The sequence below is a fragment of the Variovorax sp. LARHSF232 genome (assembly GCF_052871435.1).
Map to the genome: position 1 here is coordinate 1 of NZ_JBIXJS010000003.1, position 225,950 is coordinate 225,950.

194 protein-coding genes, 6 tRNA genes, 6 rRNA genes and 1 riboswitch (1 of these 207 running past the window's edge) are annotated in these 225,950 nt (G+C 67.4%); of the genes, 130 read left to right on the forward strand and 76 right to left on the reverse strand.

Annotated features, from left to right (window positions below):
• The first annotated feature begins 407 nt into the window (after positions 1 to 407).
• From ACIPRI_RS08880 to rrf (ACIPRI_RS08925), 10 genes are all read left to right on the forward strand, one after another.
• Positions 408 to 1,942, forward strand: a 16S ribosomal RNA gene (locus ACIPRI_RS08880).
• A gap of 118 nt (positions 1,943 to 2,060) precedes the next feature.
• A tRNA-Ile gene (locus ACIPRI_RS08885) sits at positions 2,061 to 2,137 on the forward strand.
• A 15-nt stretch (positions 2,138 to 2,152) separates the two neighbouring features.
• Positions 2,153 to 2,228 (forward strand) — tRNA-Ala (locus tag ACIPRI_RS08890).
• A 330-nt stretch (positions 2,229 to 2,558) separates the two neighbouring features.
• A 23S ribosomal RNA gene (locus tag ACIPRI_RS08895) occupies positions 2,559 to 5,429 on the forward strand.
• A 144-nt stretch (positions 5,430 to 5,573) separates the two neighbouring features.
• Positions 5,574 to 5,686: ribosomal RNA gene (gene rrf / locus ACIPRI_RS08900) — 5S ribosomal RNA — on the forward strand.
• A 534-nt stretch (positions 5,687 to 6,220) separates the two neighbouring features.
• Positions 6,221 to 7,755: ribosomal RNA gene (locus ACIPRI_RS08905) — 16S ribosomal RNA — on the forward strand.
• Between the two features lie 118 nt (positions 7,756 to 7,873).
• A tRNA-Ile gene (locus tag ACIPRI_RS08910) sits at positions 7,874 to 7,950 on the forward strand.
• Positions 7,951 to 7,965: 15 nt separating this feature from the next.
• Positions 7,966 to 8,041 (forward strand) — tRNA-Ala (locus ACIPRI_RS08915).
• Between the two features lie 330 nt (positions 8,042 to 8,371).
• Positions 8,372 to 11,242: ribosomal RNA gene (locus ACIPRI_RS08920) — 23S ribosomal RNA — on the forward strand.
• 144 nt (positions 11,243 to 11,386) lie between these two features.
• Positions 11,387 to 11,499 (forward strand): 5S ribosomal RNA (gene rrf, locus ACIPRI_RS08925).
• Together the 16S, 23S and 5S rRNA genes with 4 tRNA genes alongside form the textbook arrangement of a ribosomal RNA operon.
• A 100-nt stretch (positions 11,500 to 11,599) precedes the next feature.
• Here rrf (ACIPRI_RS08925) and ACIPRI_RS08930 read toward each other — a convergent pair.
• Together ACIPRI_RS08930 and ACIPRI_RS08935 are read right to left on the reverse strand one after the other, a co-directional pair.
• Positions 11,600 to 12,517: an MBL fold metallo-hydrolase gene (locus ACIPRI_RS08930; protein WP_446621079.1), complete on the reverse strand. Its 918-nt coding sequence runs from the start codon at positions 12,515 to 12,517 to the stop codon at positions 11,600 to 11,602.
• A 6-nt stretch (positions 12,518 to 12,523) separates the two neighbouring features.
• Entirely contained in the window at positions 12,524 to 14,212 is a 1,689-nt protein-coding gene (locus ACIPRI_RS08935) for an AMP-binding protein (RefSeq protein WP_446621080.1), read from the reverse strand.
• Between the two features lie 363 nt (positions 14,213 to 14,575).
• On the opposite strand from ACIPRI_RS08935, the gene ACIPRI_RS08940 reads away from it, so the two are divergent.
• From ACIPRI_RS08940 to lnt, 3 genes are all read left to right on the forward strand, one after another.
• Entirely contained in the window at positions 14,576 to 15,250 is a 675-nt protein-coding gene (locus ACIPRI_RS08940) for an N-acetyltransferase family protein (protein WP_446621081.1), read from the forward strand.
• A gap of 89 nt (positions 15,251 to 15,339) precedes the next feature.
• Positions 15,340 to 16,218, forward strand: a complete 879-nt coding sequence (locus ACIPRI_RS08945) for an HlyC/CorC family transporter (protein ID WP_446621082.1) — start codon at positions 15,340 to 15,342, stop codon at positions 16,216 to 16,218.
• Entirely contained in the window at positions 16,215 to 17,852 is a 1,638-nt protein-coding gene (gene lnt / locus ACIPRI_RS08950) for an apolipoprotein N-acyltransferase (protein WP_446621083.1), read from the forward strand. The genes ACIPRI_RS08945 and lnt overlap by 4 nt, the downstream gene beginning before the upstream one ends.
• Before the next feature lie 14 nt (positions 17,853 to 17,866).
• Here the strand turns inward: lnt and ACIPRI_RS08955 are convergent, their stop codons facing one another.
• Positions 17,867 to 19,582: a tannase/feruloyl esterase family alpha/beta hydrolase gene (locus ACIPRI_RS08955; protein WP_446621084.1), complete on the reverse strand. Its 1,716-nt coding sequence runs from the start codon at positions 19,580 to 19,582 to the stop codon at positions 17,867 to 17,869.
• Between the two features lie 170 nt (positions 19,583 to 19,752).
• Between ACIPRI_RS08955 and ACIPRI_RS08960 the strand changes: the two genes are divergently transcribed.
• The 6 genes from ACIPRI_RS08960 to ACIPRI_RS08985 all read left to right on the forward strand — a co-directional run bounded on the left by ACIPRI_RS08960 (position 19,753) and on the right by ACIPRI_RS08985 (position 26,084).
• Positions 19,753 to 20,235: a MarR family winged helix-turn-helix transcriptional regulator gene (locus tag ACIPRI_RS08960; RefSeq protein ID WP_446621085.1), complete on the forward strand. Its 483-nt coding sequence runs from the start codon at positions 19,753 to 19,755 to the stop codon at positions 20,233 to 20,235.
• 154 nt (positions 20,236 to 20,389) lie between these two features.
• On the forward strand, positions 20,390 to 21,460 hold the full coding sequence (locus ACIPRI_RS08965) for an asparaginase (protein WP_446621086.1): 1,071 nt from the start codon (positions 20,390 to 20,392) through the stop codon (positions 21,458 to 21,460).
• 197 nt (positions 21,461 to 21,657) lie between these two features.
• Positions 21,658 to 22,569: a glycine--tRNA ligase subunit alpha gene (gene glyQ / locus ACIPRI_RS08970; RefSeq protein ID WP_446621087.1), complete on the forward strand. Its 912-nt coding sequence runs from the start codon at positions 21,658 to 21,660 to the stop codon at positions 22,567 to 22,569.
• A gap of 3 nt (positions 22,570 to 22,572) precedes the next feature.
• Entirely contained in the window at positions 22,573 to 24,720 is a 2,148-nt protein-coding gene (gene glyS, locus ACIPRI_RS08975) for a glycine--tRNA ligase subunit beta (protein ID WP_446621088.1), read from the forward strand.
• Positions 24,721 to 24,746: 26 nt separating this feature from the next.
• Positions 24,747 to 25,328: a D-glycero-beta-D-manno-heptose 1,7-bisphosphate 7-phosphatase gene (gene gmhB / locus ACIPRI_RS08980; protein WP_446621686.1), complete on the forward strand. Its 582-nt coding sequence runs from the start codon at positions 24,747 to 24,749 to the stop codon at positions 25,326 to 25,328.
• A 21-nt stretch (positions 25,329 to 25,349) separates the two neighbouring features.
• Positions 25,350 to 26,084, forward strand: a complete 735-nt coding sequence (locus tag ACIPRI_RS08985; protein WP_446621089.1) for a lysophospholipid acyltransferase family protein — start codon at positions 25,350 to 25,352, stop codon at positions 26,082 to 26,084.
• A 10-nt stretch (positions 26,085 to 26,094) separates the two neighbouring features.
• Here ACIPRI_RS08985 and ACIPRI_RS08990 read toward each other — a convergent pair whose 3' ends face one another.
• The 3 genes from ACIPRI_RS08990 to ACIPRI_RS09000 are packed head-to-tail and all read right to left on the reverse strand — an operon-like array spanning position 26,095 to position 28,372.
• Entirely contained in the window at positions 26,095 to 27,564 is a 1,470-nt protein-coding gene (locus ACIPRI_RS08990; protein WP_446621090.1) for an aminotransferase class V-fold PLP-dependent enzyme, read from the reverse strand.
• Between the two features lie 31 nt (positions 27,565 to 27,595).
• Positions 27,596 to 28,066: a Rid family detoxifying hydrolase gene (locus ACIPRI_RS08995; RefSeq protein ID WP_446621091.1), complete on the reverse strand. Its 471-nt coding sequence runs from the start codon at positions 28,064 to 28,066 to the stop codon at positions 27,596 to 27,598.
• A gap of 12 nt (positions 28,067 to 28,078) precedes the next feature.
• Positions 28,079 to 28,372 carry a hypothetical protein gene (locus ACIPRI_RS09000; RefSeq protein WP_446621092.1) on the reverse strand — a complete coding sequence of 98 codons (294 nt, stop codon included), beginning with the start codon at positions 28,370 to 28,372 and terminating at the stop codon, positions 28,079 to 28,081.
• 32 nt (positions 28,373 to 28,404) lie between these two features.
• On the opposite strand from ACIPRI_RS09000, the gene ACIPRI_RS09005 reads away from it, so the two are divergent.
• The 3 genes from ACIPRI_RS09005 (at position 28,405) to ACIPRI_RS09015 (ending at position 31,477) form a co-directional block, all read left to right on the forward strand.
• A complete protein-coding gene (locus tag ACIPRI_RS09005) occupies positions 28,405 to 29,829 on the forward strand; it encodes a cache domain-containing protein (protein WP_446621093.1) in 1,425 nt (474 codons plus the stop codon).
• On the forward strand, positions 29,826 to 30,479 hold the full coding sequence (locus tag ACIPRI_RS09010) for a response regulator (protein WP_446621094.1): 654 nt from the start codon (positions 29,826 to 29,828) through the stop codon (positions 30,477 to 30,479). Before ACIPRI_RS09005 ends, ACIPRI_RS09010 begins: the two co-directional genes overlap by 4 nt.
• A gap of 101 nt (positions 30,480 to 30,580) precedes the next feature.
• Positions 30,581 to 31,477: a M48 family metallopeptidase gene (locus tag ACIPRI_RS09015; protein WP_446621095.1), complete on the forward strand. Its 897-nt coding sequence runs from the start codon at positions 30,581 to 30,583 to the stop codon at positions 31,475 to 31,477.
• Here the strand turns inward: ACIPRI_RS09015 and ACIPRI_RS09020 are convergent.
• On the reverse strand, positions 31,446 to 32,963 hold the full coding sequence (locus ACIPRI_RS09020) for an aminotransferase-like domain-containing protein (protein ID WP_446621096.1): 1,518 nt from the start codon (positions 32,961 to 32,963) through the stop codon (positions 31,446 to 31,448). The two genes, ACIPRI_RS09015 and ACIPRI_RS09020, sit on opposite strands and share 32 nt — an antisense overlap.
• 180 nt (positions 32,964 to 33,143) lie before the next feature.
• On the opposite strand from ACIPRI_RS09020, the gene ACIPRI_RS09025 reads away from it, so the two are divergent.
• Positions 33,144 to 33,500, forward strand: coding sequence for a hypothetical protein (locus ACIPRI_RS09025; protein ID WP_446621097.1), 357 nt, complete (start codon positions 33,144 to 33,146; stop codon positions 33,498 to 33,500).
• Here ACIPRI_RS09025 and ACIPRI_RS09030 read toward each other — a convergent pair.
• From ACIPRI_RS09030 to ACIPRI_RS09045, 4 genes are all read right to left on the reverse strand, one after another.
• Positions 33,428 to 33,916 carry a GFA family protein gene (locus tag ACIPRI_RS09030; protein WP_446621098.1) on the reverse strand — a complete coding sequence of 163 codons (489 nt, stop codon included), beginning with the start codon at positions 33,914 to 33,916 and terminating at the stop codon, positions 33,428 to 33,430. The two genes, ACIPRI_RS09025 and ACIPRI_RS09030, sit on opposite strands and share 73 nt — an antisense overlap.
• A gap of 14 nt (positions 33,917 to 33,930) precedes the next feature.
• Positions 33,931 to 34,704 (reverse strand): SDR family oxidoreductase, encoded by a 774-nt coding sequence (locus ACIPRI_RS09035; RefSeq protein WP_446621099.1) that lies wholly within the window; start codon positions 34,702 to 34,704, stop codon positions 33,931 to 33,933.
• Between the two features lie 79 nt (positions 34,705 to 34,783).
• Positions 34,784 to 36,127, reverse strand: a complete 1,344-nt coding sequence (locus tag ACIPRI_RS09040) for a leucine-rich repeat-containing protein kinase family protein (protein WP_446621100.1) — start codon at positions 36,125 to 36,127, stop codon at positions 34,784 to 34,786.
• Positions 36,124 to 37,194, reverse strand: coding sequence for an MBL fold metallo-hydrolase (locus ACIPRI_RS09045; protein ID WP_446621101.1), 1,071 nt, complete (start codon positions 37,192 to 37,194; stop codon positions 36,124 to 36,126). Before ACIPRI_RS09045 ends, ACIPRI_RS09040 begins: the two co-directional genes overlap by 4 nt.
• 102 nt (positions 37,195 to 37,296) lie before the next feature.
• Here ACIPRI_RS09045 and ACIPRI_RS09050 point away from each other — a divergent pair, with 102 nt between their 5' ends.
• The 8 genes from ACIPRI_RS09050 to ACIPRI_RS09085 are packed head-to-tail and all read left to right on the forward strand — an operon-like array spanning position 37,297 to position 44,436.
• Entirely contained in the window at positions 37,297 to 37,698 is a 402-nt protein-coding gene (locus tag ACIPRI_RS09050; protein ID WP_446621102.1) for a MerR family transcriptional regulator, read from the forward strand.
• Positions 37,699 to 37,730: 32 nt separating this feature from the next.
• Positions 37,731 to 38,396 carry a carbonate dehydratase gene (gene can / locus ACIPRI_RS09055; RefSeq protein WP_446621103.1) on the forward strand — a complete coding sequence of 222 codons (666 nt, stop codon included), beginning with the start codon at positions 37,731 to 37,733 and terminating at the stop codon, positions 38,394 to 38,396.
• 40 nt (positions 38,397 to 38,436) lie between these two features.
• Positions 38,437 to 40,269: a bifunctional isocitrate dehydrogenase kinase/phosphatase gene (gene aceK, locus ACIPRI_RS09060; protein WP_446621104.1), complete on the forward strand. Its 1,833-nt coding sequence runs from the start codon at positions 38,437 to 38,439 to the stop codon at positions 40,267 to 40,269.
• Between the two features lie 31 nt (positions 40,270 to 40,300).
• A complete protein-coding gene (locus ACIPRI_RS09065) occupies positions 40,301 to 41,485 on the forward strand; it encodes an acetyl-CoA C-acyltransferase (RefSeq protein WP_446621105.1) in 1,185 nt (394 codons plus the stop codon).
• 2 nt (positions 41,486 to 41,487) lie between these two features.
• The gene (locus ACIPRI_RS09070; protein ID WP_446621106.1) at positions 41,488 to 42,120 is read left to right on the forward strand and encodes a pyridoxamine 5'-phosphate oxidase family protein; all 633 of its coding nucleotides are present in this window, start codon (positions 41,488 to 41,490) and stop codon (positions 42,118 to 42,120) included.
• Between the two features lie 37 nt (positions 42,121 to 42,157).
• Positions 42,158 to 43,288, forward strand: coding sequence for an acyl-CoA dehydrogenase family protein (locus ACIPRI_RS09075; RefSeq protein WP_446621107.1), 1,131 nt, complete (start codon positions 42,158 to 42,160; stop codon positions 43,286 to 43,288).
• Positions 43,285 to 43,728, forward strand: a complete 444-nt coding sequence (locus tag ACIPRI_RS09080; protein WP_446621108.1) for a YchJ family protein — start codon at positions 43,285 to 43,287, stop codon at positions 43,726 to 43,728. The genes ACIPRI_RS09075 and ACIPRI_RS09080 overlap by 4 nt, the downstream gene beginning before the upstream one ends.
• Positions 43,729 to 43,743: 15 nt before the next feature.
• A complete protein-coding gene (locus ACIPRI_RS09085; RefSeq protein ID WP_446621109.1) occupies positions 43,744 to 44,436 on the forward strand; it encodes an HAD family hydrolase in 693 nt (230 codons plus the stop codon).
• An 18-nt stretch (positions 44,437 to 44,454) separates the two neighbouring features.
• Here ACIPRI_RS09085 and ACIPRI_RS09090 read toward each other — a convergent pair whose 3' ends face one another.
• Complete coding sequence (locus ACIPRI_RS09090; RefSeq protein WP_446621110.1) at positions 44,455 to 44,841, reverse strand: response regulator; 387 nt, start codon at positions 44,839 to 44,841, stop codon at positions 44,455 to 44,457.
• Positions 44,842 to 44,977: 136 nt separating this feature from the next.
• Here ACIPRI_RS09090 and ACIPRI_RS09095 point away from each other — a divergent pair, with 136 nt between their 5' ends.
• On the forward strand, positions 44,978 to 45,265 hold the full coding sequence (locus ACIPRI_RS09095; protein ID WP_446621111.1) for a hypothetical protein: 288 nt from the start codon (positions 44,978 to 44,980) through the stop codon (positions 45,263 to 45,265).
• Here ACIPRI_RS09095 and ACIPRI_RS09100 read toward each other — a convergent pair.
• On the reverse strand, positions 45,262 to 46,302 hold the full coding sequence (locus ACIPRI_RS09100; protein ID WP_446621112.1) for an AraC family transcriptional regulator: 1,041 nt from the start codon (positions 46,300 to 46,302) through the stop codon (positions 45,262 to 45,264). The two genes, ACIPRI_RS09095 and ACIPRI_RS09100, sit on opposite strands and share 4 nt — an antisense overlap.
• Positions 46,303 to 46,454: 152 nt before the next feature.
• On the opposite strand from ACIPRI_RS09100, the gene ACIPRI_RS09105 reads away from it, so the two are divergent.
• The 14 genes from ACIPRI_RS09105 to ACIPRI_RS09170 all read left to right on the forward strand — a co-directional run bounded on the left by ACIPRI_RS09105 (position 46,455) and on the right by ACIPRI_RS09170 (position 60,640).
• Positions 46,455 to 47,627, forward strand: a complete 1,173-nt coding sequence (locus ACIPRI_RS09105; protein WP_446621113.1) for an isovaleryl-CoA dehydrogenase — start codon at positions 46,455 to 46,457, stop codon at positions 47,625 to 47,627.
• Between the two features lie 43 nt (positions 47,628 to 47,670).
• Complete coding sequence (locus tag ACIPRI_RS09110) at positions 47,671 to 49,380, forward strand: AMP-binding protein (protein WP_446621114.1); 1,710 nt, start codon at positions 47,671 to 47,673, stop codon at positions 49,378 to 49,380.
• Positions 49,377 to 50,987 (forward strand): carboxyl transferase domain-containing protein, encoded by a 1,611-nt coding sequence (locus tag ACIPRI_RS09115; RefSeq protein WP_446621115.1) that lies wholly within the window; start codon positions 49,377 to 49,379, stop codon positions 50,985 to 50,987. Before ACIPRI_RS09110 ends, ACIPRI_RS09115 begins: the two co-directional genes overlap by 4 nt.
• 25 nt (positions 50,988 to 51,012) lie before the next feature.
• Positions 51,013 to 51,525, forward strand: a complete 513-nt coding sequence (locus ACIPRI_RS09120) for a DinB family protein (RefSeq protein WP_446621116.1) — start codon at positions 51,013 to 51,015, stop codon at positions 51,523 to 51,525.
• Positions 51,522 to 52,319: an enoyl-CoA hydratase/isomerase family protein gene (locus ACIPRI_RS09125; protein WP_446621117.1), complete on the forward strand. Its 798-nt coding sequence runs from the start codon at positions 51,522 to 51,524 to the stop codon at positions 52,317 to 52,319. Before ACIPRI_RS09120 ends, ACIPRI_RS09125 begins: the two co-directional genes overlap by 4 nt.
• Positions 52,320 to 52,327: 8 nt before the next feature.
• Complete coding sequence (locus tag ACIPRI_RS09130; protein WP_446621118.1) at positions 52,328 to 52,999, forward strand: DUF4126 domain-containing protein; 672 nt, start codon at positions 52,328 to 52,330, stop codon at positions 52,997 to 52,999.
• Positions 53,000 to 53,109: 110 nt separating this feature from the next.
• The gene (locus tag ACIPRI_RS09135; RefSeq protein ID WP_446621119.1) at positions 53,110 to 55,107 is read left to right on the forward strand and encodes an ATP-binding protein; all 1,998 of its coding nucleotides are present in this window, start codon (positions 53,110 to 53,112) and stop codon (positions 55,105 to 55,107) included.
• A gap of 46 nt (positions 55,108 to 55,153) precedes the next feature.
• On the forward strand, positions 55,154 to 56,074 hold the full coding sequence (locus tag ACIPRI_RS09140; RefSeq protein WP_446621120.1) for a 2-hydroxyacid dehydrogenase: 921 nt from the start codon (positions 55,154 to 55,156) through the stop codon (positions 56,072 to 56,074).
• 18 nt (positions 56,075 to 56,092) lie between these two features.
• The gene (locus tag ACIPRI_RS09145; RefSeq protein ID WP_446621121.1) at positions 56,093 to 57,013 is read left to right on the forward strand and encodes a hydroxymethylglutaryl-CoA lyase; all 921 of its coding nucleotides are present in this window, start codon (positions 56,093 to 56,095) and stop codon (positions 57,011 to 57,013) included.
• 85 nt (positions 57,014 to 57,098) lie between these two features.
• Entirely contained in the window at positions 57,099 to 57,602 is a 504-nt protein-coding gene (locus ACIPRI_RS09150; protein WP_446621687.1) for a YbaK/EbsC family protein, read from the forward strand.
• Positions 57,599 to 57,829 (forward strand): DUF1289 domain-containing protein, encoded by a 231-nt coding sequence (locus ACIPRI_RS09155; RefSeq protein WP_446621122.1) that lies wholly within the window; start codon positions 57,599 to 57,601, stop codon positions 57,827 to 57,829. The genes ACIPRI_RS09150 and ACIPRI_RS09155 overlap by 4 nt, the downstream gene beginning before the upstream one ends.
• 12 nt (positions 57,830 to 57,841) lie before the next feature.
• A complete protein-coding gene (locus ACIPRI_RS09160) occupies positions 57,842 to 58,486 on the forward strand; it encodes a DsbA family protein (protein WP_446621123.1) in 645 nt (214 codons plus the stop codon).
• A 162-nt stretch (positions 58,487 to 58,648) separates the two neighbouring features.
• Entirely contained in the window at positions 58,649 to 60,340 is a 1,692-nt protein-coding gene (locus ACIPRI_RS09165) for an MFS transporter (RefSeq protein WP_446621124.1), read from the forward strand.
• Positions 60,341 to 60,475: 135 nt separating this feature from the next.
• Complete coding sequence (locus ACIPRI_RS09170) at positions 60,476 to 60,640, forward strand: hypothetical protein (RefSeq protein WP_446621125.1); 165 nt, start codon at positions 60,476 to 60,478, stop codon at positions 60,638 to 60,640.
• Between the two features lie 24 nt (positions 60,641 to 60,664).
• Here ACIPRI_RS09170 and ACIPRI_RS09175 read toward each other — a convergent pair whose 3' ends face one another.
• On the reverse strand, positions 60,665 to 61,792 hold the full coding sequence (locus ACIPRI_RS09175) for an ABC transporter substrate-binding protein (RefSeq protein ID WP_446621126.1): 1,128 nt from the start codon (positions 61,790 to 61,792) through the stop codon (positions 60,665 to 60,667).
• 231 nt (positions 61,793 to 62,023) lie between these two features.
• Here ACIPRI_RS09175 and uvrA point away from each other — a divergent pair, with 231 nt between their 5' ends.
• From uvrA to ACIPRI_RS09190, 3 genes are all read left to right on the forward strand, one after another.
• Positions 62,024 to 67,846: an excinuclease ABC subunit UvrA gene (gene uvrA / locus ACIPRI_RS09180; protein ID WP_446621688.1), complete on the forward strand. Its 5,823-nt coding sequence runs from the start codon at positions 62,024 to 62,026 to the stop codon at positions 67,844 to 67,846.
• Between the two features lie 98 nt (positions 67,847 to 67,944).
• The gene (locus tag ACIPRI_RS09185; protein ID WP_446621127.1) at positions 67,945 to 68,919 is read left to right on the forward strand and encodes a Bug family tripartite tricarboxylate transporter substrate binding protein; all 975 of its coding nucleotides are present in this window, start codon (positions 67,945 to 67,947) and stop codon (positions 68,917 to 68,919) included.
• A 139-nt stretch (positions 68,920 to 69,058) separates the two neighbouring features.
• Complete coding sequence (locus ACIPRI_RS09190; protein WP_446621128.1) at positions 69,059 to 69,865, forward strand: DUF4399 domain-containing protein; 807 nt, start codon at positions 69,059 to 69,061, stop codon at positions 69,863 to 69,865.
• A gap of 13 nt (positions 69,866 to 69,878) precedes the next feature.
• Here ACIPRI_RS09190 and ACIPRI_RS09195 read toward each other — a convergent pair whose 3' ends face one another.
• A complete protein-coding gene (locus tag ACIPRI_RS09195) occupies positions 69,879 to 70,685 on the reverse strand; it encodes an HAD family hydrolase (protein WP_446621689.1) in 807 nt (268 codons plus the stop codon).
• 29 nt (positions 70,686 to 70,714) lie between these two features.
• Positions 70,715 to 72,343, reverse strand: coding sequence for a peptide chain release factor 3 (locus ACIPRI_RS09200; RefSeq protein ID WP_446621129.1), 1,629 nt, complete (start codon positions 72,341 to 72,343; stop codon positions 70,715 to 70,717).
• Positions 72,344 to 72,457: 114 nt separating this feature from the next.
• A riboswitch (S-adenosyl-L-homocysteine riboswitch) is annotated at positions 72,458 to 72,526 on the forward strand.
• Positions 72,527 to 72,603: 77 nt separating this feature from the next.
• Here ACIPRI_RS09200 and ahcY point away from each other — a divergent pair.
• The 4 genes from ahcY to ACIPRI_RS09220 are packed head-to-tail and all read left to right on the forward strand — an operon-like array spanning position 72,604 to position 76,351.
• Complete coding sequence (gene ahcY, locus ACIPRI_RS09205) at positions 72,604 to 74,049, forward strand: adenosylhomocysteinase (RefSeq protein WP_446621130.1); 1,446 nt, start codon at positions 72,604 to 72,606, stop codon at positions 74,047 to 74,049.
• 20 nt (positions 74,050 to 74,069) lie between these two features.
• A complete protein-coding gene (locus ACIPRI_RS09210; RefSeq protein WP_446621131.1) occupies positions 74,070 to 74,828 on the forward strand; it encodes a TlyA family RNA methyltransferase in 759 nt (252 codons plus the stop codon).
• A 27-nt stretch (positions 74,829 to 74,855) separates the two neighbouring features.
• On the forward strand, positions 74,856 to 75,695 hold the full coding sequence (gene metF / locus ACIPRI_RS09215; RefSeq protein ID WP_446621132.1) for a methylenetetrahydrofolate reductase [NAD(P)H]: 840 nt from the start codon (positions 74,856 to 74,858) through the stop codon (positions 75,693 to 75,695).
• Positions 75,692 to 76,351, forward strand: a complete 660-nt coding sequence (locus tag ACIPRI_RS09220) for a septal ring lytic transglycosylase RlpA family protein (RefSeq protein ID WP_446621133.1) — start codon at positions 75,692 to 75,694, stop codon at positions 76,349 to 76,351. The genes metF and ACIPRI_RS09220 overlap by 4 nt, the downstream gene beginning before the upstream one ends.
• 2 nt (positions 76,352 to 76,353) lie before the next feature.
• Here ACIPRI_RS09220 and ACIPRI_RS09225 read toward each other — a convergent pair whose 3' ends face one another.
• Complete coding sequence (locus ACIPRI_RS09225) at positions 76,354 to 77,262, reverse strand: 23S rRNA (adenine(2030)-N(6))-methyltransferase RlmJ (RefSeq protein WP_446621134.1); 909 nt, start codon at positions 77,260 to 77,262, stop codon at positions 76,354 to 76,356.
• Between the two features lie 228 nt (positions 77,263 to 77,490).
• Here ACIPRI_RS09225 and rplM point away from each other — a divergent pair, with 228 nt between their 5' ends.
• From rplM to erpA, 3 genes are all read left to right on the forward strand, one after another.
• Positions 77,491 to 77,919, forward strand: coding sequence for a 50S ribosomal protein L13 (rplM, locus tag ACIPRI_RS09230; protein WP_446621135.1), 429 nt, complete (start codon positions 77,491 to 77,493; stop codon positions 77,917 to 77,919).
• A 12-nt stretch (positions 77,920 to 77,931) separates the two neighbouring features.
• Positions 77,932 to 78,324 (forward strand): 30S ribosomal protein S9, encoded by a 393-nt coding sequence (gene rpsI, locus ACIPRI_RS09235; protein ID WP_446621136.1) that lies wholly within the window; start codon positions 77,932 to 77,934, stop codon positions 78,322 to 78,324.
• Positions 78,325 to 78,441: 117 nt separating this feature from the next.
• Positions 78,442 to 78,807 (forward strand): iron-sulfur cluster insertion protein ErpA, encoded by a 366-nt coding sequence (erpA, locus tag ACIPRI_RS09240; RefSeq protein WP_446621137.1) that lies wholly within the window; start codon positions 78,442 to 78,444, stop codon positions 78,805 to 78,807.
• A gap of 60 nt (positions 78,808 to 78,867) precedes the next feature.
• Here erpA and ACIPRI_RS09245 read toward each other — a convergent pair whose 3' ends face one another.
• Both ACIPRI_RS09245 and ACIPRI_RS09250 read right to left on the reverse strand, forming a co-directional pair.
• Positions 78,868 to 79,992, reverse strand: a complete 1,125-nt coding sequence (locus ACIPRI_RS09245) for an anhydro-N-acetylmuramic acid kinase (protein WP_446621138.1) — start codon at positions 79,990 to 79,992, stop codon at positions 78,868 to 78,870.
• Between the two features lie 52 nt (positions 79,993 to 80,044).
• Positions 80,045 to 81,391 carry a peptidoglycan DD-metalloendopeptidase family protein gene (locus ACIPRI_RS09250; RefSeq protein WP_446621139.1) on the reverse strand — a complete coding sequence of 449 codons (1,347 nt, stop codon included), beginning with the start codon at positions 81,389 to 81,391 and terminating at the stop codon, positions 80,045 to 80,047.
• Between the two features lie 186 nt (positions 81,392 to 81,577).
• Between ACIPRI_RS09250 and tyrS the strand changes: the two genes are divergently transcribed.
• Complete coding sequence (gene tyrS, locus ACIPRI_RS09255; protein WP_446621140.1) at positions 81,578 to 82,813, forward strand: tyrosine--tRNA ligase; 1,236 nt, start codon at positions 81,578 to 81,580, stop codon at positions 82,811 to 82,813.
• Positions 82,814 to 82,819: 6 nt separating this feature from the next.
• Here the strand turns inward: tyrS and ACIPRI_RS09260 are convergent, their stop codons facing one another.
• Positions 82,820 to 83,431 (reverse strand): OmpA family protein, encoded by a 612-nt coding sequence (locus ACIPRI_RS09260; RefSeq protein ID WP_446621141.1) that lies wholly within the window; start codon positions 83,429 to 83,431, stop codon positions 82,820 to 82,822.
• On the reverse strand, positions 83,428 to 83,913 hold the full coding sequence (locus ACIPRI_RS09265) for a FecR family protein (RefSeq protein ID WP_446621142.1): 486 nt from the start codon (positions 83,911 to 83,913) through the stop codon (positions 83,428 to 83,430). Before ACIPRI_RS09265 ends, ACIPRI_RS09260 begins: the two co-directional genes overlap by 4 nt.
• Before the next feature lie 127 nt (positions 83,914 to 84,040).
• On the opposite strand from ACIPRI_RS09265, the gene ACIPRI_RS09270 reads away from it, so the two are divergent.
• Positions 84,041 to 84,988, forward strand: a complete 948-nt coding sequence (locus ACIPRI_RS09270; protein ID WP_446621143.1) for a cation diffusion facilitator family transporter — start codon at positions 84,041 to 84,043, stop codon at positions 84,986 to 84,988.
• Positions 84,985 to 85,425, forward strand: a complete 441-nt coding sequence (gene dtd, locus ACIPRI_RS09275; RefSeq protein ID WP_446621144.1) for a D-aminoacyl-tRNA deacylase — start codon at positions 84,985 to 84,987, stop codon at positions 85,423 to 85,425. The genes ACIPRI_RS09270 and dtd overlap by 4 nt, the downstream gene beginning before the upstream one ends.
• Here the strand turns inward: dtd and ybeY are convergent.
• A complete protein-coding gene (gene ybeY / locus ACIPRI_RS09280) occupies positions 85,419 to 85,871 on the reverse strand; it encodes an rRNA maturation RNase YbeY (protein ID WP_446621145.1) in 453 nt (150 codons plus the stop codon). The genes dtd and ybeY overlap by 7 nt on opposite strands.
• Positions 85,872 to 85,880: 9 nt before the next feature.
• Complete coding sequence (locus tag ACIPRI_RS09285; RefSeq protein WP_446621146.1) at positions 85,881 to 86,840, reverse strand: PhoH family protein; 960 nt, start codon at positions 86,838 to 86,840, stop codon at positions 85,881 to 85,883.
• 171 nt (positions 86,841 to 87,011) lie between these two features.
• Here ACIPRI_RS09285 and ruvA point away from each other — a divergent pair, with 171 nt between their 5' ends.
• Entirely contained in the window at positions 87,012 to 87,584 is a 573-nt protein-coding gene (gene ruvA, locus ACIPRI_RS09290) for a Holliday junction branch migration protein RuvA (RefSeq protein ID WP_446621147.1), read from the forward strand.
• 19 nt (positions 87,585 to 87,603) lie between these two features.
• The gene (gene ruvB, locus ACIPRI_RS09295; protein ID WP_446621148.1) at positions 87,604 to 88,665 is read left to right on the forward strand and encodes a Holliday junction branch migration DNA helicase RuvB; all 1,062 of its coding nucleotides are present in this window, start codon (positions 87,604 to 87,606) and stop codon (positions 88,663 to 88,665) included.
• On the opposite strand, the gene ACIPRI_RS09300 is transcribed toward ruvB, so the two are convergent.
• Positions 88,632 to 90,425 (reverse strand): lysoplasmalogenase family protein, encoded by a 1,794-nt coding sequence (locus ACIPRI_RS09300; RefSeq protein ID WP_446621149.1) that lies wholly within the window; start codon positions 90,423 to 90,425, stop codon positions 88,632 to 88,634. The genes ruvB and ACIPRI_RS09300 overlap by 34 nt on opposite strands.
• 136 nt (positions 90,426 to 90,561) lie before the next feature.
• Here ACIPRI_RS09300 and ACIPRI_RS09305 point away from each other — a divergent pair, with 136 nt between their 5' ends.
• From ACIPRI_RS09305 to ACIPRI_RS09315, 3 genes are all read left to right on the forward strand, one after another.
• A complete protein-coding gene (locus tag ACIPRI_RS09305) occupies positions 90,562 to 91,149 on the forward strand; it encodes a hypothetical protein (RefSeq protein WP_446621150.1) in 588 nt (195 codons plus the stop codon).
• A gap of 154 nt (positions 91,150 to 91,303) precedes the next feature.
• Positions 91,304 to 92,308, forward strand: coding sequence for a LysR substrate-binding domain-containing protein (locus ACIPRI_RS09310; protein WP_446621151.1), 1,005 nt, complete (start codon positions 91,304 to 91,306; stop codon positions 92,306 to 92,308).
• 14 nt (positions 92,309 to 92,322) lie between these two features.
• Positions 92,323 to 92,733, forward strand: coding sequence for a surface-adhesin E family protein (locus ACIPRI_RS09315; RefSeq protein WP_446621152.1), 411 nt, complete (start codon positions 92,323 to 92,325; stop codon positions 92,731 to 92,733).
• 63 nt (positions 92,734 to 92,796) lie between these two features.
• Here the strand turns inward: ACIPRI_RS09315 and ACIPRI_RS09320 are convergent.
• Both ACIPRI_RS09320 and ACIPRI_RS09325 read right to left on the reverse strand, forming a co-directional pair.
• A tRNA-Met gene (locus tag ACIPRI_RS09320) sits at positions 92,797 to 92,873 on the reverse strand.
• A 33-nt stretch (positions 92,874 to 92,906) separates the two neighbouring features.
• Positions 92,907 to 94,412 (reverse strand): VWA domain-containing protein, encoded by a 1,506-nt coding sequence (locus ACIPRI_RS09325; protein WP_446621153.1) that lies wholly within the window; start codon positions 94,410 to 94,412, stop codon positions 92,907 to 92,909.
• 137 nt (positions 94,413 to 94,549) lie between these two features.
• On the opposite strand from ACIPRI_RS09325, the gene ACIPRI_RS09330 reads away from it, so the two are divergent.
• Both ACIPRI_RS09330 and ACIPRI_RS09335 read left to right on the forward strand, forming a co-directional pair.
• The gene (locus ACIPRI_RS09330) at positions 94,550 to 95,221 is read left to right on the forward strand and encodes a sigma-70 family RNA polymerase sigma factor (protein ID WP_446621154.1); all 672 of its coding nucleotides are present in this window, start codon (positions 94,550 to 94,552) and stop codon (positions 95,219 to 95,221) included.
• A complete protein-coding gene (locus tag ACIPRI_RS09335) occupies positions 95,218 to 96,261 on the forward strand; it encodes a hypothetical protein (RefSeq protein WP_446621155.1) in 1,044 nt (347 codons plus the stop codon). Before ACIPRI_RS09330 ends, ACIPRI_RS09335 begins: the two co-directional genes overlap by 4 nt.
• Here ACIPRI_RS09335 and ACIPRI_RS09340 read toward each other — a convergent pair.
• The 4 genes from ACIPRI_RS09340 to ACIPRI_RS09355 are packed head-to-tail and all read right to left on the reverse strand — an operon-like array spanning position 96,248 to position 100,762.
• Positions 96,248 to 97,027, reverse strand: coding sequence for an enoyl-CoA hydratase (locus tag ACIPRI_RS09340; protein ID WP_446621156.1), 780 nt, complete (start codon positions 97,025 to 97,027; stop codon positions 96,248 to 96,250). The two genes, ACIPRI_RS09335 and ACIPRI_RS09340, sit on opposite strands and share 14 nt — an antisense overlap.
• A 16-nt stretch (positions 97,028 to 97,043) precedes the next feature.
• A complete protein-coding gene (locus ACIPRI_RS09345) occupies positions 97,044 to 98,849 on the reverse strand; it encodes a M61 family metallopeptidase (RefSeq protein WP_446621157.1) in 1,806 nt (601 codons plus the stop codon).
• On the reverse strand, positions 98,849 to 99,580 hold the full coding sequence (locus tag ACIPRI_RS09350; protein ID WP_446621158.1) for a DsbC family protein: 732 nt from the start codon (positions 99,578 to 99,580) through the stop codon (positions 98,849 to 98,851). Before ACIPRI_RS09350 ends, ACIPRI_RS09345 begins: the two co-directional genes overlap by 1 nt.
• A gap of 30 nt (positions 99,581 to 99,610) precedes the next feature.
• Positions 99,611 to 100,762: an FAD-dependent monooxygenase gene (locus tag ACIPRI_RS09355; protein WP_446621159.1), complete on the reverse strand. Its 1,152-nt coding sequence runs from the start codon at positions 100,760 to 100,762 to the stop codon at positions 99,611 to 99,613.
• A gap of 74 nt (positions 100,763 to 100,836) precedes the next feature.
• Between ACIPRI_RS09355 and ACIPRI_RS09360 the strand changes: the two genes are divergently transcribed.
• The 4 genes from ACIPRI_RS09360 to ACIPRI_RS09375 all read left to right on the forward strand — a co-directional run bounded on the left by ACIPRI_RS09360 (position 100,837) and on the right by ACIPRI_RS09375 (position 103,965).
• The gene (locus tag ACIPRI_RS09360) at positions 100,837 to 101,724 is read left to right on the forward strand and encodes an MOSC domain-containing protein (RefSeq protein WP_446621160.1); all 888 of its coding nucleotides are present in this window, start codon (positions 100,837 to 100,839) and stop codon (positions 101,722 to 101,724) included.
• 61 nt (positions 101,725 to 101,785) lie between these two features.
• Positions 101,786 to 102,877, forward strand: coding sequence for a redox-regulated ATPase YchF (ychF, locus tag ACIPRI_RS09365; RefSeq protein WP_446621161.1), 1,092 nt, complete (start codon positions 101,786 to 101,788; stop codon positions 102,875 to 102,877).
• A 150-nt stretch (positions 102,878 to 103,027) separates the two neighbouring features.
• Positions 103,028 to 103,702, forward strand: coding sequence for a glutathione S-transferase (locus ACIPRI_RS09370; protein ID WP_446621162.1), 675 nt, complete (start codon positions 103,028 to 103,030; stop codon positions 103,700 to 103,702).
• A gap of 95 nt (positions 103,703 to 103,797) precedes the next feature.
• Positions 103,798 to 103,965 carry a hypothetical protein gene (locus ACIPRI_RS09375; RefSeq protein WP_446621163.1) on the forward strand — a complete coding sequence of 56 codons (168 nt, stop codon included), beginning with the start codon at positions 103,798 to 103,800 and terminating at the stop codon, positions 103,963 to 103,965.
• Between the two features lie 138 nt (positions 103,966 to 104,103).
• Here ACIPRI_RS09375 and ACIPRI_RS09380 read toward each other — a convergent pair whose 3' ends face one another.
• Positions 104,104 to 104,589, reverse strand: a complete 486-nt coding sequence (locus tag ACIPRI_RS09380; protein WP_446621164.1) for a YqaA family protein — start codon at positions 104,587 to 104,589, stop codon at positions 104,104 to 104,106.
• A gap of 133 nt (positions 104,590 to 104,722) precedes the next feature.
• Here ACIPRI_RS09380 and dusB point away from each other — a divergent pair, with 133 nt between their 5' ends.
• Genes dusB through purH form a run of 3 tightly spaced genes read left to right on the forward strand, consistent with a single transcriptional unit; the run spans position 104,723 to position 107,661 of the window.
• Positions 104,723 to 105,790: a tRNA dihydrouridine synthase DusB gene (gene dusB, locus ACIPRI_RS09385; RefSeq protein WP_446621165.1), complete on the forward strand. Its 1,068-nt coding sequence runs from the start codon at positions 104,723 to 104,725 to the stop codon at positions 105,788 to 105,790.
• 28 nt (positions 105,791 to 105,818) lie between these two features.
• Positions 105,819 to 106,055 carry a Fis family transcriptional regulator gene (locus ACIPRI_RS09390; RefSeq protein WP_446621166.1) on the forward strand — a complete coding sequence of 79 codons (237 nt, stop codon included), beginning with the start codon at positions 105,819 to 105,821 and terminating at the stop codon, positions 106,053 to 106,055.
• A 7-nt stretch (positions 106,056 to 106,062) separates the two neighbouring features.
• Positions 106,063 to 107,661 (forward strand): bifunctional phosphoribosylaminoimidazolecarboxamide formyltransferase/IMP cyclohydrolase, encoded by a 1,599-nt coding sequence (gene purH / locus ACIPRI_RS09395; protein ID WP_446621167.1) that lies wholly within the window; start codon positions 106,063 to 106,065, stop codon positions 107,659 to 107,661.
• Here purH and ACIPRI_RS09400 read toward each other — a convergent pair.
• The 3 genes from ACIPRI_RS09400 to thiD are packed head-to-tail and all read right to left on the reverse strand — an operon-like array spanning position 107,655 to position 110,487.
• Positions 107,655 to 108,155: a hypothetical protein gene (locus tag ACIPRI_RS09400; RefSeq protein ID WP_446621168.1), complete on the reverse strand. Its 501-nt coding sequence runs from the start codon at positions 108,153 to 108,155 to the stop codon at positions 107,655 to 107,657. The genes purH and ACIPRI_RS09400 overlap by 7 nt on opposite strands.
• Positions 108,156 to 108,210: 55 nt before the next feature.
• Entirely contained in the window at positions 108,211 to 109,515 is a 1,305-nt protein-coding gene (gene hemL / locus ACIPRI_RS09405; RefSeq protein ID WP_446621169.1) for a glutamate-1-semialdehyde 2,1-aminomutase, read from the reverse strand.
• A gap of 3 nt (positions 109,516 to 109,518) precedes the next feature.
• On the reverse strand, positions 109,519 to 110,487 hold the full coding sequence (thiD, locus tag ACIPRI_RS09410; protein ID WP_446621170.1) for a bifunctional hydroxymethylpyrimidine kinase/phosphomethylpyrimidine kinase: 969 nt from the start codon (positions 110,485 to 110,487) through the stop codon (positions 109,519 to 109,521).
• Positions 110,488 to 110,598: 111 nt separating this feature from the next.
• Between thiD and ACIPRI_RS09415 the strand changes: the two genes are divergently transcribed.
• The 6 genes from ACIPRI_RS09415 to ACIPRI_RS09440 all read left to right on the forward strand — a co-directional run bounded on the left by ACIPRI_RS09415 (position 110,599) and on the right by ACIPRI_RS09440 (position 120,534).
• Positions 110,599 to 110,769 (forward strand): rubredoxin, encoded by a 171-nt coding sequence (locus ACIPRI_RS09415; RefSeq protein ID WP_132734743.1) that lies wholly within the window; start codon positions 110,599 to 110,601, stop codon positions 110,767 to 110,769.
• 90 nt (positions 110,770 to 110,859) lie between these two features.
• Entirely contained in the window at positions 110,860 to 111,258 is a 399-nt protein-coding gene (locus tag ACIPRI_RS09420) for a response regulator (RefSeq protein ID WP_446621171.1), read from the forward strand.
• Entirely contained in the window at positions 111,259 to 111,624 is a 366-nt protein-coding gene (locus tag ACIPRI_RS09425; protein ID WP_446621172.1) for a response regulator, read from the forward strand.
• 26 nt (positions 111,625 to 111,650) lie between these two features.
• A complete protein-coding gene (locus tag ACIPRI_RS09430) occupies positions 111,651 to 112,181 on the forward strand; it encodes a chemotaxis protein CheW (protein ID WP_446621173.1) in 531 nt (176 codons plus the stop codon).
• Between the two features lie 41 nt (positions 112,182 to 112,222).
• Positions 112,223 to 114,526 carry a methyl-accepting chemotaxis protein gene (locus ACIPRI_RS09435; RefSeq protein ID WP_446621174.1) on the forward strand — a complete coding sequence of 768 codons (2,304 nt, stop codon included), beginning with the start codon at positions 112,223 to 112,225 and terminating at the stop codon, positions 114,524 to 114,526.
• A gap of 20 nt (positions 114,527 to 114,546) precedes the next feature.
• On the forward strand, positions 114,547 to 120,534 hold the full coding sequence (locus tag ACIPRI_RS09440; protein WP_446621175.1) for an Hpt domain-containing protein: 5,988 nt from the start codon (positions 114,547 to 114,549) through the stop codon (positions 120,532 to 120,534).
• Positions 120,535 to 120,594: 60 nt separating this feature from the next.
• On the opposite strand, the gene ACIPRI_RS09445 is transcribed toward ACIPRI_RS09440, so the two are convergent.
• Positions 120,595 to 122,118: a cryptochrome/photolyase family protein gene (locus tag ACIPRI_RS09445; protein ID WP_446621176.1), complete on the reverse strand. Its 1,524-nt coding sequence runs from the start codon at positions 122,116 to 122,118 to the stop codon at positions 120,595 to 120,597.
• On the opposite strand from ACIPRI_RS09445, the gene ACIPRI_RS09450 reads away from it, so the two are divergent.
• The 8 genes from ACIPRI_RS09450 to ACIPRI_RS09485 all read left to right on the forward strand — a co-directional run bounded on the left by ACIPRI_RS09450 (position 122,117) and on the right by ACIPRI_RS09485 (position 128,228).
• Positions 122,117 to 122,716, forward strand: coding sequence for a YqgE/AlgH family protein (locus ACIPRI_RS09450; RefSeq protein ID WP_446621177.1), 600 nt, complete (start codon positions 122,117 to 122,119; stop codon positions 122,714 to 122,716). The two genes, ACIPRI_RS09445 and ACIPRI_RS09450, sit on opposite strands and share 2 nt — an antisense overlap.
• Before the next feature lie 14 nt (positions 122,717 to 122,730).
• Positions 122,731 to 123,147: a Holliday junction resolvase RuvX gene (ruvX, locus tag ACIPRI_RS09455; RefSeq protein WP_446621178.1), complete on the forward strand. Its 417-nt coding sequence runs from the start codon at positions 122,731 to 122,733 to the stop codon at positions 123,145 to 123,147.
• Positions 123,144 to 123,647, forward strand: a complete 504-nt coding sequence (pyrR, locus tag ACIPRI_RS09460; RefSeq protein ID WP_446621179.1) for a bifunctional pyr operon transcriptional regulator/uracil phosphoribosyltransferase PyrR — start codon at positions 123,144 to 123,146, stop codon at positions 123,645 to 123,647. Before ruvX ends, pyrR begins: the two co-directional genes overlap by 4 nt.
• Before the next feature lie 2 nt (positions 123,648 to 123,649).
• Positions 123,650 to 124,612 (forward strand): aspartate carbamoyltransferase catalytic subunit, encoded by a 963-nt coding sequence (locus ACIPRI_RS09465; protein WP_446621180.1) that lies wholly within the window; start codon positions 123,650 to 123,652, stop codon positions 124,610 to 124,612.
• Positions 124,609 to 125,895: a dihydroorotase gene (locus tag ACIPRI_RS09470; RefSeq protein ID WP_446621181.1), complete on the forward strand. Its 1,287-nt coding sequence runs from the start codon at positions 124,609 to 124,611 to the stop codon at positions 125,893 to 125,895. The genes ACIPRI_RS09465 and ACIPRI_RS09470 overlap by 4 nt, the downstream gene beginning before the upstream one ends.
• A 2-nt stretch (positions 125,896 to 125,897) precedes the next feature.
• Positions 125,898 to 126,668 (forward strand): lysophospholipid acyltransferase family protein, encoded by a 771-nt coding sequence (locus ACIPRI_RS09475; RefSeq protein ID WP_446621182.1) that lies wholly within the window; start codon positions 125,898 to 125,900, stop codon positions 126,666 to 126,668.
• A 20-nt stretch (positions 126,669 to 126,688) separates the two neighbouring features.
• Positions 126,689 to 127,531 (forward strand): NAD-dependent protein deacetylase, encoded by an 843-nt coding sequence (locus tag ACIPRI_RS09480; RefSeq protein WP_446621183.1) that lies wholly within the window; start codon positions 126,689 to 126,691, stop codon positions 127,529 to 127,531.
• 229 nt (positions 127,532 to 127,760) lie between these two features.
• Positions 127,761 to 128,228 carry a hypothetical protein gene (locus ACIPRI_RS09485; RefSeq protein WP_446621184.1) on the forward strand — a complete coding sequence of 156 codons (468 nt, stop codon included), beginning with the start codon at positions 127,761 to 127,763 and terminating at the stop codon, positions 128,226 to 128,228.
• A gap of 103 nt (positions 128,229 to 128,331) precedes the next feature.
• Here the strand turns inward: ACIPRI_RS09485 and ACIPRI_RS09490 are convergent, their stop codons facing one another.
• The 11 genes from ACIPRI_RS09490 to ACIPRI_RS09540 form a co-directional block, all read right to left on the reverse strand.
• Positions 128,332 to 128,649, reverse strand: coding sequence for a hypothetical protein (locus tag ACIPRI_RS09490; RefSeq protein ID WP_446621185.1), 318 nt, complete (start codon positions 128,647 to 128,649; stop codon positions 128,332 to 128,334).
• A 255-nt stretch (positions 128,650 to 128,904) separates the two neighbouring features.
• Positions 128,905 to 128,979: transfer RNA gene (locus ACIPRI_RS09495), tRNA-Arg, on the reverse strand.
• A gap of 58 nt (positions 128,980 to 129,037) precedes the next feature.
• The gene (locus tag ACIPRI_RS09500; protein ID WP_446621186.1) at positions 129,038 to 130,708 is read right to left on the reverse strand and encodes a Na/Pi cotransporter family protein; all 1,671 of its coding nucleotides are present in this window, start codon (positions 130,706 to 130,708) and stop codon (positions 129,038 to 129,040) included.
• 62 nt (positions 130,709 to 130,770) lie between these two features.
• Positions 130,771 to 132,243: a LamG-like jellyroll fold domain-containing protein gene (locus tag ACIPRI_RS09505; protein WP_446621187.1), complete on the reverse strand. Its 1,473-nt coding sequence runs from the start codon at positions 132,241 to 132,243 to the stop codon at positions 130,771 to 130,773.
• 26 nt (positions 132,244 to 132,269) lie between these two features.
• Positions 132,270 to 133,082: an HAD-IIB family hydrolase gene (locus ACIPRI_RS09510; RefSeq protein ID WP_446621188.1), complete on the reverse strand. Its 813-nt coding sequence runs from the start codon at positions 133,080 to 133,082 to the stop codon at positions 132,270 to 132,272.
• Entirely contained in the window at positions 133,079 to 133,927 is an 849-nt protein-coding gene (locus ACIPRI_RS09515; RefSeq protein WP_446621189.1) for an endonuclease/exonuclease/phosphatase family protein, read from the reverse strand. The genes ACIPRI_RS09510 and ACIPRI_RS09515 overlap by 4 nt, the downstream gene beginning before the upstream one ends.
• A 43-nt stretch (positions 133,928 to 133,970) precedes the next feature.
• A complete protein-coding gene (locus ACIPRI_RS09520; RefSeq protein WP_446621190.1) occupies positions 133,971 to 134,807 on the reverse strand; it encodes a carbohydrate ABC transporter permease in 837 nt (278 codons plus the stop codon).
• Between the two features lie 4 nt (positions 134,808 to 134,811).
• Entirely contained in the window at positions 134,812 to 135,687 is an 876-nt protein-coding gene (locus ACIPRI_RS09525) for a carbohydrate ABC transporter permease (protein ID WP_446621191.1), read from the reverse strand.
• A 10-nt stretch (positions 135,688 to 135,697) separates the two neighbouring features.
• Entirely contained in the window at positions 135,698 to 136,993 is a 1,296-nt protein-coding gene (locus tag ACIPRI_RS09530) for an ABC transporter substrate-binding protein (RefSeq protein WP_446621192.1), read from the reverse strand.
• Positions 136,975 to 138,102: an ABC transporter ATP-binding protein gene (locus ACIPRI_RS09535; protein ID WP_446621193.1), complete on the reverse strand. Its 1,128-nt coding sequence runs from the start codon at positions 138,100 to 138,102 to the stop codon at positions 136,975 to 136,977. Before ACIPRI_RS09535 ends, ACIPRI_RS09530 begins: the two co-directional genes overlap by 19 nt.
• A gap of 110 nt (positions 138,103 to 138,212) precedes the next feature.
• Positions 138,213 to 139,226, reverse strand: a complete 1,014-nt coding sequence (locus tag ACIPRI_RS09540; protein WP_446621194.1) for a sugar-binding transcriptional regulator — start codon at positions 139,224 to 139,226, stop codon at positions 138,213 to 138,215.
• A gap of 155 nt (positions 139,227 to 139,381) precedes the next feature.
• On the opposite strand from ACIPRI_RS09540, the gene ACIPRI_RS09545 reads away from it, so the two are divergent.
• From ACIPRI_RS09545 to ACIPRI_RS09560, 4 genes are all read left to right on the forward strand, one after another.
• A complete protein-coding gene (locus ACIPRI_RS09545) occupies positions 139,382 to 140,194 on the forward strand; it encodes a class I SAM-dependent methyltransferase (RefSeq protein ID WP_446621195.1) in 813 nt (270 codons plus the stop codon).
• Between the two features lie 245 nt (positions 140,195 to 140,439).
• Complete coding sequence (locus ACIPRI_RS09550; RefSeq protein ID WP_446621196.1) at positions 140,440 to 143,574, forward strand: AAA family ATPase; 3,135 nt, start codon at positions 140,440 to 140,442, stop codon at positions 143,572 to 143,574.
• A gap of 7 nt (positions 143,575 to 143,581) precedes the next feature.
• Positions 143,582 to 145,006: a cytochrome P450 gene (locus ACIPRI_RS09555; RefSeq protein ID WP_446621197.1), complete on the forward strand. Its 1,425-nt coding sequence runs from the start codon at positions 143,582 to 143,584 to the stop codon at positions 145,004 to 145,006.
• Between the two features lie 8 nt (positions 145,007 to 145,014).
• Positions 145,015 to 147,906 (forward strand): Dyp-type peroxidase, encoded by a 2,892-nt coding sequence (locus tag ACIPRI_RS09560; protein WP_446621198.1) that lies wholly within the window; start codon positions 145,015 to 145,017, stop codon positions 147,904 to 147,906.
• 10 nt (positions 147,907 to 147,916) lie between these two features.
• Here ACIPRI_RS09560 and ACIPRI_RS09565 read toward each other — a convergent pair whose 3' ends face one another.
• The 8 genes from ACIPRI_RS09565 to ACIPRI_RS09600 all read right to left on the reverse strand — a co-directional run bounded on the left by ACIPRI_RS09565 (position 147,917) and on the right by ACIPRI_RS09600 (position 161,041).
• Complete coding sequence (locus ACIPRI_RS09565) at positions 147,917 to 150,856, reverse strand: hypothetical protein (protein WP_446621199.1); 2,940 nt, start codon at positions 150,854 to 150,856, stop codon at positions 147,917 to 147,919.
• 84 nt (positions 150,857 to 150,940) lie between these two features.
• Positions 150,941 to 155,056, reverse strand: coding sequence for a translocation/assembly module TamB domain-containing protein (locus ACIPRI_RS09570; RefSeq protein WP_446621200.1), 4,116 nt, complete (start codon positions 155,054 to 155,056; stop codon positions 150,941 to 150,943).
• 11 nt (positions 155,057 to 155,067) lie between these two features.
• A complete protein-coding gene (locus ACIPRI_RS09575) occupies positions 155,068 to 156,975 on the reverse strand; it encodes an autotransporter assembly complex protein TamA (protein WP_446621201.1) in 1,908 nt (635 codons plus the stop codon).
• 54 nt (positions 156,976 to 157,029) lie between these two features.
• Positions 157,030 to 157,932 carry a 2OG-Fe(II) oxygenase gene (locus ACIPRI_RS09580; protein ID WP_446621202.1) on the reverse strand — a complete coding sequence of 301 codons (903 nt, stop codon included), beginning with the start codon at positions 157,930 to 157,932 and terminating at the stop codon, positions 157,030 to 157,032.
• 186 nt (positions 157,933 to 158,118) lie between these two features.
• On the reverse strand, positions 158,119 to 159,306 hold the full coding sequence (locus ACIPRI_RS09585; RefSeq protein WP_446621203.1) for a vWA domain-containing protein: 1,188 nt from the start codon (positions 159,304 to 159,306) through the stop codon (positions 158,119 to 158,121).
• Between the two features lie 22 nt (positions 159,307 to 159,328).
• Positions 159,329 to 159,922: a GNAT family N-acetyltransferase gene (locus ACIPRI_RS09590; protein WP_446621204.1), complete on the reverse strand. Its 594-nt coding sequence runs from the start codon at positions 159,920 to 159,922 to the stop codon at positions 159,329 to 159,331.
• A 4-nt stretch (positions 159,923 to 159,926) separates the two neighbouring features.
• Positions 159,927 to 160,187, reverse strand: coding sequence for a hypothetical protein (locus ACIPRI_RS09595; RefSeq protein ID WP_446621205.1), 261 nt, complete (start codon positions 160,185 to 160,187; stop codon positions 159,927 to 159,929).
• Positions 160,187 to 161,041 (reverse strand): AAA family ATPase, encoded by an 855-nt coding sequence (locus tag ACIPRI_RS09600; RefSeq protein ID WP_446621206.1) that lies wholly within the window; start codon positions 161,039 to 161,041, stop codon positions 160,187 to 160,189. Before ACIPRI_RS09600 ends, ACIPRI_RS09595 begins: the two co-directional genes overlap by 1 nt.
• Positions 161,042 to 161,193: 152 nt before the next feature.
• Between ACIPRI_RS09600 and ACIPRI_RS09605 the strand changes: the two genes are divergently transcribed.
• On the forward strand, positions 161,194 to 161,874 hold the full coding sequence (locus tag ACIPRI_RS09605; protein WP_446621207.1) for a c-type cytochrome: 681 nt from the start codon (positions 161,194 to 161,196) through the stop codon (positions 161,872 to 161,874).
• A gap of 77 nt (positions 161,875 to 161,951) precedes the next feature.
• Here ACIPRI_RS09605 and ACIPRI_RS09610 read toward each other — a convergent pair whose 3' ends face one another.
• From ACIPRI_RS09610 to ACIPRI_RS09625, 4 genes are read right to left on the reverse strand one after another with little or no spacing between them, the layout of a single operon-like run.
• A complete protein-coding gene (locus ACIPRI_RS09610) occupies positions 161,952 to 162,743 on the reverse strand; it encodes an ABC transporter ATP-binding protein (protein ID WP_446621208.1) in 792 nt (263 codons plus the stop codon).
• Positions 162,740 to 163,807 carry a FecCD family ABC transporter permease gene (locus ACIPRI_RS09615; RefSeq protein WP_446621209.1) on the reverse strand — a complete coding sequence of 356 codons (1,068 nt, stop codon included), beginning with the start codon at positions 163,805 to 163,807 and terminating at the stop codon, positions 162,740 to 162,742. The genes ACIPRI_RS09610 and ACIPRI_RS09615 overlap by 4 nt, the downstream gene beginning before the upstream one ends.
• A 55-nt stretch (positions 163,808 to 163,862) precedes the next feature.
• Complete coding sequence (locus tag ACIPRI_RS09620; protein ID WP_446621210.1) at positions 163,863 to 164,774, reverse strand: alpha/beta hydrolase; 912 nt, start codon at positions 164,772 to 164,774, stop codon at positions 163,863 to 163,865.
• Positions 164,775 to 164,781: 7 nt separating this feature from the next.
• Complete coding sequence (locus ACIPRI_RS09625) at positions 164,782 to 165,816, reverse strand: ABC transporter substrate-binding protein (RefSeq protein ID WP_446621211.1); 1,035 nt, start codon at positions 165,814 to 165,816, stop codon at positions 164,782 to 164,784.
• Between the two features lie 270 nt (positions 165,817 to 166,086).
• Here ACIPRI_RS09625 and ACIPRI_RS09630 point away from each other — a divergent pair, with 270 nt between their 5' ends.
• From ACIPRI_RS09630 to ACIPRI_RS09680, 11 genes are all read left to right on the forward strand, one after another.
• Positions 166,087 to 167,055 (forward strand): helix-turn-helix transcriptional regulator, encoded by a 969-nt coding sequence (locus ACIPRI_RS09630; protein WP_446621212.1) that lies wholly within the window; start codon positions 166,087 to 166,089, stop codon positions 167,053 to 167,055.
• 293 nt (positions 167,056 to 167,348) lie between these two features.
• The gene (locus ACIPRI_RS09635) at positions 167,349 to 169,424 is read left to right on the forward strand and encodes a TonB-dependent receptor domain-containing protein (RefSeq protein WP_446621213.1); all 2,076 of its coding nucleotides are present in this window, start codon (positions 167,349 to 167,351) and stop codon (positions 169,422 to 169,424) included.
• Positions 169,425 to 169,450: 26 nt separating this feature from the next.
• Positions 169,451 to 170,122 (forward strand): 4'-phosphopantetheinyl transferase family protein, encoded by a 672-nt coding sequence (locus ACIPRI_RS09640; protein WP_446621214.1) that lies wholly within the window; start codon positions 169,451 to 169,453, stop codon positions 170,120 to 170,122.
• Between the two features lie 32 nt (positions 170,123 to 170,154).
• Positions 170,155 to 171,351, forward strand: coding sequence for an isochorismate synthase (locus tag ACIPRI_RS09645; protein ID WP_446621215.1), 1,197 nt, complete (start codon positions 170,155 to 170,157; stop codon positions 171,349 to 171,351).
• Positions 171,348 to 172,988, forward strand: a complete 1,641-nt coding sequence (locus ACIPRI_RS09650) for a (2,3-dihydroxybenzoyl)adenylate synthase (protein WP_446621216.1) — start codon at positions 171,348 to 171,350, stop codon at positions 172,986 to 172,988. Before ACIPRI_RS09645 ends, ACIPRI_RS09650 begins: the two co-directional genes overlap by 4 nt.
• Positions 172,985 to 173,881, forward strand: coding sequence for an isochorismatase family protein (locus ACIPRI_RS09655; protein ID WP_446621217.1), 897 nt, complete (start codon positions 172,985 to 172,987; stop codon positions 173,879 to 173,881). The genes ACIPRI_RS09650 and ACIPRI_RS09655 overlap by 4 nt, the downstream gene beginning before the upstream one ends.
• A gap of 42 nt (positions 173,882 to 173,923) precedes the next feature.
• Entirely contained in the window at positions 173,924 to 174,211 is a 288-nt protein-coding gene (locus ACIPRI_RS09660) for a DUF2218 domain-containing protein (protein ID WP_446621218.1), read from the forward strand.
• A gap of 13 nt (positions 174,212 to 174,224) precedes the next feature.
• A complete protein-coding gene (locus tag ACIPRI_RS09665) occupies positions 174,225 to 177,437 on the forward strand; it encodes an amino acid adenylation domain-containing protein (protein ID WP_446621219.1) in 3,213 nt (1,070 codons plus the stop codon).
• Between the two features lie 12 nt (positions 177,438 to 177,449).
• On the forward strand, positions 177,450 to 178,124 hold the full coding sequence (locus ACIPRI_RS09670) for a thioesterase domain-containing protein (RefSeq protein WP_446621690.1): 675 nt from the start codon (positions 177,450 to 177,452) through the stop codon (positions 178,122 to 178,124).
• On the forward strand, positions 178,121 to 178,918 hold the full coding sequence (locus tag ACIPRI_RS09675) for a 2,3-dihydro-2,3-dihydroxybenzoate dehydrogenase (RefSeq protein WP_446621220.1): 798 nt from the start codon (positions 178,121 to 178,123) through the stop codon (positions 178,916 to 178,918). Before ACIPRI_RS09670 ends, ACIPRI_RS09675 begins: the two co-directional genes overlap by 4 nt.
• Before the next feature lie 22 nt (positions 178,919 to 178,940).
• Positions 178,941 to 180,200, forward strand: coding sequence for an MFS transporter (locus tag ACIPRI_RS09680; RefSeq protein ID WP_446621221.1), 1,260 nt, complete (start codon positions 178,941 to 178,943; stop codon positions 180,198 to 180,200).
• A 14-nt stretch (positions 180,201 to 180,214) separates the two neighbouring features.
• Here the strand turns inward: ACIPRI_RS09680 and ACIPRI_RS09685 are convergent, their stop codons facing one another.
• From ACIPRI_RS09685 to pcaH, 5 genes are all read right to left on the reverse strand, one after another.
• Complete coding sequence (locus tag ACIPRI_RS09685; protein ID WP_446621222.1) at positions 180,215 to 180,790, reverse strand: NnrU family protein; 576 nt, start codon at positions 180,788 to 180,790, stop codon at positions 180,215 to 180,217.
• A 20-nt stretch (positions 180,791 to 180,810) separates the two neighbouring features.
• Positions 180,811 to 181,416 (reverse strand): DUF6151 family protein, encoded by a 606-nt coding sequence (locus tag ACIPRI_RS09690; RefSeq protein ID WP_446621223.1) that lies wholly within the window; start codon positions 181,414 to 181,416, stop codon positions 180,811 to 180,813.
• Between the two features lie 92 nt (positions 181,417 to 181,508).
• Complete coding sequence (locus ACIPRI_RS09695) at positions 181,509 to 181,925, reverse strand: DUF4189 domain-containing protein (RefSeq protein ID WP_446621224.1); 417 nt, start codon at positions 181,923 to 181,925, stop codon at positions 181,509 to 181,511.
• A gap of 36 nt (positions 181,926 to 181,961) precedes the next feature.
• On the reverse strand, positions 181,962 to 182,579 hold the full coding sequence (pcaG, locus tag ACIPRI_RS09700; RefSeq protein WP_446621225.1) for a protocatechuate 3,4-dioxygenase subunit alpha: 618 nt from the start codon (positions 182,577 to 182,579) through the stop codon (positions 181,962 to 181,964).
• A gap of 20 nt (positions 182,580 to 182,599) precedes the next feature.
• On the reverse strand, positions 182,600 to 183,301 hold the full coding sequence (pcaH, locus tag ACIPRI_RS09705; protein WP_446621226.1) for a protocatechuate 3,4-dioxygenase subunit beta: 702 nt from the start codon (positions 183,299 to 183,301) through the stop codon (positions 182,600 to 182,602).
• A gap of 104 nt (positions 183,302 to 183,405) precedes the next feature.
• Between pcaH and ACIPRI_RS09710 the strand changes: the two genes are divergently transcribed.
• Positions 183,406 to 184,392, forward strand: coding sequence for a LysR substrate-binding domain-containing protein (locus ACIPRI_RS09710; protein ID WP_446621227.1), 987 nt, complete (start codon positions 183,406 to 183,408; stop codon positions 184,390 to 184,392).
• On the opposite strand, the gene ACIPRI_RS09715 is transcribed toward ACIPRI_RS09710, so the two are convergent.
• The gene (locus ACIPRI_RS09715; protein ID WP_446621691.1) at positions 184,389 to 184,823 is read right to left on the reverse strand and encodes a DUF1841 family protein; all 435 of its coding nucleotides are present in this window, start codon (positions 184,821 to 184,823) and stop codon (positions 184,389 to 184,391) included. The genes ACIPRI_RS09710 and ACIPRI_RS09715 overlap by 4 nt on opposite strands.
• A gap of 94 nt (positions 184,824 to 184,917) precedes the next feature.
• Here ACIPRI_RS09715 and ACIPRI_RS09720 point away from each other — a divergent pair, with 94 nt between their 5' ends.
• The 6 genes from ACIPRI_RS09720 (at position 184,918) to ACIPRI_RS09745 (ending at position 194,340) form a co-directional block, all read left to right on the forward strand.
• Positions 184,918 to 185,625: a phosphatase PAP2 family protein gene (locus tag ACIPRI_RS09720; protein WP_446621228.1), complete on the forward strand. Its 708-nt coding sequence runs from the start codon at positions 184,918 to 184,920 to the stop codon at positions 185,623 to 185,625.
• Between the two features lie 63 nt (positions 185,626 to 185,688).
• Entirely contained in the window at positions 185,689 to 185,943 is a 255-nt protein-coding gene (locus ACIPRI_RS09725) for an acyl carrier protein (RefSeq protein WP_446621229.1), read from the forward strand.
• The gene (locus ACIPRI_RS09730; protein ID WP_446621230.1) at positions 185,940 to 187,169 is read left to right on the forward strand and encodes a beta-ketoacyl-[acyl-carrier-protein] synthase family protein; all 1,230 of its coding nucleotides are present in this window, start codon (positions 185,940 to 185,942) and stop codon (positions 187,167 to 187,169) included. The genes ACIPRI_RS09725 and ACIPRI_RS09730 overlap by 4 nt, the downstream gene beginning before the upstream one ends.
• 133 nt (positions 187,170 to 187,302) lie before the next feature.
• Positions 187,303 to 189,699, forward strand: coding sequence for a penicillin acylase family protein (locus ACIPRI_RS09735; RefSeq protein WP_446621231.1), 2,397 nt, complete (start codon positions 187,303 to 187,305; stop codon positions 189,697 to 189,699).
• A gap of 72 nt (positions 189,700 to 189,771) precedes the next feature.
• Entirely contained in the window at positions 189,772 to 190,719 is a 948-nt protein-coding gene (locus tag ACIPRI_RS09740; RefSeq protein ID WP_446621232.1) for a LysR family transcriptional regulator, read from the forward strand.
• 78 nt (positions 190,720 to 190,797) lie between these two features.
• A complete protein-coding gene (locus ACIPRI_RS09745; RefSeq protein WP_446621233.1) occupies positions 190,798 to 194,340 on the forward strand; it encodes a helix-turn-helix transcriptional regulator in 3,543 nt (1,180 codons plus the stop codon).
• Between the two features lie 83 nt (positions 194,341 to 194,423).
• Here ACIPRI_RS09745 and ACIPRI_RS09750 read toward each other — a convergent pair whose 3' ends face one another.
• The 5 genes from ACIPRI_RS09750 to ACIPRI_RS09770 all read right to left on the reverse strand — a co-directional run bounded on the left by ACIPRI_RS09750 (position 194,424) and on the right by ACIPRI_RS09770 (position 200,632).
• Complete coding sequence (locus ACIPRI_RS09750; RefSeq protein WP_446621234.1) at positions 194,424 to 197,024, reverse strand: ATP-binding protein; 2,601 nt, start codon at positions 197,022 to 197,024, stop codon at positions 194,424 to 194,426.
• A gap of 81 nt (positions 197,025 to 197,105) precedes the next feature.
• On the reverse strand, positions 197,106 to 198,359 hold the full coding sequence (locus tag ACIPRI_RS09755) for a vanadium-dependent haloperoxidase (protein WP_446621235.1): 1,254 nt from the start codon (positions 198,357 to 198,359) through the stop codon (positions 197,106 to 197,108).
• A 28-nt stretch (positions 198,360 to 198,387) separates the two neighbouring features.
• Positions 198,388 to 198,663, reverse strand: coding sequence for a DUF4242 domain-containing protein (locus ACIPRI_RS09760; protein ID WP_446621236.1), 276 nt, complete (start codon positions 198,661 to 198,663; stop codon positions 198,388 to 198,390).
• Between the two features lie 200 nt (positions 198,664 to 198,863).
• Complete coding sequence (locus ACIPRI_RS09765; protein ID WP_446621237.1) at positions 198,864 to 200,237, reverse strand: FAD-binding oxidoreductase; 1,374 nt, start codon at positions 200,235 to 200,237, stop codon at positions 198,864 to 198,866.
• 128 nt (positions 200,238 to 200,365) lie between these two features.
• The gene (locus tag ACIPRI_RS09770) at positions 200,366 to 200,632 is read right to left on the reverse strand and encodes a DUF4242 domain-containing protein (protein WP_446621238.1); all 267 of its coding nucleotides are present in this window, start codon (positions 200,630 to 200,632) and stop codon (positions 200,366 to 200,368) included.
• A gap of 247 nt (positions 200,633 to 200,879) precedes the next feature.
• On the opposite strand from ACIPRI_RS09770, the gene ACIPRI_RS09775 reads away from it, so the two are divergent.
• The 12 genes from ACIPRI_RS09775 (at position 200,880) to ACIPRI_RS09830 (ending at position 211,935) form a co-directional block, all read left to right on the forward strand.
• Complete coding sequence (locus ACIPRI_RS09775; RefSeq protein WP_446621239.1) at positions 200,880 to 201,386, forward strand: hydroxyquinol 1,2-dioxygenase; 507 nt, start codon at positions 200,880 to 200,882, stop codon at positions 201,384 to 201,386.
• A 35-nt stretch (positions 201,387 to 201,421) separates the two neighbouring features.
• The gene (locus ACIPRI_RS09780; RefSeq protein ID WP_446621240.1) at positions 201,422 to 202,429 is read left to right on the forward strand and encodes a hydroxyquinol 1,2-dioxygenase; all 1,008 of its coding nucleotides are present in this window, start codon (positions 201,422 to 201,424) and stop codon (positions 202,427 to 202,429) included.
• A 23-nt stretch (positions 202,430 to 202,452) separates the two neighbouring features.
• On the forward strand, positions 202,453 to 202,926 hold the full coding sequence (locus ACIPRI_RS09785; RefSeq protein WP_446621241.1) for a nuclear transport factor 2 family protein: 474 nt from the start codon (positions 202,453 to 202,455) through the stop codon (positions 202,924 to 202,926).
• Positions 202,927 to 202,967: 41 nt separating this feature from the next.
• Positions 202,968 to 204,431 carry an aldehyde dehydrogenase family protein gene (locus tag ACIPRI_RS09790; RefSeq protein WP_446621692.1) on the forward strand — a complete coding sequence of 488 codons (1,464 nt, stop codon included), beginning with the start codon at positions 202,968 to 202,970 and terminating at the stop codon, positions 204,429 to 204,431.
• A 15-nt stretch (positions 204,432 to 204,446) separates the two neighbouring features.
• Complete coding sequence (locus ACIPRI_RS09795) at positions 204,447 to 205,514, forward strand: maleylacetate reductase (protein ID WP_446621242.1); 1,068 nt, start codon at positions 204,447 to 204,449, stop codon at positions 205,512 to 205,514.
• 30 nt (positions 205,515 to 205,544) lie between these two features.
• Complete coding sequence (locus ACIPRI_RS09800; RefSeq protein WP_446621243.1) at positions 205,545 to 206,807, forward strand: ABC transporter substrate-binding protein; 1,263 nt, start codon at positions 205,545 to 205,547, stop codon at positions 206,805 to 206,807.
• A 10-nt stretch (positions 206,808 to 206,817) separates the two neighbouring features.
• A complete protein-coding gene (locus ACIPRI_RS09805; RefSeq protein WP_446621244.1) occupies positions 206,818 to 207,537 on the forward strand; it encodes an ABC transporter ATP-binding protein in 720 nt (239 codons plus the stop codon).
• Positions 207,534 to 208,241, forward strand: coding sequence for an ABC transporter ATP-binding protein (locus tag ACIPRI_RS09810; RefSeq protein ID WP_446621245.1), 708 nt, complete (start codon positions 207,534 to 207,536; stop codon positions 208,239 to 208,241). Before ACIPRI_RS09805 ends, ACIPRI_RS09810 begins: the two co-directional genes overlap by 4 nt.
• Before the next feature lie 27 nt (positions 208,242 to 208,268).
• The gene (locus ACIPRI_RS09815; RefSeq protein WP_446621246.1) at positions 208,269 to 209,129 is read left to right on the forward strand and encodes a branched-chain amino acid ABC transporter permease; all 861 of its coding nucleotides are present in this window, start codon (positions 208,269 to 208,271) and stop codon (positions 209,127 to 209,129) included.
• A 19-nt stretch (positions 209,130 to 209,148) separates the two neighbouring features.
• On the forward strand, positions 209,149 to 210,234 hold the full coding sequence (locus tag ACIPRI_RS09820) for a branched-chain amino acid ABC transporter permease (protein WP_446621247.1): 1,086 nt from the start codon (positions 209,149 to 209,151) through the stop codon (positions 210,232 to 210,234).
• Entirely contained in the window at positions 210,218 to 211,087 is an 870-nt protein-coding gene (locus ACIPRI_RS09825; protein ID WP_446621248.1) for an intradiol ring-cleavage dioxygenase, read from the forward strand. The genes ACIPRI_RS09820 and ACIPRI_RS09825 overlap by 17 nt, the downstream gene beginning before the upstream one ends.
• Positions 211,088 to 211,206: 119 nt before the next feature.
• Complete coding sequence (locus ACIPRI_RS09830; RefSeq protein ID WP_446621249.1) at positions 211,207 to 211,935, forward strand: DUF899 family protein; 729 nt, start codon at positions 211,207 to 211,209, stop codon at positions 211,933 to 211,935.
• On the opposite strand, the gene ACIPRI_RS09835 is transcribed toward ACIPRI_RS09830, so the two are convergent.
• The 5 genes from ACIPRI_RS09835 to ACIPRI_RS09855 form a co-directional block, all read right to left on the reverse strand.
• Positions 211,916 to 213,160, reverse strand: a complete 1,245-nt coding sequence (locus ACIPRI_RS09835; RefSeq protein WP_446621250.1) for a cation:proton antiporter — start codon at positions 213,158 to 213,160, stop codon at positions 211,916 to 211,918. The genes ACIPRI_RS09830 and ACIPRI_RS09835 overlap by 20 nt on opposite strands.
• 25 nt (positions 213,161 to 213,185) lie before the next feature.
• Positions 213,186 to 214,349, reverse strand: a complete 1,164-nt coding sequence (locus ACIPRI_RS09840) for an ATP-binding protein (RefSeq protein ID WP_446621251.1) — start codon at positions 214,347 to 214,349, stop codon at positions 213,186 to 213,188.
• 194 nt (positions 214,350 to 214,543) lie between these two features.
• Positions 214,544 to 215,053: a hypothetical protein gene (locus ACIPRI_RS09845; RefSeq protein ID WP_446621252.1), complete on the reverse strand. Its 510-nt coding sequence runs from the start codon at positions 215,051 to 215,053 to the stop codon at positions 214,544 to 214,546.
• Between the two features lie 15 nt (positions 215,054 to 215,068).
• Positions 215,069 to 215,875: a 2-keto-4-pentenoate hydratase gene (locus ACIPRI_RS09850; RefSeq protein WP_446621253.1), complete on the reverse strand. Its 807-nt coding sequence runs from the start codon at positions 215,873 to 215,875 to the stop codon at positions 215,069 to 215,071.
• Positions 215,876 to 215,884: 9 nt separating this feature from the next.
• Positions 215,885 to 217,117, reverse strand: coding sequence for a CynX/NimT family MFS transporter (locus ACIPRI_RS09855; RefSeq protein ID WP_446621254.1), 1,233 nt, complete (start codon positions 217,115 to 217,117; stop codon positions 215,885 to 215,887).
• Between the two features lie 60 nt (positions 217,118 to 217,177).
• Between ACIPRI_RS09855 and ACIPRI_RS09860 the strand changes: the two genes are divergently transcribed.
• Complete coding sequence (locus tag ACIPRI_RS09860) at positions 217,178 to 217,867, forward strand: YdeI/OmpD-associated family protein (RefSeq protein ID WP_446621255.1); 690 nt, start codon at positions 217,178 to 217,180, stop codon at positions 217,865 to 217,867.
• Here ACIPRI_RS09860 and ACIPRI_RS09865 read toward each other — a convergent pair.
• Entirely contained in the window at positions 217,853 to 218,638 is a 786-nt protein-coding gene (locus ACIPRI_RS09865) for an IclR family transcriptional regulator (protein ID WP_446621256.1), read from the reverse strand. The genes ACIPRI_RS09860 and ACIPRI_RS09865 overlap by 15 nt on opposite strands.
• A 111-nt stretch (positions 218,639 to 218,749) precedes the next feature.
• On the opposite strand from ACIPRI_RS09865, the gene ACIPRI_RS09870 reads away from it, so the two are divergent.
• From ACIPRI_RS09870 to ACIPRI_RS09890, 5 genes are all read left to right on the forward strand, one after another.
• Entirely contained in the window at positions 218,750 to 219,451 is a 702-nt protein-coding gene (locus tag ACIPRI_RS09870; RefSeq protein WP_446621257.1) for a 3-oxoacid CoA-transferase subunit A, read from the forward strand.
• Complete coding sequence (locus ACIPRI_RS09875) at positions 219,448 to 220,101, forward strand: 3-oxoacid CoA-transferase subunit B (RefSeq protein WP_446621258.1); 654 nt, start codon at positions 219,448 to 219,450, stop codon at positions 220,099 to 220,101. The genes ACIPRI_RS09870 and ACIPRI_RS09875 overlap by 4 nt, the downstream gene beginning before the upstream one ends.
• A 33-nt stretch (positions 220,102 to 220,134) precedes the next feature.
• Complete coding sequence (gene pcaF, locus ACIPRI_RS09880) at positions 220,135 to 221,340, forward strand: 3-oxoadipyl-CoA thiolase (RefSeq protein ID WP_446621259.1); 1,206 nt, start codon at positions 220,135 to 220,137, stop codon at positions 221,338 to 221,340.
• A 39-nt stretch (positions 221,341 to 221,379) separates the two neighbouring features.
• Positions 221,380 to 222,393, forward strand: a complete 1,014-nt coding sequence (locus tag ACIPRI_RS09885; RefSeq protein ID WP_446621260.1) for a Bug family tripartite tricarboxylate transporter substrate binding protein — start codon at positions 221,380 to 221,382, stop codon at positions 222,391 to 222,393.
• 142 nt (positions 222,394 to 222,535) lie between these two features.
• Positions 222,536 to 223,579: a Bug family tripartite tricarboxylate transporter substrate binding protein gene (locus ACIPRI_RS09890; RefSeq protein WP_446621261.1), complete on the forward strand. Its 1,044-nt coding sequence runs from the start codon at positions 222,536 to 222,538 to the stop codon at positions 223,577 to 223,579.
• A 6-nt stretch (positions 223,580 to 223,585) separates the two neighbouring features.
• Here ACIPRI_RS09890 and ACIPRI_RS09895 read toward each other — a convergent pair whose 3' ends face one another.
• Positions 223,586 to 224,539 (reverse strand): ornithine cyclodeaminase family protein, encoded by a 954-nt coding sequence (locus tag ACIPRI_RS09895; protein WP_446621262.1) that lies wholly within the window; start codon positions 224,537 to 224,539, stop codon positions 223,586 to 223,588.
• 130 nt (positions 224,540 to 224,669) lie between these two features.
• On the opposite strand from ACIPRI_RS09895, the gene ACIPRI_RS09900 reads away from it, so the two are divergent.
• Both ACIPRI_RS09900 and ACIPRI_RS09905 read left to right on the forward strand, forming a co-directional pair.
• Positions 224,670 to 225,431 carry a sulfite exporter TauE/SafE family protein gene (locus ACIPRI_RS09900; RefSeq protein ID WP_446621263.1) on the forward strand — a complete coding sequence of 254 codons (762 nt, stop codon included), beginning with the start codon at positions 224,670 to 224,672 and terminating at the stop codon, positions 225,429 to 225,431.
• Between the two features lie 35 nt (positions 225,432 to 225,466).
• A protein-coding gene (locus ACIPRI_RS09905; protein ID WP_446621264.1) for an SDR family NAD(P)-dependent oxidoreductase crosses the window boundary here: on the forward strand, positions 225,467 to 225,950 show its 5' portion. It continues 299 nt past the right edge of the window; the window shows 484 of its 783 coding nt (coding positions 1–484); the start codon lies at positions 225,467 to 225,469; the stop codon falls past the right edge of the window.

Here is a 225,950-nt window from a genome sequence, read left to right on the forward strand (position 1 = left end):
AAAAAACTTCCTTGAAGTTGCCCGAATCGAAAAGTTCGTGTCATAATTCAAGGCTCAGCTCAAAACGAGCTGCCGGCTGAAAGGCTGGCGGAATCGGACGGAAGGCTGAGGCGGACCGAGAGGTTCGCAGCGAGTCGAAAGACCCGCAGGTTTGACAGGGTATTAAATGCTGTGTCATAATTGAAGGCTCCGCTGATCGCAGCGGGCGGCGCAAAAAAGACGATGAGTCTTGCGCAGGATCGTTAAAAATATACAGCCGATAAGCGTGGGCGTTTGAAGGTAATTGCCAAGTTCTTCGGAACTAAGTCGCAAGACTTTAAACGCTCATGAGAATAGAAGTGAAGTTCACTTCAATTTCTTTTTTTATGAGTTTTGTTCAATCGCGAGATTGGACGCAAATCAAGATCGAACTATAGAGTTTGATCCTGGCTCAGATTGAACGCTGGCGGCATGCCTTACACATGCAAGTCGAACGGCAGCGCGGGAGCAATCCTGGCGGCGAGTGGCGAACGGGTGAGTAATACATCGGAACGTGCCCAATCGTGGGGGATAACGCAGCGAAAGCTGTGCTAATACCGCATACGATCTACGGATGAAAGCAGGGGATCGCAAGACCTTGCGCGAATGGAGCGGCCGATGGCAGATTAGGTAGTTGGTGGGGTAAAGGCTCACCAAGCCAACGATCTGTAGCTGGTCTGAGAGGACGACCAGCCACACTGGGACTGAGACACGGCCCAGACTCCTACGGGAGGCAGCAGTGGGGAATTTTGGACAATGGGCGCAAGCCTGATCCAGCCATGCCGCGTGCAGGATGAAGGCCTTCGGGTTGTAAACTGCTTTTGTACGGAACGAAAAGGTTCTTTCTAATAAAGAGGGCCCATGACGGTACCGTAAGAATAAGCACCGGCTAACTACGTGCCAGCAGCCGCGGTAATACGTAGGGTGCAAGCGTTAATCGGAATTACTGGGCGTAAAGCGTGCGCAGGCGGTGATGTAAGACAGTTGTGAAATCCCCGGGCTCAACCTGGGAACTGCATCTGTGACTGCATCGCTGGAGTGCGGCAGAGGGGGATGGAATTCCGCGTGTAGCAGTGAAATGCGTAGATATGCGGAGGAACACCGATGGCGAAGGCAATCCCCTGGGCCTGCACTGACGCTCATGCACGAAAGCGTGGGGAGCAAACAGGATTAGATACCCTGGTAGTCCACGCCCTAAACGATGTCAACTGGTTGTTGGGTCTTCACTGACTCAGTAACGAAGCTAACGCGTGAAGTTGACCGCCTGGGGAGTACGGCCGCAAGGTTGAAACTCAAAGGAATTGACGGGGACCCGCACAAGCGGTGGATGATGTGGTTTAATTCGATGCAACGCGAAAAACCTTACCCACCTTTGACATGTACGGAATTTGCCAGAGATGGCTTAGTGCTCGAAAGAGAACCGTAACACAGGTGCTGCATGGCTGTCGTCAGCTCGTGTCGTGAGATGTTGGGTTAAGTCCCGCAACGAGCGCAACCCTTGTCATTAGTTGCTACATTTAGTTGGGCACTCTAATGAGACTGCCGGTGACAAACCGGAGGAAGGTGGGGATGACGTCAAGTCCTCATGGCCCTTATAGGTGGGGCTACACACGTCATACAATGGCTGGTACAAAGGGTTGCCAACCCGCGAGGGGGAGCTAATCCCATAAAACCAGTCGTAGTCCGGATCGCAGTCTGCAACTCGACTGCGTGAAGTCGGAATCGCTAGTAATCGTGGATCAGAATGTCACGGTGAATACGTTCCCGGGTCTTGTACACACCGCCCGTCACACCATGGGAGCGGGTTCTGCCAGAAGTAGTTAGCCTAACCGCAAGGAGGGCGATTACCACGGCAGGGTTCGTGACTGGGGTGAAGTCGTAACAAGGTAGCCGTATCGGAAGGTGCGGCTGGATCACCTCCTTTCTGGAAACCGCAATTTAATTTAAACGCCCACACTTATCGGTTGTTGGAAGGTTGTCGCCCAGCGACTGAGGCGCTTGGCTTGTCAGGTTGGCCTGAGATTCAAAGCGTCCGGCCCCGCGGGTCTGTAGCTCAGTTGGTTAGAGCACCGTCTTGATAAGGCGGGGGTCGTTGGTTCGAATCCAACCAGACCCACCATCCATCTAATCTTTAGGGGGATTAGCTCAGCTGGGAGAGCACCTGCTTTGCAAGCAGGGGGTCGTCGGTTCGATCCCGTCATCCTCCACCAATTTCCGGTACTTAGAGTTCAACACCAAAGCGGCTTTGCGTCATTGAAAAGTGAGCGAGGCCTCTTTGTTGTTGATCGAGATTGTTCGATCAATCGGCTGTTCTTTAAAAATTCATAGAGTCGAATCAGCGTTGCTGATGGAAACTGCACATTCGTAAAGGTTTAGTGCAGACCGTGCCATCAGCAACATAGAATTTTTGATTGCGTCAAAATGAACTTCATCTTCGTCGAAAGACGAATACGTGAAGTACGGCATAACGCGCCAGGTGAAAGACCTGGCAGACATTCCTTGATTGACTTTTGGTCTCGTGAGAGACGTCAAAGTTATAGGGTCAAGTGAATAAGAGCACGTGGTGGATGCCTTGGCGATGATAGGCGACGAAGGACGTGATAGCCTGCGATAAGCTTCGGGGAGCTGGCAAATTAGCTTTGATCCGGAGATTTCCGAATGGGGAAACCCACCGAAAGGTATCGCATGATGAATACATAGTCATGCGAGGCGAACCGGGTGAACTGAAACATCTCAGTAGCTCGAGGAAAAGACATCAACCGAGATTCCGAAAGTAGTGGCGAGCGAAATCGGAAGAGCCTGTTAGTGATAGCACCAGACATAACGGAACGACTTGGAAAGGTCGGCCATAGCGGGTGATAGCCCCGTACGTGAAATGACCGGTGTGGTACTAAGCTAACGACAAGTAGGGCGGGACACGAGAAATCCTGTCTGAATATGGGGGGACCATCCTCCAAGGCTAAATACTCATCATCGACCGATAGTGAACTAGTACCGTGAGGGAAAGGCGAAAAGAACCCCGGGAGGGGAGTGAAATAGATCCTGAAACCGCGTGCTTACAAAAAGTAGGAGCCCGCAAGGGTGACTGCGTACCTTTTGTATAATGGGTCAGCGACTTACATTCAGTGGCAAGGTTAACCGAATAGGGAAGCCGTAGAGAAATCGAGTCCGAATAGGGCGTTCAGTCGCTGGGTGTAGACCCGAAACCAAGTGATCTATCCATGGCCAGGATGAAGGTGCCGTAACAGGTACTGGAGGTCCGAACCGACTAGTGTTGCAAAACTAGCGGATGAGCTGTGGATAGGGGTGAAAGGCTAAACAAACTTGGAAATAGCTGGTTCTCTCCGAAAACTATTTAGGTAGTGCCTCAAGTATTACCGTCGGGGGTAGAGCACTGTTTTGGCTAGGGGGTCATGGCGACTTACCAAACCAAGGCAAACTCCGAATACCGACGAGTACAGCTTGGGAGACAGAGCACCGGGTGCTAACGTCCGGACTCAAGAGGGAAACAACCCAGACCGCCAGCTAAGGTCCCTAAAATTGGCTAAGTGGGAAACGAAGTGGGAAGGCTAAAACAGTCAGGATGTTGGCTTAGAAGCAGCCATCATTTAAAGAAAGCGTAATAGCTCACTGATCGAGTCGTCCTGCGCGGAAGATGTAACGGGGCTAAGCCAGTTACCGAAGCTGCGGATTTGCAATTTATTGCAAGTGGTAGGAGAGCGTTCTGTAAGCCTGTGAAGGTGTCTTGTAAAGGATGCTGGAGGTATCAGAAGTGCGAATGCTGACATGAGTAGCGTTAAAGCGGGTGAAAAGCCCGCTCGCCGTAAGCGCAAGGTTTTCTACGCAACGTTCATCGGCGTAGAGTGAGTCGGCCCCTAAGGCGAGGCAGAGATGCGTAGCTGATGGGAAACAGGTCAATATTCCTGTACCGATGTGTAGTGCGATGTGGGGACGGATCTTAATAGGTCATCCGGGTGTTGGATATCCCGGTTTAGATGGATGTAGGCGTGCGTTAGGCAAATCCGGCGCACATATACCGAGGCCATCGATCGAGCCAGCTTGCTGGTGAAGTGATTGAACGAGGTTCCAGGAAAAGCCACTAAGCTTCAGCTACACACGACCGTACCGCAAACCGACACTGGTGCGCGAGATGAGTATTCTAAGGCGCTTGAGAGAACTCAGGAGAAGGAACTCGGCAAATTGACACCGTAACTTCGGAAGAAGGTGTGCCCTATTAGTGTGAAGCGAACAGCGGAGCATGAACGGGTTGCAAAAAATCGGTGGCTGCGACTGTTTATTAAAAACACAGCACTCTGCAAACACGAAAGTGGACGTATAGGGTGTGACGCCTGCCCGGTGCTGGAAGATTAAATGATGGGGTGCAAGCTCTTGATTGAAGTCCCAGTAAACGGCGGCCGTAACTATAACGGTCCTAAGGTAGCGAAATTCCTTGTCGGGTAAGTTCCGACCTGCACGAATGGCGTAACGATGGCCACACTGTCTCCTCCTGAGACTCAGCGAAGTTGAAATGTTTGTGATGATGCAATCTCCCCGCGGAAAGACGGAAAGACCCCATGAACCTTTACTGTAGCTTTGTATTGGACTTTGAACAGATCTGTGTAGGATAGGTGGGAGGCTTTGAAGCCAGGACGCTAGTTCTGGTGGAGCCAACGTTGAAATACCACCCTGGTGTGTTTGAGGTTCTAACCTAGGTCCATTATCTGGATCGGGGACAGTGCATGGTAGGCAGTTTGACTGGGGCGGTCTCCTCCCAAAGCGTAACGGAGGAGTTCGAAGGTACGCTAGTTACGGTCGGACATCGTGACGATAGTGCAATGGCATAAGCGTGCTTAACTGCGAGACTGACAAGTCGAGCAGATGCGAAAGCAGGACATAGTGATCCGGTGGTTCTGTATGGAAGGGCCATCGCTCAACGGATAAAAGGTACTCTGGGGATAACAGGCTGATACCGCCCAAGAGTTCATATCGACGGCGGTGTTTGGCACCTCGATGTCGGCTCATCTCATCCTGGGGCTGTAGCCGGTCCCAAGGGTATGGCTGTTCGCCATTTAAAGAGGTACGTGAGCTGGGTTTAAAACGTCGTGAGACAGTTTGGTCCCTATCTTCCGTGGGCGCTGCAGATTTGAGGAAGCCTGCTCCTAGTACGAGAGGACCGGAGTGGACACACCTCTGGTGTATCGGTTGTCACGCCAGTGGCATTGCCGAGTAGCTAAGTGTGGAAGAGATAACCGCTGAAAGCATCTAAGCGGGAAACTCGTTTCAAGATGAGATCTGCCGGGGCCTTGAGCCCCCTAAAGAGTCGTTCAAGACCAGGACGTTGATAGGTCAGGTGTGGAAGCGCAGTAATGCGTTAAGCTAACTGATACTAATTGCTCGTGCGGCTTGACCCTATAACTTTGATTTGAATATCAAGGTGTTATGCCAAGTTGACGCATTCAAAATATATTCAAAGCAGCGCACTGCGTGCGTGCTGATTCCAAACTCTATGAATTCGTTGTGTTGATTCGCGTGAATCAGCACAACAACAAGTTATGCCTGATGACCATAGCGAGGTGGTCCCACTCCTTCCCATCCCGAACAGGACAGTGAAACGCCTCCGCGCCGATGATAGTGCGGGTTCCCGTGTGAAAGTAGGTCATCGTCAGGCTCTTACAGCCCAAAAAAGCCCAACCAGAAATGGTTGGGCTTTTTTATTAAGTGAGAGCTCCATAAAAGTGAATCGTCGGATTCTCCGAATTTCGGAAGGCCGGCAATACGATTCGAGGAGCTTGAATAAAAAACTTCCTTGAAGTTGCCCGAATCGAAAAGTTCGTGTCATAATTCAAGGCTCAGCTCAAAACGAGCTGCCGGCTGAAAGGCTGGCGGAATCGGACGGAAGGCTGAGGCGGACCGAGAGGTTCGCAGCGAGTCGAAAGACCCGCAGGTTTGACAGGGTATTAAATGCTGTGTCATAATTGAAGGCTCCGCTGATCGCAGCGGGCGGCGCAAAAAAGACGATGAGTCTTGCGCAGGATCGTTAAAAATATACAGCCGATAAGCGTGGGCGTTTGAAGGTAATTGCCAAGTTCTTCGGAACTAAGTCGCAAGACTTTAAACGCTCATGAGAATAGAAGTGAAGTTCACTTCAATTTCTTTTTTTATGAGTTTTGTTCAATCGCGAGATTGGACGCAAATCAAGATCGAACTATAGAGTTTGATCCTGGCTCAGATTGAACGCTGGCGGCATGCCTTACACATGCAAGTCGAACGGCAGCGCGGGAGCAATCCTGGCGGCGAGTGGCGAACGGGTGAGTAATACATCGGAACGTGCCCAATCGTGGGGGATAACGCAGCGAAAGCTGTGCTAATACCGCATACGATCTACGGATGAAAGCAGGGGATCGCAAGACCTTGCGCGAATGGAGCGGCCGATGGCAGATTAGGTAGTTGGTGGGGTAAAGGCTCACCAAGCCAACGATCTGTAGCTGGTCTGAGAGGACGACCAGCCACACTGGGACTGAGACACGGCCCAGACTCCTACGGGAGGCAGCAGTGGGGAATTTTGGACAATGGGCGCAAGCCTGATCCAGCCATGCCGCGTGCAGGATGAAGGCCTTCGGGTTGTAAACTGCTTTTGTACGGAACGAAAAGGTTCTTTCTAATAAAGAGGGCCCATGACGGTACCGTAAGAATAAGCACCGGCTAACTACGTGCCAGCAGCCGCGGTAATACGTAGGGTGCAAGCGTTAATCGGAATTACTGGGCGTAAAGCGTGCGCAGGCGGTGATGTAAGACAGTTGTGAAATCCCCGGGCTCAACCTGGGAACTGCATCTGTGACTGCATCGCTGGAGTGCGGCAGAGGGGGATGGAATTCCGCGTGTAGCAGTGAAATGCGTAGATATGCGGAGGAACACCGATGGCGAAGGCAATCCCCTGGGCCTGCACTGACGCTCATGCACGAAAGCGTGGGGAGCAAACAGGATTAGATACCCTGGTAGTCCACGCCCTAAACGATGTCAACTGGTTGTTGGGTCTTCACTGACTCAGTAACGAAGCTAACGCGTGAAGTTGACCGCCTGGGGAGTACGGCCGCAAGGTTGAAACTCAAAGGAATTGACGGGGACCCGCACAAGCGGTGGATGATGTGGTTTAATTCGATGCAACGCGAAAAACCTTACCCACCTTTGACATGTACGGAATTTGCCAGAGATGGCTTAGTGCTCGAAAGAGAACCGTAACACAGGTGCTGCATGGCTGTCGTCAGCTCGTGTCGTGAGATGTTGGGTTAAGTCCCGCAACGAGCGCAACCCTTGTCATTAGTTGCTACATTTAGTTGGGCACTCTAATGAGACTGCCGGTGACAAACCGGAGGAAGGTGGGGATGACGTCAAGTCCTCATGGCCCTTATAGGTGGGGCTACACACGTCATACAATGGCTGGTACAAAGGGTTGCCAACCCGCGAGGGGGAGCTAATCCCATAAAACCAGTCGTAGTCCGGATCGCAGTCTGCAACTCGACTGCGTGAAGTCGGAATCGCTAGTAATCGTGGATCAGAATGTCACGGTGAATACGTTCCCGGGTCTTGTACACACCGCCCGTCACACCATGGGAGCGGGTTCTGCCAGAAGTAGTTAGCCTAACCGCAAGGAGGGCGATTACCACGGCAGGGTTCGTGACTGGGGTGAAGTCGTAACAAGGTAGCCGTATCGGAAGGTGCGGCTGGATCACCTCCTTTCTGGAAACCGCAATTTAATTTAAACGCCCACACTTATCGGTTGTTGGAAGGTTGTCGCCCAGCGACTGAGGCGCTTGGCTTGTCAGGTTGGCCTGAGATTCAAAGCGTCCGGCCCCGCGGGTCTGTAGCTCAGTTGGTTAGAGCACCGTCTTGATAAGGCGGGGGTCGTTGGTTCGAATCCAACCAGACCCACCATCCATCTAATCTTTAGGGGGATTAGCTCAGCTGGGAGAGCACCTGCTTTGCAAGCAGGGGGTCGTCGGTTCGATCCCGTCATCCTCCACCAATTTCCGGTACTTAGAGTTCAACACCAAAGCGGCTTTGCGTCATTGAAAAGTGAGCGAGGCCTCTTTGTTGTTGATCGAGATTGTTCGATCAATCGGCTGTTCTTTAAAAATTCATAGAGTCGAATCAGCGTTGCTGATGGAAACTGCACATTCGTAAAGGTTTAGTGCAGACCGTGCCATCAGCAACATAGAATTTTTGATTGCGTCAAAATGAACTTCATCTTCGTCGAAAGACGAATACGTGAAGTACGGCATAACGCGCCAGGTGAAAGACCTGGCAGACATTCCTTGATTGACTTTTGGTCTCGTGAGAGACGTCAAAGTTATAGGGTCAAGTGAATAAGAGCACGTGGTGGATGCCTTGGCGATGATAGGCGACGAAGGACGTGATAGCCTGCGATAAGCTTCGGGGAGCTGGCAAATTAGCTTTGATCCGGAGATTTCCGAATGGGGAAACCCACCGAAAGGTATCGCATGATGAATACATAGTCATGCGAGGCGAACCGGGTGAACTGAAACATCTCAGTAGCTCGAGGAAAAGACATCAACCGAGATTCCGAAAGTAGTGGCGAGCGAAATCGGAAGAGCCTGTTAGTGATAGCACCAGACATAACGGAACGACTTGGAAAGGTCGGCCATAGCGGGTGATAGCCCCGTACGTGAAATGACCGGTGTGGTACTAAGCTAACGACAAGTAGGGCGGGACACGAGAAATCCTGTCTGAATATGGGGGGACCATCCTCCAAGGCTAAATACTCATCATCGACCGATAGTGAACTAGTACCGTGAGGGAAAGGCGAAAAGAACCCCGGGAGGGGAGTGAAATAGATCCTGAAACCGCGTGCTTACAAAAAGTAGGAGCCCGCAAGGGTGACTGCGTACCTTTTGTATAATGGGTCAGCGACTTACATTCAGTGGCAAGGTTAACCGAATAGGGAAGCCGTAGAGAAATCGAGTCCGAATAGGGCGTTCAGTCGCTGGGTGTAGACCCGAAACCAAGTGATCTATCCATGGCCAGGATGAAGGTGCCGTAACAGGTACTGGAGGTCCGAACCGACTAGTGTTGCAAAACTAGCGGATGAGCTGTGGATAGGGGTGAAAGGCTAAACAAACTTGGAAATAGCTGGTTCTCTCCGAAAACTATTTAGGTAGTGCCTCAAGTATTACCGTCGGGGGTAGAGCACTGTTTTGGCTAGGGGGTCATGGCGACTTACCAAACCAAGGCAAACTCCGAATACCGACGAGTACAGCTTGGGAGACAGAGCACCGGGTGCTAACGTCCGGACTCAAGAGGGAAACAACCCAGACCGCCAGCTAAGGTCCCTAAAATTGGCTAAGTGGGAAACGAAGTGGGAAGGCTAAAACAGTCAGGATGTTGGCTTAGAAGCAGCCATCATTTAAAGAAAGCGTAATAGCTCACTGATCGAGTCGTCCTGCGCGGAAGATGTAACGGGGCTAAGCCAGTTACCGAAGCTGCGGATTTGCAATTTATTGCAAGTGGTAGGAGAGCGTTCTGTAAGCCTGTGAAGGTGTCTTGTAAAGGATGCTGGAGGTATCAGAAGTGCGAATGCTGACATGAGTAGCGTTAAAGCGGGTGAAAAGCCCGCTCGCCGTAAGCGCAAGGTTTTCTACGCAACGTTCATCGGCGTAGAGTGAGTCGGCCCCTAAGGCGAGGCAGAGATGCGTAGCTGATGGGAAACAGGTCAATATTCCTGTACCGATGTGTAGTGCGATGTGGGGACGGATCTTAATAGGTCATCCGGGTGTTGGATATCCCGGTTTAGATGGATGTAGGCGTGCGTTAGGCAAATCCGGCGCACATATACCGAGGCCATCGATCGAGCCAGCTTGCTGGTGAAGTGATTGAACGAGGTTCCAGGAAAAGCCACTAAGCTTCAGCTACACACGACCGTACCGCAAACCGACACTGGTGCGCGAGATGAGTATTCTAAGGCGCTTGAGAGAACTCAGGAGAAGGAACTCGGCAAATTGACACCGTAACTTCGGAAGAAGGTGTGCCCTATTAGTGTGAAGCGAACAGCGGAGCATGAACGGGTTGCAAAAAATCGGTGGCTGCGACTGTTTATTAAAAACACAGCACTCTGCAAACACGAAAGTGGACGTATAGGGTGTGACGCCTGCCCGGTGCTGGAAGATTAAATGATGGGGTGCAAGCTCTTGATTGAAGTCCCAGTAAACGGCGGCCGTAACTATAACGGTCCTAAGGTAGCGAAATTCCTTGTCGGGTAAGTTCCGACCTGCACGAATGGCGTAACGATGGCCACACTGTCTCCTCCTGAGACTCAGCGAAGTTGAAATGTTTGTGATGATGCAATCTCCCCGCGGAAAGACGGAAAGACCCCATGAACCTTTACTGTAGCTTTGTATTGGACTTTGAACAGATCTGTGTAGGATAGGTGGGAGGCTTTGAAGCCAGGACGCTAGTTCTGGTGGAGCCAACGTTGAAATACCACCCTGGTGTGTTTGAGGTTCTAACCTAGGTCCATTATCTGGATCGGGGACAGTGCATGGTAGGCAGTTTGACTGGGGCGGTCTCCTCCCAAAGCGTAACGGAGGAGTTCGAAGGTACGCTAGTTACGGTCGGACATCGTGACGATAGTGCAATGGCATAAGCGTGCTTAACTGCGAGACTGACAAGTCGAGCAGATGCGAAAGCAGGACATAGTGATCCGGTGGTTCTGTATGGAAGGGCCATCGCTCAACGGATAAAAGGTACTCTGGGGATAACAGGCTGATACCGCCCAAGAGTTCATATCGACGGCGGTGTTTGGCACCTCGATGTCGGCTCATCTCATCCTGGGGCTGTAGCCGGTCCCAAGGGTATGGCTGTTCGCCATTTAAAGAGGTACGTGAGCTGGGTTTAAAACGTCGTGAGACAGTTTGGTCCCTATCTTCCGTGGGCGCTGCAGATTTGAGGAAGCCTGCTCCTAGTACGAGAGGACCGGAGTGGACACACCTCTGGTGTATCGGTTGTCACGCCAGTGGCATTGCCGAGTAGCTAAGTGTGGAAGAGATAACCGCTGAAAGCATCTAAGCGGGAAACTCGTTTCAAGATGAGATCTGCCGGGGCCTTGAGCCCCCTAAAGAGTCGTTCAAGACCAGGACGTTGATAGGTCAGGTGTGGAAGCGCAGTAATGCGTTAAGCTAACTGATACTAATTGCTCGTGCGGCTTGACCCTATAACTTTGATTTGAATATCAAGGTGTTATGCCAAGTTGACGCATTCAAAATATATTCAAAGCAGCGCACTGCGTGCGTGCTGATTCCAAACTCTATGAATTCGTTGTGTTGATTCGCGTGAATCAGCACAACAACAAGTTATGCCTGATGACCATAGCGAGGTGGTCCCACTCCTTCCCATCCCGAACAGGACAGTGAAACGCCTCCGCGCCGATGATAGTGCGGGTTCCCGTGTGAAAGTAGGTCATCGTCAGGCTCTTACAGCCCAAAAAAGCCCAACCAGAAATGGTTGGGCTTTTTTGCTTTCTGACGCGCAAATGCGCGTGCGATTTTGAATTGAAGGTTGCTCAGGCAGTTCAGGCGTTGAAGATCACGCCATCTTCAACGTGCGCCGCCCCGGAGCGTGCCAGTTCGGCCAAAAGCTCCTCGCCCCATTGCCCTAGATTGCGATCAGGGGCGAAGCGCTGCCGGATCTGCTCCATATAGGCAGCGCTCGCCAGCCAAGCGGCCAGCTGTGGCAAATCCATCTTCTTCGCGTCGAGCAGCTTGAATTTGATCAGCACCTTGACGGCGTGCCGGGCGTGCTTTTCCGGCGAACGGACAAATGCATCGAGCCGTTCGCGTGCAATGGCCAGCGCGGCTGGCACGTCTCCGAAGACTCGGCCGTGGCCGGGAATCACGCAACGTGGATTGAGCGATTCGATGAGATCCAGTGTGGCCGCAACCTCACCGAAAGACGGCTCGCCCCACATCTCGGGAAAGACGATGCCAAAGCCTTTTTCCCAAAGCGCATCGCCCGAGATCAGTACCCCATGCGTCGGCTCGTGGAGCAGAACAGCGTGCGGATCATGCCCAGGTGCGGCGTGGATCTGCCAGCGTGCATCGGCCAGTTCGATGTCTTGCCCCGGCTGCAGCAGGCCATCGAATGCAAAGCGAGGGCACTCCTGGCCCGTCGCCCGATAGCTGAGCTTGTCTTCATCCCAGGCGCCGACCGCGTCAGCCTCGCCCGGGGGGATGGCGGTGCGCATGCCGAGGTAGCGCCCCTGCAGCGCCGCATTACCGCCGCAGTGATCGCTGTGCAGGTGCGTGTTGAGCAGCCGGCTTAGCGACCGGCCGTCCAATAGACGCTCGACCAGTGCCAAGGTTTGCGCTGCGTGGGTGGCATAGCCCGAGTCGACCAGGGCGCTCTCGTTTCGGCCCAGAAACAGGATGTTGTTGGACGACAGCCAGCCCCGCTCCAGGACGTGAATGCCGGCCGGAAGCGGATAGTGCATGCTCACTCAATGCGCCGCAGTCCGCAATTCGCGCCGCAGGATCTTGCCCACATTGGTCTTTGGCAGCGCATCACGAAACTCGATGTGCTTGGGCCGCTTGTAGCCGGTCAGCCGGTCGTGGCAGTAGCGCAGCACATCGTCCTCGCTGAGCGAATGGTCCTTGCGAACCACGAACACCTTGATCGCCTCGCCTTGCTTCTCGTCCGGAACGCCGACGGCAGCGCACTCCACCACGCCGGGGCACAAGGAGATGACGTTCTCCAACTCGTTGGGAAACACGTTGAAGCCGCTCACCAGGATCATGTCCTTCTTGCGATCGACGATGCGGCAGTAGCCATCGTCCTGCATCAGCGCGATGTCGCCGGTGCGCATGAAGCCGTCGGCGGTGAAAGCTGCGGCCGTCTCGGCTGGTTGGTTGTAGTAGCCCACCATCACGTTGGGACCCTTGATGCACAACTCGCCGGCTTCGCCCTGGGCAAGGGAGTTGCCAGCGTCGTCCTTGATGGCGATCTCGATGCCTGGCAGCGGCAGCCCGATGGTGCCGCTGAAGCGTGTGTTGTTCACCGGGTTGTTGGTGCCGATCGCACAGGTCTCGCTCATGCCCCAGCCTTCAATCATGGCGCACCCAGTGGTTTCCTGCCAGCGTTGTGCCGTGCCTTCGGACGCCGCCATGCCGCCGGCCTGCGAGACAAAGAGCGTCGAGAAATCCAGCGTCTTGAACTCCGGCTGTACGAGCAGGCCATTGAACAGGGTGTTGACTGCCGGCAGCATGTGGAAGGGCCGCTTCTTGAGCACCGCGATGAACTTGCGCATGTCGCGCGGGTTGGGGATCAGGGTCAGGTGCGAGCCCTGCCGGATCGCCAGCAGGCACAGGGTGAGCGCGAAGATGTGATACAGCGGCAACGCCGCGATGCTGTTGACCTTGCTGAGGTCGCCCGCGCGCTCCAGCGCCGGCGTGAACCAGGCCTCGGCCTGCAAGGTCGCCGCCACGATGTTGCGATGCGTCAGCACCGCGCCTTTGGACAAGCCCGTGGTGCCGCCGGTGTACTGCAGGAACGCGATGGAATCGAGATTGCTCGCCGTCGGCTCGAGCTTGCGTCCGCGCCCTTGGGCCAATGCGTCCGAAAACGAGGTCACGGTACGCCCCTTGTCCAACGGCAGCTTGTAGGCCGGGACCATTTTGGCCAGGTTGCGCACCGCAAAAGTGATCCAGCTGCCGTACAGGCCGCCCAGCAGATCGCCCATGGCCGTCACCACAGTATGCTGAACCTGCGTGCGGTCGATCACCTGCTCCAGCGTCTGCGCGAAGTTCTCCAGGATCACGATGGCCGTGGCGCCCGAATCCTTCAGCTGGTGCTCCAACTCTCGCGCCGTGTAAAGCGGGTTGACGTTGACGCAGGTATAGCCGGCGCGCAGAACGGCCGCCATCGTGACGGCAAACTGCGGGATGTTCGGCAACATGATCGCAACCCGCGCGCCCGGCTCCAACCCGCGGCTTTGCAGCCAGGCGCCCAGCGCAGTCGACAGCTGGTCCAGCTCCCGGTAGGACATCCACCGCTCCATGCACACCGAAAAAGGCCGATCGGCGTAGCGCTGGAACGATTCATCGAACATTTGCCCCAACGAGCTGTATTGCTCCGGGTCCACGGTATGCGGCACACCGGCGGGGTAGTTCTTCAACTGGGATGTCTGCATGCAATCTCCTTTGGCGCGGATTGTCCGAGAGCGCCGAGCCGCGTCACAGCGGGCTTGTCCTAGCCCGGGCGCCCCAATGGACCGGCGCTGTCGCGCAGGGGACCGAACGATAGTCGGCCGGCCATGACGTGATTCCAAAAATGTGCCTTGCTTCACCAGGGGGATCAACTACCCTGTCCTCGATGGAAGTCGAGAGGCCGTTGAAGACAGAACACGCAGGAAATTCACCACCGAAGACCCCTAACCATCGGCGGGGCTTCCAAGGAGCAGGCTTGAGAACATCGGGAAAACCCTTATATTTGATGCATGCATCAAGCCATGGCCATCTTCAAAGCCTCGCTCGGCGCCGGTTCCCTTCTGAGAATGCCGATCGTTGAGCCGCCCAGCGCCGCGACCAGCCCGGCGCAACAACCCGTGCTCGTGCCCATCCGCTCGATCGGTCCGGGCGAGCGCGAGCGTATTGCCACCCACCTGCTGGCTCTGGAGCCGCACGACCGCTACCTGCGCTTTGGCTACAGCGCGTCGGACGAACAGATCCGCCGCTATGTCGAAGGCTTGAATTTCGAGCGCGACGAACTCTTCGGCATCTACAACCGTCGGCTCGAACTGATCGCGATGGCCCACCTGGCTTTCGCCCCTGCCGACCAGCCGGGCGAATGCGCGGAGTTCGGCGTTTCCGTCTCCAAGCACGCCCGCGGGCGTGGTTACGGCGCCCGCCTGTTCGAGCGCGCCGAAGTCACGGCCCGCAACGCCGGTGTGCGCATGCTCTTCATCCATGCGCTGAGCGAAAACGCCGCCATGCTGAAGATCGCCCGCAATGCCGGCGCCAGCGTGGTGCGTAGCGGCTCCGAATCCGAGGCGCACTTGGAACTGCCCGAGGCCACACTCGACAGCCGCATGAGTGAAATCGCGCTGGAGCACTTCGCCGAGATCGACTTCAAGCTCAAGACCCGCGCCAAGCAGTTCTGGGCCTTCCTGGCCGGCGTGCAGGAAGTGCGCCGCGGCGTGCAGGAAGCGCGCGACAAGTCCTCGGCCTGACAACGGCCAGCTGCCGTGGCCGCCCCACGGCATATTCCTGCCAAGTCAATCCGGTATCCTTGGGGCTCCCCAACTTCCGCCCTCCCGCAGTGGCAGACCCTCACCCTGAGCGCCCCCCCAACGAGCGAGAAGACAAGCGCAGTTTTCTCCAGAAGCTCGTCGAGTTCATCCATCCCGGTCCTGATTCACGCGATGAACTGATCGAAACCCTGGCCGACGCGGAAGACAACGACGTCATCGGCGCCGAATCGCGGGTCATGCTCGAAGGCGTGCTGCGCATGGCCGACATGAGCGCCGGCGACGTCATGGTGGCGGCGCCACGCATGGACCTGGTGAATATCGACGATCCGCTCGAGACCCTGATCCACACGGTGATCGACACGGCGCACTCGCGCTTTCCGGTTTACGAGGGCGACAAGGAAAACATCATCGGCATCTTGCTGGCGAAGGACCTGCTCAAGCTGCAGCGCTCGCCCGCGTTGAGCATCCGCGCCCTGCTGCGCCCGCCGACTTTCGTGCCCGAGAGCAAGGGCCTGAACGACCTGCTGCGCGAGTTTCGCGGCAACCGCAACCACCTGGCGATCGTGATCGACGAATTCGGCCGCGTGGCCGGCCTCATCACCATCGAAGACGTGCTCGAGCAGATCGTCGGCGAGATCGAGGACGAGTTCGACATCGCCGAGGACGAGGGCGACATCTTCGGCCTGGCCGACCACACCTACCGTGTTTCCGGCGACACCCCCGTCGAACGCGTGGCCGAGGCCTTCGCGATCGAGTTCAACGAGGATCAGCTCTCCGAAGACTTCGAGACCATCGGCGGCCTGATCGCGCACGAGATGGGCCATGTGCCCAAGCGCGGCGAGCGCCACACCATCGGTGGCTTCGATTTCTTCGTGCTGCACACCAAGGGCGGTGCGGTGCGCTGGTTCAAGGTCTCGCCGACGCGCGGCGGCGACGCGGCCGATTGAACGCGCAGGCCGTCGTCGCTGCTGCTCCGGCTCGCTGGCTGGCCCGCCTGCTGCCCTGGCTGGCGGGCCTGGCGCAGGCTTGCTCCATCACCGCGCCCTGGAACGGGCAGCCGCAATGGTGGCTGCAGATCCTGTCGCTGGCCGTTCTGGTCTGGCAGCTGGATGGCTTGCGCGGGGCCGAGACGCCACGTGCCTGGCGCCGCGCAGGACTGGTCACATGGGCCTTTGCCATCGCCTGGCTGTGCGGCAGCACCTGGTGGCTGTTCGTCTCCATGCATACCTACGGTGGCCTGGCAGCGCCGCTGGCGGCCATCGCCACCTTGTGGCTGGCGGCGGCGCTGGGCCTTTACTACGCGCTCGCGGGTGCGCTGTACGTGATGTGGGCGCCGGCGAGTCGAGCCGGCGCGGCCTTCTTCTTTGCCGCGCTCTGGACCCTCGGCGAGCTCCTGCGCAACAGCCTGTTCACCGGCTTTCCATGGGGCGCCGGCGGCTACGCGCACCTGGATGGGCCGCTCATGGCCTTTGCGCGCAACGTCGGGGTCTACGGCATCGGCACCATGGCGGCGTTCATCGCGGCGTTGCTGGCGAGCAGTTTGACGCGGGCGTCGACGCTGAGTTGGCGACGCGTGCGCTCCTGGCTGCCCTTGGCGCTGCTGAGTGTCTTCGTGCTCTATGGCGGCTTGGCGTCGCATTGCCTGGTCAATGATTGCAAGACGCCGGCCTCGCCCGATCCTTCGAGCGCCGGGCGCATCCAGGTCGCCCTGCTCCAGGGCAATATCCCGCAGGACGAGAAGTTCATCCCCAGCGGCGGCATCGCCGTGGCGCTGCGCTGGTATGGCGAGCAGCTGATGGGGGCGCGCGCTTCGCTGGTCATCACGCCCGAAACCGCGATCCCGCTGCTGCCGGCGCAGCTTCCGCCGGGCTACCTGGATGCCATCGCGCAGCGCTATGCAGGCGGCACGCAGGCCGCCATTGTCGGCCTGCCGATGGGCAATGGCCGCAGCTACACCAACTCGGTGCTTGGCTTTGCCCCGGGCCAGGCCCAGCCCTACCGCTACGACAAGTCGCACCTGGTGCCCTTCGGCGAATTCGTGCCTTCGCTGTTTCGCTGGTTCACCGATCTCATGAAGATTCCGCTGGGCGACTTCCGCAGTGGCGGCTTGGCCCAACCGGCATTCGAATGGCAGGGTCAGCGCATCGCACCCAACGTCTGCTACGAGGATTTGTTCGGCGACGAGATCGGCGCCAACTTCCGAGACGAGGCACGTGCGCCCACGGTGCTGCTCAACGTGAGCAACATCGCCTGGTTCGGCAACACGGTGGCCATCGACCAGCACCAGGCCATCTCGCGCATGCGCGCCATCGAGTTCGAGCGGCCGATGGTGCGTTCCACCAACACCGGCGCCACGGTGGTCATCGACCACCGTGGCCGCGTCACGCACTCACTGCCGCGCATGACGCGCGGCGTGCTCGAGGCCGAAGTAGAAGGCCGCACCGGCCTCACGCCCTACGCGCGCTGGGTCTCGCAATACGGTCTGTGGCCGCTGTGGATCGGCGCGCTGTCGGTGGTGGCCGCCTGCCTGGCCGCGCGGCTCAGGCAGCGACGACTGGCCAGTCGCGCTGCCGGCGCTTGAGCGACTGAGCCCGGCTAGCGGCAGCTGAAGCTGTCCGCCGAGTCCAGGCTGCCGCTGGCGTTGTAGCGCGCCACCTTGGGGTAAGGGCACAACGGCCGGCTGCGGTTCGCTGCCCAGTCGGCCGGCAGTTCCGCGTTGACGCCGCCCGCATTGCCGGCGCCGCGCGCGCTGGCCGTCACCCGGTCCGGCGCCGCGCCTTTCTCGACCCAGGCGACGAGGGCGCTCAGCATGTCGAACTGGTCGGTGGCGGGCCCGCCCGAGCAATGGCCCATGCCGGGCACGCGATAGAAGCGGGCGAAGCTGGAGGCATCACCGCCGTTGGCTGCGGCGAGGCCCTCGTACCAGGCCTTGGTGTCATCGACCGAGAAGATCGGGTCGCTGACGCCGTGAAAGACCATCATCTTCGCGCCGCGGTTCTTCAGCTTCTCCAGCCGGGTCGGATTGGGCGGCGTCATGAAGCTCATGGCCGATTCGGTGTAGACGGCGTTGGTGGCCTCGATGCCCGCCAGCATGGCATCGATGTCGGCCGTGAGCGCAAAGGCCGGGCCGTTGAAGCTGGCCGGATTCTCCGGCGGCACCTTGAAGATGATGCCCACTGCGCCCGAGTCCAGCGCCAGCGGCGCGGTGAACTCCCAGAAGGCAATGCCGGCCGCGCCGATGCCGCTGTCGTAGGGGAAGCTGGAATAGAAGGACTCGCCCTTGCTGTTGATGGCGCCGCTGAAGATGGGCGCGATGGCCGTCTTCTGCGCCGGCGACAGGCAGCTGCCATCGCGTGAGCCGCCGCAGGTGGGCACGTCGCGCGCCAGGTCGAAAGCAACGCGGCAGGCCTCGGTGTCCTGCACCAGGCCATCGCTGGCGCCGTCCAGCACATCGCAGCGGGCCAGCACCGCCCTGGCCACGGTGGCGCGTTCGGTGGGCGTGAAGCCGGTCGACAGATCGGCCGGGTTGGTGGCCACGCTCGCATAGCGCCGCGCGCCGAACATGTTGGCAATTGCGGCCTTGGGCAGCTTGTAGCCTGGCGCGCCCGCCAGGTAGCCGTCGTAGTCTTCCGGATAGCGGGCTGCGGCCACGAAGGTGTGGCGCCCGCCGTTGGAGCAGCCGCCGAAATAGGAGCGGTCCGGCCCCTTGCCGTAGGCGCTGTCGATCACCTTCTTGGCAATGGGCGTGAGCTTGCCCACCGCCTGGTAACCGTAGTCCAGCCGCGCCTGCGGATCGACGCCGAAGTTGGGCCCCAGGCTGGCGGCATGGCCGGCGTCCGAACTCAGCACGGCAAAGCCCTGCATCAGCGCATGCGTCAAGGGCCCGCCGCCGAAGCTGCCGGTGGCCGGCACCACGCTGCCGTCGATGCCGCCGTTGCCCTGGTGAAAGAAGCGACCGTTCCAGGCCAGTGGCAGGCGCATTTCGAACTTGATGGCGTAGCTGTTGCCGTCCACCGTGCTGGTGCGGGCGAACATCGCACCGGTCACCTGGCAATGCGCCGGCACCGCCTGGCCGCCCACGGTCAGCGCGCCGGCACCAACGTCGGTGCTGGTGCTGATGGTGGTGTTGGCCAGGCTCGCCAGCTTGGCCGCCAAATCCTTGCAGGCGCCCTGGAAGCTGGCGGGCGTGGCCGGCGAGAGCTGGGTCGTGCCGACCGGCGGGCGGTCATCGCCGCCGCCGCAGCCCAGCAGGGCGAGCAGGGCGCCGGACGCGGCGAGCGCGCCGGCAAGGCGCGGGGAAGCAATGGGCATGGCTTGTCTCCTGAAAAGGTCCTGGCGCCGTGTACGGCGGGAGATCGGTGGCGCCTGATAGTTAATTTACTGAACTATATTGGCGCCACACCCCGGGACAACTACCAATGCGGAGCCTGGCGCATATGATTCATGGGCTGCACTTTATGTCCAGCCCGACAATAGCCCGCATGAGCACCAGGCCGACTTCCAAGGACGAGCAGACCCCGCACGGCGGATTGGCCGAAGCGGGTCTGCACGCCGTGCTCGGCTACCAGCTGGCGCAGGCGGCAATCGTCACCACGCAGGTGTTTGCCGAACGCATCGGCGCGGCTTTCGAGCTGCGGCCGGTTGAATTCACCATCCTCTGCCTGATCGACGAGAACCCCGGCGTGTCGGCGCGCCAGCTGGCCACCGCGCTGGCGGTGACGCCGCCCAACATCACGATGTGGATCGACAAGCTCGAGGGCCGCGGCCTGGTCGAGCGCGAGCGCAGCAATACCGACCGGCGGGCCCAGCACATCCGCGCCACCGACAAGGGCGCCACGCTGGTGCGCAAGGCGCTGCGAGCGGTGAGTGAGGGCGAGCAGGCCGCGCTGGCCAGGCTCAGCCCGGCCGAGCGGGCCATGCTGATCGAGCTCTTGCACAAGGTGGCGCGCGGCCGCCGCGGCTAGCCGCCGCCCTGGCCGCCCCTTAGCCTGGATGTTGCAGCCGCCAAGGCGGCATGGCCCCATGCCGCCTTGGCATCGCTGCCAGCCGCATGGCATCGACCTTGCCTGTATCGTTGCGCGCCTTCGAACAACCTGCAAAAAGCCCAAGGAGCTCATCGTGTACCTCTCCCTTCGATTCCGTGCCTTTGCCGCCGGCGCCGCGCTGCTGGCCGCGAGCGCCATCGCCCAGGCGCAACAGGCCCTGCCCAACGTGATGATCCTGGCCACCGGCGGCACCATCGCCGGCGCCGGCGCCTCGGCCGTCAACAGCGCCACCTACGCCGCCGCCAAGGTGGGTGTCGAGAAGCTGATCGCCGGCCTGCCGGAGCTGTCGAAAGTCGCCAACGTGCGCGGCGAGCAGGTGTTCCAGGTGGCATCCGAAAGCATGACCAACGCCAACCTGCTGGCGCTGGCCAAGCGGGTGTCGCAGCTGGCCAAGCAGCCCGACGTGGATGGCATCGTCATCACCCACGGCACCGACACGGTGGAAGAAACGGCCTACTTCCTCACCCTGACGGTGCGCACCGACAAGCCGATCGTGATGGTGGCCTCCATGCGGCCCGGCACCGCGCTGTCCGCCGACGGCGCCCTCAACCTGTTCGACGCGGTCAGCGTGGCCGGCAGCAAGGACGCGCGCAGCAAGGGCGTCCTGCTCACCATGAACGACAGCATCGAAAGCGGCCGCGACGTCAGCAAGAACGTCAACATCAAGCCCAGCGCCTTCTCCAGCCAGTGGGGCTCGCTGGGCATGGTGGTGGAGGGCAGGAACTACTGGTTCCGCGCGCCGGTCAAGCGCCACACCGTCAACTCCGAGTTCGACATCGACAAGATCGACGCGCTGCCGCCGGTCGAGATCGCCTACGGCTACGAAGGCGTGAGCGCCACCGCGATCGACGCGCTGGCCCGCAGCGGCATCAAGGCGCTGATCCACGGCGGTCCGGGCAACGGCTCGGTGGCCGACCGCATCGTGCCGCGCCTGCAGGCCGCACGCGCCGAAGGCATCCTGGTGATCCGCGCCTCGCGCGTGCCCGACGGCTTCGTGATCCGAAACGCCGAGCAGCCGGACGACAAATACGACTGGGTGGTGGCGCACGACCTGCGCCCGCAGAAGGCGCGCATCCTGGCGATGGTGGCCTTGACCAAGACCAGTGACACCAAAGAGATGCAGCGCATCTTCTGGGAGTATTGAGCCCCCCGGCTTCTCAGGCGCTGCGCGCCTGTAGCTCGCCACCCCCCGAGGGGGCGGCCACGCCTGCGGCCTGGCGGAGCCAGTTCCGCGGCGTGTGGCTGGTATGGCGCCATGCGGGCGGCCCCCGCCCGTAAAATCGTCCGTTTCGCGGGCCTGGCCCGCGTTTGCGACTTACGTCCGGCGATGCCGGCCAGCCCATGCTGACCTTCCAACAAATCATTCTCAAACTGCAGTCGTACTGGGATGCCCAGGGCTGCGCCCTGCTGCAGCCCTACGACATGGAGGTGGGGGCGGGCACTTCGCACACCGCCACCTTCCTGCGGGCCCTCGGCCCCGAGCCCTGGAAGGCGGCCTACGTGCAGCCCAGCCGGCGCCCCAAGGACGGGCGCTACGGCGAGAACCCGAACCGTCTGCAGCACTACTACCAATACCAGGTGGTCCTGAAGCCGGCGCCGGCCAACATCCTGGAGCTGTACCTCGGCTCGCTGGAGGCCCTGGGCTTCGACCTGAAGAAGAACGACATCCGCTTTGTCGAAGACGACTGGGAGAACCCCACGCTGGGCGCCTGGGGCCTGGGCTGGGAAGTCTGGCTCAACGGCATGGAAGTGACCCAGTTCACCTACTTCCAACAGGTGGGCGGCATCGACTGCCGGCCCATCACCGGCGAGATCACCTACGGTCTGGAACGCCTAGCCATGTACCTGCAGGGCGTGGACAACGTCTACAACCTGAAATGGACGGAAGACCTCAGCTACGGCGACGTCTACAAGCAGAACGAGGTCGAGCAGTCGACCTACAACTTCGAGCACAGCGACGCCGACTTCCTGTTCTCCGCCTTTGCCGCGCATGAAAAGCAGGCCAAGCACCTGATGCAGGAGCAGCTGGCGCTGCCGGCCTACGAGCAGGTGCTCAAGGCCGCGCACAGCTTCAACCTGCTGGACGCGCGCGGCGCCATCAGCGTGACCGAGCGCGCCGCCTACATCGGCCGCATCCGCAACCTGGCGCGCGCCGTCGCGCAGAGCTACTACGACAGCCGCGAACGGCTGGGCTTCCCGATGGCCCCGCGCGAGTGGGTGGCTCAGATCCCTCCCGCGAAGAAGGCGGCCTGAACCATGACCACCTCCATCAAGAAAAACCTGCTCGTCGAACTGTTCGTCGAGGAACTCCCACCCAAGGCGCTGAAGAAGCTGGGCGAGGCCTTTGCCGGCGTGCTGCGCGACCAGCTGGTCGCGCAAGGCCTGGCCGATGCCGGCTCGGTGCTCACCGCCTATGCCTCGCCGCGCCGCCTGGCCGCGCATCTCACCGACGTGGCGGCACAAGCGGCCGACAAGGCGATCTCGCAAAAGCTGATGCCGGTGAGCGTGGGCCTGGATGGCGCCGGCCAGCCGACACCGGCCCTGCTCAAGAAGCTGGCCGCCCTCGGTGCCGATGCATCTGCCGTGGCCGGCCTCAAGCGCGCGCAGGACGGCAAGGCGGAGGCGCTGTTCTTCGAAAGCACGGCGCGCGGCGCCATGCTCGCCGACGGCCTGCAGAAGGCCCTGCTCGAGGCCATTGCCAAGCTGCCCATCCCCAAGGTGATGAGCTACCAGCTCGAGACCGGCGAGCTGCCCGGCTGGACCAGCGTCAGCTTCGTGCGCCCGGCGCACGGGGTGGTGGCGCTGCACGGCAACGAGGTGGTGCCCGTGGAAGCGCTGGGCCTGCGCTCGGGCCGCGAGACCCACGGCCACCGCTTCGAGGCCAGCGTCGACCCGGTGGTGCTGCGCGATGCCGACAGCTATGCGCTGCAGCTGATCGACGACGGCGCCGTCATCGCCGGCTTCGAGGCGCGCCGCCTCGAGATCGCGCGCCAGTTGGCCGAGGCCGCCGTCAAGGTGGGCGCCGGCTCGGTGCCGATCGATGACGACGCGCTGCTCGACGAAGTCACAGCGCTGGTCGAGCGCCCCAACGTGCTGGTCTGCGAGTTCGAGCGCGAGTTTCTCGACGTGCCGCAGGAATGCCTCATCCTGACGATGAAGGCCAACCAGAAGTACTTTCCGCTGCTCGATGTCCATGGCCGCCTGACGCACAAGTTTCTGGTGGTGAGCAACATCCGCCCGGACGATGCCAGCGCCGTCATCGGCGGCAACGAGCGGGTGGTGCGTCCGCGCCTGGCCGACGCCAAGTTCTTCTTCGACCAGGACCGAAAGAAATCGCTGGCCTCGCGCGTCGAGCAGCTGGCCAAGGTGGTCTATCACAACAAGCTGGGCACGCAGGGCGAGCGGGTCACCCGCGTGATGCACATCGCGCGTGCCATCGCCGAGCAATTGGGCGCATCGGGTGGAGGCGAGCTGGCCGCACACGCCACGCAGGCCGCGCAACTGGCCAAGGCCGACCTGGTGACCGACATGGTGGGCGAGTTCCCCGAGCTGCAAGGCACCATGGGACGCTACTACGCGCTGCACGACGGCCTGGACGTTTCCGTGGCCGACGCCATCGAAGACCACTACAAGCCGCGCTTTGCCGGCGACACCTTGCCGCGTGGCGAGGTCGGCGTGGTGGTGGCGCTGGCCGACAAGCTGGAAACCCTGGTGGGCATGTTCGGCATCGGCAACCTGCCGTCCGGCGACCGCGACCCCTTTGCGCTGCGCCGCCATGCGCTGGGCGTGATCCGCATGCTGATCGAGAAGAAGCTGCCGCTGGAACTCAATGCGTTGCTGCAGGGCGCGGCCCGGCAATTCGCCGCCATCGAGGGCTTCGATGCGCAAGGCGCCACCGACGGCCTCCAGGCTTTCATCTTCGACCGCCTGTCGGGGAGCCTGCGCGAGCAGGGCGCCAGCGCGCAGGAGGCCGATGCGGTGCTGGCCTCGCAGCCGCAGCGCCTGGCCCTCGTGCCCGAGCTGCTGGCGGCGGTGCGCACCTTTGCCGCGTTGCCCGAAGCGCCCGCGCTGGCGGCTGCCAACAAGCGCATCGGCAACATCCTGAAGAAGTCGCCCGAGGCCGACGCGCATGTCAACACCGCCTTGCTGCGCGAGCCGGCCGAGGCGGCGCTCTACGAAGCGATGCAAAACGTTGTGCCCAAGGCGGACGCGCAGTTCGCTGCCGGCGACTACACGGCCTCGCTGCAGACCTTGGCCGCTTTGCGCGCGCCGGTCGATGCCTTCTTCGACGACGTGATGGTCAACGCCGAAGAAGCCGACCTGCGCCTGAACCGCCTGGGCCTTCTGTCTTCGCTGCACGGCGCGATGAACCGCGTCGCCCAACTGGAGAGGCTGGCCGTCTGATGCCTCACACCGCGCAGGGCCACGCCATGAAGATCGTCATCCTCGATCGCAACGGCACCATCAACGTGCACCGCGAAGACTTCGTCAAGAGCGACGTCGAGTGGACGCCGCTGCCCGGCGCGCTGGAAGCCATCGCCCGGCTCAATCATGCGGGCTGGGTCGTGGCCATCGCCTCCAACCAGTCGGGCCTGGGCCGCGGCCTGTTCGACATGGCTTCGCTCAACGCCATGCACGCCAAGATGCACAAGATGCTGGCGGCCGTGGGCGGCCGCGTCGACGCGGTGTTCTTCTGCCCGCACGCACCGGACGAAGGCTGCAACTGCCGAAAGCCCAAGCCGGGCCTGTTTGAGCAGATCAGCGACCGCTATGGCATCGACGTCAAGGGCATGCCCACCGCCGGCGACAGCCTGCGCGACCTGCAGGCCGGCTACGCGGCAGGCTGCGAGCCGCACCTGCTGCTGACCGGCAGGGGCGGCGCCTGCCGCGGCATCGAGCCGCTGCCACCCGAGTACCCGCCCGGCACCCAGGTGCATGAGGACCTGCCTGCCTTCGTCGAGTTCCTGCTGGCGCGTGAAGCGCAGCAGGCGGGCATTGCGGGCGCCACCTGATTTTCAATTCCTGGTTCTTTCATGCCACTGATCCGTTCCATCATCCACGCGCTGTGGATGCTCGTCACCGTCGTGCCCTGGGGCATCATCATGTGCGTGGCCTCGCTCTGGACCAAAGCTGAGCCGCTCTACTGGATGGCGGTGCGCTGGCTCAGCTGGGCTATCGGCGGCGCCCGCGTGCTCCTGGGCATCAAGACCCGCGTCACCGGCATGGAGAACCTGCCGCAGGACCAGCGCGCCGGCGCCATCCTGCTGGTCAAGCACCAGTCGACGTTCGAAACCTTTTACCTGCCCACGCTGATGCCGCACCCGCTGGCCTTCGTGTTCAAGCGGGAGCTGATCTACGTGCCCTTCTTCGGCTGGGCCATGTCGCGGCTGGACATGATCCACATCGACCGCAGCCAGCGCGCCCAGGCCTTCAACAAGGTGGTGGACCAGGGCAAGCGCCTGCTGGACCAGGGCATCTGGATCATCATGTTCCCCGAGGGCACGCGCATTCCGCGCGGCCAGAAGGGCAACTACAAGTCGGGCGGCACGCGGCTGGCGGTGGACACCGGCGCGCCGGTGATCCCGATCGCCGTCACCTCGGCCAAGGTCTGGCCGCGCAAGGCTTTCATCAAGCGGCCTGGCGTGGTGGACGTGTCGATCGGGCCGGCCATTTCCAGCGCCGGGCGCAAGCCCGACGAGCTGATGCGTGAAGTCGAGGCGTGGATCGAGGCCGAGATGCGCCGCCTCGACCCCGAGGCCTACCGCTGAGATCAGCCGCTCAGGCCATCTTGCGCGACAGATCCCACATGGCATCCACCAGCGCATCGATGTCGTTGGCGTCGTGCCAGAGGTGCGTGGACACGCGCACCCCATAGTGCTGAGCCGCCGCACCGATCACTTCGAAGCCCACATTGCGGATGACGAAGCCCTGCGGGTACTCGGCCTGCATGCGCGTGACGAAGCTCGCGGACTTGGCTGAGACCATGATGTCGGCCTTGTTCTGGAACGGGTTGAAGCAGGTCAGCCCGCACACGAGCTTCGGGTCGTCCTTGGGCGAGTACAGCGATTCGATGCCCCAGCGCTCGACGATCCGCTCCTTCAGGTAGGCCGACAAGGCGAGGTCGTAGGTCTCGATCTTCTTGCGGCCGATTTCGTCCCATTTGGCACAGGCGGCGACCAGCGACTGGAACATGGGGGTGTGCACGCTGCCGCATTGCGTGACGCTGGCGGAGATGTCGAACGCCTGAGCGCCGGTCGCGTTGCGGTCGCGCGGTGTGTAGGCGCTGGTGTGAACGGGGTACCAGTTGGGCAAGGGCAGTGGATTGGACGCGCGAATCCGATTTCGCATGATCAGGATGCCGGTGGAGCCGGGGCCGCACTGCCACTTGTGGCCAGCACCGGACATGAAGTCCATCCCCAGCGCACCGTAGTCGAGCGCCATCATGCCCGGCAAATGTGCACCATCCACGATGCTGATGAGCTGGTGCGCCTTCACGACTTCCATCAGCTCAGCGATTGGGAGCAGCGTTCCAGTCTTGTAAGTCGGCGAAGACCACATCATCGCGCGCACGCGCTTGCCTTGCGTCTTGAGCGTGCGCACACGTTCGTCGAACAGGTTCTGATAGGTCGCCGCGGTCTGGTTGTTGCCGACCGGCATGGCGATGCGCGAGATCTCGATGCCGTAGCGGTCTCTTGCGATGTTCAGCGGGGTGTCGCCGCCGCCGTGCTCGTGGTTGGTGGTGACGACCACGTCGCCGGCTTGCCAGGGGATCCCAAGGATCGCGTGGCACATGCCGGACGAGGTGTTGGCGGAGAAGGCCAGTTCTTCCGCATCGACGCCGAAGCCGGGTGCCACCTGGCGGCGCAGGTCGAGCAGGTTGCTGTAGCCGCTGCCGGATTCGGCGGCCTTCTTGCGGCTTTCGACATCAAGCACGTCCAGCGCCAGCTTGGGCATGGAGCCGGCCGTGCCGATGTTCATGAAGGTCTTGGCCGGGTTCAGTACGAAGAGTTTCTGCACCTCGGTCCAGAACGCCTCGTCCTGTACGAGTTGGGCGCGCAGATCCTGGGCGCGCGTCTGCGAGTTGCTGCCGCCGCAGGCAAACAGCAAGGGGCTCAATGCGGCTGCGCCGGCACCATGGCCAAGCATGCGCAGAAAGTCGCGGCGCTTCGCGCCCCAGCCTGCCGTGCTCAAGCCGGGCAGGGGCTCGGCCACCGTGGCGGCGTTGTCGGCGATGTTCGTATCGTTCATGTGCTGCGTCCTTGGTAGGCTTGGGTCCTGCTCAGCGGCGACCGACGACCGCGCTGATCTCTACTTTCACGTCGCGCGGCAGGCGCGCCACTTCGACGGTCGCGCGCGCAGGCGCGGCGCTCTTGAAGTACTCGCCGTAGACCTTGTTCATCGCGGCGAAGTCGTTGAGGTCCTTCATGTAGACGGTGGTGGACAGAACGTCCGCGTAGTCCAGTCCCTGTGACTTGAGCAGGGTGCCCATGTGGCGTAGAACGGTATGCGTCTGCTCCTCGATGCTGGTGCCGACCACCGCATTGCCGGCTGTATTCAGCGGGATCACGCCCGAGAGGTACAGCGTCGTGCCATGCGAGACCATTTGCGAATAGGGTCCGATGGCGGGTGGCACGCCGGATGTCGATAGCGCCTGGCGCTGGGTCGGCATCGTGCAGGCCGTCGTGGCCAAGGCCAGTGCGCCGCTGCCGATCAGGCAGGCCAGGCGCCGGTGGGCGGGGGATACGCGCATCTGCTTGTCTCCTTATTCACGTTTGAAAACCGATGACAGGAAGCCGAGAACCAGAGGTCGATTCGCGGCGAATTCTAGGAACGGCTTCTCGCGCGAGTTCCCTGCTTTTTCCCCTACGTGGTAGTACGCAAGCCGCGGCGCTTCGCTCGACACGCGGCGGGTTCGGCGCGTCGTTTCAAGGCTGAAGCACGCACTGCGGGCTTGCGATGGCAGCCCAACTTCGATCACCATTGCGGCCTCAACCATTGCGATCTCGATTGGGGCGTGGACGATGCAAGTGCGTGCGATTGCGAAATCGAACTCCAAGACAAGGCCTTGCCTTGAGGCGGATCGCTGACATGCAGCTGCGCCTCAAGTTGCTGTTGCTGTCCGGTGTGCCGATCGTCGTGGCCCTGGCACTGATGGCGGCCACTGTGCAGCACCAGACGATGGACCTGGTCCGCGGGGAGCAGTCGCTGGTGGAGTCGGCCTTCATGCAGAGCAAAGAGGCGGAGGTGAAGCACTACGTGGAGCTGGCAGGCAACGTCATCGCGCGCATGGCCGAGGACGCAGGGCCGGTCGAGCAGCGCAAGGCAGCAGCAATCGCCACCTTGACGCGCATGCAATTCGGACAGAACGGCTACTTCTTCGTCTACGACGAGCACGGCAAGCCGCTCATCCAGCCGCGCGAAGTCTCGTTGCAGGGCGTGGACCTGTGCGATCCCGACGACCCGGCCGACCCGGTGGGCGCCGATGCCGCGCGCCTCATACTGACAACTGCGCGCCACGGAGGTGGCGTTGTGCGCTACACCTGGCACAAGCCCTCGTCGCAATCGCATGTGCCCAAGCTCGCGTACGTCCTGCCCATCCCGCGTTGGGGCTGGGTGATCGGCTCGGGCATCTACCTGGACGACGTTCAGGAAACACTCAAGGCCATCGAGACCGGGGCGCGCGCCAACATCAACGGCACGCGCTGGCGCATCTTCGGCATCGCCGCGCTGTGCGTCGTGCTGATCGGCATCGGCGGACTCGCGCTGAACCTGAAGGATCAACGCGTGGCGGCGGACAAGCTGCGCCACTTGGCGCGCCGCGTGGTGCATTCGCAGGAACAGGAACGGCTGCGCGTGGCGCGCGAGTTGCACGATGGCGTCGTGCAGGTGCTGGCTTCCGCCAAATTCCTTCTCGAAGCCGCGCAGTTCCAGCTGTCTCGGCCTGGCACCGGCACAGCGTTCACACCGCGGCAGGCGCTGGATCAAGGCCTGGCGCGCCTCGACGGCGCATTGGTGGAGATCCGGCGGGTGTCGCACGGTTTGCGGCCTGCCTTGCTGGACGACCTTGGCCTGGAGCCGGCGTTGACGCTCTTGGTCGAGCAGATGCGCGAAGAGGGTGCGGGTGACATCCGGTTGGCGTGCCATGACGTGCCGGCCGAGCTTCCTGCCGATCAGGGGACGGCGCTGTTCCGCATCGCACAGGAAGCGCTGCGCAACGCGCGCGCGCACGCAGGCGCGCGGCGTATCGACCTGGTCTTGAGAGGTGGCCGGCGTGGCGTGCAGTTGTTCGTCAAAGACGACGGTCGCGGCTTCGACACCAAGCGCGTGTTCCGCGATGGCCGGCGAGGCATCGGCCTTCGCAACATGCGCGAGCGCGCCGAAGGGCTGGGCGGCACGCTGCTGATCCACTCTTCCGAAGGCGGCACGCACATCGAGGCCTATCTCCCGCTTTCCGCCGGGCCGGCTGCATCCAACGCGCCGCCGGCGCACGACCTGAATGACGCCTCGCCATGACACATGCCGATTCCCCGATTCGAGTCCTTCTGGTCGACGACCATCCGCTCCTGCGCGACGGCGTGCGCATGCGGCTGCACGTCACGCAGCACATTCGGGTGATTGGCGAGGCGGGCAACGCGCACGAGGCCGCGCAACTCACCGAACGGATGCGGCCTGATATCGTTCTTACCGACATACGGATGCCGGATGCGAACGGGATTCAGATGGCGCGCGCCTTTCGTGACCGCTTTCCCGCCACGCGCGTGCTGATCTTGTCGATGCATCACGATGCCGAGTACGTGCAACGGGCGATCGCGTGCGGCGTTTGCGGTTACGTGCTCAAGGACGGGCCGAGTCAACAACTGGTCGAGGCGGTTGATGTGGTGCATCGGGGCGGACGCTACTTCAGCCCCGAACTTGCCGTGTCTGGCGAAGACATGCCGCCGGAGGTCACGCGCGCATCTCACCAGCTGACGCCCAGGGAGGCGGCCGTGCTCTCGCTTCTGGCGCAAGGGCATTCGAACAAGGAAATCGCGCATGCGCTGGGCGCCTCGGTGCGCACGGTGGAGACGCACCGGCTGCACCTGCGCCGAAAGCTGCGCATTGACGGACAGGCGGCGCTGATGAAGTACGCCGTCGCCTACGCCGACTTGCAAGGCGGGGCATGAGAGCCTCGGGCCGCTCCGAAGGGGCTCGCAGCGCAGCGCCTCGCGCGAAGGTTGCCCAATGAGAGCCGTGCCGACCGCAGGCCCGAGGCACAATCGAACCCATGGCTTCCGCGCTTTCGCAACTCACCCTGGATCTGTTCGGCGGCGACGTGCTTGCATCCCCCGCGGCGAACGCGTCAGCGGAGCTGGCAGGCGCCTTGCCGCCGCTTGCGTTGTCCGAAGCCCTCGCTCCCGCCAGCTTCGAACACCCCCGCGCCACGCGCCAGGCGCTGCTGGGCCATGCCCGCGTGGCCTATGAATTCACGCGGGCCCAGCGCCGCACCATCGGCTTCGTGGTCGGCCCCGAGGGACTGACCGTGCGCGCCCCGCGCTGGGTGGCGCTGCGCGACGTCGACGCAGCGCTGCAGGAAAAGGCCGACTGGATCGTGCGCAAGCTGGGCGAATCGCGCGAGCGCCAGCAGCGCATGGAGTCCGCGCGCATCGAGTGGCGCGACGGCGCCAGCTTCCACTTCCTGGGCGAGCCCGTCACGGTGCGGCTCGATCCCCGGCATGCCTTTGCCGGCGCCGGCGGCGCGATCCTGGACGTGGGCGCCGAGGGCAGCGGCGAGGGCGTGCTGCGCCTGGCGCTGGCCGGCAACGCCGGCAGCACCCAGGTGCGCGACGCTGCCCAGGCCTGGCTGATGCGCCAGGCGCGCCGCATCTTCATCGAGCGGCTGGACCATTTCGCGCCGCGCCTGGGCGTTGCCTGGAACAAGCTGTCGCTGACCAACGCGGCCACGCGCTGGGGCAGCGCCAGCGCCGACGGCGCCATTCGCCTGCACTGGCGCCTGGTGCATTTCCGCATGCCGGTGGTCGACTACGTGGTGGCGCACGAGCTGGCCCACCTGCGCGTGATGGACCACAGCCAGCGCTTCTGGGAAACGGTGGAAAGCGTGGTGCCCGACTACCACCAGCTGCGGCGCCAGCTCAAGGAAGAGCAGATGCCGCGCTGGTCTTGACGAGCGCTTCGGGCGTGCCCGCCCGCGGCCGGGCGGCCTGCTGCGCCTTGATCAGCGACGTGGCGAGCTCGCCCAGGCGGCGCAGCGCAGCGTCGATCTCTGTCGTGTAGGGCCAGCCGCAGTTCAGCCGCGCAAAGTGGTCGAAGCGGCCCGAATTGGAGAACAGCGAGCCCGGGGCGATCAGGATGTGCTCGGCCAGGGCTGCCTCGCACAAGAGGTTGGCCGATAGCCTGCCCGGCAGTTCCACCCACAGCTGCAGCCCGCCCGGCGGCACGTTCATGCGCGTGCCCGGCGGAAAGCAGTGCGCGATGGCTTCGGCGGTGCGCTCGCGCTGTGTGGCCAGTGCGCCGCGCAGCCGGCGCAGATGCCGGTCGTAGGCGCCGGTGGCCATGAACTGGCCGGCCCCAACCTGCGACAGGCTTTCGTTGTTGCGCGTCTGCGCGTACTTGAGCATTTCCACCCGCGCCTGCCAGCGGCCCGCCGCCATCCAGCCCAGGCGCATGCCCGGCGCCAGGATCTTGTGCAGCGAGGCGCAATGGATCACCTGGCCATGCGCATCCCAGGACTTGATGGCGCGCAGCGGCGCGCCGCTGTCGACCAGCGCGCTGTAGGTGTCGTCTTCGATCAGGGCGATGCCGCGCTCTTCGCAAAGGCGCAGCAGCCCTTGCTTGTTCGCATCGGGCATCACGCTGCCCAGGGGGTTCTGCAGATGCGGCACCACCACCACGGCCTTGATGTCACCGTAGGTGTCGGCCGCCAGCTGCAGCGCCTCCAGCGAGATGCCGGTCTGCGGACTGGTGGGAATCTCCAGCGCGCGCAGGCCCAGGCTTTCCAGCACCTGCAGCAGGCCGTAGAAGGTGGGCGATTCCACCGCGATGGTGTCGCCGGCCTGGGCCACGGCGCGCAACGCCAGGTTGAGCGCCTCGATGCAGCCGTTGGTCACCAGGATGTCGTCCGGCGCCAGCGTCATGCCGCTGGCCAGGGCGCGCCGCGCCAGCACCGAGCGGAAGCCGGCATCGCCGCGCTGCTGCGGCGCCACCGTCAAGAGCTCCGGGCGCTGGCGCAAGCCCTTGGCCACTGCGGCGCGCAGGGCCTCGCCGGGGTAGAGCTGCGGTGCCGCGCGGGCGATGGAGAAGTTGACCTTCACGGCCTGGTTGCGCCGGTTCGAGACGAAGGCCGAAACCCGCGCATGGATGCCCACGTACTGCGCCGGATCGGGTGCCACGCCGCTGTTGGCCGGCTCCTTCAGCGGCGCGATGCCGACGCGCGCCGGCGCGCGCACGAAGTAGCCCGAGCGGTCGCGCGCCTCCAGCCAACCGCCGGCCTCCAGCTCGCGGCAGACCTGGATCGCGGTCGACAGGCTCACCGAATGCTGGCGCATCAGGCTGCGCAGCGAAGGCATGCGCTCGCCGCGCGCCAACTGGCCGGCACGGATCGCGTCGAGGTAGTGCGCCGCCAGGCGCTTGTAGAGGGGCAGGGAGTCCATCGCTGTCACATACCGGATGCTCTCGAATGCGGGGCTTCGAAAACAGATGCAGATTGGGTGAAATTGACCATAACAGAGCACTGCGCCGTGCGTCTGCTGTGCTGCAGAAAGGCCTTGGCTGTGCCTGTTTTTGCGAGGGGCTGATTCCTACGATGAAGGCCAACTTTCAGGAGGCGCGGCATGCAGACATCAGCGTTCGAATACGAAGACATCGGCCCCTTGCGCCTGCGTGCAGGACAGGCAGTGCAAGCCACGGTGCGCCGCGGCACGGTGGTCCAGGTGCTGGCCGGCTCGGTGCGGGTGTGCGAGCCGTCGCGCTGGCTGGCCGAGCGCATGATCAGTCCGGCCAGGACCTTGCGCGAAGGCGAGGCGATGCAGATCGACGGCGGCGGCTGGATCGAGGTGCTGGCGCAGGGCTGCCAGGCGCAGGTGCTGGTGATGGAGCCGGTCCCGGTCTGGAGAACCTACTGGCGCTTGGCCATCAGTGCCGCGCGCCGCGCCAGGCTTTCCCTGGGCCACATCTCGGAGGCCTTGTAGTACTCTCGCACGGCCGGCGTGCCGGGCGGCAGCAGCACCCAGGGCTGCTTGGAGGCGGTGAAGATGTGGATGTCCGGCGGCAGCAGATCGGGTTCGTCCAGCGTGCCGACGCGCACGAAGCGCACCGCGTCGCCGGCGCCCACATAGTTGCTCCACACGGCGACGCGGCATTGGGGGCAGCGCGAGATCTTCTGGCCCTTGCCGCTGTTGGAGGGGGTGTCGATCACCTCGACTTCGCCCTGCAGCAGCTGCACCCGATCGGCCTCGATCATGGCGTTCAAGGCAAAGGCGCTGCCGGTCTCGCGCTGGCACCAGCGGCAGTGGCAGCAGTGCACGAACAAGGGCTTGCTCGTCAGCCGGTAGCGCACCTGGCGGCAGGTGCAGCCGCCTCCGCAAGTGAACGAGGCGTCTTCCATGACGCCAGTTTGCTTCAGCCCCGCGCGTGTGTCACGCCGCCGTCGACGATGAGGGTCGATCCCATCACGTAGTCGCCGGCCCGCGACGCCAGGAAGATGGCGGCGCCGGCCATGTCTTCCGGCGTGCCGATGCGCCCGGCCGGGATGCGCTGCTTGACTTCGTCGGCGTGGTCGCGCGCATCCTTGTTCATGCTGGAGGCAAAGGCGCCGGGGGCGATGGCGCTGACCACGATGTTGTCCTTGGCCAGGCGCAGCGCCATGCGGCGCGTCAGGTGGATCAGGCCGGCCTTGCTGGCGGCATAGGAGTAGGTCTCTTGCGGATTGACCGACACGCCGTCGATGGAGGCGATGTTGATCACCTTGGTCGGGTGGCCGGTGGCAGCGGCGCGCAGCATCGGCGTCAGCGCCTGGGTCAGGAAGAAGGGCGTCTTCAAGTTCAGGTCCACCACCTTGTCCCAGCCGCTTTCCGGAAACTCGTCGTACGGCGCGCCCCAGGCGGCGCCGGCGTTGTTGACCAGGATGTCGAGCGTCTTCTCGTGCTTGCCATAAGCGTCGACGAGGCTCTTGGCGCCTTCCAACGTCGACACATCCGCCGGCAACGAGACGCAATGGCCGAAGGCCGACAGCGCCTTGGCCGTTTCGTCGCAGGCCTCGGCCTTGCGCGCCGAGATGTAGACGCGGGCGCCCTGGGCCAGGAAGCCCTCGGCAATCATGCGGCCGATGCCGCGCGAGCCACCGGTGATGAGGGCGGTGCGGCCTTGCAGCGAAAAGAGGTGGCGGGTGTCCATGAGGTGTGTCTCCTTGAGTCTTGCTCGTCAAGCTTAAGGCGATCGCCGGCCGCGGCGCGGTCACCAAGGCGCCAGCTTCTCAGCGCAAGCTGCGCAGGGTGGCGTCGATTTCGGCGAAGGCCGGGCGCAGCCGTGCATCCGTCGCCAGGCAGCGTTGCTGCAGTTGCTGCAAAGCGTCTGGCAACGGCCGATCCGGTGCCTCGCAGCGCTGCAGCAGTTCTTCCAGCAGGCAGCCGAAAGCGCGTGCCTCGATGCGCTGCAGGGCCTGCGCCTGTGCACCCTCGGGGTCGAAGAAGGAGGCGGCGCCGAAGTCGCCCAGCAGCGCGTCGTGCTCGCCGTCCCACAGGATGTTGTGGGCGTACAGGTCGCCATGCGTGATGCCGTGCGCGTGCAGCTGGCGCACGGCCGACGCCATGCCGCCGGCGATGGCCAGTGCACTGCCCGGGCTGAAGCGCTGCCCCGGCGCGTAGACATCGCGCGTGCAGCTTTCCAGGCTGGGCGGGCCGGCCAGGCTCTGGTAGGCGGGGGAAATCAGCTCGAGCACCAGGCCCGGCGTGCCGGCCGGATGGCCGGTGATGCGGCCACGCACCGCGATCAGGTCCGGATGCGGTCCGGCTGCGGTGCAGGCGTCCATTTCGCTCATGGGCGAGCCGTCGCTGGTGATCTCGCCCTTGAACAGCTTCACGGCCACCGGGCGCTCGGCGCCGTCATCACCCAGCCAGCTCGCGCGATGAATCACGCCGGACGCGCCCTGGCCCAGCACTTCGTGCAGCGTCAGGCGGGCCCAGTCGATGTCGGGCACCGGGTAGCTCGCCACAGCGCGCGTTTCGCACGCTTCTGCCACCGGGTTGCCCCCGAAGGCCAGCCAGGAAAGGCGCGGCAGGGCCAGCAGCCAGTCGGGCAGTTCCTCGATGCGGTTGCTGGCAATGCGCAGCAGCTCCAGCCGATCGCTGGCCGCCATCGAATCGGGCAGGCGGCGCAGGCGGTTGCCCGCCAGCATCAGCTTCTGCAGGCGCGGGCGTTCGCCCAGTTCGGGCGGCAGCTCGCCAATCTCGTTGCCGGTGAGGATCAGCCAGCGCAATTGCGGCGGCAGCGCGCTGCCCGGCACCTGCGCGATGCGGTTGGACTTGAAGCCCACCATCTCCAGCCGCGGGCAGTCGCCCAGGACCTCGGGCAGGCGGGTGAACCGGTTGTCGGAGCAAAACAGGATGCGCAGCCTGGACAGGCGCGCAAAGTCCGGCGGCAGCTCGCTGAGCGCGTTGCCCGAGAGGTTGAGCACTTCCAGCGTGTCGGCCAGCGCAAAGACCTCGGGCGGCAGCTCGGTGAGCCCGTCCGTCAGGTCGAGCCGCGTCGCGCCCGCCAGCGCGCCGCCGCGAAGGCGCGCCAGGGTCTGCTGCGCCGACTCGGCTGCCTGCGCGCTCATTGGTTGGCGGGCGCTCCGAAGCGGTAGATGCCGTCTTCCCCGAGCGTGCGGCGCAGCTGGCCGGCAAACCAGAGGTAGTGCAGGTGCGCCACCGTCTCGCCCATGGCAAAGGTCATCTGGTGCAGGTCGAGCGCGCGCTTGAACAGAACCGGCAAAGCCTCGGACGCCGACAGGGCGCGCGCGGTGCAGGCCTCGAGCAGGGCGGCCAGGTGGTCGCGGTGGTGCTCTTCGAGCTGCTCCACGCGGCGATGCACGCCGGTGAAGGGCTTGCCGTGCGCAGGCAGGCCCAGCACGTCGGCCGGCAGTTCCTTGAAGCGCCGGATGCTCTGCAGGAACATGCGCAGCGGGTTCGATTCGGGCTCGCCCGCGTACACGCTCACGTTGGTCGAGATGCGCGGCAGCATCATGTCGCCGCCCAGCAGCACCTTCAGTCCGTCGCAGTACAGCGAGATGTGCTCTGGCGCGTGGCCATAGCCGCTGATGCAGCGCCAGCTGCGGCCGCCGATCAGAACCTCGTCGCCATCCATCATGCGCACGAAGTTCTTCGGCACGCCGGGCACCATGTTGGCGTAGTAGCTGGTGCGGGCCCGGATCTTGGCCACCGCCTCGGCGTCCACCAGGCCGTGCGCCGCGAAGAAGTTGGCCGCCTCTTCGCCGCCGGCGGCGCTGTCGCCCGCGCTGCTGCTGAGGACCTTGGCCACGTGGTAGTCGGTCGAGCTGATCCACAGGGGCGCGTTCCAGCGCTGGCACAGCCAGTCGGCCAGGCCGATGTGATCGGGGTGCATGTGGGTGACGATCACGCGCAGCACCGGCAGGCCCTGCAGCTGCGTCTCGAAGATCTGTTCCCACTGGTCGCGCGCTTCCTGGCGGGAAATGCAGCAGTCGACGATGGTCCAGCCCTGGCGGCCGTCGATCTCGTCGGCCAGCAGCCAGAGGTTGATGTGGTCGAGCGCGAAGGGCAGCACCATGCGCACCCAGCGCACGCCCGGGGCGACTTCGAGCGTGGTGCCGGGGGCGGGCAGCTGGTCGCCGAAGGGGTAGTGGAGTTCGCGTTCGAGGAGGTTCATGTAGGATTGACGTTTACGTAAACGTCAGATGTGGAGCGATCATTGTAGGGATGAAGGCGAATTTTCGCTGTCGCCCCCGCAACGGCCCTAGCAACTCGATACATGTCCGCGCCGACCTACACCATCAGCGAGCTGGCCCAGGAGTTCGACCTCACCACCCGGGCCATCCGCTTCTATGAAGACATGGGCCTGCTGGCGCCCGAGCGCCGCGGTCCGGGCGGGCGGCAGCGCGTCTACAGCGGCCGCGACCGCGCCCGGCTGACCCTGACCCTGCGCGCCAAGCGACTGGGCCTGCGCCTGACCGAGGCCAAGGACATCCTGGACATGTACGACAGCCCGCGCGACACCGTGCCCCAGCTGGAGAAGTTCCTGGCGGTGCTGGGCGAGCACCGCGGCCAGCTGGAGGCGCAACTGGCCGAACTGCAAGCCAACCTCGACGAAGTGCGCGAGCAGGAGCGCAAGGCCCGCGCCACCCTGGCACGGGCGCGCCGCGCCGCAACCTGAAATTCAACGAACGCCACGACAATTCAAGCACCATGCCCGATAGCCTCAACGACCTCTTCGCCCACAACCGCGCCTGGGCCGCGCAGACCGAGCGCGATCGCCCCGGCTTCTTCACCAGCCTGGTGAAGCAGCAAACGCCCAAATACATGTGGATCGGCTGCTCCGACAGCCGCGTGCCGGCCAACCAGATCACCGGCCTGGAGCCGGGCGAAGTCTTCGTGCATCGCAACGTGGCCAACATCGTGGTGCATTCGGACCTCAATGCCCTGTCGTCCATCCAGTTCGCGGTGGAGCGGCTCAAGGTGGAGCACGTCATGGTGGTGGGCCACTACGGCTGCTCGGGCGTGCAGGCCGCGCTGGAAGGCGCGCGCATCGGCCTGGCCGACAACTGGATCCGCCACATCCAGGACGTGCGCGACCGGCATCGCGCCCTGCTCGAAGCGCTGCCCGAGATGGCGCGCGCCAATGCCCTGTGCGAACTCAACGTGGTGGAGCAGGTGGTGAACGTCTGCGTCAGCACCGTGATGCTCGACGCCTGGGGCCGCGGCCAGAAAGTGCGCATCCACGGCTGGGCCTTCGGCGTGCACGACGGCCTGCTCAACGACCTGGGCATGAGCGTGAGCAGCACCGACTCGCTCGATGGCATGTACCAGGCGGCCGTGGAGCGCATCCGGGCCAAGTGGATCGAAGAATCCTGAAAAGCCCGTTCCCATGTCAGCCCGGGAGGAGATGAGCACGATGTTTCCGCAGCGCCTCGATTCGCCGCTCGCCTATGACATCGCCAAGGCGATGGCCGACGGCTTCAATCGGCACTACCGGCTGTTCCGCGCCGAATCCGCCCGCGCCAAACACCGCTTCGAGACGGCCGACTGGCACGGCCAGCAGCGCGCCCAGCGCGAGCGCATCGAGTTCTACGACCTGCGGGTGAGCGAGGCGGTGGCCCGGCTCGAGAAGGAATTCAAGGCTGGCGACCAGCCGATGGAGGTGTGGCACCAGGTCAAGCTGCACTACATCGGCCTCCTGGTGAACCACCACCAGCCGGAGCTGGCCGAGACCTTCTTCAATTCGGTCACCACCAAAATCCTGCACCGGGCCTATTTCCAGAACGACTTCATCTTCGTGCGGCCGGCCATCAGCACCGAGTACATCGAGCCGCGCGACGCGCCCACCTACCGTGCCTACTACCCGACCCAGGAAGCGCCGCACGACACGCTGGACGACACCATCGTGCGCATGCTGGAAGACTTCGGCCTGCAGGGCCGCTGGGCCGACCTGCACCGCGATGCCAAGCGGGTGGCGCACGCCATTCTGGGGCGCTTTCAACAGGTCAAGCTGCGCGCCAACTTCCAGCTGCAGGTGCTGTCGGGCCTGTTCTATCGCAACAAGGGCGCCTACGTGGTGGGCAAGATCATCAACGGCTTTGTCGAGCTGCCCTTTTCGCTGCCCATCCTGCACGACGCCAAGGGCCACTTCTATATAGACGCGGCGCTGTTCGGCGAAGACGACCTGCAGATGCTGTTCTCCTTTGCGCGAGCCTACTTCATGATCGACATGGAGGTGCCATCGGCCTACGTGCAGTTCCTGCGCTCGCTGATGCCGCGCAAGCCGCGCGCCGAGATCTACAACGCCATCGGCCTGGCCAAGCAGGGCAAGACGCTTTTCTATCGCGACTTTCTCTCGCACCTGAACTATTCCAGCGACAAGTTTCGCATCGCGCCCGGCATCAAGGGCATGGTGATGCTGGTGTTCGACCTGCCGTCCTTTCCCTTCGTGTTCAAGCTCATCAAGGACTACTACCCGCCGCAGAAGGACACCACGCGCGAGCTGATCAAGGGCAAATACCTGCTGGTGAAGCAGCATGACCGGGTGGGGCGCATGGCCGACACGCTGGAGTACAGCGAGGTGGGTTTTCCGCTGGACCGCTTCGAACCCGACCTGATCGAGGAGATCGAGAAGTTCGCGCCCAGCCAGCTCACCATCGGAGACCGCGACGGCAACGGTGAAATGGAGGTCGTGCTCAAGCACGTCTACATCGAGCGGCGCATGATCCCGCTCAACATCTACCTGCAGGAAGCCTTCGACGCAATCGAGCACCCGGAGAACGAGGGCCAGGCCAAGCGGGCGCAAGACCAGCTGGAGCACGCGGTGGTCGAGTACGGCAATGCCATCAAGGACATGGTCGCAGCCAACATCTTTCCGGGCGACATGCTGTGGAAGAACTTCGGCGTCACCCGCGGCGGCAAGGTGGTGTTCTACGACTACGACGAGATCGAATACCTCACCGACTGCAACTTCCGCAAGGTGCCGACGCCGCGCAACGAGGAAGACGAGATGAGCGGCGAGATCTGGTATGCGGTTGGCCCGAAGGATGTGTTCCCCGAGACCTTCGAGCCCTTTCTGCTGGGCAACGACAGGGTGCGCAAGGCCTTCATGGATCACCACGCCGACCTGCTGGACGCAGCCTTCTGGCACCGCCACAAGGAGCGCATCAAGGCCGGGCAGATGCTCGATGTCTTCCCTTATGACGAAGGCCAGCGTTTTCACCACGACGGCCACGCACCTTATTTCTGAACCCCTTCATTCATCTACATAGGAGACCACCATGCCTGAATCCATCGTCATCGTCGGTGCGGCCCGCACCCCCATGGGCGCCTTCCAGGGCGACTTCTCGACGCTTGCCGCACACGACCTGGGCGGCGTTGCCATCAAGGCCGCCATGGAGCGTGCCGGCATCGCGCCCGAAACGGTGGGTGAAGTGCTGTTCGGCAACTGCCTGATGGCCGGCCAGGGCCAGGCCCCGGCGCGCCAGGCGGCCTACAAGGGAGGCCTGCCCGACAGCGCTGGCGCGGTGACGCTCAGCAAGATGTGCGGCTCGGCCATGAAGGCCGCGATGCTGGCGCACGACCTGCTGCTGGCTCGCACGCATGAGGTGATGGTGGCCGGCGGCATGGAAAGCATGACCAACGCGCCCTACTTGATGCTCAAGGGCCGCGGCGGCTACCGCATGGGCCACGACCGCATCTTCGACCACATGATGCTCGACGGCCTGGAAGACGCCTACCAGCCCGGCCGCTCCATGGGCACCTTCGGCGAGGACTGCGCTGCCAAGTACAGCTTCACGCGCGAGCAGCAGGACGCCTTCGCCGTGGCCAGCGTCGAGCGCGCCAAGCACGCCACCGCCGACGGCCTGTTTGCGGCCGAGATCGCGCCGGTCACCGTCAAGGGCCGCGCGGGCGACACCGTGATCACCATCGACGAAGGCCCGGGCAAGGTCAAGCTGGACAAGATCCCGACGCTCAAGCCGGCCTTCAAGAAGGACGGCGGCACCATCACCGCCGCCTCGAGCTCTTCCATCAACGACGGCGCCGCCGCGCTGGTGATGATGACCGAGGCGCACGCCAAGAAGATCGGCGCCAAGCCGCTGGCCCGCCTGGTCGGCCACGCCACCCACGCGCAGCAGCCCGAGTGGTTCTCCACCGCTCCGGTCGGCGCCGTGCAGAAGCTCTTCGCCAAGACCGGCTGGGGCGTGAAGGACGTCGACCTGTGGGAAGTCAACGAAGCCTTTGCCGTGGTGCCGATGGCGCTGATGAAGGAGATGGGCGTGTCGCACGACATCGTCAACGTGCACGGCGGCGCCTGCGCCCTGGGCCACCCGATCGGCGCCAGCGGCGCGCGCATCATGGTCACCCTCATGCACGCCCTGCAGGCGCGCGGCAAGAAGCGCGGCGTGGCGACGCTGTGCATTGGCGGCGGCGAAGGCACGGCGGTCGCCATCGAGCTGATCTGAGGATGATCGGCAGCCTTGCCCAATTGCGGGCGCTCTATGCCGCGCCTGGCGAGCGGGCACTGGGTAAACAGATGGACCGCCTCGATGCGCATGCCAGGCGCTTCGTGGCGCTGTCGCCTTTTTGCGTGATCGCCAGCGCGGGCCGAGGCGCGGCGCTGCTTGATGCTTCCCCGCGCGGCGGCGCCACCGGCTTCGTCAAGACCTCGGAGGACGGCGCCACCCTGCTGCTGCCCGATTCCGGCGGCAACAACCGGCTCGACACGCTGGAGAACCTGCTGGACGACCCGCGCGTGGCGCTGATCTTCCTGATCCCCGGCACGGACGAGACGCTGCGCGTGAACGGCACGGCCCAGCTGCGCGACGAGCCCGAGTTCAGCCAGCGTTTTGCGCATGAGCGGCAATTGCCCAAGCTGGTGATCGAGGTGGCCGTGCGCGAAGCCTATCTGCATTGCGCAAAGGCCTTCATGCGTTCGCAACTGTGGGCTGCGCATACCTGGGGGCCGCGCGACGCGATGCCAAGCATGGGCCAGATGATCCGCGATCAGATGGGCGGTGGCACCGCAATGGAAACGCAGGAAGAGATGCTGGCGCGCTATCGCCTGCAGCTGCAAGGCGAAGATCTGCCGTCGGCCTGAACGCCGCAAACCAACAAGAGACAAAGGACCTTCAGTCATGCTGCTCACCCCCGATCAGGAAGCCATCCGCGACGCCGTGCGCGCCTACGCGCAGGCCGAGTTGTGGCCTCATGCCGCGCGCTGGGATCGCGAGCATGCCTTTCCCAAGGAAGCGCATGCCGGGCTGGCGCAACTGGGCGCCTACGGCATCTGCGTGCCCGAGGAAGACGGCGGCGCGGGGCTGGACTACCTGACGCTGGCGCTGGTGCTGGAAGAAATCGCGGCCGGCGACGGCGGCACCAGCACGGCCATCAGTGTCACCAACTGCCCGGTCAACGCGATCCTCATGCGCTATGGCAATGCGCAGCAAAAGAAGAAGTGGCTGCAGCCGCTGGCGCAAGGCCAGATGCTGGGCGCCTTCTGCCTGACCGAGCCGCAGGCCGGCAGCGATGCGTCGAGCCTGCGCACCACGGCCAGGCGCGATGTCGACGGCTACCTGATCGACGGCGTCAAACAGTTCATCACCAGCGGCAAGAACGGCCAGGTGGCGATCGTCATCGCCGTCACCGACAAGGGTGCCGGCAAGCGCGGCATGAGCGCCTTCATCGTGCCGACCGATGCGCCGGGCTACCACGTGGCGCGCCTGGAAGACAAGCTGGGCCAGCACAGCAGCGACACCGCGCAGATCAACTTCGACAGCTGCCGCGTGCCCGCCGAGAACCTGATCGGCCAGGAGGGCGAGGGCTACAAGATCGCTTTGGGCGCACTGGAAGGCGGGCGCATCGGCATCGCCGCGCAGAGCGTGGGCATGGCGCGCAGCGCCTTCGAGTTCGCCGTGCAGTACGCGAAGGAGCGCCAGGCCTTTGGCGGATCGATCTTCGATCAGCAGGCAGTCGGCTTTCGGCTGGCCGAATGCGCCACGCAGATCGAGGCGGCCCGCCAGCTGATCTGGCATGCCGCGGCGCTGCGCGACGCCGGCCAGCCCTGCCTGAAGGAAGCGGCCATGGCCAAGCTTTTTGCCAGCGAGATGGCCGAACGCGTCTGCAGCGCCGCCATCCAGACGCTGGGGGGTTACGGCTACGTCAACGACTTTCCGCTGGAGCGCATCTACCGCGACGTGCGGGTGTGCCAGATCTACGAAGGCACCTCGGACATCCAGAAGCTCTTGATCCAGCGGGCCCTGGCTTGAGCTTGAAGGTGGACCAGGCGGCCTGCCCCTGCGGCCGCGAGGGCCAGCCCGGCAAGGCCCTGGCGTATGCGCAATGCTGCGGGCGCTACCTGGACGACTTCGCGGCCACGCCGACGCCGGACGCCGAATCGCTCATGCGCTCTCGCTACACCGCCTTCGTGCGCGAGCGGGGCGACTACCTGCTGGCGACCTGGCATGCCAGCCAGCGGCCAGCCACCATCGACTTCGAGGCCGGCGTGCGCTGGCTGGGCCTGCAGCTGAAGTCGCACCGTGTCATGGATGCGGCGCATGCGCAGGTCGAGTTCGTCGCCCGGCTGCGGGATGCCGGCGGCCGCGCGACGCGCCTGGCCGAGCACAGCCGCTTCGTTCGCGAGCAAGACGGGGCCGGCGTTTGGCGTTGGTACTATCTCGACGCCATCGAGCCGGTGGCTGCGTCCTGACCTTCTCTTCTTCCGATGACTTCATTTCCCTTTGACGCCGTCCTTTTTGATTGCGACGGCGTGCTGGTCGATTCCGAGCCCATCACCAACGGCGTGCTGCGCGACATGCTGCAGGAACTGGGCTGGGTGCTGACCCTGGAGGAATGCATGCGCACCTTCGTCGGCAAGGCGGTGAAGGACGAGATCGCGCTGATCGAGGAGAAGACGGGCTTTCGGCTCACGCAAGACTGGCTGCGCCTCTTCCAGGGACGGCGCAACGAGGCGCTGGAGCGCGACCTGCTGGAAGTGCCCGGCGCCCCGTCGGCGGTGCGCGCCTTGCATGCGCAGTTGCAAGGCCGCATCGCCTGTGCCTCCGGCGCCGATCGGCGCAAGGTCGAACTGCAATTGCAGAAGGTCGGCATCCTGGCGTGCTTCGAAGGCCGGGTGTTCAGCGGCCACGAGACGCCGCGCTCCAAGCCGGCGCCGGACGTCTACCTGGCCGCGGCCCACGCGCTGGATGTCGACCCGCAGCGCTGCGCCGTCATCGAGGACACCGTGACCGGCGCCATGGCCGGCATGGCGGCAGGCGCCACCGTTTTCGGCTACAGCCCGGGCGGCCCGGGCCACAGCGGCGCCGATGCACTGCGCGCCATCGGCGTGGCGCAGATCTTCACGCAGATGGGTGAGCTGCCGGCGGTGCTGGCGAGATTCAAGTCGCAGCCGACGTAACCTCGGGGTGCTGCGCCCTCAGGCGTGCCGCCCGTTCTTCGCGTAGGCATTGCACTTCTCGAAGAAGGCATCCAGCTCGGTCGACTTGTCGAATACCGCATCCGCACCCAGCTCCAGGCAGCGCTTGCGGATCTCGGGGGTGAGGTAGTTGGTCAGCACCAGCACATGCCGGTTGGACGGCCGCTCCCGGCAGGCGCGCAGCACGGCAAGACCGGAGCCTTGCTTGAGGAACAGGTCGACTACGGCCAGCTCCCAGCGGTCGCTGAAGTTCTCCAGCGCAGACGTTGCATCGACCGCCGTCTCGGCCACGGCAACCACCTCGACGTCGGTCAGTTCAGCCATGGCCGCCAGCAGGCTGTCGCGAATCGCCTTGCTGTCTTCGACGAGGATGGTGACAAGAGACATCGCCGTTCATGGAGAGAGAAGCAAAAAGTTATACAGTGCCACCACGGCATTCGTGTAGTCCCAGGCCGCGACCGCGTTCTGGCCGCGGATGCCGAGCTGGTGCAAGACGAGTCCTGCTTCTTTGGAGAAATCTGCGATGACCCAGAAACGTGACGCGTCCAAGCAACCCGCCATCGACGAAGCGCTGGAAAAGAACAAGCAAGTGGCCGAGGACATCAAGGAGGCCGCCGACGACCTCCTGGTGGTGCACGAGGTGCTCGAGAAGGGCCTGTCCGACAAGGCGCCCCCGCAAGATGTGGAGCAGGCCGTGGCCCACACCGGCGACATCGAGAAGAAGCTCAGCGAATCGGCCGAGACGCTGGACGAGATCAACCAGGCCCTGGAGCGCGCCGCGACCCAAGGCAAGCGGGCTCAGGAAAACTAGTCGCCTTCGGCCGGCTCGCCGCGGCGAAATTCCCCGGGCGTGGCGCCTGTCCAGTGCCTGAAGGCCCGCGCAAAGCTCTTCTCGTTGCGAAAGCCCACCGCCAGCGCCACCTGCTTGATCGGCTTGTTGCCGCGGCGCAGCTGCTCGATGGCCTGTTCGCGCCGCACCTCGTCCTTGATGGCTTGCAGCGAAGTGCCTTCCTCCTTGAGCTGCCGATGCAGCGTGCGCGCCGAGCTGTGCAGCATGGCGGCCAGTGCCTGGGCATGCATGGCCTCTTGCGGGCGGGTGCGCAGCAGTTCGCGCACGCGCTGGCCCAGCAGCCGGTCGCGCCGGTACTGCAGCACGGTGAGCGGCAGCGCGCGCTTGAGCATGCCGCGCAGCGCCCGCTCGTCGCGCTGCAGCGGCAGGGCCAGGTAGCGCTCGTCGAAGCTGTAGCTGGCCTCATCGGCGCCGAACTGCAGCTGATCGCAGAACATCAGCGGATAGGCGTCCGCATGCGGCGGCGCCTCGAAGGGAAAGCGCGCCTCGCGCAGGGAGACGCGCGAATCGATCGCCCAGCTGGCAAAGCCGTGCAAAAAGCGCAGGCAGGACACCAGGCAGAACTCGCGCAGCTCGCGTGGCAGGGGCTGCTGCTCTGAAACGCTCACGGTGGCCAGGCCGCCCTGGGTGTGCAGGGAGATCAGGATGTCCTCGGTCAGCAGGCAGTGGTGCCGGCACCAGCGCTTGATGGCCACGCCCAGGTCGGGCGAGGTGATGGAGGCGCGGCACAGCATGCCGTAGCTGCCCCAGGGCAGGCGCCGGCTGAACCAGCCCAGGGCCTCGTCGTCCAGTTCCTGCATGGCGTGGGCGTTCAGCGCCTCGAACTGGGCCGCTGTCACCCGCGCCTGGCGGTTCTTCACATCGCGCGGCGCGATCTGTGCCGCCGCCAGGGCCGCGCCCGCGTCCTTGCCACGCAGGGCGTAGGCGCGCGTAATCGCCTGCACGAAGGCCATCGGGGTGGCGGCGCGGCGGCCGCTGCGGGAGCTCGGCGGGGGCATGGAAGCAGGGCCTCGATGTGGCGTGATTTGCAACCATTGTGGCGCCATTTGCGCCAGCGCTCGGCGTAAGCTGCGACTTTCATGCGCGCTCCCCGCCGTTTATTTGCGCGAGAGCGAGGCGCCCCGGCACCGACCCCGAAGGAGACAACCCCATGCACGATCCCGGCCTGAACTTCGACCTGGGCGACACCATCGATTCCCTGCGCGACGCCATCAGCTCTTTTGCCGGCGCCGAGATCGCGCCGCGCGCCGCGGAGGTGGACCGCGACAACCTGTTCCCGCACGACCTGTGGAAGAAGCTGGGCGACCTCGGCCTGCACGGCATGACGGTGACGGAAGCGTACGGCGGCACGCAACTGGGGTACCTGGCGCACATCGTCGCCATGGAGGAAGTCTCGCGCGCCTCGGCCTCGGTGGGCCTGTCGTACGGCGCCCACTCCAACCTGTGCGTCAACCAGATCCACCGCAACGGCAGCGAGGCGCAGAAGAAGAAGTACCTGCCCAAGCTGGTCAGCGGCGAGCACGTCGGCGCGCTGGCGATGAGCGAGCCCAATGCCGGCTCGGACGTGGTCAGCATGAAGCTGCGCGCGCAGAAGAAGGGCGACCGCTATGTGCTCAACGGCAGCAAGATGTGGATCACCAATGGCGGCGATGCCGACACCCTGGTGATCTATGCCAAGACCGAGCCCGAGATGGGCGCGCGCGGCATGACCGCTTTCATCGTCGAGAAGGGCTTCAAGGGCTTCTCGGCCGGCACCAAGCTGGACAAGCTGGGCATGCGCGGCTCCAACACCTTCCCGCTGTACTTCGACAATTGCGAGGTGCCGGAAGAAAACGTGCTGGGCGGCGAGGGCCAGGGCGCCAAGGTGCTGATGAGTGGCCTGGACTACGAGCGCGCCGTGCTCTCCGGCGGCCCGCTGGGCATCATGGCCGCCTGCATGGACACGGTGCTGCCCTTCGTGCACGACCGTAAGCAGTTCGGCCAGAGCATCGGCGAGTTCCAGCTGATGCAGGGCAAGATCGCCGACATGTATTCCACCTGGCAGGCCACGCGTGCCTATGTCTACGCGGTAGGCAAGGCGTGCGACCGCAATGACCATGCGCGCACCTTCCGCAAGGATGCGGCCGGTGCCATCCTCTACTCGGCCGAAAAGGCCACCTGGATGGCCGGCGAGGCGATCCAGGCCCTGGGCGGCGTGGGCTACACCAAGGACTTCCCGGTGGAGCGCCTGTGGCGCGACGCCAAGCTCTACGAGATCGGCGCCGGCACCAGCGAAGTGCGCCGCATGCTGATCGGCCGCGAGCTGTTTGCCGAGACGGCTTGAAGTGGACCCTGCCCGTGGGCAGGGCGCGTGACAGGAGACTTGCATGGAAGCAGCAGAAGAAAAAAGCTACGCCAAGGGCAGCGCCGATGTGCCGCTGATCGAAGAGACCATCGGCAACTTCTTCGACGCCATGGTGGCGCGCCAGCCCGAGCGCGAAGCGCTGGTGAGCCGCCATGAAAACCTGCGCTTGCGCTATCGCGAGCTCCAGGCGGCGTCGAACCAGCTGGCCAGTGCCCTGCTGCGAAGCGGCCTGGTGCCGGGCGACCGCGTCGGCATCTGGTCGCACAACAACGCTGCCTGGGTGCTGATGCAGATCGCCACCGCCAAGGCGGGGCTGATCCTGGTCAACATCAACCCGGCCTACCGCACGTCCGAGGTCGAGTACGCGCTCAACAAGGTGGGCTGCAAGGCGCTGGTGACCATGCCGCGCTTCAAGACCAGCGACTACATCGGCATGCTGCGCGAGCTGGCGCCGGAACTGGCTGGCAGCGAACCTGGTGCGCTCCGGGCGGCGCGCCTGCCGCATCTCACGCGCGTGGTGTGGATCGACGTGGCCGGGCAGGGCGCCGAGGAGCCTGGCCTGCAGCGCTTCTCGCAGCTGCTGGCCAGCGGCGACGCGGCCGATGCGCGCGCGGCGCAGGTGCAGCAGTCGCTGAAGGCGAGTGACCCGATCAACATCCAGTTCACCAGCGGCACCACCGGTTTTCCCAAGGGCGCGACGCTCACCCATCGCAACATCCTGAACAACGGCTTCTTCATTGGCGAATGCATGAAGCTGACGCAGGAAGACCGCCTGTGCATCCCCGTGCCGCTGTACCACTGCTTCGGCATGGTGCTGGGCAACCTGGCCTGCCTGACGCATGGCTCGGCCATCGTCTACCCGAACGACGGCTTCGATCCGCTCACCGTGCTGGAGACGGTGCAGGCCGAGAAGTGCACCGGCCTGCACGGTGTCCCCACCATGTTCATCGCCGAGCTGGACCATCCGCGCTTCAAGGAATTCGACCTTCGGACCTTGCGCACCGGCATCATGGCCGGCTCGCCCTGTCCGATCGAGGTGATGAAGCGGGTGGTGGAGCACATGAACCTGTCCGAGATCACCATCGCCTACGGCATGACCGAGACCAGCCCGGTGAGCTGCCAGAGCTCCACCGACACGCCATTGGCCAAGCGCGTCGCCACCGTGGGCACGGTGCAGCCGCACCTGGAAGTGAAGATCATCGATCCCGAGAGCGGCGCGATCGTCGCGCGCGGCGATCGCGGCGAGCTGTGCACGCGCGGCTATTCGGTGATGCACGGCTACTGGGACGACGAGGCCAAGACGCGCGAGGCCATCGACGCCGAGCGCTGGATGCACACCGGCGACCTGGCCACCATGGACGCCGAGGGCTACGTCAACATCGTCGGCCGCATCAAGGACATGGTGATCCGCGGCGGCGAGAACATCTACCCGCGCGAGATCGAGGAGTTTCTGTATCGCCACCCCAAGGTGCAGGACGTGCAGGTGGTCGGCCTGCCCGACAGCAAGTACGGCGAGGAGCTGTGCGCCTGGATCATCGTCAAGCCCGGCCAGGCCCTGGCCGACGAAGAGGTGCGCGAGTTCTGCAAGGGCCAGATCGCGCACTACAAGGTGCCCAGGTACATCCGCTTCGTGAAGGAGTTTCCGATGACGGTGACCGGCAAGATCCAGAAGTTCAAGATCCGCGACGCGATGAAAGAAGAACTCGGCCTCGACGAAGAGAAGACTGCATGAGCCTGCTTGAAACAAAACTAAATTCCCGGTCGGCCGAGTTCCAGGCCAATGCGGAAGCCATGCGCGGGCTCGTCAACGACCTGCGCGCCCAATTCACCAAGGTCGAGGCCGGCGGCGGCGAGGCCGCGCGCGCCAAGCACACGGCTCGCGGCAAGCTGCTGCCGCGCGACCGTGTGGCGCAGCTGCTCGACCCGGGCACGCCCTTCCTCGAATTGGCGCCGCTGGCCGCGCACGGCATGTACCGTGACGAGGCGCCTGGTGCCGGCCTCATTGCCGGCATCGGCCGCGTCAACGGCGTGGACTGCATGATCGTCTGCAACGACGCAACGGTGAAGGGCGGCACCTACTATCCCCTGACGGTGAAGAAGCACCTGCGCGCACAGGAAGTCGCCGAGCAGAACCGCCTGCCCTGCATCTACCTGGTCGATTCGGGCGGCGCCAACCTGCCGAACCAGGACGAGGTCTTCCCGGACCGCGATCACTTCGGCCGCATCTTCTACAACCAGGCCAACATGAGCGCCCAGGGCATCGCGCAGATCGCGGTGGTGATGGGCTCGTGCACGGCCGGCGGCGCGTACGTGCCGGCGATGAGCGACGAATCGATCATCGTGAAGAACCAGGGCACCATCTTCTTGGGCGGCCCGCCGCTGGTGAAGGCGGCCACCGGCGAGGTGGTGACGGCCGAGGACCTGGGCGGCGGCGACGTGCACACGCGCCTGTCTGGCGTGGCAGACCACCTGGCGCAGAACGACCTGCATGCGCTGGCGCTGGCGCGCTCGGCAGTGGCCAACCTCAACGCCGCCCGGCCGGCTGCCGCACCGGGCGATGCGCCGCCGCGCGCGCCGCGCTTTGGTGCAGAAGAGCTCTACGGCGTGATCCCGACCGACACGCGCAAGCCCTTCGACGTGCGCGAGATCATCGCCCGCATCGTCGATGCATCGGAGTTCCACGAGTTCAAGGCCCGCTTCGGCACCACGCTGGTGTGCGGCTTCGCGGCCATCGAGGGCATGCCGGTGGGCATCGTGGCCAACAACGGAATCCTCTTTTCCGAAAGCGCGCAAAAGGGCGCGCACTTCATCGAGCTGTGCTGCCAGCGCAAGATCCCGCTGGTGTTCCTGCAGAACATCACCGGTTTCATGGTGGGCCGCAAGTACGAGAACGAGGGCATTGCGCGCCACGGCGCCAAGATGGTGACAGCGGTAGCTACCGCGAACGTGCCCAAGTTCACCATCATCATCGGTGGCAGCTTCGGCGCCGGCAACTACGGCATGTGCGGCCGCGCTTACAGCCCGCGCTTCCTGTGGATGTGGCCCAACGCGCGCATCAGCGTGATGGGCGGCGAGCAGGCGGCGAGCGTGCTGGCGACCGTCAAGCGCGACGGTATCGAGGCCAAGGGCGGCGCCTGGAGCGCGGACGAAGAAGAGGCTTTCAAGAAGCCGATACGCGACCAGTACGAGGTGCAGGGCCATCCCTACTACGCCACCGCGCGCCTGTGGGACGACGGCATCATCGATCCGGCCGACACGCGCCGCGTGCTGGCCCTGGCCCTGGCAGCGACGCGCAATGCGCCGGTGCCGGAGCCGAAGTTCGGCATCTTCCGCATGTAGGAAGCAACAAGGTCAGGAGTTCGCGATGCAACTGGGCACCTATTTCGCAGGACTCGCGCGCTACCACGCGTGGGCCACCGCGCGCCTGCTGGACGAACACCTGGTGCACTTGAGCGACGCCCAGTGGCATCGCGACTGCCACCTGTTCTTTCACTCGGTGCACCACACCGTGAATCACCTGCTGGTGACCGACAACATCTGGTTCGCGCGCCTGGCGGAGGGCGTGTCGCCGCGCCTGCCGCTGGACACCGAGCTCTACCACGAGCGCGACCCGCTGGTGTCGGCGCTGGGCGCGGCGGTGCAGCGCTGGTCGCCCTGGCTGGCCGGGCTCGATGCCACCCGCTTCGACGGCGATCTGGTCTACACCCGCAGCGACGGCCAGCCCATGTGCATTCCCTTTGCCTACGCGCTTGGCCATGCTTTCAACCACCCGACCCACCACCGGGGGCAGATCTCGGCGGCGCTCACCGGCATGGGCCGGCCCGCGCCCGTTCTCGACTGGCCCTATTTAATGCTGCAGGAGGCGCGCGGCGCATGAGCAATTCTTTCAACACCCTGGAACTGCAGGCCGATGGCCCGGTCGCCCGCATCTGGCTCAACCGGCCGGAGCTGCGCAATGCCTTCGACGACGAGGTCATCGGCGAGCTGAGCGCCGCCTTCGCGCAAGTGGTGGTCCAGCCCCAGGTGCGCGTGATCGTGCTCGGCGCACGCGGCCCGGCCTTTTGCGCCGGCGCGAACCTCAACTGGATGCGCCGCGCCGCCGATTTCACGCGCGAGCAGAACACCCAGGACGCGGCGGGCCTGGCGGCCATGCTGCGCACCATCCACGAAAGCCCCAAGCCGGTGATCGCCCGCATCCAGGGCGATGTGTACGCCGGCGGCATGGGCCTGGTGGCGGCCTGCGACATGGCGGTGAGCGTGGACACCGCGAACTACTGCCTCAGCGAGGTGAAGATCGGCCTGATCCCCGCCACCATCAGCCCCTATGTGCTGCGCGCCATGGGCACCCGGACGGCGCAGCGCTACTTCCTGACGGCGGAGCGATTCAGCGCGGCCGAGGCGCAGCGCATCGGTTTCGTTCATGAGGTGGTCAGCGCCGACGCGCTGGATGCCAAGGTCGACGAACTGGTGAAGGCGCTGTGCAATGCCAGCCCGGCGGCGGTGCGCGCCTGCAAGCAGCTGATCGCCGACGTCGCCGGCCGCGAGATCGACGACGCGCTCGTGGCAGAGACGGTGCAGGGCATTGCCGACATCCGCGCCAGCGCCGAGGGGCGCGAAGGCGTGCAGGCCTTCCTGCAAAAGCGCAAGCCCAACTGGCTGCTGGGCAGCTGATTGCCGCCATGGACACCCTCGACACCGCGCAACTGATCGCACTGGCCGGCGCGCTCGGCTGGGCGAGCGGCGTGCGCCTGTACCTGGTGGTGTTCCTGACCGGCCTGGCGGGCTACCTGGGCTGGTTCCCCTTGCCGCCGGGCCTGCACCTGCTCGCCCATCCGGCGGTGCTCGTCGCGAGTGGCTTCATGGTGTTCATCGAGTTCTTTGCCGACAAGATCCCGGGGCTGGATTCGCTGTGGGACATCGTGCACACCGTCATTCGCGTGCCGGCCGGCGCCGCGCTGGCCGCCGGCGTGTTCGGCGCCGACCATGGTGCGATGGCACTGGTGGCGGCGCTGGTCGGCGGTGGCTTGGCCGCCACTGCCCACACGGCCAAGGCCACCACCCGCGCCGCCATCAATACCTCGCCCGAGCCTTTCACCAATGTCGGCGCCTCGCTGGTCGAAGACACCGCGGTGCCCGCCGGCCTGTGGCTGGCGGTGGCGCATCCGTTGATTTTCGGCGTGCTGCTGCTCGCGCTGCTGGTGCTGTCGGTCTGGCTCATCGGCAAGAGCTGGCGCTTTCTCAAGGCCCTGTTCGCCCGCGTGGCGCGCATCTTCAGCGGCAAGCCCGATCCCGGCGTGACGCCGGCTTTCCAGATCAAGAAGACTTCCCCCAGAGACGAACCCCATGTTTAAAAAGATCCTCATTGCGAATCGGGGCGACCAGCCGCGCAGCGGCGCAGCGGCGAAGCCAAATTGCGTAGCACGCGAAGCGTGCGGAGGCGATTTCACCGCGGAGACCCAGCATGTTTAAGAAGATCCTGATCGCCAACCGCGGTGAAATCGCCTGCCGCGTTGCCGCCACCGCGCGTCGCATGGCCATCCAGACCGTGGCCGTGTATTCCGACGCCGACACGCACGCCAACCATGTGCGCGCCTGCGACGAAGCCATTCACCTGGGCGGCAGTGCACCCAAGGACAGCTACCTGCGCTGGGAAAAAATCCTGGAAGCCGCCAAGGCCACCGGCGCGCAAGCGATCCACCCGGGCTACGGCTTCCTGAGCGAGAACGAAGAGTTCGCCCGGGCCTGTGCCGACGCCGGCCTGGTCTTCATCGGCCCGCCGCCCTCGGCCATCCAGGCCATGGGCCTGAAGGCCGAGTCCAAGCAGCTGATGGAAAAGGCCGGCGTGCCGCTGGTGCCGGGCTACCACGGCAGCGAGCAGGGCCCGCAGCTGCTGCAGCGCGAGGCCGACCGCATCGGCTACCCGGTACTGATCAAGGCCAGCGCCGGCGGCGGTGGCAAGGGCATGCGCGCGGTCGACAAGGCGGAAGATTTCGCCGCCGCACTGGCGTCCTGCCAGCGCGAGGCCATCAACAGCTTCGGCGATGACGCCGTGCTGATCGAGAAGTACGTGCAGCGCCCGCGCCATATCGAGATCCAGGTGTTCGGCGACACGCATGGCAACTACGTCTACCTGTTCGAGCGCGACTGCTCGGTGCAGCGGCGCCACCAGAAGGTGCTGGAAGAAGCGCCCGCGCCCGGCATGAGCGAGACAATGCGCCAGCAGATGGGCGAGGCCGCCGTGGCAGCAGCGCGCGCGGTGAAGTACGTCGGCGCCGGCACGGTGGAGTTCATCGTCGAGCAGCGCGAGGGCGGCGATATGAACTTCTTCTTCATGGAGATGAACACGCGCCTGCAGGTGGAGCATCCCGTGACGGAAGCGATCACGGGCCTGGACCTGGTCGAGTGGCAGTTGCGCGTCGCGGCCGGCGAGCCGCTGCCCGCCAAGCAAAGCGAGTTGCAGATTCACGGCCATGCCATCGAGGCGCGTATCTGCGCCGAGAACCCCGACAACGGCTTCCTGCCGGCCACCGGCACCCTGGCCGTCTACCGCAAGCCTCTTGCGCACACCAGCTTCCAGCGCAGCCACTTGCGCATCGACGACGGCGTGCGCGAAGGCGGCCAGATCTCGCCCTTCTACGACTCGATGATCGCCAAGCTGATCGTCCATGGCGCCACCCGCGCCGAGGCGCTGGCGCGGCTGGACGCGGCGCTGGCGCAGATGCACATCGTGGGCATGGCGACCAACGTGCAGTTCCTGCGCGGCGTGCTGCGCACCGAATCCTTCTCGCAAGCCAAGCTCGACACGGCCCTGATCGAGCGCGAACGCGCGGTGCTGTTCAACCAGGAGCCGCTGGGCCTGCCGCTGGCGGTGGCCGCCGCCGTGGCCCACACCGTGCTGCAGGAAGCAGAAGGCGCCGGCCGCGACCCTTTCGACCGGCGCGATGGCTGGCGCGCGCTGGGCGCCGCGGTGCGGCCCTTTGCCTTCGACTTCCATGGCGAGACCCATGCCGCGCAGCTGCGCTACCTGCATGACGGCGCGCTGTACCTGCAGGTGGGCGAAGTGGCCGGGCCGCTGGTGATCGGCCGCCTGCCCGACGGCGAGACCGAGGTCGAGTTCAACGGCCGCCGCCACACCTTGCGCGTCGATGAGCTGGGCGGCACCGCCTACATCTTCGGCACCCAGGGCGCGACCCGCATCACCGCCATCGACCGGCTGGCGCACGCCGGCGACACCCAGGCCGAGGGCGGCCGCCTCACGGCGCCGATGCCGGGCAAGGTGGTGTCCTTTGCCGTGAAGGCCGGCGACAAGGTCAGCCGCGGCCAAGCGCTGGCGGTGATGGAGGCGATGAAGATGGAGCACACCATCGCCGCGCCGGCGGACGGCACGGTGGAAGAGCTGCTGTACGTGCCGGGTGATCAGGTGGCGGAAGGCGCGGAATTGCTGCGCCTCGCGGCCTAAGACCCCGAGCAGGCGGACGGCGGGCGCGCTTCGATAAGCTCGCAATATGCGAATCACCGTCTCCCTCACCGACAACCGCCCCGAACCCTGGATCAAGGCGCTGCGCGACGCGCTGCCCGATGCGCAGGTCGAGGTCTGGGCGCCCGGCGCGCCACAGGCCGACCATGCCGTGGTGTGGGCGCCGCCGCAGCAGCTGCTCGACGAGCAGCAGGGGCTCGCGGGCATCTTCAACATCGGCGCCGGCGTCGACGCATTGCTGAAGCTGCGCCTGCCGCCCAAGGCCAAGCTGGTGCGCATTGATGACGGCGGCATGGCGGTGCAGATGGCGGAGTTCGTCTGCCACGCGCTGATCCGCCATTTCCGCGAGCTCGACGTCTACCAGGAGGCTGCGCGCGACGGCGAATGGACCTACCGGCGCCCGCGCCTTCGCGACGAATTTGCGGTCGGCATCATGGGCATGGGCGTGCTGGGTCAGCGCGTGGCCAGCGCGGTGCAGCAGTTCGAATTTCCGGTCAACGGCTGGAGCCGAACGCCCAAGGCCGTGGACGGCGTGCGCGGCTTTGCCGGTGCCGAGCAACTCGGCGACTTCCTGGCGGCCAGCCGCGTGCTGGTGTGCCTGCTGCCGCTGACGCCGGACACGCGCGGCATTCTCAACAAGACGACGCTGTCGCAGCTGCAAACCGGCGGCTACCTCATCAACGTGGCGCGCGGCGGCCACCTGGTGGAAGAAGACCTGATCCCACTGCTCGACGCGGGACACCTGGCCGGCGCCACGCTGGACGTGTTCCAGACCGAGCCGCTGCCCAGCGAGCATCCTTTCTGGCGCCACCCGCGCATCACCGTCACGCCGCATGGCTCGGCCCGCACCCTGCGCGAGGAAACCGTGGCGCAGATCGCCGGCAAGATCCGGGCGATGGCGCGCGGAGAACCCGTCGCCGGTGTGGTCGATGCGGCGCGCGGATACTAGATAACAGAGAGCATCCCCATGAACTACCCCACCCGCGTCAAGATCGTCGACGTCGGCCCGCGCGATGGCCTGCAGAACGAAAAGCAGCCGGTGCCCACCGACATCAAGCTGGGTCTCATCCATCGCCTGCAGGACGCGGGATTGAAAGAGATCGAGGTCACCAGCTTCGTCTCGCCCAAGTGGGTGCCGCAGATGGCCGACAACGCGCAGGTGATGCACGGCATCCAGCGCAAGCCGGGCGTGCGCTATTCGGTTCTGACCCCCAACATGAAGGGCTTCGAGGCGGCGGTCGCCGCGCCGCGCGAGGAGTGGCCCGACGAGATCGTGGTCTTCGGCGCGGCCAGCGAGGCCTTCAGCCAGAAGAACATCAACTGCTCCATTGCCGAGAGCATCGAACGCTTTGCGCCGGTGGTGGAGGCGGCCCGCGCCAAGGGTATCTACGTGCGCGGCGCCATGTCCTGCACGGTGGGCTGTCCGTATGAAGGGGACATTGCGCCGTCGCGCGTCGACATGCTGGCTGGCCTCATGAAGGGCATCGGCGTGCAGCATGTGGGCGTGGCCGACACCATCGGCGTGGGCACGCCACTGAAGGTGCAGCGCGCGCTGGAAGCCACGCTCAAGCACTATCGGCTCGACGACATTTCGGGCCACTACCACGACACCTACGGCCAGGCCATCGGCAACACCCTGGCCAGCCTGGAAATGGGCGTGTGGCAGTTCGATGCCTCCTCGGCCGGCCTGGGCGGCTGCCCCTATGCCAAGGGCGCCACCGGCAACGTGGCAACGGAAGACGTGGTCTACCTGCTGCACGGCATGGGCATCGAGACAGGCATCGACCTGGACAAGCTGATCGACGCCGGCGCCTACATCAGCGAGGCGCTGGGCCGCAAGCCGGTGTCGCGCGCCGCCACGGCCATCCTGAACAAGAGGATCGCCTGATGAGCGTCGCCGGGCCGCCCCAAGACGCGAAAGCCCCCTCGGGGGGCAGCGAGCCACACGCAGTGGGCGAGCGTGGGGGCGCATGATGTGTGGCGCTGAATTGACGGCGCTGCCTGATGGCGTGCAGCGCGTGATGCGCGAGCTGCAGGCCCAAGGCCACCCGCATGCGCCGCAGATGCTGGACGACGCGGCGCGCACCGCGCAGCAGGCGGCCGACGCGCTGGGCATCGCCGTGGGGCAGATCGCCAAGAGCATCATCTTCCGGCGCAAGAGCGACGACGCAGCGGTGCTGGTCGTCACCTCCGGCGACCGCCGGGTGGACGAGAAGAAGGTCGATGCGCTGGTGGGCAAGACCGGCCGCGCCGACGCCGACTTCGTGAAAGCAGCGACCGGCTTCTCCATCGGCGGTGTCTCGCCCTTTGCCCATGCAACCGAGCCGGTCACGCTGATCGATCGCGAGCTCTTCCGCTTCAGCGAGATCTGGGCCGCGGCCGGCCATCCGCATGCGGTGGTGATGCTGACGCCGCAGGACCTGGAGCGGCTGACCGGCGCGCCCGTGGCCGACGTGGTGCAGGCAGCTGCCGCATGAGCCTGGATGCGCTGCCGGCACGCGCAGTCGCGGTGCGCGCTGCATCGCCGGACCTGCCGGTGCCTTCGCCTTGCAGCTCGGTCTGCAAAATGGGCGGGGCCAGCGGGCTGTGCGAGGGTTGCCTGCGCACGTTGGACGAAATCGCAGCATGGGGTTCGCTGGACGAAGCCGGCAAGCGCAAGATCTGGCTGAACATCGAAGCGCGCTGCGCGCAGCAACTGTTCTGAAGGAGCTGAGCCATGAAGACCATCACCTTCCATTTCGACTTCATCTCGCCCTTTGCCTACCTGGCTTTCGAGAAGCTGCCGGAAACGCTGGCGGGCTTGAGCTACCACGTGCGCTACAAGCCGGTGCTGCTCGGGCCGCTGTTGCGCCACCACGGGCTGCTGGGCCCAGCCGAGGTGGCACCCAAGCGCGAATGGACCTTGCGCCACGTGCTGTGGCTGGGCCATGCGCACGAGATCCCGATCGACATGCCGGCCACGCATCCCTTCAATCCGCTGCCTTACCTGCGGCTGGCGCTGTCCACCAGTGCTGGCGGCGAGACCAATCGCTTCGTCACCGAGACCATCTTTCGCGACATCTGGCAGGGCGGGGGCGAGCCGGGCGACCCGGCCCGGCTGGCTGCGCTCAAGGCACGCCTGCATCCGGTGCGCGAGGCCGACGGAGACGAGGTCAAGGCGCAACTGCGCGCCAACACCGACGAGGCCATCGCGGCCGGCATGTTCGGCACGCCCACCCTGGAAGTGGATGGCCAGCATTTCTGGGGCTTCGACAGCCTGCCGGTGCTGCGCGACTACCTGGACGGCGATCCCTGGTTCGGCGAAGACGCCTGGAAAGAGGCCGCCAAGCGTCCCGGATTGACGGCCCGCGGAAAACCCTGATCCGCCAAACACCCCGGTTCCTGCATTCTGAAAATGCACTCGTGGGTTTCACCCTAGATCGTCAGCAAATGTTAAGTTTGGTGAAAGCCTAGGGTCAGTCGCCGCCCGAAGAATGCGTTACGGCCTCGATGGGGGTCGCACCATTTTTAGGAGACGACGCAAATGACTGCCGCACTTGATACCCGAGGGGTCCCGATCGCCCCAAGGCCCATGACAGCCGAGGAGAAGAAGGTCATCTTCGCCTCTTCCCTCGGCACGGTGTTCGAGTGGTACGACTTTTATCTGTACGGCTCGCTGGCGGCGATCATCGCCAAGCAGTTCTTCAGCGGCCTGGATGCCGGCGCGGCCTTCATCTTCGCGCTGCTGGCCTTTGCGGCGGGCTTCCTGGTGCGGCCCTTTGGCGCCCTCATGTTCGGCCGCCTGGGCGACATGATCGGGCGCAAGTACACCTTCCTGGTCACGATCCTGATCATGGGCCTGTCGACCTTCATCGTCGGCCTCTTGCCCACCTACGCCACCATCGGCGTCGCGGCGCCGGTCATCCTGATCGCGCTGCGCATGCTGCAGGGCCTGGCGCTGGGCGGCGAGTATGGCGGTGCCGCCACCTACGTGGCCGAGCATGCACCGCATGGCAAGCGTGGTGCCTACACCTCCTGGATCCAGACCACCGCCACGCTGGGCCTGTTCCTCAGCCTGCTGGTGATCATTGGCGTACGCACCGCGGTGGGCGAGCAAGCCTTCGCCGATTGGGGCTGGCGCATTCCCTTCCTGGTGTCCATCGCCCTCCTGGCCGTGTCGGTGTGGATCCGACTGAGCCTGAACGAGTCGCCCGCCTTCCAGAAGATGAAGGCCGAGGGCAGGACCTCCAAGGCGCCGCTGTCCGAATCCTTTGGCGAGTGGAAGAACCTGAAGATCGTGATCTTGGCGCTGGTGGGCCTGACGGCCGGCCAGGCCGTGGTCTGGTACACGGGCCAGTTCTACGCCCTGTTCTTCCTGACGGCGCAGCTGAAGGTCGACCCGACCACCGCCCACCTGCTGATCGCCGCTGCCCTGCTGCTCGGCACGCCCGGCTTCATTCTGTTCGGCACCCTGTCCGACAAGATCGGCCGCAAGCCCATCATCATGGCCGGCTGCCTGCTGGCGGCGCTGACCTACTTCCCGGTGTTCAACGCGCTGACCAAGGCCGCCAACCCCGACCTGGCGCATGCCCAGGCCACCGCCGCCGTCACCGTGACGGCCGACCCGGCCACCTGCTCCTTCCAGGGCAACCCGGTGGCGCGTGAGATCGACTTCAAGAGCTCCTGCGACATCGCCAAGCGCTACCTGGTGCAGAACTCGGTGAGCTACGACAACATCGTCGGCGCCCCCGGCTCCAAGGCCATCGTGAAGATCGGCGACAAGACCGTCGAGGCGCCCAACGCCAACGTGGTCAAGTCCAAGTTCGACGAAGCCTCCACCAAGGAAATCGCCGCCTTCAAGAAGGGCGTGGCTGACGACCTGAAGGCGGCGGGCTACCCAGCCAAGGCCGACCCGGCGAAGATCAACAAGGTGACGGTGCTGATCATCCTGACCTACCTGGTGATCCTGGTGACCATGGTCTACGGCCCGATCGCCGCGATGCTGGTGGAACTGTTCCCGACCCGCATCCGCTACACCTCGATGAGCTTGCCCTATCACATCGGAAACGGCTGGTTCGGCGGCCTGCTGCCCACCACCGCCTTCGCCATCGTGGCGTCGACGGGCAACATGTACAACGGCCTGTGGTATCCGATCATCATCGCGGGCGTCACGCTGGTGGTCGGCACCCTCTTCATCCGTGAAACGAAGGACGTGAACATCTACGCCAACGACTGATCGTCGTTGAAGCGCCGGGCGCGCGCCGCCCGGTGCTCAGCAAAAAGGCTTCATGCGCCGCTGCACACGCGCGGACCTGAGGCCTTTTTCTTGAGCAGTTCGCAGCTACCCATTCACTCCAGGAGGATTCGCATCATGTGGAAGATCGCCATCGGCTTCGTCGCCTTCGCCGTCATTGCCCTGTTCGTCATCATGCAAGCCGGCGACAAGGTCGACATGTCCGGCGAGAAGCATGGGGGCGACACCGCCACCCATGCGCCCGCAACGCCGGCCCCGGCGATGGAACCGGCCGCCAAGTAAGGGCGGGGGACGAGAGACGGCTGCTCAGCGCTTGAAGCGGCCGTCGGAGATGATCGACAGGTCGGCGAAGTCGATGCCGCTGTGATCGGTGGGCGAATAGCTCAGGTCCAGGCCACCGCCCAGGTCGAATTGGCGGATGGTTTCCAGCGCCGTCACCACCTTTGCGCGCGTGGGCTTGGGGCCGGCGCGGCGCAGGCCCTCCACCAGCACCTTGGCCGAGGCAAAGCCTTCCAGCGAGGCGGGCGATAGCTCGTTCATGCCCTTGGCGCGGGCCATGGTCAGCGCTTCCTTCACCATGGCGTTGCCCATGGCGCGTTCGTTCGGGAAGACCTGGGTCACGATCACGCCCTTGCTGGATTCGCCCAGCTGCTTGATGAAGCCGCTGGAGGCATTGTTCGACAGGGTCACCACCTGCGCGGCCGAGCCGGCCGCGCGCAGCGCCTTCACGCCATCGACCACCACGGTGCCCGAGCCGATCCACAGCACCGCCTGCGCGTTTGCGGCCACCAGCTTGGGCACGATCGCGTTGTAGTCGGGCTTGTCGCGGTCGGCCGGCACCAGCACCGCCGGCTCCATCTTGGCCTTGGCAAAGCCCTTCTTCGCGCCTTCCAGCGCATCGGCGCCGAAGGAGTCGGTGACGTGGACCACGGCAATGCGGGTCATGCCCACGGTGCTCAGGTGATCCACCGCCTTTTCGGCTTCGCGCTGGTAGGTGGGGCGCACGTTGAACACGTGCTTGCGCAGCGGCTGGTGCAGCGCCATGGCGCCGGTCGAGGGCGCGATCAGCGCCACGCCGTGCTGGTCCAGCTGCGGGATGATGGCCTGCGTGTGGGGCGTGCCGCGGGTCATGAACATGGCCAGCACCTGCTTCTGCTCGATGAGTACCTTGGCGTTCTCGCCGGCGCGCTTCACGTCGAAGGCGTCGTCCATGCGCAGCACCTCGATCTTCTCGCCGTGGATGCCGCCTTGGGCATTGACCGCGTCGATCACCAGCTGGGCGCCGGCAATGGTCTCGTTCACGCTGGCGGCCACGGAGCCGCTCATGCCGGCCGTCTGGCCGATCAGCAACTGGGCCTGGGCCATGCCGCATGCGGCCAGGCATGCCAGGGTGAGGGCGGCGGCACGAATGCCGACGGTTCGCTTGGTGCGCATGTCTCTTCTTTCCAGGGGCCTTGAATTGGGGAGGCGTCATTGGTGCGCAAAGCAGCCGTGTGTCCGACCCGGGGAAACCCCCTGAGGGCTTTTTCGAGACACACATTTCGGACCTTTGCCACGAAAAGTCGCCCGAGGCAATTCCCTGCGCGGCGGCCAAGCACTCCGCGCATGGCAGGAGGCTGTCAGCCGGGGCTTCCTAGAATGTCCGCCCCACCCACCAAGGCACGCATGACACAGGGCTCCATCCGGATTCGCGGCGCACGCCAGCACAACCTTCGCAACCTTGACCTCGACATCCGCACCGGCGAGCTGACGGTGGTCACGGGGCCCAGCGGCTCGGGCAAGTCCAGCCTGGTGTTCGACACGCTGTTCGCCGAAGGGCAGCGGCGCTATGTCGAGACCTTCTCGGCCTACGCGCGCCAGTTCCTGGATCGCATGGACAAGCCTGCGGTGGACAAGGTCGAAGGCGTGCCGCCGGCCATCGCCATCGACCAGACCAACCCGGTGCGCTCCTCGCGCTCCACGGTGGGCACGATGACGGAGCTCAACGATCACCTGAAGCTGCTGTTTGCCCGCGCCGGCCAGCTGTTCGACCGCGAGACGGCGCTGGCGGTGCGGCACGATTCGCCCGATTCCATCTATGCCGAGCTGGCGGCCCGTGCCGCCGCCAACGGCGATCCGCGCGTGGTGTTGACCTTCCCGGTGGAGCTGCCGGCCGGCACCAGCGCCGAGGAAGTCGAGCAGTGGCTGTCGGCCAGCGGCTTCACGCGCGTGCAGGCCGAGCGCGAAGTCGCCACGCCGACCGGGCCGCGCAAGATGCTGGACGTGGTGGCCGACCGCTTCCGCATGTCGAGCGCCGAGCGGGCGCGGGTGATCGAGGCGGTCGAGGTCGCGATCAAGCGGGGCGCTGGCAAGCTCACGGTGTATGCCTTGGCGGCGGACGAACAGCAGCAGCCTGAGATCTGGAAGTTCTCCACCGGCCTGCATTGCCCCGAGAGCGACATCCGCTATGCGGACCCACTGCCCTCGATGTTCTCTTTCAACTCGGCGGTGGGCGCCTGCGAGACCTGCCGCGGCTTCGGCCGCGTCATCGGCGTCGACATGGGCCTGGTGATTCCCAACGACAGGCTCACCTTGCGTGCCGGTGCCATCAAGCCGATCCAGACCCCGGCCTGGAAAGAGGCGCAGGACGACCTCATGCGCCATGCCGAGGCCGCCGGCATCCCGCGCGACACGCCCTGGATCAAGCTCACGCCCGAGCAGCAGCACTGGGTGATCGAGGGCTCGCCCAACTGGAAGGGCAAGTGGAACCAGCAGTGGTATGGCGTGCGCCGCTTCTTCGGCTACCTGGAGAGCAAGGCCTACAAGATGCACATCCGCGTGCTCTTGTCCAAATACCGCAGCTACACGCCGTGCCCGGTCTGCGGCGGCGCGCGCCTCAAGCTGGAAAGCCTGTTGTGGCGCATCGGCAGCAAGGACGACGCGGACGCGGTACGGCCGCCGGCGCAACGCTTCATGCCGGTGGGCGCCAAGTGGTCGCGTGAACAGCTCGAGGCGCTGCCGGGCCTCGGCCTGCACGACCTGATGCTGCTGCCCATCGAGCGGCTGCGCCAGTTCTTCGACCGGATGCAGCCGCCCGCCAACGGCCCGGCCACCGGCGAGAAGCAGGCGCTCAAGCTCCTGTTCGAGGAGATCACCACGCGGCTGCGCTATCTGCATGACGTGGGCATCGGCTACCTCACGCTCGATCGGCAAAGCCGCACCCTCAGCGGCGGCGAGGTGCAGCGCATCAACCTGACCACCGCCCTGGGCACCTCGCTGGTCAACACCCTGTTCGTGCTGGACGAACCCAGCATCGGCCTGCATCCGCGCGACATGAACCGGATCACCGAGGCCATGCTGCGCCTGCGCGATGCCGGCAACACGCTGGTGGTGGTGGAGCACGACCCGGCCGTGATGCTGGCGGCCGACCGCATCATCGACATGGGCCCCGGCCCCGGCGTGCGCGGCGGCGAGATCGTGTTCGACGGCGACACGCACGCCTTGCGCAGCGCCGACACGCTCACCGGCGCCTACCTGGGCGGGCGCAAGACCATCGGCATGGGCTTCAAGCGGCCAGTGGGCGATGCCACGCCGCGCCTCATCCTGGAAGGCGCGCGCCAGCACAATTTGAAGAACGTGACGGTGGAGCTGCCGTTGCAACGCCTGGTGTGCGTCACCGGCGTCAGCGGCTCGGGCAAATCGACGCTGATCCAGGACGTTCTGGCGCCGGCCCTGATGCGCCACTTCGGCAAGGCCACCGAGACGCCCGGCGCGCACGACCGGCTTCTCGGCGCGGATCATCTGAGCGACGTGGTGTTCGTCGACCAGTCACCGATCGGCAAGACGGCGCGCTCCAACCCAGCCAGCTATGTGGGGGCCTGGGACGCGATCCGCGAGATCTTCGCCACGGCCACCTTGTCGAAGCAGCGTGGCTACACCGGCTCCAAGTTCAGCTTCAACAGCGGCGACGGGCGTTGCCCCACCTGCGGCGGCTCCGGCTTCGAGCATGTGGAAATGCAGTTCCTGTCGGACGTGTACCTGCGCTGCCCGGACTGCGACGGCAAGCGCTACCGCCCCGAGATTCTGGAGGTGACGGTGGAGCGCGGCGGCCGCACGCTCAACGTGGCCGACGTGCTGGAGCTGACCGTGGCGGAGGCGCTGGCGCTGTTCGGCGCCGGGCCGCCCCAAGCCGAACAAGCCCCCCCGGGGGGCAGCGACCCGCGCAGCGGCGGAGCGTGGGGGCCAAAGTTCAATGACCGCGAGGTGCAGCGCGTGCTGCAGCCCATCGTCGACGTCGGCCTGGACTACGTGAAGCTGGGGCAGCCGGTGCCGACGCTCAGCGGCGGCGAGGCGCAGCGCCTGAAGCTGGCCGGCTTCCTGGCCGAGGCGGCCAAGAACGGCTCGGCCAGCAAACAGCCGCTGGCGCGCAAGGGCACCCTGTTCCTGTTCGACGAGCCGACCACCGGCCTGCACTTCGACGACATCGCGCGGCTGATGCGCGCGCTGCGCAAGCTCCTGGATGCCGGCCACTCGCTGGTGGTGATCGAGCACAACCTGGACGTGATCCGCGCCAGCGACTGGCTGATCGACCTGGGTCCCGAGGGCGGCGACGGCGGCGGCCAGATCGTGGCCGAGGGCACGCCCGAGCAGGTGCGCGAGAACGGCGCGTCGCTCACCGGCGCTGCGCTGGCGGACTACGAATCGACCATCGGCCCCGGTGCCTTCAAGGTGGCGGAAAAGGTGCTGCGCAACTATGCCGGCCATGCGCTGCCGGCGCCCGGGCGCGACGCCATCGAGATCGTGCATGCGCGCGAGCACAACCTGAAGAACCTGTCGGTGAGCATCCCGCGCGGCAAGTTCAGCGTGGTGACCGGCGTCAGCGGGTCGGGCAAGTCGACGCTGGCCTTCGACATCCTGTTCAACGAGGGCCAGCGGCGCTACCTGGAATCGCTCAATGCCTATGCGCGCTCCATCGTGCAGCCGGCCGGCCGGCCCGAGGTGGATGCGGTCTACGGCATTCCGCCCACGGTGGCGATCGAGCAGCGCCTGTCGCGCGGCGGCCGCAAGAGCACGGTGGGCACCACCACCGAGGTCTGGCACTTCCTGCGCCTGTTGTTCGTGAAGCTGGGCGTGCAGCACTGCATCCACGACGACACGCCGGTGCAGCCGCAGACGCCGGACAGCATCGCTGCGCAGATCCTGAAGAACTTCAAGGGCCAGCACGTGGGCCTGCTGGCGCCGCTGGTGAGCAACCGCAAGGGCGTCTACACCGAGTTGGCCGACTGGGCGCGGCCGCGCGGCTACACGCACCTGCGGGTGGATGGCGCCTTCCTGCCCACCACCAACTTCCCGCGCATCGACCGCTTCAAGGAGCACAGCATCGAGCTGCCGGTGGCCAGCCTGGACGTGCTGCCGGCCCATGAGCTGCAGTTGCGCGAATCGCTGGCCAAGGCGCTGGAGCATGGCAAAGGCGTGGTGCATGTGATGAGCGAGCTCACTGGCCTGCGCGCCGCCATGATGGCCGGCGTGGCGACCGACGGCATCGGCCGCGCGCATGTGTATTCCACCCTGCGCGCCTGCCCGGTGTGCGCCACCAGCTACGCCGAGCTGGACCCGCGCCTGTTCAGCTACAACAGCAAGCATGGTTGGTGCCCCGACTGCGTCGGCACCGGCGTCAAGCTCAGCAAGGAGCAGCGCAAGGTGTTCGACGACTCGGTGCTCGCCGACGACCAGCGTGGTCGCGAGCAGACCTTTGCCGAGCCGGAGCTGGAAGACGTTGGCGACGCGGCCTGCCCGGGCTGCGCGGGCACGCGCCTGAATGCCACCGCGCGTGCGGTGCGCTTTGGCGGTTCGCACAACCCTGGTCATGGCGGCGTTGGCATTACCGAGCTGGCGCGCATGAGCGTGTCGGACATCCGCGCCTGGTTCGAGACGCTGTCCTTGAGCGGCCGCGAGGCCGACATCGCGCGCGACCTGGTGCCGGAAATCAAGAGCCGGCTCGAATTCCTGGAAGAGGTGGGCCTGGGCTATCTGACGCTGGACCGCGGCGCGCCCACCTTGTCGGGTGGCGAGGCGCAGCGCATTCGCCTGGCGGCGCAGCTCGGCAGCAACCTGCAGGGCGTGTGCTACGTGCTGGACGAGCCCACCATCGGCCTGCATGCGCGCGACAACCAGATCCTGCTCGATGCCCTGCACAAGCTGGGCGACAAGGGCAACACGCTGGTGGTGGTCGAGCATGACGAAGACACCATCCGCCGCGCCGACCACGTGATCGACATCGGCCCCAGCGCCGGCAAGCGCGGCGGCCGCGTGGTGGCCCAGGGTTCGCTGGCCGACATCCAGGCGTCCGAGGAATCGCTCACCGGCCGCTACCTGCGCGACGCCATCCGCCATCCGCTGCATGCGCGCCGCCCGGTGCTACCCGCCGGTGCGCAGGGCGAGGGCGCCACGACGTGGCTCACGGTGCGCGGCGCCGACATGCACAACCTGAAGAAGGTGACGGCCAGCGTGCCGCTGCAGCGCCTGGTGGGCATCACCGGCGTCAGCGGATCCGGCAAGTCGACCCTGGCGCGCGACGTGCTGCTGGCCAACGTGCAGGCCATCGTGCAGCAGCGCATGACCAAGGCCGGGCGCGACGCAGATGCGGCCGGCAAGCGGCCGGCATGGACCGGCTGCAGGGCGGTCGAAGGCTATGAAGGCATCGACCGTGTGCTGGAAGTGGACCAGACGCCGATCGGCAAGACGCCGCGCAGCTGCCCCGCCACCTACATCGGCTTCTGGGACACCATCCGCAAGCTCTTTGCCGACACGCTGGAAGCCAAGGCGCGCGGCTACGGCCCGGGGCGCTTTTCCTTCAACACCGGCGAGGGCCGTTGCCCGGTGTGCGAAGGCGCGGGCGTGCGCACCATCGAGATGAGCTTCCTGCCAGACGTGAAGGTGCCTTGCGAGGCCTGCCACGGCGCGCGCTTCAATCCCGAGACGCTGGCGGTGAGCTGGCGCGGCAAGAGCATCGGGGACGTGTTGCAGATGGAGGTGGACGAGGCGGTGGAGTTCTTCGCCAGCATGCCCAACATCAGCCATCCGCTGAAGCTCCTGGAGGACGTGGGCCTGGGCTACCTCACACTGGGCCAGCCTTCGCCCACGCTGTCGGGCGGCGAGGCGCAGCGCATCAAACTGGTGACGGAATTGAGCAAGGTGCGCGACGACGTCACGCGCCGCGGCAACAAGGCGCCGCACACCTTGTATGTGCTGGACGAGCCGACGGTGGGCCTGCACATGGCCGATGTCGAGAAGCTGATCCACGTTTTGCACCGCCTGGTGAACGGCGGCCACAGCGTGATGGTGATCGAGCACGACCTCGATCTCGTCGCCGAAGCCGACTGGATCATCGACCTGGGGCCGGAGGGCGGCAACGGCGGCGGCCAGATCGTGGCCGCGGCGCCGCCGGAAGAAGTCGTGAGGCTGGGCACCCACACCGGCCAGGCGCTGGCGCGGGTGCTGGGGCGGTAAGCGCGCAGCGGGTCGCCTGCGTGACCCGCTGCGGGTGAGCACGTATTGCCGGCGCGGCGAGGGGACGGCTCAATCAGGCGCCTATCCAAGGAGGCTTCATGTTTCGACGTTCTCTCGTTGGCGCCGCGGCGCTTGCCATTGTTGGCCTGACCGCGCCCACGCTCACTCTGGCCCAGGCCTTTCCCGCCAAGCCCATCAAGCTGGTGATCGCCTTCCCGGCCGGCGGCCCAACCGACATCACCATGCGTCAGCTGGCCGACAACGCCAGCAAGGTGCTTGGCCAGCCGGTGGTGGTGGAAAACAAGCCCGGCGCCGGCGGCACCCTGCCGGCGCAGGCGCTGCAGACCGTGCAGCCGGACGGCTACACCATCGCCCAGATACCGCTGGGGGTGTTTCGCATCGGCTACACGACCAAGGTCAACTGGGACCCGATCAAGGACATCAGCTACGTCATCAACGTCACCGGCTATGCCTTCGGCATGGTGGTGCCCAGCGACAGCCCGATCAAGAACTGGAAGGACTTCGTCGACTACGCGAAGGCCAACCCGGGCAAGCTGACCTACGGTTCCACCGGCAACCTGACCAGCCCGCACCTGACCACCGAACTGCTGGCGCAGCGGGCCGGCATCCAGCTGCAACACGTGCCGTACAAGGGCAACGCCGACCTGATGCAGGCGATCGTGGGCGGGCACCTGATGGCTGCCTCCGACAGCACCGGCTGGGCCCCGCAGGTGGAGGCCGGCAAGCTGCGCGTGATCAACACCTGGGGCGAGAAGCGCCTGCCCAAGTTCCCCGACGCGCCCACGCTCAAGGAGCTGGGCTACGACATCGTGCAAAACTCGCCCTTCGGCATCGGCGCACCCAAGGGCACGCCGCCCGAGGTGGTGAAGAAGCTGCACGACGCCTTCAAGCAGGCGATGGAAGAGCCCAGCTACGTGGCCGCCCTGGGCCGCTACGACATGATCCCGATCTACATGAGCTCGGCCCAGTACACCGCCTTCGCGCAGGACACCATGCAGCGCGAGAAGGTGCTGATCGAAAAGCTGGGCTTGGCCAAGCCCCCGACCAATTGAGGACGACAAATCGCCTGGCGCGCAAGCCCCAGGCGATGTAAGTTTTAGGTTGTAAGTCTCGGTAACAATTCAGGCTCTTATTGAAAGGGCCTGTATGTCTTCACGCGCTCCGTCGCTCCGCCACATTTCGCGGCCGCTCTTGGTCGCCGCTGCCTTTTTCGGCATGCTGGCGGCGGGCGCATTGCAGGCCCAGACGCTGGTGGCGCAGGACGGGGCCGCCCGCGGCGAACTGGCCGACCATCCCTGGGTGGTGCCGCCGCCCAGCTGGTCGCCCGAGGCCTACTTCAGCAACCTGAAGGACGGCGCCACGCTCGAGACGCCTTTTGTCGCGCGCTTCGGCCTGTCGATGCGTGGCATCGTGCCGGCCGGCAAGACCGCCGGCAAAGCCGGGCACCACCACCTGCTGATCAACCAGCCGCTGCCGCTGGACTTCAAGAAGCCGCTGCCTTTCACCGACCAGTACATCCATTTCGGCAAGGGCCAGATGGAGACCGTGGTCGACCTGCCGCCCGGCAGCTACACCATGCGCCTGGTGCTGGCGGATCAAGGGCACATCCCTTACTTTGTCTACAGCAAGCCGCTGCGCTTCACCGTGAGCAAGCAGAACAAGGGTGTGAGCGCGGCCAGCGTGCAGGGCGAGCCGCGGCTGGAGGTGCTCAACCCGGCTGACCGGGCCGCGGTGCAACTGCCGCTGCGGGTGCAGCTGCATGCGAGCGGCTACAACGTCTCGCATGCCGGGCCCAGGGTGGCGGGCACCGGGCATTTCCGCCTGACGCTGGAGCGGCCGGGCCAGAAGGCGGAAGTGATCGAGCTCGATGGCGGCCAGACCGAGCTCTGGCTCAATCCGCCCAAGGGCGAATACAGCGCCAAGGTGGAGCTGATCAGCAATGCCGAAGCCGGCAAGGCCATGGCGCGTGCCAGGCCGGTTGCGTTCAGCGTGCCCTGACGCGCTGCGGTGCTCAGCGCGCGGCCAGAATGGCGCGTGCGACTTCGGCAAAGCCGGCGCCGCGCTCGCTCGGCGTCACGTAGCGCGGCAACTGCGACAGCTGCGGCACGAAGCGCGCGATGTTGGCCACGCCGATGCTGTGGGGCAGGGCCTGGAACATCAGCGCGTCGTTGGTGGAGTCGCCCACGTAGGCCCAGCGATCCAGCTCCGCATCCAGACTGCGCTGCCACAATTCGCGCACGATCCAGCGTGCGCCTTCCAGCTTGTTGTGCTCGCCATACCAGCCGTTGACGTGGATGCTGCTCACGGTGGCGTGCATGCCGGCGTGGCGCATGGCCAGCACCACCTTGTCGATCTGCGCGTCGGAGAGCTGCGCGAACTCGCTGTGGTCGACCGCGATGTCGCATTCGCGCCCGGCCGAATCCTCCGCGCGCCGCGCGCCGGGAATGTCCTTTTCGATCTGCACCAGCACCTGCTGCATGCGCGCATGGTTTTCGATGCGAGTCGCTTCGTCCTGCTGGTACAGGCGCCGCAGCGCGCGATGGCCCTGTGCATCCCGCGCGCCGGTGGGCACCAGCGCCATCGCTCCGTTTTCCGGCACGATGGCGTCGACCGGCCAGGTGGCGGCAAAGGCCTCGCTCCAGCCTACCGGCCGACCGGTGATGGCCACCACGTGCAGGCCGGCCGCCTTCAGCGTGCGCAAGGCTTCCACCGTCTCGGGCGGCACCTGGCCGTCGGTGCTGAGCGTGTCGTCGATGTCGGTAAACACGCCCAACAAGGCGCGGCGCTCATGCGCCGGCCAGTCGGCCAGCGGCGCCATGGGGCCGGCAGCGCTGCTCACGTGCGCCGTCATGCCGCGCTTTGCAGCGCCAAGCCGGCGTGCTCGCGCAGCGGGTGGAAGTGGATCTTGGGAAAGCGCTCCTGCGCGAGGCGCACGTCGTAGGGGCTGGTGCACAGGTAGGCCAGCGTGTCGGCGGCATCCAGCGCCATGCGCTGCGGATAGGCGTTGACGAACTCGCGCAGTTCGGCCGGCGTGTCGGCGGTGATCCAGCGCGCGCCGGTGTACTGGCAGCCTTCCAGGCGCACGTCGGCGTCGTACTCGGTCTTCAGGCGGTGCTGCACCACTTCGAATTGCAGCTGGCCGACGGCGCCCAAGAGCATCGGGCCGCCGACTTCGGGCTTGAAGACCTGGATCGCGCCTTCCTCGCCCAGCTGCGCCAGGCCCTGCTGCAACTGCTTGGTGCGCAGCGGGTTCTTCAGGATCACGGTCATGAAGAGCTCTGGCGCAAAGAAGGGCAGGCCTGTGAACTGCAGCGAGGCACCGTCGGTGATGGTGTCGCCCAGTTGCACGCCGCCGTGCGTGGTGAAGCCGACGATATCGCCCGCATAGGCCTCCTCGACCGCCTCGCGGCGCTGGCTCATGAAGGTGACGACGCTGGTGGGGCGCAGCTCTTTTGCCGTGCGCTGCACCTTGAGCTTCATGCCCGGCGTGTATTTGCCCGAGGCCATGCGAACGAAGGCGATGCGGTCGCGGTGGTTGGCGTCCATGTTGGCCTGAACCTTGAACACCACGCCGGCAAAGTCCTTGTCCTCGGGCTGGATCTCCTTGACCACCGGCTGGCGGTTCACCAGCGTCGTGCTGGTGCGCGGCTGCGGCGGCGGGGCCAGGTCGACCAGGGCATCGAGCACTTCCATCACGCCGAAGTTGTTGACGCCCGAGCCGAAGAACACGGGCGTCTGCTTGCCGGCCAGGAAGGCTTCCTTGTCCCAGGTGGGCGAGGCGCCGGTGGCCAGCTCCATGCTTTCCATGGCGGCGTCGAACTCGCTGCCGAAGCGGGCCCTGAGCTTGTCGGTCTCGGTGAGCGCAATTGCTTCGAAGTCCTGCGGGCGGCGCTCGCTGCCGGACTCGAACACCGTCATGGTCTGCGTGCGCAGGTTGATGATGCCGCCGAAGCTCTTGCCCTGGCCCACCGGCCAGGTCATGGGCACGCAGGGCATGCCCAGCTCGCGTTCAACCTCGTCGAGGATGTCGAGTGGCTCGCGCACTTCGCGGTCCATCTTGTTGACGAAGGTGAGGATGGGCGTGTCGCGCTGGCGGCAGACCTCGATCAGGCGGCGGGTCTGTGCTTCCACGCCGTTGGCCGCGTCGATCACCATCAGTGCCGAGTCAACGGCGGTGAGCACGCGGTAGGTGTCTTCCGAGAAGTCCTTGTGGCCGGGCGTGTCGAGCAGGTTGATCACGTGGTCGCGATACACCATCTGCATCACCGACGAGGCCACCGAGATCCCGCGCTGCTTCTCGATTTCCATCCAGTCCGACGTGGCATGGCGCGAAGCCTTGCGTGCCTTGACCGAGCCGGCGATCTGGATCGCGCCCGAGAACAGCAGCAGCTTCTCGGTCAGCGTGGTCTTGCCGGCGTCGGGGTGGGAAATGATCGCGAAGGTGCGACGGCGGCGGGTTTCGGAGGCGTAGGACATGGCGGGTGGGCGCGGCTGGTGGCCAGAATAGCGCTGCGCGCTCATGGGCGCGCTCAGGGCTTGGCGGGCAAAGCCCGTAATTTTACCGGGCCGGACGAAGCGTTAAAATGCGCGCTTCCGAGGAGCGTTGCAGCGCCCGTCAGGCGTGAGGCTCGGACCCCATCGCAACCACGCTCACCCGCTGTTCTCTGTCGCGGTGAGTTATCTGATTCCCCCCGATCGACGCAGCGGACTCGTTCAAACTTGTTTTGGAGCCCGTCATGAGCGCAATTCTCAAAGCCCAACCCACCCCTGTTTCCACCGTCGACCAGGCGATCGCCGACCTGTCCCTTGCCGCCTGGGGCCGCAAGGAAATCAAGATCGCCGAAACCGAAATGCCTGGCCTGATGGCCATTCGCGACGAGTTCGCGAAGACCCAGCCGCTCAAGGGCGCGCGCATCACCGGCTCGCTGCACATGACGATCCAGACCGCGGTGCTGATCGAGACCTTGCAGGCCCTGGGCGCCACGGTGCGCTGGGCCTCGTGCAACATCTTCTCGACGCAGGACCACGCCGCTGCCGCCATCGCCGCTGCCGGCACGCCAGTGTTCGCCATCAAGGGCGAGACGCTGGAGGACTACTGGAACTACACGCACTCGATCTTCGACTTCGGCCCCAAGGGCTCGAAGGGCGAAGGCCCGAACATGATCCTGGACGACGGCGGCGACGCCACGCTCTTGATGCACCTGGGCCAGAAGGCCGAGAAGGACCAGAGCGTGCTGGCCAATCCGACCAGCGAAGAAGAGCGCATCCTCTACGCCGCCATCAAGGCCAAGCTGGCCGTCGACGGCACCTGGTACACCCGCAAGTCGGCCGAGATCATCGGCGTGACCGAAGAGACCACCACCGGCGTGCACCGCCTGAACGAGATGTCGGCCAAGGGCACCTTGCTGTTCCGTGCCATCAACGTGAACGACTCGGTGACCAAGAGCAAGTTCGACAACCTGTACGGTTGCCGCGAGTCGCTGGTGGACGGCATCAAGCGCGCCACCGACGTGATGATCGCCGGCAAGGTGGCCTGCGTGGCCGGCTATGGCGACGTGGGCAAGGGCTCGGCGCAGGCGCTGCGCGCCCTGTCGGCCCAGGTGTGGGTGACCGAGATCGACCCGATCAACGCGCTGCAGGCCGCGATGGAAGGCTACCGCGTGGTCACCATGGAATATGCCGCCGACAAGGCCGACATCTTCGTGACCACCACCGGCAACAAGGACGTCATCACGCACGACCACATGGCCGCCATGAAGGACCAGGCGATCGTCTGCAACATCGGCCACTTCGACAACGAGATCGAGGTCGCCTCGCTCGAGAAGTACGAGTGGGACGAGATCAAGCCGCAGGTCGACCACGTGATCTTCCCCAACGGCAAGCGCATCATCCTCTTGGCCAAGGGCCGCCTGGTGAACCTGGGCTGCGGCACGGGCCACCCGAGCTACGTGATGAGCTCGTCCTTTGCCAACCAGACCATCGCGCAGATCGAGCTGTTCACGCGTCCCGACGCCTACCAGGCCGGCAAGGTCTATGTGCTGCCCAAGCACCTCGACGAAAAGGTCGCGCGCCTGCAGCTGTCCAAGCTGGGCGCCCAGCTGACGGTGCTGACGGACGCGCAGGCGGCCTACATCGGCGTGGACAAGAACGGCCCGTACAAGCCGGACAGCTACCGCTACTGATCGGCCGGCACGTCTTCAACGTGCGCGCAGACCAGTTGCTCGTCGAACGCGGGCTGGCCGCATCCCGCTCCCAGGCGGCGCGCCTGATCGCGGGCGGGCTGCGTTGGCGACTGCCTGGCGATGCCGCATGGCGCGAGGTGGCCAAGAACGGCGAGGACCTGCCCGAAATGGCGCAGCTCGAACTGGTCGACACGGCCGAGGTGCGCTACGTCTCGCGCGGCGGCCTCAAGCTGGAAGGCGCTTTGCGCGCCAGCGGCGTGAACGCCAAGGGCAAACGTTGCCTGGATGTCGGCCAGTCGACCGGCGGCTTCACCGATTGCCTGTTGCAGCACGGCGCGGCACGGGTGGTGGGCGTGGATGTGGGCCATGGCCAGCTGAACGCACGCCTCGCCGGCGATGCGCGCGTGTTGGCGATGGAGAAGATCAATGCCCGCGCGCTGGGCGCACAGGATCTGGTGGCGGCTGGCGATAGCAGCGAGCCCTTCGATCTGATCGTGGGCGACTTGTCCTTCATCTCGCTCACGCTGGTGCTGCCGGCCCTGGTGCCGCTGCTGGCGCCGGCCGGCGAATTGCTGATGCTGGTCAAGCCGCAGTTTGAACTGCAGCCGGGCCAGATCGGCAAGGGCGGCATCGTGCGCGACGCGGCGCTGTACGCGCAGGTCGAGCACCGCGTGCGCGAGGCTTTCGATGCACTGGGCCTCGCGGTGGCCGGCTGGCACGACAGTGCCATCGTCGGCGGCGATGGCAATCGTGAGTTTTTCGTTCATGCTGTCCGCTAGCGGCAGCGAGATTTTCAGGAGACCCCCGTGGCTCTTCCCTTGAGCTTTGAGTTCTTTCCGACCAAGACGCCCGAAGGCTCGGTCAAGCTGCGCGCGGTGCGCCAGCAGCTGTATGCCATGAAGCCGGAGTTTTGCTCCGTCACCTACGGCGCGGGCGGCTCCACGCACGACGGCACCTTTGGCGCGGTGCGCGAGATCCTGGCGGAAGGCTCGGACGCAGCCTGCCATTTCTCCTGCATCGGCGCCACGCGCGCCACCGTGCGCGAGCAACTGGGCGAACTGCAGGCCATGGGCGTGAAGCGCCTGGTGGCACTGCGCGGCGACCTGCCCAGCGGCTACGGCGCGGGTGGCGAATTTCTCTACGCCAGCGACCTGGTGCGCTTCATCCGCGAAGAGACCGGGCGCGCTTTTCACATCGAGGTGGCCTGCTACCCCGAGGTGCATCCGCAGGCGCGTTCGCCCAAGGATGACCTGCAGGCCTTTGCGACCAAGGTGCGTGCTGGCGCCGATTCGGCCATCACGCAGTACTTCTTCAGCCCCGACGCCTACTTTCGCTTTGTCGATGAGGTGCGGGCGCTGGGCCTGGACGTGCCGATCGTGCCCGGCATCATGCCGATCACCAGTTCGACCCAGCTGATGCGCTTCTCCGATGCCTGTGGCGCCGAGATCCCGCGCTGGGTGCGGTTGCGGCTGCAGAGCTTTGGCGACGACATCGAGTCGATCAAGGCCTTTGGCCTCGACGTGGTGGCGCAGCTGTGCGAACACCTCGTTGCCGCCGGCGCGCCGGCGCTGCACTTCTACACCATGAACCAGGCGGTCGCCACTTTGGGCGTGCTGCAGCGACTCGGTTGGAAGCCGCAGGCATGAGTTTTTTAGGGCGCTGCGTCCGCCTGGCCGCAGCGCCACTGGCCACGGCGCTGCTGCTGAGCGCCTGCGGCCTCCCGGGTCCGCAAGGCGCGGGGGACGAGTTGCGGCCCTTGTCGCGACAGCCGGGCGTGCCTTCCGGCGCGCCCCGCTCGCGCGTGCCTTCGATCAACTACGAGTTGACGAGCCCCGACGAGCCGGACGATGGCGTGCCCGGCGACCAGGCCAGCCGCGAGGTGTTCCAGCGCGGCGGCGCTTCCTGGTATGGCATCCAGTTTCACCAGAAGAAGACCGCCAACGGCGAGCGCTTCGACATGGGTGCCATGACGGCCGCGCACAGGACCCTGCCTTTCAATTCCCGGGTGTGCGTGCGCAGCCTGGTCAACGGCAAGGAAGTGCTGGTGCGCATCAACGATCGCGGGCCCTACGCCAGCGGCCGCATCATCGACCTCAGCCGTGCCGCGGCCGAGGAGCTGGACATGATCGGCCTGGGCATCAAGCAGGTGGCCTTGTTGATCATCGACCAGGACGGCATGCGCTGCGCCGGCGAAACAGTGGGGCCGCCGCCGCCCAGCACCGTGGCGCCGGGTGGTAATGGCAATTCGAAATCCGAGTCGGGCCGCAAGAAGACGCCGGTGAAGCCGCGGCAGCGGCGCTGAATTCAGCCGCCGGCGTCGAGCGCGAAGGCCGCGTTGCGGTCCTGCCCGAGGATGGCCACCAGCTGCGGCAGCGCCTCGGCCAGCTGGGCCTTCAAGGTGAAGGGCGGATTGACCAGGAACATGCCGCTGGCCGGCAGGCCGGGCCGGCGTGATTCGCCGGTAGGTGTCGTCAGGATCTTGCTCGACTTCACCGTCAGGCTGGCGTTCAGCCAGGGCTTGCCCGCCTTGGTGGCCATCGTCTTGAGGCGGCGCGGCAGATCGTGCGCCTCGGGCCGCGGAATGATCGGGTACCAGACCGCGTAGGTGCCGGTGGCAAAGCGCTTGAGCGCCTCGGCGATGAAATCGAGCACGCGGCCGTAGTCGGTCTTCATCTCGTAGCTCGGGTCACACAGCACCAGCGCGCGGCGCGAAGGCGGCGGCAGGAACTTGGTGGCACTGCCGAAGCCGTCCTCGCGCAACACTGCGATCTGGCGGCCAGCTTCCAGTTGCTCAATGTTGGCGGCCAGGGTGCGCCAATCGGTGGGATGCAGCTCGAACAGCTTGAGCTTGTCGTGGTCGCGCAGCAGATGGTGCGTGATGAAGGGCGAGCCGGGATAGATGCGGGCGCTGGTCTTGCCGGGGTTGAAGTCGCCCACCACCGTGTCGATGTAGCGCTGCAGGACCGGCGCCATCACTTCCGGGGCGCCAGGCGAGCCCTTGCTGGCCAGGAGGCGCATGATGCCTTGCGTGGCTTCGCCGCTGGCGCCGGCGTAGTCGCCGTCCAGCCGGTACAGGCCGGCGCCGGCGTGGGTGTCGACCACCGTCAGGGCGGTCTCTTTTTCGAGCAGGTAGTCCAGTGTGGCGATCAGCACCGTGTGCTTGAGCACATCGGCGTGATTCCCGGCATGGAAGGCGTGGCGGTAGCTGAACATGGGGGCGATTGTGGGGCCTCCTGGGCGCTTCGGCCGAGGATTAGCCAAAAGTAGGCGTGCTGGCTATAATGGAGGGCTTCGCAGCGCTTTTGTGGTCCCGCGGCGAAGCCGCTTGAAGTGCTCCGAGAGGTGCTCGGCTTCAAGCAAATCCCACCTAAGAGGTTCCCAACAGAGGAACACCGACCGTGGAAAAGGGCCCGCCAAACCACCTCCTTTCAAGGAAATCTCATGTCTACGTTCAGCGCAAAACCCGCTGACGTGAAGCACGAGTGGTTTGTGATTGACGCGACCGACAAGGTCCTCGGACGAGTAGCCAGCGAAGTTGCTCTCCGTTTGCGCGGCAAACACAAGGCCATTTACACGCCTCACGTCGATACCGGCGATTTCATCGTCATCATCAACGCCGCGCAGTTGCGCGTCACCGGCGCCAAGTCCCTGGACAAGGTGTACTACCGTCACTCGGGCTACCCGGGCGGTATCACGGCGACGTCCTTCCGCGACATGCAATCCAAGCATCCGGGCCGCGCCCTGGAAAAGGCCGTCAAGGGCATGCTGCCCAAGGGCCCGCTGGGTTACGCCATGATCAAGAAACTCAAGGTGTACGGTGGTGCAGAGCACCCGCACGCCGCCCAACAGCCCAAAGTGCTGGAACTGTAAGGAGCCTTGAGAATGATTGGTGAATGGAACAATGGCACCGGCCGTCGCAAATCCAGCGTCGCCCGCGTGTTTCTGAAAAAAGGCACCGGCAAGATCACGGTCAACGGCAAGGCCATCGAAGAATTCTTCGGCCGCCAGACCTCGATCATGATTGCCAAGCAGCCGCTGTACCTCACGGGCAATGTTGAAGCTTTCGACATCCAGGTGAACGTCCACGGCGGCGGCGAATCCGGCCAGGCCGGTGCGACCCGTCACGGCATCACCCGCGCGCTGATCGACTACGACGCGAACCTCAAGCCGGTGCTGAGCCAGGCTGGTTTCGTCACCCGCGACGCCCGCGAGGTCGAGCGTAAGAAGGTCGGTCTGCATTCCGCACGTCGCCGCAAGCAGTTCTCGAAGCGTTAAGCCTCTTGGGTTGCCAGCAAAAGACCGCCTTCGGGCGGTTTTTTGTTGTTTGCAGTAGCATTCACCCATTGGTCGCCTTTCCAATAGTGCGGCCTCCTTCCATAGGAGTTCTCTTCAATGAGCGCCGTCGCCGAAAACGTCCAGACCCAGATGCCCGAGCCGATCCTCTTCACCGACAGCGCGGCCGCCAAGGTGGCCGACCTGATCGCCGAAGAAGGCAACCCAGACCTCAAGCTGCGCGTGTTCGTGCAGGGCGGGGGCTGCTCGGGCTTCCAGTACGGCTTCACCTTCGATGAAGTCACCAACGAAGACGACACCACCATGACCAAGAATGGTGTGTCGCTGCTGATCGACGCCATGAGCTACCAGTACCTGGTGGGCGCCGAGATCGACTACAAGGAAGATCTGCAGGGTGCCCAGTTCGTGATCAAGAATCCGAACGCCACCAGCACCTGCGGCTGCGGCTCGAGCTTCTCGGCCTGAGCATCAACAGACCCAAAAAAGCCGCCCTCGGGCGGCTTTTCCTTTTTGCGGCTTCGCCGTTCATTGCGCGGGGTAGATCGCGCCCAAGGTGCGCTGGCCGCGGGCGCCGGTCACGCTGGGGAGGTTGCCTGGCTGGCGCTTGACCGCCGCGTGGGCCAGCCAGGCAAAGGCGGCCGCCTCCACCTCCAGCGGGGGCAGCCCGCGCTGGGCGGAAGACAAGACCTGCACGCCGGGCAGGTGGGCGGCAAGGCGTTCCATCAGGTGCGTGTTCAGGGCACCGCCGCCGCACACCACCAATTGACCGATGCTGTTGCCATGGCGCTGGACGCCGGCGGCGCAAACGCTGGCGGTCAGCTCGGCCAGAGTGGCCTGCACGTCTGCCGGCTGGGCCTGCAGGCCCAGCAGATGCGACGCCAGCCAGGCCGGGTTGAACAGGTCGCGCCCGGTGCTTTTGGGCGGGTTTCGTGCGAAGAAGGGCTCGGCCAGCAGGCTGCCCAGAAGGTCGGCCAGCACGTGTCCGCTGGCGGCCCATTGGCCGCCGGCGTCGTAGGGATGGCCCAGATGGCTTTGGCACCAGTGGTCGAGCAGGGCATTGCCAGGACCGCAGTCGAAGCCGAGCACGGTGCCGTCGGGGTCCGTGCCGGCCGGCAGCAGGCTCAGGTTGGAAATGCCGCCGATATTCAGCACCCCGACTGCCATTTCAGGACGAGAGAACAGCGCCTGGTGGAAGGCCGGCACCAGCGGTGCGCCTTGGCCGCCAGCCGCCAGGTCGCGCGTGCGGAAGTCAGCAACCACATCAATGCCGCTCAGCTCGGCCAGCAGGGCCGGGTTGTTGAGCTGCAAGGTGTAGCCGACTTCGTCGAATTCGAGCGGGCGATGCCGAACCGTCTGGCCGTGGGCCCCGATGGCCACCACCGAACCCGGGGCCACGCCGGCGGCGGCCAGCAGATCGGCCGTCAGCCCGGCATAGACACGCGCCAGCGCATTGGCCGACAAGGCGGCGCGGTGCAGTTCGTCGGTGCCGCCGGGTGTGTTGAGCGCCAGCAGTTCGGCCCGCAGCGCCGCCGGGAAAGGGCAGCTTGCGTGGCCCAGCACGGCAATGCCGGCGTTGGAAAAGTCGGCCAGTACTGCATCGGCCCCGTCGAGCGAGGTGCCGGACATCAGGCCAACGTAGAGCTCAGCCATGGTGGAGCGACGCGCGCTTCTTCATGCGAAGGGGCGCGCGCCGTGCGCCTTCTCAGTTGGCGCTGGCCTGCAGCACCGTCGAGGCGGCCGACAGCTCGCTGCGAACGGAAAGCGCCACGCGGTTGAATGCGGTGCGCGCCGCGGCGCTGATCGGCTGGCCGCCTTGCTGCTGGGCGAGGGTGGATGGATCGCGGAATTCACCGTTCACGCGAAACTCGAAATGCAGGTGCGGTCCGGTGGCCCAGCCGGTGGAACCGACGGCGCCGATGAACTGGCCCTGGTTGACGCTCTGGCCCTCCCGAACGTCGACGCGGCTCAGGTGCGCGTAGGCCGTGCTCTGGTTGTTGCGGTGATTGATGATGACGATGTTGCCGTAGCCGGACTGCCGGCCGGCGAAATCGACCACGCCGTCACCGACGCTGCGCACCGCGGTGCCGGAGGCGGCGGCGAAGTCGATGCCCTTGTGCTGGCGCCAGTCGTGCGCGATGGGATGCATGCGCATCGCAAAGCCGCTGGAGATGCGCGAGTACTGGACCGGCGAGGCGAGGAAAGCGCGGCGCAGGCTCTCGCCGTTGGGCCGGTAGTAGCCGCCTTTTTGCCCGGGTTCCTGGAACCACATGGCCTGATGCGTCTTGCCGCCCGACTCGAACTCGGCAGCCAGCACGCGGCCGGTGCGCAAGGTCTGGCCTTCGGAATCGAAGGTCTCGTAGACCACCGCGAAGCGGTCGCCCCTTTGCAGGGCGCGGAAATCGACGTCGCCCGAGAAGACGTCCGCAAGCTGGCTGGCCACGGCATCCGGGATGTTCGCCGCATCGGTGGCGGCGAAGAAAGAGCTGCGCACCACGCCGCTGGCCAGGCGCGAAGAGGTGGTCAAGCTTTCCGATTCGGCCCGAACGGTGAAGGCGGGGCCGATACGTTCCACCGTCACGCGCTGCAGGCCGCCTTCGCCGTCGGGAATGAAGCGGGCGCTCAGGCGCTCCAGGCGGCTGTCTTGCGTGGCTTCGGCGGTGATGGTGCGGCCGGGGCGGCTGAGCAGGGCGGCACGTGCCTGGGCATTCGAGCGCACGAAGGCGGCGGCATCGTCGTCGGCAATGCCCAGCCGGCGCAGGAGTGCTTCGGTGGTATCGCTGGCGCGCGTCTGCTCGCTGCGGAACAAGGTGAAGCTGAAGGCGTCCAGTGCCTCGGTCTGGGCCTCGATGGGGTGGGGCGCCACCAGCTCGAGTACCTGCTTGACCGGCAGGTCGGATGCATCGGGGAGTGAAGCGACGGCGAACGCGCCGCCACCGGCGCACAGCAGCAGGGCGGCAATGGCTGCCGTGATCTGCCGCGGGTAGGTTCGCACGGCGCTGGCCACACGAGAGGCGAGCAACTCTTCGGCGGCGAGAATACCGTTGATCAACTTGAAGAATCCAGAAAACTGTTTTATCGGCGAGTCCGCAAGCAAGTTTGCGGCCCGGCCTGCAGGCTGCCGGCGCGGTAGCGCTCAGGGACGAGGGGCGCCGCTTAGAATCCAGCGCTCCAAGATTAACGGGCGAGTATAGCTTTGGCCATAGTGAAAACGGCCAGTACTTTACGTAACAGTCAAATGAAGGCCGATTCCCAACCAAAGCCAACCGTTTCCGACGCGGTAGCGCGCGCGCTGCAGATTTCCCTGCGCGGCGTGGACGAGCTCCTGCCCCAGGATGAGTGGCTGCGCAAGCTGCAGCGCTCCGAATCCACCGGCACCCCGCTGCGCATCAAACTGGGGCTGGATCCGACGGCGCCTGACATTCATGTCGGTCATACCGTGGTTCTTAACAAAATGCGTCAGCTGCAGGACCTGGGCCACACGGTGATTTTCCTGATCGGAGACTTCACCTCCATGATCGGAGATCCGTCCGGGCGAAATACCACCCGTCCGCCGCTGACCAAGGAGCAGATCGCGGCCAACGCCGAGACCTACTACCGGCAGGCCAGCCTGGTGCTGGACCCGGCCAAGACCGAGATTCGTTACAACTCCGAGTGGAGTGACCCGTTGGGCGCCCGCGGAATGATCCAGCTGGCCGCCAAGTACACGGTGGCGCGCATGATGGAACGCGACGACTTTCACAAGCGCTTCAAGGCCGGACAGTCGATTTCGGTGCATGAGTTCCTGTACCCACTGATGCAGGGTTACGACTCGGTGGCCCTCAAGTCCGACCTGGAGCTGGGCGGCACCGACCAGAAGTTCAACCTGCTCATGGGCCGGCACCTGCAGCAGGAATACGGGCAGGAGCCGCAGTGCATCCTGACCATGCCGCTCCTGGAAGGGCTCGATGGCGTCGAGAAGATGTCCAAGAGCAAGAACAACTACATCGGCATCAGCGAGGCGCCGAACGCCATGTTCGCCAAGGTGCTGTCGATCTCCGACACGCTGATGTGGCGCTGGTACACGCTCTTGAGCTTCAAGTCGATCGAAGAGATTGCCGCGCTCAAGGCGGAGGTGGAGGCCGGGCGCAATCCCAAGGACGCCAAGGTGGCGCTGGCCAAGGAAATCACCAGCCGCTTTCACGGCGCCGCGGCGGCCGAAGCTGCCGAGCAGGATTTCATCAACCGCAGCAAGGGTGGCGTGCCGGACGAGATCGCGGCCGTCAGCCTGTCGGGCGCGCCGCTGGGCATTGCCCAGTTGCTCAAGCAGGCCGGGCTGGCGTCTTCCACCTCCGAGGGCAACCGCCTGATCGACGGCGGCGGCGTGCGGGTCGACCAGGTCGTGATCAGCGACAAGGGTCTCAAGCTGCCGGCCGGCACCTATGTCGTGCAGGTGGGCAAGCGCAAGTTCGCCCGCGTGACCCTCGGCGCCTGACTTCTTTCAGCGCACCACGATCACCACGCGCCGGTTGCGCGGCTCGCTCACGTCATCGGCAGTTGGCACCGCCAGTTCGCGTTCGCCGCGGCCGACGGCTTCGATGCGCTCCACCGGGAAGCCGCGCTGCACCAGCAGCTGCTTGATTTCTTCTGCGCGGCGCAGTGCCAGTTCATCGTTCTGCTGCAACGCGCCCAGGCTGTCGGTGTGCCCGGTGACGGTGATGTCGGCGCCGCTGCGTGCCAGCGCTGCCGCAACCACGCCATCCAGGGCCTGCTGCGACTCGGGCGTCAGTTCCGTGCCGCCTTCGACGAAGTACAAGTCGAAGCGCTGCGGCTTGGGCGGCACCAGCTCGAACAGCCGCTTGTTCTCTTCTCGCAGCTTGACCGGATCGGCCTGGTCCAGGGTGGGTGCTTCGGTGCTGCCGACCAGCGCGGTGGCGCGCTGGTAGGGCTGCGACACCAGCTGTTCGCCGCCGCCCTTCGCCCGCACGACCACGGCCGAGTCCGAGCCATCTTCCTGCGGCAGCAGGACGACGCGGGTACCGGGCGATGCGCAGCCCGCCAGCACGGCAGCCGCGATGACCAGGCCAGCAAGGAGTGATCGGCGACCGGTCACACTTTGTCGTCCGCCTTGACGATGAAGTCGGTGCCGCGAATGCCGATGGTTGCGGTCTGCGTGTCGACACGAATCGCATCGGGATTCTTCTTGCCGATGAGGCCAGTGATCATGCGCATGGAGCCGCGCAGCAAGGCGATGAAGACGCCGCCGTCCTGCGTGGTGGAATCGAAGCGGAACGCCTTCAGGTCCAGCCGCGACGAGGGCCCCACCACGATCATCGTGCCGTCGCGCAGCACCACGCTGGCGCCGCTGTCCTTGTCGGTCTCGACTCGGTCCGCCGGCGCCACGGGGTCGCCGGCCTTGACGGGGCGCGTGACGCCTGCGGCGTTGACCACGTTGACCTTGCCTTCCACCGACTTGATGAAGCCTGCATGGCCTTCGAAGGCGGCAGTGCTGGCACGGGTTGGCGGCGTGATCGTGGCGGTGCTTTGTGCAATGGCGCCGGTCCCCACCAGCAGTGCAATTGCGAAAACGCTCAAGCTTTTCTTTGTCACTTTTTTGTGTACTCCTTAAGCATTCTCTTCCTCCGGTGGGCGAATGTTACGTCAATCACTTGGCAGGCCGGCCGTGATAATTACCGGGCATTCATACCCGCGCCATCACACCGTGCCTCTCGATCTCAAGTCAACCGGCAGACTCGTTCCCTTGACGCCGAGGGCTCTGCTTCGGCTGTCGATCGCCGTTGCTTTGGTAACCATCGTCTTAAAGAGTTTCGCGGGCTATGTGACGAATTCCATGGGTTTGATCTCGGATGCCATGGAATCTTTCGTGAACCTGGCCAGTGCTGGTTTCGCGCTGGCCATGGTCACGGTCGCATCACGTCCGGCCGATGAGGGGCATCCCTACGGACACCACAAGGCCGAGTACTTTTCATCGGGCTTCGAAGGCATCCTGATCATTGGCGCGGCCGCCGCCATCATCTGGTTCGCGGTGCTGCGCCTGCTGCGGCCGGAGCCGCTGGAGCAACTGGGCTGGGGTGCCGTCCTGTCGGTCCTCAGCTCGGTCTTCAACGGCGCGCTGGCCTGGCTGCTCTTCAAGGCTGCGCACACGCATCGCTCCATCGCGCTCGAGGCCGACGCGCGGCATCTGATGACGGACGTGTGGACCTCGATCGGCGTGCTCGCGGGCGTGGGGGCGGTGGCACTCAGCGGCTGGTTGTGGCTCGACCCGCTGATCGCCATCGCGGTCGGTCTCAACATCCTGCGCGAAGGCTTCAAGCTGGTGTGGCGCTCTTCGCAAGGCCTGATGGACCAGGCGCTCGATCCGGCATCGCTGGCGGCGCTGCAGGCCGCGCTGGACCGCTTCAAGGCCCAGGCGCCCGACGGCGATCGCCTGCGCTTCGACGACATCGCGACGCGCCGCGCCGGCCAGCGCCGCTTTGCCGACCTGCACATGCATGTGCCCGGCGAATGGACCCTGCAGCGTGCCGCCGGCCTGCGCGATGGCGTGGAGCAGGCGCTGATGGATGCGGTGCCGGGCCTGCGCGTGACGATCCAGCTGCTGCCCCTCGGCATGGAAGCGCGCGCCGTCCTGATGGAGCCGCACGCGTCATGAGGGCGCTGGTGCAGCGCGTGCGCCAGGCGCGCGTGGAAATCGAAGGCGAGGTGGTCGGCGCGATCGAGGCGGGCCTGCTGGTGCTGCTGTGCGCCGAGCGCGGCGACGGCGAGCTGCAGGCCGATCGGCTGCTGGCCAAGCTCTTGAAGCTGCGCATCTTCCCGGACGAGGCCGGCAAGATGAACCGCAGCGTGCAGGACACCGGCGGCGGCCTCCTGATCGTCAGCCAGTTCACGCTGGCCGCCGACCTCGGTGCCGGCAACCGGCCCAGCTTCACCGGCGCCGCGGCCCCGGACGAAGGACGGCGCCTGTACGACTACTTCGTCGCAAAGGCCAGGGCCGCGTACCCCGTGGTGGCCACCGGCGTCTTTGCCGCCGACATGCAGGTGCACTTGGTGAACGACGGACCGGTCACCATCCCCATGCAGATTCAGTAGGGGTTGCGGATGCCCAGCCCGGCCAGGATGGCGATCTCGCGCGCCTCCATCTCCTGGGCGTCCTCTTCGCTCGTCTCGTGATCCCAACCCTGGGCATGCAAGGTGCCGTGCACCAGCAGGTGCGCATAGTGCGCCGCCAGCGTCTTGCGCTGCTCCTTTGCCTCGCGCGCCACCACCGGCGCGCACAGCACCAGGTCGGCCATCACCATCGGCTCCTGCACGTAGTCGAAGGTCAGCACGTTGGTGGCGTAGTCCTTGCCGCGGAACTCGCGGTTCAGCCGCTGGCCTTCCTCGGCGTCGACGATGCGCACGGTGATCTCGGCGTCGCGCTCCAACGAATGGCGGATCCAGCGCGTGACGCTGTGGCGCGGCAGGGCGGCGCGGTGCCGCGCCAGTTGGTCGAAGCGGCCGAACTGCAGCGACAGGGAAAGAGTGCAAAGCGCCATCGGCAGCCTTCAGTCGGCGGCGGCACGCGCCGCTTCACGCTTGCGGGCGCCGTCGTAGGCATCGACGATCCGCGCCACCAGCGGATGGCGCACCACGTCGCCGCTGTTGAAGTGGGTGATGGCAATGCCGTTGACGCGCTTGAGCACGCGCTCGGCGTCGATCAGGCCGCTCAACTGCGCCTTGGGCAGGTCGATCTGGCTGATGTCGCCGGTCACCACCGCCTTGGCGCCGAAGCCGATGCGGGTGAGGAACATCTTCATCTGTTCGGGCGTGGTGTTCTGCGCTTCGTCCAGGATCACAAAGGCGTTGTTCAGCGTTCGTCCGCGCATGAAGGCCAAGGGCGCGATCTCCAGCGTGTTGCGCTCGAAGGCCTTGACGACACGGTCGAAGCCCATCAGGTCATAGAGCGCGTCGTACAGCGGGCGCAGGTAGGGGTCGACCTTCTGCGTCAGGTCGCCCGGCAGGAAGCCCAGGCGCTCGCCGGCCTCCACCGCCGGGCGCGTCAGCACGATGCGCTGCACCGCGCTGCGCTCCAGGGCATCGACCGCGCAGGCCACTGCCAGGTAGGTCTTGCCGGTACCGGCCGGGCCGATGCCGAAGGTGATGTCGTGGTTGGCGATGTTCTCGAGGTAAACGCTCTGGTTGGGCGTGCGGGCGCGCAGGTCGGCGCGCCGGGTGGCCAGGATGAGGGCGCCGTCCTCGGCTTCTTGCAGCGAGCCTTCGCTGGCCAGCGTCAGCTGCACCACGGCGGCGTCGAGCGGACGCTTGGCAATTTCATAGAGCGCCTGCAGCACCTCCATGGCGCGTTCGGCCTTGGGCTTGGGGCCGTCGACCTTGAACTGCTCGTGGCGGTGCGCGACCTTCACCCCCAGCGCTTCTTCGATGCTCCGCAAGTGGGCATCGAGTGGCCCGCACAGGTGCGACAGGCGGGTGTTGTTGGGCGGGGTGAAGGTGTGACGCAGAATCACGCGATTTCCATTCTCATTAATTTGCAGCCTCCCCATGCAAGACCAGCAGCAGTTCAATCATCGAGGACCTAGGCCAGAAACACCGCGGAGCCGGCTATGCCGGGCCGCTGGTGTTGCCCCCTCGAGGGGGTGCCCGAGCCACACGAAGTGGGCGAGGCTGGGGGAGGGCCAATGATAGGCAAACTGACCGGCCTGCTTGCCGAACGCAACCCGCCGCAGGTGGTGGTGGACTGCAACGGGGTCGGCTACGAGGTCGACGTGCCGATGAGCACCTTCTACAACCTGCCGGCCACCGGCGAGCGCGTGTCGCTTCTGACGCACTTCGTGGTGCGCGAAGATGCGCAGGTCCTGTTCGGCTTCGGCACGGCCGAGGAGCGGGCGGCCTTTCGCCAGCTCATCAAGATTTCCGGCGTGGGGCCGCGCACTGCCCTGGGCCTGCTCTCGGGCATGAGCGTGGGCGAGCTGGCGCAGGCCATCACCTTGCAGGAGGCTGGACGGCTGGTGAAGATTCCGGGCATCGGCAAGAAGACCGCCGAGCGCCTGCTGCTGGAGCTCAAGGGCAAGATCGGCGCCGACATCGGCGCGCCGGTGCACGCCGCCACCGATTCGCAGGCCGACATCCTGCAGGCCCTGGTGGCCCTGGGCTACAGCGACCGCGAGGCCGCTGCCGCGCTGAAAGCCCTGCCCAAGGACGTTGCCGTGGGCGAAGGCATCAAGCTGGCGCTCAAGGCCCTGGCAAAGTAGCGTCTAGACAGGCATCGACATGAGCATCCAGACCGACAATTTCGCCCCCGCACCGCAGCCGCGCGTGGTGTCCGCCGCACCCGCGTCGCCCAACGAGGAGGCGATCGAGCGCGCGCTGCGCCCCAAGCTGCTCGACGAGTACGTGGGCCAGGCCAAGGTGCGCGAGCAGCTCGAGATCTTCATCGGTGCGGCGCGCAAGCGCCAGGAGGCGCTGGACCATGTGCTGCTGTTCGGCCCGCCGGGCCTGGGAAAGACCACGCTGAGCCACATCATCGCCGCCGAACTGGGCGTGAACCTGCGCCAGACCAGCGGCCCGGTGCTGGAAAAGCCCAAGGACCTGGCAGCGCTCTTGACCAACCTCGAGAAGAACGACGTGCTCTTCATCGACGAGATCCATCGGCTGTCGCCAGTGGTCGAGGAAATTCTCTACCCGGCGCTGGAGGACTACCAGATCGACATCATGATCGGCGAAGGTCCGGCGGCGCGCAGCATCAAGCTGGACCTGCAGCCCTTCACTCTGGTGGGCGCTACCACCCGCGCCGGCATGCTCACCAACCCCTTGCGGGATCGCTTCGGCATCGTGGCGCGGCTGGAGTTCTACACGGCCGAAGAGCTGGCGCGCATCGTCAAGCGCAGCGCCGGCCTGCTCAACGTGCCGACCGAAGATGCCGGCGGCTTCGAGATCGCGCGCCGTTCGCGCGGCACGCCGCGCATCGCCAACCGCCTGCTGCGCCGGGTGCGCGACTATGCCGAGGTGAAGGGCGCCGGGCGCATCACCGAAGACATCGCGCACAAGGCGCTGGCCATGCTCGACGTGGACCCGCAGGGCTTCGACCTGATGGACCGCAAGCTCTTGGAGGCGGTGATCCATCGCTTCGACGGCGGCCCGGTGGGGCTGGACAACATCGGTGCCAGCATCGGCGAGGAGTCGGGCACCATCGAGGACGTGATCGAGCCCTACCTGATCCAGCAGGGCTATCTGCAGCGCACGCCGCGCGGGCGCATCGCCACCCTGGCGGCCTACCGCCACCTGGGCGTGGCGCCGCCTCAGCGCGACAACAGCGACTTGTTCGGCGCCTGACCTGCCGCCACGCCTCTGCCACTGGGCGCGTCGGCAACGGCCGGCTTGTCGCTGTAGCGCAGGATGAGCCACTGCGCCAGATAGTAGGTCGCCAGCACCCAGAGCGAGGCCAGCGGCAGCGGCGTGACGAAGCGGTTGGTGGCGAGCAGCGCATCGCTCAGCATGAAGCAGCCGGCACCCAGCGCGACCAGGCGCGAAGACCTGTCGCCCAGCACCGCGGCGCGTCCCAGCGCCTGCGCCGCCATGCAGGCGATGACGAGGACGTAAAGCGCCACCGGTACCCGCAGGCCGGCCGGCAGCCCGCCCCACCAGAGAAATCCGTACATGGCCACGCCGATGCCCAAGGTGCACGCAAGCGCCGTGCGGCGCGGGAAGAAGTCGACGCCCTGCACGAAGAGGGCGATGTAGAAGAGGTGCGCGACGAGAAAACTGGCGAGGCCTGGCACGAAGAATTGCGGCCACATCAGGAACACGTCGCCCGCCAGTGAAGCGGCCAGGCCGGCAAGCAGCAGCAAGCCGAAGCGGCCCGTCGCTGCCGGCGTGCGCCAGCGCCGCGCGGCCAGCGCAATGCCGATCAGAAGGGCCAGCGGTTTGCAGACGAAATGCAGTGGCGCTAGGCTCAGCGCGCCGGAAGCAGTGGCCAGCGCCGCGGCATCGATGAACAGCGCCTCGCCAATCGTCAGGCGCCCCTGCAGCACCGCGCCGGTGGTCCACAAGCCCGTGCTCAGCACCAGCAGCCAGACCAAAGAGGTGGGCAGCGACAGCAGGTCGGCAAACCACAGGTAGGCGGTGGCGCCGCCCAGCAATACCAGGAATTGAAGGCCGGCAAAAAGCTGCGCGGCAGGCGGAGCCTCGGGTTCGTAGCGCCGCAACTTCGCGATGTCGAAGGCAGGCTGTGGGTCAGCGGCCGCCAGGTCGGCCGGCCGCCAACCGGGAGCTTTGAGCCAGACGCGCAGCTTGTCGCTCCAGCACCGCGTGCGCCACGAGTCGCGCGCCAGCGACCAGTAGACCGCCAGGTTGGCCCACAGCGGATCCCAGCTGTCGAGCGGCTTGCGCGTGCCGTAGACACAGCGCTCGTCCTCTTCCTGAAAGCTGCCGAAGAGGCGGTCCCAGATGATCAGCACGCCGCCGTAGTTGCGGTCCACGTAGCGGTCGTTCACCGCATGGTGCACCCGGTGGTTGGAGGGCGAGCAGAACCAGCGGTCGAACCAGCCGAGCTTGCCCACCTGCTCGGTGTGCACCCAGAACTGGTAGAGCAGATCGATGAGGGCCACCACGCCGAACACCAGTGGCGGCACCCCTGCCAGCGCCATCGGCAGGTAGAAGATCCAGTCGAACAGGAAGCCGCTCGAGGTCTGGCGCAGCGCCGTCGACAGGTTGTAGTGCTGGCTCTGGTGGTGCACCACGTGCGCCGCCCACAGTCCGGCGCATTCGTGGCCCATGCGGTGCAGCCAGTAGTAGCAGAAGTCGTAGAACACCAGCGCCAGCAGCCAGCCGTACCAGCTCATCCAGAATTCCTCGGCCGGAAAGAGCGCGAAGGCGGACCAGCAGGCGGCGTAGATGCCGATGCGAACCAGGCCCGTGAGCACCGCGCCGATCTGGCTCAGCATGCCCAGGCCGATGCTGTTGAGCGTGTCGGCCAGCCGGTAGCTGTCCTGCCCGATGCCGCGCCGCGCGCGCAGGCGCCCCACGAAGAACTCAAGTCCGATCAGAAGGAAGAAGACCGGGGTTGCAAGTACGATGATCTGGCCAGGGCGCATATCGAAGGATTGTCCGGCGCGCCAATGGGGTGTCACAACGCGGTCGCATCATGGTTTGCCCGATGCGCCGCGCCCCTCGTGCAAAGGGCGTGCAGTGCTTCGTTGTTAGACTTTTGTACGACAAGACAGGCATCGCATGACGTTCAAAGGTTTTCGCATCACCGGCCCGAAGCGGGGCGCCTATGTACTGGGCGACCCCATCGACGTGTACGACGGCAAGCTGCATCTGGGCCGGCTGGATCAGGTCAGCGTCAGCGCCAACGGCAGCGAGTTGCGGCTCGAGGACTTCATCACCACCGATCTGGAAGTGCTGCGCACCCGGCGCCTGGCGCGCCTGATCATGGTGGAGATACTCAGCTTCATCGTGGAGCGCTATCCCTCGGTCAGCGCCATCGGCATCGTGCTGAGCGCTGACATCGACCTGATCGAAGGCGTCCCGGGCGGTTCGGCAAAGCTCGCCAGCGTGCGCGAGCAATTGCTGCAGAGCGTGGGCGCCGACAGCATCCGCATCACGCCCAAGCCGCATCCGCGGCACCCCGCCCACTTCGCGGTGAGCGGCATCTGGCAATACAACCGCGAGACCGCGCAAATCCTGGCGGATGGGCTTCGGCACGAGCGCGCCGCCTATGCCCAGCGGCTTGAGGCATTGACTGCGGCTTCGGGCGCGCAAGAGGCCAATGCGCCGCGCTCGGTGCTGAGCCGCCTGCTGACCAAGGATCGCTGAAGTGCGCGGCCGCCAGGCGGCTCTGAGCCCCCAGGGCCGGACCAGCCGGCCCGCCCCCCGCGGGGGATCAAGCAAAGTGGCAGAGCCACATTTGCTTGAGGTCAAAATGCGAGGCCGCCGGCGTCACCCTTGCCGCCGCCCGGCATCCAGCCTCATGAACCTCTTTGTCTCGCTCAAGTACCTGGTGGCCCTGGACGACCACCGCCATTTCGGCCGGGCCGCCCTGGCCTGCAGCGTCACGCAGCCGGCGCTGTCCAATGCCATCCGGGCGCTGGAGGCGAGCTTCGGCATCTCCATCGTCAAGCGCGGGCGCAACTTCGCCGGCTTCACGGTGGAGGGCGAACGCATCCTCGCCAGTGGCCGCAAAATCCTGCGCGAGTACGAGCTGCTGCAGCAGGACCTGCGCAGCAGCAAGGACGCGCCCACCGGCAACCTGCTGATCGGTGCGGTGCCCACCGCGATGCCCATCGCGGCACGCTTCGTCGCCATGCTGCAGGACCGCCATCCGGGCATCACGCCGACCTTGCGCTCGCTCAGCTCGATCGAGTTGGAGTCGGGCCTGGAGAGCTTGTCGCTGGACATGGGCCTGGGCTACACCGAGCGCATGGACAACAGCCAGTCGCAGGTGCGGGTGATTCCGCAATACATCGAGCATTACTTTCTCCTGCGCAAGTCCGAAAAAAGCGCAAGCGCCACGGCAGAGGGGCCGCGTTTTGGCCCCGCCATCACCTGGCGCGAGGCGGCTGCATTGCCGCTGTGCCTGCTGAGCGCCGAGATGCACAACCGCACCATCATCGACCGCGCCTTTGCGAAGGCCGGCGTGCATCCCAAGCCGGTGATCGAGACCAATTCCATCTCCACCCTGGCGCTGAGCGTGCGCGCCGGCCGCGTTTCCAGCATCATGCCCGGCGCGCTGGTGGACGACGTGCACGGCTTGCTCGACATCGAGGCGTTGCCGCTGGTGGAGCCGAGCATCGAGGTGCCGATCGCCTTCATGGTGCACGACACCAACCGGCCCTCGCGCACGCTGGAAGCGGCGCTGGCCTTTGCCGAAGATCCGGCCTGGGTGAAGGAAGTGGCCGGCCACGCCGGCGCCTTGGCGCAGGACGACGGAGGCCGGCCGCGTGGCGGCGCTGAGCGCGGCGATACTCGACCCTGAAAGGAAGAGGATTGATGAAGAAGAAGTCGCTGATCCCGCTGCTCGCGCTGGCCGCGTGCATCGCCACCACCACTGCGCATGCCGCATGGAAGGTTGTCGCCCCGCTTGAAGCCAACGACGGCAAGTGGGCGCTCTATGTGGATGACGAAGACGTTCAAAAGGACGGCCAACGCGTTCGCCTCTGGACCTTGTACGACCTGCCGACCGCGCAATTGACCATCAAGGACAAGGAGATCCGGTCCATCCGCGACCGGATCGAGCTGCGCTGCGAGAAATCCACCTACGCCTCGATGGGTTCGAACTACAGCGACGGGCCCATGGGGACGGGCCAGGTTGTCTTGTCCCTCGGCGCAAATCCCGAGGAAGACCTTCTTCCGAACACGCCGCTGGCGGCCATCGCAAAAAAGGCGTGCCCCGCGCGCTGAGCGCGCAAGGCCGGAAAAATGAAAAACGCCTTGCAAGTCATTGACCTGCAAGGCGTCTTGTTTTGGTGGCTCTTCACGGACTCGAACCGCGGACCTGTGGATTATGATTCCATCGCTCTAACCAACTGAGCTAAAGAGCCGAGCCCAAAATTATAACCGGTTCTTGGCGGCCGTCATCCAGCCCGTGGCAGTTTGGCCAATTCTTCGCCGACCAGCCGCACGATCAGGCGGTCCAGCGTGTCCACCGAATAGTTGTTCACCTCGTGCACCGTCTCGCGCCCCGGCCCGCTGGCCGGATCGGCGCCATCGCGGTAGGTGAGGAAGACGAAGCGCCCGCCGGTGTACTGCGCGATCTGGCGCTGAACGTATTCCCCTTGCGTGTCCAGCCCGCTGGCGCCCACGCTGAAGACCTTGATGCCCTTGCCCAGCGCGGCCAGCATGTCCTCGTCGTACTGCGGGCCGCCGTAGTCCAGGTGCGGGGGCGCGTCGGCCAGCAGCACCACCAGCCGGGTGGCGCCGTTGCCGCGCCAGCTGATGCGATGCACCGCGTCGTGCAGCGCCTCGTTCAGGGCTTCCGGATAGTCGCCGCCGCCGGCCGCCTGCAGTGCGTTCAGTACCGACTGAAAGCCCGCCAGGTCGTTGCTGAGGTCGTGCCGGCGCACCAGAAAGGCGTCGCCCTGGTCGCGATAGGCCACCAGGCCGAAGCAGGTGTCAGGACGGCTGGGCAGGGCGGCGACCTCGCGGGCGATGCTGTGCAGGGTGGCCTTGAGCTTGCCGATCTCGTCGCCCATGGAGCCGGTGGCGTCCACCAGGAACACCAGGTCCAGCCGCGCGCGCGCGGGCGTCGGGCTGGCATCCAGCGTCAGGTCCAGCGCGCTCTTCTGGCCGCGGCGCAGGTAGCCGCGGGCCTGCCGGCCGTCCTTGCGCACCGCCACTTCGTAGATCGAACTTGCGCTGGGATCGAAGGCCCGCGGATGCACCCAGACGCGGCCGCCGGCGTCGGTGCGGGCCCACATGGCGGCGCCGCTGGCTGCGCGCAATGCGACTTCGGCATCCGGCACGACCTCGCCGGCAGTGCTGCGAATCTGAAGCAGGTAGCGCTCACTGACGTCGCGCTCGCGATAGACCAAGCCGGCATTGCGCTGGCGAAACTGCAGGTAGCTTGCGAAGTCCGCGTTGTCGTCGACCATGCCTGCCGTCACCACGGCCTGCGAGCGCTGCGGGCGCTGGCGCTGCGCCGGTTGCGGGGCGATCCGGGGCGCGGGCGCTTCGGCGGCAGCGACGGCGCCGGCATCGGAAGCCGGGCCGGCGGGCGGCGCGGCGGGCATCGGCACCGATTCCTCGATGCGCGCCTCGTCGCGCAGGACGGGGCGCTTGCCGGTCGCGCCTGCGCCGGCGCGTTCATTGAACTGTGCGTCCATGCGGCCAGGCAGTTCCACCGTCTGCACCGGGCGCGCGCAGTGGCTGGCCGACGGGGCCTGGAAGTTCGGCCTGCTTTGCGGCAACGGCGGCTGAACCGCGGGTGCCGGCCAGCTCACCGGCTCGGGCGCGGGCGCCGGCCAGCGCGCGCTGTCCGTTGCCGGCGCGGCGCTGCAGCCGCTCGCCAGCAGCGGCAAGCACAGCAGCGCGGCCAGCAGGCGGTGCGGGCGGGCAAGAAGGGTTCCTTGAAGAGGGGGCATGGTCGTGGCTCCGGGTTATGGATGCCCTCTGATACGGTCGAGCCGGGGTCGGCGGGGTTAGCATGCGGCCGATTTTTTGGCCCCTGTTAACCCCGAACGGCACCATGCGCCGTAGAACGTGAGGTGAAAATCTGCCGATGCTCGAACCCGACGCCGCCATTGCCGCATTGCACGAAGCCCTGCCGGACGACCAGCTGATGCTCGCCTATGCCGACGGCGACAGCGCCGCCTTCGACGTGCTCTACCGCCGCCATGAAGCCGCGCTGTACCGTTTCGTGCGGCGGCTGCTGGGCGCGCGCCTGGCGGCCGAAGTGGACGAGGTGTTCCAGGAAGCGTGGTTTCGCATCATCTCGGCGCGCGAGAGCTTCTCGCCGCAGGGCGCTACCTGGCGCACCTGGGCCTTCACCATCGCGCACAACCTGGCCATGGACCGGCTGCGCATCAGTGGGCGCGAGGTGGCCTTCCACGCCCATGACGAGGATGGCGACCGCATTGAGGCCCCCCGCCTGTTCCGCCACCGGCTGAATGCCGGCGGCGATGGCGGCCTGAACGATGCCGCGGCGCCCTCGGCCGAAGAGGTGGCCTTCTGGCGCGCCGCCGGCCGCCGCCTGCTGGCTTGTCTGGACGAACTGCCGCACGAGCAGCGCGCCGCCTTCCTGCTGCACAACGCGGAAGGCTTCAGCGTCGAGGCCATGGCCCAGACGCTGGCGATCAACTTCGAAACCGTGCGCAGCCGGCTGCGCTACGGCTTGAAGAAGCTGCGTGTTTGCATGGAGCGTTATCTGCAAGTACTGGAGCAGCGCGCATGAGTCTTGAAGACAAGGACGCCGACCTGCTGGCGCCGGGCGAGCCCGACGAGCCATTGCACGACGAGGCGATGCGCAAGGCGTTGGCGCAGGCGCCTGATCGCGCCGTCCTGCCTGACTGGCGCGTCCGCCAGGCTATCCTGGACCACGCGCATGACGCCGTCTCGGCCTCCGAAGAACTGCTGGCCGCCAGCCGCGAGCGCGCGCCGTGGTGGCGTCCGGCCTGGTGGCGCGACAAGCTGGGTGCGCCGCGCGCCATGCCCTGGAACGCCGCCTTCGCCACCGTGCTGCTGGGCGTGATGGTGACTGTGATGTGGCAGCGCGAGCCGGTGCCCGGTGCACGCCTGGACGAGCAGCCCGCGGCGGCGCCGCCAACGGCATCGGTGGAACAGCAGGCACCGACGGTGAAGGAGGAGGCGCGTGCGCCCGAAGCGCCGGCGCCCCGCGCCCCGGTTCCTGTTGAAGTGCCGAGATCAGCACCGGAACCTGCACCTGCGCCGACGCCGGCGCCTGCCACCGTGGCACCGCCGCCACCACCGGACGTGGCGGCGCCACCTGCTGCGCCAGCACCCGCCGCCTCCGACGCCCTGGCCCCGCGCGAACGATCGGCGCCCGCCGCGCCGCAGGCCGCTCCGTCCACCGAATCCAACCGCGCCGCCGCTGCCACCGGCGCGCGCCCCGCCCCGGCGCCCGACTTCGGAGCGCTCAGCCGCTGGACCGAACTGCGCTTGGCCAACGTGGCCGGCGAAGTGCGCACGGTGTCGCGCGCCGACGCCGGCGAACTGAGCCAGCTGTTGAGTTCTGCGGCCATCGTGGCAGCGGGTGGGCCACCGTTGCGCGCGCTGCCCGAATGGCGGGTGGCGCTGGAACGCAAGGGCGAGGTGCTGGCGGTGCTGGAAGTGGGGCGCAGCCAGGTGCGCTGGACCGAAGGCAAGGCGCCGCCGGTGACCGGTACGCCGTCGCCCGAAGCGCTGGAGGCCCTGCGCGCCGCATTGCGCCAGGCCGTGAGGGCCAAGGCGCCGGCGCGGGCTACTGGTTCTTGAACTCGGGCTGGCGCTTGTTCAGGAAGGCGTCCATGCCTTCCTTCTGGTCGACCGTGGCGAACAGCGCGTGGAAGAGGCGGCGCTCGAACATCACGCCGTCCGACAGGCCCGATTCGAAGGCGCGATTCACCGATTCCTTGGCCGCCATCACCGCGATCTGCGACATGCCGGCAATGACGAGGGCGGCGCCAAGCGCTTCCTCGGCCAGCTTCTCGTAAGGCACCACGCGGCTCACCAGGCCGGCGCGCTCGGCTTCCTGTGCATCCATCATTCGGCCGGTGAGCACCATGTCCATGGCCTTGCTCTTGCCCACCGCGCGCGGCAGGCGCTGCGTGCCGCCGGCGCCGGGGATCACGCCGATCTTGATTTCCGGCTGGCCGAAGCGCGCGTTGTCGGCGGCGATGATGAAGTCGCACATCATCGCCAGCTCGCAGCCGCCGCCCAGGGCGAAGCCGCTCACCGCCGCGATCACCGGCTTGCGGATGGTTCGGATGGTTTCCCAGTTGCGGGTGATGAAGTCGCCCTTGTAGGCATCGAGAAAGCTGTACTTGGCCATGGCCGAGATGTCGGCGCCGGCGGCAAAGGCGCGTTCGCTGCCGGTGACGATGATGCAGCCAATGGCCTCGTCGGCATCAAAGGCCTTCAATGCCTGGCCCAGTTCGGTCATGAGCGTGTCGTTCAGCGCGTTGAGCGCCTTCGGGCGGTTGAGCGTGACGATGCCGACCTTGCCGGCCTCGATGCGGGTTTCGATGGTCTCGTAGTTCATGGGGTTCTCCTCGAAGTTAGGCGGCTGCAAGCCAGTTCGACAGCTTGGCCGCATCGTGCGCGACCAGGCGCCAGGTGGTGGCGCCGCTGGGCACGGCGAGCGGCAGGCGCAAGAGCTTGCGGTCGCGCGCCACCAGCGCCGTCATTTTCTTCTGCGCGCCCAGGTACAGCGCCAGGTCATCCAGCTTGCCGATGCGCCAGGCCTGCGCCGGTTGCGAGCGGGTGGCCGCCAGCTCGATGCCCAGCCATTCATCGTTGGCCACCAGGCCGGCCTTCTCGGCGGCGCCGCCACGCAGCACCACCTTGATCTGCACGCTGCCGCTGCTCTCGGCGACGCGCAAGCCCAGTTCCTGCGCGCGCTGGGCCGGGTCGTCCAGCACCGCCACGCCGCGGCCGCGCAGCAGCTCGGCCAGCGGCAACTCGTCGGTGCCGTGCACCCAGCGCGCCAGCTCGACGGCGTAGCTGCGGCCGCCCACGGCTTGCAGTGCGCCGGCGATGTCGGCTTCGCTGATCGGACCGCCGTTGCCGCTGGTCTTCCACAGCTGGCGCATCACGTCGTCCAGGCTGCCCTTGCCTTCGGCGCGCAGGGTGAGGTCGAAGCACAGCGCCACCAGCGCGCCCTTGGTGTAGTAGCTCACCGTGCCGTTGGGGGTCTGCTCGTCCTGCCGGTAGTACTTGACCCAGGCGTCGAAGCTGGCCTGCGCCACCGACTGCACCTGCCGGCCCGGCGTCTGCATCACCTGGTTGATGGTCTTGTTGACCAGGCGCAGGTAGGTGGCGTCGTCGATGCGGCCGGCGCGGCGCAGCAGCAGGTCGTCGTAGTAGCTGGTGAAGCCCTCGAAGAACCACAGGAGTTCGGTGTAGTTCTCGCGGCCGTAGTCGTAGCTGGCGAACTCGGCCGGCCGCAGGCGCTTGACGTTCCAGGTGTGGAAGTATTCGTGGCTGATCAGCCCGAGCAGGGTGGTGTAGCCCTCGGCCTGGCGTGCGCTGCCGTGGCGCGGCAGGTCGCGCCGGGCGCAGATGAGGGCCGTGCTGCGCCGATGCTCCAGCCCGCCGTAGCCGTCGTCGACCGCGTTGAGCATGAACACGTAACGCTCGTGCGGGGGCTTGGGCCCGCCGCGCTTGCCCACCTTGTCGCCGTGCCAGAAGCGCATCTGCGTCTCGCAGATGGCGCGCGTGTCGGCGATGAGCCGGTCGCCGTCGAAGGAGGCCGCCGCGCCCGCCACCGCGAAGCGGTGCGGCACGCCGCAGACCTCGAAGTCGACGCTCCAGAAGGCGCCCATCTCGACCGGGCTGTCGGCCAGCTCGTCGTAGTCGGCGGCCAGGTAGCGGCCAAAGCCCTGCTTGTCGATGCCGGCAGGCGCAAGCGAGGTGGCGCAGGCCCAGCGCGCCCGGCCGGCCTTGGCCGGTGGCGCCAGCACTTCCAGGCCGTGCGCCTCGCCGGTCTGGCCTTCCACCCGCAGGCACAGGCTGGTGGCATTGAAGAAGCCGCGGTCATCGTCCAGCCAGGCGGTGCGCACCGAGTTGTCGTAGGCGCAGACCTGGTAGCTGAGCATGAGCGGCTTGCCGACGGCGCAATCGATCTGCCAGCTGGCCTTGTCCAGCTGCGTCACGGCCAGCGTGCGCCGGCCTTGCCTGGCTTGCAGGCCCTGCAGATTCTTGGCGAATTCGCGCACCAGGTAGCTGCCTGGAATCCAGACCGGCAGCGACACGCGCTGGCCGGCAGTGGGCGCATCGATGGCGAGCGTGACCTCGAACAGGTGGGCGTGGCGGTCGGCGCAAGCGACCCGATAGCGGATGCGCGGGGCTGGCGTGCCGGCCATCACTTGGCGGCAGCGGCGAGTTGCTTTTCGACCTGCGCGGCCGGCACCGCGCCCGGCGTGCGGGTGCCGTCGCTGAAGATCAGGGTGGGCGTGCCGGTGATGTTGTGCTTGCGGCCGAAGGCGGTGTTGCGCTCCAGCGCGGCGGTGTCGCAGCTGGCAGCGGCATCCGTCGGCTTGACGTCATTGACCATCCAGTCGCTCCAGGTCTTGGCCTTGTCCTTGCTGCACCAGATATTGCGCGACTTGACCTTCGAGTCAGGCCCCAGCACCGGATAGAGGAACAGGTAGACCGTCACGTTGTCCACGCTGCGCAGCTCCTTCTCGAACTGCTTGCAGTAGCCGCAGTTCGGGTCCTCGAAGACGGCCAGCTTGCGCTTGCCGTTGCCGCGCACGATCTTGAAGGCGTCCTGCAGCGGCAGCTTGTCGAAGGCCACTTCGTTGAGCTTGTCGACACGCTCCTGGGTCAGGTTGCGCCTGGCCTTCACATCGATCATTTCGCCTTGCAGCAGGTAGTCTCCCTGCTCATCGACATAGAAGATCTCGGCGCCATTGACCCGCACTTCATAAAGGCCGGCGATCGGTGTCTTGCGCACTTCCTCGATCTGGACGATCTGCGGAAAGCGGGCCCCCAGGTTCTTGCGGATCTCGGCCTCGCCGGCTGTGGCAGTGACGGTTGCGGCAAGGGCGGCAGCGCAGGCGAGGGCGGCAGCCAGCAGGCGAATGGATTTCATGGAAGATCGACTTGAGAGAAGGACGGAAGTTCAGTGCACGTCGCGCGAAGCCGGGCGTTCAAGGCCCATGGCCTGGCGCGCGACCCAGCTCTTGAGCAGGCCCACGCGGTCGAAGCCGCGCATGCCCCAGTTGCGCAGCCGCGGCAGCGGATCGGTGCTGTGGGCAAAGAGCTGCTGCAGCCCATCGGTGGCCAGGCTCATGGCCAGCACCTCGGCGCGGCGTGAGCGCTCGTAGCGGCGCAGCAGGCGCATGTCGCCGACGCCGCGCCAGTGTTCGCGGGTGCCGATCACCGATGCCAGCGCCTGCGCATCCGCCAGGCCCAGGTTGAGGCCTTGGCCGGCCAGCGGATGCACGGTGTGGGCGGCATCGCCAGCCAGCGCCCAGTTGTTGCCATCGGGCAACTGGCCGGTCCAGCGGTCGGCGATGGCGCGCTGCAGCGGCCAGGCGGCGCGTTCGCCCACGGGCGTGAGCGCGCCCAGCGCATCGTGGCAGGCCTCGCGCACCGAGGCGGCAAATTCGTCGGGCCCCTGGGCCAGCAGCCGCGGCGCGTGCGCCTGGTCGACCGACCACACCAGCGCCACCGCGTGGCCACCGGGGCCGCCCAGCGGCAGCAGGGCCAGCACTTCGCCGCAGTCGTTGAACCACTGGCGGGCAATCTCGTCGTGCGGGCGCTCGGCCTCGAAGCGGGCGGCAATCGCATGCTGCGGGTAGCGGGTGAGCTCGTAGCGCACGCGAAGCTGTTCGCGCGTGGCGCTGGCCTTGCCTTCGCACACCACCGTGAGCGGTGCGGCCACCGGCTCGGTCACCACCTCGATCAGGGGCGAGAAGCGCACCGCGTCGATCAGGCGCTGCTCCAGCGCGGGCACGTCGACGATCCAGGCCAGCGCCTCCACCTTCTGCTGCGGCGCGCTGAAATGCACGCGGCCCTCGTCGTCGCCATGCACCAGCATTTCGCGCACGGCGGTGGCGTGGGCGGCGTCGGGCCAGGCGCGCAGCGATTCGAGCAACTGGCGCGAGGCAAGGTTGAGCGCATAGGCGCGGATGTCTTCGCGTGCCCTGGCCGCCGCATCGACGGCCGGCGCCACCAGCGCCACCCGCACGCGGGCGCCGGCCAGCAGCAGCGCCAAAGTGCGGCCGACGATGCCTGCGCCACGGATGCAAACCTGGGGGGGAAGAGCCATCGGGGCATTGTAGGGAGTTGCCGCGCGGCCATTTCAATACGAGACAATCGTCTCCCCCTTGCCCCGGACGCCTTGTGAACCCCTCTGAATTCGACCTGCAGGCCCGCATCTCGCGGCTCTTTGTCTACCCGATCAAGTCCTGCGCGGGCGTCGAGCTGCAGGAGAGCCTCTTGATCGAGACCGGCCTCGAGTTCGATCGCGCCTGGATGGTGGTGGACGAGGAGGGCGAGTTCCTCAGCCAGCGCGAGCTGCCGCGCATGGCCCTCATCCAGCCGACCCTGAAGCACAGCGAGATGGTGTTGCGCGCACCCGGCATGCTGGCGCTGCACATCGCCTTCGACCGGGTCGAGGGCCCGGTGCGGGCGCGCGTGTGGGATGACGAGGTGGCGGCCTACGACATGGGCGACATCGCGGCCCAGTGGTTCAGCGACTTCCTGACCGAGCCTGGAAAGCCGGCGCGTAAGCTGCGCCTGGTGCGCTTCGATCCGGAGCACAAGCGCCCGTCCAAGCGCAAATGGACCGGCGAGGTGGAGGCCCTCAACCAGTTCGCCGACGCCTTCCCGCTCTTGGTGATCAGCGAAGCATCGCTGGCCGAGTTCAACGAAAAGTTGGCTGCGGCGGGTCACGCCGCGGTGGGCATGGCGCGTTTCAGGCCCAACATCGTGCTCGCGGGCATCGAAGCGCATGACGAGGACCGGGTCGACGAATTGCATGTCGACACCGGCGAAGGCGCCCCGGTGCGGCTGCGCCCGGTCAAGCCCTGTTCGCGCTGTTCCATCCCCGACGTGGACCCGGCCACCGCCGCGAGCAGTCCCGAGGTGGGCGACATGCTGCGCAGCTACCGGGCCGATCCGCGGCTGGATGGCGCCATCACCTTCGGCATGAACCTGATCGTGCTGGACGGCATCGAGCAGGCCCTGCGGGTCGGGCAGCCGGTAGGGGCCAATCTGCGCTTTGAATGAGCGGGCGGGGGCGGGCGCCTAAAATCACCGGTTCTCCCCAATCTCCCTGAAAGTCACCGCCATGAGTCTCCAGTGCGGCATCGTCGGCTTGCCGAACGTCGGCAAGTCCACCCTTTTCAACGCTCTGACCAAGGCCGGCATCGCGGCGGAAAACTATCCCTTCTGCACCATCGAGCCGAACGTCGGCGTGGTGGAAGTGCCCGATCCGCGCCTGGCGCAGCTGTCCGAGATCGTCAAGCCCGAGCGCGTGGTGCCGGCCATCGTCGAGTTCGTCGACATTGCCGGCCTGGTGGCGGGCGCCAGCACGGGCGAAGGCCTGGGCAACAAGTTCCTGGCCCACATCCGCGAGACCGACGCCACGGTGAACGTGGTGCGCTGCTTCGACGACGACAACGTGGTGCACGTGGCCGGCAAGGTCGATCCGATCTCCGACATCGAGGTGATCCAGACCGAACTGTGCCTGGCCGACCTGGCCACGGTCGAGAAGGCGCTGGCCCGCCACAGCAAGGTGGCGCGCTCGGGTGACAAGGACGCGCAAAAACTGGTGGGCCTGCTGGAGCGCTGCCAGAAGGCGCTGAACGAGAACATCCCGGTGCGCGCGCTCGCGTTCACCAAGGAAGAGCAGCCGCTGGTGAAATCCTTCACCCTCATCACCGCCAAGCCCGCGATGTTCGTCGGCAACGTGTCGGAGGACGGCTTCGAGAACAACCCCTACCTGGACCGCCTGCGCGAGTACGCCGCCAAGCAGAACGCGCCGGTGGTGGCGATCTGCGCCAAGATCGAGGCCGAGCTGGCCGACATGGACGAGGACGACAAGAAGATGTTCCTGGCCGAGATCGGCCAGGAGGAGCCGGGCCTGGACCGCCTGATCCGCGCCGCTTACTCGCTGCTGGGCCTGCAGACCTACTTCACCGCCGGCGTGAAGGAAGTGCGCGCCTGGACCATCCACATCGGCGACACCGGCCCGCAGGCGGCCGGCGTGATCCACACCGATTTCGAGAAGGGCTACATCCGCGCCCAGACCATTTCCTTCGACGACTTCATCGCCCACAAGGGCGAGCAGGGCGCCAAGGACGCGGGCAAGATGCGCGCCGAAGGCAAGGACTACGTCGTCAAGGATGGCGACGTGATGAACTTCCTGTTCAGTTCCTGACCGTTCGTCGCCGATGCGTGCGGCCGGCGCAGCGCTGGCTGTATTTCGTCGCATCGGGATGTCCGATGGGCCAGTGAATCCAGTAAAAAGCGTGGCCTGCCGCGGCCGACTTCGGCCGACGGCAATCCGATCCACCACAACGCCAACACCATGATCACTGTCCACCACCTCAACAACTCCCGCTCGCAGCGCGTGCTGTGGCTGCTCGAAGAACTGGGCCAGCCCTACGAGATCAGGAGCTATGAGCGCGACCCGGTCACCATGCTGGCGCCGGCGTCGCTCAAGGCGGTGCATCCGCTGGGCAAGTCGCCGGTGGTGGTGACCGAGGACGGGCTGACCTTGGCCGAATCGGGCGCCATCCTGGAGACGCTGACCGAGCGCTACGGCAATGGCCGCCTGGCGCCGGCGGCCGGCTCGCCCGACGCCGTGCGCTACCGCTACTGGCTGCACTACGCCGAAGGCTCGGCAATGCCGCCGCTTCTGCTCAAGCTGATGTTCGACCGCATCGAGAAGGCCAAGATGCCTTTCTTCGCCAAGCCGATCGCCAAGGGCATCGCCCAGAAAGCGAAGGACGCCTTCATCGGGCCGCAGCTCAAGACGCACCTGGACTTCATGGAAGGCGAGCTGGGCAAGGGCGAGTGGTTTGCCGGCGATGCCTTCACTGCCGCCGACATCCAGATGAGCTTTGCCGTGGAAGCGGCGCGCGCGCGCGGTGGGCTGGACGCCAGTCGGCCGCGCCTGATGGCCTACCTGGAGCGCATCCATGCGCGGCCGGCCTACCTGAAGGCGGTGGAGCGCGGTGGCCCTTACAGCCTCTTGAAGTGAGCGCGGGCGCGCGAACAGCGACAATCGGGGGGTGGCTCCATCCTGGAGCCTCTTTCATTCCTCATCACCCATTCCACTGAATCAGGAGCATCCACATGGGCAACAAGATCGTTACCGAAGCCGACCGCAAAGCCACCAAGCCGCCGAAGCCGGTGCCCGGCATGACGCTGACTCGCATGGGCACCGGCCAGCGCCGCAGCCTGGAGCGCGGCCCCGCCACGCGCAGCAAGAAGAACGCCGGCAAGCGCGCTCACCAGGGTTGAAGAACAAGCCCACCCCCAGCCTTGCCCACAACGCGCGAGCTTCTGCACCCCCTCGAGGGGGCAACACCAGCGGCCCGGCAAAGCCGGTTCCGCGGTGTTTCTGGCTTCGGGGTCTGGGCTCTTCCCTGTTCCTGATCTTCAGGAGCCGAAGCCCAGCTTGGGCCAGATGTAGATCAAGCTCACCGTCATCGTGACGTAGCGCGCGAACTTGCCGATGGCCATGTAGAACACGCAGGGCCAGAAGGACAGCCGCAGCCAGCCGGCCACCGCGCACAGCGGATCGCCGAAGATCGGCAGCCAGGCCAACAGACAGGCCTTGGGCCCGAGGCGCTCCAGCCAATTGAGCACACGCAGGTGATGCTTGGAGTGCGAATACTTGTCCGCCACCTGATGGGCCGCATAGCCCATCCACCAATCCACCGCACCCCCCAGCGTGTTGCCCGCCGTGGCGACGAAGACCGCGGGCCAGAACATGCCCGGATTGAGTTGCAGCAGGCCGAACAGCGCAGGTTCCGACCCCATCGGCAACAACGTGGCGGAAACAAAAGCAACGATGAATAGCGACGACAACCCATATTCGGGCAGCGCAAGAAGCGCGAGCAGGGAGTCGTACCAATGTTCCATGTAGCGGCGCAGTATAAGAAGCGCCCGCATCATGCCGGTTCGTCAGCAGTGCAAATCGTTTCATCCGACGGTCGGCCGCATCGCTACAATCGTGCCTCATTTTTCAGCAGCCGATTTTGCGCCGCACCACTTCATGACCCTGCAGATCGGCAACATTCCGCTGGAAAACCGCCTGTTCGTCGCGCCCATGGCCGGCGTGACCGACCGGCCCTTCCGCACCCTGTGCCGGCAGCTGGGCGCAGGCTATGCGGTCAGCGAGATGGTCACTTCGCGCAAGGAACTGTGGAACTCGCTGAAGACCTCGCGCCGCGCCGACCACGCGGGCGAGCCCGGCCCGATTTCGGTGCAGATCGCCGGCACCGACGCCGCCATGATGGCCGAGGCCGCGCACTACAACATCGAGCGCGGCGCCCAGATCATCGACATCAACATGGGCTGCCCGGCCAAGAAGGTCTGCAACAAATGGGCCGGCTCGGCGCTGATGCGCGACGAGCCGCTGGCCCTGGAAATCGCGCAAGCCGTGGTGGCTGCCGCGGCGCCGCACGGCGTGCCGGTCACGCTCAAGATGCGCACCGGCTGGAGCGATGAGCAGCGCAACGCGGTGGCGCTGGCGCAGCGCTTCGAGGCCGCCGGCGTGCAGATGCTCACCGTGCACGGCCGCACCCGCGAGCAAGGCTACAAGGGCGAGGCCGAGTACGACACCATCGCCGCCGTCAAGGCCGCGGTGAATATTCCGGTGGTGGCCAATGGCGACATCACCAGCCCGGAAAAAGCACGCGAGGTGCTGGCTGCCACCGGCGCCGACGCCATCATGATCGGCCGCGCCGCCCAAGGCCGGCCCTGGATCTTCAGAGAGATCGAGCACTTCCTTGCGACTGGCACGCATCGCGCGCCGCCGCTGGTGGCCGAGGTCAAGCGCCTCCTGCTGGATCATCTGGAGGAACACTACGCCCTTTACGGCGACTACAGCGGCGTGCGCACGGCCCGCAAGCACATCGGCTGGTACGTGCGCGGCTTGCCCGGGGGCGAAGCGTTTCGCGGCGACATGAACCGCATCGAGGATTGCGACCACCAGTTGAAGGCGGTCGCCGAGTTCTTCGACGGCCTGGCCGCGCAGCACGACCGCATGCCCATCGCGGTTGCAAAGGCAACGATCGACAGCGAATTGGAAGAAGAAGCGGCGGCCTGCAGGGCTGCCTGAAAATAAATCAAGGCTAGACGAGAAGAGCATGAGCAAGAAGCAAATCGAGGACTGCGTACGCAGCAGTCTGGAAAGCTATTTCCGCGACCTCCGCGGCACTGAACCCGATGGCATGTACGACATGCTGGTGAGCGTGGTCGAAAAACCGCTGCTCGACGTGGTGATGACGCGCGCTGAAGGCAATCAATCCAAGGCGGCCCAATGGCTGGGCCTGAACCGCAACACCTTGCGCAAAAAGCTGGTCGAACACAAGCTCCTCAAATAAGCACACCATGGCACTCACCGCACTCATTTCCGTCTCCGACAAGACCGGCATCCTCGAATTTGCGCAAGGCCTGCATGGGCTGGGCGTGAAGCTTCTTTCCACCGGCGGCACCGCCAAGCTGTTGCTGGACGCCGGTCTGCCGGTGACCGAAGTGGCCCAGCACACCGGCTTTCCCGAGATGCTGGACGGCCGCGTGAAGACGCTGCATCCCAAGATCCACGGCGGCTTGCTGGCGCGGCGCGATGTGCCGGCCCACATGGCGGCGCTGAAGGAGCACGGCATCGACACCATCGATCTGCTGGTGGTCAATCTCTATCCCTTCGAGGCCACCGTGGCCAAGGCGGGCTGCACCTTGGAAGACGCGATCGAGAATATCGACATCGGCGGCCCCGCCATGGTGCGCAGCGCCGCCAAGAACTGGAAGGACGTGGGCGTGCTGACCGACGCCGCGCAGTACCCGATCGCGCTGACCGAGCTCGCGGCCGATGGCAAGTTGAGCGACAAGACCCGCTTCGCGCTGTCGGTGGCGGCGTTCAACCGCATTGCCGACTACGACGGCGCGATCAGCGACTACCTCTCGGCCATCGACTTCGACGCCAGCGCCGGCCAGGCCGCGCCGCAGCGCGCCTTGTTCCCGGCGCAGAGCAATGGCCGCTTCGTCAAGCTGCAAGACTTGCGCTACGGCGAGAACCCGCACCAGCAGGCCGCCTTCTACCGCGACCTGTACCCGGCGCCCGGCTCGCTGGTGACGGCCCGGCAGCTGCAGGGCAAGGAGCTCTCCTACAACAACATCGCCGATGCCGATGCGGCCTGGGAATGCGTCAAGGGCTTTGACGTGCCGGCCTGCGTGATCGTCAAGCACGCCAATCCCTGCGGCGTGGCCGTGGGTGCCGATTGCTTCGAAGCCTATTCGAAGGCGTTCAAGACCGACCCTACCTCGGCCTTCGGCGGCATCATCGCCTTCAACCGTCCGATGGACCTGGCAGCGGCCCAGGCCGTGAGCAAGCAGTTCGTCGAGGTGCTGATGGCGCCCGGCTACACGGCCGAGGCGCTCGACGTGTTCAAGAGCAAGGTCAACGTGCGCATCCTGGAGATCGGTTTGCCCAAGGGCGGCAAGACCGATTGGGAGAATGGCCGCAATGCGATGGACGTCAAGCGCATCGGCTCCGGCCTTCTGATGCAGACGGCCGACAACCGCGAGCTGTCGCTGGCCGAGCTGAAGGTGGTCAGCAAGAAGCAGCCGACGCAAGAGCAGCTGCAGGACCTGCTGTTTGCCTGGAAGGTGGCCAAGTACGTCAAGAGCAATGCCATCGTCTTCTGCGCCGGCGGCATGACCCTGGGCGTGGGTGCGGGCCAGATGAGCCGGCTCGATTCGGCGCGCATTGCCAGCATCAAGGCCGAGCACGCCGGGTTGTCGCTCAAGGGCACGGCGGTTGCGAGCGATGCCTTCTTCCCCTTCCGCGACGGCCTGGACGTGGTGGTCGATGCCGGTGCCACCTGCGTCATCCAGCCGGGTGGCTCGATGCGCGATCAGGAGGTGATCGACGCCGCCGACGAGCGCGGCGTGGCCATGGTCTTCTCAGGCGTGCGCCATTTCCGTCACTGATCGGCCGACGGGGCCGGCGCGCCGAAGCGCGCCTTCAGCTGGAAGCTGATGGCGCCGTGCAGCCGGTCCTTGTAGGGCGGGATGAAGCCAATGTTCAGGCCCCAGTGCCGCCACTCGATGGCGGCGGTGGGGATGACGGCCGGGAACCAGTCGCCGCCACGGTAGTTGGGGTAGCCGTCGAAGACGCCCAGCGCCGCGCCGAACTTCACGCCCTGCCATTCGAAGGGCATGAAGTACGCGCCGATGTAGTTGGAACGCTCGCGGTCGCTGTTGCGAAAGGCGCCGGCGGTGAAGGACCACTGCGCGTTGATCGGCCACTCGATGCCCAGGCCCGGGTTGGCGTCCTCCAGGTTCTTGTCCCGATCGAAGTGATAGGAATAGAAGCCGGGATTGATCCAGATCTGCGACAGCGCGCTCGCCTCTTGCGCAAGGCTTGTGCCGGGCGATGCCGCCAGGGCCAGCAGCAGCCACGGCGCCCTGCGTCGCCAACTCATCGGACTACCTTCGCCCTGCGGGCTGCGGTATTCGCCTTGGGAGCGGCCCTGCGGCTCATGCCGCGTTGCTGCTGCGCAGGTGCCTGAAGACCGCCGAGGCCGCCTCCAGCGTCGTGCCGATGTCGGCCTCGCTGTGCGCGGCACTGACGAAGCCTGCCTCGTACAAGGCCGGCGCAATGTAGACGCCGCGCGCCAGCAACCCATGGAACAGGCTGTTGAAGCGTGCGCCATCGCTCTTCATCACGCTCGGGTAGTCCTGCGGCAGTGCGTCGAGCAAGAAGAAGCCGAACATGCCGCCTTCGCTGTCGGCACTGAAGGGCACGCTCTCGGCCTTCGCTGCCGCCTTCAAGCCATCGACCAGCGCGCGCGTCTTCGCGGCCAGCGCCTCGTAGAAGCCGGGCTTGGCGATCTCGCGCAAGGTGGCCAGGCCGCAGGCGGTGGCCACCGGGTTGCCCGACAGGGTGCCTGCCTGGTAGACCGGGCCCTGCGGCGCCAGCTGCTCCATGATGGCGCGCGGCCCGCCGAAAGCCGCCAGCGGCATGCCGCCGCCGATGACCTTACCCAGCACCGTGAGGTCGGGTTTGACGCCCAGCACGCCCTGCGCGCCCTGCAGGCCGACCCGAAAGCCGGTCATCACCTCGTCGAAGATCAAGAGCGCGCCGTGCTGCGTGCACAGCTCGCGGCAGCGCTTGGCAAACGCCGGCGTGGCGCGCACGAAGTTCATGTTGCCGGCAATCGCCTCGATCATCAGGCAGGCGATCTCGCTGCCTTGCGTGGCAAAGGCCTCTTCCAGTTGCGCCAGGTCGTTGTAGCGCAGCACCAGCGTGTGCTGCACCACCTCGGGCGGCACGCCAGCCGAGGTCGGGTTCCCGAAGGTGGCCAGGCCCGAGCCGGCCTTCACCAGCAGGGCGTCGGCATGGCCGTGGTAGCAGCCTTCGAACTTGATGATGGTCTTGCGGCCGGTGGCGCCGCGCGCCAGGCGAAGCGCGCTCATGGCCGCTTCGGTGCCGGAGCTGACCAGCCGCACCATCTCCATCGAGGGCATGAGCGCAAGGATGGCCTCGGCCAACTCGATCTCGCGCTCGGTCGGTGCGCCGAAGGAAAAACCTTCGCTGACCGCGCGCTGCACCGCGTCCACCACCGCCGGGTGGCCGTGGCCCAGGATCATCGGGCCCCAGGAGCCGATGTAGTCGATGAATCGCTGGCCGGCCGCGTCCCACATGTAGGCGCCTTGCGCCTTCTGAATGAAGCGCGGCGTGCCGCCCACGGCCTTGAAGGCGCGCACGGGCGAGTTCACGCCGCCGGGGATCACCGCGCGGGCGCGGTCGAAAAGAATGTCGTTGCGGTCTTGCGTAGTCATCGATCAGTGTCTTGTTTCATGAGGAGGCAGCGCGAAGTCGGCGCCCTCGGCGCCCTCGGCGCTATCGTTGTCCTCGTCTTCCGGCTGAGCCCAGAACAGGCGGTCCGGAATCACGTGGCCCATGCCGGGCCGAAAGCCCGCGTCCAGGCAGCGGTCCATGTAGCTCAGCGCCTCGGTGGCGGCGGACACCAGGTCGGTGCCGCTGGCCAGCAAGGCCGCCAGCGTGGCCGACAGGGTGTCGCCGGCCCCGGAGAACACGGCTTCCAGCCGCTCGTACTTCTCGCTGGCCAGCACCGCCTGCGGCGAGGCCAGCACGTTGTCGAAGAACTGGTCGGGCAGCACCAGGCCCGTCACCAGGGTGTAGGGCACGCCCAGTTCGCCCGCCGCCTTGGCGACGTCGCGCGCCGTCGGGGGGCGCTCGCCGTTCCAGTCGGGCAGCAGCCAGCGCCACAGGGTGCTGTGGTTGCCCACCAGCACGGTGGTCTGCGGCAGGACCAGTTCACGGAAGGCGTCGAGATAGGCCTCGATCTTGTTCTCGTCCCACCACGACAGGTTGGGCATGTAGGCCACCACGGGCACTTCGGGGTAGTCGCTGGCCGTCTCGGCGATTTCGGACAGGTTTTCCGGCGAACCGGCAAAGCCGACCTTGATCAGCTGCACCTCGACGTCCTCGAGAATGGTGCGCGTCTGCTCGGCCACCGCCTCTTCGTCGAAAGGAAAGTGATCGAAAATCTCGGCGGTGTCGCGCGCGTAGGCGCCGGTCACCACCGGCAGCATGTGGGCGCCGACCGAAGCGATGGCCAGCGCGTCGCAGGCCAGGCCGCCCGCGCCGCTCGGGTCGCTGGCATTGAAAACCAACACGCAGGGCAGGACCGATTGGCTTTCGTCCTCGGGCTTCTCGAGCTCGACGTCGGCGCCGCTAAGATCGTCCGTTGGACCAGAATCTTCGGGGGGTAAAAGGAAAGTTTTCATGCGCCTGAAGAGCTCACCTTGATGGTGGCATATGTGAGACGCAAATCACGAGTTCGCGAGTGACGTCTCGATACAATCGTTGCATTCTATGAACAGGGAACGTAAGCTGCGATGAACAAAAAAACCTGGATGTGCCTGATTTGCGGGTGGATCTATGACGAAGCGGTAGGCGTACCGGAAGATGGTATTGCGCCGGGAACTGCATGGGCGGATGTACCAATGAATTGGACTTGCCCGGAGTGCGGTGCGCGCAAGGAAGACTTCGAAATGGTTGAAATTTGAAGCATGGCATAGGGCCACGCTTCCGGCGACTTTTCTGAAAGAGAAAGGTTGCTGACGTTGTCGGAAGTGTTGTTTGAGGAGCGTGTGCCCATGAGCACCAACGGATCGGGTTACAAGGTGCTCGTCATCGACGACAGCAACACCATTCGGCGCAGCGCCGAGATCTTCCTCAAGCAGGGCGGACACGAAGTGCTATTGGCCGAAGACGGCTTCGATGCGCTGTCCAAGGTCAACGACCACAAGCCCCACCTGATCTTCTGCGACATCCTGATGCCGCGCCTCGACGGTTATCAGACCTGCGCGATCATCAAGCGCAACGCGCATTTCTCCAATGTCCCGGTCGTCATGCTGTCCTCCAAGGACGGCGTGTTCGACAAGGCGCGCGGCCGCATGGTCGGCTCGCAGGACTACCTCACCAAGCCCTTCACCAAAGACCAGCTGCTCCAGGCAGTGGAGCAGTTTGGCGTTGTCCAACCGGAAACTCTCTAAATGCCCATTCAAAAAGTCCTCGTCGTTGACGACTCCAAGACGGAGCTGATGTTCCTGACCGATCTGCTCGAGAAGAACGGATTCAAGGTCAAGACTGCCGAGAACGCCGACGACGCCATGCGCCGCCTGCAGGAAGACCGGCCTGACCTGATCCTGATGGACGTGGTGATGCCCGGCCAGAACGGCTTCCAGCTCACGCGCGCCATCGCCCGTGACCCGCAGTACGCGGCGGTGCCGATCATCCTGTGCACCAGCAAGAACCAGGAAACCGACCGCGTGTGGGGCATGCGCCAGGGGGCTCGCGACTACATCGTCAAGCCCGTCAACGCGGCCGAGCTGATGGCCAAGATCAGCGCACTCAACTAAGCCTCGCGCCCAGCGCTCCATCTGCCATGGCCAATCGCGACGCACTCCGTGCATTCCAGTCCAGGCTCGCCGGCCGGCTGCAGGCGGCGCGCAGTTCCGGCGTGTCGGCCTCCTGGCTGGCCGTCGAGGCCGGCGATGCCAAGTTTCTTTTTCCGCTCGGCCACGCCGGCGAGATCTTTCCCTGGACGCCGCCGCAGCCCGTGCCCTACACGCAGCAGTGGTTCCTGGGCGTGTCCAACCTGCGCGGCGGGTTGTACGGCGTGATCGAGTTCGCCACCTTTGCCGCCGGCCGCCGCACCGGCCCGGTCACCGAGGCGGCGCGCGCCCAGTCGCGCCTGGTGGCGCTGAACGAACTGCTCGAAGTCAATTGCGCGCTCCTGATCGACCGGCTGGTCGGCCTGCGCGGTGTCGAGGCCTTCGTGTCCTCGAAGCCGCCGGCCGAGGACGCGCCGGCCTGGACGGGCGTCAGCTACACCGACGAAGCCGGCGAGGAGTGGCAGGAAGTCAACCTGCAAGCGCTCTCCCAGCAACCCCAATTTCTCTCCATCGGCGCCTGATCGGGCTGCCGGACAACGCCATCAACCTGAAGGACCGACCCGTGAGCTCGATCGCCGACAAGTTCAAACGACTCCTGCCCGTACGCGACAACAGCGTCATGGTGGGCACCGACAGCGGGTCCATTGCGCTGGACCACGTTGAAACGGTTCAAGGCTTCGACGAGAAAACCGTGCTCATGAAGCGCGATGCCGCCGCCGCCGCTGCCAACGAGCCCGTGCAAGGCAGAGCTGCCGCGCTCGGCGACGGCCAGTCGGGCGAACCCCGCGAGCCGGCGCCCGAGGCCCAGCCCGTCCCTGCTGCACAGCGCACCGACCTGCAGCGCCAGCAGCGTTTCCTGTTCATCGCGCTGGGCGCGGTGGTGCTGGTGCTGCTGGTGATTGCCGGCTCCGCCATCGTGCGCGCCGACCGCGTCGCGCAGCAGGTGGCCGCCACCGGCCAATCGCTGATGCAGTCGCAGCGTCTGGCCAAGTCGGTGTCGCAGGCCCTGGTGGGCGACGTCAAGGCCTTCGCCGAAGTGAAGGACAGCGCGGGCGACCTGAGCCTGCGCGCCCACGGCCTGGCCAACGGCGACGAGGCGATCCACCTCGAGCCCGTCAGCAAGGACCTCGAAGCCGAGATGGGCAAAATCTTGCCCCTGGTCGACCGTGCCGATGCCAGCGCCAAGGCGGTGCTGGGCCAGCAGCAGATCCTGACGCAGGTGGGCGCCGCGCTGCGCAACATCAACCGCCAGTCGTCCGACCTGCTCGAAATGACGGAAACGGTGGCTTCGCTGAAGATGCAGCAGACCGCCACCGTGCCCGAAATCTCGGCCGCCGGCCAGCTGGTGATGCTGACGCAGCGTATCGGCAAGTCGGCCAACGAATTCCTCACCGTGGAAGGCGTGAGCCCCGACGCGGTGTTCCTGCTGGGCAAGGACCTGAACACCTTCCAGGAAGTGGCCCGCGGACTGCTCGACGGCAGCGCCCAGCAGCGCCTGCCCGGCACGCGCGATCCGCAGACGCGCCAGCAGCTCGAAGCCATCCTGAAGACCTATGAGCAGACCCGCACGCAGGCCGGCGCCATCCTGGGCAACCTGCAGGGCCTGGTGACGGCGCGCGAAGCGCAAGCCACCATCCTGGCCGACAGCGAGCCGCTGCGTACCGCCCTGGGCGAGCTGCAGGACAAGCTGTCCGACCGTACCGGCCTGGGCGCCGGCACCGTGATCCTGCTGTTCGTGCTGTCGGTGGCCGCCCTTGGCCTCGCCGGCGCCATCGCCTACGCTCAGGTGCGCGAAGGCCGCGAGCGTGCGCTAACCGCCGAGCGTGAGCGCATCGAAGCCGACCGCGCCAGTGAAGAAGCAACCCGCGTCAACGTGGCCAACCAGGCCGCCATTCTTCGCCTGATGAACGAACTGCAGACGGTGGCCGAGGGCGACCTGACGCAGGAAGCCACCGTGACCGAGGACATCACCGGCGCCATCGCCGACTCGGTGAACTACACGGTGGAAGAACTTCGATTGCTGGTGGGCAACGTGCAGAACACGGTGGCCCGGGTGGCGCAGACCACGGCGCAGGTGGAAAGCACCTCGACCGAACTGCTGGCCGCCTCCACCGAACAGCTGCGCGAAATCCGCGAAACCGGCCAGTCGGTGCTGACCATGGCCGAGCGAATCAACGGCGTGTCCTCGCAAGCGCAGGAATCGGCGACGGTGGCGCGCCAGTCGCTGCAAGCCGCGTCCTCCGGCCTGCAGGCGGTGCAGAACGCCATCGGCGGCATGAACTCCATCCGCGACCAGATCCAGGAAACCTCCAAGCGCATCAAGCGCCTGGGCGAGTCCTCGCAGGAGATCGGCGAAATCACCGAGCTGATCTCGGACATTACCGAACAGACCAACGTGCTGGCGCTGAACGCGGCCATCCAGGCGGCCTCTGCCGGCGAAGCCGGCCGCGGCTTCTCGGTGGTGGCGGAAGAAGTGCAGCGGCTGGCCGAACGCTCGGCCGACGCAACGCGCCAGATCGCGGCGCTGGTGAAGGCCATTCAGACCGATACACAAGATGCGGTCGGCGCCATGGAACGTTCCACGCAAGGGGTGGTGGAAGGCGCCAAGCTCTCCGACAATGCCGGTACCGCCCTGTCGGAGATCGACCGCGTGTCGCGCCGCCTTGCCGAGCTGATCGAGCAGATTTCGCAGTCCGCATCCCGCGAGGCCAATTCGGCCAACGTGGTGGCCGCGAACATCCAGCACATCTTCGCCGTGACCGAACAGACCGGAGAAGGCACCCGTGCCACCGCGCAGCAGGTGCGCGAGCTCTCGCACATGGCTGACGAACTGCGCCAGTCGGTGTCCCGATTCAAGATCGCCTGAAGAACGACGAGCACCCGAACGTGTCGACCCTCGCCCCCGCAACCGCCCCTGTCGCCGGCAACGCGCAGGGCGCTGAAGACCTCGGGCCGTTGGCCTGGGTGCTCGGAGAAATCCAGAAGTCGCTCGAGACCTGCAGCAAATCGCTGCGGCGATTCGCGCGCGAAAACACCGGCACGGCGGAGGTCGACATCGGCCCGCTGCGCCTGGTGCGCCAGCAGCTGCACCAGGCCGTCGGCGCCTTGCAGATGGTCGGCCATGCGACGCCCGCGCTGGTGCTGGGCGCCATGGAGTTCGCGGTGCAAAGCTTCGTGCAGGAGCCGCAGCGCTGCAGCGACACGGCCGCCCAGAAACTGGACCGCGCCGGCTTCGCCGTCACCGACTTCCTGCAGGCCCTCTTGGCCGGCAAGTCGGTGTCTTCGGTGGCCTTGTTCCCGCAATACCGCGACGTGCTCGAACTGGTGGGCAATGAGCGCGTGCATCCGGCCGACCTGTGGCCGATGCCCTGGCGCTGGGCCGACATCCAGCTTGCCAGCAGCAAGCCGGCGCTGGTCTACGACCCGGCGGTGCGCTCCAAGTTCGACCGCGAACTGCTCAAGGTGGTCAAGACCGGCGACGACACGGCCGCTCGCCGGCTGCAGGACATCTGCGTCGGCTTGTCGCGCGGCGCCTCGGCGGCGCGCGCGCGCAGCTTCTGGGCGCTGGCCGGCGGCTTCTTCGAGGCGCTCGGGCTGTCGCTGATCACGACCGATCTCTATGTGAAGCGCGCTGCTTCGCGCGTGCTGCTGCAGTACGCCACCCTGGCGCGCGGCGACGACACGGTTTCCGACCGTCTTGCCCTGGATCTGCTGTTCTTCTGCGCCCAGGCCGTGCCCAGCCCGCGCGACGAGGCGCCCACCCTGCGCGCCGTGCGCACCGCCTGGGGCATCGCCAACGAGCGCGCGGTGGACTACACCAGCGAGCAGTTCGGCCGCTTCGATCCGATCGTGCTGGCGCAGGCGCGCAAGCGCATCGAGGGCGCCAAGGAAATGTGGTCGGCGCTCTCGGGCGGCGACATGGGCCGCGTGCGCCAGGCGGTGGACAGCTTCGGCGCGCTCACCGAATCGCTGCAGAAGCTCCATCCGCCCAGCCTGCCGATGGTGCAGGCGCTCAACAACGCGGTCGACGCCTCGCTGCGTTCCGGCAAGCCGCCGGGCACCGAACTGGCCATGGAAGTGGCGACCTCGGTGCTGTACCTGGAAGCCGCCTTCGAGGACCTGGACCCGAACGACCGCCAGCTCACCGCCCGCACCGTCCAATTGGCCGGCCGCATCGAGCGCGCCCGCGAAGGCGGCCGTTCCGAGCCGCTCGAGCCCTGGATGGAAGAGCTCTACCGCCGCGTGAGCGACCGCCAGACCATGGGCACCGTGGTCGACGAGCTGCGCAGCCACCTGAGCGAGCTCGAGAAGGCGATGGACCAGTTCTTCCGCCACCCGTCGGAAAAGGGCCATCTGCGCACCGTGCCCAGCCAGCTGATGCAGATGCGCGGCGTGTTCTCCGTGCTCGGCCTGGACCAGGCCGCGCAGACCGTGCAGCGCATGCGCGACAACGTCGACGAGCTGATGGCCGAAGGCGCGAGCGCCGAAGAGCCGGGCGCCTTCGACGCGCTGGGCAACAACCTGGGCGCGCTGGGCTTCCTGATCGACATGCTGGGCTACCAGCCGGCCCTGGCCAAGCGCCTGTTCGTGTTCGACAGCCAGGCGGGCGAGCTCAAGCCGCTGATGGGGCGCCAGGCCGAAGCCGAGGCCGTGGCCGAGGCACCGGCCGCTCCGGTGGTGCCTGTGTCCGAGCCGGCGCCGCTCACGTCCGACCAGATCGACGCCCAGATCGCTGCCAAGCTGGCCGAGCTGGCCGCGCCCAAGAGCAAGAAGAAAAAGGACGGCAAGTCCGGGGCCTCCCCGTTCGAGGAATTCAGCCGCGCCGCCGACAGCTGGACCGCCAAGATCACCGGTCCGGCGCCGCTGGAAGCGCTGCCCGAGACCTTCGTCACCGAACTGGCCGAAGACGACCTGCAGAACATCTTCCTGGACGAGGCGCGCGAAGTCGTCGAGAACGGCCTGGTGGCCGTGGGTGAACTGGAGCACGACTCCGCCGACGTGGGCGAGCTCACCATCCTGCGCCGCGCCTTCCACACCCTGAAGGGCAGCTCGCGCATGGTCGGCCTGACCGACTTCGGCGATGCTGCCTGGTCGATGGAGCAGGTGCTCAACACCTGGCTGGCAGATCAGCGTCCGGCCAGCAAGGAGCTGATCGCCGGCGCCGGCACCGCCCTGCGCGACTTCGGCGCCTGGGTCGAGGCCATTGCCTCGGGCGAGCCGCATTCCTGGCAGTCCGCCCCCTTCAGCGATCTGGCCCGTTCGCTCGGCAGCGGCGAGCCGCTGGCGGCGCCTGCCGCGCCGGCCGCCGATTCGAGCATGCTGGCCGCCGCTGCGCGCCAGATCGCCGCGCAAGCGACGCCGCCGACCGACTTCGCGCAAGCGTCCAGTCCGGCGCCCCTTGCACCGGTCGAACCGCTGCCCGCTTTCGACGCGCTGCCCGACCTGGACCTGGATCTCACCTCGCTCGACGCCGAGCCGCCGGTGGCCGAGACACCGGCTGCCAGCCTGCCCGACGCCTTGGACGTGCATCACCTCGCGGATTTCCCGTCCACCGATTTCCTGGAGTTCGAAGAGAAGAAGCCGGCGTCCGCGGAAGTGCCGCCGTTGGCCTTCGACACGGCCGGCGACGACATCGACTTCATGGCACCGCAACGCGCGCCTGTCGAGCCTATCGAGCCGGATTTCGAGCCTGGATTCGAGCCCACGGCGCTGGCCGATCCCTTCGAGTTGCGGGCCCTGCCTGCCGCGCGGCCGGAATCCAAGCCGGTCTTCGAGCTGCCGTCCGGGCCTCCGGCCGCAGCCGCTGCGCCCGCAAGCCAAGAACCGCCGTCGCTGGACTTCGAAACCTTCGAAACTTTCGAAAAGGCAGCGGTGGAAGTCGCCGCGCCGGCGCCCGAAGCACAGCCGCAGCCGCCGGCCGCTGCCAGCGACGAGTCCTTCAAGGCCATCGGCCCGCTGCGCATCGGCATCGCGCTCTACAACGTCTACCTGAACGAGGCCGACGAGTGGTCGCGGCAGCTCGCCACCGAAGTGGGCGAGTGGGCGCTGGAGCCGCACCTGCGCATCCAGGACTCCACCATTGCGCTGGCGCATTCGCTGTCGGGCAGTTCTTCCACCGTCGGCTTCCAGGGCCTGTCGGGCATGGCCCGGCTGATCGAAGCCGCGCTGGCGCATCTGCAGATGCAAGGCCAGGGCACGCACGAGCAAGGAACGGTGCTGGTGCTGGCCGCCGACGAGCTGCGCCGCCTGCTGCACCAGTTCGCCGCCGGCGTGCTGAAGGACCCCGCCGACGAAACGCTGGAAGCCCTGCGCGACCTGGCCGTGGCGCCGATGCCGATGCCGGTGCAGGAGCCGCTTGAAACGCATGCGCAGCCCGCGGCCGCGCACGTACCCCACGCGCCGGCCGAGGTGACGCTGGAAGACTCCGACGACGCGATCGACGTGATGGATGCGGTCGACGCCGACCTGTTCCCCATCTTCGAGGAAGAGGCCGCCGAAATCCTGCCGCAACTGGCCGCTGCCCTGCGCGCCTGGGCCGAGTCGACCGATGACATGGGCCAACGCGCCATCGTTCTGCGCGCCCTGCACACCCTGAAGGGCAGCGCCCGCCTGGCTGGCGCCATGCGCCTGGGCGAGCGTGCCCACCGCATCGAGTCCGAGGTCGAGGTGATCGGCGTCGAGAACATCCCGCGCCAGGCCATCGAGGAGCTGTACGGCCGCTTCGACGTGCTGCAAGCCGACTTCGACAGCCTGCGTGCCGCCGACGGCGCGGCCCAGGTCGAACTGGCCGAGCGTGCCGTGGCCGCCATCGCGGCAGTGCCCACGGTCAGCACGCCAGTCGTGTTGCAGGCCGCGGCCCAGCCCTCCGAAGCGGCCCCTGCCGCGCCCGCCAACGCCGCCAGTTTCGAGCCGGCCCCGGCCGGCCAGGCGACGCCCGCCGCTGCCCCGCGCCTGACGGCGCCGGCGCCCAGCGTGCTGACGCCGCTGCGCACTGGCGCCGGCCAGGTGGTGCGGATCCGCACGCAGCTGCTGGACCGCCTGGTGGCGCAGGCCGGCGAAGTGATCATCACCCGCTCGCGCCTGGAAGCCGAACTGGGCCAGCTCAGCACTTCGCTGACTGACCTCACCGGCAACCTGGATCGCCTGCGCCAGCAGCTGCGCGACATCGAGGTGCAGGCCGAAAGCCAGATGCAGTCGCGCCTGGCCCAGGCCAAGGATTCGCAGCAGGGCTTCGACCCGCTCGAGTTCGACCGCTTCACCCGCGTGCAGGAACTCACCCGCATGATGGCCGAGTCGGTGAACGACGTGGCCACCGTGCAGCGCTCCCTGCAAAAGACGGTGCAGGCCACCGAAGACGACCTGAGCGCGCAGGCCCGCCAGACGCGTGAACTGCAGCGCGGCCTGCTGCGCACCCGCATGGTGGAGTTCGAGGGCATTTCCGAGCGCCTCTACCGCGTGGTGCGCCAGGCCTCCAAGGACACCGGCAAGCAGGTGCGGCTGGACATCACCGGCGGCTCCATCGAAATGGACCGCGGCGTGCTGGAGCGGATGACGCCCGCCTTCGAACACCTGCTGCGCAATTGCGTGGCGCACGGTATCGAGGACGGCGAATTGCGCAGCCGCGCCGGCAAGGAGACCAGCGGCCTGATCGTGATCGACCTGCACCACGAGGGCAACGACGTCTCGGTGAGCTTCCGCGACGACGGCGCCGGTCTGAACCTCAGCCGCATTGCCGAGCGTGCCTACGCCCTCGGCCTGGTGCCGGCGGGCCAGCCGGTCTCGCCCGAGCAGGCTGCCGAACTGATCTTCCACCCAGGCTTCTCCACCGCGACGCAGGTGTCGGAACTGGCCGGCCGCGGCATCGGCATGGACGTGGTGCGCGCTGACGTGGCGGCCCTGGGCGGCCGCATCGAGACGCAAAGCAATCCGGGGCAGGGCACCACCTTCAAACTGGTGCTGCCGCTGACCACCGCCGTGACCCACGTGGTGATGATGCGCGCCGGCGAGCTGTCGATGGGCGTGCCGTCCAACCTGGTGGAGCTGGTGCAGCGCGTCGGCGCCCCCGAGCTGGAGGCGGCCTACGCCAGCGGCCGCTATGCCTTCGGCGGCGAGCAGCTGCCTTTCTTCTGGTCGGGCGCCCTGCTGCAGTCTTCGGCGCGCAGCGAGCGCCAACTGGGCCGCGCCAACACGGTGGCGGTGGTGCGCAGTGCGGCGCAGCGCGTCGCCCTGCACGTGGACGAAGTGCTGGGCAACCAGGAAGTCGTGGTCAAGAACCTGGGGCCCCAGCTCTCGCGCCTGCCCGGCATGGCCGGCATCTCGGTGCTGGCCTCGGGCGCGGTGGCTCTGATCTACAACCCGGTGGCCCTGGCCGCCGTGCACGGCGAGCAGGCACGCCAGCTGCAGACCCACGCGCACTTGGCCAGCCAGGCCGAAGCAGGAGCAGACGTTCCGGCCGCACCGGTGATGCTCGAACCCGCTGTGCCGCAGGTGCCGCTGGTGCTGGTGGTGGACGACTCCATCACCGTGCGCCGTGTCACGCAGCGCCTGCTGCAGCGCGAAGGCTATCGCGTGGCGCTGGCGGCCGACGGCCTGCAGGCGCTGGAACGCCTGCAGGAAGAGCGCCCGGCGCTGGTGCTGTCGGACATCGAGATGCCGCGCATGGACGGCTTCGACCTGGCGCGCAACATCCGCGCCGACGAGGCACTGGCCGACCTGCCGATCATCATGATCACCTCGCGCATCGCCGAAAAGCATCGCGAGCATGCCAAGCAGCTGGGCGTGAACCACTACCTGGGCAAGCCCTATTCGGAAGAAGAGCTGCTGCGACTGGTGCGCAGCTACACCATGGCCGAAGCGCAGCAACTGGAAGCCTGAGCCTTCTCTCCAAGGCCGCAAGGCCAGAGCGCCCGCCGCAGCCGCAACTGCGCCGGGCGCTTATTTTTTTCCCCGGGGCGCCCTGGGAGTCCTGGCGCCGGCGGCGCCTTCCTTCACCACCGCGTAGCGCTGCAGAGTCCGCTCGCGCGCTTCGCCGTGATCGACGATGGGATGCGGGTAGGTTTCGCCCAGGCGGACGCCGGCGGCCTCCAACTCCATCGGCGTGGCCAGCCAGGGGGCGTGGATCGAGGTGTTCGAGAGCGGGGCCAGCTGCGGCAGGTAGCGTCGGATGAACTTGCCGTCAGGGTCGAATCGCTCGCTCTGCGTCACCGGGTTGAAGATGCGAAACCAGGGCTGCGCATCGCAGCCGCTGCCGCTGGCCCATTGCCAGCCGCCGTTGTTGGAGGCCAGTTCGAAATCGTTGAGATGGCGCGCAAACCAGGCCTCGCCGCGGCGCCAGTCCAGTCCCAGGTCCTTGCAAAGAAAGCTGGCCACCAGCATGCGCAAGCGGTGGTGCATGTAGCCGCTCTGGCTGAGTTGCGCCATCGCCGCATCCACCAGCGGGTAGCCGGTGCGGCCTTCGCACCAGGCTTCGAACAGTGCGTCGGCATGCTTGCCGTGGTGCCAGGCGATCTTGTCGTACGCGGGCCGAAAGCTCTTGCCGGCCGCCAGCTGGGGGTGATGCGCCAACAGCTGGAAATGGAACTCGCGCCGGATCAGCTCGCCGAGCCAGCTGGCCGCGCCGCGGCTCCCGGCCTGCGCCAGCTGGTGCGCCGCGCCGGCCAGCGCGCGGATCGACACGGTGCCAAAGCGCAGGTGCACGCCCAGGTAGCTGGGGCCGCGAACGCCGGGGTAGTCGCGCGCCTCTTCATAGCGCTCGATACGCTTGTCGAAGAACTCCTCGAACAGGGCCGTGCCACCGCTGGCGCCAGTCGGGATCTCCCGCTCGCCCAGGTGGGTGGGTTCGAAGCCGAGTTCGGCCAGGGCGGGCACCGGCGCGCGCAGCACCTGCGGGGCACGGGCCAGCGCGTCGAGGTAGCGCTCCACCGGGTAGGGCTTGAGGTAGAAGTCGCTCAGCTTGGCCAGCCAGGCGCGCTTGTAGGACGCGAACTCGGAAAAAACCTGGCCGGTGGGCGTCAGCAACTCGTCGCGCTCGAAGATGGCGCGGTCCTTGTAGCCGTGGAAGGTGATGCCCGCATTGGCCAGGGCGCCCAACACCTGGGCGTCGCGCGCCAGCGCGGCGGGCTCGTCGTCGCGGTTGGCAAATACCGCCTGCACGCGCAACTGCTGCGCCAGGCGGGGAATCTCGTCCTGCGCCAGGGCGTGGCGCACGACCAGCTCGCCGCCGCGCGCGTGCAGTTCGTCCGCCAGCTCCGTCAATGACGCGCGGATGAACGCCACCCGCCGGTCCGCGCGCGGCAGCCCATCGAGGATGGCCGTGTCGAAGACGAAGGCGCACACCACCTCGCGGCAACTGCGCAGCGCGTGATAGAGCGCTGCGTTGTCCGTCACGCGCAGGTCGCGCCGAAACCACACCAGCCCACGGGGATATGTTTTGTCGACGGCCAGTAAAATCGGCGGCATGTCGACCGATTCTGCCCGCATGAACCTCACGCATCACTTTCTGATCGCGATGCCGGGGCTGCGGGACGAGGCCTTCGCCGGCAGCGTCATCTACCTGTGCGAGCACAGCGAGCGCGGCGCCCTGGGGCTGGTGATCAACAAGCCCAGCGACATCAATCTGCGGGCCCTGTTCGAGAAGGTCGAGCTGCCCACCAACCAGGCCGGGATCGGCGACGAGCCGGTGTTCCAGGGCGGCCCGGTGAAGACCGAGCGCGGCTTCGTGCTGCACGAGCCGGTATTTGCCAACCCGCCGGAAAACACCGAGCCGGTCTATGCCTCGACCATGACCATCCCGGGCGGCCTGGAACTCACCACCTCGCGCGACGTGCTGGAGGCGCTGGCCACCGGCTCCGGCCCGCGCAAGGTGCTGGTCTCGCTCGGCTACGCGGCCTGGGGCGAGGGCCAGCTCGAATCGGAGCTGGCGGAAAACAGCTGGCTCACGGTGGACGCCGACCCGGCCGTCATCTTCGACACGCCGGTCGACCAGCGCTACAGCAAGGCGCTGTTGCTGCTCGGGCTGGAGGCCTGGAAGCTGTCGCCAGACGCGGGGCACGCCTGATGCGCGTTGCGGCGATGGCCACAGACGCTGTCCCATCCGTCCCGTCCCATTTTCAGAGCTTTCTGGCCTTCGACCTGGGAAAGAAGCGCACCGGCGTGGCCAGCGGCAACCGGATGCTGGGCGCCGCCACCCCGCAAGCCACCATCGCCGCCGAAGGCGATGCCCGTTTTGCCCAGGTGGAAAAGCGCATCCGCGAATGGCAGCCCGACGCCCTGGTCGTCGGCGTACCCTGTCACCCGGACGGCGCGCCGCACGAGATGACGCGCGCGGCCCAGCGCTTCGCGCGCCAGCTGGAAGGGCGCTTTCGCCTGCCGGTCTACCAGGTCGACGAGCGCTACAGCACCACCGAGGCGCTGGCCAACGGCGCCCGCGACCCCGATGCGGCTTCGGCCTGCATCATCCTCGAACAGTTTCTAAGGAGCCTTCCGTGAACCCGCAACTCCCCGATGCCGAGGCGCTCTACCAGGCGCTGCTCGCAGGTGTCAAAGCCCTGATGCGGCCGGCCACCAAGCTGGTTGGCGTTACCTCCGGCGGCGCCTGGCTGGTCGAGCGCCTGCAGCGCGACCTGGGCCTCGCCGGCGCGCCCGGCATCATTTCCTCGGCCATGCACCGCGACGACTTCGCGCGCCGCGGCCTGGCATCGAGCATCCAGACGGCGCTGCCCTTCGACGTGAATGGCGCCGACATCCTGATCCTGGACGACGTGCTCTACACCGGGCGCACCATCCGCGCAGTGCTCAACGAGCTGTTCGACTTCGGCCGTCCCGCTTCGGTGCGCCTGGCGGTGCTGGTGGACCGCGGCGGGCGCCAGTTGCCGGTGGCCGCCGACTTTGCCGCAGTCCGGCTCGAGCTGCCGGCCAGCCAGTCGCTGGCACTGGACCGCGACGCCCAGGGTGGCTTCGCGCTGAAGATCGAACAAGAAGGAGCGTGAGCGTGCTGTACAAGCGCAACCCGCAGCTCAACAAGAACGGCGAGCTGATCCACCTGCTGTCCATCGAGGGCCTGCCCAAGGACACCCTGATCCACATCCTGGACACGGCCGCCAACTTCACCAGCGTGAGCGACCGCGAGGTCAAGAAGGTGCCGCTCCTGCGCGGCAAGAGCGTGTTCAACCTGTTCTTCGAGAACTCGACACGCACCCGCACCACCTTCGAGATCGCGGCCAAGCGGCTGTCGGCCGACGTCATCAACCTGGACATCGCGCGCTCCTCGGCCAGCAAGGGCGAGTCGCTCCTGGACACCATCGCCAACCTGAGCGCGATGGCGGCCGACCTGTTCGTTGTGCGGCACAGCGAATCGGGCGCACCCTACCTGATCGCCCAGCATGTGGCGCCGCACGTGCACGTGGTGAACGCGGGCGACGGGCGGCATTCGCACCCGACGCAGGGGCTGCTCGACATGTACACGATCCGTCACTACAAGAAGGATTTTTCCAACTTGACGGTGGCGATCGTCGGCGACGTGCTGCATTCGCGCGTGGCGCGCTCCGACATCCACGCCCTCACCACGCTGGGCTGCGCCGAGGTGCGCGTGATCGGCCCCAAGACCCTGGTGCCGGCCGACATGGCGCCGATGGGCGTGCGCGTGTGCCACACGCTGGAAGAGGGCATCAAGGGCTGCGACGTCATCATCATGCTGCGCCTGCAGAACGAGCGCATGAGCGGCGCGCTGCTGCCCTCGTCGCAGGAATTCTTCAAGACCTACGGCCTGACGCCCGAGAAGCTTTCACACGCCAAGCCCGATTGCATCGTGATGCATCCAGGCCCGATCAACCGCGGCGTCGAGATCGACTCGGCTGTGGTCGATGGCCAGCAGAGCGTGATCCTGCCGCAGGTCACCTTCGGCATTGCGGTGCGCATGGCGGTGATGAGCATCGTGGCGGGGAACGAGGCATGAACGACAACAAGAACATCCTGATCAAGAACGGCCGCGTGATCGACCCGGCCACCGGCTTCGACGAGAAGGCCGACATCGCCATCGCCAACGGAAACATCGTTGCGCTGAAGGACATTCCCGCCGACTTCAACGCCGCGCAGACCATCGACGCCCAGGGCTGCATCGTCATGCCCGGCCTGGTCGACCTGGCAGCCCGCCTGCGCGAGCCCGGCTACGAGCACGAAGGCATGCTGGAAAGCGAAATGGCGGCGGCGGTGGCCGGCGGCGTGACCAGCCTGGTGTGCCCGCCCGACACCGACCCGGTGCTGGACGAGCCCGGCCTGGTCGAGATGCTCAAGTACCGCGCCGAGAAGCTCGATGGCGCGCGTCTCTTTCCGCTGGGCGCCATCACGCGCGGCCTGGCCGGCGAGATCCTCACCGAGATGGCCGAGCTCACCGAAGCCGGCTGTGTCGGCTTCGGCCAGGCCGAGGTGCCGCTGCCCAGCATCCAGGTGCTGCAGCGCGCGCTGCAGTACGCCAGCACCTTCGGCTACACGCTGTGGCTGCGCCCGCAGGACCGCGACCTGGGCAAGGGCGTGGCCGCCAGCGGCCCGCTGGCCACGCGGCTGGGCTTGTCGGGCGTGCCGGTGGCGGCGGAGACCATCGCCATCTTCACCATCGTCGAACTGATGCGCTCATCCGGGGCCAAGGTCCACCTGTGCCGGCTGTCGAGCGCGGCTGGCGTGGCGCTGGTGCGCGCCGCCAAGGCCGAAGGATTGCCGCTGAGCTGCGACGTCAGCATCAACTCGCTGCACCTCATCGACACCGACATCGGCTACTTCGACAGCCGCGCGCGCCTCAATCCGCCGCTGCGCCAGCAGCGCGACCGCGATGCGCTGTCGGCGGCGCTGGCCGACGGCACCATCGACGCGCTGGTGTCCGACCACACGCCGGTCGAGTCCGACGCCAAGACATTGCCCTTTGCCGAGAGCGAGGCCGGCGGCACCGGCCTCGAACTGCTGTTGCCGCTGGCCTTGCAGTGGGGCGAGCAGAGCGGCGCCGGCATCCGGCGCGCGCTCGAGACCGTCACCACGGCGCCGGCACGGCTGGTGCCTGCCGCCGGCAGCGCCTGCATCGCCGCCGGCCAGGCGGCCGACCTGTGCATCGTCGACCCGCAGCAGGAGTGGCAGGTGAACGACGAGGCGCTCAGGAGCCAGGGCAAGCACACGCCTTTTGCCGGCTATGCGCTGCGTGGCCGGGTGCGCACGACGCTGGTCGGCGGCCGCGTGGTCTTCCAAGCCTGAGGATGAAGCTGCTGGTCGTGTGCCGGAAGCTGCTGCGGGCCGTGATGCACGGGCTTGGCGGCTGGTGGACGATCCGCTTTTCCTTCCCGCGCATGAGCCCGGACGAGCGCTCGCAGGAAGTGCAGCGCTGGGCCCGCAGGATGCTGGAGATCTTCGGCGTCTCGCTGGTGGTGCAGGGCACGCCGCCTGTGCGGGGGCCGCTGCTGCTGGTCATCAACCACCTGTCCTGGCTCGATATCGTGGCCATCCACGCGGCCAGGCACGTGCGCTTCGTGGCCAAGTCGAACATCCGCAGCTGGCCGCTGATCGGCAGCCTGTCGACGGGTGGCGGCACGCTTTATATCGAGCGCGAGCGCCGGCGCGATGCCATGCGCCTGGTGCATCACATGGCCGATGCGCTGCGCGCGGGCGACCTGATCGGCGTGTTTCCCGAAGGCACCACCGGCGATGGCCACGCGCTGCTGCCCTTTCATGCCAACTTGTTGCAGGCGGCGATCTCGGCCGGCGCGCCGGTACAGCCAGCTGCGCTGCGCTTTGCCCTGCGCAGCAACGGCGAGACCAGCTTCGCGCCCAGCTACATCGGCGACGAGACCTTGTTCGATTCGGTCTGGCGCACCCTCAGCGCGCCGCCGCTCACGGCCTTCGTGCGCTTCGGCGAGCCGCAGGATTCGCGCGGCCGCGAGCGCCGCGCCTGGGCCATGGCGCTGCACACCGAGGTCGATGCGCTGCGTGCGCATACCTACCCCGACGGCCACCCGCACCGGCCGGCCTGAGCCGTCCTATGCTCGCGGTCATGCCTCCGGAAACCCGCGTGCACCACCTGGCCGACTTCGTGCGCCGGCACCCGCGCCTGTTTGTGCTGACCGGCGCCGGCTGCAGCACCGAATCGGGCATTCCCGACTACCGTGACCACAACGGCGACTGGAAGCGCGCGGCGCCCGTGACTTACCAGGCCTTCATGGGCAGCGAAGCCACGCGCCAGCGCTACTGGGCGCGCAGCCTGATCGGCTGGAAGGTGATCGGCCAGGCGCAGCCCGGCCCGGCGCACCATGCGCTGGCGCAGCTGGAAGCGGCCGGCCACGTGCGCCTTCTGCTGACGCAGAACGTCGACGGCCTGCACGACGCCGCCGGCAGCCGCGCCACCATCGACCTGCATGGCCGCATCGACACCGTCTGCTGCACCGCCTGCGGCGAGCGCACGCCGCGCGCACAGCTGCAAACCCGGCTGCTGGCCCGCAATCCGGACTGGGCGCAGCTGTCGGCCACGCGCGCGCCGGATGGCGACGCCGATCTGGACGGGCGCGATTTCTCCGGCTTCGAGATTCCGGCCTGCGAAAGCTGTGGCGGCATGCTCAAGCCCGACGTGGTCTTCTTCGGCGAAAGCGTGCCCCCGGCGCGCGTCGCCGCGGCCCGCGCCGCCTTGCAGGACGCCGACGCGCTGCTGGTGGCCGGCTCGTCGCTGATGGTCTATTCCGGTTTTCGCTTCGTGCAGGCGGCGGTCGCTGCAGGCAAACCGGTGGCGGCGGTGAACCTGGGGCGCACGCGGGCGGATGAGCTGCTCACGCTGAAGCTGCAGCAGCCAGTGGGGCAGGCGCTGTCGGCGCTGATGGCGCAGCTGTCGACGCTCGCCGCCTAGGCCTCGCTTTTTTCGCACCAGCACATGCGATCTGGCGCTGGCAGGCCAGCTACGACTGCTGACTCGCCATGTCATCATCATTTGGTGGTACCTGGCAGCGAAGTCTGATTGGTGCAACGGTTGGGCTACGTTTGCGACCAAAGGTGAAACAGCAAGTTACGATCCTCGGCGAGGGCCCGCCGCACTGGTGCCGGCGCGGATGCCTCGCTGTGATGAGGGGTAGCTTGAAATGAAGCGCTTCGCGTGGTCCGTCCTGATGGCGGCGGTGATCGGTGGCTTGGTGGCTTGCGGCGGCGGAGGCGACGACAACGGCTACGCGCAGACCGTCGGAGGCGAGGGCTATGTTCGGCCCGTCACCTTTGGCGAGTCGTTGGCGCCGGTCGTGCCGCAGACGCTCACGCTCGAGGTGGCCGTCAACGGCACGGTGGCGACGCCGGACGCCGAAGGGCAGCTCAGCCTGAAATCTGGCGACCTGGTCAGCATCACGCCCAACCAAAGCGTCGGCTGGATCACGGCGTCGCAGCCGGACGGCGCCATCAACGCGCTCGACGTGGACCCCAACCCCAGCAAATGGTCGGGGCGGATCGTCAATACGACCAGCGCTTTGGCGGTCTTCACCGTCAGCGCAACGGCCACGGCCGACGCGTCTCAGATCAAGAAGACCGCGTTCAGGGTGGCGGCGCCCAACGGTAGCTAGAAGCTGGAAGGAAGCGATCTGCGTGCGGGATGCGCAGGCGCTGGTTTGGTAAGCAGGGTCGCACACTCTCCATCATCGGCCAGAGCGGCGTTTCACATCAACGCTATTTCACCCGAACGGTGCCTTGAATGACGATCCCAGGCTCGACCGGCGGCACGGGCACATAAACGGGAGCAGGCGCATAGGCAGGGCCGGCCCCGTGGTGTGCGGGGCCTTTGCATTTGCGTTCCTCTTTGTATTCACCACTCTTCTCGAGCTTGCGCTCGACCTTGCAGTTGCCGTCCCAATACTCTTCCTTGTATTCGCGATTGCTGTACTTGCGCTTCCCGTGGCCACTTTCGTCTTTGTAAGGGTCGGCCGCGGCTACCAAGGGTGCAAAGAGGATGGCTGCTGCCAAGAGGGATATGGATGAGTTTTTCATGGTGTGCACTGAGAAACAGTCTCGGTCATCTGTCGGACAACTGTCCGCTACCAATCAAACGCCGATGCATCAACCGCCGTGCACTGCTGGACTGCAAAGATGGTCTAAACCCAAGGAGTCCGGGGTTGGTCTGCCGACATGCACAGACGGGCATGAAAAGCCCGCGCGGCGCGGGCTTCCGGTGGGCCCTGAACTCAGGCAGCCATGTAGGCTCACTGCATCCTGTAGGCCATGGCGACGATGAGCCAGTAGTACTGGTGCCCTCGACAGGAATCGAACCTGTATCTGAGTCTTAGGAGGACCCCGTTCTATCCATTGAACTACGAGGACTCGGGCGCCCTGGGACTTTAACAGTTCGGCCAAGGCCGCAGCATCTTGCGGGCCGGTGTCAGTCGTCGCCGGACGCCAGCGTGGCCAGTTGCGAATGCCGAATTCTCGTTTGCGCCAGCGCGCCGGCGCTTTCCAGGATCGGATAGGCGATCGAGCACAGGTGCGAATTGATGCGCTTGAGCTCGCTCAAGAGATCCAGATGCAGCGCGCTGGTCTCGATGCTTTGCGCCGTGTTGTCCTGCAGCCGCACGATGTGCCGGGCGGCGTAGTCGTGTTCGAGGTCGCGAAAACGCGCCTTTTCCTCCAGCAGCAGTTGCGCCTCGCGCACGTGGCCATCGAGAAAGACGCTCATGCCCAGCCGCAGGTTGGCGATCAGCCGCTCGTGCAGGTGCGCGATCTCGGCCATGCCGGCTTCGGAAAAACTGCGGTTCTTGCGGATCTTCTTGTCTTCCACCTGCTGCAGCACACGTTCGATGATGTCGCCGATCTGCTCCATGTTGATGGTGAAGGAGACGATGTCGGTCCAGCGCCGGCTCTCGCGCTCGGACAGCGCCTCGCGCGAGACCTGCGTCAGGTAGAACTTGATCGCGGTGTACAGGTCGTCGACCACGTCGTCCATGCGGCGCAGGCGCTCGGCCAGTGCCAGGTCGTTGTCGCGGATCACGGTGAGCGTTCCGCGCAGCATCGATTCGACCACGTCGGCCTGGTGCAACGCCTCGCGGGCGGCGCAGCTGATGGCCAGCGACGGTGTCTCCAGTGCCGCCGGATCGAGATGCTGCGGGCGCATGGTCGACGGGTCCTGCTTGGGCGCCGTGATCCAGCGGTCCAGCCAGCGGCCCGCCACGTTGGTGAAGGCGATGAAGAGCAGCGCGCGCCCCAGGTTGAACAGCAGGTGGAAGGCAATCACCTGCTCGCCCACGCCGAGCTTCATGTCCTGCAGCAGGACATGGATCCAGGGCAGCAGCGGCAGCACGATCAGGCAGCCCGCCAACTTGAAGGCCAGGCTGCCCACCGGCAGCCGCTTGGCGGCCGCGGGCGCGCCGGCGTTGGACAGCAGTGCCGTGATGCCGCTGCCGATGTTGGAGCCCAGCACCAGGCCGAAGGCCACCGTGGCCGGCACCAGCGCCTGGTCCGCCAGCTTGGCGGTCAGCAGCACGACCGCCAGGCTGGAGTAGGAGACGATGGTCAGCAGCGCGCCCACCAGCATGTCCACCAGGGCATCGTTGGGCATGGCCACCAGCAGTGCGCGCACCGCGGGCGATTCGGTCAGCGGCGCAGTGGCCAGGGTGATCAGGTGCAGTGCCAGCGTGATGAGCCCCAGGCCGATGATCACGTGGCCCACGCGCCCGGTGGTCGTTTTCTCGCGCGAGATGTAGAGCGCGACACCCGTGAAGATCAGCAGCGGCGACAGCCAGGACAGGTCGAAGGAGAAGGCCACGGCCATCACCGCGGTGCCGATCTCGGCGCCCAGCATCACCGCCAGCGCCGCGCCAGTGGCGATCAGCCCCTTGCCCAGGAAGGAAGCGACGAGCAGGTTGGTGGCGGTGCTGGACTGCACCAGGCTGGTGACGCCCAGCCCGGCCAGCACCGCGCGCACGCGGTTGCCGGCGCTGTGCGCGATCACGGTGCGCAGCCGCCCGCCGAGCAGGCGCAGCATGCCGGTGCGCACGATATGCGTGCCCCAGACCAGCAGGGACACCGCGGCCAGCAAATTCAGTAGATGGAGCATCGGCGTGAGAGGAAACGAATGGCGCGCGGCACGGCGCGAATCACACCCGCATCATGCATGCTTCAGTGGTTGCGCCAGCGCTGCACCATCGCCTGCTGGATTTTGCCGCTGAAATAGAAGCGCCGCGTGGTCGCGCCTTGTGGATCGGCGCCGATCACCACCGGGCTGTTGTTCTGGCCCACACCGCCGCTGATCGAGGCCGAGGCGGTCTGCTCGACGTTGTTCACCCACAGCCGTACCGCGCCGCTGCCATCGTAGGCGCCGACCAGAAAATAGGAGTCGGTGCCGTTGAAGGCCGACAAGGGCGCCGTCGCGTAGCTGTAGCTGCCGTTCACATAGACCCCGAAGCGCAGCTGCGTGGCGTATTGCTCCAGCGCGAAGCCACCCGTATCGCTCTTGGCCAGGATGGCCGCGGTGGAGCCGGAGGCCAGGTCGTCGAAGTTCACCACCGCCGTCACCAGGAAGCCGCCCGCGGCATCGTTGTCGGCGTCCCAGGTGCCCACGGACTGCCCGCCCGAAAATGCCATGCTGCCGCCGACGCGGTCCTCGTCGGAGGCCACGGACAGCAGCTCGAAGGCCGGCGTCGCACTGCCTTGGGCGATCGGGTAGGCGGTGCCGTTGCTGCGCCGATAGCTGAGCGGATAGCCCGCCTGCTGCGCGGTGTTGAGGTACATGAGCGAGGTGCTTTCCTGCACCAGCGCGCGCGCCGAAGTGGCCGCCGGGCTGGCACCGCGGTCGTAGTCGGAGGTGATGAAGTCGACGTCCTCGCGCAGGGCCGACAGGTAGAGCTCGCCCATGCTGGCCGGCGTGGTGTAGACGCCCGCGCCCAGGCCCAGCATCTTGGCCTGTATCAGCGCGCCGAACAGGCTGGGCATGCGGTATTCCAGCTCGACGCCGTGAAAGCCCAGGTTCTTGGTGGCGCGGATGTTGTTGCGGATGTCGGTCTGGATCAGGTTGTGGAAGCGGATGTGGTCGCGGATGCCGGCGAACTCGCTTTGCGCCAGCAGCGCCTTGGCGCGCACCAGGTGCTGATGGCGGTCCATGAAGGCGCGCAGCACCGCCGGCCGGCCGGCGCTGGCGTAGTTGCGGTCGCGGATCGAGCGCAGCACGCCCAGCATCAGTGTGTCGCTCGCGGCCGCGCTGCCGTAGGCCTCCTTGATTTCCAGGAAGAGCAGGCGGTTGCTCTGCTGCAGGCTGCTGTTGGCCAACGCCGCATCGAAGGTGCCGCGCGCCTCTTCGCTGTCGGTGTGCTCCACGTAGGCCACGCCGTTGGCGTGCAGGGTGACGTCGAGCTCGATCAGGTCGAAGTCGCGGGCCAGCGCCAGCGCCACCTCGGTCGTGGTCTCGGCGTTGCTGTTGCCGTAGCAGTTGTGGCAGGACAAGGCCACGATATTGCCCAGCGGCGAGACCGGCAGGGCGCGGCTGACGCCGTTCCAGTAGTTGCCGGCCTGCGCGTGGCCGAGAAGGCCGAGGCAAACGGCGCCGGCGGCGAGAACACGTGTCAGCAAGCGAGACGTGAATGTGAAGCTCTGCATGGCACTTTCCTTTGTCTTGTGATCGATCAAGAAAAAGCCGGCGGTGAGTGCGCCGACAACAGCAAGTGGCTGGCCAATTCCGCAAAACCGGCGCCACCGGCCTCGCGCGTGATGTAGCGCGGCATGTGGGGCAGGCGGTCGCGGAACTCGAGCACGTTGGCAACGCCCACCGAGAGCGGGAAGTAGCCGAACATCGGCGCGTCGTTGGGCGAGTCGCCGGCAAAGACGCATTGCCCTTGCTGCGCCGCGGCCTGCAGGTCGGTGCCGTAGCGCTCGGCCATCAGGAGGCGCGTCATGCTGAGCTTGTCGTAGTTGCCGAACCAGCCGTTGACGTGGATGGAGCTGATGCGCGCCGTCATGCCGGCCTCTTCCATGATCCGCGCAATGCGGTCCACGTCGGCGCGTGGGAGCGGCACCACGTCCTCGCGAAAGTCGATGGCCAGGTCGTACTGGCGGCAGAACTGGTCCGAGGCCGGCGCGCAGCCGGGTACCTCGCGCACGATGCGTTCGCGCACCCGCTCCATGCGGGCCGCGTTGTCGGCGCGCGCGCGCGCATCGAGGATGTGGCGGGTGCGCAGCTGCCCGCAGGCGTGGTCGTGCCACATGTAGAAGGCGCCGTTCTCGCCGATCACCGCGTCCACCGGCCACAGGCGCGCGATCTGGTCGCACCATCCTGCCGGGCGCCCGGTCACCGGAATGACGCGCAGGCCGGCGCGCTGCAGCGCTTCGAGCGCGGCATAGGCGGGCGCGCCGAGCTTGCCGGCCGTGGTGAGCGTGTCGTCGATGTCGGTGAAGACCGTGGCGACCTGCGCGCCCGGCAGCTGGTGAACGGGCTTCACGTCAGCTCCAGCAGCAGCGGTTGATGGTCCGAGGCGCGCGTCAGGCCATCGACCTCGAAGGCGCGCACCTGCGGCAGCAGGTCGGCGCTGGCGAAGATGAAGTCGCAGGCAAAGGCCTCGGGCCATTGCTCGCGGTCGTGCACCCCGGCGCTGTGCGGGTGGGGGCGCTCGCCGTGCAGGTGCCGCCAGGCGTCGGCCAGGGCCGGCACGCCGCTGCTGTCGAAAGGGGCGCCAAGGCGCGCATGCAGCGGGTCCTCGGGGCGGAAGTTGAAGTCGCCCGTGACCAGTGTGCGGGTGCTGGCGGGAAAGGCGTGATAGGGCGAATGCGAGGCGTCGCGCACCTGGCCACGCAGGGCGCGCAGGCAGTTCTCCTCGTGCCAGTGGCGCAGCGCCTCGATCTGGTCGCGCCGCTGCGCCGCCGAGTGGTATTCGAGATGGGTGGTCATCACCACCAGGGGGCCGATCGGCGTGTCGAGCGTGGCTTCGAGCAGCACGCGCGGCATGCTGATCGCACCGGGCTCCACCGGCCAGGGCAGCTGGCGCCGCAGCACGCGCAGCACCGGATAGCGCGACAGCAGCATGTTGCCGAAGCGCCGCCGGCCGCCGGGCCCGGCGACATCCACCCCCGGCGCCGCGATCGGCGTGAAGCCGGGCAACAGGCGGGCGAAGTCCTCGAACTGGTCTTCGCCCCGGCTTCCGGGCAGCGTGGCGAAGTTGGCCGCGACTTCCTGCAGGCACAGCACATCGAAGTCGCCCAGCCGGCGCGCATGCTCGACGATGCGCTCGGGCGAGACCACGCCGTCGACGCCGCGCGCCCACTGGATGTTCCAGCTTATGAGTTTCATGTCAGGTACTCGGCACCACGAAGTGAGCCGATACGGGGGTGGGTCATTTGATCCCCGCGCGCATGAAGGACTGGACGAACTGGCGCTGGAACAAGAGAAAGGCCAGCAGCAGCGGCGCCGAGGTCATCAGGGTGGCGGCGGTGATGATGGACCAGTCCACCCCCTGGTCGGTGGAAGAGAACACCTGCAGGCCCACAGTGAGCGGGCGCGACTCGACCGAGTTGGTGACGATCAGCGGCCACAGGAAGTTGTTCCAGTGCGTGCTGACCGACACCAGCGCAAAAGCCAGGTAGACCGGCTTGGCCAGCGGCACGTAGACCTTCCACAGGATCTGCAGCACGCCGGCGCCTTCCATCGTGGCCGCCTCGTCCAGTTCGCGCGGCACCGACTTGAAGGTCTGGCGCAACAGGAAGATGCCGAAGGCCGACGCGAAGTAGGGTAGGCCGATCGCCACGATGGTGTCGCGCAGGCCCAGCTTGTTCATCGTCGCGTAGTTCTCCACGATGAGGATGTCGGGCATCACCATCAGCTGCATCAGCACCAGCGCGAACACCAGGTCGCTGCCGCGAAAGCGAAAGCGCGCGAAGGCGTAGGCCGCGGTGGTCGACAACAGCAGTTGCGCGGCCAGGATCATCGTCACCAGGAGGAAGGTGTTGAGAAAGTAGCGCGCGAAGGGCGCGGCCTGCCAGGCGTTGACGAAGTTCTGCAGCGTCAGCGGCGCGTCGAGCGCCAGACGGGTGGCGAAGGCCGCGGGATGGAAGGCGGTCCAGACGGCATAGACCAGCGGCAGCAGCCACAAGAGGCCCAGCAGCCAGGCCGCGGCGGTCTCCAGCGTGCGCTGGCGCTGGCCGAAGGGGTCGATCGCTTGCGGGGTGCTCATTGGATCATTGGTAGTGCGTCCTGCGGTCCAGGATGCGGAACTTGACCAGGGCCACCAGCGCCAGCAGGGCCAGCAGCACCACGGTGAGCGCGGCCGCATAGGACGAATCCCAGAAGCCGAAGCCCACCTCGTAGATGTAGAAGAGCAGGAGCGAGCTGGCGTTGTCCGGCCCGCCCCGGGTCATCACCACGATGTGGTCGACCAGGCGGAAGGCGTTGATCAGCGCGTTGATCAGCACGAACAGCGTGGTGGGCATCAACAGCGGAAACTGCACGCGCCAGAAGTACTGCCAGCGCGACGCGCCTTCCAGGCCGGCGGCTTCGCCCAGGCTGGGCGAAATCTGCTGCAGTGCCGCCAGGTAGAAGATCATGAAGAAGCCGGCTTCTTTCCAGATGGCGACGGCCATCATGGCGCCCAGCACCGTGTCGGGGTTGCCCAGCCAGTTCTGCGAGGGCAGGCCGAGCGCCAGCGTCAGCTGCTCCAGCAGGCCGTATTGCGGCGTGTAGAAGAACAGCCAGATGTTGGCCACCGCGATCATCGGCAGCACCGTGGGGGTGAAGTAGGCCAGGCGCAGCAGGCCGCGGCCGGCCAGCCGGTCGTTGACCCACAGCGCCATGGCGATGGCCAGCGCGATCGAGACCGGGATGGTGCCCAGCGCGAACCACAGGTTGTTGGCGAGCGCCTTCCAGAACACCGGGTCGTCGACCATGAGCGCGTAGTTCTCCACCCCGACGAAGACCGCCGGGTTGGCGCCCTTGGGGGTGGAGTGGAAGCTGTGCCAGAGCGTCGCGACCGCCGGGTAGTGCGTGAAGGAAATCAGCAGCACCAGCGCCGGCAGCAGCAGCAGCCAGGGCGTTGCAGCGCGGGGAAGGCGGTCCACCGCGTGCTGCTCAGCGGCGCCAGCTGCGCAGGATGCGGTCGGATTCGCGCTGCGCGTCCTTCAGCGCATCTTGCGGCGACTTGCTGCCCGACAGCGCGGCCTGCAGGTTGTCGTTGAGCGCCTTGGTCACGCGCTGGTTGTCATGCGTGGACAGCTCGGCCACGCTGAACTTGAGCTGCTCGCGCGCCACTTCCGCGGCGGGCACTTCCTTCACGTACTTCTTCATCTCGGGCGTCTCCCAGGCGTCGGGTCGGGTGGCGACGTAGCCGGTGGCGATGCTCCATTGCGCGGCGCGTTGCGGCGCCGTGGCCCAGCGCACGAACTTGAGGGCGGCCTGCTGCTGCTCCGGCGTGGTCTTGTTGAAGACGTAGAAGTTGCCGCCGCCCGTCGGGCTGCCCGGATGCTTGGCCGCCGGCAGCATGCTCACGCCGAAGGGAAAGCTGGCGTTGGTGCGCACGTTGGTCAGGTTGCCGGTGGTGGTCCAGACCATCGCCGCCTTCTGCTCGAGAAAGTCCTTGGGCGTGGTGCCCCACTCGATCACGCCCTTGGGCATCACCTTGTGCTTGGCCGACAGGTCGACCCACCATTGCAGCGCCTCCACCGCGCCCGGCTTGTCGAAGAAGGTCTGGGTGCCGGCCGTGTTCATCAGGATGGTGTCGTTCGGCGTGGTCATGCCCTGGAAGATCCAGTAGGGAAAGCCGGTCGACGGAATCTTGATGCCCCACTGCGTGACGTTGCCGCTGGCGTCGAGCTTGGTCAGCTTCTTGGCATAGGCGACGGTTTCGTCCCAGTTGGCGGGGCCCTTTTCCGGATCAAGCCCGGCCTCCTTGAACAGCGCCTTGTTGTAGTACATGACGATGGTGGAGCGCTGGAACGGAATGCCCCAGGTCTTGCCGCCGGTCTGGCTGTTCTGCATGAAGCTGTCGTAGAAGCCGCCGATCCACTGCCTGTCCTGCGCCGTGGCGGCCAGGCCGTCGATCGGCACGATCGCACTCTCGTCGATCAGGGTGAACAGGTCGGTCGACAGCAACACCGCCAATGTCGGCGGCGTGCCGCTCTTGAAGGCGGTGAGTGCCTTGACCAGGCTGTCCTGGTAGGTGCCGGCGTAGACGGCGCTGAGCTTGACGTCCGGGTTCTCCTTCTCGAACTCGGCCACCATGGCGTCGATGGTCTTGGTGATGGGGCCGCCCACCGCCACCGGGTAGTACAGGCTGATCTCGATGGGCGGTGCGGCCAGCGCCGGCACGCCGCCCAGGGCGGCACTGGCGGCCAGTGCGACGACGCTCTTCAGCAGGACTCTGCGCATGATTTCTCCTTGATCGGGTTGAATTGGGAAGCGGAAGAAGGTGTGTGCTGGCCGCAGCCGTCGACGTGGCGCCGCAGGCCGCTGTGCGGATCGAAGAAGTACTGCTGTGCCTCGTCCCACTGCAGCCGGATGGCGTCGCCGGCTCGCAGGCTCAACTGGCCGGGCACGCGCACCAGCAGCGGCGCGTTGCCGATGCATGCGCCGACGATGGTGTCGGCGCCGAAGTACTCCACCGTCTGGATCACGGCCGGCGCGCCGTGCGCCGACAGGCGGATGTGCTCGGGCCGCAGGCCGAGGTGGAGCGCCTCGCCGCCGCGGCCCGGCAGCACCGCCACGTCGTGCGCGCCGGCAATCGCCAAGCCGGCGGCGGTCGGCTCGAGCGGCAGGATGTTCATCGGCGGCGTGCCGATGAAGCGCGCCGCGAACTCCGAAGCCGGCTGCGCGTAGAGCTCGGCCGGCGGCGCGTTCTGCTCGATGCGCCCATTGCGCAGCAGGATGACCTGGTCGGCCATGCTCATGGCCTCGGTCTGGTCGTGCGTCACGTAGATCATGGTGATGCCCAGCTGCTGCTGGAGCGCGCGGATCTCGCGGCGCATCTCCTGGCGCAGCTGCGCGTCGAGGTTGGACAGGGGTTCGTCCATCAGGCACAACGGCGTCTCGGCAATGATCGCGCGCCCCAGCGCCACGCGCTGCTGCTGCCCGCCCGAGAGCTGGCCGGGCCGGCGGTCCAGCAGATGGGCCAGGCCCAGCAGTTCCGACACGCGCTTCAGGCGCGCCTCGAAATGCTGGCTGGGCTCCTTGCGCACGCGCAGCCCGAACAGGATGTTTTCGCGAACGCTCAGGTGCGGAAACAGGGCGTAGGCCTGGAACACCATGGCGATGCGGCGCTGCGAGGGCGACAGCCGCGTGACGTCGCGCTCGCCGATGTGGATGCTGCCGGCGCTCGGCTGGTCCAGGCCTGCGATCAGGCGCAGGGTGGTCGACTTGCCGCAGCCGGAGGGGCCGAGCAGCACCGTGAAGTCGCCCGACCTGACGCTGAAATCGATCTCCTGCACGGCGTGGGTGCTGCCCCAGCTCTTGGTGATGCTCTTGAGCGCAACTGAAGTCATGTCATGTCTCGGGGGATGAGCCTTGTTGTTCTGAACGTTCCGTTACGCATGCGCCGCCGGCAAAAAGCGCCAAGTAGGGCATGCGTTTGTGGCGGCCGTGTGACTTGCGCTCATGCCTTTGCGCGGCCCTTCCTTGCGGCTGCCGCGGGCGCGGCCTCGGCGTCGTCCGCCAGCAGCAGTCGGGCGCCCGGCTCGTCGATCACCAGCTCGTTGATGAAGCCGCCGTGCAGCGCCGCGCGCACGCCGGCCACCTTGCCCTGGCCGGACACCACGCAGATCGAATGCTGCGCACGGCGAAAGCGGTCCAGGTCCGGGCCGCTGCTGCGCGCATTCAGCGGCACGTCGCGCCAGCTGCCGTCGCCGCGGAAGAACACGGTGGCGATGTCGCCGACCACCCCGTCCTTCTGGATCGCCTGCGCCTCCTGCTTGCTCAGGTAGCCGCTGGTGTGGACGTAGCTGCCGCTTTCCTTCACGCCGATGGAAAACAGGTTGATGGTCGCGCCTTCCTGCAAGCTTCGGATGGCGCGGATGCTGCGCTCGCGCCAGAGCGCGGTGCGGGTTTGCGCATAGTCGAAGAAGGCCGGCACCGGAAAGCCGTGGGCCCGCGCGCCGAAGTTCTGCGCGAAGCGCGACACCAGCGATCCGCCGAAGGAGTCGACGTAATCGTGGCCAGTGCCCGATCCGTTGAGCTGCACCACGTCGACGTCGCGCACCTGCCTTGGCACCAGGTGGTTGGCGATCTCGGCCACGGTCGTGCCCCAGGCCAGGCCGAGCACCGAAGCGGGCTGCACCAGCGTGCCCAGGTACGCGGCAGCGTGCGCGGCCACACGGCGCAAATTCTCCTGTGCCCCCGCGGAGTCGGCGACCGGCACCACCTGTACCCGTTGCAGCGAGAAGCGCGCCTTGATCGATTGCTCGAGGCCGCCCGACTGCTCCCCCGGGTCATGAATGCGGATCTCGACCAGGCCGTTTTCCATGGCGTAGGAAAGCAGCCGGGACACGGTGGCGCGCGAGGTGCCCATTTCCTCGGCGATGGCGGCCGTGGTCATGGACTGGAAGTAGTACAGCCGTGCAACACGCACGGCGAGGCTGGCGGTCTCCTGCTGTCGATTTGCGCTGGCCATCGAGGTTTCGTGGGTCTTGTGAACAAATGATCAATGTATATGAACGTTTGTACAGAGCCGCTTCCGCCGATGCAATGCGGGTCAACCCGCGCACAATGCTGCGCGTCGGGGCATGGCGCCGGCCGTGCCCTCCTTGATGCAGGAGGTGATTCACCATGCCGGAACGCAAGGACAACTGGGCCGCCGCCGAGCTCTACGAGCCCTACGTGGGCCGCTGGAGCCGCAAGGTGGCGCTGGAGTTTCTCGACTGGCTGCAACTGCCCTCGCACGCGCAGTGGCTGGATGTGGGCTGCGGCACCGGCGCGCTGGCGCAGGCCGTGCTGCACGTGGCGCGCCCGGCCTCGGTACTGGGCATCGATGCCTCGCCCGGCTTCATCGACTACGCGCGCGCCTGCACGCCCGACGCGCGCGCCCGCTTCGAGCTGGGCGATGCCCAGGCGTTGCCACTCGACGCGCACAGCGTCGACGTGGCCGTGTCGGGCCTGGTGATCAACTTCGTGCCCCAGCCCGAGCGCGCGCTGGCCGAGATGGCGCGTGTGGTGCGCCCCGGCGGCACGGTGGCGATCTACGTCTGGGACTACGCCGACGGCATGGAGCTGATGCGCTACTTCTGGGATGCGGCGCTCGAACTCATCCCGGCTGCGCACGATGTTGCGGAAGGCCGGCGCTTTCCCATGTGCCGGCCGGAGCCGCTGCTTTCGCTGTTTGCGCAAGCGGGGCTGGCGGACGTCGAGGTACGCGCCCTGGAGGTACCGACGCCCTTCCGCGATTTCGACGACTACTGGAAGCCCTTCCTGGGCGGCCAGGGTCCGGCACCTGGCTTTGTGATGGCGCTGCCCGAGGCCGATCGTGTGCGCCTGCGCGAACGCATCCGCGCGGCTTTGCCAACAGCTGCCGACGGCAGCATTGCGCTGCGCGCCCGGGCCTGGGGCGTGCGCGGTAGCCACCGCGCGCAGGCGATTGGTTGAATTGGCGCTTCAATGCTGGGCCTGATTACATCCTTCAGATGGCTTATTGACGGTTATTAGTACAAAGGTCAACATCTCTTGATTCGCGTTCACGTTCGCGTGTCGACTCACTTCGCCGGAAGGATGCGATGCAAGAAGAACAGCCAAAGAGGGTGTCCGAGCCATTGCTGCCGGCGACGTCCTGCCGCCGCTGCGGGGTGGCGCTCGCGCCGGGCGCGCACTTCTGTTCGAATTGCGGGGCGGGCGTGCCAGACGCTGCGGCCGAGGCCGCGCCAAGTGCCAGGACGTCGTTGTCCGGCACCGAGCGGCGGCAGATCACTCTTGTGTTCTGCGACGTCGTCGGGTCGACGGATCTGGCCGAGCGGCTCGATCCCGAAGACCTCACCAGCGTCATCGCCCAGTTCCACCGCGCGGTGGACGGCGCCATGGCGGAGTTCGACGGATTCGTTGCGCGCCACATGGGCGACGGCACGCTCACCTACTTCGGTTATCCGAATTCGCACGAGGACGATGCCGAGCGCGCACTTCGGGCCTCGCTGCGCGCGCTCGAAGCCGTCAGCGCCTTGCGGGTGGGGGACCAGCCGCTGCGCGCGCACATCGGCGTTGCCAGCGGCTTGGTGGTCGTGGGCGACATCATCGGCACCGGGCGGCCGATCGACATCGACGTCGCCGGTGCAACGCCCAATCTTGCGGCCCGCCTTCAGGGAGCGGCCTTGCCCGACGAAATTCTGGTCTGCGACACCACGCGGCGGCTGGCGGGCGAGCTTTTCGAATGGCGTGACCTCGGCCTGCAGGTGCTCAAGGGCATTGCCAAGCCGGTCCGCACGTGGCGGGTCATGGGCCAGCAGCCGGTGGGCAGCCGCTTCGATGCCATGCATCAAGGCGCCCTGTCTCCCTTGCTGGGGCGCGACCAGGCTATGGCGCAGCTGGAAGCGCAATGGCGTGAGGTGCTTCAAGAGCGCGGCCGCGTTGTCGTCATCGAAGGCGAAGCGGGCATCGGCAAGTCGCGCCTGGCGGCGCAGATGCTGGACCGGTTGCGCCCCGAGTCGCACACGCTGATCCGCTGCGCCAGCTCCTCCCATCGGCAGCACTCGCCGCTGCATCCGTGGATCCAGCAGCTGGAGCAGGCGGCCGGCTTCCAGCGGGACGACAGTCCGGCGGAGAAACTGATCAAACTGCAACGGACCTTGCCCGGGACGCCGGAACGCGACCTGCAACTGGTCGCCGAATTGCTGCTCGTCCCGACCGCCGGGCGCTTTCCCGTTCTTCAATTGGGCCCGCAGCGGCGCGCCGAACTGCAGATGGAGGCCGTGCTCAACGCGCTGGAGTTCTCTTCGCTGCGCGTGCCCCTGGTGGTGCTGTTCGAGGACGCGCACTGGAGCGACCTTTCATCGCGCGAACTGCTGGCACGCCTGGTGGAACGCTGCGCCAGGCTGCGCATCCTGCTGATGGTGACGGCGCGGCCCGAATTCACTCCGCCCTGGATCGCGCAGCCGCAGGTCGTGCGCCTGCCGCTTGCGCCGTTGAACGCAGGCGACAGCGCGCAGCTGGTGACGTGGATCTGCGCCGGTGCCAGCCCATCGCGCGAGGTGGTCGCCGACATCTTGGCGCGCAGCAACGGCATACCGCTCTATCTGGAGGAGCTCACCCGCTTCGTGGTCGAGTGCGAAGCCGATCGCTCGGCCGGCGCTTCGGTCCCGAGCTCATTGCAGGCGTCGCTGCAGGCGCGCCTGGATCGGCTGGGCGGCGCGCGTGAGATCGCCGAGGTTGCCGCATGCATCGGGCGTGAATTCCCGCGCCGCCTGCTGTCGCTGGCAACGAATCGCGAGCACGAGGACGTGGAGCATGCGCTGACCCAGTTGGTGGACGAGAGCCTGATCCTGTCGCGCGCCGGGGCCGACCAGGATGGCGAGGCCTTGGCCTTCCGCCATGTGCTGCTGCGCGATGTGGCCTATCACGGCATGGTGCGCGAGAGACGGCGTGCGCTGCACGAGCGCATTGCGCAGGTGCTGGAGGAGCACTTCCCCGAGCGCGTGTCGAATCAACCCGACCAGATGGCGCTCCACTGCGCCGAAGGCGGCATGCTGGCCAAGTCCGTGGGGCACTGGCTGCTGGCCGGCGTGCAAGCCATGCGGCGCTCCGCCATGACGGAGGCGCTGGTCTACCTGGCGCACGGCCTGGACGCGGTGCGGGAACTGCCCGATGGGCCGCCGCGCCAGAAGGTCGAACTGCAGCTGACCATCGCCAAGGGCCAGGCCCAGATCGCGACCCAGGGCTACGCGGTCCAGGGCACGCGCGAAACCTTCGAACAGGCCCGCAGGCTGTGTGGCGAACTGAACAACCCGCCGCAGCTTCTGTCGGTCTTGCACGGGCTGTGGACCCACGCCTTGATGACGGCCGACATGCTCGGCGCGCGCGAGCAGGCCCTGTCGCTGCTCGAGCGAGGAAAGCGTGAGGACGACCCCGTCTGGCTGCTGATGGGCCATCGCTTCTGCGGCGTCACCCATCACCCGATGGGCGCCTTCGCAGAGGCGGTTGCCTTCCTGCGCCGAGGACTCGAGCTCTATGAGCCTTCGCAGCGCGCCACCTACGGAACGGTCACTGTCGACGATCCCGAGATCGTCATGCTGACCTACCTGTCATGGGCCTTGATGTGCATGGGGCAGCTGGACGAAGCGCGCAGCTGCAGCGCCCGCGCGGTGGAAAAGGCACGCGCGCTGGCCCAGGTTTACAGCCTGTCGCACGCCCTGATCGGCGCGGCCTTCGTCGGACTGACGATCGAGGCGCCCGAGGCCGGCCTGCGCCGCCTCGACGAAGTGATGCCGCTGCTGGAAGAGCACGGCATTGCGTACTACGGCGCCGTCGGCCTGCTGTTCAAGGGGTGGTGTCTGGCGGCCCTCGGAGAGCATGCGCAAGCGCGCGAGGTGCTGGCCTCGGGCATGAAGGCCTATCGCGCCACCGGCAGCCGCCTCTATCTCTCCGGCTTCCTGCGCATGACGGCGGAATCGCTCGCGCGCGGCGGCAGGGACCATGCCGAGGCGGCCTGGGCCAGCCTGGAGGAAGCGCGCGCCGTCATGCAGGCAACGCGCCAGTTCTGGGACGAGGCGGAGGTTCACCGCCTGCAGGGCCAGTTGCTGCTCGAGCGCGGTGATCGGGCTGGTGCGATCGAACATCTGCGGCAGGCCCGCGATGTCGCGGATCGCCAGAGCGCCGGCCTGTGGCAACTGCGAACGGTCCATGACCTGGCGCAGCTGCATGTCCAGGACGGCGACCGGGCGGGCGCGCTGGAGCTCCTCGAACCGGTCTGCCAGCGCTTGGCCGGCCAATCCGCATTGCCAGACGTGGTGCGCGTGCGCACGTTGCTTGAAACGCTGCGCTAGGCTGAACATGGACCGTGCGCGCCGCCTCGAAGAGTCCTGGCGGCGTGCGCAGCGCGATGATTTCGACGTCCAGACGCTGCGCCTTCGCTGCCTGCGGGCTCTGCTCGCGTACCTATTTGCCAACCCGCCCCCCTGGGCCTACCGGTTGTTGCGCCGCTTCCTGCCGGCCGTGAAGATCTTCGGCTGGCGCTACCTGAGCATCCAGCCGTCGCCCAAGCGTGGCCGCGTGCTGCAATTTCTGCGGCGCTGCCTGGCCGACCTGCCACTGCCGGTCTGGCGCGGATGGGTGCTGCTGACGCGCGATGACGACGTGCGCGAAGTCCTGGCGAAGGACAAGGTCTTCACCGTACCCTGGGGCGACGATGTATGCCTGCTCAACGATGGCGAGCTGCCGGGAACGCCCTTCATCCTCGGCCTCGATACGCGCGATCCGATCGAGGCTTCGCTGTATCGCGAGGGACTGCACGACGTCATGCGCTCCTTCCGGCGCGACGACGTGGCGCGGCTGGTGGTGCCGCGCGCGGCCGCGCATGCGCGCGCCATCGTCGAGGGCGCTGCCGGGCGACCGCTGGATGCAATCCAGACGCTGTTCGTCGACGTGTTCATCGACACCTGCGAGCAGTACCTGGGCGTGCCGGTCCGGCCCGATCAACGCGGCGCCTTCTACCAGTGGACCGTGGCGGTCAGCGGCCTGCTGTTCGGGCCCCCGTTCGAGCGCGAGCGCGCGCTGGACACCGCGAAAGCGGGGGCCGCCCGGATTGCGCTGGTGATCGACATCGCCATCGACGCCACCATCCGCTACCTGGAGTCGGAGCCTGCCGACGCGCATCCGGACAACGTGATGGTGAGGCTCGCCAAGCGCCATATCGCCGACGAGCGCGACATGTCCTGGCTCACCATGCGGGCGATCATGATGGGCATGGTCACCGGCTCGGTGCCGACCAACGCCGTAGCGGCCGGGCACATTCTCGAAGTGCTGCTATCCCAGCCCGACGCCATGGAGCAGGCCCGCGCCGCCGCAGCCGGCGGAGACGACGACCAGCTGGCACGTTGCCTGTTCGAGGCAATGCGCTTTTGGCCACTCAACCCCGGTCCCTGGCGACGTTGCCACGACAGCTACGTGCTCGCGCGCGGCACGCGGCGCGAAAGGACGATCCGTCCAGGGACACTGATCCTGGCCAGCACCCAGTCCGCCATGCTGGACCCGCACAGCGTGCGCCGGCCGCTGCACTTCGATCCGGCGCGCGACCCCGCGGACTCGCTGCTGTTCGGCCACGCCCGCCACTGGTGCGTCGGCAAGTACATCGCGCAGGCGCAGATCACGCAGGCGTTCAAGCCCTTGCTGCTGCGCGGTCCGGTGCGGCGCGCGCCTGGCGCCGACGGGCGCATGCGCCGCCTTGGTCTTTTTCCGGAGCACTTGCTCGTCGTGTGAGCCGCGTCATGAAGCAGGCCTTCATCACCATCCTGATCCCCTTCGAATCTGCGCTGACAGCCGCGGTGGAAGCCTGCATCGATGCAAAGCTCGGGAACCCGCCGAACGCGGCCGTCCGGCGCGCGCTGGGCAAGCGCGGCATCGTGCATTTCATGAGCCTGCTGGTCGTGCCGGGGCCGGCGAGCCACCCCGCGCACCTGCTGCTCGAAGCATCGGCCGACGGCACGCGCGACGAGGCCATCGGCGCGATCGCCGCAGACCTGCGCGCGCCGATGTTGGCGGTTCTTGGAAGCGCCCAGCTGCCGGCGCCGCCGTCGCTGGAGGAACTGTTGCGCGGCCACGCCCGGTCGATCGGCCAGGCGTGGTGGGAGACGCTGGGCCTCGAATTTGCCGGTACGCCTGGCATGAGCGTGCGGCGCATCCGCATGGAAGACGCGTTGGCGCGCCGACTGGCTGCGATCCTGCAAGGCCTGCCGCACGCCCTGGCGCCCTATGCGCGCCTCGAGGTGGCCCGCAATCGCCTGTGGCGCGAGGGCCACTTCAAGTGGGCCTTCGAGCCCGAGTCGGCCGACTGTCTCGAGGGCGCGCCCGACAGCGGGATCACGCCCTATGTCACCGGCTTCTTCGGCGATGCCATCCCGGCCCGCCCCTTTGATCCTTTGCCGGCGCTGCGCACCGTCACCAAGATCGCGGCCGATGCCCTGGTGGCAATCGCATGGCCCGTTGTGCTGCTGGGAGTCGCGCTCTGGTGGGCGGCCGCGCGCTTCATGTCGACGATCGACGCGCTGCTGCTCGTGGGCGCCGTGGCGGCGCTGGTGGCTGCCGCCGTCGTGATCCGCCTGCGCCGCCTGGAACTGGCCAACACACCCGAAGACCACGAGCCCGGATCGCAGGAAGTCGAGACGGTGATGAGGCACGAGAGCCACGCGGTGCAGAACCTGCTGTTCTCGGTTTCCGGCGTGCAGGCTGGCCTGCTGCGCCGCAGTGCGCTGCGCCTCGCCTTCTTTTCGGTGGGGCTGGTCGGCTACTTCTGCCGGCCGGGCTTCCTGGGGGGCAACCGGGTCATCCACTTCGCGCGCTGGCTCGTGGTGCCGGGTACCAACCAGTTGGTGTTCCTGTCGAACTACGACGGCACCTGGCAGGGCTACGTGGGCGATTTCGTCATCAACACCGCGGGCGCCAAGGGCGTGACTTCGATCTGGAGCAATTGCCTGGGCTTTCCCCGCACGCTCGACCTGTTCGACGAGGGCGCCGCGGATCGCGACCGGCTCGTGCGGTGGGCGCGGCGCCAGCAGCGGCCCGTGCATTTCTGGTACAGCGCCTATCGGTGGCTCACGACCGATCGGATCCGCGCCAATGCGGCGATCCGGCAGGGGCTGGCGAATGCCTCGACCGCTCAGGACGCGCGCGATTGGCTGGCCTGCTTCGGCTCGATATCGGGGGCGCCTCAGCCGCTCGATGCCGACGAGATTCCGGCCCTGGCCTTCGGCGGGCTGTCCAGGCTGCGGCACGCCTGTGTCGCGGGCTTTCGCCTGCATGGCGATTCCTGGCGCGGCCGTGCCTGGTTGCGCGACATGCAGCCGCTGGTGAGTTATGGCGAGGAACCCAAGCGGCGGCAGGCGCTGGCCATCGGCCTGTCGGCGACCGGCCTGCGACGGCTCGGGCTGCACGATGCAGAGGATCTGTCGACCTTCCCGGTGGCGTACCAGCAGGGCATGGCGGCACCCGAGCGCGCGCGCGCCAACGGCGATGTCCAGGGGCAGGCGCCGCAGCACTGGCGCTGGGGTCTTGGCGAACGGGCCGTCGACGTGGTCGTCATGCTTTTTGCCGACGACCCGGCGGGCCTTGCGCTGCAGTTGGAGGCACTGCGCCTGTCGGCTGACCTGCGCGGCCACGCGGAAGTGCTGTTTCAGGAATTTCTTCCACTGCCGTCCAGCGGCCGGGCGGTGGAAGCCTTCGGCTTCGTCGACGGCGTGTCGCAGCCTGCGATGCGCGGCACGCGCCGGGCCGAGACCGTCGCGCCGCGCGACGTGATCGCCCCCGGCGAGATCGTACTGGGCTACCGCGACGAACTCGGCCGCTGTGGGCCCAGTTCGACCCTGCATGCTTCGCGCGATCCCGGACATCATCTGGGCGACGCGGGCGTCGACCCGTCGCGGCAGAGACCCTTGTTCAAGCCGGCGCCGGGCGCGTCGGCGCCTCGCGACTTCGGCCACAACGGCACCTTCCTGGTGGTGCGCGAACTGGAGCAGCACGTCGATGCGTTCAACGCCTGGATAGAAGCGCAGGCGCCAGGCCTGCGCGGCAACGATGTCCCTTTGTCCCTGCGCGAGCGCCGCGAGTGGCTGGCCGCCAAGCTGGTCGGGCGCTGGCGCGATGGCAGCTCGCTGCTGCGCTATCCGGAGCGGCCCGCGGGTGGCTGGTGGCCGCCCCACAAACACAAGCGGGTCGAGCCGGACAACGCCTTCCTCTATGGCCAGGAAGATCCGGCGGGCATGCGCTGTCCCATCGGCGCGCACATCCGTCGCGCCAATCCGCGCGACGGACTGGCGCTGGGCGCGGCCGAAACGGCGGCCGCGGTGCAGACGCACCGGCTGTTGCGGGTCGGGCGCTCGTATCGCACGCCGCAGGGCCGGCAAGGCCTCATGTTCATGTGCGTCAATGTCGACATCGAGCGGCAGTTCGAATTCGTGCAGCAACGCTGGATTCTCAATTCCTCGTTCGAAGCGCTGCGCGACGAGTCCGACGCGCTGCTCGGCAGAGGCGCCCGCGGTCTGAGCATTCCCGGTTGTCCGGCGCGTCGGCCTGCAGGCATGCAGGACTTCGTCACGATGCGTGGTGGCGGCTACTTCTTCCTGCCATCGCGCGCCGCCCTGCAGGTGCTGGCGCTGGCGCAATGAGGTGGAGCGATCACCCGGGCAGCCGCAGTTCGATCTGCCTGCGGATGCCCTTCATCGCGCTTTCCGACAGCACCCAGCCGGAGGGGTAGACCGCGTCGACCAGCAGGTCAATGCGGCGCACCGGCGCATCCGCCACCCAGTGCATGAAGGGACCGCAGGGTGCCGTCGCCTTGCCGGGTGCGGGCAGCGCCAGGCGTTCCCACAGCACGGCGGCGTCGTTCGCCAGATCGGCGTCCGCGGCGCGCATGTGGGCCGTGCGCGTCTGGTAGAGGGTCAAGGGCGACGACAGCAGCGAAGGCACCAGCCGCAACGGTCCGCCGTCGCGCGGCCGGGCCGGGTCGCGCGCATCGGGCGGGTTGCACGCGTCGTCGGCGGGGGGCGTGCGCTCGGCGTCGAAACGGTCTTCATTGCGAATCGAGATCACGACGGGCCGCAGTCGCGTGCGCAGCTTCTCGAGCTTGTCCGGCAGCTCGGGGTCGGTGCTGGCGCAACGGCCGAACAGGCAGCGGCTGAGCACACGCACGATGTCCGCGCTGGTGGAGGTGGCACTGTCGTCGAAGTAGCCGCCGTCTTGCAGGCGGGCGCGAAGGCGCGGCTTGACATCGTCGGGCGTCTTGCGGATGCAGGCGCGACCGTAGAGTGCGCCGACCGGATTGGTGTAAGGGAAGCGCGAGCTGTTGTGCGAGGCAGTGCTCAGGCGAATGTCCGAGTCCAGCATGTCCAGCACGTCGCAGGCGCCGGGGAAGGAGCCGATGTCGATCGCCACGTCGCTCTGGATCCAGCGCTCGCCGCTTTCGACCCGCGTCACGGTGAGGAACAGATGGGGCCGGCGCTCGCCTTGCGCCGGCGCAGACAGTCCCGACGCCATGTGCCGCACCGGCGTCTCCATCAATCCTTCGAACCAATGCGAGCGCCCCAGCAGGCGGCATCCGGGACTTTCGCAAAACAGGGTGGTCGGCAGCACGCTGCCCAGCGCATCCTCGAACAGGGCGGCGCCGAGCAGCTGAGTCCAGAGGTCGGTGGCGCCGAAGCGGTCGATGCAGTCGTTGAGCGCGCGGATGCTGCCCTTGGCCTCGAGGTCGCAGGCCCGGAACACGGCAATGCCGAGTGCTCCGCCGGACACCGCCGAGAGGGAAAAGGTGCGCTTGTCGAAGTCCGGATCGAGCGCCTTCATCCTGGACAGCACCGAGGCGCTCCAGTACGCGGAGCGAATGCCGCCTCCTTCGGCCGACACGATGTACACGGCAAAGGGAGCGTCGCCGGGCGGCGGGGCGTCGGCCAGCCCCTTGAGCCAGGCGACCGCGGCTTGTTCCAGCGTGGGCCGCTCGGGCAGCGCGCGCGGCAGCGGCGGCCCGTCGCGAAGCTTGAGGACGGCTCCGATCGCTACCAGCGCGAACACCGTGGCCCAGATCACACCGCGTGTCGGCGTTTCGCGGCGGTACAGCCAGCAAGCCAGGGCGACGCAGGGCAGCCCTAGCGCGATCGTCCAGAGGAACTGGGAGAGGGCGGAAAAGTCCGTGCCTCCGGACGGGTGCACGCCGGCAAGAATGCGATGCGACTCGTCCAGGTCGAAGTAGCCGATGAGCGCGCCGAGCACGAACAGGCCAAGCAGGTACGGGGCCGCGCGGCGGCGCGACTGATAGGCCACCCAGCCGAGGATGCCCGCCCACACCGCCAGGCCGCTCGCGACGACGGCCAGCGCCAGCGGAGGCGTCCAGCCGATCAGGCCGGCGAATCGGCTCAGCAGGAACAGCGCCGGCGGCACCCAGGCGACCCACAGGGGCAGGGCGCCCATGTCGGCGCGTGCCTGCTTGGCGTTGATCGTGGCGCTGTAGTAGGCCATGGTCGTGTCGCGGCGCCGGTAAGCGACGGCCACCAGAAAGAGCAGCGCCAGCAATCCGTCGATTGCCAGAAAGGCGACCAGCCAGCCGATGGCCGGCGTGCCGGCCGGCTGGTCGCGGATGGTCTGGGCAACCGCGACGCCGACAAGGCCGAAGGGCAGCGCGCCAAGAATGCGGCACCACCACTTCGCGAAGCGGTCCGAGGCGTCGCTCCCGCCCTCGCGCCCCGGCATGGCCAGGCGCAGGATCAGGCGCGCCCACAGCCAGGAGCCATAGGCCAGCAACCACAGTGCCGCTGCCGTGATGACGAGGCCCCAGGCGCTGCGCCAGGGCGGGCCGTGCATGTCGCGCGGGTCGACCGCCTGCCGCAGCAAGGCGTCGCGAGTCTGGTCCATCACCAGCACCAGGGCGCCGAAGACCAGCAGGACCGCCATCGCGTACTTGGTGCGCCACAGCATGTCGGCGATGTCGGCACGCATCCTGGCGCGCGGGCCGGCGGCCAGGTCGGATGGATCAACCGCGAAATACCAGTGGGCAAACCACAGCACGGCGAACACGGCGAGCAGCACCCAGGACGCGATCTTGGCGACGCCGACGAGGTGCATGGCCTGCGCCCAGGCGGGGTCCGCCACCAGCCCGCAGATCAGCGCGAGCGCCAGCGCATTGCTCAGCAGGGTGAGCACGAACGAGGCCAGAGCCAGCAGGTCGAAGACCTGCAACGTCGCTTGCGAGCCCGGCCCCTGCGCCACCCCCTGGTCCAGCGTGATCAGGTAGTGCACGCGCTCGCCGAAGGCCAGCAGGCCGATCAGCACGGCGGGCGCCAGCAGCGCAGCCTCCAGCACAAGGAAGGCCACGGCGCGTGGTAGAAGACCGTCGGCGCTCCACACCTGCAGGATGCCGGCGCGTTCTTCCGCACTCCCGCTCAGCTCGAAGTGGTAGACCGAACCGGATGCCAGCCGCGTCGGATCGACGGCGACCATCGCCACTGCAACGGCCAGCGCCACCAGGGTGGCCAGCCCCAGCAGCTTGCCTACCGAGTGGTCATCCAGCGTGTGCGTGCGGACGCCGCGAAGCATCTGCCGCAAGGCCGACAAAGGGGAAGTGACCATGGTGCCTCCTCCGACAGGCGCATGGTACGTCGACCTTCTTCGACAGAGCCATAGCGCTTATGGGCGGCTGGCGCGCCCTGTCCTTCAGTCGTACTTGATCGTATAGATCAGGTCCGCCCCGTAGTGCTCCCCCGCCTGCCCGCGCAGGGTCAGGCGCTGCGTCAGGTCGTAGAAGATGTAGAACGTGCCCAGGGTGCCGGCCAGGCTGCGCTCGTAGGTGACGTAGAAGTCCTTCGACAGGCGCTTGCCCAAGGTGACGGCGGATTCCTGCACTTCGCCGTTGGAGCTCGGGCCCTTGAAGCCGATCTCGTCCAGGCCGAAGCGGCTGGCCATGTTGCCGCCGCTGGAGTCGGCGCCCAGCTTGCCGAGCAGGGCCAGCGCCGCCTGCTGCATCAGGATGGCCTCGCCGCCATTGGCCGCCGAGGCGCGGCCCAGCATGACCCACGACAGGGTCTCGGCATCCGACAGCGGCGGCTCGGAATAGAGCTTGACGCGCGGCGCGTTGGCGGTGCCGGAGATCTGCACGCCGGCACGCTGCGCGATGTTGGGCCGGATCGCCAGCACATCCAGCTGCGGGTTCTCTGCCGGACCATTGAAGCGCGCGATGCCGGTTTCCACGTCGAGCTGCTGTCCGTAGGCGCGGTAGACGCCGCGCACCGTGCGCACCTCGCCCGTCACGCGCGGCGGGTTGCCGGCGCCGCTGGCGCTGATCTCGAGCTCGCCCGCCAGCCGGGTGGTGATGCCGTGCCCCTGCACCGCGAAATCGTCGCCCAGGTCGAGCGACAGGCGCACATCGAGCGGCTTGGCGGTGCTGGGCTGGGTGACCTTCTGCTCTTCGCTTTCTTCCTGCTCGCGCCGCTTGGCCGCCGCTTCCGCCTCGGCGCGGGCCTTGGCCTTGGACTGCACCACCACGTCAGGGCCCAGGCTGGGCGCGGTCTCGGCCGGCAGGATGATGACGCCGCGGTCGGTGCGCAGCTTGCCGCGCAGCTGAATCTGGCCCTCATCCAGCCTGGCCTGCAGGTCGCCCGACAAGGTCACCTGCCGGTCGCTGCGCACCAGCACCCGCAGGCTGCGCACTTCGCCGCGCATGTCCATGCGGATGCCGCTGGTGCCCGCGGGTGCGGCCTCGCCCCAGCTGGCATCGCCGCGCAGGCTGAAGCTGCCGCCGTCGCTGCCGGCTTCGCTGGCGCGGGTGCTCAGGTTGCCGCTCCGGCCCGGAATGCGAACCTTGCTGCCGCGTCCGCCCTTGAGCGTGAACTCCTGCAGCGCGAGCCGGTTGCCCAACAGGCTGGCGCGCAGCCGGCCGTCCTTCAGGTCGATCCCCTCCACCGCGGCGCGCAGCGAGAGCTGGTCGGCCGCCAGTTGCCCGTTCCAGCGCGGCGCCTTGCGGCTGCCGGAGAGCGCCACCTTGGCATCCAGGGTGCCGCCGATGCGCCAGCCCGGCGGCGCCAGGATGGACCACACGCCCAACTGCGGCAGGCTGGCCTGCACGTTGCCGGCCAATGGCGCATCGTCCGGCCAGCTCCAGCCGCCGGCGGCCTGCGCCAGCTGCGTCGATGCCTCGGCCAACACCCGGCCAGCGCGCTCGCTGTCCCAAACCAGGCTGGCGCGCAGCTGCTGGCCCTCCGCATCGACTTGCAGCACGGCCTGGCGCAGTCCGGCCGGCGTGCCGGAGGCATCGCGGCCGTCGGCGCCGGCATCGGTCGTGATCTCGCTGGCGGTGCCGGTGCCTGTGCTGCGCAGCTTGCGCACCATGGCGGCCTCGCCGGCTTGCACGCGGATGTCGCCGCTGGCGCGCGCCAGGCGGACCTTGGCGCGCAGCTGGTCGCTGGCATCGACGTCCCAGTCGCCCTCGAACACCAGGTCGCCGCTCACGCCCATGTCGCGCAAGGTGCCGGGCCCGAGGGCCTGGGCCCAGGCCAGGGGCAGGCCCTGCAGGCGCCCCTTGGACTGCAGGCGCACCGCGCGCCTGTCGGGCGGGCCGCTCTGGCTGAAGCCGGTGGGTTCCCAATCGACGCGCATCGTGCCGGGCACCGGGCCCGTCAGCGTCGCCGCGCCGCCGCTGCCATCGACCTGCAGCGCGCTGGCGTTGCTGCTGCGGATGGTGGCCGTCAGTGGCCGTTGCAGTTCCAGGCTCCAGGGCGCGGGCGGTTTGCTGGTGTTGGGGCGCAGCTGGGCGCGCAGGCTGGCGATCTCGGCACGCCACTGGCGGGTCCGTTCCAGGCCGCCGCTGCCCTGCAGCTTCAGCGTGATCTGCTGCTGGGCCGACAGTGCCTCGCCGTCCAGTTCCAGCCTGGCACGCGCCAGGCTGCCATCGAGTTCGGCGCGCAGGCCGCGCAGTTGCCAATCCGGCTCGCCGTCGCTGCCGCCATTGCCGTTTTTCTTCTGGCGCAGCGCCAGGCGCGGCACACCGAGGCTGGCTTTCAGCGTGGGTTCGGCGCTGCCGCGCGCAGCCGGGATCTCGGGCGCCGCCAGGCGCTGCTGCAGGGTCTGCCAACCGCCGGTCCAATGGGCGTCGAGCGTGGCGTTGCCTTGCAGCGCCATGCCGCCGAAGACCTTCTCCAGGCCCGGCAGTCGTTCGATCCATAGCTGCAGGGCCGCCATGTCGGCCAGCTGCGTCTTGAGTTGGCCCTTGCCCTTGGCCGGCGCCATGTCGGCCTGCAGCTGGGCTTGCGCGCCCGGCAGCTTCAATTGCAGGCGGCCTTCGCCGGATTGTTCGGCCGGGCGGGCCCGCAGTTGGCCTTCCAACTCTGCACCCGCAGCCTGCACGCGCAGGCTTTGCAGGATCAGCAGCGGTTCTTGCCATTGGCCGCGCGCTGTCACGCGGTCGATGCGCAGGCCTTCCAGTGCGTCGCGCGCCGCGGCGGCGCCGGCGCCGCCCTGGGCCTTGAGATCGAGCGCGAAGTCGATGCGGCCGCCTTCGCGCTGCTCGGCACTGAGCTGGCCGTTGATCGGCGCGCCGGCCAGCTGCGTGTGCAACTCGCCCGGGTGCACACCGCGCACGTCGGCCTTGGCCTTCCAGGGCTCGGGTGCGGGGCGCCAATTGCCGCTGGCCTCGATGCGGCCGCCGCCGGCATGCACTTGCGCCTGCGGCAAGGTCCATGCGTGGCCGTCGAACAGCGCGCGGGCCTGCACCTTCTCGATCGGCAGCTTGCCTTCGTCCCATGGGCCGGGCACGCCATTGCGCAGATCGATGCTGCCTTGCCAGGCCAGGGCGCCGACGGCGCTGTCGGGTCCGGCATGCACTTCGCCGGTGAGCTGCGTGACGGGGGCCTCGCGCAGCAGGCGCGCGAGGTCGACGTTGCGCAGTAGCGCGTCGGCAGACAGCACCGGTTGCGATTGCCAGGGCGCGATGGCAGCGCGCAGTTGCGCCTGCATCGGCGCCTCTGCGCTGTTGTCGGCCGGCGCCAGTTCGGCCTGCACGTCCAGCCGTGCGTCGGCGCCCGACAGCGTGCCCTTGGCCGAGGCCCAGGCCAGCACCTCGATGTTCCGGTCCTGGCCCATGGGTGCGCGCACGCGGCCGTCGACGCGTGCCTCCAGCGCCATCGGCGCCGCGCCCTGCAGCGCCACCTGGGCGCCGTAGTGGCCATCGGCCAGGTCCACGCCCTGCACGTCCAGCTGGTGCTGGCCGTCCTGGTAGCGGTAGCTGCCGGCCAGGCCGGTGGCTTCCACCACCGGCGGGCCGGCCCAGCGCAGGGTGTCGACGCGCAAAGGCAGCTCGATGTCCAGCGGAAGGACCAGCTGCTCGAGCGGCTCCAGCGGCTTCTCGTCCTTCTCCTTCGGCCCGCGTGGCTCGATGGCGATCAGCGCGGCATGCACCTCGCCCAGCTTCAGCTGGCGCCGTTGCCACAGCGCGGAAAGCTGCCAGCCGATGGTGGCATCCTTCACTTCCACGGCCAGCGTGTCGCTTTGCCAGCGCAGCGCGCCGATGCGCCCGCCGGCGCGCAGCGAGCCCGTGACCTCGCTCGTTTCCAGTGTCTGGCCGGCTGGCATGTAGCGCGCCACCTGGGTCAGCACGAAAGCCAGCGACTGGCTGGAACCCATCCACCACCACAGGCCGGCCAGCAGCAGGGCGACGGCGAGCAGCAGCGTGGCCAGGCTCCAGCCGATGCCGCGCAGCACGCGCCGTCCAAGTGGGCGCCCGGGCGCGGCGGCGCCATCCTGGCTGGCGGGGTCCTTGTCGTCTTTCTTGTTGCGCATCGTCGCCGCCATCAGAAGGTGAAGCCGAAGCGCAGGTGCAGGCGGAAGTCCTTCACGTCCACCCCATAGGCGATGTCGGCCTGCAGCGGACCGACCGGGCTGCGCCAGCGCACGCCCACGCCGGTGCCGACCTGCAGCTTGATCGCGCCGGGCTTGTCGGCCACGCCGCCGGCATCGACGAAGACCACGCCTTCGTAGTCGGTCAGCTTGCCCTCGCGCACGATGGGCTGCTGCCATTCGATGCTGGCCACGTTGAGGTAGCGGCCCGCGACGATCTGGTTCTGGTCGGTCACCACACCGATCTGCTGGTAGCTGTAGCCGCGCACCGTGGTGTCGCCGCCGGTCAGGAAGAGCTGGGGCTGCGGGATCTGCGCCTGGTCCTTGGCCGATACGGCGCCCAGTTCGGCGCGCAGCGCCAGCCGGGGGCGCCGCGCGGCGCCGCTGGGGGTGTCGGCCGAGCCCACCGGGAAGATGCCCAGCCAGCGGCCGTAGGCGCGCAGGTAGGGCAGGCGTTCGCCCAGCAGGGTGTAGCCGGCGCCCAGTTCCAGCCCCAGCCCGTTGCCGCGCGTGGGCATGGTGTTGCTGTCGAAGTAGCGGCCGGTCCAGCCCCAGTTGAAGCTCAGCGAACTGGCCGAGGGCGGCGGGTCGATGCCCTTGCTCAGCGAGTAGTCGTACTGCAGGAACAGGCTGCGGTCGATGCGGTCGCCCGACTTGTTCTGGCCCAGCCGCGCGCGGGCGCTGTCCACCGTGTAGCTGCCGGCGTTCTCTTCGCGCTTGAGCAGGCCGCTGGAGAACCAGCGCCAGCCGGAGTCGCGCGGCAGGCCGCTCCATTCGCTGCTGAGCAGCTTGGTGTTCTTGTCCAGCGACAGGCGCGAGACGGCGCGCCAGCCCAGCAGCGGGATGTCGTTGTGGATGTAGTCCAGAGAAATGCGCGGCCCGCTGTCGGAAGTGAAGCCCACACCGAGCACCACCTTCTGCAGCGGCGCCTCGCGCACCTGGGCAGTGACCGGCGCGGCCTGCGGATCGGCGCCGTCGTCGGTTTCCAGTGTGAGAAAGACGGAGTCGTAGTAGCCGCTGCTGGCCAGGCGCTGCTGAGCGTCCAGCAGCTGCTGCTGGTCGTAGTCGTGCCCGGTGGGCAGGCGTGCGATGCGGCGGGCGGCATCGGCGTCGTAGCGCTGGGCGCCGTTGATCTTCAAGGGCCCGAAGCGGTAGGCCGGCCCGGAGTCGTAGGCAATGGACAGTCGCGCGCTGGCCGCGTCGGCGTCGATGTCGGCCTGGCTCTTGGTCACGCTGGCCGTGGGATAGCGCTTGGCCGCCAGGCTGCGCAGGCCCTGGGACTTGGCGGCGTCCCAGCCCTCCTGCGTGAAGAGCTGGCCGGGCGGCAGCCGCCAGGCGGCGCGGATCGCATCGCGATGGGCCTGGTCGCGCGCATCCGATGCCACCGGTCCGCTGAAGTCGATCTGCACTGCGCTCACCCGCGTCGGCGGGCCGGGCGCCACGTCCAGCGTGATCTGGCGCGGCGCCTTCTCGCTGTCGGGCGTCTCGTGCAGTTCCAGGGTGAGGGTGGGCGTGAAGTAGCCCAGGGTGTTCAGGAGCTCGCGGGCGTTGGCTTCGGCCGCCACCATGAGGCGCGACACCTCGCTGGCCGCCAAGTCGTCGAGCTTGCGGTAGCGCTGCAGGTCCAGGTGCAGCTGCAGGTGCTCGCGCACCGCCTTGTCGGGCGAGCGCACCTCCAGGGTGAAGGCGTCGCGGGCGTCCTTGCGGGCGCCGTCGCTCGTGGCAAGCGGGGAGGCCCCGGCGCTCGCGCCCTCGTCCTCTTTTTTCGCAAGCAGGCCGCACCCCTGCAGCAGGAGCGCGAGCGAGAGAAAGAGGAGCGCCGGCCACCTGGCTGGCGCGCGAATGGAAACCGCCCTGAGCATTGGGCCCGATTCTGACATCGGCGCCGCACCGGCCGAGTCAACTGCGCGGCGCGCTCAGCCGGAGCGCAGCAACTTCCTCTTCAGCCGCCCCGGCCAGGAACTCATCTTCCAGACCGTGGTGAACAGGATCGGCGGCGTGACCATCTGCGCCACGCGCAGCAAGCGGTCGAAGCGGCGCGCATTCAGGAACATCGACGACGCCTGGTCGTCGCGGACCTTGCCGGCGTCGGGGCTGGTGTAGAAGTAGGCGGCCAGCGAGCGGCGCGGCCGGTCATCGGGCGGCTGCAAGGGCTCGGGATGGCCGTGAAAGCTCACGGCGCAGTGTGGCATCAGCAGGGTGTGGCCGAACTCCGGCGCCACCTTGGTCACGCACTGGTCGCGCTGCGCGCTCCACAGCTCGAGCATGCCGCCCCATTCGGGCTGCCAGCCCTTGTTGAGGTAAGTAATGAACACCATCTCGTTGCGCAACCCCAGGCAGCGGTGCAGCTTGAAGTCGCGGTGCACCGCGAAGGTGGCGCCCGTGCGGCTCTCGTGGGCGCCGCCGCCGTGGAGTTTGGGGTCGGGCAGCAGGTAGGGCACTTGCGTGACCGCCGACAGCCACTCGGTAAACCAGCCGGAGTGAATGGTGTCGAAGTACAGCTGCAACGCCGGACCCAGGGGTGGGCTCGTGGGGCTGCGGCGCGTCAGCTCGTAGCGGCTCTTGACGTCGACCCAGGGGATGGCGTCGAACTCCTCGGCGGCGAGTTCCAGCAGGCGAGGGTGGAACAGGCCTTCGATCACCAGGTGGGGAAAGGGCTGGGCGGCCTGCAAGCGTTGGCGCAGGGCATCGATGCGTTCGGCCCGGAAGAAGGCCCGATCGACCAACTCGGGCAGCGGCAGGCTCACACCGCGGATGGTGATGGTGTCCGTGGGCTTTGACGCCCTGGCCAGCGGGCGCATGTAGTCATGCGCCGGCATTTTTCGGGTCGATGTGTACACCTTGCTTGCCCTGACCTTGCAAACGAAATCGACCTCAAGCTTCGCACAAATTGCGAGAAATGAGTCAAAACGTTACATGTCTGGACGGCGTAGGTGCTTGCCTACGAGCGATGCGCTGGGTATAGGCCGATTGGCCGAGCCGGCATCGCGCAGCGGTTTCCCGCGCTATTTCGTCAAGAGCCGCATCGCGTCTTCCAGCCCGCGCAGGGTGAGCGGGAACATGCGGTTCGACATCAGCTGCTGGATCACGGCGATGCTCTGGCGGTACTGCCAGACGCCCTGCGGTTCGGGATTGATCCAGGCGAACTTGGGGAAGGTGTGCGTCAGGCGTTGCAGCCACTCGGCGCCGGCCTCTTCGTTGTTGTATTCGACGCTGCCACCGGGCTGCAGGATCTCGTAGGGGCTCATGGTCGCGTCGCCGACGAAGATGAGCTTGTAGTCCTTGTTGTACTTGCGCAGGATGTCCCAGGTGGCGAACTTCTCCGAGAAGCGACGCCGGTTGTTCTTCCACATGAAGTCGTAGACGCAGTTGTGGAAGTAATAGAACTCCAGGTGCTTGAACTCGGTCTTGACGGCCGAAAAGAGCTCTTCCACGCGGTGGATGTGCTCGTCCATGGTGCCGCCCACGTCCATCAGCAAGAGCACCTTGACGTTGTTGTGGCGCTCGGGGCGCATCTTGATGTCGAGGTAGCCGGCGTTGGCGGCGGTTTTGCTGATGGTCTCGTCCAGGTCCAGCTCGTCCTCGTGGCCTTCGCGCGCGAACTTGCGCAGCCGCCGCAGCGCAATCTTGATGTTGCGCGTGCCCAGCTCTTGCGTGTCGTCGTAGTCCTTGTAGGCGCGCTGGTCCCACACCTTCACGGCGCTCTTGTTCTTGCCGGCGCCGCCGATGCGGATGCCCTGCGGGTTGTAGCCGCCGTGGCCGAAAGGTGAAGTGCCGCCGGTGCCGATCCACTTGCTACCGCCCTCGTGGCGCTCCTTCTGCTCTTCGAAGCGCTTCTTCAGCGTCTCCATGAGCTCGTCCCAACCCATCTTCTCGATCTTGGCCTTTTCCTCGGCCGTGAATTCGCGCTCCAGCGTCTTGCGCAGCCAGTCGAGCGGCACTTCCTTGGTGAAGTCGGTCAGCAGCTCGATGCCTTTGAAGTAGGCAGAGAAGGCGCGGTCGAACTTGTCGAAGTGCTTCTCGTCCTTCACCAGCGCGGTGCGCGAGAGGTAGTAGAAGTCGTCCAGGCTGAAGGCGTCTTCGGAGTTGGGGCCGATCACGTCGGCCTGCAGCGCCTCCAGCAGGGTGAGGTATTCCTTGACCGAGACCGGCAGCTTGGCCGAGCGCAGGGTGTAGAAGAAATCGATGAGCATCTGGCGGCTCCTCTTTCGTGTTTCAGCGCGGCTTGTCCAGGAGGTACAGCAGTTGCGCCTTGACCTCGGGCCATTCGCCGGCGCGCAGGCTATACATCACCGTGTCGCGGATGGTGCCGTCGCGCCGCATCGCATGGCCGCGGATCACACCGTCCTTTTTCGCGCCCAGGCGCTCGATGGCGCGCTGCGAGGCATGGTTGAAATTGTCGGTGCGCCAGCCCACCACGTTGCAGCCGAGGGTATCGAAGGCATGCGAGAGCAGAAGCAGCTTGCAGGTGGTGTTGACGTGCGTGCGCTGGCAGCGCTGGGCGTACCAGGTGTAGCCGATCTCCAGGCGCTTCACCACCGGCAGGATGTCGTGGTAGCTGCTGGTGCCCAGAACAGCGCCGGTGGCTTCGTCGAGCACGGTGAAGGCAAAGCGGTTGCCGGCCTCGCGCATCTGCAGCGCGGTCTCGATGTAGGCGCGGGTGTCTTCGGGCTCGGGCACCGAAGTCACGCGAATCTTCCACAGCTCGCCATCGGCGGCCGCTTCGCGCAGGCCCTGCTCGTGCTCCAGAGTGAGCGGCACCAACGCCACGCCACGAGCCGAGAGGTTCACCGGTTCGACAAAAGCCATCGCTTCAAACCTTTGGATCGCCGTAGCGGCGGATGTACCAGCGGCGCGCCAACTGCACGCCGCCACCGCCGCCAAAGCCGATCAGCAGAATGCCGACCATGGATGCCGTGGAGTAGCCCGAGCCGCCGGCAAAGGCATCGAAACCCAGCAGCAGTCCCAGGTAGCGGCCGAGCATGGCGCCCAGAAAGAAGCCCAGGGCCTGTGAGGCGCCCAGCACCAACAGGCGGCGGGTGGGGTGCTCCGGCTTGCCCTTGTTGTTGTCCATCAGCGGTTGTGGCGCTGCATGAACACCAATTTTTCGAACAGCGTCACGTCCTGCTCGTTCTTGAGCAGCGCGCCCACCAGCGGCGGCACCGCCACCTTGTCGTCCTTGCTTTGCAAGGCTTCCAGCGGGATGTCTTCGGCCACCAGCAGCTTGAGCCAGTCGAGCAGCTCGGACGTCGATGGCTTCTTCTTCAGGCCGGGCAGGTTGCGCACGTCGTAGAAGGTCTTCATCGCCGATGCCAGCAGTTCCTGCTTGAGCCGGGGGAAGTGCACGGCCACGATGTCCTTCATCGTGTCGGCGTCCGGGAACTTGATGTAGTGGAAGAAGCAGCGGCGCAGAAAGGCGTCGGGCAGCTCCTTCTCGTTGTTGGAGGTGATGAACACCACCGGGCGATGCTTGGCGCGAACCAGCTCGCGCGTCTCGTAGCAATAGAACTCCATGCGGTCGAGCTCGCGCAAGAGGTCGTTCGGGAATTCGATGTCGGCCTTGTCGATCTCGTCGATCAAGAGTGCCACCGGCTCGTCGGCGGTGAAGGCCTGCCACAGCACGCCCTTGACGATGTAGTTGTGGATGTCCTTGACCCGCTCCGAACCTTCCACGTCCGCCAGCTGCGAATCGCGCAGGCGGCTCACCGCGTCATACTCATACAGGCCCTGCTGCGCCTTGGTGGTCGACTTGATGTGCCATTGCAGGAGCGGCACGCCCAACGCACTGGACACTTCTTCGGCCAGCATCGTCTTGCCGGTGCCGGGCTCGCCCTTGACGAGCAGGGGGCGCTTGAGCGTGATGGACGCGTTCACCGCGAGCATCAGATCCTGTGTGGCGACGTAGTTGTCGGAACCCTTGAATTTCATGGAAGGCTAGGCAGTGGAGTGGAGAAAGCAACACATTCGATCAAGGCTGCGGGCCCCGGGTGAGACCCGACTGGATGGCCGCTAGGGCCCCCATATAATCGAAAGCTGTTTGCCCTGAAAACCTGATATCTCCACGAGATTGTGCGCGCAAAATGAACAAGTTGTTGACCACGATGTTTGCCCTTGCTGTCGCTTGCGTGACGGTCTCGGCCCAGGCCCAGAAGGTGACGGGCAGTGTTGAAAACGGCGCCAAGAAGACGGCCATGTGCGTGGGCTGCCACGGCATCATCGGCTACCAGGCCAGCTTCCCCGAGATTCACAAGGTCCCGATGATCGCGGGCCAGAGCGCTACCTACATCTCGTCCGCGCTCGCTGCCTACAAGAACGGCGACCGCAAGCACCCCACCATGCGCGCCATTGCCGACTCGCTGACCGAGCAGGACATGGCAGACCTCGCCGCCTACTACGCCCAGCTCGGCATGAAGGACCAGGCCGCACTGCCTGCCACCCCCAAGACGCCCAACGAGACGGTGCAGGCCCTGATCACCCGCGACAAGGACAACAGCTGCACCAAGTGCCACGGCGCGAACTTCAGCACGCCCAACGACGGCACCGTGCCCAAGCTGGCCGGCCAGCACGCCGACTATCTGACGGTGGCACTGAAGTCCTACAAGGTCGACGGCCATGGCGTCGTGGGCCGCTCCAATGCGGTCATGGGCGGCCAGGCCAAGAAGTTCAGCAACGCCGAAATCAAGCAACTGGCCAGCTACATCGGCGGCCTGCCCGGCGACGTGAAGACGGTGCCCGAGTCGCGCTTTCATCGCGCCGACTGAGCGCCGACCGGCTCAGAAAAAGCCCGCTTGAACGCGGGCTTTTCTTTTGGCGCGAAGCTGCCGCCGCGCCGCGGAATTCACTCCGCCGGCAAGGCCCGTTCGACCAGTACCACCTGCGCCTGCCCCGCGGTGCGCTCGATGCGCGCTTCCACATGGAAGGCTTCGCGCAGCATGTCGCTGCGCAGCACCGCGCTCGGCACCCCATCGGCCAGCAGGCCGCGCGCGCCCAGCAGCACCAGGCGGTCGCAGCATCGGGCGGCGAGATTCAGGTCGTGCATCGCCAGGCAAACAATCGCGCCGCGTTCGCGCGCGGCCTGGCGCAGCGCCTGCAGCGCCAGCATCTGCCAGCGCAGGTCGAGCGCGCTGGTCGGTTCGTCCAACAGCATCAACGGGGTGCGGCGCACGAAGACCTGCGCCAGGCCCACCATCTGGCGCTGGCCGCCGGAAAGTTCGTCGAGGCGGCGCAGCGCCATCGGCAGCAGTTGCAGTTCGGCCAGCACCGCTTGCAGACGCGCTTCGCGCTCGCCGGCCGGAAGATCAGGGCAGGTCGCGCGCAGCGCGCCGGTGACCACCTCCAGCACACGCAAGGTCGAGGCCTGGGGCAGCGTCTGCGGCAGGTAGGCCACGTGGGCCAGGTGCTCATCGTGCCGGCAGTGCAGCAGATCCAGTCCGCCCAGCCGCGCATGGCCCTGAGCCGGCACCAGCTTGGCAATGGCGCGCAGCAGTGACGACTTGCCCACGCCGTTGGGGCCCAGCACGCCCACCAGGCTGCCCGGCGCCACGTCCGCCAGCGAGAGCTGCGACAAGACAGGGCGCCCGCCGTAGGCCACACCCAGCGCATCGATGCGGAATGTTGAGGCCGCGCTCATGACGAAGGCCTGCGGCGCAGCAGCAGCACGACGAACATCGGCACGCCGATCAGCGCGGTGACGATTCCCACCGGAAGGACGACGCCGGGCACCACGGTCTTGCTCAGCACCGAGGCGCCGGCGACCATCAGCGCGCCGGACAGCGCCGCGGCAGGCAGGAAGTGGCGGTGGTCCTCGCCCACCAGCAGACGAGCGACGTGCGGGCCGATCAGGCCGACGAATCCGATCGTGCCGACAAAGGACAGGGCCGTGGCCGCCAGCAGGCTGATGCGCAGCAGCACCAACAGGCGCAGCCGCTCGACGGCCAGGCCCAGGGCGCGCGCCTGTTCCTCACCCGCGCGCAGGGCCGTGAGCGTCCAGGCGTCGCGCGCGGCCCACACGCCGCACACGGCCAGCACCGCCGCCAGCATGCCGATCTTGGGGAAGGTGGCCCGGCCCAGGCTGCCCATGGTCCAGAACACGATCTGCTGCAGCGCGTTGCTGTCGGCGATGTACTGCAGCAGCCACAGCAGCGCGTCGAAGGTGAACAGCAAGGCGATGCCGAACAGCACCACGGTTTCGGTGGTGGCCCCCAGGCGCCAGGTGACCCAGACGATGAGCAGCGTGGCCACGACTGCGCCGCCGAAGGCGCCGGCCGTCAGCGCGAGGTTTTCGTTCCACAAGGTCCAGCTCCACCCGCTGATGGCCACCAGCGCCGCACCGACGCTGGCGGCCGGGGCGATGCCGAGCGTGAACGGGCTGGCCAGCGGGTTGTTCAGCACGGTCTGCATTTCGGCGCCAGCCTGGCCGAGCGCCGCGCCGACCAGCACCGCCAGCAGCGCGCTGGGCAGGCGCACGTTCCACAGGATCACGCGTTGCTCGATCGGCAGCGAATCCGGTTGCCACAGGCCCGTCAACAGCTGCGCGAGCGGGAAGGGCGCGGGGCCGGTGGCGATGTCGAGCAGCAGCAGGCACGCCACCGCCAGTGCCAGCGCCGCCAGCGCGAGCAGGCGGCGCTGCACGACGCGGCGGTAGCGCAGGCGCAGATCCGCGGCCGGTGCGATGTTCGAGGCGATGGCGTTCATTGAATAGCCTCCGTGCTGCGCACTGCGGTATTCGCCTTGGGAGCGGCCCGGCGGCTCATTGGGCCACCGCCAAGTCCAGCGCCAGCGCCGCGCTGGGCAGCGTCATGCTGCCGTGATCCTCGCCTTCGAGCAGGCAGAACTGCGTGCGCAGGCCGGGCGCGCCGGCCAGGCTGGCCACCAGCTCGCGCGCCGCGCCGACCTGTCGGCGTTCCTGCTGGCGGCGCATGCGCTCGGGATCGGCATGCGGCATGCCCTCCTCGAGGCTGCCGGCAGTGACGAGCAGGCGTTGCGCGCCGGCGGCCGGCGCACGCTGCAGGAAGGTGTCGCGGTGCGCGAGCACGGCACGGTCGCCCCACCAGATCGACGGGCCGGCCGCGACGTAGCGCTGGAACAGCGTGGGCCGGCTGAACAGCGCGTACAGCGTCAGCAGGCCGCCGAAAGAGTGGCCGAAGAGGGTGTGCGAAGCTGGGGTGAGTGCCAACTGCCGGGCGAGCCAGGGCTGCAGTTGTTCCAGCAGATCGAGAAAGCGATCGGCCTGGCCGCCGGCCGTGCCCGGCAGCGTGTAGTCCTCGGCGCGCGCCTGCATGTCGTAGGCCGTGTCGCCGGGGTGGCCGATGCCCACGACCACCGGCAGCGGCATGCGCTGGTCCGGCGGCCGCGCCGCGCGCTGGCGCAACAGCGCAGCCAGCAAGGGGAACATGACGTTGCCATCGAGCGCCCACAGCACGGGGCTGTTCTGCGGCGCTGGCCCTTCGGGCAGCGCGACGAAAAGCCGGCGCGGCCGGCCGGCCGCCACCAGGTCGATCTGGTGCGTGAACGGCAGGCGCACGGCCGGGCTGCCGGCCAGCGAAGGCAGGGGATTCATGGGCATGGACAGGGCCAGGGCGGCGCCAGGCACGCACAGCGCGAGGCCAGCGCGCAGCAGGTGGCGTCGGCTGCGTCGGCGGGTGGATTCAAGGCTCGACACGGGTCCATTACTCCCCCTGCAGTTCGATCGGCTGGAAGCGCCTGTACATCTCCTGCAGCGTCTGGCGCGGGTCGAGGTCGGCAAACAGCGCGGGGTGCAGCCACTTGGCCAGCGCCTGCACCGCGGCCACGTTGAAGGGCGAGTTGTAGAAGTGGTGCCAGATGGCATGCGTGCGGCCCTGCTGGACGGCTTGCAGCGGGCGGATCTGCGGGCGCTGCAGGCTGTGCTGCAAGGACTGCCGCGCCAGTTCCGGCGAGACGTCGGCCCCCAGTGCGATGCGCTGCGGCGCGTCCTTCTGCGTCTGCGCCGAACCGATGGCGGTGCCGATGTAGATCTGGGGCTGGCGCGCCAGCAGCAGCTCCGGATTGAGCGTGCCGTGTTCGCCGGGGATCAGGCCGCGCGCCATGTTGCGCCCGCCTGCGGCTTCGACCAGCAGGCCCACCATGCCGACCATCGTGTCGCAGCACACGCCGGTGAGGCCCACCCGGTTTTCCAGGAACACCGTGGGCGGGGCCGGCTTGCGCTCGGCCAGGGGCTGCTGCACGCGCGCCAGTTGCTGCTGCCAGTAGGCGTTGAAGTCCGTGGCCCGCTGCGGCTGGCCAAGCACCGCGCCCAAGAGGCTCATGCTACGCGTTGTGTTGGCGAGCGGGTCGTGGCGGAAGTCGACGAACACGATCGCCACGCCAGCGGCTTCCAGCCGCGCCAGCGCCTCGCGGTCGCGCTCGCCCGGCGCATGGCCGCCGCCCAGGCCGAAGATCGCCACCTGCGGACGCAATTGCAGCGCGCGCTCGTCGCTGAAGCTGCCGGATTGCGTGCGGCCGACGCGCGGCACCTTGTCCAGATGCGGAAAGCGCGTGCGCCACTGCGCGTAGCCGGCGGCATCGAGCTGCTCGAGGTCGCCCATCATGCCGACCAGCCGGGCGCTTGGATCACCCGTCTCGAACACGGCCAGCGCCGGCAGCAGCCGGCCTTCGCCGAGCAGGATGCGCTCGACCTTCGCCGGGATGCGCACGCTGCGCCCGGCCAGGTCGGTCACGGTCACTTGGGCGCTGGCGAGGGCAGGCAGCCATGCCAATAGCGCAAGGAACCATGCCAGCGCAAGGCGCAGGAAGCCGGCACGCCGGCGGGTTGGGGACAGGTGTAGGGGGATTGGGGTTGGCACGTGGATGCTTGCGCTAAGATGCGAACAATTCTCATTCAGTCTAACAATTCGGCGACACGGCTGCGCAGCCATTTCGTTTGCGCAAGCCCACGCCGTGGTTTGCGCCGGCCCCGGGGCCTTGCGCGACCGCACGTTCAGGAGCCTCGACCGGTGACCTTCAGCCCCAGCCAGCCCAGCGGCGCCGCGTCCGGCGCGGCGCCTTCCCACCCTGGCCTGGCAGCGCACGCGGCGCGCGTGCGCGTTCTGCAGCCCGGCCTGCGCGTGCATGCCGACGACGCGGTCGATCCGGTCGACGCCACCGCGCACGGCCAGTGCGCGCCGGGGCTGCACCTGGTGTTCCTGCTCGAAGGCGGGCTGGACGTTGCCTATGGCGAGCGGCGCGTGCTGCTGGCCACCGGGGCAGGCGGCGAGCGCGAACGGGCGGGCCAGGCGTGCTGCGTGATGGTCAACGTCACCGAGCCGGAGCGCTTCACGCGCCGAACCCGCCATGGCGGCTACGCGCGGCGGCTCAGCCTGTGCGTGTCGCACGACTGGCTGCTCCAACTGCAGGCGGCCAGTGGCACGCGCATGCCGTCGGCGCTGGAATCGCTGATGACCGGCCACCTGGCGATGCGCTCCTGGCAGCCTTCCGCGCGGGCGATCGCGCTGGCCGAGCGGGTGCTGCGCCCGCCCGCCTGCGCGCCGATGCTGGAGCTGCTGCACCAGGACAGCCGGCTGCTCGATCTGCTGGCGGAGGCGCTGGCGCCGCTGCAGGCCGGCGAGCCGGCACCCGAAGCGCCGGCACTGAACGCGGCGCTGGCACGGCGGCTGCGCGATCTGCGCGAGTTCCTGGGCAGCGCAGCGGCCGACGAACTGTCGCTGGACGACATCGCCCGCCACGCCGGCATGAACGTCAACGCGCTGCAGGCCCACTTCCGGCGTGCCTACGGCAGCACCGTATTCGGCTTCGTGCGTGAAAGTCGCCTACAACGCGCCCGCGCCGCGCTGGAGCGCGACGGCATCAGCATCAAGCGCGCCGCCGCACTGGCGGGCTACGGCAGCCCCGCCAACTTTGCCACTGCCTTCGGGCGCCGCTTCGGCATCACGCCGAAGGATGCGCGCCACGCGGCGCAGCGCTGACCTGCCGACCACCGCGCGACCCCGCCCCTTGGCGGGCGCCGAGCCATGCTGCGCGCCAATCCGCGACCCCGGCGCTCGCGCAAACACCTTCGTGGGCCGCGCAAACCTCGCGGGTCGCCTTGTTCGGCAAACTAAATGCGAATCATTACTATTAATCGCAATCCGGGAGGCCGTGCAACATGTCGAACAAAAGATCTTCCTCGTCGCTCTCAAGCAAATGTGGCTCTGCCACTTTGCTTGATCCCCCGAGGGGGGCGGGGCTAGGCTTGCCCGGCCCCTGGGGGCTCCGGAGCGTGCTGCCCGTTTCCCTGGCCGTCGCCACCCTGCTGAGCCTGATTGGCCCGGCCGCCGCGCAAAGCGCGTCTGCGGCCATCGAGTCGCCATCGCTGCAGCCGGTGGTCGTCACCGCCAGCCAGCGCGAGCAGGCGGTGCGCAACGCACCGGCCAGCGTCACCGTCATCACGCGCCAGGAGATCGAGCAGCGCACCGAGACCAGCGTGACCGAGCTGCTGCGCACGGTGGAAGGCGTCAGCATCGTCGGCGCCAACCCCAACGACACCGACATCTCGCTGCGCGGCATGCCGGGCGACTACACGCTGCTGCTGGTGGACGGCAAGCGCCTGAACACCCGCGAGACGATGAACCGCGGCTCCGGCGGCGTGCAGGCCAACCTGCTGCCCCCGCTGGCGGCGATCGAGCGCATCGAGGTCGTGCGCGGGCCGATGTCCTCGATCTACGGGGCCGACGCGCTGGGCGGCGTGGTCAACATCATCACGCGCAAGCTGCCGCAGCGCTGGAGCGGCACCGTCGCGGCCAACGTGGTGAAGCAGCAGCACGACGAGCTGGGCGACTCGCGCGGGGCCGAGTTCTGGCTCGGCGGCCCCCTGGTCGACGACACGCTGGGCCTGCAGATCTCCGGCGTGGCGAAGAAGCGCGACGAGGACGACGTCTTCTTCCCGGCCAACGTCACCAGCGGCGCCAACGGCCAGCGCAATGAACAGCTGGACCTGAAACTCAGCGCCCGCCTGGCCGCCAACCAGGATCTGACCATGAACCTGGGTCGGCAGGAGCTCGACTACCTCACGACGCCGGGCCTGAGCATCGCCGACCTGGCCACCGCCGCCACGGTGCGCAAGACGCGCCACGGCCGCGACTACTGGGGCCTGACGCACGACGGCCGCTGGAACTGGGGCCGCAGCACGGTGTCGATGTACGGCGATACGGGAACGCAGACGCAATGGACTGCCGCCGGCGAGTCCACCGTCGAACCCAAGCTGCGCACCACCACGCTGGACGGCCACGTCGTCATCCCGTGGGCCAAGGACAAGAACACCCTGACGCTCGGCGCGCAAGCCATCAAGCAGCGGCTGGACGGCGTGGCCGCGCAGGACGCGGTGCCCAACGGGCTGCCCGTCAACCCGAACCTGCTCGATCGCAACTCGTGGGCTGTGTACGCCGAAAACGACTTCGCCATCACGGATGCCTTCACCCTGACGGCCGGCTTGCGCAGCGACAACGACGACACCTACGGCAACCACCTGAGCCCGCGCCTGTACGGCGTCTACCAGATCGACAGCGCATGGACCCTGCGCGGCGGCGTCGCCACCGGCTTCAAGGCGCCCACCTTGCGCCAGACCACCCCCGGCTACTGCATGACCACCGGCGGCGCGGCCGGCGCGACGCCGGGCACCCTGTGCGGCAACCCCGAGCTGGACCCCGAAACCAGCGTCACCGGCGAGATCGGCCTGCGCTGGGAGCGGCAGGACAACTACGCCGGCCTGACGGTGTTCGACAACCGCATCAAGAACCGCGTGGCGAGCTACGACACCGGCGTGGCCGACCGGCGCGTTCGCGGCCGGAACGTCTATGTCTACGACAACATCGCGCAGGTCGACATCAGCGGCCTGGAGTTCGCCGCCAGCCATGCGATCGGTCCGGGGCTGCGCCTGTCGGGCAACTACACCTACACCGATTCGCGCCGCAAGGGCGGTGGCGAAACCGCCTTCAACGGCAGTTCGCTCGACGGCCAGCCGCTGGACAAGACGCCGCGCAACATGGCGAACCTGCGCCTCGATTGGAAGGCGCTGCAAAGCCTCGACCTGTATGCGGCGCTGTACTACACCGGCAAGCAGTACTGGGCCGCCTTCCGCAACGGCGCGTTGGGCGTGCGCGAACGCGAAGCGGCCACCACGCTGGACCTGGGCGGCCGCTACGCGCTGGCCAAGGGCCTCGACCTCAAGTTCGCCGTGCTCAACGTGACGGACAAGCGCGTGGATGTCGACACGCGCGCCCGCACCGCCGGGCTCGACGGCAACTGGATGGTGGACGAAGGGCGCCGCTACGCGCTGTCGCTGGTGGCTCAGTTTTGACGCGTGGCCGGCGGCAGGTGGCGAACATGGTCGAACAAGCGGTCCACCTGCCCGAGCCGCTGCGGCGCGTGGGCGTGAGCGTGTGGCAGATCGCGCTCGACGCGCCCGGGGCGCCACAGGCCGCGATCGACGCCAGCGCTGACGTACTCGGCGCGCAGGAATTCCAACGCTGGCAGGCCTTTCGCTGCCCGCAGGCCGCCACCGCTTTCGTCCTGCTGCGCGCAAGCCTCGCACGCCTGCTGCGCAGCCACTTCGGTGTCGACATGCGTGGCCGTTCGATGGCCTGTGGCCCGCACGGCAAGCCGGCGTTGCCGGCCGGCGGGCCACCGTGGTTCAACCTGTCGCATTCCGGCTCCCGCGGTTGCATCGCGCTATCGGAGCGCTGCGAGATCGGCATCGACATCGAGCGCCATGGCGCTGCCGCGCCGACCTTGCCGCACGGCGTCTTCACCGCGCGCGAATGCGCCCACATCCGCCGGGCCGGCGTGCCCGGCTTCTATCGCATCTGGACGCGCAAGGAGGCCGTGCTGAAGGCACTGGGCCTGGGTTTCGCGGCCGATGCACGTGCCGTCTGCGTCGCGCCGCCCGCGGGCGATGACGAGCGGGCCGGCATGCCATGCGCCACGACGCAGCTGTGGTCGATCGATTCGATCGCCGGCTGCAGCGTGGCTGTTGCTTGCGTGCGGCCGCAAGGCTGACACGCGGGCCCCACCAAAGCAAGGAGTTGCTCATGTCCGCCAACGACTTTTCACCCACACGCCCCGACCCCGCCGCGCAGGCGCTGCTGCTGCAGGTGCGGCCCAGCACGCCGCTATTCGTCGCCAGCCCGCAGCACACGCTGCTGGCATTGGGCATCCACACGCCGGTGGCGCACGGCGCCGCGCCGCTGGCGCAGCGGGCGCGAGACGCGCTGGTGCAGGCGGCCGCCGAAGGCGCCAGCGCGCCGGTGGTCGTGGGGGCCGTGCCTTTCGACACCGCCCGGCCGGCGGCGCTGGGCATCGCGCCCGCCTTGTGGCGTGCCGGTCCGCTTGCCGCGTCGGCGGCGACGCAGAGCGAGCGCCTGGCGTGCCGCCTGCGCGCCGTGCCGCCCGGCGCCGACTACGCCGCCGCGGTGGCCGAAGGCGTGCGGCGCATCCGGCGCGGCGAGCTCGACAAGGTCGTGCTGGCCCGTTCGCTGGAACTGAGCAGCGAGCGCCGCGTCGAGCTGCCGGCCTTGCTGGGCGGGCTGGCCGCTCGCAACCCGCTGGGCTACACCTTTGCCGTTAACCTGGGCGGCGGTCGAACGCTGCTGGGCGCCAGCCCCGAGCTTCTCGTGAGCCGCACCGGCGGCGTGCTGCGCGCGAACCCGCTGGCCGGCTCCGCGCCACGCTCGGCCGACCCGGTGGAGGACCAGCGCCGCGCGCAGGCGCTGCTGGCATCGCGCAAGGATCTGGAGGAACACCGCGTCGTGGTCGAGGCGGTCGCGGCGGCGCTGCGCCCGCTGTGCCCGCAACTGCAGGTGCCGGCGCGGCCCTCGCTGGTGCACACGCCGGCCATGTGGCATCTGTCGACCGAGCTCACGGGCCACACCGAGGCCGACGCGCTGACGCTGGCGCTCGCGCTGCACCCGACGCCCGCCGTGTGCGGCTTCCCGCGGGGCCGCGCGCACGAGCTGATCCGCCATCTCGAGCCTTTCGACCGCGGCTTCTATGCCGGCGCCTTCGGCTGGACCGACGCCAAGGGCGACGGCGAATGGGTCGTCGCGATCCGCTGCGCCGAAGTCGACGACCGCCAGTTGCGTCTGTTTGCCGGCGCAGGCATCGTCGCCGAGTCACAGCCGCAGGCCGAGCTCGCCGAAACCAGCGCCAAGTTCCGCACCATGCTCGATGCGCTCGGCCTCGCGCACGACGCGGCCGAGCTGCCCGCGGCGGCGGAAGCGCTCGCATGAAGCTCGCGCACTGCACCCCGTGGCCCCAGGCCGACGCGGCGCGCTATCGCGCGCTCGGCCACTGGCGCGGTCAATCCTTTGCCGGCTTTCTGGCCGGGATCGCGCAGCAGCACGGCGAGCACACCGCGGTGGTGGCCGGCGCGCTGCGCTGGAGCTATCGCGAGCTCGAAGCGCAGGCGCTGCGCCTGGCGCGCGGCTTCGTCGCGCTCGGCATCGCGGCAGGCGATCGCGTCGTCGTGCAGCTGCCCAATCGCACCGAGTTCCTCGCGGTGATCTTCGGGCTCTGGCGCATCGGCGCGCTGCCGGTCTTTGCGCTGCCCGCGCACCGCAAGCTGGAGATCGGCTACTTCTGCCGGCATGCACAGGCGCAGGCCTATGTGACGGTCGACGTTCACGCCGGCTTCGATCACCGCACGCTGGCGCAAGAGGTGCTGGCCGAGGCGCCGACCTTGCGCCATGTGCTGATCGCGGGCGATGCCGGCCCCTTCACCGCGCTCGATGCCTTGCCAGAGGCGCAGGCGCTGCCCGGGCCGCCGGCCGCCAGCGAAGTGGCTTTCCTGCAGCTCTCGGGGGGCAGCACGGGCACGCCGAAGCTGATCCCGCGCACCGCCGACGACTACCTCTACAGCGTGCGCGAAAGCGCGCGCATCTGCGGGCTGGGTCCCGCCACCGTGTTCCTGTGCGTGCTGCCGGCGGCGCACAACTTCGCGCTCAGCTCGCCGGGCCTGCTCGGCGTGCTGCATGCTGGCGGCACCGTGGTGCTGGGCGAAAGCGCCGCGCCCGAGATCGCCTTTCCGCTGATCGCCCAAGAGCGCGTGACGATGACCTCGCTGGTGCCGCCGCTGGTGCCGGTGTGGCTGACCGCCGCTGCATCGCGCCGCGCCGAACTGGCGACGCTTAGCCTGCTGCAGGTGGGCGGTGCGCGCTTCGACGATTCGCTCGCGCGCCGCATCGAGCCGGAGCTGGGCGCCAGGCTGCAGCAGGTGTTCGGCATGGCCGAGGGCCTGGTCAACTACACGCGGCTGGATGATCCGGCGCAGGTCGTCACGCAGACCCAGGGCCGGCCCATCTCGCCTGATGACGAGATCCGGATCGTGGACGAGGACGACCGCCCGGTGCGGCCGGGCGAGGTGGGCGACCTGCTCACGCGCGGCCCGTACACCATCCGCGGCTACTACAGGGCCGACGCTCACAACGCCCGTGCCTTCACCACCGACGGCTTCTACCGCACCGGCGACCGCGTGCGCCTGACACCCGGCGGCTACCTGGTGGTCGAGGGCCGTGCCAAGGACCAGATCAACCGCGGCGGCGAAAAGATTCCCGCCGAAGAGGTCGAGCACCTGCTGATGGCGCATGCCGGCGTGGTGGACGCGGCGCTCGTCGCGATGCCGGACGCGCACCTGGGCGAGCGCAGCTGCGCCTTCGTGATTCGACGCGACCGCGCGCTGCGCGCCCCGGCACTGCTGCAGTTCGTGCGCGCGCAAGGCGTGGCCGCCTTCAAGGTGCCCGACCGCATCGAGTTCGTCGACGAGCTGCCCAAGACCGCCGTCGGCAAGGTCGACAAGAAGCTGCTGCGCCAGCGCATCGCCGAACGGCTGGCCTCGCCACATCCCTCACTCCTTCAAGCCACACCATGAGCATTCCCCGCATCGCCACCTATCCCATGCCCGCGCAAGTGCCTGCCGGCCGCGTGGCCTGGGCCTTCGAGCCCGGCCGCGCCGCCCTGCTGGTGCACGACATGCAGGACTACTTCCTCGACTTCTACGACCGCGACGCGGCCCCCATCCCCGAGCTGCTGGCCAACACGCGGCGCCTGGTCGAGGCGGCGCGCGCCGCCGGCGTGCCGGTGTTCTATTCGGCGCAGCCGACCGAGCAAAGCGCCGACCAGCGCGGCCTGCTCACCGACATGTGGGGCCCCGGCCTCACCACGCACCCCGGCAGCGCGGCGGCCATCTGCGCCGAGCTCGCGCCGGGCGAAGGCGACGTGGTGCTGACCAAGTGGCGCTACAGCGCCTTCCAGCGCAGCGACCTCGAGGCACGGCTGCGCTCGCTGGGCCGCGACCAGCTCGTGGTCTGTGGCGTCTACGCCCATATCGGCTGCCTGATGAGCGCCTGCGAGGCTTTCATGAAGGACATCCGGCCCTTCCTGGCGGCCGATGCGCTGGCCGACTTCTCGGCCGAAGAGCACCGCATGGCGCTGAACTACGTCGCGCAGCGCTGCGGGCGCGTGGCACTGACCGCCGATTTGCTCGACGCGCTCACCACCGCGTCCGCCGCCGCGACCAGCGCGCTGCCCACCTCGCTGGCCGCGCTGATCGGCGAGATCACGCGCAGCCTGCAGCTCGCGCCCGGTGAACTGGCTGCCGACGACCGCCTGATGGACTGGGGCCTGGACTCGATCCGCCTGATGGCTTTCGTCGAGGCCTGGCGCGCCGCCGGCCGCGACCTGAGCTTCGTGCAACTCGCCGAGGCACCGAGCGCCGCCGCGTGGTGGTCCGTGCTGCAGGCCGCTCCGGCCCTGCCGCGCTGACGCCCTCTTTCGACCTTCCTTTGACGAACCCGACCCCCCGACATGCCCACCAGTACCGCCGACGTCACCGTGCCCCAGGCCGAACGCGTGCTCTTCAAGATGTGCAAGCACTTCGCCATCAAGGTGCCCGTGGAATTCGACAGCGAGCGCGCCGACATCGACTTTCGCTTCGGCCGCTGCCGCGTGCAGCGCGACGGCGAGCGCCTGCGCCTGCACTGCGCCGCAGCCGACGCCGAACTGCTGCAGCGCGTGCAGTACGTCCTCGATGAACACCTGGGGCTGATGGCACGCGACAAGCAGCTCGCTGTTGCCTGGCGGCCCGCGGACTGAAGGAGACGTTTCGATGCATGACCACCAAGCCGCCAAACGCCTGCGCACCACCACGGCGCAGTACGGCATCTGGGTCGCCCAGCAGGTCGATCCCGGCAGCCCCGGCTACCTGACCGCCGAGGCCATCGAGCTCCACGGCGCGCTCGACGCGGCGCTGCTGCGCCGCATCGCCGTCGACGTGCTGAACCATTGTCACGCGCTGCACATGCGATTCGAGTGGGACGCCGACACGCTCTGGCAGCACCCGCAGTCGCCTGCGGCCGAGGTGCCGCTCATCGACTTCAGCGCCGATGCCGACCCGGCGCAGGCCGCCGAGGATTGGATGCACGCCTCGCTGGCGACGGCGTGCGACGTGACCCGGCAGCCACTGTTTCGCAGCGCCTTGCTCAAGACGGCGCCCGAGAAGCACGCCTGGTTCCTGCAGGTGCATCACATCGCGCTCGACGGCTTCGGCTATAGCCTGCTGCAGCAGGCCGTGGCGCAGCGCTACAACGCGCACGTGGCCGGCCGCGTGCCGCAGCCCCTGCCCGACTGGCGGCTCGAGCGCGTGATCGGCGCCGAGGCCGACTACCACCGCGACGGCGGCTTCGACGCCGACCGCACCTTCTGGCGCGAGCAGCTGCGCAACGTGCCGGCGCCCGCACAGGTCGCGGCCGCGCAGGAGCCGAGCGACACGCCGCTGCGCCATGTGTTGGCCCTTCCGGCGCGCCAGGCGGCCGCGCTGCAGGCCGCCGCGCGCGCGGCGGGCTGCGACTGGGCCGCCTGGATGCTCACGGCCGCCGGCCTGTGGCTGGGCCGCTTGTCGGGCCAGCGTGACCTGTGCTTTGGCATCCCGGTGATGAACCGCCTGGGCACGCCCGCGCTCGGGGTGCCATGCATGGCGATGAACATCGTGCCCTTTGCGGTGCAGCTGCGGCCCGGCGCCACGCTGCAGGAAACCGCGTCGCGGGCCGCCGCGCAACTGCGCGCCATCAAACCTCACCTGTTCTATCGCTACGGCTGGATCCGCGGCGACCTGGGCCTCTTGCAAAGCGGCAAGTTCCTCTTCAACCAGGCCGTCAACCTGATGCCTTTCGACCGGCATGTGGCCTTCGCCGGGCTCACCAGCCGGATGCAGCCGCTGGGCGGCGGCCCGGTGAAGGATCTGAACCTCACGCTGGTGGTCGAACAGGGCGACTGGCGGCTGACGCTGGAAGCCAATCCCCTGGCCTACGACAGGACGCGCGTGCAGGCGCTGGCCCAAGACTTCCGCCAGCTGCTCGACGCGCTGGCCCAGGCGCCGGCCGATGCGCCGCTGGCCGCCTGGATGGGCGGCATGCCTGCGCCGTCGGACTGCACGGGCGAGGCGGTGGACGTGCCGGCCGGCGGCGTGCTGCGCATGCTGCTCGATGCCGCAGCGGCCGCACCCGCGCAGACAGCGATCGAATGGCCCGGCGCTCGCATGAGCTACGGGCGGCTCGTGGCACGCGTCGCCGGAGCGGCCGCGCAACTGGCGCGCCGGGGCGTTGCGCCCGGTGACACGGTCGCCGTGCTGATGCCGCGCTCCGCCGATGCGATCGTCGCCGCGCTGGCCGCGCTGTGGGCCGGCGCGACCTACATGCCGCTGGATGCGCAAGGCCCGCGCCAGCGCACTGCCGCGCTGCTGGACGCGGTGCGGCCCAAGCTGGTACTGGCGCACGCGCCGTGGCACGAACTCGCCGGCGCCTGGCCGCTGCTGCGCACGGACCTGCCCGACGAGGCCGATGCGCTCCCCTTGCCCTGCCACGAGCCGGGGCCCGATCTGCCGGCCTACCTGCTGCATACCTCCGGCTCGACCGGCACGCCCAAAGGCGTGCTGGTGGGGCATGGCGCGCTCGCGCACTTCGTCGCCAGCACACGCAGCCTCTACCGCATCACGCCCAGCGACCGCGTGCTTCAGTTCGCGCCGCTGCATTTCGATGCGAGCCTGGAGGAAATCTTCGCGACGCTGTGCCGCGGCGCGACCCTGGTGCTGCGCGATGACGCGATGCTCGATTCGGTCGAGACCTTCGCCGCCGAGGCCGAACGCCTGCGCGTCAGCGTGCTGGACCTGCCCACCGCCTATTGGCACGCATTGACGCACGGCCTGGACGCCGATGCCGCGCAGCGGCTGCGCCATGTGCGGCTGGTCGTCGTCGGCGGCGAGGCGGTGCTGCCCGAGCGGGCGGCCCGCTGGGCCGAACTGCTGCCCGCGCCCGAACTGCTGAACACCTACGGCCCGACCGAGGCGACCATCATCGCCAGCGCGGCGCCACTCGCCGGCCCGCACGCCAGCTGGCGCGTGGGCGAGCCGGTGCCGATCGGCCTGCCGCGGCCCGGCGTGCGCCTGCGCGTGGCGGACGAGCGCGGCTATCCGGCGCCCGCCGGCCGCAGCGGCGAGCTGCTGATCGCCGGGCCCGCGCTTGCGCTGTGCTACCTGGGCGACGAGGCCTTGACCGCGCGGCGCTTCATCACCTTGCCCGATACCGGCGAACGCGCCTACCGCAGCGGCGACCTCGCGCAGCTCGTCGATGGGCATCTGCGCTTTCTCGGCCGCATCGACCGCGAGATCAAGATCAGCGGCCTGCGCATCGACCCGCTGGAGATCGAGAACGCACTGCTCGCGGTGCCGGCAGTGCAGGAAGCGGCCGTGCTGCCGCTGCGCCGCGCGGGCGACGTCTGCACGCTCGAAGCCTTTGTCGTCGGCGAGATCGAGCCGGCGGCACTGCGCGCGGCCCTGGCGCAATGCTTGCCAGCTCCCGCGCTGCCGGACGTGTGGCACCGCCTGCCGCAGCTGCCGCGCAATGCCAATGGCAAGATCGACCGTGCCGCCTTGCTCGCGTCGGTGCAAGCCGCGGGCGACAAGACGGCCGCTGATGGAGGGCAGGACGGCAATGCCATCGCGCAGGCCGTGATGCAGACCTGGCGCGCGGTGCTCGGCGACGTGACGCTGGCGCCCGAGTCGAACTTCTTCGAGCTCGGCGGCAAGTCGCTGCAGGCCATCCAGGTCACGAGCCGGCTGGCGCAGGCGCTGCAGCGCGACGTGGCGGTGTCGTTGCTGTTTCGTCATGCCACGGTGCAGGCGCTCGCGCTGGCGCTCGAGGCGCCGGCGGCGCACCGGCCCCCGGGCGAGCAGGACCCGTTTGCACCGCTGCTCGCGCTCCAGCGGGGCGCCGCGCACGATGCGCCGGCGCTCTTTTGCCTGCACCCGGCCGAGGGCCTGGCCTGAAGCTACCTGCGGCTGGCGCGGCACCTGCCGCAGCTCACCTTGCATGGGCTGCAGATGGACCTCAAGCAGTCGTCCAGTGCCCAGGACTTCGACACGCTGGTCGAAGGCTATCTGCAGCGCATGCTGGCGCTGCAAGCGCACGGCCCCTACCACTTGCTGGGTTGGTCGCTCGGCGGCAACGTCGCGCAGGCGCTGGCCGCCCGCCTTCGGGCACGCGGCGAAGCCGTCGCATTGCTGGCGCTGATGGACAGCTACCCCGCCGAGGCGTGGACCGCGCAGCCGCAGCCGGTGTATGACGATGCATTGCGCACGCTGCTGGGCGTGAACGGCGACTTCGACACGGCAGACATCGGCACCGGCGCACTCCTTGCGCGCCTGCAGCGCGCCGGCAGCCCCTTTGCCGGACTGGGCGCCGACGGGCTCGAGCGCTGGGCGCGCGAGTCGCTGCGGCAGATGCAGCTGTTTCGCCGCAGCGCCACGCAGCCCTTCGACGGCCCGATGGTCTTCTACCGCGCCCTGCGCAACCCGCCGCATAGGCCCGGACCCGAAGTCTGGGCGCCCCATGTGCACCCGGCGCTCACCGCCTGCGTGGCGCTCGATTGCAGCCACGACGGCTTGTCCGACCCGCTGCCGATGGCGCAGATCGGCGCCGACCTGGCGCGCCGTTTCGAGGCGCTGAAGCGATGAAGCACGGCAACAACGACTTTCCTTTGGGCGTGGCCGTGGTGTCCGGCGCCGCGCAGGGCATCGGCGCGGCGGTGGCGCTCTCGCTGGTGCGCGCCGGCGTGCCGGTGGCCGCGCTCGACCTGCAGGCCGATGCGCTGCGGCGCCTGGCCGGAGAGGCCGAAGCGGCAGGCCTGGCGTCGCTGATTCCCTTTGCTGTGGATGTGTCCGACGGCGCCGCGGTGCGCGCGGCCGTCGAGCGCATCGAGGCGCAAGCCGGGCCGATCGGCATGCTCGCCAACGTGGCCGGCGTGCTGCGCCTGGGCGCCGCGCTCGAGCAGCCGGACGACGATTGGATGCACAGCTTTGCCGTCAACACGCACGGCGTGTTCCACCTGTCGCGCGCGGTCGCGGCGCGCATGCGTTTGCGGCGCGCTGGTGGCAGCATCGTCACCGTGGGCTCCAACGCCGCCGGCGTGCCGCGCACGCAGATGGCAGCCTACGCCGCATCGAAGGCGGCTTCGCACCAGTTCACGCGGTGCCTCGGCCTGGAACTGGCCGGCGACGGCATCCGCTGCAACATCGTCGCGCCCGGCTCGACCGATACGCCCATGCAGCGCCAGCTGTGGACCGATGCGCAAGCGGCCGAACGCATCGTGCGCGGTGCGTCCGAGACCTTCCGCACCGGCATTCCGCTGGGCCGCATCGCCGAGCCGGCCGACGTGGCCGAGGCCGTGCTGTTCCTGCTGTCCAACGCCGCCCGCCACGTCACGCTGCACACGCTGTGCGTGGACGGTGGCGCGACGCTCGGCGCCTGACCCCTTCACCTGATTGCTCACCATGTCCACCGTCCTGAACTCCCCAAGCGCTTCCAGCGTGGACGCGCCACAGGCGCCCAGCACACGCCAGATGGCGCCGCTGCTGGCCGCCAATTTCGCCGTCATGTCCGCCAACTACGCCTTCGTCGCGGTGGTCGGCGCGCTGGCGCGGCTGCTCGATCTGCAGGCCTGGCACCTGGGCCTCGTCATCACGATGGTGGGCGTGCTCTGGGTTGCGAGCTCGGCGGCCTGGGGCCGGCTGGCCGACCGCATTGGCCATGCCGCCGCGCTGCGGCGCTCGCTGGCCGGCGTGGTGCTCGCCTTCGCGGCGCTCGCGCTGTACCTGCAATGGGCGCTCGCGCAGCCGGCCGTACCGGCGGCGGCCTTGAGCCTGGCCGTGCTGCTGGCCTCGCGCGTGGTGGCCGGTGCCTGCACGGCCGGCGTGCCGGTCGCCTCCATAGCCTGGATCGCCGGCCGCACGGCGCCGTCGGCGCGCGCCGCGGTGATGGCGCGCTACGGCGCGGCCGGCGCGGTTGGCATGGTGGTGGCGCCGCCGGTGGCCGGCTGGCTGGGGGGCATCGGCCTGTCGGCCACGCTGTGGCTGGCCGCGCTGCTGCCGCTGCTGCCTTTGCTGTTGCTGTTCGCCTGGATGCGAAAGTCCGCCGCCGCCGCCGCCGACGCTGCGGGTGCACTGCGGCGGCCACCTGCCAAGCGGCTGCGCCTGCTCGACGCGCGCATCCGCCTGCCCTGGCTCACGGCCCTGGCCTTGTACAGCGTGGTCATCGTGGCCAACGTCTGCATCGGCTTCTATCTGATCGACCGCCTGGGCGCGACACCGGCCGGTGCCACGGCGGCAGCCGGCACCGCGCTGGGCGCGGCCGGCCTGGCGCTGATGCTGTCGCAGTCCGTGGTCGCGCGCCACCCGCAGGTGACGGCGCTCGCCTGGCTGCGCGGCGGCGCGCTGCTCGCGGGCCTGGGCTTCGGCTCGATCCTGTGGGTGGCGCAGCCGTGGATGGTTGCGGCCAGCTTCTTTGTCGCGGGCTGCGGCATGGGCCTGGCGTTCCCGGCGGTTTCAGCCTTCGCCGCCAACAGTGTTCAGCCCGAAGAGCAGGGTGCCTGCGCGGCTGCGATGTCGATGGCGCAGGGCGCCAGCATGATTGCCGCGCCGGCGCTCGGCGCGGGGCTGTACGACTTGGCGCCGCGCGCGCCTTTCATGCTGATGCTGGTGCTGCTGGCGGCGGTGCTGGCGGGGGCGCTGCGGCACGCGGGCCAGGCACGGTGACGGCAGCAAGATGTTCAGGCGAGCAGCGCCACCCCGGTCATCCAGCGGTGTGCCCAGTACAGGAAGCCGGCATAAACCAGCAGGCCGCCCACGATCGCCACCACGTCGTTGAAAGCGCCGGGCGGGGCGCCAGGCACCTTGTGCGGCACGGCGCGGCGCTGCACGGAAATCAGGTCCGCCACCGCCCAGACGAGGAAGGCGCCGAACAGCAGCACGTCAGCCAGGGTGCCATTGCTGAAGAGGTGCGCCGCGGCCCAGAGCATCACGCCCAGCAGGAAAGGGTGTTGGGCGGCGCGCTGAATGCGCCCGGGCAGGTAGGCGGCGAACAGCAACGGAAACACCGGCAGCATCAACAGCAGCGAGAGCTGCCGCAGCAGCGGCGGCGGCGCGTAGAGCAGCACCGCGCTCTGCCGGGCCGCACCGTAGCCGTAGATGAGCAGGATCAGGCCGACCAGGGAGGCCAGGGAGTAGATGCCTTTCCAGGTCCGCTCGCCGCGCCGCGCGACCTGCGCGTCGCGCCAGGCCGGCGCAACGATCGCCACCGAGTGGATGCCAAGGAACAGGACGAGGCCAAGGACAAGAAGGGACATGGAAGCTGCTCCGGTCAGTGTCAAACGGCGCTGCGCGCCCGCTTCAATTCTTCGGGCGCGAGGACATGCGGCTGGACGATCGGCTGAAAGTCTTCGGCACGGAAGAAGGGGCTGCGTTTCCAGCTGCCGTTCACCCGTGCCCAGAGCACCGTGCGAATGATGCGCGTCATGCTCGTCAGCATGCCAAGCATGTTCGATTTCACCGGCCCCTTGGCGTGCTGGGTGCTGATGGCCACGCGAGAAGCTCCGAAGACGGCGTCCATCGAAGCAGGGTCCGCGCCCAGGCAGCTGTGGACCAGGCCCAGGTAAGACAGCTTCGGGTCGGGCGCCATGTTGCCGATGGGCGTGTTGCAGCAGCGCGCATACCAGCGCAGCAGGCCCTTGTCGGTGAGCCGAAGACAGGCCAACTGCTCGGCGCCCTCGGTGAAGCGCAGATGCTGTTGAAGCGTGGCGACCATGTCCGTGCCCCCGAGGGCGTCCAGTACCTGCTCGGGCTTGCCCAGGGCATGGGCGTAGGCCTGGCAGTCGCGGCAATAGCAGGTGGCCCGCGTGACGGGCGCCTGCCGGGCGAGCGTGCCGCGAAGGCGCCCGCATCGGCATTGAATGGTTGGGTCGGAATTCATCATGGCGCGCCGGGCGGGCGATGCTTGAGTGACAACAAGCCGTCGGCGCGCGCGTCAACGCGGCCGGCGGCACCCGGCTGCATTGTGATGCAGGACTAGCGCGGCGAGCAGATGCTGACCACCACCTTGCAAGGCTCGGTCGGCAGATGGCTGTCGCATTGACCGGCTGCCTCCTTGCCGGCAGCGCCTGCCGTGGCTGCGGTGGCGGTTCCCCATTCGCCGTAGTTGCCGGTCGCGAGCGCGCCGCAGCTGCGATCGAAGGCCGAGCGGACGACGCAGGCGCCGGCGCGCTTTGCGCTTCGATCGCACTGGGTGCGCGCGGCAAGCTCCGCGGCGGCGCGCGAGGGCTGGTTGAAGGCATAGCCCCACCATCCGCCAATCGATGCGATCGCGCCCCAGCTTGACGCGGGGGCGCGTTCTGCGCCGGCGGCCAAGGGGCCGCAGGCCAGCAGCAGCGCCGTCAGCAGAAGGCGCGCGCGGGGTCGAAGACTCGGATCAGGAAAGTTCGGCAAGGCAAGCTAGGGAGGCGCGCCGCGACCGGAAGTTCCTCAGACGTCGAAGAACACCGTCTCGCGCTCGCCCTGCATGTGGATGTCGAAGGTGTAGGTCACTTGTCCACCTTCCTCGCTGCGCTGCGCGACGAGGGTGCTGCGGCGCTCGGCCGGCACCGACTGCAGCACCGCGTCCTTCGCATTGGCTGTCGCCTCGTCGCTGAAGTAGATGCGGGTGAAGGTGTGCAGCAGCAGCCCGCGCATGGTGACGATGGCGTTGATGAACGGCGCCTCGCCGGGCGTGTTGGCGCCGGGCTTGACCGTGTGGAAGATGAAGCGGTTGGCCGCATCGGTGCCGGTGCCCATCCGGCCGAAGCCGCGAAAGCCGCGCGCCTTGGCGTCTTCGACGGACGTGGGGTAGTGGCCTTCGCCATCGGGCTGGCAGATCTCGACCATGGCGTCGAAGATGGCCTTGCCGTCGCCGTCGAACACCCGGCCGACCAGCCGGATGCGCTCGCCGCGCGCGCCGTCCAGCGCCACCTGGGCATCGAAGGGTTGGTCGAAGTCGTAGCCGTACTGGGTGGCCGTGAGGCCGTAGGCGAAGTAGGGGCCCACGGTCTGCGACGGGGTCTGGCCGTAGTTGCTCTGCAGTGCGCTCATCAATTGCTGTTGCATGGTGCGTGTCTCCCTCTTGCTCAACGGTTCTCGAAAGGCGTCTCGTCGGCGCCGCGCAGCACGATGTCGAACTGGTAGCCCAGCGCATAGCCGTCTTCCGTGATGTCCAGGCTGAAGTCGGCGATCAGGCGGTTGCGATACTTTTCCGGCGTGCCGCTGACCATCGGGTCGTACTGCAGCAGCGGGTCGCCGGGGAAGTACATCTGCGTCACCAGCCGGCTGGCGAAGTGCTCGCCGAACAGCGACAGGTGGATGTGCTGTGGGCGCCAGGCGTTGGGGTGGTTGCCCCAGGGGTAGGCGCCGGGCTTGATGGTGAGGAAGCGGTAGCGGCCTTCGTTGTCGGTCAGGCAGCGGCCCGCGCCCAGGAAGTTGGGGTCCAGCGGTGCGTCGTGCTGGTCGACCTTGTGCACGTAGCGGCCGGCGGCGTTGGCCTGCCACAGCTCGATCAGGGTGTTGCGCAGCGGGCGCTTGTGCTCGTCCAGCACCTGGCCGGTGAGGATCATGCGCTCGCCCAGCGGCTCGCCGTTGCGGCGCGCGTTGCGCGTCAGGTCATGGTCCAGCTCGCCGATGCTGTCGTGGCCGTACACCGGCTGGCGCAGCTCGGCCATCGAGGCCTTGAGCGGGATCAGCGGCTGGGTCGGGCCGCGCTTGGCGGTCGACTTGTAGCCGGGGTAGAGGTAGGCGGGATGGCTGGCCCAGTCGCGTGGGTCGAGTGTCGGCATCGTGGGTCTCCTTGGGGAAATGGCGTACGGGAATGGCATCACTGTAAAACCGCCGTTTGATGATGTAAATTGAACATTCAGACGATTTACATGAGCATTGGTAATTGAAAAAAGCCGCCCAGCCCGCCCAGCCCGCCCAGGCCTTTGCCCGCAATGTCCAGCTGCGCCACCTGCGCTGCTTTGTGGCGGTGGCACAAGAGCGGCACCTGGCACGCGCCGCCGAACGGCTGGCGCTGAGCCAGCCGGCCATGTCCAAGACCCTGAGCGAGTTGGAGGAACTGGCCGGCACCCGGCTGGTGGAGCGCGCAGTCGCCGGCCGGCGCGGTGTTCAGGGCCTCACAGCCGCCGGCGAGCAGTTGCTGGCGCAGGCGCTGCGCGTGCTGGAGGCCATCGACGCCAGCGCCCAGGCGGTGGCGCCGGTGGCCGGCGAGCGGCTGGAGCGGCTGCGCATCGGCGCGCTGCCCAGCGTCGCGCCTTCGCTGTTGCCGCAGACCCTGGCCAAGCTGCGCGCGCATCGGCCCGGCCTGCAGATCGTGGTGAAGAGCGCGGCCAACGCGGTGCTGCTCCACGAGTTGCGCGCCGGCGAGCTGGATGTGGTGGTGGGCCGCATGAGCGACCCATCGCTGATGGCGGGCCTCAGCTTCGAGCTGTTGCACACCGAGCCGCTGGTTTTCATCGCGCGCGCCGGCCATCCGCTCGCCAGGCGCGGCGCCTCGGCGCGGGCGGCACTCGCCTATCCACTGGTGGTGTACGGCGAGGGCACGGTGCCGCGCCATCACACCGAAAGCCTGCTGGCCAGCCTGGGCCTGGCGCTGCCGGCCGATGCGCTGCAGACCCTGGACGTGTCGGTGGCCAGCGCGCTGGTGGCCGCTTCCGACTCGATCTGGATCACGCCCCTGGGCGCCGCCCGCAATGACCTTGCGATGGGTCGACTGCTGCGTCTGCGCATTGCCACACCCGGCACCGAGGAGCCGGTGGGCCTGCTGCTGCGCACCGATGCGCCGGCAACGCCGGCACGCGCAGCGCTCATTGCCCTGTTGCGTGATGAGGCGCGGCGGCTGGCTTCCGGTGCCGTTCGCCGCCGCGGCTAGTCCCGCGTGGCTTTGCGCTGCACGCAGGCGATGTAGGCCTCGCCATCCGGCGGCCGGCCGGCGCGCTGGGCTTCCCACATCATCTGGCCCAGGCATTCCATGGCCTCGTGGTGCGCATCCAGCAGCGAATCGCGGCGAGCGGCCAGCAGCTCCACCGCCTGGCGGATGCCGCGCGGCTGGTCGATCGAGCATTGTTCGCTGATCGACAGGTGCATGGCCAGGTGCAGAAATGGGTTCTCGCGGCCGTCGCCGCCGTCGTAGACGCGGGCCACCGCGGCGTCGGCGTCCTGCAGGTCGGCGTGGTATTCGGGATGCGCGTCGATCCAGCCGGCGGCGATGATTTCCAGGGCCTCCAGCGGCTTGCCCTCGCGGCTCTTGGCGTACACGTCGCAGAAAAAGCGGCGTACCTCTTCTTGAGATGGATTGAACATGGTGCGCAAGGTTAGCACCGGGGACATGTCATCGTCCTCGTGCAAGATGGCGGCTTCGCCGACGTTTGCCACCCGCCACCGGAGCCCCCGCCCCATGCATTCTCCAACGCGCCCGCCCTGGGTCAAAGACATCGGCCAGCGGCTGCGCGTGCACCAATTTCTCAAGGTGGTCGGCACCACGGTGTGGATCTGGATCTTCTTCATCGGCTATTTCCAACTGCTGCGCAATCCGATGCGGCCGGTGACGGAGATGCCGCTGACCTTCATCGATCACTGGGTGCCGTTCCAGCCGGCGTGGCTCATCCCCTATCTGTCGCTGTGGTTCTACGTGGGCATCGCGCCGGGGCTGCAGCGCAACTTTCGCGAGCTGCTGGTCTATGGCTTGTGGGCCGGCGCCTTGTGCCTGGCAGGCCTGGCCTTCTTTGCGCTGTGGCCCACCCGCATTGCCACCCTGCCCGTCGACGCCGGGGGCTTTCCGGGCTTTGCCCTGCTGCGCGGCATCGATGCCGCGGGCAACGCGTGCCCGTCGATGCACGTGGCCATCGCCATCTTCACGGCCTGCTGGATCGAGCACATCTTCAAGTCGGCGGGCACGCCCGCGCTGCTGCGCTGGATCAACCTGGCCTGGTTCCTGGCGATCACCTATTCGACCCTGGCCACCGGCCAGCACGTGCTGCTGGATGCGCTGGGCGGCACGCTGCTGGGCGGCGTGTTTGCCTGGGCCTCGCTGCGCTGGCGGCCGGCCCCGGCGCCGCGTCCGGTGGAGTCCGCGCCCGTGGTGGCTATCATGGACCGCCGGTGACCGATGCCGAGGGGGCTCGGGCATCGTCATCACGTACCAGACAACACCAAGACGACATTGCACATGAGTTCGCTGAAGGAACTGCAAGACCTGATCCAGGAAAAGTACGGCATCGATCCGGCCGACCTCGATCCCGGCGCATCGATGCGTGACAAGGGCTTCGACTCGCTGGCGCTGGCCGAATTCCTGTTCGAGATCGAGGACCGCCTGAAGATCACGTTGCCCGACCCGGACCCCGAGATGGACACGCTGGCCCAGCTGGCCGCCCTGGTCGACCAGGTGCGCGCCGAGGAGCCTGCTCAGCAGAAGGTCGCGTGAGCCGTTCGGGCGTCGCCATTGCCATCACCGGCCTGGGGCTGGTCAGCCCGCATGGCAACGAGCCGGGCGCCGTGTTCGAGGCGCTGCTGCGTGGCGACTCGGCCATTCGTCCGGTGTTTCCGGAGCTGGCCAAGCCGGCGCTGGCCGCCAGCGCCGCCTTCGACCCCGCCCCCTGGTTCAGCAAGCTGCAGCTGGCTGGTGTCGACCGCGTCAGCCAGCTGGCGCTGGCCGCCGCCGAGATGGCGCTGAACGATGCCGGCATCGACGGCCCCTTCGATGAGCAGCAGGGCGAGCGGGTCGGCATCTACGTGGGCTGCGGCATGGGCGGCGCCGGTGCGCTCGAGACCGCCTATCGCGGCGGCGCCAGCGGCCGCGTGCCGCCGCTGACCATCCCGGCCTTCATGCCCAACGCGCCGGCTTCGCACATCGCCATGCGGCGCAAGGTGCTGGGCCCGGTGCTCACGTATTCGGTGGCCTGCGCTTCATCGGCCATCGCCATTGCCGAAGCCGCCAAGGCGGTCGAGAGCGGCGAAGTCGACATCGCCATTGCCGGCGGCAGCGAAGCGCTGATCGTGCCGGGCGTGATGCTGGCCTGGCAGGCCATGCAGACCCTGGCCTCGGCGCCGCCGCAAGCGGCGGCCACGGCAGTGCGGCCCTTTGCCGCGGACCGCAGCGGCTTTGCGCTGGGGGAGGGGGCCGCCTTCCTGATCCTCGAATCGGCCGAGCGCGCGGCCGCACGCGGCGCGCGACGTTACGCACGGTTGGCTGGCTGGGGCAGCAGCTGCGATGCCACGCACCTCACCAAGCCCGACGCCGCCGGCCAGGCGCGCGCCCTGCGCGCGGCGCTGCGCATGGCGGGCCTGGCGCCGGCGCAAGTGGGTTATTGCAATGCGCACGGCACCGCCACGCGCATCGGCGACCCCATCGAGCGCGAAGCGCTGGCCCAGGTCTGGGGCGATGCCCTGGGCGATCTGCGCGTGAGCGCCACCAAGGCGCTGCACGGCCACCTGCTGGGGGCCGCCGGAGCGCTGGAGGCACTCATCACCGTGCTGGCGCTGCAGCGCCGGCAACTGCCGCCCAGCATGCATGCCGACGAGATCGACCCGGCCTGCCAGCTGAACCTGGTGCGTGCCGGCGAGTCGGCAGCGCCGGCACTCGAGGCCGCCGTCAGCAGCTCTTTCGCCTTTGGCGGCACCAACGCCGCACTGGTCTTTCGGCGCGCCTGAAACGCGGCGCGCGTGATGCGTGCGCCGTGCTGCCTCCTTGGTGACAGCAGGTGCGGGTTATCACCCATCGGCGGCGTTGGCGAGGCCTCTTTAATCGGCCACTCTTGTCCAACTACCCGTCGAAGCCTCTCCCATGCCCTTGAAGACAACGGCGCGCTTCGCGCCGACCGGTACCGTGCTGGCCGTCGCCACCCTTCTCCTGGCCGCCTGTGCCAGCACGCCGGCCCCCGGCTCGCGCAGCGTGAGCATCGAGCGCACCACCCACGGCATCGCCCACATCACGGCGCCCGACTACGAAGGCCTTGCCTACGGCGTGGGCTACGCGCATGCGCAGGACAACGTCTGCCAGACGGCCGAGCACCTGCTCACGGTGCGCGGCGAGCGTGCGCAGTTCCTCGGCCCCGCCGGCACCGGCGAGCTGGGCCTGGGCCGCATGCCCAATCCGCAGATCGACCTGTTCGTGCGCGCCCACATGGACGACGCGGCGCTGGCCCGCGCGGCCGACACCGACCCCGAAGTACGCGCCGCCCTGCGCGGCTACGTGGCCGGCTACAACCGCTACCTGCAGGACGCGGGTCCGGGTGGCCTGCCCGAGGCCTGCCGCGGCAAGCCCTGGGTGCGTCCCATGACGCAGGCCGACCTGTCGCGCACCACCGAGATGTCGATGATTCAGGGTGGCCTGGCCGCGCTGGCCGGTGCGGTGCTCGCGGCCGAGCCGCCGGCAGCCAAGACCTCGGCGCTTGCGCCCGTGGTCGATCCACAGGAAGCCGCACGCGAAGTCGCGCGCCTCTCCTTCAACAACAACCCCGAGGGCGGCGAGCTGGGCTCGAACGGCTGGGCCTTCGGCCGCAACGCCACGCAGGACGGCCGCGGCCTGGTGCTGGGCAACCCGCACTTCCCGTGGAGCGGTACCAACCGCTTCTGGGAGATGCACCTGACCATCCCAGGCAAGATGGACGTGATGGGCGCCACCGGCGGCCTGAGCCCGGTGGTGTCGATCGGCTTCAACAAGGACGTGGCCTGGACCCATACGGTGTCCACCGGCAAGCGCTTCACCTTGTACGAACTGAAGCTCGACCCGAGCGACCCGACCGTCTACATCGTCGACGGCCAGCGCAGGAAGATGACGGCCAAGACGGTGGTGCTGCCGGCCGAGTCGGCCGCGCCCGGCGCCGCGCCGGCGAAGAAGACTTTCTACAGCACCGAGTGGGGCCCGGTGGTGGCGCTGCCGCGCGCCGGCCTGGGCTGGACCAGCACCACGGCCTATGCGATCCGCGACGTCAACACCCTCAACACCCGCTCGGCCCGCGCCTGGATGCAGATGGGCCGCGCCCGCAACGTCAACGAGCTGCGCACCGCCATGGGCCGCCAGGGCATTCCATGGATCAACACCATCGGCGCCGACCGCGAAGGCAATGCCATGTATGCCGACCTGTCGGTGGTGCCGGACGTGTCGGCCGAGCTGCTCAAGAGCTGCGCGCCCTCGCCGGCCGCGGCGGGCCTCATGAACACCGCCGGCCTGGCCGTGCTCGACGGCTCGCGCGCGGCCTGCGAATGGAAGCGCGACAGCGCGGCCGCCATGCCCGGCGCCATTCCGCCCGAGCGCATGCCGGTGGTCGTCACGCAAGACTGGGTGCAGAACAGCAACGACAGCTTCTGGTTGGCCAACCCGCGCATCGCGCCGCCGGCCAACATCTCGCCACTGGTCGGGCCGATGGGCGTGCCGCAGCGCTTGCGCACCCGCAGCGGCATCCTGGAGATCGAATCGCGCCTGGCCGGCAGCGACGGCCTGCCGGGCAAGAAGATGGGCGCCGACGTGTTGCGCAGCGTGATCTTCCGCGACAAGAACCACGCCGGCGAGATCGTGATGGACGACCTGGCTGCCGGCTGCAAGGCCAACACATCGGCCCTCACGCCGGACCAGCAGCAAGGCTGCCGCGCGCTGGCGGCCTGGAACCGCACCAGCACCCCCGAGGCCAAGGGCGCGCCGCTGTTCCGCGAGTTCTGGCGCAAGGCCAAGGACGTGCCCAAGGTCTGGCGCGTGCCCTTCGATCCGGCCCGCCCGGTGGTGACGCCGGCCGGCCTGGACATGGCCACGCCGGCCACTCGCGAGGCCGTCTTCAAGGCCCTGGGCGATGCCGTGGCCGCGCTTCGCACCGCGGGCTTCGCGCCCGACGCGGCGCTGGCTGAGGCGCAGACCCGCATGGTGCGCGGCCAGAAGGTCGCGATTCCCGGCGGCGACGAGTTCGAGGGCGTGCTCAACAAGGTGGAGAGCCAGGGCCAGCGGGTGATCGGCGCCAACGGCTACAACATCAACTACGGCACCAGCTACATCCAGGTGGTGGGCTTCGACGAGCGCGGACCGGTAGCGCAAGCGCTGCTGACCTACGGCCAGAGCAGCGACCCGGCCTCGCCGCGCGCCTACGACCAGCTCGCCATGTTCTCGCAGAAGAAGTGGCTGCCCATGCCCTTCCACCGCGCGGACGTGGAGGCGCAGCGGGTGGGGGCGCCGGTGCAGCTGGCGTACTGAGGGCGCGCATCGGGGAACGCGCCCTGCGTTCTCCCCATTGTCGGCCCCACCCGCGGCGCTACAGTCGCGCGGGTGGATCGACTTCAAAGCATCGAAACCTTCGTGCGCGTGGCGCAGACGCAGAGCTTTGCCGAGGCGGCGCGGCAACTGCGCGTGTCCAGCTCGGTGGTGACCACGCGCATCAAGCAGCTGGAAGATTTTCTGGGCGCGCCGCTGTTTCACCGCAGCACGCGCGTGGTGCGGCTCAGTGACGTCGGCCAGGCCTTTCTGCGCGACTGCACCGAGCTGGTGGGCCGCGCCAACGAGATCGTCGACCAGATGCGCGACGTGCGCGGCAAGCCCACGGGCCAGTTGCGCGTGCATGCGCTCACCGGGCTGGTGCTGGGGCATTTCGCCTCGCTGCTGCGCCGCTTTCAGACCACCTACCCGGACATCCGGCTCGAACTGATCGTGAGCGACGCGGTGGTCGACCCGGTGAAGGCGGGCGTGGATTGCGCCCTGCAGATCTTCCCCGCCGCCTCGCAGGAGCTGGTGTCGCGCCCGCTCTTCCCGGTGCGCCGGGTGTTCTGCGCCACGCCGGCCTACCTGGAGGCGCACGGCACGCCGGAGAATCCGCGCGACCTGCATCGCCACACGCTGGGCCTGTACTCGGGCTACCCGACGCGCGACCGCTGGACCTTTCACCACCGCGGCGAGCAGATCACCATCTACCTCACGGCCGCCTTGCTCACCAACAGCGTGCACCTGCTGCGCGAGTACGCGCTGGAGCACGCCGGCATCGTGTGCCTGCCCACCCTGGTGGCGGGCGACGCGATCCGGCGCGGCGACCTGACGGTGGTGCTGCCGGAGCACCAGCTCTCGTCCTTTCCGCTCAGCGCGGTGTATGCCAACACCTCGCGCAAGGCCTTCAAGCTGCGCCTGTTCATCGAGCACATCGGCAACGAGTTCGCGCACGACCCGCCCTGGGATGCGGCGCTGATCAAGAAGGGGCTGATCCCGGCGGCGCTGATCGAGGCCTGAGAAGCGCTCTCGCAAGGTTTGACCGCTCTGGCAGCGGGGCAGATACTTCCCGACTCCTCGGCTCCCGGGTTGCTGCCGGTGAACGATCCACCCGTCAAACACAGGCTCACGGCGATCCTGGCCGCCGATGCCGCCGGCTTTTCGCGCCTGATGGCGGTGGACGACGGCGCGACGGTCAGCGCGCTCGACGCGGCGCGCAGCGTGTTTCGCCAGCAGATCGAAGCGCACCAGGGCCGCGTGATCGACATGGCGGGCGACTCGGTGCTGGCGGTCTTCGAAACGGCCGGCGGCGCGGTCGAGGCGGCGCAGGCCATCCAGCAGGGGCTGGCGAGCGCCGCCGCCAGCGTCGCACCGGAGCGCCGCATGCGCTTTCGCATCGGCGTGCACCTGGGCGACGTGGTCGAGAAAGAAGATGGCAGCGTGTACGGCGACGGCGTCAACGTCGCGGCCCGGCTGCAGGCGCTGGCCGAGCCCGGCGGCATCATCGTGTCGGATGCGGTGCGCGGCGTGGTCCGCGGTCGCGTCGGCGCGGCCTTTGCCGACCGGGGCCAGCAGCAGCTCAAGAACATCGATGCGCCGATCCACGCCTTTGCCGTCGAGATGGGCGGCAGGGCGGGCGAAGCGCCCACGCCGCCCGTGGCGCCCGCCGCGCGGCCCGCCGCCGGCCCGCGCCCGGCGAGCCTGTTCGTCGGGCGCCGGCAGGAGCTGGCCCAGCTGGACAAGGCGCTCGACAGCGCCCGCCAGGGCCGGGGGCGGGTGCTGCTGCTGGCCGGCTCCGGCGGCATGGGCAAGACGCGCCTGGTGCAGGAGATGGCGGGCCGCGCCGAGCACAAGGGCGCGTCCGTCTGGTGGGGGCGCTGCCTGGAAGAGCCGGGCGCGCCGCCCTACTGGCCCTGGCGGCAATTGTTGCGCAGCTACCTGCGCAGCAGCGCTGACCCGGATCCGGTCCGCACGCTCGGCGCCGGGCTGGCAGACATCGCCAGCATCGTTCCGGAACTGGTCGAGGTCCTGGGCGTCGCGCCGCCAACGGATGCCCGCGCGGTCGACACGGCAGAGGCGCGCTTTCGCCTGTTCGACGCCGTCGCCACCTTCTGGCGCCGCGCCGGGCGGCGGCTGCCGCAGGTACTGATCTTCGAGGACCTGCACTGGGCCGACGCGACCTCGCTGCGCCTGTTCGCCTTCCTGGCGGCGGAACTCGAGGAAAGCGCCGTGCTGGTGATCGGCACCTACCGCGACACCGAGCTCTCGCGCCAGCACCCCTTGTTCGAGACCCTGGCGGAGCTGGGCCGCTCGCCCGCCTTCAGCCGGATCGAGCTGGGCGGCCTGAGCGAGTGCGAGACCGAGGAACTGGTCGCCGCTGCCGCCGGCGGCGCGGCAAGCGCGCAACTGGTGAACGCGATCCACGCCCGCACCGAAGGCCACCCGCTGTTTCTCGAGGAGATCCTGCGCTTCATGCTGGACACCCGAGGGCTGCACCCGGCAGACCCGGCCTTCGACGATTCGCGCCTGCTGCACCGCATTCCGGCCGGCGTGCGCGAAGTCATCGGCAAGCGGCTCAACCGCCTCTCGGTGCAGGCCGGCAGCCTGCTGGCCATCGCGGCCTGCATCGGCCGCAGCTTCGAGCCCGACTTGCTGGCGCAGCTCGACACCGATCGATCGGAGGACGAGGTGCTGGTCGCGCTCGAGGAGGCCCTGGCGGTTCAGTTGATCGAGCCGGTTGCGCACAGCCGGCAGTTCCGCTTCAGCCATGCCCTGGTGCGCGAGTGCGTCTACGACGAAATGCTGGGCCTGCGCCGCAGCCGGCTGCATCGGCGCATCGGCGAACTGCTGGAGCGGCGTTTCGGCGAAAACGACGACCCCAGCGTGCTGGCGCAGCTGGCCTATCACTTCAGCGAGGCGGGCCCTGGCGACGCGGCGCTGAAGGCGCTGGCCTACGCCAAGCAATCGGCGCAGCGGGCGGCGCAGCTGCTGGCCTTCGAAGAGGCGGCGCGGCTGTATCAGCTCGCGCTTGCGCTGCAGCGGCAGCACTTCGCCAAGGACACGTCGGCGCAATGCGCGTTGTTGCTGGAGCTGGGCGACGTCGAGTTGAACCTCGGCGCTGCGGAACGGGCGCTTTCGGCCTACCAGGCTGCAGCCGACCTGGCGCGGGCCGAAGGCCTAGTGCAGCTGTTCGCCCGGGCCGCGGTGGGCTTCGAGCGCAGCAACGCGGCGGCGGCGCGTTCCGGCGAAACGGCGGTGGCCCTGCTGCTCGAGGCCATCGCATTGCATCGAAGCGAAGACGCCTTGCAGGTGCAACTGCTGGCGCACCTGTGCCGCGCTCATGTCTACTGCGACCGCGTGGAAGATTTCAAGGAGGCGCATCGCCGGGCCGTCGCCCTGGCGCGCAAGATCGGCGACCCGGGCGCCCTGCGGATGGCGTTGGCCGCTTTTGCCTCCGCCGTCTACTGGCCCGACCTGCTGCACGAGCGCCTGGCCGCCGCACGCGAAGCCTGGGGCCTTGCCGAAGACCTGAGCCAGCCAGGCTTTGTGGTCGATCTGTTGCCCTACTACCTGATCGACCTGCTGCACGTGGGCGACATGCCGGCCCTGGCGCGCCTGCGGGACCAGGGCCTGCGCCTGACGGAGCGCACCGGTTGGCTGCACTACCAATCGATCTGCCGCTGCGTCGAGGCGGTGGTGGCCATCAACGAGGGTCGTTTTGCCGAAGCCGAGGCCTGGGCCGCGCAAGCCTTGACGATGGGGCGGCGTGTGGCCGAGGCGCTGGCCGTGGGCGTCTACGGCACGCAGATGTTCTGCCTGCGGCGCGAGCAGGGGCGGCTGGCCGAGACCTTGCCCCTGCTGGAGCATTTCGTGCGCACCACGCCCAGCGCCCAGACCTGGCAGCCCGGGCTGGCGTTGCTGTATGCCGAGCTGGACATGCGCGCGCAGTGCCAGGCGGTGTTCGACAGCTTGCCATGGGAGCAAGCGCGCGTGCCGCGCGACGCGGGCTCGATGACGGCCGTCATGTTCTGCGCCGAAACCTGCGTCTACCTGGAGGACGCCGCGCGCGCCGCCGTGCTGTACCCGCTGCTCAAGGGCCATGCCGGCGCCAACCTGCTGGCCGACTCGGGTGGGCCTTGTCTGGGCGCGGCCGACCGCCTGCTTGGCAGCCTGGCCGCCGTGATGCGGCAATGGACGCTGGCGCAGCGCCATTTCGAGGCCGCGTTGGCGCTGGACCAGCAAAGCGGCTCGCGCGTGTGGCTGGCGCACAGCCGCTATGCCTTTGCCGTGATGCTGCATCGGCGCGCGCTGGCCGGCGACTTCGAGCGGGCGGCTGCGCTGCTGGCGCAAGCCCTGGCCGAAGCCACCGCGCTGGGCATGAACGCCCTGGCGCCGCGCATCCGGGCGCTGGCCGAGCGCGTCGCGCTGCCGCCGGCGCGGCCTTGCGGCCTGAGCGATCGCGAAGTCGAGGTGCTGCGCCTGATGGCCACCGGCCGCAACAACCGCGAGATCGGGCAGGCGTTGGCGATCAGCCCGAACACCGTCGCCAACCACGTGCGCAGCATCCTGGAGAAGACCTACACCTCGAACCGGGCCGAGGCGGCGGCGTTTGCGATGCGGGAAGGGCTGTTGGGGGCGTAGCTTGCCACGCACCAGTGCGCGAAGGTGCACTGCATTTGCATCGAATGGGGGCTGCACGTGGCCGCCGGCTTCGGTGAGCAGGTTCAGGCGCTCACCGTGCTCGCTGCGTCGACGCCCAATCGATAGGCCGCACTCACCGCCTCGGCACGCGTCGCCACGCCGAGCTTGACAAAGATCGCTGCGAGGTGGTGTTCGACGGTGCGCGCCGACCGATGCAGGCGCAGCGCAATCTCCTTGTTACGCAGTCCCGCCGCGAGCAGTTCGAGCACGGCCACTTCCTTGTCGGTCAGGCCAGCGGGATGTTCGCGCGTCGAACGCCGCGCGCCTCGCGGCAAGCCGCGCGCGCCCGCCGCGCGCAGGCGCTGGCGGACCCGCTCGACCATCGGCCTCGCGCCGATCTCCTCGAACATGGCGAGAGCTTGGCGTTGTGCCGGCTCGTCGCCTTGTGCCAGGGCGCGCGCTGTCTCGAAGGGGCAGCCGAGCGAGCGCCACTGATCAGCGGCGTCCTGCCAGCGGCCGGCGGCTTCGAGCGCGAACGGGTGCTCCGCGCAAAAGTCGGGGATCGGCGTCGCCTCGTCGCCGCCGAAGCGGCACCACAACACCAGTTGCGCAGCGAAATCGATCCGTCGCGCGGCAGCTGCCAGCGGAAGTTGGGCTGCAGCGTCGCGTGCAGCGTCGTGATCGCGTCCTTCCAGCCATGCGGCCTCGACCCGCGCGACATGAAAGCGGCCGGGTCCGGTACCCACGGCCAGATCGCGCGCCTCGTCGAGCGCGCTCCAGACGCCGGGGTCGCCGCGCCGCGCGCGCAGCCGGCCGAGGGCGACCAGCGCCGCGATCCGTGCGATCACCGTCGCTTTCGGCTCGGCGATCACCGCATGCGCGGCCGCCGCGGCCTCGTCCCAACGCGCTTGCTCCAGCAGTGCGTGGGCGAGCCATGCCGTCTGCCACAGCCGCGTCGCATCGAGGTCGCGTTCGGTGCAGAAATCGATGCCCTTGCGCAGCCACGTCTCGGCCTCCGCAAGCCTGAACGCGTCGACGCAACCCGCCCCGAGGCTGGCGAAGATCTGGCTGGCGATTCGATTTTCGTTGGCACCCAGCGCCAGTGCGAGCGCACGCTCGAGTGTCGCGATGCCCTCGTCGACCCGGGCCAGGTCGACCTGCGAGCGGCCGATCGTCTTCAAGCACATCGCCATCTCGGCTTTGTCGCCCTCGCGCCCGGCCTGGTCGAGCACCGACGACGCCAGGGCGATCGCCTCGTCGGATTCACGTTGATACTGGCAAAGCGACGCGGCGCAACTGCGCACCACGCGCGCCGCGTGTGAGTCGGGCTGGTCGGCGACGAGCGAGCGTGCCTCGCGCAATGCCGCCGCAGCGTCGGCGTTGCGCGCGGCGTACAGGAATATGAGCGATTGCCGCGCCAGCGACACCGCTGCGTTGTCCGGCCGCCCGTGCGCGCACCACAGCCGCGTCGCTTCGCTTCGCACGGCGATCGACTCGTCGAGGCCGATGCTCATGTGCACGTCTTCGGCTGACGCGTCGAGCAGCGCGGCGCGCTCGGCACTTGGCTCGCAATGTGCGAGTGCGCGGGCCCAGTGCGCGGTGGCCTGCCGGTGCGCGCCGTGCGCCGCCGCTTCGCGCGCCGCGACCGGCGCCCAGTGTCGCAGCGCGGCCACGTCGCCGGCAGCTTCGGCGTGCAGCACCAGCCGGGCGGCGATCCGCGTCGCGTCGCGCGGCAGAAGCGCCTGCAGCACGAGCCGGTGCAGGCCGATCGCTCGCGTCGGCGCCATCGCCTGCAGCACCGCCTGCCGCGCCAGTTCGTGGCGGAACACCAACGCCGCGCCTTCGGCGCGCAGCACGCCGGTCGCCAGGCACTCGTCGATCGATCCGCTCTCGGCGGCCGTCAGCTCGCGCAGCAGCCAGGCCTCGGCGCGCGGCCCGGCCACCGCGGCCGCGTCGAGTACGGCGCGCGCCGAGGGCGACAGGCGTCCCGCGCGCGCCAGCACCGCGTCCTGAACGGTGGCGGGAACGCCTTTCACGGCCTTCGCTGCTGCCGCGAGCACCTCGGTGACGAAGAACGGATTGCCTGCGGTCTGCTCGTGCAGGGCCGTCGCATCGACCCCAGTTCCGGCCGAGAGCGACCGCACCGCCGCCAACGAGAGCGGCTGCGGCGCCAGCCGCGGCGCCCCGGCCGTTGCCAGATCGCCGAGCACGGCGCGCAGCGGGTGCGCCGGCACGACTTCGTCATTGCGAAAGCTCGCGACGAGGAGCGAACGAGTGCGGGCAATGCGCCGGCCGGCATAGCGCAGCAGGTCGAGCGTCGCCTCGTCGGCCCAGTGGACGTCCTCGAGAACGGCCAGCGCCGGCCGTTCGGCGAGCAAGTCGACGAAGGCGACGAACAGGCGATGCCGCTCGCCGCTGCCGTCGTGCGGAATGACCAGCTTGCCGCCCGAGTCGATGGCGATGTCGTCGAGGGCGCCGAGCGGCCTGGGCGTCGCCATCGCCTCGCAGGCACCCCAGTACACCGGGGCGTCGGCGCGCACCGAAGCGGCAAACGCTCGCAGCACAGTGGTCTTGCCGATGCCGGCTTCGCCTTCGATGAAGACCAGCTGGCCCGGGCCTTCGCGCGCCTGCGACCATCGCGCATCCAGCTGCGCAAGCAAGCCATCGCGCTCGAGCAGCGTCATGGTTCGGCCCCCCGTGCGGCGAGCATCGGCAACCGCAGCCGCGCTCGTCGCAGTGCCGCATTTTAGTAGAGCGGTTGGCGCTCAGCGGCTTGCTCGCGACGCCGCCGTGGGTCGCAGATGGTTGGCGACCGCAAATGCGCCCACTCTACGGCCGAGCTCGGTGGAGTGCTCGTTGGTGCTGCGGAAGTGGATGCCGGCAAACGCTCGTGCGTCCTCCATCTCCTTCTCGATCTGCGCGAGGCTGGTGTAGCTGCGCATCATCCCGAGACCCGGCGGGAACACGTAGCTGAACTTCACCTCGTCGCTGCCGAAGAGATCGCGCAACACCTGCGCGACGGCGCCCGCGGCGATGCAATGAGCGGAGGGGTAGTCCGGGTGGGGGGGAGTGATGAGCAGCGATTCCCAGTTCCGATCGGAGGCAACGTCGCCGTAGCCAGCCCGGATCGCCGTGATCGGACGCCACGCATTCTCCTGGTACTTGATCCTGAACGAGACGATCAACGCATCGGCAGCAGCTGTGTGCGTCAGCGCGAAAAGGCGGGCGTTCTCGTGCATCGAGAGCCTTCTCGCCTGCGATGCGGCGCGCGCGACGGCATTCAACTGTGGGATCTCGTTGCCCGACCAGAAAAACGCCACGGCGGTCTGATCGGCCGTGCGTTCGGTGCTGTGGCGACCCCCCAAGCGCTTGATTTCGTCCAGATCACGTGCGAACTCCCGGCTCGTCAGCTCGGGCCTGCCCTTCGCGGCGAACTGACCGACCGACTTGAGCATAAAGGGTGTGACGCCGCCCAGCTGCGGCAACGCGCCCGGCGCGAGTCCAGGGGGCGTTCGCTGCCACACCCCGACGCCGCTGCCCGGCTTGTCCTCGGCCTTTGCGTCGAAGTTGTCCTTGGCGCGCCAGGCCAGCATTCGCTCGGCCACGGTCTTGCCGACCATGATGCCGTCGGCTTTCGAGCGCTCGTCGCCGATCTTCGCCAGCGACTGGGCGAGTGCGGTGTCCAGCGCGGCCTTCTGCGATGGCACAAGCGCGGCGAGGACACCGTGCGCGGCGGTCGCAGCAGCGGCGTCCTTCGACGCGCCTGCGGGAGCCTCGACTGGGAAGCGATACGTTTCGTGCTGCGGCTCGATCGAATTGATGGCATCGTGTACCGCACCGTGCATCGCCGCCATGACACGCGCATGGACGGGCGGCACCGCAATTGGCAGCGCCGCAGCGGTCGCGTTCCAGTCCATCACGGCGTCGGCGCGAGCCGGGCCGATGGCACCCGACAGGCACAATGTTGCGACGACCGCCGTCCCGAATGCGCACTGACCTTTCAGAATGACAGATTTCATGTGGCCTCCGTTGATGGGTAATGCCCGATCAGAGGAAGTACGGATCAAAGACCCGCACCTCGGTGATGCGATCGACCGGCAGGGCGGTGGCCTGCGCGGCGACCCGGATCGCCTCGGGCGACGGAGAGTCGACGATGCAGAAGCTACGGCAACGGTCCGGCGTCACGAACGAGTGGATCCAGGTCACGCCTTCGCGCGCATTGGCGCGGATCACTTCGTCGCAGTGATCCGCGGCGCGGCCGTCAGCGGCCGTCCCGGTGCGAGCGCGGGCGCAGAAGGTGCGTTCGACGAGGTAGCGTGGCATGGTCGACTCCGGTTCGCGGGGCGATGCACGGACATTAGGGCGCGCTCCAAGCGCGCGATACGGTCGAACCACCCAGATTTGAAGCAACCGCGTTGCGCGGTGCGCGAGGATGTGGCGACTACTTCACGGGCACTCGATGAAGGGCGCCTCGGCGGCGCGCGCCGACAGCCGCTCGCGGCCGGCGCGCGTGCACCGCTTCATCACGCCGGCCGGATGTTCTGGTTCACGCGGAACAGGTTGTCCGGGTCGTACTGGCCCTTGACCTGCACCAGGCGCGCGTAGTTGTCGCGGTAGGACGCGCGGATGCGCTCCTCGCCCTCGTCCATCATCATGTTCACGTAGGCGCCGCCGGCCGAGTAGGGGTGCAGCGCATCCCAGTAGTCCTTGGTCCAGGCCGTGATGTTCGCGCGGTCCTGCGGGTCGGGGCTGACGCCGACGATCACCTCGGCCCACTTGGCATCGCGGTACGCGAAGGGCGTATCGGCGGAGCCGGTGCGATGGGCAGCGCCGTCGATCGGGTACAGATGCATGGTCGACTGCATCGTCGGCAGCTTGGCTGCAAAGCGTTCGTGCTCGGCAATGGCCGCGTCCGGCAGTTCGTTGACGAAGTCGGCGCGCCAGTACCACTGGTGGCCCTTGGGGTACAGCGCGTCGAAGGCGCTCTGCAAGGCCGGGAAGGGCATGGGCTGCACGCCGTGCAGCAGCGGCGTGCCGAATTCGCGCACCGGCTTGAAGACGGCGTCAGCCTGCTCCGGGTCACCCGTGTAGCACCACACCACGCCGCACACCTTGCGGCCGTGCAACGCCGGCGGGAAAGGATCGGCCGGCGGCACCGTCAGGAAGGCGAAGAAGCCGTTGAGCTCGTCCGGCGCCTGCGGCATGAAGTCGCGGTACCAGCGCATCACCTCGCCGGCCGCCTCCAGCGGCCAGAAGGTGGGGCCGGCCACCACCGTCGATACCGGATGCAGGCGGAACAGGAAGGAGGTCACCACGCCGAAATTGCCGCCGCCGCCGCGCAGCGCCCAGTACAGGTCCGGGTTGCTTTCAGGGCTGGCGGTGACCAGTTGGCCGTCGGCCAGCACCACGTCGGCTTCCAAGAGGTTGTCGATGGTGAGCCCGCATCGGCGCGTCAGGTGGCCGATGCCGCCGCCCAGCGTGAGGCCGCCGACGCCGGTGCTGCTGATGATGCCGCTGGGCGTGGCCATGCCGAAGGCGTGCGTGGCGTGATCCACGTCGGCCCAGGTGCAGCCGCCCTCGACGCGCACGGTGCGCGCCTGCGCATCGACACGAATGCCGTGCAGCGACGACAGGTCGATCACCAGTCCGTCGTCGCAGGTGCCCAGGCCGCCGCCGTTGTGGCCGCCGCCGCGCACGGCCAGCAGCAGCGATTGCTCGCGCGCGAAGTTGACGCACTGCATCACGTCGGCGACATCGCGCACTTGCACGATGAGCTTCGGGTAGCGGTCGATCATCGCGTTGTAGACCTGGCGCGACGCCTCGTAGTCGGCGTCGCCGGCCTGCACCACGCGGCCGCGCAAGGCGGTTGAGAATTGGGCAAGGGTGTCGGGGGTCATGGCGTCTCTCCGGTAAGGGTGGCGCGTCCGGTGGACGCGAAAGCCACGCTTCCGTTGTAGGCCTGCCCCCGCCTCGCCGAAATAGTCAGGTCTGACCACCCGCGGCGCCAGGCGCCGCCGTCAGGTAGTCAGGCGGCCGCCAGCATCAGCTCCGGCTGGAACTTCGACACCTCGATGATCACGTCGGCCGGCACGTTGGCGCGCCTGGCCGCCTCGCGGATCGCTTCCGGATTGGCCGCTTCGTAGAGGCAGTAGGACTTGCGCTTGTCCGCGCTGAGAAAAGAGAACAGCCAGTTCACGCCTTCCTCGCCGTTGATCTTGGCGATTGCGGAGACGCCCGGCGGGTTGAGCTCGAGCTGTTCCGCGAAATTGCGCTCGATGAGGTACAGCGGCATGGAGGCCTCCCAGGCAGATCAATCGACCAAAGCTAACGGTCAAAGGTAGCGCAAGCGCCTTCGTTTGGCAATTTGCCCTGCGCGCGGCAGGGCCCGGCGCGCCCGGGAAAACCCTGCGGATCATTCTGTTTCTTCGAATAATCCGCTGTCGATCTGGCCCCTACCGCCGCGCCAGGTGTCTCCCTAGAGTTCGCTCCATCGCAGCAGCCCTTGCTGCATGACACACGGACCTTCAGGAGACACGCACATGAGCGCCACCTACCAAACCCGCTTCGGTTCGCTGAAGAACTACGAGAAGGGCCGCGTCGAGCCGATTTCCGACGACGTGCGGCACTACGCCATGTCCAACTGCTTCGACATCGCGAGCAAGAGCAAGCCCTACGAGAAGGTGGTGTTCGGGCAGAACCAGATCTACGTGCTGGAGACGATCCGCGCCGAAGGCACGTCGCCCTGGTTCACCTGCGCGCACGACGAGTTCGCGCTGGTGATGGACGGCGAGGTCGAGGTGCACCTGGTGCAGCTCGATGCCGCCCAGCAGATCGGCGACACCGAGAAGAACGGCGCCGTGCTCGTCGAGGGCGAGCCGCGTGGCAAGAAGATGGGCTGGATGAAGCTCGCGCGCGGCCACCAGGGCCTGTTGCCCAAGAACAGCGCCTACCAGTTCCGCGCCGCCCAGCCTGGGGTGATCGTGCTGCAGACCTGCAAGGGCGATCTCTCGGTCGAGAAGTGGGCCGAGATCTGTCAGCTGCAATGAATGAATGAATGAACCGGATCGAGGAGACACGCACCATGAACGCCCCCACCGAACTCGCCAAGGTCATCGCGTCGCAGCCGGATGCCACCCTTGGCTACAAGGACTTCCAGCTCGGCAGCTTCGGCTTTCGCCGCGACGAGTACTTCGCGCACATCACCTGGACCACGCGCGACAAGCGGCCGATGAGCCACACCCTTGACATCGGTTTCTTCTTGCGCGCGCTGATGCGCGACGTGGCCTGGGGCTTCTTCTACGGCTGGGTCAATTTCGACGACGTGGTGGGTACCGTCAACCACTACCAGTCGGTCGACCTGTACGCCGGCAGCTACAACGGCACCATGAAGGAAGCCGGCATCGACTTGCTGGAAAACTTCCCGACCGCGCAGATCCGCGCCACCTTCGAGGCCATGCTGGACGACTGGACCAACGAGAGCTTCGACCCCTTCGCCGCCCCGCAGGAAACCGGCACGCCCTATGGCCGCAAAAAGGGCAGCAACACCGCCAAGATCACCCGGGCGCGCGAGCTGGCCAAGCGTTGCGTGGGCCTGAAGGACGACCTGAACCTGCGCAGCGACGCGCGCGGCGCACCGGTCAATCGCGCCTTTGCCGACGTGCCGCAGGGCGAGCCGGAATTGCATCCGGAGCCGGGCTTCGAGAACGAGGTGCACGCCTTCAACCTGTTCGCCTTCTTGTCGCGCTCGCAAGTGACCTGGAACCCCAGCTTCACCTCGGTCGTCAAGCACAGCTACATGTGCCCCACCACCGAGGAGCACATCCTGCCGATCATCCACGGCAACGATCGGGTCGAGTGGTTCTTCCAGATGACCGACGAGATCCATTGGGACTGCGGCGACAAGAACACCGGCAAGCCGATGGCCCGCGTGATCATGAAGGCCGGCGACATGGCCGCCATGCCCGCCTACTGCCGGCACCAGGGCTACAGCCCCAAGCGCTCGATGCTGCTGGTGTGGGAAAACGGCTCGCCCTCGCTGGTCTACGAGATCCAGAAGGGCGAGAGCCCCGAAATTCCGGTGACGTTCTAGAGGCAAAGCCAAGGAGGCACACCATGGCCCTCTCCCATCAACCCATGACCAACGAGCAGCGCAAGTCGGTGGCGCTCGAATATCTCAAGGCCTACGACAACGGCGGCGTCACCTCCGACGGCGGCTCGATCCTCGATCTGTTCGCCGGCGACGCGCAGGTCTACTTTCCCAAGTGGGGCCTGGCCAACGGCAGGGAAGAGATCGGCAAGCTCTTCGGCGACGTCGGCAGCCGCGGCAAGTCGATCCGGCACGACTACGCCGGCTTCAACTGGATCATGACCGGCACCGACCTCTTCGCTTGCGAAGGCACGAGCTACGGCGAGCATGCGGACGGCCCCTGGCGCGCCGGTGTGCCGGAGTGGGGCGCGGGTCGCTGGTGCGACGTGTTCGAGGTGCGCGACTTCCTGATCCAGCGCTGCTTCATCTACCTGGACCCCGACTACGCCGGCAAGGACACGCAGCGCTACCCCTGGCTGGCCGGCAAGACAACATCATGACGCCCAAAGATATACAGCAGGCCGCGGGCCTCGCGACGCCGATCCGCCACCAGCTTTTCATCGACGGCAAATTCGTCGATGCGCAATCGGGCGAGACGCTGGCCAGCCTCAACCCGCACGACAACTCGGTGATCGCCGAGGTGGCATTGGCCGGCAAGGCCGACGTGGACCTGGCGGTGGCGGCAGCGCAGCGCGCCTTCCCGGCCTGGAGCCGCATGGCCGCGGCCGATCGCGGGCGCATCCTGCTGAAGCTGGCGGACCTGATCGAGGACAACGCCGAGGAGCTGGCGCGCCTGGAGTCGCTGGACACCGGCCATCCGATCCGCGACTCGCGCAAGCTCGACGTGCCGCGCACGGCGGCGTGCTTCCGCTACTTCGGCGGCATGGCCGACAAGTTCCAGGGCGAGACCATTCCGGTGGAGGCCGGCTTTCTCAACTACACCTTGCGCGAGCCGGTGGGCATCGTCGGGCAGGTGGTGCCGTGGAACTTCCCGCTGATGTTCACCAGCTGGAAGATGGCGCCGGCGCTGGCAGCCGGCAACTGCATCGTGATGAAGCCGGCCGAGATCACGCCGCTGTCTTCGCTCAAGATCGCCGAGCTGATGCGCGAGGCGGGGCTGCCCGACGGCGTGGTCAACATGGTGCCGGGCCTGGGCAGCGTGGCCGGCCAGTACATCGCCGAGCACCCGCTCATTTCGAAGATCGCCTTCACCGGCAGCACCGCCACCGGCCGGCGCATCGTGCAGGCCAGCAGCGGCAACTTGAAGAAGGTGCAGCTGGAGCTGGGCGGCAAGGGGCCCAACATCGTGTTCGAGGATGCGAACCTGCAAGCCGCCGTCAACGGCAGCGCCTGGGCCATCTTCCACAACCAGGGCCAGGCCTGCATTGCCGGCTCGCGCCTGATGCTGCACGAGAAGATTGCCGACGCATTTCTGGAGCATTTCGTGCCGCTGGCGCGTTCCATCCGCCTGGGCAACCCGCTCGACGATGCCACCGAGATGGGCCCGCTCACCAGCGCCCAGCACCGCGAGCGAGTGCTGAGCTATGTCGAGGTGGCGCAGAGCGAAGGCGGCGAGCTGCTGGCCGGCGGCCGATCGCCCGGCGGCGAACTGGCGGGCGGCTGCTATGTGGAGCCGACGGTGATGCGCGCCAAAAGCTACCGCGACCGGGTGGCGCAGGAAGAGGTGTTCGGTCCTTTCGTCACCGTGCTCACTTTCAAGAACGATGAAGAGGCTTTGCAGATCGCCAACGGCACCGACTACGGTCTGGGCAGCGGCTTGTGGACCCGCGACCTGCAGCGCGCCCACCGCGTGGCCCGCGACCTGCATGCCGGCATGGTCTGGATCAACAGCTACAAGCGCGTGAACCCCGGCTCGCCTTTCGGCGGCGTCGGCCAGAGCGGCTACGGGCGCGAGATGGGCTTTGACGCGATGCGCGAGTACACGCAAGTCAAGAGCATCTGGGTGAATGTGGACGCGCAGATTCCGCCGCACTTCCAGCGCTGAACAAGAGAAAGCCGCATGCGCGATTTCGTCTACACCAGCCAGCCCCAGCGCGTGGTCTTTGGCGCCGGCAGCCTGGCGCAGCTGGGCGCCGAGATCGAGCGCCTGGGCGCACGCCGCGCGCTGGTGCTCAGCACGCCCGAGCAGCGCGGCCAGGCCGAGCGGGTGGCGGACTTGCTGGGCGCGCAGGCGGCCGGCATCTTCGACCGCGCGGTGATGCATGTGCCGATCGAATCGGCGCGCGAGGCCCGCGAGGTGGCGCGGCGGCTGGATGCCGACTGCGCCATCGCCATCGGCGGTGGCTCCACCACGGGCCTGGGCAAGGCGATCGCGCTCGATTCGGGCCTGCCCATCCTGGCCATTCCCACCACCTATGCGGGCAGCGAGATGACGCCGATCTACGGCATCACCGAAGCGGGTTTGAAGAAGACCGGCAAGGACGCGCGGGTGCTGCCACGCACCGTCATCTACGACCCGCAGCTGTCGCGCAGCCTGCCGGTGGAGCTCAGCATCACCAGCGGCATCAACGCCATCGCGCATGCGGCCGAAGGGCTCTACGCGAGCGACGGAAATCCGATCATGGACCTGATGGCAGAGGAGGGCATCGCCGCGCTGGGCCGCGCGCTGCCTGCCATCCGGCTTGACCCGGACGGCATGGACGCGCGCGGCGATGCGCTCTACGGCGCCTGGCTGTGCGGCACGGTGCTCGGCAATGTCGGCATGGCCCTGCACCACAAGCTGTGCCACACGCTCGGCGGCAGCTTCAACCTGCCGCACGCACAGACCCACACCATCGTGCTGCCGCATGCGCTGGCCTACAACGCGGCCGCGGCGCCGCAGGCCATGGCGCGTATCGCCAGGGCGCTGGGCGCAGATGCTTCGGCCAGTGCGGCGCAGGCGGCCTATGACCTGGCACGCGACAACGATGCGCCGGTCGCCCTGCGCGACATCGGCATGGCGGCCGGCGATGTCGAGCGCGCACTCGACATCGCCCTGCACAACCAATACCCCAACCCGAGGCCGCTGCAGCGCGATGCCATCCGCACGCTGCTGCAGAACGCCTTCGATGGCGTACGGCCCGGCTGAGCGGCAGATCACCACCCCGAGGAGACAACAATGAGTATCGATCGCAGACAGTTCACCCAGGCCGCCGCAGCGCTGGCCGCCACCGCCCTGGCGCCGCGCGCCTTTGCCGCCGACGTGCTCAAGATCGGCTACGTCTCGCCGCAGACCGGCCCGCTGGCGCCCTTCGGCGAGGCCGACAAGTGGGTCATCGAGCAGATGAAGACGGCCTTCAAGAACGGGCTCACGGTGGGTGGGCGCAAGTACGAGGTGCAGATCGTGCTGAAAGACAGCCAGTCCAACCCGAATCGCGCCGGCGAGGTGGCCAACGACCTGATCCTCAAGGACAAGGTGGCGCTGGTGCTGACGGCAGGCACGCCCGAGACCGCCAACCCGGTGAGCGATGCCTGCGAGCTCAATGAGGTGCCCTGCGTGTCCAGCGTGGTGCCCTGGCAACCCTGGTTCTTCGGCCGCAAGGGCGATCCGGCCAAGGGCTTCAACTGGACGTACCACATGTTCTGGGGCCTGGAGGACGTCATCGCCAACTTCAGCAACGGCTGGAAGCAGGTGCAGACCAACAAGAAGGTGGGCGGGCTTTTTCCCAACGACGGCGACGGCAATGCCTGGGGCGACAAGGAGCTGGGGTTCCCGAAGCCGCTGTCGGCCATGGGTTTCACGCTCACCGACCCGGGGCGCTTCCAGAACGGCACGCAGGATTTCAGCGCGCAGATCGCCGCCTTCAAGCGCGACGGGGTGGAGATCGTCACCGGGGTGGTGATCCCGCCGGATGCCAAGACCTTCCTGACGCAGGCGCGGCAGCAGGGCTTCAAGCCCAAGGTCATCACGCTGGGCAAGGCGCTCTTGTTCCCCGGCGCGATCGAGGCGCTGGGTGAGCTGGGCGAGGGCCTCACCACCGAGGTGTGGTGGAGCCCCTCGCATCCCTTTGCATCCAGCCTCACGAAGCAGAGTGCCAAGGCGCTGGCCGAGGCCTACGAAAGCGGCGCCAAGAAGCAGTGGACGCAGCCGATCGGCTTTGCCCATGCGCTGTTCGAGGTGGCGGCCGATGCACTGTCGCGTGCCAGGTCGCTCAAGGCAGCCGACATGCGCGACGCGGTGGCGGCGACGTCGATCAATTCGGTGGTCGGGCCGGTGAAGTGGGGCGGACAGGGCCCCTTCAAGAACGTCAGCAAGACGCCGCTGGTGTTGGGCCAGTGGGGCAAGGGCCAGAAGTACAAGTACGAGCTCACCATCGTCGACAACCAGGCGGCGCCGAGCATTCCCACCGGCGGCACGATGCGCCTCATCGGCGCTGCTTGAGAAGAAAGTCATGGCCCTGCTCGCCCTGCATGGCGTCTGCAAGTCCTACGGGGCGCTCAAGGTCACGGACAGCATCGACCTGTCGGTGGCCGAGGGCGAGACCCTGGGCATCCTCGGCCCCAACGGGGCAGGCAAAACCTCGCTGTTCAACCTGATCTCGGGCGACGTGCGGCTGGACGCCGGCCGCATCGAGTACGACGGCAAAGAGGTGTCGGGCCTCTCGCCGCACCAGCGTTGTCGCGCCGGCATCGGCCGCAGCTACCAGGTGCCGCAGCCTTTCGGCGCCATGAGCGTGTTCGAGAACCTGGTCACCGCCGCCTGCTTCGGTGCGAAGCAGCGCGAGCACGAAGGCTGGGAGACCGCCTACGAGGTGCTGGTGCAGACGGGTCTCTTGCCGCAGGCCAACAAAGCCGCCGGCAGCCTGCGCCTGCTGGACCGCAAGCGCCTGGAACTGGCGCGCGCGCTGGCCACGCGGCCTCGCCTGTTGCTGCTGGACGAGATTGCCGGCGGCCTCACCGAGCACGAGGCGAAGCAGCTGGTGGAGGAGCTCAAGGACATCAAGGCGCGCGGTGTCACCATGATCTGGATCGAGCATGTGGTGCATGCGCTGCTGGCGCTGGCCGACCGGTTGTTCGTCATCAACTTCGGGCAGCGGCTGGCGGAGGGCGCGCCGCAGGTGGTGATGCAGGACACCGAGGTGCGGCGGGTGTACATGGGGGTCGAGGCATGACGGCGGCTCTGCTGCAGGTCCAAGGCCTCGAAGCCTTCTATGGCGATGCGCAGGCCCTGTTCGGCATCGACTTCGAATTGGCGCCGGGCGAGCTGGTGGCGGTGATCGGCGCCAACGGGGCCGGCAAATCGACCCTGCTCAAGAGCCTCACGGGCCTGGTGCGCGCGCCGCGCGAGGCGGTGCACTGGAAGGGCGAAGCCATCGGCGGCCTGCCGCCCGGCGAGATCGTGCGCCGCGGCCTGGCGCTGGTGCCCGAGGGCCGGCGCCTCTTTCCCAGCCTCAGCGTGGAAGAGAACCTGCTGATGGGCAGCCTGTCGCGCCGCGCAGGCCCGTGGAACCTGCGCCGCATCTACCAGATGTTCCCCATCCTGCAGGACAAGCGGCACCAGCCGGGCACGTCACTGTCGGGCGGGCAGCAGCAGATGGTGGCGCTGGGCCGCGCGCTGATGAGCAACCCGGAGGCACTGCTGTGCGACGAGCTGTCGCTGGGCCTGGCGCCCATCGTGATCCGCGAGATCTACCAGGCCATGCCGCAGATCACCGGCGAGGGCATGGCGCTGGTGATCGTCGAGCAGGACGTGTCGCTGGCGCAGCGCGTGTCGCGGCGCCTGTATTGCCTGCAGGAAGGGCGCGTGTCGCTGCAAGGGGCATGCGAAGCCTTGTCGCGCGATGAGATCTCGCGTGCCTACTTCGGCATCGAATGAGAAGAGCAAGAGAAAAGGGCAGCAACGATGATCGAGACACTCGCGCAAGGCATCCTGCTGGGCGGCCTCTACACCCTCTTCGCACTGGGCCAGTCGCTGATGTTCGGTGTCATGCGGCTCACCAACACGGCGCAGGGCGACTTCATCGTGCTGGCGGCCTTCGCGGTGATCGCCGCGCTGGGCCTCACCGGCGGCTCGGCCTGGCTGGCGGCGCTGGCGGTGCTGCCGATGGCCTTTGCCGGCGGCTATGCGCTGCAGCGCTATGTGCTCAACGGCACGCTGGGCAAGGACCCGCTGCCTTCGCTGGTCGTGACCTTCGGCCTGGCGGTGGTGATCCAGAACCTGCTGCTGCAGCTCTTCTCGGCCGATCCGCGCGCCATCGAGACGGGCGGCTTCAGCACGCAGGGCATTGCGCTGGGCGAATCCTTCTCGATCGGCGCGCTGCCGCTCGTGATCCTGGCCGTGGCCGTGGCGGCCACCGCGGCCCTGCAATGGCTGTTCGGCGCCACCGCGCTGGGCCGGGCCTTTCGCGCGGTGTCCGACGACGTGGAGATCGCCGGCCTGATGGGCCTCAATGCACAGAAGGTCTATGCGCTGGCCACCGCCATCGCCTTCGTGCTGATTGCCATCGCCGGCACCTTGCAGGGCATGCGCACCACGGTGTCGCCATCCGATGGTCCGCTGTTGCTGCTGTTTGCCTTCGAGGCCGTGATCATCGGCGGCATGGGTTCCTTCTGGGGCACCCTGGCCGGCGCGATGATTCTGGGCATCACGCAGCAGATCGGCTTCCGGCTCGATCCGGGCTGGGGCATCTGGGCTGGCCACATCGTGTTCCTCGCCGTGCTGGTGCTGCGGCCGCAGGGACTCTTTCCCAAGACGCGCGGCTGAACGCGCAGCAAGTACAACGATGTCCCCCACCTCTTCTTCCTTCCAGGTCGAACGCGGCAGCGCGATGGCCCATGCCGCGCTGGCCGCCGGTGCCGTGCTCGTGCTCTTGGCCGCCAGCCTGCCCTTCTGGGGCGAATCGAGCTGGATGCGCGAGTTCGTCGAGATCGGCTGCTACTTCATCTTCGCGATGATGTGGAACCTCTTGGCCGGCTATGGCGGCATGGTCAGCATCGGGCAGCAGGCCTTCTTCGGCTTCGGCGGCTACGTGATGCTGATGCTGGGCAACTTCGCCGGCACCAACCCCTTCGTCGCCGTCGTGCTGGGCGCGCTGGCGGCGGGGCTGATCGCGGTGCCGGTGTCCTTCGTGGCCTTCCGCCTCTCGGGCGGCTACTTCGCCATCGGCACCTGGGTGATCGCCGAGGTGTTCCGCCTGTCCTTCGCCAACGTCTCGGCGGTGGGCGGCGGCTCCGGCACCACGCTGACGGCGCTGCGCGGCATCGAGAAGGCCACGCGGGAAAGCGTGACCTACTGGATGGCGCTGGCCTGCGTGGTGGCGGCCATCGCGCTGGTCTACCTGTTCCTGCGCGGCAAGCGGGGGCTGGCCCTGCTGGCCATCCGCGACAACGAGGTGGCGGCCGAATCGCAGGGCGTGGCGGTGCGTTCCACCAAGCTGGCGGTGTACGTGGTGGCGGCCTTCGGCGCCGGTCTGGCCGGCGCGCTCTACTTCGTGGGCAATCTGCGCATCAGCCCGGACGCGGCCTTCAGCGTCAACTGGACGGCCTTCGCCATCTTCATGGTGGTGATCGGCGGCATCGGCCGCATCGAGGGCCCGATCGTCGGCGCGCTGGTGTTCTGGGCGCTCAACAAGTTCTTCAGCGACTACGGCACCTGGTACCTGCTGGGCCTGGGGCTCCTGGCCATCGTCGTCACCCTGTTCTTCCGCCAGGGGCTGTGGGGCTACGCGCAGCAGCGCTGGGGCTGGTCGCTCTTTCCCACGCAGCGCCGGCTGGTGCTGCCAGGCGACGCCACCGCCAGGCGCCCCATGGCGGTGGCCCAACATCCCGACCTGAAGCTGCAAGCGGCACCCCATGCGAAACATCAATGAACACACGATCACGCAAGCCGTGCTGCAAGGCCTGGCCGGCTGCGAAGACACACGCCTGAAGCAGGTGATGAGCGCCCTGGTGCGCCACCTGCACGCGTTCGCGCGCGAAGTGAAGCTGACCGAGGCCGAGTGGGAAGCCGGCATCCGCTTCCTCACCGCCACCGGCCAGAAATGCGACGACAAGCGGCAGGAGTTCATCCTGCTGTCGGACGCGCTGGGCCTGTCGACCCTGACGGTGGCGCAGAACCATCCGGTGAGCGCGCAGGCCACCGAGGCCACCGTGTTCGGGCCTTTCTATGTAGCGGGCGCGCCGCAATTGCCCCAAGGTGCCGACATCTCGGGCGGCGCCGCCGGCGAGCCCCTGCACGTGCGCGCCACCGTTCGCGGGCCGGGCGGCGAGCCGGTGGCCCACGCCCTGGTGAATGTGTGGCAGGCCGATGCCGACGGGCTTTACGACGTCCAGCGCGCCGGCCTCGGACAGCCCCAGGGCCGCGCCACCTTGCGCACCGACGAGGAGGGCCGGCTCAGCTTTCGCAGCGTGCTGCCCGTGCCCTATCCCATTCCCACCGACGGGCCGGTGGGCATGATGCTGAAAGCGCTCAAGCGCCACCCCTGGCGGCCGGCGCACGTGCACTTCATGATCGAGGCGCCGGGCTATCAGACGCTGATCACCCACGTCTTCCGCAACGGTGACGCGTACCTCGACAGCGATGCCGTGTTCGGCGTGCGCAGCTCGCTCATCGGCGACTTCCGTTCGCACCCGGCAGGCAGCCGCGCGCCGGACGGCAGCACGCCCGACCAGCCGTTCCACACGCTGGACTTCGACTTCGTGCTGGAGCCGGCGCAGGCCTGATGCGGCCCCGGGCGCGTGCGGCGCCGCCCACGCCGGCTGTAGGCGCTCTCCCGCAGACGCGCCGCGCAAAGGGCGCGAAGATGCACGCGTTCAACGAGAGCCCTTCAAGGAGAGACAGCATGGCCGCAGTTCCTGATCGCGTATTGCCTTCCGCCATCGAACTGGCACGGCGCACCCATCGCCGCTTTCCGGGCGAAAGCCCGGCCTACCGCGATGCCCGCCTGGCGCTGCTGGCCGAGGAGATCGAGCTGCGCCGCCACATCGAGCGGGTCGCCGAGCAGCGCCGGGCATTGCCGCCGGGCGGCGAGGTGCCGAAGAACTATGCGTTTCAGGGCGCCCAGGGCGCGGTGCTGATGTCCGAGCTGTTCGGCCAGCACGATTCGCTGGTCATCTACAACTGGATGTTCGGGCCGCAGCGCGAGCGGCCCTGCCCCATGTGCACCTCCATGCTGAGCGCGCTGGACGGCGAGATGCCCGACATCCTGCAGCGCACCGCCTTCGTGGTGGTGGCGCGCTCACCCATTGCGCGCATGACCTCCTGCGCCATCGAGCGCGGCTGGCGGCATCTGCGCCTGCTCTCGTCGGGCTGCAACGGCAACACCTACAACCAGGACTATGCCAACGAGGACCCGGACAGCGGCGAGGACAACGCGGCCTTCAACGTGTTCAAGCGCGAGGGATCGACCATCCGCCACTTCTGGGGCGACGAGATGGGCATGGAAACCGCCGACCCGGGCCAGGACCCGCGCGGCGCGCCCGACCCGATGCCGCTGTGGACCATCCTGGACATGACGCCGCAGGGCCGCGGCAGCCACTGGTATCCGGCGCTCAGTTATCCGCTGCCTTGAGGGCTGCCGCGCGGCGGCCGGCGAACAGGGTGAGCAGCGGGCCCGTCATGGCGGTGGTGACGAGCGCCATCAGCAACAGCATGGTGAAGAGCTGGGGGCCGATCAGGCCGGCGTCCAGTCCGATCTTCATCACGATCAGCTCCATCAGGCCGCGCGCGTTCATCAGCGAGCCGGTCGCCAGGCTGTCGCGCCAGCCGTAGCCGGCCAGGCGCGCACCCGCGGCGCCGCCGGCGATCTTGCCGATGGTGGCCACGCCGATGATCAACAGCAGCAAGCCCAGGCTGCCGGCGGCAAAGGCGTCCGCCGTGGTGCCCAGGCCGGCCAGCGCAAAGAACAGCGGCATCAGCACCACGACCGAGAGCGGCTCGATGCGCTGCGCCAGCGAATCGAGCAGGCGGTCGTCGCGCGGCAGGCAAGCGCCGAACAGGAAGGCGCCGAACACCGCGTGCAGCCCGATCCATTCGGTCAGCAGAGCGCAGCCCAGAAGGCCCAGCATCAGCGCCGCCATCACGGTGGTGGATGGCTCGCCGTCGGGCGCATGGCGCCGCAGCAGCCAGGCGAAGCCGGGCTTGAGGCCGAAGAACAGCAAGGCCAGCAGCGCCAGCGCGCCGCCGGCCGTCCTGGCCAGGCCCGCATGGCCCTCGCCCGCGCCGGCCCAGGCGACCACGAAGGCCAGCAGGATCCAGGCGAAGACGTCCACCACCGCGGCCGCGCCCAGCGCCAGCTGGCCATAGGGGGTGCGCGACAGGCCGCGGTCTTTCAGGATGCGCGCCATCACCGGAAAGGCGGTGATCGACAGGGCGGCCGCCATGAATCCGGCGAAGGGCCAGAAGCGCACGCCAGCCGGCGCCAGGCCGGGGTGCAGCAGCGGCGCGATCGCCACGCCCAGCGCCAGCGGCACCGCCACGCTGAACAGGCCGACGGCACCGGCCGAGCGGATCTGCGCGCCGATGCCCTGGTGCGAGCGCAGTTCCAGGCCGATCACGAACATGAACAGCACCAGCCCCAGCGTGGCCAGCGACTGCAGGCCGGCCAGCGAGGCGGGCGAGAAGAGCTGCGCATGCCAGCTCGGCAACAGCGCGCCCATGACCATCGGGCCGAGCATCAGGCCCGCCGCCATCTCGCCCACCACTGCCGGCTGGCCCAGGTGCCGCAGCAGCCAGCCGCAGGCGCGCGCGGTGGCGAGGATCAGGATCAGTTGCAGCAGGAGGGCGGTGACGGACATGCTCGCGGGCGTCGACGAAGATTGGTCAGTGTGCCGGTGGATGTTGCAGGCGCTGCCAGCCGATCACGGGCCAGTCGCTTCTCGACTGGTCAGCGTCACCACCATAGACCACGCTGCCGCCTTCCAGCGCATCAGGGAATGACACCGCAAAACTGCGAAGGCCGCGAAAGTAATCGGCGTTCACTGTCGCGCCGGCCTTGATCTCGACGGCGCGCAGCTTTCTTCCGGCGGGTATCAGCAGGTCCACTTCGTTGCCGGTCGCATCCCGGAAAAAGTACATCTCCCCCGACTCGCCTTGGTTGAATCGCGTCTTGAGGGCCTCCATGATCACCAGATTTTCGAACAGGCTGCCCAAGAGCGGGTCGCGCGCGACCTGGTCGGCGCTGCGCAAGCCCAGCAGCCAGCAGGCCAGGCCGACATCGTAGAAGTACAGCTTCGGACTCTTCACGAGGCGCTTGGACGTGTTGGTGAACCAGGGCGGCAGCACATGCACGATGTAGCTGGTCTGGAGCAGGTCCAGCCACGCCCGGGCCGTGGCATGCGACACGCCGGCGTCGTTGCCGAGACTCGTGAGGTTCACGAGTTGACCGACCCGTCCGGCGCACAGGCGGACAAAGCGTTCGAATCGCTGCAAGTCATGAACGGCCGCCAACTGCCGCAGGTCACGCTCCACATAGGTGGCGAAATAGTCCCCGAGAGCCCGCGATGGGTCGAGCCCCTGATCGTGGATGCGCGGATAGAAGCCCGTGAGCAAGGTCTGCGCCAGCGGCGCGACGGGGTGCAGTCGTGCCACCTCGGGAAGCGAGAACGGCAACAGGCGAAGCACAGCCGTGCGGCCGGCCAGCGACTGGCTCACCTGGGACATGAGTTCGAACTGCTGGCTTCCCGTCAGAACGAAACGCCCGGGGGCCGGGTCGGCGTCTACCATCGCCTGAAGGTAAGAGGGGATCTGCGGCGCGCGCTGGATCTCGTCGATGATCGCGCCACCCTCGAGGCCCTTCAAGAAACCACGTGGATCTTCTTCTGCGAAGCGCCGCGCGTCGGGATCCTCCAGCGTGACGTACGGCTTGTCGGGGAACAGGCTTCGACACAGCGTGGTCTTGCCACTCTGGCGGGGCCCGGTCAGGGTCATCACGGGGTACTGGCGGGCCAGTTGCGCGGCGAGCGGCGCAACATCGCGAGGAATCATGACATGCGATTCTACGCAATCGTGCAAATTGAAGATTTAATCTTGCATTTGCAGAACTTGGCCGGTCTTCACTGGACGTGCAAGATCAGCCCCACGCGGACACGCCTTGGCAAGTCGTCGAACCCTTCAGCGACAGCAAGAGTGAACGCGCGCAGGGTCTGCCTAAGGTACTTCAGCAGCCTGCCAGGTCCAGACTAGTTCTCTTCCCACTTGGGCCGCGCCGGCAGCACGAAATCGCTGTCGGGGCCGAGTGGGTCGTCCAGCGTCGCCGCTGCTTCGGCGCGCATGCGTTCGAGCCGGCCGTGGCGTTCCCGCTCCACCTTGGCCAGGGCAGTGCGCTCGTCATTCGCCCGCTGGCGTCGCCAGGCCAGGAACATGGCCACGCCGCCCAGCGCCAGGCAGGCCAGGAGATAGACGACGCCAAAAAGGGCGGTGGCGACCCAGCCCGCGGAGTGACCTCTGCCGTACAGGCCCCACAGGCAAAGCACGAGCGCCAGCAGCGAGATGGCCATCAGCAGGCCCAGCTTTCCCGGCCGGGCATGCCGGACTGCGGCCAGGGCGATGACGCCCAGGCCGGTCACGCTGCCGGCCAGATAGGCCAGGGCCCGCACCGGCGCCCAGTCGCCGCCGGCATGCATGGCAAGTTCACCGGCTTCGTAGGCGGTCAGCAGGCCGAAGATCAGCCAGACGTAGAGCCATCCCACATTTGTCTCCTGTTCTCAGCGCAGGTGGATGGCCAGGGACGGCAGCAGCGCGTCGAAGTCGGCGCGCCAGCGTTCGCCGGGCTGCAGCGGCCAGGCATCGGTCCAGGTGCCGGTGGTCACCACGTCGCCGGCTTGCAGCGGCGGCGCGCCGGGGTACTGCTGCAGCTCTTCGACGAAATACAAGAGCGCATGCAGCGGGCCGTCGAGCACGTTGGCGCCACGCCCTTCGTCCATCACCTGCTCGCCACGCAACAGGCGCACCTTGCAGGCGGCCAGCCGCTTGTCGAGTTCCTCGCCCGTGGCGGCCACGTTGCGCACGGGTGTCTCGCGGCCCACCAGCAGGCGGCCATGCAGGCCGCCGTCGGCAACCGTCTCCGGCGCGCTGAATTTCCAGTTGTCGCAATGCGATTGCACGATCTCGAAGCCGGGCGCAAGCCATTCGACGCAGTCGAACAGCGCTTCCAGCGTGGGCGCGCGCGGCGGCGTGGCGCGCATGCCGAACACCACTTCGGGCTCGAGCCGGGGCTGCGACAGCTGTTGCAGCGCCAGCGTGCCTTCGCCGTCGCAGCGGCTGAGGGTGCTGTTCCACACCGTGCCCCAGATCGGCGCGAACACGCCGTAGCGCTCCCAGATGGTCCGGTTGGTGAAGCCGACCTTGAAGCCGGCCGGCTTGTCGCCGCGCCGCTCGCGCAGGGCGCGCACCGCCAGCGCATCGCGGTACGCGACCTCCAGGTCGGGCCAGTTGTCGGGGCTGCGATCGGCGGCCGGCCACAGGGTGCCGGCGTCGCTGTGCTGCAGCAGAAGCTCGGGCGTGATCGTCATGCTGCCAGTCTAGGCTTCTGGTCGTGGCTTGACCAGCAGGCGCCGGCCTGCGCCCCAGCCGCACCAGGCCATGGCCGACGCCAGCACCACCAGCAGCAGGGCAGAGGATTCGAAGCTGCCGGTCCAGCCGCGCAGCAGGCCGGCCAGCAGCGGCCCGCCCGAGGCCAGCACATAGCCGCCGCCCTGTGCCATGGCCGACAGCTGGGCGGTTGCGGCCGAGTCGGGCGAGCGCATCACGATCAGGCTGAGGGCCAGCGCGAAGGCCCCGCCCTGGCCGCAGCCCAGCAGCACGGCCCAGAGCCAGCGGCCCGACAGTGGCGCAAAGATGAAGGCCAGCATCGACACCAGAATGATCGCCGCCAGGCCGACGGCGATGGCGCGCTGGTCGCGGCAGCGCGCGGCGATGGAGGGCGTCACCAGGCAGGTCGCCAGCTGCACGAGGATGGACAGCGCCACCACGTAGCCGGCCTCGGCGCCGTCCAGCCCGCGCTCGCGCAGCATGGGCGCGAGCCAGCCCAGCACGATGTAGGCCAGGGCTGACTGCAGGCCCATGAAGCCGGTCACCTGCCAGGCCAGCGAGTCGTGCCACAGGCTGCCGCTGCGTGCCTGCGCATGGGCCGGCAGGGGCTTGGCCGCCAAGGCCTGCGGCGCCCACAGGAGCAGCACCAGCGCCGCGGGCAAGGCCCAGGCCGCCAAGGTCAGCGCCCAGGAGCCATGGAATACATGGCGTTCCAGCGGCACGGTGAAGGCGGTGGATCCCGATGCACCCGCGCACACGGCCAGGGTGTAGAAGCCGGTCATCATCGCCGCGTGCGTGGGGAAGTCGCGCTTCACCAGGCCCGGCAGCAGCACGTTGCCCACCGCGATGCCGGCCCCGGCCAGCGCGGTCGATGCGAACAGCAGCGGCAGGTTGCCCGTGCCGCGCAGCAATGTGCCGATGCAGATCAGCAGCAGCGCGCCGAACAGGGTGCGCTCGGGACCGAAGCGGCGCGACAGCGCCGGCGCCGGCACCGCGAAGATACCCAGGCAGAGCAGGGGCAGCGTGGTGAGCAGGCTGGCGGCGGTGGGGCCCATGCCGGTGTCGCGCATCACCTCGGGCAGCACCACCGAGATGCTGCCGAACACCGGGCGCAGGTTGAAGGCGATGAGGATCAGGCTCGCGCCCAGCAGCACCTGGCGTGCCAGGGTGGGGGAGGAGGGAAGGTGCGCCGTGGCGGCTGATGTGGGCAGGGGAGAAGACATGGGCGGCGCCGACTCTAGACCGATCGCACGGCGCCTGCCGTGCGGCACTGGAATGCCCCCGTGGCGCTGACTACACTCGCGCCGATGTGCGCCACCACCACTGCTGCTCCCGCTCGCGAGCCTGCTGAGGAAAAGTCGGGCCTGCCGATCATTTCTTTTGCCGAAGCGGCCGCATTCGGCCGCTGGCTGGCGCGCCAGCCGGCCGATGCCAAGGGCCTGTGGCTCAAGCTGGCCAAGAAGGGCAACGAAGCCAGCAGCCTGACGCGCGCGCAGGCGGTGGAAGAAGCGCTGTGCCACGGCTGGATCGACGGCCAGATCAACGGCTACGACGAGGCATGGTGGCTGGTGCGCTTCACGCCGCGCAAGGCGCGCAGCCAGTGGTCGCAGATCAACCGCACGACGGTGGCGCGCCTGGTCAAGCAAAAGCGAATGCAGCCCGCCGGCCTCGCGCAGGTGAACGCCGCCAAGAAGGATGGCCGCTGGGACGCGGCCTACGCGCCGCAGAGCATGGCCACCGTGCCGCCCGACCTGCAGGCGGCGCTCGATGCCAACGCCAAGGCGAAGAAGTTCTTCGAGGCGCTCAAGGGCGCGAATCGCTACGCCGTCCTGTACCGTGTGCAGTCGCTCAAGCGGCCGGAATCGCGCGCCAAGCGCATCGAGGAATACGTGGCCATGCTGGCGCGCGGCGAGACCATCCATCCGCTGCTGGGCAAGCCCGCCGCGTCTTCTTCCGATTCAAAGAAGCCCTGAGATCTGCCGAGCCGCGGCCAGCAGCGGCGGCAGCATGTTGTCCTGCATCACCTTGGCGCTGGTGCGGTTGGCCTGGCCGCTGATGTTGAGCGCGGCCACCATGCGGCCCGCCCGGTCGACGATGGGCGCGGCGATGGAGATGAGGCCTTCTTCCAGCTCCTGGTTCACCACGCACCAGCCCTGGCGCCGCGCCTGCTGCACCTTGGAAAAAATCGCATCGGCGTCGGTCAGCGTGTGCTTGGTGAAGGGCTCCAGGGTGGATGCAGCCAGGCGCGCGCGCACCTCCTCGTCGGGCAGGTCGGCCAGGAGGAGCCGGCCCATCGAGGTGCACCAGGCCGGCAGGCGCGAGCCCACGCCGAGGGTGATGCGCATGATCTTGTGGGTGGGCACGCGCAGCACGTAGACGATGTCGGTGGCGTCCAGCACGGCGGCCGAGCACGACTCCTGCACTTCGCGCACCAGCGCTTCCATGATGGGCTCGGCGCGGTTCCAGATCGGCATCGACGAGAGGTAAGCAAAGCCCAGGTCGAGGATGCGCGGCGTCAGCGCAAAGAGCTTGCCGTCGCTCGCCACATAGCCCAGGGTCTGCAGGGTGAGCAGGATGCGGCGCGCGCCGGCGCGGGTGAGGCCGGTGGCGGCCGCCACTTCCGACAGCGTCTGGCGCGGCGCCTGGGTGCTGAAGGAGCGGATCACTTCCAGCCCGCGCGCAAAGGACTGCACGTAGGCATCGCCAGGGCGCGGTGTATCGGTGTGTGTCGCTTGGCTTGTCATGGCGGGCATTCGTCCTTAAAATTCATTATACGAACAAGTGTTCGACATGCGAACAAATCGGCCAGCCCGAATCGTTCGGTACTTTCCCTCAAAGCCAGGAGACAGATCCACATGATCGACAAGATCGCGGGCTCGATCGCCGATGCCATGGCCGGTATTCGCGACGGCTCCACCGTTCTCATCGGCGGCTTCGGCACGGCCGGCATTCCCAACGAACTGATCGACGGCCTGATCGCCCAGGGTGCGAAGGACCTGACGGTGGTCAACAACAACGCCGGCAACGGCGACGCCGGCCTGGCCGCGTTGCTCAAGGCCGGCCGGGTGCGCAAGATCATCTGCAGCTTTCCGCGCCAGGCCGACAGCCACGTGTTCGACGAGCTCTACCGCAGCGGCAAGCTCGAGCTGGAGCTGGTGCCCCAAGGCAACCTGGCCGAACGCATCCGCGCCGCGGGCGCCGGCATCGGCGCCTTCTTCTGCCCGACCGGCTTTGGCACGCAGCTCTCGGGCGACCGCGAGGTGCGCGAGATCAACGGCAAGAAGTACGTGCTCGAATTTCCCATCCATGGCGACGTGGCGCTCATCAAGGCCGAGCGCGGCGACCGCTGGGGCAACCTGGTCTATCGCAAGGCGGCGCGCAACTTCGGGCCGGTGATGGCCATGGCGTCGAAGAAGACCATCGCCACGGTGCACGACATCGCCGAACTGGGCACGCTGGACCCGGAGTCCATCGTCACGCCGGGCATCTTCGTGCACCACGTCGTCAAGATCGATCGCGTCGCCACGCAAGCGGGCGGCTTCAAGAAGGCTGCATGATCATGAGCAACTACCAACGCCGCACCAAGGACGAACTCGCCAAGCGCGTCGCGCAAGACATCTTCGACGGCGCCGTCGTCAACCTGGGCATCGGCCAGCCGACCCTGGTGGCCAACCACCTGCCGGCCGGGCGCGAAGTGATCCTGCACAGCGAGAACGGCATCCTGGGCATGGGCCCGGCGCCCACCGCCGGCGAAGAGGACTACGACCTCATCAACGCCGGCAAGCAGCCCGTCACCCTGCTGCCCGGCGGCGCCTACTTCCACCATGCCGACAGCTTCGCGATGATGCGCGGCGGCCATCTCGACATCTGCGTGCTGGGTGCCTTCCAGGTCTCCGCCACCGGCGACCTGGCCAACTGGCACACCGGCGAGAAAGACGCCATCCCTGCCGTCGGCGGCGCGATGGACCTGGCGATCGGCGCCAAGCAGACTTGGGTCATGATGGACCTGCTCACCAAGAAGGGCGAAAGCAAGCTGGTCGAGCAATGCACCTATCCGCTCACCGGCATCGCCTGCGTGAAGCGCGTGTACTCGGATCTCGCCACGCTGGAATGCACGCCCAAGGGCCTGAAGCTGATCGACATCGTCGACGGCCTCACGCACGCCGAACTCGAGAAGCTGGTCGGCCTGCCGATCGCATCCGCCTGAACCTCACGCCACATCTGAACTAGGGGACATCTCATGATCAACGAAGCCTTCATCTGCGACGCCATCCGCACGCCCTTCGGCCGCTACGGCGGATCGCTCTCCAGCGTGCGCACCGACGACCTGGGCGCGGTGCCGCTCAAGGCGCTCATGGCGCGCAACCCAAAGGTCGACTGGCAGGCCGTGACCGACGTGCTGTACGGCTGCGCCAACCAGGCCGGTGAAGACAATCGCAACGTGGCACGCATGTCGGCCCTCCTGGCCGGCCTGCCGATGGACGTGCCGGGCGGCACCATCAATCGCCTGTGCGGCTCGGGCCTCGATGCGCTCGGTACGGCCGCGCGCGCCATCAAGTCGGGCGAAGCCGGCCTCATGATCGCGGGCGGTGTCGAGAGCATGAGCCGCGCGCCCTTCGTCATGCCCAAGGCCGAAAGCGCCTTCGGCCGCAACAACGCGGTGTACGACACCACCATCGGCTGGCGCTTCGTCAACAAGCTGATGAAGGCGCAGTACGGCGTCGACTCGATGCCCGAGACGGCCGAGAACGTGGCCACCGATTACAAGATCGAGCGCGAGGCGCAAGACCGCATGGCGCTGGCTTCGCAGCAGCGCGCGGTGGCCGCGCAGAAGAGCGGCTTCTTCGACGCCGAGATCGTGCCGGTGAGCGTGCCGCAGAAGAAGGGCGACCCGGTCATTGTCAACAAGGACGAGCATCCGCGCGAGACCAGCCTCGAAGCGCTCGCCAAGCTCAAGGGCGTGGTGCGCCCCGATGGCACGGTGACGGCCGGCAATGCCAGCGGCGTGAACGACGGCGCCGTGGCACTCCTGCTGGCCAGCGAAGCGGCTGCCGCCAAGAACGGCCTGACGCCGCGCGCCCGCGTGGTTGGCATGGCCACCGCCGGCGTGCCGCCGCGCGTGATGGGCATCGGCCCCGCGCCGGCCACGCAGAAGGTGCTGGCGCTGACGGGCCTGAAGCTCGAGCAGATCGACGTGATCGAGCTCAACGAGGCTTTCGCGGCCCAAGGCCTGGCGGTGCTGCGCATGCTGGGCCTTGGCGACGACGATGCCCGCGTCAACATCAACGGCGGCGCCATCGCGCTGGGCCATCCGCTGGGCGCCAGCGGTGCGCGCCTGGCCACCACCGCCGTCAACCAACTGCACAAGAGCGGCGGCCGCTATGCGCTGTGCACCATGTGCATCGGCGTGGGGCAGGGCATCGCCGTGATTCTCGAGCGCGTCTGAGCTGCATTTCGATCTTTTTCAATCCCTGGAGCATCCCTCTTGAAGCACGCATCCTTCCTGTCCCGCCGCAGCCTCGCGGCCGCGTCGCTGGCGCTGGCCGCGGCCGGCCTCCTGCCCGCCGTCGCCGGCGCGCAATCGGCTGCAGCCACGCAGTTCCCCACCAAGCCGGTGCGCATCATCACGCCCTTCCCGGTGGGTGGCGGACCCGACGGCGTGGCGCGCCTCGTGGCCGACAAGCTCTCGCGTGCCTGGGGCCAGCCGGTGGTGGTCGAGAACCGTCCGGGCGGCAACGGCTTCATTGCCATCGACGCCTGGAAGCGCGGCGCCAAAGACGGACACGACCTGCTCGTGCTCGACAACGTGCACCTCGCGGCCTATCCGGCGCTGTTCAAGAAGCTGCCCTACGACCCGGTCAAGGACTTCGACGCGCTGCTGCCGCTGTTTCGCACCTACTTCTTCTTCACGGTGCCGACCACCAGCAAGTACAAGAGCGTGGGCGACCTGATCGCCGACGCCAAGGCCAATCCCGGCAAGCTGAACTACGGCTCCTGGTCGGTGGGCAATCCGGTGCATCTGGGTTCGGAGCTGTTCGAGTCAGCCACCGGCACGCAGATGGAGCATGTGATCTACAAGGAAACCACGCAGCTCTACACCTCGGTCGCGACCGGCGAACTCGCCTTCGCGCTCGGCAGCAGCGCCACCGCCGGTCCGCTGCAGCGCGCCGGCAAGCTGCGCTTCCTGGCCGTGGCGGCGCCCAAGCGCGCCGCCGCCTTCCCCGATGTGCCGACGGTCGGCGAATCGGGCGGCCCGCAGGGCTTCGAGGTCATCGGCTGGAACGCGGTCGCGGTGCCGCCGGGCCTGCCTGCCGCGGTGACCGACAAGATCAAGCGCGACATCGAAAAGGGCCTGGCCGAGCCCGACGTGCTGGAGAAGTTCAAGAGCTTCGGCTACGAGCCCTTCCCGACCACGCGCGATCAGTTCAAGCAGTTCGTGCAGAGCGAAAGCAAGCGCTTCGGCGATGTGATCCAGAAGGCGAACGTGTCGCTCGACTGAGGCGCGCCCCGTTCCAGAAAAGAAGCGCCGCAAGGCGCTTTTTTTGCTTCCAGGATTCGTGTGATGAATCCTTTGGTTGACTTGTGAAGGTCAGTTAACAAATGTAACCTGATGTACTCAATTCCTTGCGTCAGGAGTATTTGTGGATCTGAACAAACGGCGTTGGCTCGAAGGCCTCGCCGCCACCGCCGCGGGCCTGTACTTGCCGAGTTCATGGGCGCAGGCCGACAACGCCGCCCGCGCCCGCACTTCATCTTCTGCTTCTCCTCGCGCCGCCGCCGCGCAGGAATGGCCCAATCGCCCGATCCGGCTCTTGGTCGGCTTTCCGGCCGGCGCCTCGCCCGACCTGGCGGCACGCGCCATTTCCGAGCCGTTGTCGCAGCTGCTGCGGCAATCGGTGGTGGTGGAAAACAAGCCAGGCGCCAGCGGCAACGTGGCGGCCGACTTGGTGGCCAAGTCCACCGACGAGCACACCTTCGGCGCGCTGATCAACGGCAACCTCACCATTGCCAAGCTGCTCAACGGCAAGACGCCTTTCGATCCGGAAAAGGACTTCGACCCCGTCGGCCTGATCGGCACCGCACCGCTGGTGCTGACCTTGTCGGGCAATGCCGAGGGCAAGACGCCGGTAGACCTGGTGCACTGGGCGCGCAGCCAGGGCGCATCGGCCAGCTACGGCTCGCCCGGCAACGGCACGGTGGGACACCTGGGCATGGAACTGCTCAAGAGCCGCACCGGCATCACCGCGCAGCATCAGCCCTTCAGCGGCAACCCGGCGGTGATCAAGGCCATGCTGGAAGGCAAGGTGCAGATGTCGCTGCTGCCGCCAGGCTTGGTGATGCCGCAGGTGCAGGCCGGCAAGCTGCGCGCCGTGGGCGTGACCTCGCCCGAGCCCAGCCCGCTGGTGAGCGGCATGAACACCTTGCGCGATGCTTCCGTGCGCGGCGCCGACCTGGAAATCTGGACCGCGTTGGCCGGCCCGGCCAGCCTGCCCGAATCCATCGTGGAGAAGTTCAATGCCGCGCTGGTCACCGTGATCCGCCGGCCCGAAGTGAGCAAGCGCCTGCTCGAAGTGGGCTGGCAGGCCCAGCCCGGCACGGCCGACGCGCTGGCCTCGCGCATGCGCCGCGACACGGCCATGCTGGGCGGCGTGATCATGATGCGCGGGATCCGGGCGGATACCTGACGGGATTCAGGCCGGCGCCGCGGACGCGGCCTGCCACACCAGGGTAGCAGCAGCCAGGTCTTCCAGCGCGTTGCCGACGGCCTTGAAGACGGTGTGCTCGCTCGCGTGGATGCGACCGCGCCGCTCGCCGCGGCACAACTGCGCCAGCGTGGCCTGCACGTCGCCTTCGCGCAGGGTGCCGGCAGCGATGGCGTCCAGCAGGTCGCCGGCCTTCTTCAGCGCCTCGTCGGTGTCGACGAAGGTGCGCGCGCCGTTCGCAAAGCAGGCCGGGTCGGCTTCGCGCATCTGTGGCGAGAAGCTGCCCACCAGGTCCAGGTGCGAGCCGGACGCCAGCCATGACCCCTGCACCAGCGCTGCGGTGGCCAGCGTGGCGCAGCTCACGATGTCGGCGCTGCGCACCGCGGCCTCGAGATCCGCTGTGGCCAGCGCGTCCAGGCCCTGCGCGCGCCATTCTTGCGCCAGCCCCTTCGCGCTCTCGGCCCGGTGGTTCCACACCGTCACCTGCTCGATGCCGGGCCGCACGCTCTTCAGTGCGGCCGGCAGCAGGCGCGCCACCCGGCCGGTGCCCAGCACCAGCAGGCGCCGCGCATCCTCGCGGGCCAGGAAGGAGGCGCCGAGGGCGGAGGCCGCGGCGGTGCGGCGCGCCGTGATCTCGTCGCCGTCCATCAGCGCCAGCGGCACGCCGGTGTGGGCGTCGTACAGCAGGTAGCTGGCGTGCAGGCCCGGCAGCCCGCGCGCCCCGTTGCCGGCAAAGATGTTCACCGTCTTGATGCCCAGGAAGCCCGCCTCGCTCCAGGCCGGCATGATCAGCACCGTGCCCTGGTCGGTGCCGGCGCGCAGTTGGTGCACGTGGCGCGGCGGCACCGTGATGTCGGTGGCCGCAAAGGCGGCGTGCAAGGCCGGCACCAGGCGCTCGAAAGCGAGGGGCGCGCGCGTGGCGGCGGCATCGAAGATCTGCATGATGGTGATCGGGGAAGGTGTTCTTGCTGCGTGCGGCTGCCGGCAGGAATTGTGGCGCGCCGCCATCGGCAGGAATTGTGGCGCGCCGCCACAATGGCGGCTTCGTCCAGCCAGCGCCCGGTCTTCTTTCTTGACGCTCCCTCTCATCACCAGTCCGCACTTCTACATGGTCGCGGTGCCTGCCGTCCTGTTGCTGGGCATCAGCAAGAGCGGCTTCGGCGCCGGCTTCGGTTCGCTGGCGGTGCCCCTGATGGCGCTGGCCGTGTCGGTGCCCGATGCTGCCGCCATCCTGATGCCGCTTTTGCTGGTGATGGATCTGCTGGGGCTGGCCGCCTTCCGGCGCGACGTGGACCTGCGCCTGCTGAAGTTCCTCGTTCCCTTCGGCCTGTTGGGCACGCTGGCCGGCACCTTGCTGTTCAAGGTGCTGTCGGGGCCGACGGTGGCCGGCATCGTCGGTGTGTTCACGCTCGTCTTCCTGGCGCAGCGACTGGCCTTTCCGCCCAAGCCGGACGACCCGATGCCGCGGCGCGAGCTGGGCGCGCTGCTCACCGTGACCTCGGGTTTCACCAGCTTCATCTCGCATGCCGGCGGACCGCCGCTCAATGCCTACCTGATCCCGCTGCGCCTGACACCGCTGGCCTTCACCGCCACCGTGGCCTACTTCTTCTTCGTGGTGAATCTCAGCAAATGGATTCCCTATGCCTGGCTGGGCCTGCTCGACTGGCGCAACATGGCCACCTCGCTGGTGCTGATGCCGCTGGCGCCGCTGGGCGTCTGGCTGGGCGTGCGCATCGCCCGGCGCATCGATGCCAAGACCTTCTACCGCTTCATCTACCTGGGCATGCTCCTGACCGGCCTGAAGCTGGTGTGGGACGGCTTCATCGCGGCCTGATCTTCATTTCATCCCCGACCCACAACGTCCACGCCATGACCCACAACGCAACACCGCAGCAGCACCTCGTCATCCTCACCGGCGCCTCGCGCGGCATGGGCCGTGCCATGGCCGAGCAATTGCTGGCGCGGCCGGGACATGCGCTGATCTGCATCTCGCGCAACAGCTCGGCCGAACTGGCGGCGTCGCCCGCCGGCGCAGGCAGCACGCTATCGCAATGGGAGCACGACCTGGGCGATGCGTCGAGCGCGGCCGCGCGCCTGTCGGGCTGGCTGCAGGCGGTGGACCCGGGCCGCTACGCCAGCGCCACCCTGATCAACAACGCCGGCGTGATCGCGCGGCCGGCGCCGCTGTCGGACGCCGACGCGGCCGACCTGGCGCGCGCCCTGCGCGTCGGCCTGGAGGCGCCGATGCTGCTGGCCAGCGCTTTTCTGAAAGCCACCCAGGGCTGGCAGCCGACGCGGCGCAAGGTGCTCAATATCTCCTCGGGCCTGGGCCGAAACGCCATGGCCAGCCAGG

What these genes read in the sequence shown, in the direction of transcription:
- ACIPRI_RS09165 (WP_446621124.1), top strand. Translation starts at nt 58,649, where the DNA reads ATGACTGCCGCACTTGATACCCGAGGGGTCCCGATCGCCCCAAGGCCC.
- ACIPRI_RS09040 (WP_446621100.1), bottom strand. Translation starts at nt 36,127, where the DNA reads ATGAGCGCGCAGGCAGCCGAGTCGGCGCAGCAGACCCTGGCGCGCCTT.
- ACIPRI_RS09130 (WP_446621118.1), top strand. Translation starts at nt 52,328, where the DNA reads ATGGACACCCTCGACACCGCGCAACTGATCGCACTGGCCGGCGCGCTC.
- ACIPRI_RS09505 (WP_446621187.1), bottom strand. Translation starts at nt 132,243, where the DNA reads ATGCAGAGCTTCACATTCACGTCTCGCTTGCTGACACGTGTTCTCGCC.
- uvrA (WP_446621688.1), top strand. Translation starts at nt 62,024, where the DNA reads ATGACACAGGGCTCCATCCGGATTCGCGGCGCACGCCAGCACAACCTT.
- ACIPRI_RS09590 (WP_446621204.1), bottom strand. Translation starts at nt 159,922, where the DNA reads ATGGCTTTTGTCGAACCGGTGAACCTCTCGGCTCGTGGCGTGGCGTTG.
- ACIPRI_RS09785 (WP_446621241.1), top strand. Translation starts at nt 202,453, where the DNA reads ATGGCCCTCTCCCATCAACCCATGACCAACGAGCAGCGCAAGTCGGTG.
- ACIPRI_RS09585 (WP_446621203.1), bottom strand. Translation starts at nt 159,306, where the DNA reads ATGCTCATCGATTTCTTCTACACCCTGCGCTCGGCCAAGCTGCCGGTC.
- ACIPRI_RS09450 (WP_446621177.1), top strand. Translation starts at nt 122,117, where the DNA reads ATGTCGACCGATTCTGCCCGCATGAACCTCACGCATCACTTTCTGATC.
- ACIPRI_RS09420 (WP_446621171.1), top strand. Translation starts at nt 110,860, where the DNA reads ATGAGCACCAACGGATCGGGTTACAAGGTGCTCGTCATCGACGACAGC.
- ACIPRI_RS09225 (WP_446621134.1), bottom strand. Translation starts at nt 77,262, where the DNA reads ATGTTCAGCTACCGCCACGCCTTCCATGCCGGGAATCACGCCGATGTG.
- ACIPRI_RS09770 (WP_446621238.1), bottom strand. Translation starts at nt 200,632, where the DNA reads ATGCCGCTGTACCTCATCGAGCGCAATTTCGCGGAACAGCTCGAGCTC.
- rpsI (WP_446621136.1), top strand. Translation starts at nt 77,932, where the DNA reads ATGATTGGTGAATGGAACAATGGCACCGGCCGTCGCAAATCCAGCGTC.
- ACIPRI_RS09035 (WP_446621099.1), bottom strand. Translation starts at nt 34,704, where the DNA reads ATGGACACCCGCCACCTCTTTTCGCTGCAAGGCCGCACCGCCCTCATC.
- ACIPRI_RS08955 (WP_446621084.1), bottom strand. Translation starts at nt 19,582, where the DNA reads ATGCCCATTGCTTCCCCGCGCCTTGCCGGCGCGCTCGCCGCGTCCGGC.
- ACIPRI_RS09070 (WP_446621106.1), top strand. Translation starts at nt 41,488, where the DNA reads ATGATCGGCAGCCTTGCCCAATTGCGGGCGCTCTATGCCGCGCCTGGC.
- ACIPRI_RS09595 (WP_446621205.1), bottom strand. Translation starts at nt 160,187, where the DNA reads ATGGACAACAACAAGGGCAAGCCGGAGCACCCCACCCGCCGCCTGTTG.
- ACIPRI_RS09345 (WP_446621157.1), bottom strand. Translation starts at nt 98,849, where the DNA reads ATGGCCGGCACGCCAGCCCCGCGCATCCGCTATCGGGTCGCTTGCGCC.
- ACIPRI_RS09065 (WP_446621105.1), top strand. Translation starts at nt 40,301, where the DNA reads ATGCCTGAATCCATCGTCATCGTCGGTGCGGCCCGCACCCCCATGGGC.
- ACIPRI_RS09580 (WP_446621202.1), bottom strand. Translation starts at nt 157,932, where the DNA reads ATGCCGGCGCATGACTACATGCGCCCGCTGGCCAGGGCGTCAAAGCCC.
- ACIPRI_RS09665 (WP_446621219.1), top strand. Translation starts at nt 174,225, where the DNA reads ATGCATGACCACCAAGCCGCCAAACGCCTGCGCACCACCACGGCGCAG.
- ACIPRI_RS09095 (WP_446621111.1), top strand. Translation starts at nt 44,978, where the DNA reads ATGACCCAGAAACGTGACGCGTCCAAGCAACCCGCCATCGACGAAGCG.
- ACIPRI_RS09835 (WP_446621250.1), bottom strand. Translation starts at nt 213,160, where the DNA reads ATGTCCGTCACCGCCCTCCTGCTGCAACTGATCCTGATCCTCGCCACC.
- ACIPRI_RS09645 (WP_446621215.1), top strand. Translation starts at nt 170,155, where the DNA reads ATGTCCGCCAACGACTTTTCACCCACACGCCCCGACCCCGCCGCGCAG.
- ACIPRI_RS09005 (WP_446621093.1), top strand. Translation starts at nt 28,405, where the DNA reads ATGCAGCTGCGCCTCAAGTTGCTGTTGCTGTCCGGTGTGCCGATCGTC.
- ACIPRI_RS09850 (WP_446621253.1), bottom strand. Translation starts at nt 215,875, where the DNA reads ATGACGATCACGCCCGAGCTTCTGCTGCAGCACAGCGACGCCGGCACC.
- tyrS (WP_446621140.1), top strand. Translation starts at nt 81,578, where the DNA reads ATGAAGGCCGATTCCCAACCAAAGCCAACCGTTTCCGACGCGGTAGCG.
- glyQ (WP_446621087.1), top strand. Translation starts at nt 21,658, where the DNA reads ATGCTGACCTTCCAACAAATCATTCTCAAACTGCAGTCGTACTGGGAT.
- ACIPRI_RS09830 (WP_446621249.1), top strand. Translation starts at nt 211,207, where the DNA reads ATGGCCGCAGTTCCTGATCGCGTATTGCCTTCCGCCATCGAACTGGCA.
- can (WP_446621103.1), top strand. Translation starts at nt 37,731, where the DNA reads ATGCCCGATAGCCTCAACGACCTCTTCGCCCACAACCGCGCCTGGGCC.
- rplM (WP_446621135.1), top strand. Translation starts at nt 77,491, where the DNA reads ATGTCTACGTTCAGCGCAAAACCCGCTGACGTGAAGCACGAGTGGTTT.
- ACIPRI_RS09490 (WP_446621185.1), bottom strand. Translation starts at nt 128,649, where the DNA reads ATGAAAAACTCATCCATATCCCTCTTGGCAGCAGCCATCCTCTTTGCA.
- ACIPRI_RS09655 (WP_446621217.1), top strand. Translation starts at nt 172,985, where the DNA reads ATGAGCATTCCCCGCATCGCCACCTATCCCATGCCCGCGCAAGTGCCT.
- ACIPRI_RS09810 (WP_446621245.1), top strand. Translation starts at nt 207,534, where the DNA reads ATGACGGCGGCTCTGCTGCAGGTCCAAGGCCTCGAAGCCTTCTATGGC.
- ACIPRI_RS09375 (WP_446621163.1), top strand. Translation starts at nt 103,798, where the DNA reads ATGGGCAACAAGATCGTTACCGAAGCCGACCGCAAAGCCACCAAGCCG.
- ACIPRI_RS09685 (WP_446621222.1), bottom strand. Translation starts at nt 180,790, where the DNA reads ATGTCCCTTCTTGTCCTTGGCCTCGTCCTGTTCCTTGGCATCCACTCG.
- ACIPRI_RS09335 (WP_446621155.1), top strand. Translation starts at nt 95,218, where the DNA reads ATGAGTCTTGAAGACAAGGACGCCGACCTGCTGGCGCCGGGCGAGCCC.
- ACIPRI_RS09140 (WP_446621120.1), top strand. Translation starts at nt 55,154, where the DNA reads ATGCGAATCACCGTCTCCCTCACCGACAACCGCCCCGAACCCTGGATC.
- ACIPRI_RS08985 (WP_446621089.1), top strand. Translation starts at nt 25,350, where the DNA reads ATGCCACTGATCCGTTCCATCATCCACGCGCTGTGGATGCTCGTCACC.
- ACIPRI_RS09870 (WP_446621257.1), top strand. Translation starts at nt 218,750, where the DNA reads ATGATCGACAAGATCGCGGGCTCGATCGCCGATGCCATGGCCGGTATT.
- ACIPRI_RS09195 (WP_446621689.1), bottom strand. Translation starts at nt 70,685, where the DNA reads ATGGCGCCGCTGGCCGACTGGCCGGCGCATGAGCGCCGCGCCTTGTTG.
- ACIPRI_RS09485 (WP_446621184.1), top strand. Translation starts at nt 127,761, where the DNA reads ATGAAGCGCTTCGCGTGGTCCGTCCTGATGGCGGCGGTGATCGGTGGC.
- ACIPRI_RS09105 (WP_446621113.1), top strand. Translation starts at nt 46,455, where the DNA reads ATGCACGATCCCGGCCTGAACTTCGACCTGGGCGACACCATCGATTCC.
- ACIPRI_RS09660 (WP_446621218.1), top strand. Translation starts at nt 173,924, where the DNA reads ATGCCCACCAGTACCGCCGACGTCACCGTGCCCCAGGCCGAACGCGTG.
- ACIPRI_RS09565 (WP_446621199.1), bottom strand. Translation starts at nt 150,856, where the DNA reads ATGGTCACTTCCCCTTTGTCGGCCTTGCGGCAGATGCTTCGCGGCGTC.
- pcaG (WP_446621225.1), bottom strand. Translation starts at nt 182,579, where the DNA reads ATGCAACAGCAATTGATGAGCGCACTGCAGAGCAACTACGGCCAGACC.
- ACIPRI_RS09090 (WP_446621110.1), bottom strand. Translation starts at nt 44,841, where the DNA reads ATGTCTCTTGTCACCATCCTCGTCGAAGACAGCAAGGCGATTCGCGAC.
- ACIPRI_RS09720 (WP_446621228.1), top strand. Translation starts at nt 184,918, where the DNA reads ATGCATTCTCCAACGCGCCCGCCCTGGGTCAAAGACATCGGCCAGCGG.
- ACIPRI_RS09805 (WP_446621244.1), top strand. Translation starts at nt 206,818, where the DNA reads ATGGCCCTGCTCGCCCTGCATGGCGTCTGCAAGTCCTACGGGGCGCTC.
- ACIPRI_RS08930 (WP_446621079.1), bottom strand. Translation starts at nt 12,517, where the DNA reads ATGCACTATCCGCTTCCGGCCGGCATTCACGTCCTGGAGCGGGGCTGG.
- ruvB (WP_446621148.1), top strand. Translation starts at nt 87,604, where the DNA reads ATGAGCATCCAGACCGACAATTTCGCCCCCGCACCGCAGCCGCGCGTG.
- ACIPRI_RS09600 (WP_446621206.1), bottom strand. Translation starts at nt 161,041, where the DNA reads ATGAAATTCAAGGGTTCCGACAACTACGTCGCCACACAGGATCTGATG.
- ACIPRI_RS09535 (WP_446621193.1), bottom strand. Translation starts at nt 138,102, where the DNA reads ATGACTTCAGTTGCGCTCAAGAGCATCACCAAGAGCTGGGGCAGCACC.
- ACIPRI_RS09755 (WP_446621235.1), bottom strand. Translation starts at nt 198,359, where the DNA reads ATGAAATCTGTCATTCTGAAAGGTCAGTGCGCATTCGGGACGGCGGTC.
- ACIPRI_RS09050 (WP_446621102.1), top strand. Translation starts at nt 37,297, where the DNA reads ATGTCCGCGCCGACCTACACCATCAGCGAGCTGGCCCAGGAGTTCGAC.
- ACIPRI_RS09825 (WP_446621248.1), top strand. Translation starts at nt 210,218, where the DNA reads ATGCGAAACATCAATGAACACACGATCACGCAAGCCGTGCTGCAAGGC.
- ACIPRI_RS09340 (WP_446621156.1), bottom strand. Translation starts at nt 97,027, where the DNA reads ATGAACTACGAGACCATCGAAACCCGCATCGAGGCCGGCAAGGTCGGC.
- ACIPRI_RS09010 (WP_446621094.1), top strand. Translation starts at nt 29,826, where the DNA reads ATGACACATGCCGATTCCCCGATTCGAGTCCTTCTGGTCGACGACCAT.
- gmhB (WP_446621686.1), top strand. Translation starts at nt 24,747, where the DNA reads ATGAAGATCGTCATCCTCGATCGCAACGGCACCATCAACGTGCACCGC.
- glyS (WP_446621088.1), top strand. Translation starts at nt 22,573, where the DNA reads ATGACCACCTCCATCAAGAAAAACCTGCTCGTCGAACTGTTCGTCGAG.
- ACIPRI_RS09245 (WP_446621138.1), bottom strand. Translation starts at nt 79,992, where the DNA reads ATGGCTGAGCTCTACGTTGGCCTGATGTCCGGCACCTCGCTCGACGGG.
- ACIPRI_RS09570 (WP_446621200.1), bottom strand. Translation starts at nt 155,056, where the DNA reads ATGCGCAACAAGAAAGACGACAAGGACCCCGCCAGCCAGGATGGCGCC.
- pcaF (WP_446621259.1), top strand. Translation starts at nt 220,135, where the DNA reads ATGATCAACGAAGCCTTCATCTGCGACGCCATCCGCACGCCCTTCGGC.
- erpA (WP_446621137.1), top strand. Translation starts at nt 78,442, where the DNA reads ATGAGCGCCGTCGCCGAAAACGTCCAGACCCAGATGCCCGAGCCGATC.
- ACIPRI_RS09310 (WP_446621151.1), top strand. Translation starts at nt 91,304, where the DNA reads ATGAACCTCTTTGTCTCGCTCAAGTACCTGGTGGCCCTGGACGACCAC.
- ACIPRI_RS09470 (WP_446621181.1), top strand. Translation starts at nt 124,609, where the DNA reads ATGAACGACAACAAGAACATCCTGATCAAGAACGGCCGCGTGATCGAC.
- ACIPRI_RS09610 (WP_446621208.1), bottom strand. Translation starts at nt 162,743, where the DNA reads ATGAGCGCGGCCTCAACATTCCGCATCGATGCGCTGGGTGTGGCCTAC.
- ACIPRI_RS09855 (WP_446621254.1), bottom strand. Translation starts at nt 217,117, where the DNA reads ATGTCTTCTCCCCTGCCCACATCAGCCGCCACGGCGCACCTTCCCTCC.
- ACIPRI_RS09415 (WP_132734743.1), top strand. Translation starts at nt 110,599, where the DNA reads ATGAACAAAAAAACCTGGATGTGCCTGATTTGCGGGTGGATCTATGAC.
- ACIPRI_RS09100 (WP_446621112.1), bottom strand. Translation starts at nt 46,302, where the DNA reads ATGCCCCCGCCGAGCTCCCGCAGCGGCCGCCGCGCCGCCACCCCGATG.
- ACIPRI_RS09690 (WP_446621223.1), bottom strand. Translation starts at nt 181,416, where the DNA reads ATGATGAATTCCGACCCAACCATTCAATGCCGATGCGGGCGCCTTCGC.
- ACIPRI_RS09800 (WP_446621243.1), top strand. Translation starts at nt 205,545, where the DNA reads ATGAGTATCGATCGCAGACAGTTCACCCAGGCCGCCGCAGCGCTGGCC.
- ACIPRI_RS09520 (WP_446621190.1), bottom strand. Translation starts at nt 134,807, where the DNA reads ATGAGCACCCCGCAAGCGATCGACCCCTTCGGCCAGCGCCAGCGCACG.
- ACIPRI_RS09765 (WP_446621237.1), bottom strand. Translation starts at nt 200,237, where the DNA reads ATGACCCCCGACACCCTTGCCCAATTCTCAACCGCCTTGCGCGGCCGC.
- aceK (WP_446621104.1), top strand. Translation starts at nt 38,437, where the DNA reads ATGTTTCCGCAGCGCCTCGATTCGCCGCTCGCCTATGACATCGCCAAG.
- thiD (WP_446621170.1), bottom strand. Translation starts at nt 110,487, where the DNA reads ATGAAAACTTTCCTTTTACCCCCCGAAGATTCTGGTCCAACGGACGAT.
- ACIPRI_RS09735 (WP_446621231.1), top strand. Translation starts at nt 187,303, where the DNA reads ATGCCCTTGAAGACAACGGCGCGCTTCGCGCCGACCGGTACCGTGCTG.
- ACIPRI_RS09085 (WP_446621109.1), top strand. Translation starts at nt 43,744, where the DNA reads ATGACTTCATTTCCCTTTGACGCCGTCCTTTTTGATTGCGACGGCGTG.
- ACIPRI_RS09355 (WP_446621159.1), bottom strand. Translation starts at nt 100,762, where the DNA reads ATGGCTCTTCCCCCCCAGGTTTGCATCCGTGGCGCAGGCATCGTCGGC.
- ruvA (WP_446621147.1), top strand. Translation starts at nt 87,012, where the DNA reads ATGATAGGCAAACTGACCGGCCTGCTTGCCGAACGCAACCCGCCGCAG.
- ACIPRI_RS09540 (WP_446621194.1), bottom strand. Translation starts at nt 139,226, where the DNA reads ATGGCCAGCGCAAATCGACAGCAGGAGACCGCCAGCCTCGCCGTGCGT.
- ACIPRI_RS09330 (WP_446621154.1), top strand. Translation starts at nt 94,550, where the DNA reads ATGCTCGAACCCGACGCCGCCATTGCCGCATTGCACGAAGCCCTGCCG.
- ACIPRI_RS09515 (WP_446621189.1), bottom strand. Translation starts at nt 133,927, where the DNA reads ATGAAACTCATAAGCTGGAACATCCAGTGGGCGCGCGGCGTCGACGGC.
- ACIPRI_RS09135 (WP_446621119.1), top strand. Translation starts at nt 53,110, where the DNA reads ATGTTTAAGAAGATCCTGATCGCCAACCGCGGTGAAATCGCCTGCCGC.
- hemL (WP_446621169.1), bottom strand. Translation starts at nt 109,515, where the DNA reads ATGACTACGCAAGACCGCAACGACATTCTTTTCGACCGCGCCCGCGCG.
- ACIPRI_RS09605 (WP_446621207.1), top strand. Translation starts at nt 161,194, where the DNA reads ATGAACAAGTTGTTGACCACGATGTTTGCCCTTGCTGTCGCTTGCGTG.
- ACIPRI_RS09820 (WP_446621247.1), top strand. Translation starts at nt 209,149, where the DNA reads ATGTCCCCCACCTCTTCTTCCTTCCAGGTCGAACGCGGCAGCGCGATG.
- ACIPRI_RS09545 (WP_446621195.1), top strand. Translation starts at nt 139,382, where the DNA reads ATGCCGGAACGCAAGGACAACTGGGCCGCCGCCGAGCTCTACGAGCCC.
- purH (WP_446621167.1), top strand. Translation starts at nt 106,063, where the DNA reads ATGGCACTCACCGCACTCATTTCCGTCTCCGACAAGACCGGCATCCTC.
- ACIPRI_RS09500 (WP_446621186.1), bottom strand. Translation starts at nt 130,708, where the DNA reads ATGCTCCATCTACTGAATTTGCTGGCCGCGGTGTCCCTGCTGGTCTGG.
- ACIPRI_RS09145 (WP_446621121.1), top strand. Translation starts at nt 56,093, where the DNA reads ATGAACTACCCCACCCGCGTCAAGATCGTCGACGTCGGCCCGCGCGAT.
- ACIPRI_RS09840 (WP_446621251.1), bottom strand. Translation starts at nt 214,349, where the DNA reads ATGATTCCTCGCGATGTTGCGCCGCTCGCCGCGCAACTGGCCCGCCAG.
- ACIPRI_RS09650 (WP_446621216.1), top strand. Translation starts at nt 171,348, where the DNA reads ATGAAGCTCGCGCACTGCACCCCGTGGCCCCAGGCCGACGCGGCGCGC.
- ACIPRI_RS09115 (WP_446621115.1), top strand. Translation starts at nt 49,377, where the DNA reads ATGAGCCTGCTTGAAACAAAACTAAATTCCCGGTCGGCCGAGTTCCAG.
- ybeY (WP_446621145.1), bottom strand. Translation starts at nt 85,871, where the DNA reads ATGGCGCTTTGCACTCTTTCCCTGTCGCTGCAGTTCGGCCGCTTCGAC.
- ACIPRI_RS09220 (WP_446621133.1), top strand. Translation starts at nt 75,692, where the DNA reads ATGAGTTTTTTAGGGCGCTGCGTCCGCCTGGCCGCAGCGCCACTGGCC.
- ACIPRI_RS08995 (WP_446621091.1), bottom strand. Translation starts at nt 28,066, where the DNA reads ATGCGCGTATCCCCCGCCCACCGGCGCCTGGCCTGCCTGATCGGCAGC.
- ACIPRI_RS09425 (WP_446621172.1), top strand. Translation starts at nt 111,259, where the DNA reads ATGCCCATTCAAAAAGTCCTCGTCGTTGACGACTCCAAGACGGAGCTG.
- ACIPRI_RS09475 (WP_446621182.1), top strand. Translation starts at nt 125,898, where the DNA reads ATGAAGCTGCTGGTCGTGTGCCGGAAGCTGCTGCGGGCCGTGATGCAC.
- ACIPRI_RS09200 (WP_446621129.1), bottom strand. Translation starts at nt 72,343, where the DNA reads ATGTCCTACGCCTCCGAAACCCGCCGCCGTCGCACCTTCGCGATCATT.
- ACIPRI_RS08990 (WP_446621090.1), bottom strand. Translation starts at nt 27,564, where the DNA reads ATGAACGATACGAACATCGCCGACAACGCCGCCACGGTGGCCGAGCCC.
- ACIPRI_RS09760 (WP_446621236.1), bottom strand. Translation starts at nt 198,663, where the DNA reads ATGCCACGCTACCTCGTCGAACGCACCTTCTGCGCCCGCGCTCGCACC.
- ACIPRI_RS09390 (WP_446621166.1), top strand. Translation starts at nt 105,819, where the DNA reads ATGAGCAAGAAGCAAATCGAGGACTGCGTACGCAGCAGTCTGGAAAGC.
- dusB (WP_446621165.1), top strand. Translation starts at nt 104,723, where the DNA reads ATGACCCTGCAGATCGGCAACATTCCGCTGGAAAACCGCCTGTTCGTC.
- ACIPRI_RS09865 (WP_446621256.1), bottom strand. Translation starts at nt 218,638, where the DNA reads ATGACAAGCCAAGCGACACACACCGATACACCGCGCCCTGGCGATGCC.
- pcaH (WP_446621226.1), bottom strand. Translation starts at nt 183,301, where the DNA reads ATGCCGACACTCGACCCACGCGACTGGGCCAGCCATCCCGCCTACCTC.
- dtd (WP_446621144.1), top strand. Translation starts at nt 84,985, where the DNA reads ATGAGGGCGCTGGTGCAGCGCGTGCGCCAGGCGCGCGTGGAAATCGAA.
- ACIPRI_RS09780 (WP_446621240.1), top strand. Translation starts at nt 201,422, where the DNA reads ATGAACGCCCCCACCGAACTCGCCAAGGTCATCGCGTCGCAGCCGGAT.
- ACIPRI_RS09030 (WP_446621098.1), bottom strand. Translation starts at nt 33,916, where the DNA reads ATGGAAGACGCCTCGTTCACTTGCGGAGGCGGCTGCACCTGCCGCCAG.
- ACIPRI_RS09170 (WP_446621125.1), top strand. Translation starts at nt 60,476, where the DNA reads ATGTGGAAGATCGCCATCGGCTTCGTCGCCTTCGCCGTCATTGCCCTG.
- ACIPRI_RS09300 (WP_446621149.1), bottom strand. Translation starts at nt 90,425, where the DNA reads ATGCGCCCTGGCCAGATCATCGTACTTGCAACCCCGGTCTTCTTCCTT.
- ACIPRI_RS09380 (WP_446621164.1), bottom strand. Translation starts at nt 104,589, where the DNA reads ATGGAACATTGGTACGACTCCCTGCTCGCGCTTCTTGCGCTGCCCGAA.
- ACIPRI_RS09020 (WP_446621096.1), bottom strand. Translation starts at nt 32,963, where the DNA reads ATGGACTCCCTGCCCCTCTACAAGCGCCTGGCGGCGCACTACCTCGAC.
- ACIPRI_RS09675 (WP_446621220.1), top strand. Translation starts at nt 178,121, where the DNA reads ATGAAGCACGGCAACAACGACTTTCCTTTGGGCGTGGCCGTGGTGTCC.
- ACIPRI_RS09430 (WP_446621173.1), top strand. Translation starts at nt 111,651, where the DNA reads ATGGCCAATCGCGACGCACTCCGTGCATTCCAGTCCAGGCTCGCCGGC.
- ACIPRI_RS09350 (WP_446621158.1), bottom strand. Translation starts at nt 99,580, where the DNA reads ATGAAATCCATTCGCCTGCTGGCTGCCGCCCTCGCCTGCGCTGCCGCC.
- ACIPRI_RS09315 (WP_446621152.1), top strand. Translation starts at nt 92,323, where the DNA reads ATGAAGAAGAAGTCGCTGATCCCGCTGCTCGCGCTGGCCGCGTGCATC.
- ACIPRI_RS08935 (WP_446621080.1), bottom strand. Translation starts at nt 14,212, where the DNA reads ATGCAGACATCCCAGTTGAAGAACTACCCCGCCGGTGTGCCGCATACC.
- ACIPRI_RS09150 (WP_446621687.1), top strand. Translation starts at nt 57,099, where the DNA reads ATGTGTGGCGCTGAATTGACGGCGCTGCCTGATGGCGTGCAGCGCGTG.
- ACIPRI_RS09120 (WP_446621116.1), top strand. Translation starts at nt 51,013, where the DNA reads ATGCAACTGGGCACCTATTTCGCAGGACTCGCGCGCTACCACGCGTGG.
- ACIPRI_RS09075 (WP_446621107.1), top strand. Translation starts at nt 42,158, where the DNA reads ATGCTGCTCACCCCCGATCAGGAAGCCATCCGCGACGCCGTGCGCGCC.
- ACIPRI_RS09325 (WP_446621153.1), bottom strand. Translation starts at nt 94,412, where the DNA reads ATGCCCCCTCTTCAAGGAACCCTTCTTGCCCGCCCGCACCGCCTGCTG.
- ACIPRI_RS09775 (WP_446621239.1), top strand. Translation starts at nt 200,880, where the DNA reads ATGAGCGCCACCTACCAAACCCGCTTCGGTTCGCTGAAGAACTACGAG.
- ACIPRI_RS09750 (WP_446621234.1), bottom strand. Translation starts at nt 197,024, where the DNA reads ATGACGCTGCTCGAGCGCGATGGCTTGCTTGCGCAGCTGGATGCGCGA.
- ACIPRI_RS09445 (WP_446621176.1), bottom strand. Translation starts at nt 122,118, where the DNA reads ATGCCGCCGATTTTACTGGCCGTCGACAAAACATATCCCCGTGGGCTG.
- ACIPRI_RS09175 (WP_446621126.1), bottom strand. Translation starts at nt 61,792, where the DNA reads ATGCGCACCAAGCGAACCGTCGGCATTCGTGCCGCCGCCCTCACCCTG.
- ychF (WP_446621161.1), top strand. Translation starts at nt 101,786, where the DNA reads ATGAGTCTCCAGTGCGGCATCGTCGGCTTGCCGAACGTCGGCAAGTCC.
- ACIPRI_RS09305 (WP_446621150.1), top strand. Translation starts at nt 90,562, where the DNA reads ATGACGTTCAAAGGTTTTCGCATCACCGGCCCGAAGCGGGGCGCCTAT.
- ACIPRI_RS09155 (WP_446621122.1), top strand. Translation starts at nt 57,599, where the DNA reads ATGAGCCTGGATGCGCTGCCGGCACGCGCAGTCGCGGTGCGCGCTGCA.
- ACIPRI_RS09125 (WP_446621117.1), top strand. Translation starts at nt 51,522, where the DNA reads ATGAGCAATTCTTTCAACACCCTGGAACTGCAGGCCGATGGCCCGGTC.
- ACIPRI_RS09895 (WP_446621262.1), bottom strand. Translation starts at nt 224,539, where the DNA reads ATGCAGATCTTCGATGCCGCCGCCACGCGCGCGCCCCTCGCTTTCGAG.
- ACIPRI_RS09795 (WP_446621242.1), top strand. Translation starts at nt 204,447, where the DNA reads ATGCGCGATTTCGTCTACACCAGCCAGCCCCAGCGCGTGGTCTTTGGC.
- ACIPRI_RS09640 (WP_446621214.1), top strand. Translation starts at nt 169,451, where the DNA reads ATGGTCGAACAAGCGGTCCACCTGCCCGAGCCGCTGCGGCGCGTGGGC.
- ACIPRI_RS09110 (WP_446621114.1), top strand. Translation starts at nt 47,671, where the DNA reads ATGGAAGCAGCAGAAGAAAAAAGCTACGCCAAGGGCAGCGCCGATGTG.
- ACIPRI_RS09575 (WP_446621201.1), bottom strand. Translation starts at nt 156,975, where the DNA reads ATGCTCAGGGCGGTTTCCATTCGCGCGCCAGCCAGGTGGCCGGCGCTC.
- ACIPRI_RS09560 (WP_446621198.1), top strand. Translation starts at nt 145,015, where the DNA reads ATGAAGCAGGCCTTCATCACCATCCTGATCCCCTTCGAATCTGCGCTG.
- ACIPRI_RS09480 (WP_446621183.1), top strand. Translation starts at nt 126,689, where the DNA reads ATGCCTCCGGAAACCCGCGTGCACCACCTGGCCGACTTCGTGCGCCGG.
- ruvX (WP_446621178.1), top strand. Translation starts at nt 122,731, where the DNA reads ATGGCCACAGACGCTGTCCCATCCGTCCCGTCCCATTTTCAGAGCTTT.
- ACIPRI_RS08940 (WP_446621081.1), top strand. Translation starts at nt 14,576, where the DNA reads ATGCCGATCGTTGAGCCGCCCAGCGCCGCGACCAGCCCGGCGCAACAA.
- ACIPRI_RS09400 (WP_446621168.1), bottom strand. Translation starts at nt 108,155, where the DNA reads ATGAGTTGGCGACGCAGGGCGCCGTGGCTGCTGCTGGCCCTGGCGGCA.
- ACIPRI_RS09680 (WP_446621221.1), top strand. Translation starts at nt 178,941, where the DNA reads ATGTCCACCGTCCTGAACTCCCCAAGCGCTTCCAGCGTGGACGCGCCA.
- ACIPRI_RS09370 (WP_446621162.1), top strand. Translation starts at nt 103,028, where the DNA reads ATGATCACTGTCCACCACCTCAACAACTCCCGCTCGCAGCGCGTGCTG.
- ACIPRI_RS09815 (WP_446621246.1), top strand. Translation starts at nt 208,269, where the DNA reads ATGATCGAGACACTCGCGCAAGGCATCCTGCTGGGCGGCCTCTACACC.
- ACIPRI_RS09045 (WP_446621101.1), bottom strand. Translation starts at nt 37,194, where the DNA reads ATGAACCTCCTCGAACGCGAACTCCACTACCCCTTCGGCGACCAGCTG.
- ACIPRI_RS09615 (WP_446621209.1), bottom strand. Translation starts at nt 163,807, where the DNA reads ATGAACGCCATCGCCTCGAACATCGCACCGGCCGCGGATCTGCGCCTG.
- ACIPRI_RS09025 (WP_446621097.1), top strand. Translation starts at nt 33,144, where the DNA reads ATGCAGACATCAGCGTTCGAATACGAAGACATCGGCCCCTTGCGCCTG.
- ACIPRI_RS08960 (WP_446621085.1), top strand. Translation starts at nt 19,753, where the DNA reads ATGAGCACCAGGCCGACTTCCAAGGACGAGCAGACCCCGCACGGCGGA.
- ACIPRI_RS09555 (WP_446621197.1), top strand. Translation starts at nt 143,582, where the DNA reads ATGGACCGTGCGCGCCGCCTCGAAGAGTCCTGGCGGCGTGCGCAGCGC.
- ACIPRI_RS09715 (WP_446621691.1), bottom strand. Translation starts at nt 184,823, where the DNA reads ATGTTCAATCCATCTCAAGAAGAGGTACGCCGCTTTTTCTGCGACGTG.
- ACIPRI_RS09160 (WP_446621123.1), top strand. Translation starts at nt 57,842, where the DNA reads ATGAAGACCATCACCTTCCATTTCGACTTCATCTCGCCCTTTGCCTAC.
- ACIPRI_RS09725 (WP_446621229.1), top strand. Translation starts at nt 185,689, where the DNA reads ATGAGTTCGCTGAAGGAACTGCAAGACCTGATCCAGGAAAAGTACGGC.
- ACIPRI_RS09875 (WP_446621258.1), top strand. Translation starts at nt 219,448, where the DNA reads ATGATCATGAGCAACTACCAACGCCGCACCAAGGACGAACTCGCCAAG.
- ACIPRI_RS09185 (WP_446621127.1), top strand. Translation starts at nt 67,945, where the DNA reads ATGTTTCGACGTTCTCTCGTTGGCGCCGCGGCGCTTGCCATTGTTGGC.
- ACIPRI_RS09015 (WP_446621095.1), top strand. Translation starts at nt 30,581, where the DNA reads ATGGCTTCCGCGCTTTCGCAACTCACCCTGGATCTGTTCGGCGGCGAC.
- ahcY (WP_446621130.1), top strand. Translation starts at nt 72,604, where the DNA reads ATGAGCGCAATTCTCAAAGCCCAACCCACCCCTGTTTCCACCGTCGAC.
- ACIPRI_RS09530 (WP_446621192.1), bottom strand. Translation starts at nt 136,993, where the DNA reads ATGCGCAGAGTCCTGCTGAAGAGCGTCGTCGCACTGGCCGCCAGTGCC.